Source organism: Domibacillus indicus (assembly GCF_023715895.1).
Taxonomy (GTDB): domain Bacteria; phylum Bacillota; class Bacilli; order Bacillales; family Domibacillaceae; genus Domibacillus; species Domibacillus indicus_A.
Genome location: NZ_JAMBOO010000005.1, coordinates 1 through 177,826, shown reverse-complemented (window position 1 = coordinate 177,826; position 177,826 = coordinate 1). Strand labels below are relative to the sequence as shown.

Sequence of the window (177,826 nt, the reverse complement as noted above, 5' to 3'; positions counted from 1 at the left end):
CAAGATGCGGGCATCAGCATAAGGATGTAAAAAATCTCGCTGTACGGGTGTGGGAGTGTCCTTCCTGCGGCGTACATCACGACCGGGACCTGAATGCGAGCTTGAATATTAAAAAAGAAGCCCTTCGACTTCTTTCACTTCAGTCTAGATAAGCTTGGTCATAAAACCGTTGGAATACGGGGTTAGCCTGATTACTGGGGGTCGAAGATCCCCTTGCCCAGGAATCCCCCACTTCAACCGTCAGGTAAGTGGGTGGTAGTTCAAGAAGCCCGGCAAGGTGAACGTTGTTTTGTCCTAAGATTTGAATACTTAAAGCAAGCTGAAAGAAATTTCAGCTTGCTTTTTTGTAAATAAGGAAAACGTTTACCTTGGAAAAGAGGATGGGTGATGTTTTTTAAGCCTAACCAAAACAGGTTTAAGGTATATAAGCTCCTTGATAAATAAGGGTTTTTAAAAAATACTTCTGTTGACTGTCATTTTTTCACTAATTAAAACATTGACTTTTACATAATCGTGTTATTTAATAAACTCACAAGGAAAACGTTTACCTTCTTTGAAAAGTTTATGTTTTACTCTATTTTAAATGAACCTATATTTTTTATTTGCTAGCAGCTGAGGTACAGAGAAGAGAATTATTCAGAACATTTCATTTGGTGGGATGTTTAAGTAAGCGCTTTATCGTATTAGGGGCTTAAAGGCTGGACAAGAAAGTTTATAGAGGCATCTTTGAGAAAAATTATGAGATATAGGAAGGTTGGGAGACATGATGGCAAAAGTGAAAGTTGGTATCGTAGGATTAGGCAGACTAGGAAGACAGCATGCAGAGAATTTGGCATTCCGCATCCCCAATTGCGAATTACTGGCTGTTTGCAGTGTAATTCAAGAAGAAGCTGAACAAGCTCAAAAAGAATGGGGTATTAAATACGCCTACACCAATTATGATGAAATGCTCCAAAATAAAGAGCTCGATGCGATCTTTATTGCTTCGCCATCCGGATTTCATTGTGAACAGATTGAGAAAGCCTTGAATGCTGGCTTCCATGTATTCAGCGAAAAGCCGCTTGGATTGTACCTGGAGGAAGCATTGCGTGTCCAAGAGGTCGTAAATAACCATAAAGAACAGGTTTTCATGATCGGTTTCATGCGCAGATATGACAAGTCATATGCGTATGCAAAAAAGAAAATTGAGGAAGGAAAAATTGGAGAACCAGTTTTAATTCGCTGCTATGGACTTGATCCGTCAAAAGCGATCAATGGCTTTATGCAGTTTGCGAAAAACAATTACAGCGGCGGTTTATTTTTGGACATGGCCATCCATGATTTAGACCTGGCTAGATGGTACTTAAGCTCGGAAGCCAAACAAGTATGGGCCATTGGCGGCGCATATGCCCATCCTGAATTTGAGCAGTTAAACGATGCAGAAACGGGCACCGCCCTGGTAAAATTCGAAAACAATAAAATGGGCATTTTTGTAGCGGGCCGCAATTGTGCACATGGGTATCATATTGAAACCGAAATTATCGGTACAAATGGTACGTTGAGAATTGGCACTACTCCTGAAAAAAATATGGTCACTGTATTTGATGATACGGGAGCTGTAAACGAATGTGCGGAAGGATTTTTAGAGCGCTTTGAACAGGCCTATTTAAGTGAAGCAGAAGAATTTATTTCCTGCATCCGGGAAAACAGACAGCCAAGCGTGACAGTTGAGGATGGTGTGTTATCAACAGCTCTTGGCTATGCGTGCAAGGACTCGTTTGAAACAGGAGAACTAGTTACAGTTCAGTCTCCATATAAAGCGCTTCCGTCATCTATTTAATAAAGGAGGGGCATACTGTTATCCGTTAAAAGTAAGTATGCCCTTTTGGTTTTCATTTGATTGTATAAAAACGAGGTAAAACTCTGCATGACAGAATTTCAAGGAGGACAGCATTATGTTTTATGTAACCGTTATCACCTTTCTTCTATTTACAGGATTTATCGCATGGTATTCATGGTATAAAACGAAAGATGTGAATTTGGAAAGTTCAGATGGCTATTTTTTAGGCGGGCGGAGCTTAACAGGTATTTACATAGCGTTTTCCTTAATTTTAACCAATTTATCCACGGAACAAATGGTGGGTTTAAATGGACAGAGTTATTCTACTTCAATGGTCGTAATGGCATGGGAAGTAACAGCGCCGCTTGCTTTGATTTTTATGGCGTTTGTGTTTTTGCCAAGATATCTGAAAAGCGGGATCAGCACAATTCCAGACTTTTTGGAGCAGCGCTATGATGTACGGACGAGACAAATTATTTCTGTATTGTTTTTACTTGGTTATGCATCTTCTTATCTTCCTACCGTTTTGTACTCTGGTGCAATCGTTTTAGACAGTATTTTTAGTATTTCGGATGCATTGAATACGGGAACGTTTATGACCGTTTTTCTCATTGCACTTGCAACAGGTGTCATTGGATGCTTCTATGTTGTTTTCGGTGGAATGAAAGCGATTGCGGTATCTGACACCTTATATGGTATAGGTCTTATCATTGGTGGGTTTATGATCCCAATTCTCGGTTTGCTTGCACTTGGACAAGGCGACATTGGTGCCGGTGTTGATAAATTGCTGCATTCTAATCCCGATAAATTAAATGCAATTGGCGATCATTCATCGAGTATTCCTTGGCCAACTCTTTTTACCGGTTTATTAGTTAATAATTTGTTTTATTGGTGTACGAATCAAGCCATTGTACAGCGGACATTTGGTGCAAAAAATTTAGCAGAAGGGCAAAAAGGGGTTTTATATGCCGGCTTCTTTAAAATATTTGGTGCCTTTTACTTGGTTGTTCCTGGAATCATTGCATTCCACATGTACGGAAACTCTTTGAAAACAGCAGATATGGCGTATCCGCAGCTCATTGTTGATATTGTTCCGGTGGCATTTTCCGGTTTCTTTGCAGCCGTGCTGTTCGGAGCCATTTTAAGTTCTTTTAACGGTGCACTAAATAGCTGTATTACATTGTTTACGCTGGATATCTATAAGCCTATTTTCAAGCCCCAGGCGAAGGAACAGGAGCTTGTCAAAGCCGGAAAAATATTCACGATCATTTTAGCGGGGGTTTCTGTTGTGATCGCGCCATTAGTGATGTTTGCGCCATCCGGGCTTTATACGTATCTTCAGGAAATGTTCGGATTTTACAATGTGCCTATTATTGCGGCTGTCATGGTCGGTTTTTTCAGTAAAAGGGTACCGGCGCTTGCGCCTAAAATCGCCCTGATTACGCACATCATTTTGTATGCACTCTCAAAAGTATTCTTTGGAGAAGTCAATTTCTTGTACATACTTGCTGTCCTGTTCCCTGTATCGGTCTTAGTCATGCTAATCGTTGGAAAGCTTGCACCAAGAGAAGAGGACTTCGAATTGGCAACTTCCAACAAGGTCGATTTAATGCCTTGGAAGTACGGGAAGCTTGTGGCTGCCGTTATTGTAATTCTTATGATTGGCGTATATACTTTGTTCTCTCCTATAGGGTTAGCAGCAGGTTTATAATAAAATGTTTCATTTTAAGAGTATAGGTACAATCTAGATTAAATCGTTAGTAAAATTTTTTGGATATATGTTTTTTATAGGCAGTTCGCTGTTAGCGATACTGCCTATTTGTGCAGCATGGAAGCCGTTTTATATTATTCATTTTTTGCGATGGATACAAGAGAGCAATGGCTTTAATATATGGGATGACAGTCTGCGTGGTATAATAACATCAGTATTTTACATAAATGATATGTACATAAAAAGCAGGGAAGAAAGGAGGGATATTATGAAAGTAAACATACATAGCGTCGCTCAAGAAGCAGGTGTTTCGATTGCCACTGTTTCAAAAGTAATCAATCACACCGGAAGCATTAGTGAACAGACAAGAAAAAAAGTGCTGGCGGCAATGGATAAACTTAATTATCATCGCGATATAGCGGCGGCTTCTTTAAGAGGCAAGCGGACAAACGCCATTGGGCTGCTTGTTCCGGATATCTCTAATCCTTTTTACGCGGACATTGCGAGAAGTATTGAAGACCGCAGCCGCGAACTGGGATTTAGTGTGATGATGTGCAACACAGATAATGACGCAGATAAAGAAAAAAACTATTTATCCCTCCTAACCAGCCAAAGAATCGATGGTTTAGTGGTCGCTTCCGCTTTCCGAAGCACGGACTTGCTTGAAGAGATGATGGAAAAACAAGGAGTTCCGATTGTGTTAATCGCTTCTGAAATTCCGAAGCTGTCCATTAATACGGTAACGGTTGATGACTATAAGGGGGGCTACTTGGCTGCTTCCCATTTGTTGTCTTTAGGCCATAAAAGAATCGCTATTATCGCTGAAAATGTTCGAAGCAATGAACCGCGGCTGGCCGCCTTTAAAGATGCGATGCAGGAAGCTGAGCTGCCCGTGCCAGATGAGTACATAGTAAAAACGGAAGCTTTAATCCAAAAAGGATACGAAAGTGCCAAACAGCTTCTTTCATTGGAGGAAAGACCTACAGCTATTTTTGCCTGCAATGACTTGCTGGCAGCCGGGGTAATACAGGCTGCTAAAGAAATAGATCTGAGTATCCCGCAGGATTTATCGGTTGTCGGATTTGATAACACGGTATTGTCCACTACAACTTCTCCGATGCTGACAACCATTTCCCAGCCGATAAAAGAGATGGGAGCAAAAGTGGTGGAGTTATTAATGCAGGAAATGGAGGCATCCCGGTCTTATAAAGAACGGCTGCTTCTTTCTCCTGAATTAATGATTAGGCAATCCACAGCTTCTCTGCATTGAAAGAGGTTGTGTGATCAGATCGATAAGATAAAAGCTATCTTTGAAAGTAATGCCACTTTCAGAAATAGCTTTTTTTTGTGATAAGATGGATTGAAAAAGGTGGTGTATGGATTGTTAACGCTGGATGAGACCATTCAAGAAGCGCTTAATAGGTTAACGGAAAAAAAGTTGGAATCGGTTGAAATTGTCGATGAGAATCAAACGGTCATCGGCATGATTACAATAGAAGAAATACGGGTGGCGATTCGAAATGGACATGTGCTGATGACATTGAGAGAATTTTTTCAGCAGCCCTTCTTGCATCAATTTCTCCAGGACCAGAAGCCGGGCGGATTTCATCAACTGCTTATGAGCAAAATGTTTTCGGACATGATCAACTCGTTGTATGACGGTGTATACATAACTGATGGGAATGGCTTTACAGTAAAAGTAAATACGGCATACGAGCGGATTACAGGAATTTCGTCAGAGAAAGTAATTGGTTTTCATATGAAGGATGTAGAAAAGGCCGGCTATATTTCGAAATCAGTTTCCATTCAGGTCATTCAAGAGAAAAAAACGCTGACGCAAATGCAAGAGTTGGCGAACGGGCGCAAAGTCATTGTATCGGCAAGTCCTGTATTCGGCCAGGATCGAACCATTTTATATGTGGTTAGCAGTGTACGTGATATTACTGAATTGATTCGGTTAAAAAATGAAGTGGACGAATTAAAAGATAATCGATTGGAAACGGTGGACGTAGAAACGGATCATGTGCCATTTTTGGCAGAAGGAGCGGAATCGTTTTTCACACTCGCACGGAAAGTAGCCCGCAAAAATGTAACGGTCTGTTTGACAGGTGAAAGCGGCGTAGGGAAAACAATGACGGCTTCCTACATTCATCATCATTCGACCCGGAAAAATCAGCCGTTTATTGAAGTGAATTGCGGCGCACTGCCGGCCAATTTAATTGAAGCAGAATTGTTCGGCTATGTAGGTGGTGCTTTTACAGGGGCACTTTCAAAAGGGAAAAAAGGGTTTGTGGAAATGGCTCATCGCGGAACACTATTTTTAGATGAAATCGGAGATATGCCCCTTGAGCTGCAGGTGAAGCTGTTAAAAGTGCTTGATGACTTCACATTTACACCGGTTGGGGCAACGGAGGCTAAACAAGTAGATATTCGGGTAATCGCAGCAACCAATCAAAAATTAGAAGAACTCGTGAAAAAGGGGCAATTCCGGGAGGACTTGTTTTACCGGCTGACAGTAGTGCCGATGCACATTCCGCCGCTTCGTGAGCGTACAAAAGAAATCCCTAAATTAATTGAACATTACTTGGATCAATTTAATGCAGCACATGAAACAGCTATAGAGTTTTCAGATGAAGCTCTCCGCTGCCTGAGTTCGTACGAATGGCCGGGTAATATTCGCGAGCTTAAAAACGTGATTGAATATATAGTCGTCACGTCACCTTCTTCTAACATAGAAGCGGAACAGCTGCCGGCTAAAATTCGCCGCGCTCCATCGTTTGTAAGTACGTTTCAAGAAGATGAGATTATTCCATTGAAGGAAGCAACCGATATAGTAGAGAAACAATTGATCAAAAGAGCAATGCAGCTTCATAAAACAACCCGAAAAGCAGCGAAAGCACTTGGAGTAAGTCAGTCTACGATTGTAGCAAAAATGAAAAACTGGTCTGATTACAATTATGATCAGCATTGAGTGATTTATCGATCAAAAGAGCTTTCAACGCCTTCTTTTTCGGCTTTTTCTTATTGGCATGGTTCTTGCAATAAGAAAAGAGAATAGAAAAAGGAGGATTTTTTATGACGATTTCAACATTTAAGATTGCCAATAAATTAATTACCGGTGACGGTGCGACGAGTGAGTTGCGAAATGAGACGGCTCGGTTAGGAATAACCAAACCACTTATCGTGACCGACCATATCATTCAGCAAACCGGAATGCTTGATCAAATTCAGGAAAAATTGGAAGGGCTTACAGTTGGTGTATTTTTAGGTGTAAAGCCGGAGCCAGAATTTTTCGTGGTGGAAGAATGCCGGCAAATGTTCCGTGATGGGGGCCATGACGGGCTGATTGCCATCGGGGGCGGTAGTGCGATCGATACAGCGAAAGCGGTATCTGCTTATGCCAAGTATGAAGGTGCGCTTACCGATTTAGTAGGCACAGATAAAGTGGGTGAAAAAGGATATCCACTCATTGCAATCCCAACCACTGCAGGTACAGGATCGGAAGTCACTAATATTTCTATTTTATCGGATAAAAAAGAGCAAGTGAAGAAAGGGGTTGTAAGTGACTACCTGTTGCCGGATGTTGCGATTGTTTCTCCGGAAATGACGTTAACGATGCCGGCCGGGGTGACAGCAGCAAGCGGAATTGACGCGCTCGTTCATGCAATTGAAGCGTATATTTCTGTTCATGCCTCTCCTATTACCGACGCTTTGGCAATAGGTGCTATGAAAATGATTGCAGTGAATTTACCTAAAGCGTATGCGAATCCGAGTAACGTTGAGGCGCGCGAACAAATGGCCACAGCCAGCTTAATGGCAGGTATGGCCTTTGGAAATGCCGGGGTCGGAGCAGTCCATGCGCTGGCGTATCCGCTCGGAGGCCGTTTTAATATTCCGCATGGTGTGAGCAACGCTCTTCTCCTGCCATATGTCATGGAGTGGAATAAAATCGCATGCCTTGAGCGTTTCAGAGATATCGCGGAGGCGCTTGGCGAAAAGGTCGATGATACAACAGATAATGAAGCAGCCGAAAAAGCGATTAAGGCGATGAGCCGGCTTTGTAAAGCGGTTCGAATTCCAGATAGTTTAAAAGCGTTTGGCATTGAAGAAAGTGATTTAGACGGGATGGCAGAGGATGCAAGTAAAATTGACCGTCTGCTGAAAAATAATCCACGACTTTTACATAAAGCCGATATTCTAGCGATTTATCAAGCCGCCTACAAAGGAGGAGAGAGTCATGCTTTGGAAAAATAGAAAGAATGGAGAGGAATCTCCATTTATTCCAATGGGGCCGTTTAAACTACGGCTTCCCTTTATTCATTACCGCTTTGAATGGCCGGATTATGTACAGGGCCTGCTGCTGTGTGCAGTTGACCTGGCGGCGATTCCTTTATTGATGGAACTGCTTGGCATGCCATTTGAAGCGGCTCTTGCTGTTGTTATGTTAAATGGACTGATGTATTTAACACATCATTTATTGGGCGACCCGGTTGTGCCAGGCTGGATTACACCGGCTGTTCCGCTCATCATGGCGTATGTGTCTCAGTTTCCTGAAGGAGAAGAGAGAGTGTATGCACTCATCGCTTTCCAGCTGACACTCGGTATTTTTTCGATTTTTCTAGGGGTTACTGGCCTCGCAGGAAAAGTGGTCAGCCTTGTACCGAGTGCCATTAAAGCTGGTATTATAATGGGAGCGGGAATTGGTGCCGTTACATCGATTTTCGAGGTTGGCGGCCAGTTTGAGACATTCCCATGGACCATTTCCATTGCAATCGGAATTGCCTTTTATTTAATTTTTTCAAAGCATTTTCAGGTGTTCAAACAGAGAAACGCCTTTTGGACACTGATTGCGAAATTAGGTATTTTTCCGATCATTATTTTAGCGGTTGTGATTGCTCCCTTATTTGGAGAAGCACCATGGCCAAATATTGAGTGGGGTATTACCAGTCCGGATTTCGCGACACTTTGGAACGAGTATACGGTGTTTGGCCTTGGAATGCCGCCGCTCGCTTTGTTTATTAGCGGATTGCCGACAGTACTGGGAACGTATATTGTTCTGTTTGGCGACATTTTGAAAAAAGAAGCGATTTTAGATGATGCAAAGGATATTCGCAGTGACGAAAAAATCGACAACAATCCAAATCGTGCGCATTTAATCTTTGGGGGAAGAAACGCGATTATGAGTATTATCGGTCCTGATGTAACAATGGCTGGTCCAATGTGGGCAGCGATGCAGGTAGTAGTCGTAGAACGTTATAAAGAAGGCAAGAAAGTCATGAATTCATTTTTCGGCGGAGCCGGTTCATTCCGCTGGGGAACGAATACTGGTTTACTGCTGATGCCGATTGTGAGTCTTGTAGAACCGATTTTAGGAATCGCGCTTGCTCTGACGCTTTTAATTCAAGGGTATGTAAGTGTTCGCGTAGGTGTTTTAGAAGCAAGAAGCCAGCGGGATCTTGGCATTGCGGGCATTGTGGCAGCTCTGTTGGTCATTAAAGGGGCTTCATGGGCTTTCGCGGGCGGAATTATTTTATGCTTCCTTATTTATGGGAAAAATTTCTTTGTCGGAGAAAATGATCGTACATTTACAAAAGATATGGAGGAGAAGGTCGGATGAAAACATGGCGTATGTATATAAACGGAGAGTGGCTGGATACAGAGGAGAAAATCGAAGTTGTGAACCCTGCCACGCTTGAAGTCATTGCCACTGTTCCGAAGGCGGGGGCCAAGGAAGCGAAAGAAGCTGTTGATGCAGCGAGTGAGGCACTGCCGGCATGGAAAGCGAAAACAGCAGCGGAGCGCGGCGCCCTGTTGATGAACTGGTTTCGCTTAATTGATGAACAAAAAGAAGATATTGGCCGGATTATGACAACAGAACAAGGGAAGCCGCTAGCGGAAGCAATTGGGGAAGTTGGGTATGCAAACAGCTTTATTTCCTGGTACGCAGAAGAAGGGAAGCGGATTTACGGTGAAACCATTCCCGCTTCTGCACCGAACAAGCGGATTTTCGTATCAAAGCAGCCGGTAGGCGTCGTAGCGGCCATTACACCATGGAATTTTCCAGCAGCGATGATGACGCGTAAAGCGGCCCCTGCTTTGGCAGCGGGGTGCACGATTGTGGTGAAACCAGCCGAACTCACACCGCTCACTGCGTATAAACTTATAGAATTGGCAGAAGAAGCCGGTATTCCAAAAGGTGTTATTAACGTGATTACCGGTGATGCGGCAGCGATTGGAGAAACGTGGATGGCCGACAGCCGAGTCCGTAAAATTTCCTTTACCGGCTCTACAAAGGTAGGAAAGCTGCTAATGAAACAAGCGGCGGACACAATGAAAAAAGTATCTTTGGAGCTTGGCGGACATGCACCATTTATCGTAACGGAAAATGCCGATCTTGAAAAAGCTGTTGCAGGCATGATCGCTTCAAAATACCGCAATGCAGGACAAACATGTGTCTGTGCTAATCGCGTATTTGTTCATGAATCGGTTGAAGAGGAATTTGTAGGTCTTCTGAAAAAAGCAGTCAGTGAGTTAAAAGTAGGCAATGGCCTAAGTGATGGTGTCCAAATCGGGCCACTGATCAATCAAGCTGCTGTAGATAAAGTGAGAAACCAGCTGGATGAAGCAATTGAAAAAGGAGCACGCCTTGAACTAGGCGGTGAAGAGTTTCCAGGCGAAAAAGGATACTTTATTACACCGGTGGTTTTAACCAATGTATCGGACGACATGGCGTGCATGAATGAAGAAACATTTGGGCCGCTTGCACCGGTGACAACGTTCAAAACCATTGATGAAGTAATTGAGCGGGCAAACAACTCACCATATGGACTTGCTGCATACGTTTTTTCAGAAAATATCTCCGAGGCAATCACGATTTCTGAAGGCCTCGATTACGGTATCGTCGGATTAAACGATGGACTTCTTTCTGTTGCCCAGGCTCCTTTTGGCGGCATGAAAGAAAGCGGACTTGGCCGTGAAGGCGGACATTTTGGAATGGAAGAGTTTTTAGAGGTGAAATATATTTCATTGGGTATGTGATGAGAAGCTGTTCCGGCGGATGCCGGGGCGGCTTTTTAGCTTTATACAGTTTGGCTGCAACAGCGAAGAGGCCACGCTACCTCATTTCATAAGTATCCTTTCTATTTAGCAGTGGGAGTGTCAGGGGAAATTCAAAAATATGACTGTGATAAGCTTTTTTTGATCCCGCGTTTTGACACGGTGAAAATTCGGGTATGCGAAAAAGAATATAAACGGAGATGAAGTATAATATGTGCTTTTTTCTGTTATCTGTTTCTTATTTTTTTATGTCAGGAGTGAAATCTGCTTATGCCATATGCTGCTATCCGTGAAGATCTTTCACTGTACTATCATGTAAAAGGGGAAGGACTGCCAATTGTCTTTATCCATCCGTTTGTGATGGGCCACAATGTTTTTAAACATCAGGAACCCCTCGCTGACAGATATAAAACTATCTTTTATGACCTCGCAGGCCATGGCCAGAGCTCGAAAGGAACAAGTCCTTTATCCATCGAGCTTCTTGCGGAGGACTTGAAGAAAATGCTTGATCAAATTGGCATTGAAAAAGCAGTGGTCTGTGGATATTCGCACGGCGGCCTGATTGCCCAGGAGTTCGCTTTAACATATCCCGAACGGACACTGGCAATAATCTTGTCCGGTGGTTTTTCCGAAATAAATAATCTCACGCCGAAGGTTTTCATTAAATCGGTGATGGCCCTGGCAAAAATCCGGCAAATCGGCCTTGCTGCAAAACTACAGGCAAAGCTGAATAAGTGCTTTCCAGAAGATGAGAAAGAGATTTATGAGTACGCCCGAAAATCAGATGCTGCGCGTTCGTATGAATTTTGTAAAACAGGACTGCATTACAAATCTACTAACGTCCTTCACCGATTGAACATGCCGATCCTGCTCGTATACGGATCGCTGGAAAAGCCCATGCATCATTACCGGATTCCTTTTCAGCAGGCAGCACCTCAAACAGAAGTGGTATATATACAAAACGGAACTCATCAGATTCCACCGAGGTCTTTTTCGGAGTTCAATGCAGTTGTGGACCGCTTTTTGCAGCCAATCAAAGAAAGATGCATGCAGGAGCAGAAAAAGAAAGAAACGGAGTCCTCCTAAAAGGAAGGAAGATAGACGCAGCTTCAAAAGCATTAAAGAAGATCTATTTTTTTATCCATCAGACAGCTGGACTTTTGGTGAAATAAGAATGCCAGTGAAGCAAATACAAAACAGCCTTGGGGGTTGCGATGAAGAATTTCGTGCGCTTAATAGGACCGTCTTTAATGATTTTGATTGGGCTGCAGCTGCTGGAAAGTGTCGTTGTCACATTTGTGCTGTTTTACAGCTGGCTGCTGGCTGTGCCGCTCATTGATAAAGCTTTCCCGAAAGAAAGAGTACAGATAACAAAACAAGCCATTGTTTTAGGGCTTGGAAGCGGGCTGCTGTTTTTCCTGTTCATTTTCGGAGGCCTGAAATGGCTGCATACCTATCTTCTCAATATTGGTGAGCTTCGTACACTGCTTATGAAATGGGGGTTCTCTGGCCCTGGAGAGATCGGACTGGTCTTGGTGCTTCTCATTGCAAATCCGATCTTGGAAGAATTGTATTGGAGGGGGTATATGTATGAAAAGCTGAGAGCAAACGGGAAAGCGGTGTACACAATTTTCATGACCGCCTCTTTCTATACGCTTTATCATCTCCTTTCGGTGATCCCGATGTTTCAGGGGATATCCAGCGTTGCAGCGATTCTACCTGTTTTAATTGCCGGGCTTTTCTGGGGATATACAAGAGAAAAAACAGACTCCATTATCGCAGCCGTAATCAGCCACGTATTGGGAGACCTCGGAATCGTCGCGTCTTACTGGCTTATTCTAAGGTAAAAGTGGACAAATAATATGGTCGATTCAAAATGCGTCCCAGCCATGCAGCGGCAGACTGGGAAGGTGTCTTCATTCGCTTACGGCAGCTGTCTTTTGATTATTAAATCCTGAGCTGAAAAAGAGGATTTAAGGTCAGTTTTAGTCTGCGATCAATATTTGCTGTAAAAACTTCTTCAGACCCGAAAAAAAGGTTTATCGGCATTAGAAGTAAAAAACCGCCTGCTGATCGAATGGCAGACGGTCACGGCTTCGGAGGATATCTCCTGTTTTTTCAAGAAGACCCGAGTCAAGCTTTGCGATGGGCGGAATCGCTCAACTTTTGGATTATGTGCTCAGGATTCTTCAAAGGCGGCGGATATTTTGCGAAACTCTTCTTCATCTTCAATGACGGAAAATTGCTCGTCGTCCTCTATTTTAAGAAAAAAGACGTTGATTTTTTCTGTCGTGTTTTCTTGAATGTCTTCGACAAATCCGGCGGCTGCGTAGTCTGTTCCCTCAAGACTTAACGTTTCGAATACTTCAATTTCCCGCTCCTGATCATTTTCATCTACAAATGTAATGATATCGCCGGCTGCAATTTTTTCCATTTTTGTTCCCCCCTTGATATCCTTTTATCCTTATCGTTTCTGTTATTTTACCCAATGGTTATCAAAAAAATCTTCTGGTTCACCAACAGATCTTTAGGTACCGTTTCTTTTTTGTTTTTTCTGCTCTATCTGACATGGGGGAAGTTCCCTGTGCTCAATGGCTCTTTAAGCATTGTTCTGTAAGATGAATAAATTCTTATGCTGCGTGGCTGTGATCCGAACTAAAAGTGATATTCCTCTTCGTTACAAGCGGATGTACATGAATAGGATAAATCGCAGCTTGACTTGAACTGTGCTATGGCTAAACCCTGGAACAAGCATATTGCTTGGCAGATTTATCTAAACAATCTACTCTGTAAGAAGAGGTACCCAGCTTCAAACTGAAGAAGTTAAATAAAGGAGGCAGTAGGATGAAAATTACATACCATGGCCAGTCAACAATCTTAATTGAAACAAACGGAAAATCTCTTGTTATTGATCCATTTATTAGCGGAAATGCTGCAGCAAAGGTGAAAGTCGAAGATATTAAAGTAGAGGCTGTTCTTTTGACACATGCTCACGCCGATCATATTCTGGATGCAGCGCCTATTTCCAAGGCCAATAATGCACCAGTCGTTTCCAATCCTGAATTGGCTGCATACATGTCCTGGCAGGGTGTCGAGACAATTGGAATGAATATTGGCGGTACTCTGGATCTTGACTTTGCAAAAGCAAAAATGACCCATGCTTTCCATAGCTCAGGCATTATTGATGAAGAGAACAAAAACATTCTTTATGGCGGCATGCCGAGCGGATTCATTATCGAAGCCGAAGGAAAAACAATCCTTCACGCTGGAGATACTGGGCTCTTTGGCGACATGAAGATGATCGGGGACAGACATGATATCGATATTGCCTTTCTCCCAATCGGCGATCATTATACAATGGGACCGGAGGATGCAGTGCAGGCTGCTGAATGGTATAAAGCTAAATTGATTATTCCGATACACTACAATACTTTCCCTGTCATTGAACAGGACGGGGAGGCATTCGTTAAAGCTTTGGAAGAGCGCGGCATAAAAGGAAAAGTGCTTCAGCTTGGGGAAAGTATAGAATTATAATAAAATCGTGAAAAGCTGCTTTCATTGAAGGCAGCTTTTTTCTTTTGGAAAGTATCAGCGTTTAACCATTGAATATCCGAAATTTTAATTTAAACGCTTTTTTAATTTCGCGTATATTCTTTCGTGACCTCTTCAAGTCCCAGAATGCCCCAAAAAGAATTTCCCGCTTTTTCAGAGGCATTCTTTGTTCATTTTCCCGGTGGCATCTGTGTACTCCTGCATCATACTCTTTCCCCTAAGTGCGCTGTTTAATACGTTCATCTTCTATCAAAAATGGATAACCTGTACATAGCTTGTGCGAACGTACGTTTTTTATCCAGCGTCTGATCTTATCGATGTGAAGGAAACAGCTTTCATTGTCGTTTTTCCCATTCTTGCACTGAGCAGTAAGCGTTCATTTCTTGGTGATCCTTAAAGTATTCGTATGGGTTTGCTCCATTTATTGATATATCTCATCACGACCGGCATGCTTTCCACATGAGTACGGTCAATCCATATTTTGAAATCCTTTCATGGATGGATTTTATTGATTGATGCAGTCTAATAAGCGGAGGTGAGTTGAATGCTAAAGAACAGAAGTGGAAAAGGCGGCGTGCCGACTGGAGGCAATACAGGCGGCATTGGCGGCGGCCATACTGGTAAAATGGGCAAATCGGACACGGAGTTTTCTGCCGAAAATATCGTGAAAGAAGAAAAAAAACAAAAGAAATAACAGTGGTATCGAGAGCTTTGACATTACACACAATAAAGGGGATGTAAATATGCCATTCGGTGCTCACGAAACATTGGAAGTACATGAAATCCTATTGGAAAAAGTCAATATGATCACCCATTTTAATCTGTACCTGCAGGAAGCGCAAAATCCTGAATTAAGGGATCTGATTATGCGCCACCGCCAGGAGGAAATCCGGTCTTATGATGAAATTGTAGCTTATACACATGATTACAATGCGGCAGCGCCTGTGCCTCCAATGACCAATGTGAAGGGCGTATCTCCGCAAAACATTCAATATGGATTGAATAATCCTCCGCAGGTTGAGCCGCGTACCGGAGCTGCACTAGGCGACACGGAAATTGCTTCTGCTGTGCTTTGCGCGCATAAAAATGCCGCAAAAAATGGAATGTGGGCTGCCCTGGAAACCGCAGATCCTAATCTGCGTCGTATGCTCCTTAACAGTGCGGCAAACTGTGCTAACCAGGCTTATGAAGTATTTTTATTCATGAACAAGCAGGGGACTTACCAAATTCCTAAAATGAGCAGCCATACGGCGAAAACATACCTGCATACTTATCAGCCTGCCGGCCAGGCTTTTCAAAACCAATATTCCGCGCAACCAGGCTTTAGCGGCCATACGCCGGGTGCAGGCGGTGGAATGAACCAGAATTTCAACCCGGCTTCCCAGCAAAGCAATTTTTACGGGGGATTACAAGGTAACAGAAACGCACAGTATGGCATGAACGGAAACCTCCCAAATCAAGGCATGCAAGGTTATAGTAAATAACGGCAGCAAAATGTGTTAAATCATCCTCCAAGCCGAGGAGAGTAACGTTTTTACTTTCAAACAGGCTTGTTTATAGATAGCATCGTGTAAGGGAAAAGCCACTCATCAGTCACTATTATGACTGGTGGGTGGCTTCTTTATGTGGCTTGCAGGGCAGTAAACCTTCATAAAACATCCATAAAACTTTAATAAAACAAGGCTATTAACTTAACAAAATTCAGATAGTATTTTTATGCAAACAACGAATTGGTTAAGTGGTATTTTTACATAAATTACAAAATGATAAAAAGGATTTGATTGGAGAATGAAATTACTAAAGAAACATGTATCAGCTGCTTTATTAACTCTGCCATTACTTCAAAGTTCTCTGGGTGGAAGTTATGCGAGTGCAGAAACAGCACCAGCAAGCATGCCATCAACCGTAACACCGCCAGCACCGCCGTCTGCAGGATATTTTATTGATCACTATAAAAACAATAATTCCGCCAATAAAACGGAAAGTACAAATCCAGCTATTGGGGTGCTTTCTGGATATAATCAGCTCTGGACACCCGGTGCCACCTGGGATACGGGCACTAAACTGAACAGCAATGTCCTTGACGCCAACATTCAAAAAGTAGTGGATATGGCTGCGCAGCGCACTCCTAGTGAGGCAGATGCTGCTTATTTGGATGATCGCCGGAAGCAGAGCTATAGCGTCATCGATGGCCTTGGCCCACTTACTGATATCTATCGAACAAATGCAGGGGCGACGACTACCATCAACAATATCCCTGCAGATGCTGTGACAAAAAAATACAATGATGAAGGAACCAATGCAGGCAGCACAAGTTCTAATCTAGGCAACATGGTGAGTTTGGTTAATACATTACGCGGCAGCTATTCTTCTACGAACCCGGCTAAGGAACACTTTAATTATCCTCGCCCGTTTCGCTGGAGCAGCACGTCCATTGTTGTGCCGGCCCTTGTTCCTGCCATAAACCCTGATCCGGGCAAGGACGGCGGTTTTCCTAGCGGTCATACCAATGCCGCTTATTTGACTGCATACGCGATGGCTTATGCCGTACCGGAGCGTTACCAGGAACTGCTTACGCGCGCTTCAGAACTTGGCAACAACCGTATTGTCGCCGGTATGCACTCACCGCTTGATGTAATAGGAGGGCGTACAATGGCAACGGCGCTGGCGGCCGCGATTCTGTCCGATCCAGACAACGAGAGTTTGAAAAAAGCTGCTTATGAGGAAGCACACACTAAACTATTAACGCAAACCGGTACAGCGGAAGACCGGTTCAGCAATTATGACAAGAACAAAGCAGAATATACCGAGCGATTAACATATGGATTCGATCAGATTCATTCAACTGCTAAGCCAATGGTCGTTCCTAAGGGAGCTGAAGTCCTGCTGGAAACACGCCTGCCTTACCTTGACAGCGAACAGCGCCGCTGGGTTTTAGCCACTACAGGTCTTCCTTCCGGCTACCCAGTGCTGGATGATGCTGAAGGGTGGGGGCGTCTGAACCTCTTTGCAGCTGCAGATGGTTATGGGGCTTTTATTCATAACGTGACAGTAGCCATGGATGCTTCTAAAGGTGGGTTCCATGCATTGGATCAATGGCGAAACGATATCTCCGGTACCGGAAAGCTGACCAAAAAGGGAACAGGTACTTTAGTGCTGCAAGGAAACAATACGTATTCCGGAGGTACACAGATCGACGAAGGCATACTTGAAGGTGAATCAAAGACGGCTTTCGGAACAGGTAATGTCACGAACAACGGGGGTACCCTCAAGGAACACGTTTCTGGAGAGCTGACTATCGGCGGAGATTACAAACAGTCTTCCAATGGCTCACTTGAGCTTGACCTTCGCAGCAAAAATGATGTACTTAACATCGACGGAGCAGCCATCCTTAAAGGGAAACTGCGTCTTCATTTTTCCGAGAATTATGTACCTGCCGACGGCACCACGATCATCACTTATGATAAGCGCCATCGTAATGAAGTATTTTCTTCCATTGAGACCGAGGGACTGCCTAGCCAGTACAAGGTAAAGATTATCTATAAGTCAAACAGCGCTCATTTAAAGGTGATAAAAAAATAAACGATACACACCTTGAAAGCTCTCCGGCCTTTAAGGGAGGGGAGCAACTTTTTAGAACTTCTTTTTCCAATACCGGGAGCACTCTCTACCGGTAAATAAGATTCTGCTTATGGAAACAGCGTAAAACCTTGATTTATCAAGGCTTGACGCTGTTTTATTTTTAGCTTAAAGGAGGTTGGGTGATGATCTTTCTAATAACAAACCGCAGACTTCATCACCTCAAGACGAGTTTCTATGGCTAACTGGAATAAAAACCTGTAACTATTAGGAGTTTTCCTGCTTTATGACTTTAAAGGGGACAGAAAGGGTGAACCCCTCTTTTTCATGCCCGTTTGGACTAAAGCTGTCAGTGGCTCGATATTTTCCAGGAGTAAGATCATATTCCAATTCATCGGTGAACAGAATGATCCTCGATGAGGCGTGTGGACGAAGCACTTTACTCCGTTTAGTCAGGTAATACGATTTACAGGGCACTTCATACCACGTCCCATCAATATTTTTTTCAAGAAGAAAGTGTTCGCGGTAGCTGAATTCCTTATTGGTGCTGTTTTGAATCTGAAGAACAATACTGTTGCTGAACGTTGTATATTGTTCTTCTTTCATCGTTAGAGTAATCCCATCTTTTGAACTTAAAAGTTTTTGTAATTTCGACCTTTTAGTCAGTTCTTCATCTGATTTTTCTTGTCCATGAAAGGAAAACGGCAAAAGGAAAATAGTCATTACGCAAAGGGCGAAGATAAGCTGCTTTTTCACGAGAATCTCTCCTTCGGTTGCTTATAAAGAGGGTATTCATCTCACGACAAAGTATTTGTTTTTTTGGGTCTGAATTATTCAGCCTGCCAGCAGGGAAAATATTTAAAGTGGCTGAAACATCCCATCCCATCCACCATCCTGGCTAATTATAAACTGAATATACCATTACCTGCTTGTGTGAGAAGCAGCTTTTCGGAGATGCTAAAACAGCTTGCTTTCTTAATGTTAAGAAGAAAAAGAAGGGATTAGTCAGTGTTTTAATCAAGAGACAATGAACAGAAACAAAAACACAGAACTGTAAATGGGTTCTTTTTATCATATTTTTCAGATTGTTTGCTGAGTGAAACATTATTTGTACAGGCTTATTTTTGTTAAAAGGGGCAAAAAGATTGCTGTAGACCCACTCAAATTAGCTCTGGTACGATGTTAAAGAAGAAAAGGCCGGAGGAAAGAGTATGGATCAGAAATATCTTGATTTAAAGATGGGGGAACGGGGAGCCATCCTCAGCATCTTTGTATATATATGCTTATCTGCTTTTAAATTAACAGTTGGTTACATAGCGAACTCCGAAGCATTACAGGCAGATGGTTTAAACAATACAACTGATATTATTGCTTCTATTGCTGTGTTAATTGGATTGAAAATTTCTCAAAGACCGGCAGATCAAGACCATCCTTATGGTCACTGGAAAGCGGAACCTGTCGCTTCACTGGTGGCTGCATTTATCATGATTGCTGTAGGTCTTCAGGTTTTGTATACAGCCGCTTTATCTGTTTTTGACCGTACAACTGAAGCACCTGACCCTATTGCGGCCTGGACAGGCCTTTTTTGTGCGGCTGTCATGTATGGGGTATACCGGTATAACCGGAGATTGGCACAAAAAATTAGAAGCCAGTCTGTGATGGCTGCAGCGAAAGACAATTTATCCGATGCCTGGGTCAGCATCGGAACAGCAGTCGGTATTTTGGGGTCTCAATTTGGCCTTCCTTGGCTGGACCCTGTCGCAGCCGTTGTTGTCGGCCTGCTTATTTGCAAAACAGGATGGGAAATCTTTCGAGAAGCTTCTCATGATTTAACGGACGGCTATGACGAAAATCAGCTCGAGGTCTACAAGAAATCGATTTTTGAAATTCCCGGTGTAAAAGGGATCAAAACAATACGAGCAAGAAAATACGGCAGCAGCTCTGTAGTTGATGTTGTGATTTTGGTAAACTCCACTTTAGGGATCGGGGCAGCTCATGATATTTCAGTCGATGTAGAAGATGCATTGACGAAGGCACACGATGTGATTGAAGTACATGTGCACGTAGAGCCTAATTACTGATGCGGCCTCTTGGACGTTATTTTAAGAGGTAAAATCGTTTCAATATTTTACAAAAAAGAAGCAGAAAAAAATACTTTGATGCTGCTAAAGTATAGAACCCAAAGAGGCAAATGGTTTTCCATCCGCCTCTTTGGGTTCTTTTTGTTGTAGAAAATAAAGATGTTTAGTAAAAGTGTTTGTTTTTATCGCATTACCGGCTAGAAGACTCCTTCAAATTGCTTTGCAATTAGTGGGAGATGAATGGCCGCTTTTTTTTTGTGTGTTTGCTGCTTAGTAGTTGAAACATATGTTTCCTTTTTGGTATACTTTATTTGTTAAATACTGGAGGTGAATCGAGATGATGCTGAATTACCGGTTTGAAATTTTTCCGAATGAGGAACAAAAAAGCACGCTTCACTCATGGGTTAACCTCTGCCGCCAACAGTATAATTCCGCTCTTCTCGATAAACAAAGAGCCTACCAAAAGAACAAGAAAAACCTGACTAAATCTGACCTCAGTGCCCTATTAACCCTATCCAAGAAGCACCATCCATATCTCAAAAAAGTGCCCTCCCAACCCCTTCAGGAAACACTGGACAGGCTGGGAAGAGCGTTTGATCAATTCTTCAAAAAAGAAGCCCGCTATCCAAAGGTAAAAAAACATAAAGACTACCATTCCATTACATTTACACAGTTTGGCATAAGTAAACAGAAAGATAAAAAAGGAAAGGTTCATACTGTCCGGCGGGCCATTTCTTTCGGAAAAGGAGGAAAGCTCCTCATTTCTAAACTGGGCTTAATAGATATCCGCCTTCACCGGAAACTGGATGGCAAAGTCAAACAGGTGATCATTAAGCGCCAAAATAAGCGCTGGTTTGCTATTTTCTGTGTCGAAAGACAGGCAGACCCGCCGCAGGCTGTCCATCAAGCCTCTAAAACAGCTGGTATTGATGTGGGCATCAAGAAATTTGCCGTTCTGTCGAACGGCGAAGAGATTCTAAACCCAGGCTTTATCCGTAAGGAGGAAAAAAGGCTTATGCGTGCCCAAAAGAAACTTTCGAGAAAGAAAAAAGGCTCCTCAAACTGGCAAAAACAAGCGGACAGGCTGCAGAAGATTCATGCCAAAGTGGCGAACCAGCGGAAAGATTTCCTGCATAAAACAGCGTTTCGCCTGGCAAACACCTACAACATCATTTGTGTAGAAGATCTAAACATCCGCAATCTGGTAAAAAACCGGAAAGTGTCCAAATCAATTCATGATGCAGGCTGGGGAATGTTCCGCCAGTTTCTGACGTACAAATGCGAGCTCAATAGCGGCCAGCTGGTCAAAGTGAAGCCACATTTCACCACCCAGGACTGTTCGGAATGCGGAAAAAGGGTAAAAAAATCCCTTTCCGTCCGAACGCATGCCTGTCCGGATTGCGGCCTTGTGCTGGACCGCGACCATAATGCCGCCTTAAACATTGAAAAAGCCGGGCTGGCCCAGATAGGGCTCATTCCGGCAAAATAATTCTTTTACAACTGTAGGTCGAGGTCCCGCCCGAACAGTATAAAACAACGCCTGTGGAGATGATGTAAGACCCTGTTCGAAAGAACAGGGCAGACATCGGTGAAGCAGGAAAATCAGTGAAGTCAGAGCATGTTTTTTTATGTCTCTGACAGAGATGCTCCATCAAATTGTGCAGCAATTAGTTGGAGAGGTTCACTTTGTTTCTTGAACTTGTTTGCGGGACGTATTCACTTCGATTGTGCGGTCCTGTTCCCGGCCAAAGCCATCAATCTCCAAGCGGTCCTTGAATACTTGGATGACAGAGTACGCATTAGTATCAGGGGTGTCAAGCATGCCTTGGAAGTTCACATAGGAAATTCCGTTTTTCTCGCTGTAGTTGCCCACATGATTGTGACCGTTAAAGTAAGCCACTACATTGCCTGCAGACTCCAGCTCCTGTATGATTTCAGCGTCATTCCATGCGTTATGCTCGTTGGCAGGGTACACTGGATGGTGACCAATCACCACGACTTTTTCATGCTTTTGAGCGGATTTTTGAAGAACGTTATGTAACCATGTCATTTGTTCGGAGCCTACGCCGCCATTCCAGGTCTGGGCATTTGCCGCGCCCGTCGCTTTTAGCCCATTATACATTTGCTCGGCTTGCTGATATTTCTCGGAACCTGCTTCATTTGCATAAAAGCTCAGATCATTGGTGTCTAACACGATAAAACGCCAGCCTTTTTCGGCAAAGTCATAATATTGATTTTCCATACCTAAAATGTCAATCACTTCATCTGTTGGTACTGCGAAGTCATGGTTGCCGAGCACACTGTATTTAGGACCTTCAATTTTGTTGAAATAAGGAAGAATCGTATCAAAGCTCTCCACGTTCCGGTCAATGATATCACCTGTCTGGACAGTGAACGCGAGATTATGCTGATTGAGTTCGGCTGTTGCTTCCTGCATCTTGCTGATTGAATTCCGGTAATAACGTACACCTGCTGTATCACAGTCACAATACTGGACGTCCGCAATCAACCCGAATTCAAAAGAAGGCTTTTTGTCTGTCTGTTCGTTTCTTTCGGCAGATACAGACGTTGAAGCAAATAAAGATAATCCTAATGCGGCAGAAGCACCCATAAACATGAATTTTTGTGCCATGCCTGGTTTTCTGGATTCGATTGACATTTGTGATTCTCCTCTCATTTTTCAACTGACATGTCTATCATAATATATGAAAGAGAAGGAATTGATAAATTTACCCAATCTTTAGAAATTATTAAAACGTTAATATGTGATTTACAAAGTATTTAATCAACACATTAAGAAGATAGAGCGATCCATTAGTGAACGAGGTTTATAAATACAGACGATCAAACTGGCGTCGAAAAAAATTTATACAAACGGTGGTAAGGCATGTTAAAAAATATTTACCTAGCCACATCAAATAAGTGTTAAAAAATTACAGTTTCCCAAAAATAAAAAGCAAAGCTTGAAGTATCAGGCTTTGCTTTTTATTTTTGGGGCTTATGTTAAAGAATGTATCACTTAGTTTAGTGTTTAGATATTCCGGAAGAAAATTGCCATCAGTCTCATGCAGATTGAGCTAACAGCTTCGCAAAGAGGCAAACCTTGATTTCAAGGTTTGCCTCTTTCTTTTGCAGTAAAAACAAATGTGGATTCTTTTCATGAAGCAGAATGAAGCATCGAAATAGAAAAAGAGCGCTCTGTTACTTATTTCGGGCATTTAAACGTTGTACCGAGCACAATAAATACAGGTCTTTTATCAATCTTCTGAAGGACGAAGCTGCTGCAGCTGCTCTTTATTTTGGTTGAGCTGTTCTTGAAGCCGGTCAATAGGCTCCTGATGCTCACTGTTTTGAAGTGCATCGTTAAGCGCATTGTTTGCATGTTCAAGCGCATTTTGGACTTGTTGAATCGTTTGCTGAGTAGGGTGCGATTGAGCTTGTTGTAAAGCCAGCGTTACGTTATCTACAGAATTGTTCAATTGTGTGATCACATTTTTATTTTTCCAGCTCATTCCTGTATGTTCTGCCATAGCAAGTCCTCCTTTCTCGTATTAAATAATCGTACTCCTGTAGCATGGAAAAACCATTCCTTTTTTATGCATAGGCTGATCGAGAGGCCGAAAATGGCATGGTCATATAGATTTCTATCGAACTGGAAAGTGTGCTGCCTGTCTTTAAAGCCGTCTTTTCGTACATAATGAAGACCTGTCTCTGAACAAGTTTTAAAGCAGTTTGGTAAAGCGGTGAGCAGGTTTAAAAGATGAAGCAAGAAAGGTACATGACACGAAATAAATACACTTGAGCCATTCTCCTTCTCCGAATGATAAAATGAAAAAAGAAACCCAATTCATTATAGAAGGAATAGATAAAGATGAAAGAACAGTTTCAGATTAGTCCTTCTTTAGCTCAAATGATTGTAGATGCGGCAAAAGAAGTGATTGGAAAGGATATAAACTTTATTCATCTGGATGGAAAAGTGATTGCCAGTACGGATTCAGGCCGAATCGGCTCTTTTCATGCTGCGGCCCTTCAAGTGCGGGAAACAGAAAGTGTGATAGAGGTTTCAGAGAACGAGATGTTTAAGGGCGCAAGAAAAGGCATTAATTATCCCGTCATGATCAATCAGAAATTGCTTGGTGTGATCGGCATATCTGGGGATCCGGAAGAATGCAGGTCATTGGGATTTTTGCTGACCAAAATCACAGAGGTGTTAATCAAGGAACAAATGATCAAAACGGCTGTTCAATCTTTAGATGAATTACGCTCTTCCATTGTTCGCATGCTTATTTTTGAAAATGAAAAAGAAGATACTTTCATGAATGAACACCTGCAGCCATTGCAATACGAATTAGAAGAGAGAGCGTTTGTCGCTGTTATTCACTTGCAAGGTTTAAATAACGCCTCGTCACTCTCTGTTAAAATGAAGGGGATGTTAATCGAACAGGGCATTCAGCTTTTTGCTTACTTATTCCCCAGCCAGTACGTCTTAATTATGAATGAGTCACAGTATAAAGCAGCGCTACAAATTCTTCATACCCGTTTCCGTTCTATGGATGTAAGCTGTTCGGTGGGGATAGGCAGCGTTGGCATTATAGCGGAGCTCACAAAATCTTATGCCCATGCAAAGCTTGCCTTAAAATACGCCCTTTCAAAAAAGGAAACGGTATGCGAATACGAAAAGCTGGATTTAGAAATGATCATGGAAAATATTGATTCCCATATAAGAAATGACTATACTGTAAAACTTATCGGTAACCTTTCAGAAGGAGAAATAAACCTTTTACATACTTATTATCGCCATAACCTCTCGTTGAAGAGAACAGCTGAAGAACTATTTATCCACAAAAATACGCTGCAGTATCGTCTTGAGAAAATCGCTGAAAAAACCGGGGTAAATCCAAGAGACTACCATGATTCTGTGAAATTGTATATTGCTCTTCTGCTTCAAACTCTTTAGGTTGAAGCTTTTGTTATAGATAACAAAATGATTCTGAATCCTTTGTTATCTGGACTATTACATCCTTGTGTTTCTTTCCCTATACTTAATGATAAGTAAAGGGGGTTCTCATGATGAAAGTGTTAATTGCCATTGATTCATTTAAAGGAAGCATTTCTTCTATTGAAGGCAGCGAAGCCATTTCTTTAGGCATAAAAGAGATCTATCCTGAAGCAGAGATTGTAACACTTCCATTAGCGGATGGAGGAGAAGGTACCGTTGAGGCGTTAGTACAAGCAACAGATGGGAAACGAGTCGAAAAAGAAGTAACAGGGCCTTTAAAAGAAAAAGTACATGCAGTCTATGGGATTTTGGGTGACGGGAAAACAGCTGTTATTGAAGTGGCTGCAGCTTGCGGTTTGCCTCTTGTTCCTGACAGCCAGCGTAATCCACTCCTTACCACAACGTATGGCGTTGGGGAACTTATTTCCGATGCCATCGAAAAAGGATGCCGTGAGTTTGTCATTGGGCTTGGTGGAAGCGCTACAAACGATGCAGGAATTGGCATGCTTCAAGCCTTAGGTTTTCGCTTCTTGAATCAACAAAATGAAGAGGTTGGATTGGGTGCACATGCACTGCATGACATTTGGAAAATGGATTTGAGCCAGGTACACGCGAAGTTAAGAGAATGCACCTTCAAAGTCGCGTGTGATGTAAATAATCCACTTTACGGGCCGAATGGCGCTGCCTATATTTTTGGGCCGCAAAAAGGCGCTGCACCCGACATGATTGAACAGCTTGATAAAGGACTTAAACATTTTGCGGAAATCGTTCTTCATGGGCTGGGTACCGACATTCATAACACTCCGGGTGCAGGAGCTGCCGGGGGATTAGGCGCTGCATTTTCAGGCTTATTAAACGCACATCTCCAATCCGGAATCCAATTAGTATTAGACATAGTCAATATGGAAAAGAACATGCAGGGTGCTGACTTTGTGATTACAGGTGAGGGAAAGCTGGACGGACAAACATCGATGGGAAAAGCTCCCCTGGGCGTAGCGCAGCTTGCCCAAAAGCATAAGATCCCGGTTCTTGCACTTGCAGGCGGTGTAAATGAAGAAACAGCAGTATTAAATAAACTTGGCGTCACTTCTTATTTTTCCATTGTGAATGCACCGATGACGCTGGAAGAAGCAATGGATCCAAAAGTGGCGTTCAACAATTTAAAATCAACGACCAATCAATTATTCAGGCTGCTTCAAGCAGTTCGAGCAGAAGTGAAAATGTAACCGGTTAAAGTTCTGGAAAGGATGATCATAAAATGAGATATTTTGCGGTTTTTTTGCCTATGTTGAATGAGGAAAAGAGTCAGGAGTATCGTGTGCAGCACCTTAACTTTTTAGAAGAAAGACGTCGGGAGGGAAAAATATTTGCCAATGGCCGATTTGCTGACGGTGCCGGGGGATTGGTCATTTATCGAGCTGGCTCACTGGAAGAAGTGGAACAAATCGTGAAACAAGACCCGTATGTAATTCAAGGAGCAAGAGGGTGTGACATTCACGAATGGGAAATGGTAAGCGACGCATTGCTTCCTTACTGAGGTGAAAAGAAGCGCTATTAACAGAAAACTCTCAAGTGAAAAAAGCCTCAACGAATATGAAAATATTCGTTGAGGCTTTTTTATTAAGCTTTGTTACACAATATTCTTGGCTTTCTTGTTAAACAAACGGGGCAGTTTAGCTTGATCTGATCATGTATAAGCTAAACAATGAAAAGAGAGAGGTCGAAATACAGTACAATAAGAGAATACAAAATCTAATCGGAGCGTAGTGAAAGTGCGAAATGACGCAAAAACTTAATGTCTCTAAAAGTGGATACATGAATCATGTGGCGAAAAGAAGCTTGGTGCGTTTCAGTATTTATCATCTTCGGCGAGAACACCCCCACTTCAAGCTTGCTAAGTGGGGGATGAATCGCTGCTCTCTCAGTCATTCTTTTTCCTTGAACGCTGTATTGCTAAAATGGTATAATTAGGTATAGAACAAATGTTCAGGGTGGTGAGAAAAATGATAAAAATCAAAAAAGATGAAAAACAGAACCTTCATTTTAAAGCCTTTCGGTTTAAAATCCATCCAAGTGATGAGCAAAAACAACTGATTAACCAAACGATCGGCTGCTGCCGGTTTGTCTACAATTATATATTAAATGAAAACATCAAGAGTTTCGAAAAAACAAAAAAACGGTATACAGAAACAGCTGCCAAAAAGCTTCTTCCTGGGCTAAAAGAAACATTTAAATGGTTGTCTAGTCCTGATAGTATTGCTCTTCAGGCAAGCATCGAATATCAGTACGAAGGATTCAAAAAATATAAGGATCAGCCAAAAAAAGAATTAAAAAAATGTGCCGCAAAAAAATGCGCAGAAGGCTATACGCCGACGGCGTATGATTTCAAAGGCCATCCGACATTCAAAAGTAAGAAAAACTCGATTCAGAGCTATACGACCAAAATGACAAACAACAATATTAAAATGATAGACAACCACATTCAGCTGCCGAAACTCGGCTGGATTCGTTTTTCCAAGTCCTGAAACATCGAAGGCGACATTAAGCGTGTCACCGTGCGCCGCAGCAGTACCGGCCGGTATTCTATTTCGGTCATTTGCGAGATGCCTTATTCCCCGTACAAACCAAGCACCAACGATGCCGTTGGCATTGACCTGGGATTAAAAGAGTTTGCCGTGCTCTCCAACGGTGAATCCATTGCCAACCCGAAATACTATCAAAAATACGAAAAGCGATTAGCTTTTCTTCAGCGTGCGTTTGCACGTAAAAAAGAAGGTTCGAAATCGTGGGAAAAAAATAAAGTCCAGATTGCTAAACTGCATGAAAAAATCAAACACACAAGAGAAGATTTTCTTCACAAGCTGACGACCAGGCTCGTTCATGAAAACCAAGTGATCGCAGTGGAGAATTTGTCGGTGAAGAATCTCGTCCAAAATAAAAAACTAAGCAAGGGGATTCACGATGTGTCATGGTCGAGGTTCAACGAAATGCTCGCCTACAAAGCGAAGTGGTACGGACGAACGATTATAAAAGTCGATCCGTTCTTCCCATCAAGCCAGCTCTGCTCAAGGTGCGGGCATCAGCATAAGGATGTAAAAAATCTCGCTGTCCGGGTGTGGGAGTGTCCGTCCTGCGGTGTGCGTCACGACCGGGACCTGAATGCGAGCCTGAATATTAAAAAAGAAGCCCTTCGGCTTCTTTCACTTCAGTCTATTTAAGCTTGGTCATAAACCGTTGGAATACGGGGTTAGCCTGATTACTGGGGGGCGAAGATCCTCTTGCCCAGGAATCCCCCACTTCAACCGTCAGGTAAGTGGGCGGTAGTTCAATTCAAAATCATGCTGACGGTAAGAGATAGTCTATTAAAATCATCGATTTAGGCGAAGAGGTTCGCCTAGTTATACTTTATGATATTGATTTTATCCGATAGCAAAGTACAAATCATGCTTAAGAAGGACTTTTTTCTAAACCGGCAATGCTCCGGTTAATGTATAAACACCCAAGTATATGAATACAATTGGCCAAGCATACATGATATACGTTTTTTGAAAGTTTATAAAGTTTGTCTCTGTAGAAGCAACTAACATATATAGAGCTGGAATAACCGGTGAAATTAAACGGAATGCCTGTCCCACCATGGAAGCTACAGCCGCTTCGCCAGCGGAAATTCCGTACTGCCCCATAACATCTGCCATAACGCCTGCAATTCCAAAGTAGAAAGCATCCTGCGGTAAAAATGTAATGGCAGGTGCTGCAATTAACGCGTAGATGGGTGCCATATTTGAGCCTAATGATTCTGGGATTATAGCGGTAATAGATGCTGCCAAAGCAGTTGACATCCCGCTGCCTGTTAAAACACCAGAGAAAACCCCAGCGGCCAAAGTGGCCAAAGCGGGTGCTAAAGAATCTGCTGCTAAGTCATCAAGCCGTTCATTAATAAGACTTGCAGATTTATAGTTTACCGTAAGGGCAATGGCGGCACCTATACCAAATAAAACCCCGCCATGTGCAACATCCACGACAAGCATCACTAAAATAACGAGCGTTAAAATCAAATTAAACGCATATAGTTTAGGTCTCTTTAATTCAGGATCTTTCAGGCGGATAGCGTTTAACATGCTTTCCATTTGCTCTGGAGAAATGTCTTTAGCAGTCTTTGGATCAAAGTTTAAACGTTTTCTTTCTTTTATACCGATAAAATAAGCCATAAAAATGGCGAATACTTCAGCAACCAGCATTCCCGGCAATAAGTCTGCAAACAATTCACTGATACTTACGTCCATGGCTGTGGCTGCAGCAATGGTTGGGCCTCCCCATGGCAGCTGATTAAAAATGCCAATAGGGGTTACAATAATGACAGCTAAATAAACCAGCTTAATATTCATTTGTTTATAAAGGTGAAGGAAAGCAGCAACACAAATAATAATCGTGGTAGTCGTATCACCATTCATCGTGACGACTGTCGCCGTTAAAACGGTTGCCATTGTCACTTTCAATGGGTCCCCTTTTGCTTTTTTAATAAAGAACTCGCATAAAGGGTCAAACAAACCGACATTAAGCATGACACCGAAATACAGCACCGCAAATAAGATCACAATAGCGGGTGAAATAACCCCGGTAGAAACTTCTCCTGTTTCTTCATCTACACTAAATAAAATACCTTCTTTAATCCATTCAAAGAGATCCCAAAAGGAAGCGCCCGTTGCAAAGGTAGCAATGGCCCCGAAAACAAATGGAACAATAGTTAGTGCCCCGAATACAGTTAATTTATTTTTTGAGAGAAGTACAATGAACACAGTGATCATTAATAATGCTAAGACTGTTAACATACAAACCACCTCCTGTAAAAGTAATGAAACCAAATGATCTGCCATTTTTATTTCTAGGCTGCTGCTTTATGTAGAAACAATAGTCTGCAGAAAAATAGAAATGACAGCGTATACAAAAATATTCAGCCTTTATGATAATACGAAAAAAAACAAATCGGGTCATACAGGAGAATAAATTGGAAGGGCAAAGTTGCTTAAATGATCTCTTTTTACCTACACCTCTATTTCTTTCTTTTTGTTAATATTCAAGTTATCCAGCTTAAGAATGATCATCGATGAAAACTTAATATTTTGTAAGCGCATCCAATAATATCACCCCTTTATTTCTAAAATCAAATGATGCAAGGAAATAAATCAATAGAATTTCACTGATCAAATTGTATGTTAACGTATACGTAAATGTCAATAAGTTTCCGAATATTTTATTTTATTTAAAAAATATAATTGAACCAAATAAGGAAAACCCCTTATCTTATTAAAAATATATTAACTTTTCCAGGTTTTCGACTTTTTATTTTGCATATATATAGAAATAATAAGGAATAATTCTAAATTGTCAGAAAAACATTGACATTAACGTATACGTTATTTAATATAATAACTATAAGATTTACATTACACTAAGCCAATTGAACTGGCAGAATTAGTGGAGGAGGATATTTTAATGAGCGAAACAAAAAAAATCCGTTTAGCAGTTATTCCAGGGGATGGAATTGGTACAGAAGTCGTTGAGGCTGGTCTTCGTGTCATTAATCATTTAGCAAAAGATTCTAATGGTAAGTTCGAATTTGAAAGCGATTTCTTCCCTTGGGGCTGTGAATACTATTTAGAACATGGAAAAATGATGGATGAAGATGGAGTAGAAAAACTAAGAGATTATGATGCGATTTATTTTGGAGCTGTTGGATTTCCTGGAGTACCAGACCATGTTAGCTTATGGGGCTTGCGCCTGGCGATCTGCCAGGGGTTTGACCAATGGGCTAATATCCGCCCTATCGAATTTCTTCCTGGTGTGCCAAGACGACTTAATCATCCAGATGTAGATTCCCTAAACTGGGTATTGATTCGTGAAAACTCTGAAGGAGAATATTCAGGAATCGGGGGCCGCAATTTCTCCGGGCGTGGACCTGGAAAAGAGATGGCTGTGCAATCCGCTTTGTTTACAGAGCACGGCTGCGAACGTATTATCCGTTATGCCTTTGATCTTGCACGGACACGCAAAAGAAAGAAAGTAACCAGCATTACCAAAAGCAATGCCCAGCAGTATGGGATGGTGCTTTGGGATGAAGTATTTGCCCGCGTGAGCAAGGATTATCCGGATGTAGAGACAGATCAATGGCTGGTTGATGCAGCAGCTGCACAATTTGTATTGAAACCGGAGGAACTAGAAGTTGTAGTAGCTTCTAATTTGTTTGCAGATATTCTTTCTGATCTAGGCAGTGCTCTTGCAGGAAGTTTAGGGCTGGCTGCCAGCGCAAACATTAATCCTGAAGGAACTGCACCAAGTATGTTTGAATCCGTTCATGGATCAGCACCTGATATTGCAGGGCAGGGAATTTCCAATCCAATTGGAGCCATTGGAAGTGCCGCGTTAATGCTGGATCATTTAGGGCTAAAAGAAGAAGCAGAGCTTATTAACAAAGCCATTGCCGAAACGACACGCCAGGGCATCCTTACTCGTGACCTGGGAGGAACATATAACACAAGTGAAATAACGGACGCTATCATAGAAAATCTGTCCAAAGTTAAAACAGAAGTATAAAAAGCAGGCTGGGAGGTTTTCTAAAAACTCCCCAGCCTTTTTGTTTTATGATCTTAAAAATGTTCAGCAAGAGAAGGCTGGTGCCTATATAATCTGGTCTGTTTAGTTGACATTGCCTCATTTGGTTTGCAAACTGAAAGAGTATACTTTTTTTCTCTGCCGGAACGTAAAATCCTCTATGTCAGGCACCTGGAAGCCTCGCTTATTGGTTAGAGAATGATTTGAGAAATAAAGAATGAAGCAGGTGGCAAAAATGAAAAATGATATGGTTGAAAAAGGTAATGAAAAAAAATTTTCTTTAAACGAAATAGGCATGGAGAAGGAAATTCTGTTCTTTATTGACAATCTGGAAGGTCTGGATGAATACCGTCTGCCACAGCGTGCATACCACATTATTCGCCTTGCGATCCGTGATCTGATTCTTTCTCCGGGAAAAACGATATTAGAGAGGGAAATGGCTGAAGTGCTGCAAATGAGCCGTACTCCTGTAAGAGAAGCGCTCGTGCGTTTGGAAACAGAAGGCATGGTTCGTCTTATTCCGAGACGAGGATTTATTGTGGAGCCGATCGAGAGAGAAGACCTTAAACAAGTTTATGAAATTGTAGAAACACTCGATGGCCTTGCTGTTGGCCTTGCGACTGAAAAAGTAGGGGAAGAAGAAATAAGCAAACTTGAATCATTGATTGAGCAGCAGGAAGAAGCACTTGAGCAAAATGATTTAAAAAAATGGGCCATTCTAGATGATGAATTTCACCATCTCATTATTGACTTCGCAGAAAATAAGCGTCTTAGAACGGTAATAGACAGCCATTCAGACCAATTATATCGGGCCCGATTATTTACAATCAATCACCGGCCGCTTCCTTTTCACTCTATAGTGGAGCATAAAGCCATTGTTTCATGTATGAGAGCAAAAGACAGTCGTGCAGCCAGCGTTTTAATGCAGTCACACCGAAACCGTGCACGTAATGAAATTCTTACAGTAATTGGGGACATAGCCCAAGTGGATTAGCTTATTAGAATGAATGTATTGTAGAGCTAAAAAGAGTTCTCAAAGCAAACGGGAGAGCCAGGGTAGTCTTGCCCGGCTCTTTTTTTGCTTGTTTCCTTGACAAAAATGTCCCCTTTTAAAAGTTCCATTTGTCCAGGCAAAAGAAGGAACAAAAGGAAAGTGCTAAACCGCCCACAAATAGAAGCGTAAAGAGAAGCACGCCTCCATCAGACGTGTCGAGTAACTGGAAATAAACTAGCAGGTCGCCACTGTTACAGTAAAGGTACAAATCACATTAATAAAGAAGAGAGCAACCAAACTAATGGCAGCGGCTTTCTGGCTAATGAACCTGCTTAAACCCGGCAAGACAGTTTTTGCGATCAGCATTGAATATATCAGCATAAACAAATAGAAGATTAACATGGGATAAAAGAGCAATGTATGAAACGTCGTTCTTAGTAAACGCATAACCATAAAGAATCCCGACAAAAAAAACACAGTAAATGCGGTTAATGCTTTGTAACGGAATCCCTCTTTTTTGATCCTATACCGGTAATAAGCGAGTATTAGGGCTAAGAAGGACAATCCCATGTTCATTCCGAATATCAAATACGATTCTTCAGGAATGGGGCTGCTTATGGCCCCGAAGAAAAAAGCTAATGTTAAAGATATAGCAGGACCTTGCCAGAAACTAGTATGTTCTTCCACAATCAAACCTCATTTTAATTCCAATTCAGTAAGCAATTTTACTGACAGCGTTATTCTACATACGATTTTAAATGTTTTAAAGTTTCGTTTTTACCCTTATTAAAAAGCAAAGCTGCATCTTTTTTACTGTTTTGCTCCTTATAGGTATCACTTTTAGTAGTAACCCACCAGGGGAGTTATCAAATCATTAAAATAATTTACTGAGCCTGATAAAGAACACAGTCCTTTATTTCTAAAGAGTCTGTATCCTCATCTCCTGATTTCTTTTTTATGATTGCACATTCTTCAGAAGGGACATAATGAATATAGGTGTTTGTAAATCAGATAGTGAGGTTAAGGGTAAACGAATCATCATTCCAGGTATATTGTTTGCTCTGTTAATTATCGTTACATTGAGTATTTATCTTATTATCTTATATTTTCTTGGAAAATAGATGAATGCGCAGAAGACCAGGTGATTACTCAGTCTTCGCAAAAGGGCGGGAAGACGCATACTATATATAACCTGCTTTTTGGGATAGCAGGACCCTTCTGGAAGGGATTTATACAAGCATACAAAAACAAAGGTATGAGAAGCAAGAGGGGAAGGCGAATAGATGAAAAAACGAATAGTTAGTTTCCTTAGTATTGTATATGTTCTTTTCATGGCTGTGCTGGCTTTTGCTCACTACACGGAAGGAGATGACAAAAAGGCACTTGTTGCAGCAGGCGGTGTTGTATGCGGATTAATTCCTCTTATTTTGGCTCTTTTCAGCAGGCTCCAGTTTAATTTGCCCCTTATCATTTTTTATTTTATTTTCCTTTTGGGTTCACAATATTTCGGATCAATTTTAGGCTGGTACGGGCTTGGCTGGTGGGATTTCTTTATGCACGCCGTAAGCGGTGTTTTACTTGCATTCACAGGCATTGCGTTATACGAGCGCTTTGTTCATAGAGGAGCAGGTAAAGAGATTTCATCTTGGTTTGTTGCTCTGTTTGTCCTTTCCTTTGCTGTACTGGGCGGCGTTGTGTGGGAGTTTTATGAATTTAGCATGGATCAATTTTTCGGAATGACTTTACAGGGAGGCGGAAATAAAGACACGATGGAAGATTTAATTGCCGATACTCTTGGAGGATTGGTTATTGCGTTACAGGCGGGTGTAAGGAAGCGTTTCGATAAGGCTGATAACACTAGAAAGCAGCAATAACAACTATTTTTATCGCATTACCGGCCAGAAGACTCCTTTAAATTGCTTTGCAATTAGTGGGAGGTGAATGGCCGCTTTTTTTTGTGTTTGCTGCTTATTGTTTGAAACATATGTTCCTTTTTTGGTATACTCTATTTGTTAAATACTGGAGGTGGATTGGAATGATGCTGAATTACCGCTTCGAAATTTTTCCGAATGAAGAACAAAAAAGCACGCTTCACTCTTGGGACAACCTCTGCCGCCAGCAGTATAATTCCGCTCTTCTCGATAAACAAAGAGCCTATCAAAAGAACAAGAAAAATCTGACTAAATCTGATCTCAGTGCCCTGTTAACCCTATCCAAGAAAGACTATTCATACCTTAACAAAGTGCCTTCCCAACCCCTTCAGGAAACACTGGACAGGCTGGGAAAAGCGTTTGATCAATTCTTTAAAAAAGAAGTCCGCTATCCTAAGATGAAAACACACAAAGACTACCATTCCATTACATTTACACAGTTTGGCATGAGTAAACGAAAAGATAAAAAAGGAAAGATGCATACTGTCCGGCGGGCCGTTTCCTTCGGGAAAGGAGGGAAGCTCCTCATTTCTAAACTGGGCTTAATAGATATCCGCCTCCACCGGAAACTGGATGGCAAAGTCAAACAGGTGATCATTAAGCGCCAGAATGAGCGCTGGTTTGCTATTTTCTGTGTCGAAAGACAGGCAGACCCGCCTCAGACTGTCCATCAAGGCTCTAAAACAGCCGGTATTGATGCCGGCATCAAGAAATTTGCCGTTCTATCGAACGGCAAAGAGATTCTACACCCAGGCTTTCTCCGTAAGGAGGAGAAAAACCTCATACGTGCCCAGAAGAAACTTTCAAGAAAGAAAAAAGGCTCCTCAAACTGGAAAAAGCAAGCGGCCAGGCTACAGAACCTTCATGCCAAGGTGGCGAACCAGCGGAAGGATTTCCTGCATAAAACAGCGTTCCGCCTGGCAAACACCTACAGCGTCATTTGTGTAGAGGATCTGAATATCCGCAATCTGGTGAAAAACAGGAAAGTGTCCAAATCAATTCATGATGCAGGCTGGGGAATGCTCCGCCAGTTTTTGGTGTATAAATGCGAGCTCAATGGCGGCCAGCTGGTCAAAGTGAAGCCGCATTTCACCACTCAGGACTGTTCAGGCTGCGGAAAAAGGGTAAAAAAATCCCTTTCCGTCCGAACGCATGCCTGTCCGGATTGCGGTCTTGTGCTCGACCGCGACCATAATGCCGCCTTAAACATTGAAAAAGCCGGGCTGGTCCAGATAGGACTCATTCCGACAATATAATCTTTTTACAACTGTAGGTCGAGGTCCCGCCCGAACAGTATAAAATAACGCCTGTGGAGATGACGTAAGACCCTGTTCGGAAGAAGAGGGCAGACATCGGTGAAGCAGGAAAATCAATGAAGTCAGAGCATGTTTTTTCATGTCTCTAACAGAGATGCTCCATCAAATTGTGCAGCAATTAGATGGAGAGGTTCACTACCGTAACCTTTTTGCTGATTGCGAAAATATATATGATTATTTACAGTAAAAGTTTAATCTGTGCATAAAACCAGTATTTTGGAAAAAGAAACATACATAAAAACACCTTTTAGTTTGAGCACTCCTAACTTAAAGGTGTTTTTTGTACTGGTACTGCTCTATAGAAACAGTTTTAATGATCGTTTCGTCATCATTTAAAGTGTTCTTTTATAAAGAGAGGGTATAGGCCCATAATACAGGTGCAGCATCATTTAAAAATGGGAGGCAATCAATATGACCTTAAAGATAAAAGTGTACTCCGATTATGTATGTCCTTTTTGTTTCCTGGCAGAAAAACCGCTGGAAGAAGCGATAAAAGGAAAAGATGTTGAGGTAGAATGGATGCCATATGAGCTTCGTCCATATCCAAATGAAACATTAAAGCCGGAAGGCGATTATTTGCAAAACACGTGGAAACAGTCCGTGTATCCAATGGCTGAACAGATGGGTATCCAGATTGTTCTGCCAAAAGTGTCCCCTCAGCCATATACACACTTGGCGTTTGAGGGCTACCAATACGCCAAAGAAAAGGGCAAAGGCAATGAATACAATGACCGCATGCTGCGGGCTTTTTTCCAGGAAGAGCAGGACATCGGCAGCATTGATGTATTAACGAAATTAGCGGGCGAGATTGGTTTAGATCAAACTGAATACCGCGAGGCATTGGAAACAAGAAAATATAAAGCAGTCCATCAAAAAGCACTTAAGCACGCTTATAACGAAGCGGATATCACAGCGGTACCGACTTTTGTGATTGGTGATACGAAAGTTGCCGGCATTCGATCAAAAGAAACACTAGAACAGCTAATCAAGGATGAGATCGGCAGACAGAAACCGGATTTTCCTGAAGGAATGGCGTGCGGCGTTGATGGCTGTTAAATTGTATTTGTTTTATAAAGAAACAAAAGAGCCGGGAAAGCGGCTCTTTCTTTTTTATAAAAAAAACAAAGAAACTGTTTCCTAAATTTCTTTTTTGATATTTACAAAAAACAGTTGAAAGAAAAAGGAAAGCGCTTTACACTAAATAAGGTAAAGCGCTTTCCTTTTTTGGTAGACTTAAATAAAGTTTAAATTGAATTAAACACCGATAAAATAGTAGAAAAAGCGCTTTTTCAAAGGTACCTTGAATCTACACGGTATTGAATATTAAGGGGGGAGAAATAAAGGCGCCTTATTCAAATCACAAAAAAGAATAGAAGCGTATTTGTTTAGCTTTTTAGTCGGGAATGAGATAAAGCAAAATATAAAGCGGACGCCAAGCAACAAAAGTAAAGCGCTTTACAAAAAGGAAGGTATATCAGCATGAAAGTTACCATCTATGACGTTGCAGAAAAAGCAGGGGTTTCTATATCAACGGTTTCAAAAGTAATGAATAACCAGCAGGTTGGACAAAAGTCGAAGCAGAAAGTATTAAAAGCGATGGAGGAACTCGACTACAAACCGAGCGTTCTGGCATCCGCTTTAACTGGGAAGCGGACCTCTACGATTGGTTTTATTCTATCGGATATCGCCAACCCTTTTCTTGCGGAAATTACCCGTCAGGTAGAAGATCGGGCGCATGAAGCCGGATATAACCTTGTCTTATGCAGTACGGACTTTAAGCAGGAAAAGGAAAAGCGGTATATAGAACTGCTAAGACAAAAAAGTGTAGATGGTTTTATTCTAGTAGGGGATTTTAAAAACAAGGACGTACTTGTGAAGCTAACGCATAGGGGAGTCCCAGTAATCCTTCTCGCAGCTGAGTCTCATCCATCTCTGTCTGTGAACACGGTGACAGTCGATAACTTTATAGGAGGTTATGAAATCACCTCCCATTTAATTGGTTTTGGCCATGAAAGAATAGCCTTTATCGCAGAAACAGCTGGAAGCAGCCAGGAGCGTATCCGTGGATACAAGCAGGCTTTACAAGAGCATAGCCTGTCATATCATGAAGACTTTATTGTGATCAGTGACTCAAGCTTAGAGGATGCCAAACGTCTTGCCGTCCAGCTGCTTGATTCTCCTAATCGGCCCACTGCAATCATTTCTTCGAATGACCTGTTAGCCATGGGAGTACTGATGGGTGTAAGGGAAAAAGAGTTAAACATACCAAAGGATCTTTCTGTTACAGGTTTTGACAATACGCTCCTATCCAAATCCTGTGATCCGCCGCTTACAACCATTTCCCATCCGATTAAAAGTATGTGCACACAGGCTGTTGACATGCTTGTAGAAGAAATAGAGGGAGTAAAAAAGGAAAAACAAAAGATTTTGGCGCTGCCAACATTAATTGTTCGAAAATCTACCGATTATAACCCGTTTAAAACAAACAGGTAAAGAGCGGTTTTACCTGATCAAAAAGTATATCCCATACAAAAAATAAAACGGCTTATCATAAAAGAAAAAGCGGGTGTACGCGTCTGCTCAGTGGTCTATACACGCTATTTAACGGGATAATAACCAATATAAAAAGGCAGGGATTAATCATGAAAATCGCATTTAATGAAGCTACCACACTACATAATTCAATACTTAAGGAAGATTTAGAGCTTTGCGAAAAGCATGGCTATGACTATATTGAAGTGCGCCTTGATAAATTAAAGGAATATTTAACGGAGCACACTACTGACGATTTAAAAGCCTTTTTTGACAACAGTCATTTGAAACCTTATGCATTCAATGCATTAGAGTTTATTACGTTCAGAGACGAAGCAGGATATCAGCAGATTAAAGATGACTTGCAGTTTTTATGTGAAGTAGGGGACGTAGTGAACTGCAAAAAAATTGTAGTGGTCCCGACCTTTGATATTGGTGACTACACAAGGTCGCAAATCAAGGAAGAGACCGTAAGCGTATTGCGTGAATTGGCTGATCTGGCGGAACCGTATGGCGTGAAGCTGGCCTTTGAATTTGTCGGTTATCCAACATGCTCGGTCCATTCCTTTGGTGATGCTTATGAAATTGTAACTGAAACAAACCGTGAAAATGTAGGTGTCGTGCTGGACTGTTTCCACTTCCATGCGATGAAATCCAGCATTGAGGATTTAAAAAAAGCCGATCCAGATAAAGTTTTTATTTTTCATATTGATGATTGTGAAGACCTGCCGCCAGGGGCGCTGCGTGACCACCATCGTGTGTGGCCGGGAGAAGGTGCAATCGATCTTGATGCAATTCTGTCAACATTAAAGGAAATTGGATACAGCGAAATGGTGTCTATTGAGTTGTTTAGACCGGAATACTGGGAGTGGGAGGCAGATAGAACGATCCGAGTCGGCAAGGAAACAACTGAAAAAGCGGTAAGCAAATATTTCGCAGTTGATCAGCGCGTTTAATAAGCGGTAAGCTGCCGAATGAGGGACTGAAGACAAACTGAAGAAGAACTTAGGGAAAGAAAAAGCCGTTGTACTGCCTTATGGCAGCACAACGGCTTTAGTGTTAGAAAAGAAAGATACGTATCTTTCTTTTCTTAATTTCGAATAAGGTAATCGAATGCGCCGAGGGCAGCAGTGGCACCTGATCCCATGGAAATAATGATCTGCTTATATGCGCTGTCTGTGCAGTCGCCTGCAGCAAATACACCAGGGATGTTTGTTGCGCCGTGTTTATCGACTACAATTTCACCCATGCGGGTACGTTCAATCGTTTCACCTAACCAGTCAGTGTTTGGTACAAGTCCGATTTGAACGAATACACCTTCTAGGTCAATGTGGTGAACTTCTTCCGTTTCGCGGTCGATATAAGAAATACCGTTCACTTTGTCAGTACCGGTAATTTCTTTTGTTTGCACGTTCTTGAGAACAGTGACGTTAGGCAGGCTGTACAGACGATCTTGAAGTACAGTGTCAGCCTTCAGCTCTGGCATAAATTCAAGAACCGTTACATGCTTCACGATACCTGCCAGGTCAATGGCTGCCTCAATACCTGAGTTACCGCCGCCGATGACAGCTACATGTTTTCCAACAAATAGCGGGCCGTCACAGTGAGGGCAATATGCTACACCTTTGTTCTTGAACTCCGCTTCGCCTGGTACGCCAACATTGCGCCAGCGGGCACCCGTTGAAAGGATAACCGTTTTACTTTTTAGAACCGCACCATTTTCGAGTTCAAGCTCGACTAGGTCTTTCTTTTCTAGACGCTTGGCACGCTGTAAGTTCATGACATCAATGTCATACTCTTTCACGTGTTCTTCCAGGCTTGCAGCAAGCTTAGGACCTTCTGTGTATTTCACACTGATAAAGTTTTCAATACCCATTGTGTCCATAATCTGGCCGCCAAAGCGTTCAGCAACAAGACCTGTACGGATGCCTTTGCGTGCTGCGTAAACAGCTGCACTTGCACCAGCTGGTCCACCGCCGACAACAAGCACATCGAATGGCTCTTTGTCCGCAAATTCTGATGCATCCGGAGCGCTTCCCATTTTGGCAAGGATTTCTTCAAGAGTCATACGGCCGCTGCCGAAAGATTCCCCATTTAGGAACACAGTCGGTACTGCCATGATGCCCCTGCTTTCCACTTCGTCCTTGAACGCTGCTCCATCGATCATCGTATGTGAAATACCAGGGTTTAAAATACTCATCAGGTTCAGGGCTTGTACAACATCAGGGCAGTTGTGGCAAGTTAAGCTGATGTATGATTCAAAACGATATTCACCTTTAATGTTCTTCACTTGGTCAATGACACTTTGGTCAACTTTTGGCGCTCTTCCGCTCACTTGCAGGAGAGCCAGTACCAGCGACGTAAATTCGTGGCCCAGCGGGATACCAGCAAAAGTGACACCAGTATCTTCGCCGATACGGTTGACACTAAAGCTTGGCGTTTTTGGCAATTCTGTTTTCTCTACTTTAATGCGAGAAGACATAGTGGCCAATTCATCCACGAGTGCCAGCATATCCTTTGATACCTCATCGGATCCTGCGCTCACTTTTAGAAGCACATCGCCCTCCATCATTTCAAGATATTGGGCTAATTGTGCTTTGATATCTGCATCTAGTATCATTAGTTAAACTCCTTAAATTTTGCCTACAAGGTCAAGGCTTGGCTTAAGTGTTGCAGCACCTTCTTGCCATTTAGCCGGGCAAACTTCACCTGGATTGTTGCGAACGTATTGTGCTGCTTTGATTTTGTTTACGATTGTGCTTGCATCACGGCCGATACCGCCTGCATTGATTTCAACAGTTTGGATAACGCCATCTGGATCGATGATGAACGTACCGCGGTCAGCAAGACCTTCTTCTTCGTTTAGTACGTCGAAGTTACGAGAGATTTTTTGTGAAGGGTCACCGATCATAATGTATTCGATTTTGCCAATCGCTTCTGAATGGTCGTGCCATGCTTTGTGTGTGAAGTGTGTATCAGTTGAAACAGAGTATACTTCCACGCCAAGATCTTTAAGTGTTGCATATTCGTTTTGAAGATCTTCTAACTCAGTAGGGCATACGAATGTGAAATCTGCAGGGTAGAAGCAAACAACACTCCATTGACCTTTAAAGTTTTGTTCTGAAACATCGATGAACTCACCGTTGTGGAATGCTTTTGCTGAGAATGGTAGTACTTCTTTTCCGATTAGAGACATAATAAAATTCCTCCTATGTAGTGGTTGTAGGTATTATAGCCAGCCTGCCCAATCAAAACCATGACTGCTGCAAGTAACTATAATAATTCTAATTCGACATTAATTATTATATAGGACTTGTTTTCTTGTCAAGGAAAATGCATGAATTAAATTCCTTTTTCTTTTTAGTCAATGTGCTTAAGAAAAGTCAGGGCGTGAGCGCAGACACAAAATAATGAAACAAATGTTATCTAAAGAAAATACAGCTGAAGATTGCTACGGCGGCTGATAAATATGGTTTTGAAAATAAAAATCCAGATTTTCAATAATGACTTATCTTTCTCAATTATTATGGAGAATACAAGGGATGCTTATACCTAAATAAGTTTTTACAAATATGCCAAATGAAAAAGTAAAAAGGGAATGCCAAAGCACTCCCTTTTTAAATAATCAACGACGGTTCTTGTTCCGCCTTCATATGTTCATACTAATCCAATTGATTAATCATCACTGCGTTGTTTGCCGCGAGCTTCCCCGCCTTTTTCACCGATCTCCTGATAGAATTCTTTATCATGATTCTCGGAAGTGGCTTCTCCGCCTTTTTTTCCGATTTCTTGATAAAATTCTTTATCATGATTTTCAGCAGTGGATTCTCCACCCTTTTTTCCGATTTCCTGGTAGAATTCTTTATCATGGTTTTTTGCAGTAGCTTCTCCGCCTTTGCGTCCTGCTTCTTCACGACTCATTTTATCGTTGTTGTTAGCCATTAAAAATTCCTCCTCAGTAAATGCAAGTTTTGTGGTGTACAGTATGTATGTTACCCGCCTGTTACTTTATAAAACTATTTCCCAGAAGATTGATACGAAAGAATCAATTATTATACTCTGAAAACAAATAAAAGAGGAAAGGGATTAGGTTAGGATTTTTAGGGTAGGGAAGCATGATTAAGCAGAAGTGTAAGGGTGCGGGGATAAAGTCGGAACAATATTAATAGGATGACAAAAATAAAAACCGCATTTATTATTTGTAGAAAACAATAAGAAGAGTTAATAGTGTACGAAAAGCGGCGGATGTTGAGAAAGCAGTCAAAGATGCTGACCTTGTCATCCCCGATGAAAGTCGAATCGATAGGCATACAATTTGTAAAAAAAATACAATTACCGTGGCCAAAGCGACGAAAAATATAAGGTGACCGTCATTGGATTTACCGGACCCTATCTCTGAAAAGCGACTTGGCGTATGAGCATGGAATAAACGCTCTTTTTGGCATTGTTTTGGGAGAATCGTCCTGCCGGATACATTTGAGCATGCGCCCCAGTTTGCCAAGAGAACAGTAAGAAAAAGTGCGGTATCTAGTCCAGTCATTTTTTATAAAAAGCTGCTAATGAATAGTCTCTTTTTAGGAATCACGGTTGTTGTTAGCTGATTTTTTTAGTTTGGAAGTTTGTAAATGTTAAATAGGCGCACGAGCAAAACAGGGAGCGCAAAAAAGAAGCCGGGATGGAGAGTAACAACTTCATCCCGGCTTTCGTTTATATATCAAAAAGTATGGCGATGATAACCATAAGCAGAAATTGGCCAAGAGAAAAAGCCGAAAAGAAGCCAGCTGCAAGAAAAGCAGCCCTGGCTTTTATCAGGCTGGCCAATACATAACGTACATTTCAAACTCCCATATAACACTTATGAATCTGGATAGATACGGTCCAATAAGAAACTTTTTTAGAGAAAGGAGTATCCTTAACTATGCCAATTCCAGAATTGCTGCTCAGGCTTACATTATCCTTTATCGTTTTACTAGTATTAACAAGAATCATGGGAAGAAAAGAAATTGCCCAAATGACCTTTGTGAACTTTATTTCAGCGATTGTCCTTGGAACGCTTGGGGCTTCTCTAGCAACAGATCCTGCGATAAGAGTCCTTGATGGATTGATCGCTTTAGCGAGCTGGAGTGCGTTTACGGTTTTGCTTGGATATTTGGATATCAAGTCTAAAAAGATTCGCAAGATCATGACGGGGCAGCCGGTTATTTTGATTAAGAATGGAAAGATCATGGAAAGTGCCCTGCGCAAAGTCCGGGTGGATATGGAAACATTAAGTTCTTTATTACGAAAAAAAGATGTTTTTGCCGTATCGGATGTGGATTATGCGATTTTTGAAACAGACGGCAGCCTTTCGGTGATGAAGAAAGAAACAAAACAGCCAGCCACTAAAAAAGATCTCAATATACCGGAAGCTCAGTATGCTTTTCCAATGCCTGCAGCCGTCATAACAGATGGGGTAGTGAATAGCCGAAACCTCGAAAAGTTAAAACTGGATCAACAATGGCTGGACCAAGAGTTACAGAAGACAAATATTCAGTCTCTTTCAGATATCTTCTATGCAGAGGTGCAGCAGGATGGTTCTTTGTATATTGATCAAAGAAGGGATGACAATGCTGCCCAGCGTTAGGGCAACCAGCGGTATGTGAGAAGAAATTAATCAAATATTGTTTTTCATGGCTAAACATGAGGCGAGGAAATAAGAAAAAGGCAGCTTTTAGTTACTTGCTGAAAGCTGCCTTTATTCACTAGAGTCTAATCGTCCCTTCCTAGATAAAACGCTGCATTGATACCAGACTAACTCATTAAAAGAGTAGAGAAATCTTACACCGGGTCTTTGCTTTGAGTCTTTCGAGACCAAACCACCACAGGAATAAGCAATAGTGACAGAATAGCTCCAGAAAGAGATAGTGCCGCGTAACTATAATGGGCGGCTACCACGCCTGCTAACACACCGCCTGAGGCACCCGATAATGCAAGCAGGACATCAACCGATCCCTGTGTTTTTGCCCGAACAGATGGGTGTGCTGCATCTATAATAAGAGCTGTGCCGCTTATTAAGCCAAAGTTCCAGCCAACACCAAGCAGTATCAGCGCGCAGATAAGCAGTGCCATTGAGTCTCCCGGTGCAAAAGCTGCCAGTATACCGGAGGCTAGAAGTGTAGCACCCGAAGCAACAGCCATTGCCGTGCGACCCACTTTATCTACCAGCAAGCCTGTCAAAGGCGAAGGCAGATACATGGCACCTATATGAAAACCGATGACCAGCCCAACCTCTCTTAAACTATGCCCATGGTGTCCCATATGAACGGGTGTCATGGTCATAATGGACGTCATCACAAATTGAGTCAAAACCATAACAGCAGCGCCTACAACAATTCCTCTTTTATTTACTGCAGCACTTTCCGAATGTGGTTCTTGCTGCACAGTTCCATCTTTCTCCTGAGCATTCGCTATCGCTGTAGATATAACTAAAGGATCTGGGCGAAGAAAAAGTAAAAGAACCAGTCCGGCAAGGATAAAAGCAGCAGCCGCTAAGATAAAGGGACCAGCCAAAGCTGGAATCCCGATAGAACCCGCAAATTCCCCCATCACACCGACCAGGTTAGGGCCCGCTACTGCACCAAAAGTAGTCGAAACCATGGCCATGCTTACAGTCGTTGCCCGCTGTTTAGGTGTCGCCAGGTCTGTACCTGCGTATCGTGCCTGCAGATTGGCAGCGGTGCCAGCTCCATAAATCAGCAGGGAAGCGAATAAAAGCATGATGCTGTTGAGTAAGGCAGCGACGATAACGCCGACCGCACCCAGTCCGCCAGCAAGAAAACCGGCTGCGAGTCCTATTCCGCGCCCAAAACGCTGTGAAAGCCGCCCTACAATCAGAGCGGCTCCCGCAGATCCTAAAGTCAACAAAGCAACCGGAATCCCTGCTGCACTCTCTGTCCCCAGCATATCTTGTGCGAGAAGGGCGCCTACCGTTATGCCAGCTGCAAGTCCTGCTCCTCCGAAGATTTGTGCAAGGATTACCACTCTTAATGTTTTTTTATAAAGTTGTTTTTGTTTTTCTGGTGAATCAATATAACCTTGCAGCCAGGCAGGCTGCTGTTTTGACCCGCTGGTGTCTTCTATTTCCTTTATCATAGACTGCACTTCCTAACAAAATAAATTTCAGCTTTTTAAACTTCCTTTTGTCGGTCCTTTCTTGGAAGGTCACCGTTTTATCAGCCGTTTTGGTCAGCTGTTGACTAATAATTAAATAAATAAGAAGCTCATGATTATCAATGATATAATCACGAGCTTCTTATATTTCGGAAGAGCAAATGAATGCTTAAAAATTAGACGAAATAAAATGAAGACGACAGTGTCTGGACGTCTTTCAGTTTAAAATGTGTAAGATTCGCCGTCTTCTGGCACTAAGAGGCTCGTAGAGAATCCTTTTTCCGCAGTGAAGCTTTTTAATTCTTGTCTGGATAATGTCCAGTGGTTTACAGCTTCCATATGAACAGAAATGATTTTGGCGTGAGGGGCAGCTTTATGCACTTCATAGATATCATCTTTCCCCATTACGAGAGAACCGCCTTCTAGGAATTGATTGTCTCCGCCATTTACTACGATGATTTCCGGCTTATGGGCATCGAGCGCTTCCTGGATCGCTTCGTACCATACGGTATCCCCAGCTACATACAACGTTTTTTCGTCTTGGTGCTTGAAAACAACACCGCACACAAGGCCAGTGAGCTTCAAGATTTCTCCTCTTCCATGCTCGCCTTTTGTTTTGATTAACTGGATTCCTTCAAAGGCGGTATCTTCCTGCAGCACCTCGACATTTTGGAAGCCGGCTTTTTTCACTTCTCCAGCATCTTCTTCATTTTGAACAAACATTTTGATCTCTTTTGGCAGTGCTTCTTTGGCCGTATCATCAAAGTGGTCTAAATGGAGGTGAGTGACAATAACAGCATCCACGTTAATGATTTCTTCAATGGATGTGGGCAGGCTGACTAAAGGATTGTTTTGATCTTGTCTTACCGAATTTGGAAAAGGCGGGTACGTACCTTTCTCGGCTAGAAATGGGTCAATTAAAAACTTCCTTCCTGCATATTGGACAACGATCGTTGCATTTCGAATTTGTTGTATATTCATGTTCTTAACCTCCTTTTCTTAGATCTACGTATAGTTTATACTGTGGCCCGTTTGCATTTACATGGATAAAATCAAGTCTTTTGGCCGTTTGACTTGAATTTTGAAAGTGAAACGTATTATGTTTTAAAGTAGACTATCCTCCATCCTAATTAGGGAGATGTAGAGGGCCATTTAAAACCACGTATAGAGAACGAATGCTGATTTAATTTTAACCATTTACAAAAGTGAATGTGGCGGTTTTTCACTAAAGAGAGGGAAAGAAGGCATTACCCGATCCCCTCAGCAGATAAATTCATTTTGATAGGACATATTCATTGAGGAGAATTTATTCACATAAAATATTCTACACCCATATGTAAAGGATTGATTGAATGCTGGATCATACAGATATGCGAATATTAGAAGAGTTATCTCAAAACAGCCGCATTACTATGAAAGAATTGGGTGAAAAGGTCCATTTGACAGGACAAGCAGCCGCTTCTAGAGTGGCAAAATTAGAGGATAATGGAGTAATTGAAGGGTACACCATTAAAGTGAATCAAGTTAAATTAGGGTGTTTTATACATGCTTTGATTACGATCTATACAAATAGCCCTTATCATCAGCCATATCTTTTGTTTATAAAAACACAACATAATTATGTAATAAATAATTATAAAATCAGCGGTGATGGCTGTTATCTTCTTGAATGCAGATTTCCATCCAATGAAATATTAGATCAATTTTTAGTGGATTTAAACAAGCATGCGAATTATAAATTATCGATTGTGATTAATAAATAATGGATGAATCAATAGGAAGGAAGCCGGGACAAGATATTATCCCGGCTTTTTCATGTTTTTATTTAACTTTTTACATAAAAGAAGCAGCTGAAAACTGGCCTTTAAAATGAAGAGCCCGGGACTTATGAAAATATTGCAATTCAGCATATTGATAATACTTTTGGTGATCACTCGCGTTGGCCATTTTCAATCGCTCATAATGCAATTCAAGAGCGGCATGCTTTAAAAAATTTTGCTGCGCATACCAAACCGCATTTAATTGTTCACTGGATAGCTGAGGTCCATTTGTCATAAGCATAAAACTCCTTTTATCGCATTACAGGCCAGAAGACTCCTTCAAATTGCTTCGCAATTAGTGGGAGATGAATGGCCTCTTTTTTGTGTCCATTGCTTAGTAGTTGAAACATATGTTTTCTTTTTGATATACTGTATTTGTTAAATACTGGAGGTGGATCGGGATGATGCTGAATTACCGCTTCGAAATTTTTCCGACTGAAGAACAAAAAAGCACCCTTCACTCATGGGTTAACCTCTGCCGCCAGCAGTATAATTCCGCTCTTCTCGATAAACAAAGAGCTTATCAAAAAAACAAGAAAAACCTGACTAAATCTGATCTCAGTGCTCTGTTAACCCAATCTAAGAAACACTATCCATATCTTAAAAAAGTGCCTTCCCAGCCCCTTCAGGAAACACTAGACAGGCTGGGAAAAGCATTTGATCAATTCTTCAAAAAAGAAGCCCGCTACCCTACGTTAAAAAAACATAAAGACTACCATTCCTTTACATTCACACAGTTTGGCATAGGTAAACAAAAAGACAAAAAAGGAAAGATGCATACTGTCCGGCGGGCCGTTTCCTTCGGAAAAGGAGGAAAGCTCCTCATTTCTAAACTGGGCTTAATAGATATCTGCCTCCACCGGAAACTAGATGGCAAAGTCAAACAGGTGATCATTAAGCGCCAGAGTGAGCGCTGGTTTGCTATTTTCTGTGTCGAAAGACAGGCAGACCCGCCGCAGGCTTATTCATCAAGCCTCTAAAACAGCCGGTATTGATGTCGGCATCAAGAAATTTGCCGTTCTGTCGAACGGTGAAGAGATTCTAAACCCGGGCTTTCTCCGTAAAGAGGAGAAAAAGCTCAAGCGTGCCCAGAAGAAGCTTTCGAGAAAGACAAAAGGCTCCTCAAACTGGCAAAAACAAGCTGCCAGGCTGCAGAAGCTTCATGCCAAGGTGGCGAACCAACGGAAGGATTTCCTGCATAAAATATCGTTCCGCCTTGCAAATACCTATAGCGTCATTTGTGTAGAAAACCTGAACATCCGCAATCTGGTGAGAAACCGAAAAGTGTCCAAATCGATTCATGATGCAGGCTGGGGAATGTTCCGCCAGTTTTTGGCGTATAAATGTGAGCGCACTGGTGGCCAGCTGGTCAAAGTGAAGCCACATTTTACAACCCAGGACTGTTCAGGCTGCGGAAGAAGGGTGAAAAAATCTCTTTCCATCCGAACGCATGCCTGTCCAGATTGCGGTCTTGTGTTGGACCGCGACCATAATGCCGCCTTAAACATTGAAAAAGCTGGGCTGGCACAGATAGGACTCATTCCGGCAATATAATTCCTTTACAACTGTAGGTCGAGGTCCCGCCCGAACAGTATAAAACAACGCCTGTGGAGATGATGTAAGACCCTGTTCGTAAGAACAGGGCAAATATCGATGAAGCAGGAAAATCAATGAAGTCAGAGCATGTTTTTCATGTCTCTAACAGAGATGCTCCATCAAATTGCGGAGCAATTAGTTGGAGAGGTTCACCTTCAGTGTATGTGCCAGAAAATATTCCGGTATCCATCGTTAGTTTCAAAGAAGCGTAAATAAAACGAGGCCGATTAAAAAGGGCCTCTCCCTTATAGGAGAAGTCCTTTTCTTTCTTGCCAAAAACAAAGTTAATCATTGGCTTTCATTTGCATAGTCTCTTTCCACTTTGCAAATACGGGTTATGTAGGATGAGTACCAGTCTTTTTTGCCTTTTTCTTGTGCTCGCTGATGCGATAAGTTTTCTTTCCATTGCCCAATAGCATCTAATGAATCCCAGTAGGAGACTGTGATCCCTAATCCGTTTTGTTCTCTTGCACTTTCAACGCCTAAAAATCCTGGCTGCTTAGAAGCAAGTTCGACCATTTTGTGGGCAGCCTTATGGTAGCTGTCCGATTCCTTATCCGTTCTTTGCGAAGTGAAGATCACTGCATAATAAGGGGGAGGTGGAGTGTTGGCGAAAAACATTTCTAATGACCTCCTATGGATTAATATTAAATATCATATCATACGTGTTGATTGAATCCCCCATAGATCAAGACAGGCAATATGATGTAACCTTGCTGTCTACAAATATACGAATATACAGTGAAGAAAAAGGAATTATGAGCCTTTTCTGCACGCCATTGCAGGTGATCTATGCTTGAGGTTTCAAAAAGAAGGAGTAAGATTTCTCTTGCGTATACAAAATATAACCATTGAATGAATGGAAAAGAGCAGATACAGCTCGTGACATGCTTAATAGGGAGAAACAGTTTACTTATTAAAAAACAAGGAGGACGCGATGGGGATTTTAAACGCACTAACGATGATTTTTGTTCTTTTGAAATTTTTGGGCATAATCGACTGGAGCTGGTGGATCGTGTTGCTGCCATCCATTATTCGGTATGTGGGTCTGTTATTTGGTTTGTAGCATAGTACTCAGAAGAACGATACATATTCACAGTGCTTCGCAAAGAAGATAGGGAATATCAGAGAGACGATAAATCCAAAGAGATGCGAGGGATTGTTTATTTAAAGAAGTCATTCCGTTTAAAAGTCCAAAAGCCAGGGGATAAAAAAGCAGCCTTGCGGAATACCTGGCTGCGTAAAAAGATAAGCATGTTTAAAAACATCAAAACAAGAGATGAATGGTTAGAGTGAATTCTTTGTGCGGACCAAACGAGCTGTTCACTTGTGTTTCTTATCATGGAATTTCTTTAAAAAAGCAATGACGTTTGCTTTTAAGGAGGCATATGAGCCAACCGCCGCATATCCATAAAACCAGCCCATAAATAAACCGGAAGATAAATGGTGCGGATGACTAATGAAGACAGAAATAAGAAGCCCAATCACCAGTGCAATAGTAGGAACGATCGCCTTGGACGGTTTGAATTTCAACTTAATGATCTGGGTTAAGATCATAACCAAAGGAACGGCAATGACCGCGTCCCAGAAATTCGTATCTATAGTTGGGAAATCCATTTTTATCACCACCACTTTACTATGCTTGCCGAACACAAGACGTAATAAAAAAACAGCCAGAGGGGGCTCTGACTGCGCATGTTGACTGGGATATTGCATGAGAAAATGGGGGTTTCCTCACTACACCTATTATGTACACGTTGAGGAGAATTCATACAGAAACATACAAGGAGCAGAAATCAGTTTATGCTGCTCTGCGATGCTCAAATAATCTCTTGCAGGATTTAGTATGTCAATCTAGAAATGTGTGTATGACAGAGCGTTGAAAGACAAAATAGGATTTTTAAATTTTTCTTTGGATATGTTTGCTTGGCATCTTATTAAAAGCTAAAAAGTGCAGGGCTTATCTTTCAACTAGGAATATATCTGTTGCTTCCCGGGAGCTTTTTAACAGTATTCCATGCGCTGGTGGCACCCTTTCGGCTTTTACCTTTATTACACGGATCCGCAAAAAATTCCCGAATAAATTGATTATACTCAAATTGGGGAGCAATGTCGGTTTTATATGCAGGGTCCTTTAAACGCTGATGCTCCTCGTGCCAGGCGTTGACAACCTCCCTATACGTTTTACCGCTATTCTCTTTAAAATAGTTTTGTATATAGAAAAATGAAAGTTTGGGATAACTGATTTAAAAAAAGCTCTCACTGCTTGACTGCAGCGGTGATGTTCAGAAATCACCGTTTCCAAGCTCAATTCTTCCTGCAGAGCTTTAGGATGAGACTGTTTTGTTTTTCTTGATGGCTTTTGGATGTCTCCTGTTTCAAGAAAAACAGCAATTCTATCAGTGATTTCCTGTTTCGATCCAGAAGCACGCATTCCATTTTCTCTGCAAAAGATTTGCAGCTCTTCCTTCAGCCAATAATAAGAGCGAAACTCTTTTGCAGGGAGTACTTTTGTTAATATCGGTCTCAAATTTGCTCACCTTTTCAAGATTATTTAACGGAACTGCAATGGCCCGAGATAATTTTGAGTTTCCCATCGATAGGCCGCCAAACTCGCATGTAGCACATCTCCTCTTCAATTGAATCGGCGCCTGCATTCCCTTCTAAAGAAACTCTTGTTACAGTGATTGCGGAAAGATCTAAAAGTTTTACTCGTTGCTCCATTACTGTAATATCTGTGAAATTCACTACTTCCGAACGATGAGCTTCTAGATCAGCTTCTTTTGTCAGGACTTGCCCAAAGTGGTTAACAAAAATAAGGTCATGATCAATCAGCTCATCTAAGGCCTTTACGTTGCTAGTCAGCATCGCTTGTCGAAGCCTTTCTTCATGTTCAACAACCATTGTTTTTTTCCATAGTTCTTCATCCTTTTTAGTTACCACTATACGCTTGCCCATTCCTTTTTATCATTAAATTACATTATATGAACTATTTGGTTGTAATGTTAGCATAACAAGAACATGAATTTGTTATTTTAAACTCTTCGTCCAAACGATTAACATGAAAAGTGCTTAAAAAATGTGGAGAATGATAATGGCTTTTTAGAAATCATTTTAATTGCAGCGTAAAATACCGTTTAGAGGAACTGGAAAAACAGCAGTTTTACATGCAAATATTAAGAGAAAAGCTGCCCAGTATAAAGCCTGCTTAAAGTATCGATAGAAAAATAGAAGAGTTCACAAAAAAAGTGGGGTAACATTAAAATCCCGCACTAAAGAGGCGGGCAGGGGATTAAAGCGGGAAGATAGATCGTTTTTATTGAAGAATTAATCATCGTCTTCTTCACGTTCTTCATTATTTTGTTGCTGCTGCTCGGAAGGTTCTTCGGAAGTATCTGGCTCATTATCATCGCCGCCATTACACGCTGACAGTAATCCTAGCGACAAAACAGCAGACATCACAGTTAATAAGTATTTCTTTTCCATGTGTGCCCCTCCTTTCCTATCATTTAACTCGGTTTATTATGTGTAATTCAGTTCAAGTTTATTCGATACTTCTTAATGACGAGTACAAAAGCGAAATGATCGAGAGATGGGTTATTCTTGAAATGTAAAGTATAAAAAGAAGGCGTTTATCCCGTTTAAGCGAAGGTATTCGGTGCATTTTCAAAATCGTCTTTTAAAGAAAAATAAACAAAAAAGAACCGAAGAACTAAACGCTCTCCGGAAAAAAAGATGAGTAAGCTTTAGGTGGGGGTGGTACTTTACTAACCATACCCCAACAGCAGGAAAACAAACCTATTCTTTACAATAAAAAAGCGGGACAGCTGCCTGGCAGCTATTCCGCTTTTTGGAGGGTTTGGTTGGATAAATATCCAGATAGGAAACCTTAAACAATTTATTAGCGGCTTGTGCTTATCCTTATCCTGAATAAAGAAATTTAAAATAAAGAAAGGCAAAAAAATAGCCAGATGGGGACCTGGCTGCAGAAATAGTTTCGAGCTGTAGGAGTTGGGTTTGGGACGAACAGTACCATTATGGACCATTGTTAAACAGTTTATTCAAAAAGTTTTAATTGTTAACTTTGTGTGGGCGGCTATTCAATCTTAAAAAAGAGCATATGCAGAGCAGCGTATTTTCTTGCTTCTAAATGGTTTTCAAACAGAAAAATTGTTCAAATTCTACGAAATATGGCTTTTTGCGACTGGAGAGGAAAATATAAGAAATGTTAAGAGTAGTACAACAATATATAAAGGATGCTGAAAGATAAATTAGCCTGATCCAAGGAGAAATCTTTTATTTCCTTGACCATTGCAATGATAAAATACTTTTAATACATAAACAGTTACGGATAAGCCTGCTCATATTAACAACTAAGAGGTAAAAAAATGAAAAAGACAATCTGTATGCTTGGTATTGCAGCAATCATGGGTTTAAGTGGATGCGGGAGCGACGCGGTAGAAGAAGAAACAAACCATGAAGAAATGAATCATTCAGAAAGCCCAGAAGAAGCCAGCCACGAAGAAATGAATCATTCTGGTTCAGCCGAAGTTCCTGAAGGGTTAAAAGAAGCAGAAAATCCAGCTTTTAAAATAGGAACCCAGGTATTATTCAAGATGGTCATATGGAGGGCATGAAAGGTGCTGAGGCAACCATTGCTGGTGCTTACGATACAACCGTGTATACACTATCCTATACCCCAACGACCGGCGGTGAACGAGTGACAAATCACAAATGGATTATTCACGAAGAGATCAAGGATGCTGGTGAACAACCGATAGAGCCTGGCACAGAAGTTACTCTAGACGCGGATCACATGGAAGGCATGGAAGGTGCTAAAGCCGTAATTGAATCAGCTGAGCAGACCACAGTGTATATGATTGATTACACGCCGACTAATGGCGGAGAAAAAGTAACCAATCATAAATGGGTAACAGAAAGTGAACTTTCGGCTAAATAACCTTTAATACCAAATGCGCGATGTATAGGGAGTGGTATCTCTAAGCGATTTAATCATATAGAAAAAAATTACTTTTATAGTATGTTGTGCTAAAATAATTTTAGCAGCAGTAACTCGAAAGCTGAACCAGCCAGATCATTTGTGTAATAAGGTGCTCTATATTGTACAAAGAAAGAGCAGTTAGAATACAAGGGGCGAGCAGTATGAAGAAAAAACATCTTTGTTATTTTCTTTTCATGGCAAGTTTGTTGTTAAGCGGCTGTCAAAGCGGATGGGAATCGCGCTATAATTTTGCAGGGGAAAGTACAAATTGGTATGTGAATTACCAAGTAACGCCCAAAAGTAAAAAAAGTGAATCCACGGAGTACAAAATCCAATATACAGGAAAAGGTGCACCGCCAGCGGAAATCAGCTATTCTATTGAAACGAATTCTGGAAGCTCAAAAGGAACAGACGAATTAAATGAAGATGGTGTTTTAATCAAAACGGTGAGCTGGTGTGACGGCTGTGCGGTAACTCAAGAGGATCAGGATGTGAAAGTGATGATCAAATGGGGCGGACAAACGGAGACATTCAGCTTACAGCCATCTGAAGAAGGATTTTAAAACACCCAATCAACTGGCTAGATGACCGACATTACCTTGCGACAGAACTTATGATAAAGCCGTACTATGACTAAAAACGCGATCGCTTGTAAGCCAATACGAAGAAAGAGAATCAGGGGCAGAGAAACAGTTGCTTTTTTATTAGCGCTGACCCCCAGAGTACCTCCTATGAATATACCGTATCTGCTGCCCAGAATTTACGCGTAAAAAAAATTTGACTGTTTTTTACAGACCTTACGAGCGGGAAAGCCCACTCCTTCAGGTGTGGGATGATAGCGAGGTCGAACCGGGCATGTCTTCAGACATGTCAAAGGTTCGATTTTTTTCTTTTAGTTTATCTCTCTTGTGTACCGAACGCTCGTTTGGTATAATTGATATAACCTAATTTTTCGGAAAGGAGGAACGAAATGGAAACCATTTCTTTGAAGCTGGAACTCATGAAGCCAACTCATGCAAAAGAACAGCTATACTGCAAAATGACCGAATTAAACACCGCCTTTTCCAATTGGCTTCTTCAGTATGATGAACTTTCAAAGGCCACTTCGAAGGTCTACAAACTGTTTTCTGCGGACAAGTTGCCTTCGGCCATTGTCAACCAAACCATCCGAGAAGTGAAGTCACAAAAGAAAAATCAAAAAGCAAAAGCCTTTCGCCGTTTCTGGTGTACCTTTAACAACCAAAATTTAAAAGTTGAAAAAGAAAACGGCTTATACAAACTCTCCTTTCCTACATTAGAGAAACGGGTCGGTGTTCCCGTTGTGGCAGAGCTCTATCAGCAGCATTGGCTTGATAAAATATTGTCCGGCGAAGCAAAATTAGGTGCCGGCGAGCTTTATAAGAAAAAAGGGAAATGGTATATGTCTGTGGCGGTTTCCTCTGAACCGAAGGTTGTTTCCCCTTCTTCTAAAATGATGGGTGTAGACGTGGGGCTGAATTATTTAGCTGTTGCTTCAGTAGGGACAAATTCATTGTTTTTCAAAGGAAATGAGGCTGCTTTTATTCGAAGAACATTTTCTTCAAGGAGAAAAACCTTGGGAAGAAAAAAGCTTCTTTCTGTTATTAAAGCCTCTAAAAATAAAGAATCCCAATGGATGAAAAATCTAAATCATAAAATGAGCCGACAAATCGTGAATTTCGCTGCAGAGAACGGTGTTCGCTGCATTCGAATGGAAGATTTGACAGGCATTCGTCGTAAAGCCAAATCAAAAAAAGACGCAGGCAGGAATCTGCATTCTTGGGCACATTATCAGCTTCAGCAGTTTATTGAATACAAAGCCAAAATGGCAGGGATTCAAGTTGAATATGTGAATCCACATCATACCTCTCAAACATGTAAATGTGGCCATGTAGACAAAAAGAATCGAAAAAGACACACGTTTGCGTGTGTCAAATGTCAGTATCAACTTCATGCCGATGCGAATGCGGCCATTAATATTTCAAAGGCCATCAGCGGCCTTTCAAAAAAGAAAAACAAGCAAGCAGTTTAACCTAGTCCTGTGGTAACAGCAGGACCGCCTGTTAGGTACATGTATGCCGAAGGCATACATAACGAAGCAGGATGGGCTGATGACACCGCCCTTAACTGAAGGCGAGTTCTAAACAGAAATGGACTGAAAACGCGTTCGCACTTCAGAATCCCACCCGTCTCACCGCAAGGTGAAGGGCTTGCGGCTTTAGCCGTGGGAGTGTCAACATAAGTGCGGTATAACAAGGAATAACAAAGTAAAGCGCCTTCCCATGTATGAATTCAATATTTCTCGTCTACACTTATCTAAACTCAATAGGGAGACGATAAATGTGATTAAAGCAGTAAATGTTAAAATGATCGGTGCGCTTATTGTATTTAGTTTGATAATAGCATTAATCGTTTTTGTCTCTGCGAAAGAGCCGGTGCAAGAATATCCTGGTACGGTAGACGAAGCTTTATCAGAGAAATTTACTCAAACATTCCGGTCAAATTTTGCAAGCAATGATGGCATTGCGTTGTTTGACCGAGTTGAAATCGTGCCGAACCAGCATGTCGCAAAGATATATTCGACTATAGCGTCAACAGACGATGATGCAGTGCGCCAATTGGCCGTTAATAAACTTGGCTCGATGGTAGTCAATCATTATTACTATTATGCGGAATATCGTGCTTTGACCAACTTGAATAACGTTCATGTCTACGGGAGTGACGGTAAAAATCTTGGTTATACATTCAGCGATTCGCTTTTGTCGACGGATCAGTAGTGACAGGGCAGCCATCGGTTTAATAGACGGTGGCTTTTTGGTGCGCAATATTTTTTACTTCGGTCTTTTTATCATACTTACTGCCGCCCCATCTGACTCGGTTGTTGTCAGGGTAACGTTGCCTTGTCCCATTGTCAATGAACTGCGGTGTGGCACTGTTTTCGAAAAGTGTTAAATAAAATAACCCCGCCGGATTAAACCGGACGGGGCTATTCCTGTGCCTGAGTGGATCGCCTTGCTTTCCGGAATTAAATTTATCAAGTCGCTGCGGTCGATTAATCTCACGCTAAGCCGTTCTGCGCAGTTGCAGACGTTTTTGGTAAACGTATTATTCGTTATGACCCATTCCTCATTTGTTCGATAATACCATTTGGTAGCGCTTACCCAATGGACAGCTTTCACTCCGACAGCGTTGCCATATCGCTTCGCTTGGACTGCAATCGTCCGGTTTTCCTTGCGCAACAGTAGAAACAAAAAATTTCAGGATATATCAGGGGCCTTTTATTAATACTTTTTTAGTTTCTTTGTGCGTTTCTCTTTAACGAACTTTCAAGCAGCCACGTATTATATAGTAGGACAATTAGTCCTATGAAAGGAGGTGGACTTCTGTGATTACGAAGCATTCTACGTGTAGTGTTTTTGAGATGTTCCTAGGGTTTTTAGTGGGTGTAGTCTTGCTGCTGCTAACGGTGTGGGGGGCAACACCTGTAATCCCTGGTTTCTTCTCGCTCCTTGGTCTAGAAACCATTGGTGCTACTTTCACCCTCATTATTGCAATACTCAGCTTCCTTGCTTCTCTTCTCTTTGGTCTATGCATATTCAAGAGAGTGTGGCGCTGTTGCTTTGGGAAATAAAGCGGATGTTAATGGATAAGTCAAGTCCTAGCAGTATCTGTAATCACCTTTATATGATGAAGCATAACTTGTATCCAGAGACGGTGGAGAACCGGTAAGGAGCAGGAAGTTCGCTGGTAATATGACCATTTGTGGCCACGAAAACAGCTTTTTTATAAAGAATATAACCAAATGTGTGACCATAAAAATAAAAAATATTGCAGGTTGTGGCCATGATAGTCTGCTTAAAAAGAGGTGTTCTAATTGGGCAGCTCTTTTTGTATATAAATTATTTGGACTTATTCTAACGTTGCAAGCGTGAAAAAGCCTTCCTAGATGAATCATAGGAAGGGGTCAATTTTTTGCTATTTTTAGATTATAAATGATTTTCACTAAAGACATTTGAACAAAAAATTAGCGCCTAACCCCCACTAAGCCGAAGATTTTGAAGGGGAATGCGGCACTAAATTTTTGTTCAATTTGTCCTATCCATGCACTGTGTCATCCTTCGTGATCTCTACATACACTATTTGAGAATGCAATTTCTGGTAGTAAAATTTAAAAATGAGGTGTCACGTTTTGATTGATAAACTCATGTTTGTCGCCCATCCCGATGATGAATCGATTTTCGGGGGAGCGGCTTTATTAAGAGAACAAGGTTGGAAGGTCATATGCCTAACCAATGGCAAAGACAGTATCCGTTCAAAAGAATTTCATCAGGTAATGAAACAAGCTGGAGCTTCATATGAAATATGGGACTACCCTGATATATATGGCGGAAGCTTTGATGTGCAGCTAGTTGGAAAGGATTTAAGGAAGGTCATTAGCAAGTATAGAACTAGTCGCATCGTTACACATAATCTTTGTGGGGAGTATGGACATTCCCAACACAAATCACTCTCAAAAATTTTACATGATCAAGGACATCATAATCTCTATGTCTTTGATACCTCAAACGATGTCATTCCCTTCCGCCTGCTTCAGAAAAAATTAAATCTTCTCTCTATCTATAGAAGCCAGATCCACGTGATTAAAAAGTTAATGCCATATATTTTATATGAGAGAATCGTGCGGTATGATAAGTCAACTTGTTTTACGGAAGGTAAACATGTATGAGAATTGTTCAGGTTGCCCCAGTTGTTATGCCTCTTCCCGGAAGCGGAGGAATAGAAAGAGTAGTTTATAACCTGTCGGATGAGTTGGTTAGGAGAGGACATGAAGTTTATGTTTATGCTCCGGCTGATAGCAAAAGTAAAGGGATTATTATTCCCTATGGACAGAGAGGATTTAACAAAAAAAATATCAAGGACTTTGTACTTCAGACGTTGCCAAAGGATATTGATGTCATTCATGATCACACAAACCAATTAGTCATTGGACGTGAACATTTGGATATTCCTACTATTTCCACTATTCATACTCAATCAAGATTGAATATTTCTGTGAAATGCCCAGTGTACGTTAGTAAAACAAAATTGCTGCAGTCAACCAATAAGTACAAGGGGGCCTACGTGCATAACGGCATTGATTTAGAATCGTATACTTTCTCAGAAATAAAGGAAGACTACTTGTTGTTTTTGGGGCGTATCGACAAAGGAAAGGGTGTTGAAGACGCTATAAAATTAGGTGAACAGACAGGCATCAGGACCATTATTGCCGGTCCTGTCTTTAGCGCGAAGCTATTTAGGGAAATACAGCCACAAATAGAAAGATTATCAAATATCACCTATGTAGGCGAAGTCCATGGGGAGAAAAAGCAAACTCTATTGAGGCGCGCCAAATGGCTAGTCTTTCCGAATGAAGAACAGGAGCAATTTGGACTGGTATTAGTAGAAGCAATGGCTTGCGGAACTCCTGTTGCTGCATATGGTCGAGGAGGGGTTCTAGACGTGTTAGAAGGTTTGCCTATGTTCATTTGTGGTGATTTGGATTATATGGGTAAATTAGTAAGTGGTGATTCGCCAATCAAACCGCAGGATCTGAGGAAATATGTTGCCAAACGGTTTACGAAAGAAAGAATGACTGACAGGTATTTAGAGTTGTATCAGAGAGCCATTGACGGGTGGAAGTAAAAGTTATGTTTTTAATTATTAGTATTTCTAAATTATTAACTCAACTTTCGCACATAGAAAAGCTTAATAAGCCCTTTGAATAAAATCTTTTATAAAGAGGTGTGAAGGGTTGGAAAAGATTATAATTTTGGCTTCAACGAACGATCATTATGCCAAACATTTAGCTGTAATGTTACACTCTTTGTTAGAAAATAAGGTTTCAAACCATCTCATAAATATTTATATCATTGATGGAGGTAACCTTTCAGTACAGAATAAAGTTAAATTAGAGAAATCTTTACAAAGATTTAATGTAATTCCTCAATTTTTATTTATTAATGTTAATTTATATGATGATTTATTAATAAATCGTTACTATAGCATAGAAATGTTTTGCAGAATATCTATTCCTGACCTGTTACCCGAAAGTTTTCACAAAGCCCTTTATCTCGATTGTGACCTAATTGTAAAAGAAGATATTACGAATTTGTGGGGAACAAATATAGATGATTATTATGTGGCAGCGGTTTATGACGACAATGATCAGAGACGTAAGAAACTATTAATCCCAAAAGAGCACGGGTATTTTAATTCGGGCGTTCTATTAATAAACTTAAAGAAGTGGAGAGAACATGATATCTCGACGAAAGTTCTCCAATTTATTAAAGATAATCCTTCCAAGTTGTTATATCCCGACCAGGATGGATTGAATGTTGTTCTACAAGATAAATGGCTAAAACTAGATGAAAAATGGAATGTTCGAGCTAATCGTATGAATAAAATAAACACTAAACCTGCAATTATTCACTTTACTAGCAAAAATAAGCCTTGGAATGGGAATCCACCAGGTAGAAAAGCATATTTAAAATATTTAGCGAAAACGGAATGGTAACTTATTTAAAATGAAAGATGAAAAAACCTATTATATCAGTGATTCTATTATTCTATTTTCCTCTATATGATAATATGTAAATGTAATAACGAGAGAGTATTGCATTTGCATATTATCAGAATATTTGTTACTCTATCCCGATAGTTTAATTTATTTGTCACTTCAAAGTGAAAGTCGTTTTATCCCCTTCATTTTGCCAAGGGAGAATCGACACAAAGTGACAGTTGCTATTCTTACTATGCACCGCATAGATCAAAGAAACAGCAGGCCGATGGCTCAGCCATCCTAAAGTGATTGTTGGATTTTTTAAAAGCAGGCATGTAATCCTTATTTCACTATGCCTAAATAGAGCAGACCTTAAATCGGTGGATTACGCAATAGATCAAGCCGTTTTTTGTGTGTTTAAATGCTCATTGATTTCGTTAAAAGAAGCGTATTTGCTCCCTAAGAGCAGTGCGCTTTTTTTATATAAAAATTTTCAGAAAGGGTGTTTGTCAAAATGGAGAAAGCATTTGTTTTTTCCCAGGAACAGAAGTCATTGATCTGGAGCCGCTTTGTCGGGCCATATGGAGGAACACAGGAAGAAGCCAGACATTTCGTGGAAGTTCTGCGAAACGTTTGGGCTGGACCCGCTGCTTGGAGATATTGTGTTCCGAAAATGCAAAACAAGACAGGGTGCACGGACAAATTTTATCACCACAAGGGACGGCCTGCTTCGTACAGCGGCCCAGAATCCCGATTATGTCGGTGCCCCTTGTGCAGCGGAAGTAAGAAAGCGGGATGAGTTTGAGTTCATCCCATCAGAAGGGAATGTACGGCATGTGTTTGGCCAAAAGCGGGGGAAAATCATTGGTGCCTACGCGGTGATGTTTCATAAGAGGTTTCGTCCCTGCGCGGTATTTGTTAATTTTCAAAAATACTTTAAAGCCAATGCACGCTCACAGAGAGAGGGTGGCCAAGGAGGACCTCTTATGTGGGATGCTATGCCGAGCGTAATGATCATAAAGGTAGCAGAAGTGCTCTTTTTAGACGACAGTTCCTGCTTGGCAGCCTTTATACAGCCGAGGAAATGGGGATGGAAGAGTTTAAAAGCGAACAGGCAAATCTTGTGCCGGATTACCAAAAGAGTCCTGAAGGCCATACGCCTGAATCTGCACAGCCTGTTCACTCTCAAGAGGCAGAGGAAGGTTTGCCATCATCTGGTGAAGAACCAAAAAGCAGCTCAACAGAAGAAAGCCAGACGGCCTCTCCGGAGGAAGCAGATTCAAAAGGCTTTGTTTTAAAACATTATGACTTCGGTGTATCACCAAGCGGCATTCCGTGTGCCAAGCTGTATGTAGTGGATCAGGAGTCGAAGAAAGAACAACTGGCTCTCGCCAAAGGAGAAGAATCCGTTGGACTTACAGACCTTACGAGCGGGAAAGTCCACTCCTTCAGGTGTGGGATGATAGCGAGGTCGAACCGGGCATGTCTTCAGACATGTCAAAGGTTCGATTTTTTCTTTTAGCTTATCTCTTTTGTATACAAAACGTTTGTTTGGTATAATTGGTACAATCTAATTTTTCGGAAAGGAGGAACGAAACGGAAACCATTTCTTTAAAGCCAGAACTAATGAAGCCAACCCATGCAAAAGAACAGATATACTGCAAAATGACCGAATTAAACATCGGCTTTTCTAATTGGCTTCTTCAGTATGATGAACTTTCAAAAGCCACTTCGAAGGTCTACAAACTTTTTTCTGCGGACAAATTGCCTTCGGCCATTGTCAACCAAACCATCCGGGAAGTGAAGTCACAAAAGAAAAATCAAAAAGCAAAAGCCTTTCGCCGTTTTTGGTGTACCTTTAACAACCAAAATTTAAAAGTTGAAAAAGAAAACGGCTTATACAACCTCTCTTTTCCTACATTAGAGAAACGAGTCGGTGTTCCCGTTGTGGCAGAGCTCTATCAGCAGCATTGGCTTGATAAAATATTGTCCGGCGAAGCAAAATTAGGTGCCGGCGAGCTTTATGAGAAAAAAGGGAAATGGTATATGTCTGTGTCGGTTTCCTTTGAACCGAAGGTTGTTTCCTCTTCTTCTAAAGTGATGGGTGTAGACGTAGGGATAAATTATTTAGCTGTTACTTCAATAGGGACAAATTCATTGTTTTTCAAAGGAAACGAGGTTGCTTCACCCCGTGTAATGTTGTCTGCAGCCCCAAAGTACACATCCGACTTGCCGTTGACAATACCATGATATTTAAGAGCTGCCACAGCTTGAGCTGCACGAGCCGGCACGTCTTTAAAATTCGTTTCAGGGACATTGCTTTGGGCGTTAAGATCCAAGTGTTTGTACATAATAACGGCAGCATCCGCTCGCTTAATCGGATGTTCTACTCCAAATGTTTGACCTATACCTATGATATCCAAATTGTCATAAAGGAATTTTACAGACTCTTCACAGATTGTCTTATTTACATCAGTGAATGGTGTTGATCCTTCCTGTAACGGTGACACTATTGCAGGCGCAGGATTGACAATCTCTTCTGCGAACATTGAAAAATGGATGATACAAACACTGTCCCTGCTGATAATGATGCAGCTAAAACGTTTAGAGGTTTTTTCATGTTTTGCTGGTTGATGGAGTGAATTTTAGCAGGAGATTATTTTGGTTGTACAGAGATTGTGAAGTTAAGATAAACATTTCCGATCAGTTTGATAAAAAGTGCTTAAGCATGGTATAAGTGTAAAAGAAGCAGAGATATTTTGCTTTTTAATTTTGGGATAAGGGTTTACTCTGGTATCCCATAATGAATGAGAGGATTTGAATTTGAATATGATAAATAATTTTTGGCGTGATTTACCACGACCTTTTTTTATACTGGCACCAATGGAAGATGTGACGGATGTTGTTTTTCGCCATGTAGTGAGTGAAGCAGCCAGACCTGATGTTTTTTTTACAGAGTTTACCAACACGGAGAGCTATTGTCACCCAGAGGGGAAACATAGTGTGCGTGGGCGTTTGACTTTTACAGAGGATGAACAACCCATTGTAGCCCATATATGGGGGGATAAGCCTGAATACTTTCGGCAAATGAGTATTGGTATGGCGGAGCTCGGGTTTAGGGGTCTGGATATCAACATGGGCTGTCCTGTACCTAATGTGACACAGAATGGGAAGGGAAGCGGCCTTATCCGTCGCCCAGAAGTTGCAGCAGATTTAATACAAGCAGCAAAAGCAGGAGGATTGCCCGTAAGCGTAAAGACAAGGCTTGGTTTCACCGATGTAGACGAATGGCATGACTGGCTAACACACATATTGAAACAAGACATTGCTAATCTTTCCATTCATCTGCGTACAAGAAAGGAAATGAGCAAAGTAGATGCTCATTGGGAGCTGATCCCGGAGATTAAAAAACTTCGTGACCAGGTGGCGCCAGATACACTCTTGACGATCAATGGGGATATCCCTGACCGTGAAACTGGCTTAAAGCTCGCTCATCAATATGGTGTTGATGGGGTTATGATTGGGCGCGGTATTTTCAATAATCCATTTGCCTTTGAAAAGCAGCCGAAAGATCATAGTAGTAAGGAACTGCTTGATCTCTTAAGGCTACATCTGGATCTCCATGATAAATATTCAAAATTAGAGCTGCGTCCGTTCAAGGCTCTTCATCGCTTTTTTAAGATATATGTCAAAGGATTTCGAGGGGCGAGTGAATTAAGAAATCAATTAATGAACACAGAGTCAACAGATGAAGTGCGTGCATTGCTCGATAACTTTGAGTTAAAGAATCTTGAGGGAATGGGGGAACAGTAGAAGTGTCCCAATTCAGGGTAAAACTGAAGTAGGATGTTAAACTGGTGTACCCCCAAAAAATTCAGAGTTTATACAAAGCCGTTGGAGAATTTCAAAGACTTCTTTTTAATAACCAAGTTGTTAGCTAAAGAGAGAAGTGAGCAAAAGAAAAGCGCTGTTCCTTATTTTCAAGGAACAGCGCTTTTTTGCTTGGCTGCTGAGGTAATAAATATCTCCTAAGCGGATTTCACCTTTGCTGTATGTTTTCATTAAGCTGTTTCTTACATTCTAAATTCGTTCACTGTTTCTTGTAAGTCGGTTGCAAGTTTGCTTAATTCATGAATAGACTTTGTAATCTCTTCAATGGAATGCAGCTGAGCCTCGGCGGAAACAGCCACTTGACTCGCGCTGGCTGCTGTTTCGCTGGCGATGCTGGAAACTTCTTCAACAGATGCAGTGACTTCTTCAGCACTGGCAGAAATCTCTTGAGAAGTAGCTGAAACTTCTTGTATTTGTTCCGTTACTTTTTGAACAGACCCAAGAATCTGCTCGAAAGCTTCTCCTGCAGTAATGACTACACTATAGCCGCTTTCAACTTCTGATTTGCCTCTTTCCATGGAAGTCACCGCTTTAGCTGTGTCTTTTTGAATGGTACTAATCAAGTTAGAAATCTGGTTCGCTGACTTTTTGGACTCTTCCGCTAGCTTCCGCACTTCTTCCGCTACAACCGCAAATCCTTTTCCTTGTTCGCCAGCCCGTGCTGCTTCAATTGCAGCATTTAACGCCAGAAGATTTGTTTGATCGGCAATTTGTGTAATGACATCTGTGATTTTTCCAATTTCCTGAGAATGTTCTTCCAGAAGCTTAACCGTCCCTACACTTCCGTTTACCGTTTCAGCGATAAGCTTCATTTGTGCTGTGACTTGTTCAAGTGCTTCATTTCCTTTTTGAGCATTTTGAGATGCAGTAACGGAAGATTCCGAAACCATATTAGATCCTTCAGCAATATACTGAATTCCTCTCGCAATTTCCTCGGTCGCTTTTACGGATTCTTCCGTACTGGTCATTTGAGTTTCTGAACCTGATGCAACTTCCTGAATAGCATCGGCTACTTCTTTTGTTGTCTGGGCTGTGTATTCAGAGCCAGCTGATAGCTGCTGGGTAGATGCCGCTAAATGCTGGGATGAATCATTAATCTTCATGAGAACACTGCGGAGAGAATCAATCATTTGGTTAAAGCTTGTCCCCAGTTGTCCAATCTCATCCTTTGTTTTTATATCTACACGTTCTGTTAAATCTCCGTTGCTTACTTTTTCAGTTACTGCCATTAAACGGCTGATAGGACGAAGAATAGAACGAAGGACAAAGAATACAAACAAACTGCCAGCAATAAGGGAAAGGGCTAAAGTCAATAAAGCACTGTTCCATATCGATTGGGAGGCATCAGTAAATTCAGATACTTCCATTGTTCCTGCCACTTTCCAGCCGGTCGTTGGATTGGTTAGGAAAACCATGTCCTTCGCATTACCTTCAAATTCGTATTCAAAATGCCCTTCATTGGAGGCGAATAATGGACCGCTAATCTGGCTGTCTAATGTTTCACCCGGTTTTACGGTCGGGTGGAAAACAACCTTTTGATCTCCGTCTATGATAAACGGGTACCCTTTTTGCCCAATAGAGGCCTGTGAAACAATTTCGCCCAAACTGTTAATTTCAAGATCGAATCCAACAACTCCACTTCCATCTTGAAGGGCCGAAGCAATTGTTACAACCATTTTTCCTGTCGAAGCATCTGGGTAGGGAGATGTAATGATCGCTTCTCCTTTGTGTTCCATCGCCTGTTTGTACCAACCTCTTTCTCTCGGATCATAACCTTCCGGAGAACCAAGGGCCGGTTCCATTACAAAGGTTCCGTCTGTTGTGCCAACATAAACAGAAAGCAGTCCTTCAGTTGTGTTATAAAAGCCGGCAAGTTGATTATGAAGATTTTTATAAGATGGATCTTTAAACAGCTCTTTGCTTATCCGGCTTGCTAAAAAATTAGTCTGCTCCATTTTTGCTTTAAAAGCAGTATCTAACACATCACTAAGTAACTGAACATTGGTTTCTGCACTGTTTGTAATCTCTTCCTGGATACTCGTTTTTGCTTTCACGTAAGAAAGAGAGCCAATAATTAAGCTTGGGATAATCAAAATTAATGCAAAGGATATAATCAGTTTATTCTTAAGCGATCCAGCGAACAAGCGATTTCCTTTTTGAGACAACTCTTTTCTTGCTGTCTTTTTCGTCCTCATGTTTTTCCTCCTAAATGACTATAAAATAATGATAAGTTAGACAAAATATATAATGCTAACCAAGGCTTTACTACTAGTTTTATCGGCTGTTTTTCTTTTAACTTGAACAAAAAATTAGCGCCTAACCCCTTCAAAATCTCCGATTTAGTGGGGGTTAGGCGCTAAGGTCTTAATTCTTCCTACTCTTCTATATATTTTTTCATTAGACCCATTGCTAGTTCTTATTTATAATCACTCATATTGATTCTCTTTTCGTTTTACAATTGATTTCCATTTTGATACGATCAACGTATCATAAGGACTAAAAAATGGAAAGGAGGGTTTGATCATGAAAGTTGCGAAGTCACTGCTGCACAAAATTACAAACCGGACCGAAATCTTCAATGATACGCTGGATATTTACAATAACGCCCTGTCTTTCATCATTCAAGTGATCGACAAAGAGTTTGATCATACCGACGACCTGACAACAAAATCAATTGTGCCGGCAGTAGAAAAACTGATTCACGCAACCAAATCAAACCCTCTTCCGAAATACAAAGAGTTTAACGAACGTTTTTACAAGTTTCCGTCCTATTTTCGCAGAAGTGCTATTGCTTCCGCTTTTGGCAAAGTAAAGAGCTTCCGCTCTAACTATCAAAATTGGGAAAAAGAGCAGAAATACGCTTTTTCTGAAGGAAAGAAGTTTAAAAAACAGCCTCCGCGGCTGCAAGTGAAGCATAAAGAGTTCCCTGTATTTTATCGCGGAAACATGTTCAACAGGGCGTCAGATACGACCGCGCAAATCAAGGTATTCCATCAGAATGACTGGATATGGATGGATATCGAATTTAAAGAGCAGGACCTTTATAAAAGGGGTGTCTGGGGATGGAAGGAGAACAACCCTAAGCTGATTAAGCGGGGAAAGAAATTCTTCCTTTCCATCAGCTATGAAAACAAAGTCACTTTAACAAAAACACCTATTCAAGAACAAAAAGTATGCGCGGTAGATCTCGGACTGACGAACTCTGCGGTTTGTTCCATTATCGATGTAAGAGGCACTGTCTTAGGCCGGAAGTTTATTGACCAGCCTAAAGAAAAAGACCGTCTGCAGACGTTAACGAATAAACTGCGGAAAGCCCAGCGGGCAAGCGGCCGCATTCAGGCACCGAATTTTTGGCGGCAGATCAATGGATACCAGCAGCATATTGTCCGCCACACAAGCCAGGAAATTATAAAATTTGCGGCAAAGCATGGCTGTGACGTCATCGTATTCGAATACCTGGGCAGAATGAAAACCCCAAAGGGGTTCTATGGAGCTAGGAAACTTCGTTTCAAGCTTCACGGGTGGCGAAAAATAGGTATCCAGAACAAAGTGGAAGAAATGGCGCATTGCCTGGGTATGCGCATCTCCCGGATCAACCCGCGAAACACCAGCGCCCTGGCGTTCGACGGTTCTGGGAAAGTGAAACGGAACCCGAAAAAAGACCTTGCCGTATTTTCAACCGGTAAAGTCTATCACGCGGATTTATCTGCTTCTTATAATATTGGAGCCCGCTACTTCATTCGGGCTTTTCAAAAATCCACTTCGGAAACGAAATGGTTGTCACTTCAGGCAAAAGTTCCTGAACTGGCAATAAGGGCATCCCAGACCTTGTCTTCGTTCATTAGTCTCCATCATGCACTCGGGCTTCCGGAGGAAGCTTAACCAGCTGATGTTGTACTGTATTCAAGATAAGGGATGCTCCATCAAAATCTTTGATTTAGGTGGAGAGGTTCACTACATAGCTGGTTATATTTTTTCTAAGTCGAGCTAAGGTTGAATTATTACTCAAAATTGCTGAGACAGAGAGAAACGTTGCTTTTTTAAGCATAAACAGATTCAAACAGGTATAGCCCCATTCTGTTTAGAATGGAGTGAAGTATTAAGGTGAAAAAATGGGACTATACACAAAGAACTGAAATAGGGAAATGGTGTATAAGGGGGCCAGTGACCTTAGAAGAGGATGGGGGGAGATCTGTCCTGCGAAGCATAAAGGACTTTAGAAAAGGGGTTCGCTAAAAATACGTCTCGTTTTTTTGTTCGACGAATGAAAAATTTAGATGAATAAAGATATGTTGATCTTATAAAAAACGCTGCTCCTTCTTTATGGTTTGCAGCGTTTTTCATTATTCAAACTTGTTATGCACAGGTTTCTTCACTGGAGCGTTTATTTCCTTTGTAGATAAAATAAAGAGCAATGATCATAAAGAGTAAGGCAAAAGAGCGCTTCAAATCAAAAGATATGACTAAACTGCCAAACCAGCCAAAATGATCAATAAGCATACCAATGACAAGCTGACCAATAATACCAGCAATATTGGTTGCAATGACCCCAATTTTTGGAACAGCCATGACAGTGAGAAGCAAATACATCGTACCTAAAAAGGCGGCACTTAATTGCCATTTGGGTGCTTCCAGTATTCCAAGCACATTTCCTTGACCAAAAAACAGGATAAAAATGGCAAGAAACATAGATCCAGTGATAAAGGTCAAAAATGTCGTTTCTATTGTTCCGGCTTTTCGACTAAGTGTTCCATTGATAGACGATTGGGCGCTTAACGTAATACCTCCTAATAAGGTGAATAGAATCATGAATATACCCATTTTTAGGCCTCCTAGTTTATTAAAATAAGCGCCATAATCATTGAAATAACGGCAAATATTTTTTCTTTATTGATTCTGGTTTTTTTGCTGCCAAGCCAGCCATAATGTTCAATAACCATACTCATTACCAATTGACCAATAATGACTGCAACCATGGTGATTCCAACACCAACAAATGGAACACTAATCACGATAGATGTTAAATATACAACTCCTAGAACGCCTCCTAGTATGGACCATTTAGGTGCTTCCACCGCATATGAAAGTTTACCTTTTCCAAAGAATAACCATAATAATCCCATGATGATTGAGCCCATAAAGAAGTTATAAAAGCTAGTTTCGAGCTGTCCTATTGTTTTCCCTAGTTCAGCATAGATAGCTCCTTCAAAGCTAAGGGCTGATCCTGCTAATAACGCTAGTATATAGGCGAAGTAACGCACGAGATAAATCCCTCCTTAATATCTTTATAATTATATATCTAGAATAATCGATATAAAACGTCGTAAAAAAACAGAAATCAATCAACTCAAATTTCTGTTTTAAAATATTCAGCTAACTGATGAATGGCTTCTTCATTTCGTCTATAATAGGTCCATTGACCATAACGAACTGATTCAAGCAGGCCCGCTTTCTGCATTATGTTTAAGTAATGGGAAACGGTAGATTGAGAAGCTTTGGCTTTTTCTTGAATATCCCCTACACATACTCCCCCTTTGATACTAACCTCCTTTGGCAGGTGAGCGCCTTGTTTAGGGAAGTGCTTCTCTGGTTCCTTTAACCAGTGTAAAATATTAAGTCGGGTTTCATTTGATAACGCCTTAAATACATCGATTGGTTCCATGCTTACTATTGTATATCGATTTTTTTCGATATGTCAACCGAGAAAAAGGGAAATGACTATAGAGAATGAACGATTTAAAGCCAGAGAATATGTTTATGTCAAAGAAATGAAAAAGATTGTTCACATAGCTGCAGAATAAGAAGTCACCCTGAAAGCAGAAGTTTGCGCTTTGCCCAGGCAAACATGGTTGAATACATATAGGACGCTGTTCTTTAACAAGGTATTTCCCTCATTTCTTCCCGGTTCTTTGTCCGTTTTGCAGTAGAACCTTTGAATTTGCAGTAAGTGTTTTATATGTTGTTTTTAATTCCTTAACAAAGTGACCAAGATAGGAGAGCTTCAGTATGTCTAAACAAACAGAAATCATTAAAAGACGATACAACCGAATTGCTCCAGTGTTTAATACGATGGATAAAATGGTCCGCCCCTCGTGGCGCAAAGAAATGCTTGCAAAGGCAGAAGGAGAGGTACTAGAGGTTGGGATTGGCACAGGTGCGAATCTCCCTTTTTATCCTTCTGCGGTAACCTATGTAACAGGGATTGATTTCAGTTCTAAAATGATAAAGCTGGCCAAAGAAGAAGCAGAAAAAGCCCCGGTTCCTGTAAAACTAATGGAGATGGATGCAGAAAAGATAGATTTTCCTGATGCATCCTTTGATACCGTCGTTACAGCATGTGTTTTTTGTTCAGTACCTGATCCGGTTCAGGGATTAAAAGAAATAAAGAGAGTGTTAAAGCCTGGTGGCAAAGTGTTGATGCTTGAACACATGCGTAGTGAACATGTTGTTCTTGGCAAGCTGATGGATATTATAAATCCTATTATTGTCAGGATGTGGGGCGCTAATATTAATCGAAAAACAATAGAGAACATACAAGCTGCCGGCCTGAAGGTAAAGCAGGAAAAACAGCTGATGGGAAGTATCGTTCGAGAACTTACATTACAATGAAATAAAAATAGTGAAAAGGATGAGGGACAATGCCCATTAAAAGACTGTTTCAGAAAAAAGATCAGGCAGCATTGTTTTGGCAATGGTTTAAGGAAGTACAACAGGACTATTACCAGTTGTCTGAAGAAAATTATGAGCCATTGTTTAGCCAGCTTGAGAAAAAATTGCGCAAGGTGCACAAGGATCTTGCATTCGAATTTAGTGCGGATCTGATAAACGGAAAAAGGGAATTTATCATCAGTGCAGACGGTGTGGAAGAATTATTTCCCGTTGTCAGAGGATTAGTGGATCAAGCCCCAAATCTGAATGGTTTCGACATTATCGCTTTTCGCCAGCCGTCTGAAGAGGGCTGCCATGTTTCGATTAACGGGCTGACACTGACTGATGAAGACATATATTTCGATTATCTGTATGATCCAAAAGCAGAATTGGTGGATCTCAGGTTTTTCATCAAAGGGTTTGATGCAGAAAATATGGCCTACGATCAGGCAGTTTTTATTATGATGGACACTGTGCTTGGTGAGTATGATGCCGCTACGAAAGTAGGTAGTATTGAAATGCGAAAGCTGCATGAAAAAGAAGGTCTTTATTCCATGAGCCAACTGCGAGAACAGGTTATACGATAAACCTTCTCAGTTATGAGCGAGATTTGAAGAGAGTGAGGCTTTTAGTTTCTTTGTTAAATTAAAAACCTCACTCTTTTTAATAAAGCTGACACGTCAATTTTCTTATTTTGTATAATTTTTCACATGGAGGTCTACAAGGCAAACTAACTGAAAAAGCCAAAATCCGTTTTTGATTTTGGCTTCTGGATTTTCTTTTCGTAAAATACTTGTAATCAATTTCTAACGGTTTTAAGCCAGTATAAATCCCTACCTAGTTATTGTGTAAATGGGAGGAGTCTCTGGCCAATAATACGAGGAAATATCTATTGTTATGAGTAGATGGTTTAGATAAAGTGAAAATATGGGTAAATTTACTAACAAATATTGATACGCATCGTAAAGGTTTTGATTGAATTCTCTTAGAAAGAAATAAAAAGCAGTATTCAATCCAAACTGGAGGGGTCCTATCTGAAAGGAGAATAGCATGTATTCCATAGTTGAATTTTCCAATTTATGCGGTACCTCTGTTAAAACATTGTATTACTACAGTGATATTGGCCTGCTAAAGCCGTCTTACATTGATCCTTCAACAAATTATCGATATTATGGCCGTGAGAAAATCCAAGTTATCAATAAAATTAATATTTTAAAAAGCTGTGATATGTCTTTAACAGCCATTAAGGAGTTAATTGAGAATGGGAATCTCAGCAAACGAAAAACATTACTGAAAAGTAAAATGATAGAGCTGGAGGATTTAAAAAAGCATATTGCCCGGCGGATACAAGAGATGGACAAACTTAAACAGCAAATGGAATTGAAGCGCACCCCAAAAGTTAGACACAATTAACTATTGGGGTGCATTTTTAATTTGTACGCTGTAAGTAAAATGAGCTCTCAAAACACATCAATCTACAGCTGGCTTACCCATTAATCCGAATCTTCTTCTTTAAAATTGATTTTGTAGCCAATCGCGTTCATTGGCCCTTTCGTAATGACTTCTGCCAAATACTCCGGAGAATGCCGGGTATCTTCACTCAGCCACCACTTTACGACCCCGATATAAGCAGAGGAGATAAAATGTAATATAAAATCTGCAGGAATGTTCAGGTTGTTTAAATCTCCGACAATGACTTTAAAATTTTCTTTGAATTTCTCAAACAAAAACTTTTCAATCTTATTAGTAAAGCCGGCAATTCCATTTGGTCCAAGCATGACTTCATAGAAAAAACGGTTTTCTTCGATATTTTCAAAAACTCTTCTTAAGGTGATTTTAAAACGCTCCACATTCACTTCTCCGTTTTGAAGATGAAAAGAAATGTTCAGCACCTCCATCAATTCTTTTAAATAAGCATGGCTAATTTGTTCAAGCAGGTCATATTTATCTTCATAGTGCAGGTAAAAAGCAGCCCTGTTTATCCTGTTATTGTTTTTTCAATGCCAATCCTGATCATGGCGCTGGAAATGCTGCCTAACATCATAAGGCGTTGGTTACAATTAGGAGTTATTGGGCTTGTTTCTTTGCTGTCGATGGGGCTGTCTGTTCTAAAGCCGGGTAAAAAATCTAAGGGAAACATTAAAGATCATAACCAAACAGCAACAAATTTTTAATTTATTCAAAGAAGAAATTTGGTAATATTCCACCAAGAGGCTGATGAGCTCTGGTGGAATTTTTGATTTAAAAACGCATTTATATTTAGTTGAATTATTCACGTTTATCCAAAATTTGATTATAATAGAAGTAATCAAATATTCAAATGACTATTTGAATGTTGAACTCAAAAAATGATGAAGGTGCACGAAAGAAAAGGAGCCGGTTGCATGTATAAAACGGTCATTATAGGTGCAGGACAGGCAGGACTTGCAATAGCGTATCACTTAAAGAGACTCGATCAGCCTTTTATCCTTTTAGATCGCGGTGAGGAAATTGGAGACACGTGGAAAAGCAGATACGATTCTTTAACATTATTCACACCGAGAAGGTACAGCGCCCTGCCTGGACTGCCGCTGAAGGGCGATCCACATGGCTTTCCTGCAAAGAATGAAATGGCTTTTTACTTGAAACATTATGCGGAACAATTCCACTTTCCAGTTCAGCTCCAGACAGAGGTGGAGAGTGTATGGAAGGAACGGGATCGCTTTCGTATCCAAACAAATGGCCAGACGTATGAAGCAAGCAGTCTTATCATTGCTTCTGGTCCTTTCCAGACACCTTTCATTCCGAATTTTGCCCAAAAGCTTTCAACAGACGTTCTCCAGATGCATTCTTCCCAGTACAAGAATCCGGCTGGTTTGTCTGAGGGGAATGTGCTAGTAGTAGGCGGCGGCAACAGCGGGGCTCAAATCGCAGTGGAACTGTCGAAGACAAGAAAAACATACTTATCCGTCAGCCAAAAGTTACGATTTTTACCGCTGAAAATAGGAAAGAGGAGTATTTTTTGGTGGCTTGATAAAACAGGAATCTTAAATGCTCCACGTGATTCATGGGTGGCAAGAAAGATTCGCAGCAGCGGCGATCCTATTTTTGGCTCAGAATTAAAGCATGCATTGACAAGCGGAGCAGTGATGCAAAAGAGCAGAACGATTGGGGCGAGGGGAACAGCTATACAATTTCAGGATGGTTCTACGGTTGAGGTACAAAATATTATCTGGTCCACAGGATTTGTTTCGGATTATGCGTGGCTGAAAGTAAAAGGTGTACTCGATGACAAGGGACACCCTGTTCATCAAAGAGGCGTTACACCAGTGAAGGGATTATACTTTTTAGGCCTGCCCTGGCAGCACCGGCGCGGTTCGGCTCTTCTTCAAGGCGTAGGGGAAGATGCCAGGTATATAGCTGAACATATACAGGAATGTAATGAAATAGTAATTCCTTCATAAAAGAAGATGATTGTTCTTTCATTCTAAAAACGATTGCCTGCAGTGTAATGGTATAAATGAATCTGCTTAAAAAGAGAGAAATTCCGCTGCAGCAAGACCATGGGAGAAGGGCCTTTCATAGGCTAGCTAATAATAGATCAGCTGGTTTGTATTTGAAAGAAAACCTGTCAGCTCTACTATGTAGAGAGAAAGCTTTTTAATCATAAGGGGTGCAAAAACATGGGACATTCTCATTCACATGATCACGGACATCATCATGGGCATCATCACGGAAGCAGCAATAAAATGGCCCTAAAATGGTCGTTCTTCTTAATTACTTCTTATATGATCATAGAGGTAATAGGCGGATTTTTAACAAACAGCCTGGCGCTGTTGTCGGATGCGGGACATATGCTGAGTGATGCGGCGGCACTGGGACTAAGCTATGCAGCGATGACGCTCGGGCAAAAAGCAGCATCAAGGCGAAAAACGTTTGGTTATAAACGCTTTGAAATACTGGCGGCTTTTTTAAATGGCCTTACGCTTATGGTGATTTCCCTTTATATTTTCTTTGAAGCGTATGGGCGTATCACAAATCCGCCGGAAGTCATGAGTTCTGGAATGCTCATCATTTCAACACTTGGATTAATCGTGAACATTGTAGCAGCATTTATTTTGATGAAAGGCGATAAAGATGACAATTTAAATGTCCGAAGCGCTTTTTTACACGTTTTAGGCGATATGCTCGGTTCTTTTGGAGCGATCCTAGCTGCCCTGATGATCATGTTTTTTGGCTGGAATCTCGCTGACCCGATTGCCAGTTTGATCGTGGCACTTTTAATTGTAGTGAGTGGGTACCGGGTTACACGGGATTCCGTTCATATTTTAATGGAAGGAACGCCATTGAATGTAGATGTTGATCAGGTTAAAGAAAAGCTTCTTTCGCTGAGTGAAGTAAAAGGAGTTCATGATCTGCATGTGTGGTCTATCACGTCTGACTTTCCAGCGCTCAGCTGCCACTTGGTTGTAAGTCAGGATGGAGATGGGCAGGATGTTTTGTTTAAAGCGAAAAAGCTGCTTCATGACGAATTTGAACTGCACCATGTAACCATTCAAATTGATAAGGAAGGCATGAAGTGTTCAGCAGACGGCCACTGTAACTAAAAAACAGTGGGGACTGCGGAAAAAATAAAACAAAAGGCCAGCCGAGCAGCCTGGCTGGCCTATGTTCTTTAAACAACTTTAATATACTTTGTCACCGTTGAAAATGGAATTCTTCACAATTACATAATCTACATTGCGGATTGCGGACAGCTTGTTTCCGCCCGCATAAGAAATAGAAGACTGTAGGTCCTGCTCCATTTCCGTTAACGTATCCTGCAGGGCACCTTTGTATTCCACGTGCATTTTTTTACCTTCGACATTTTTTCTTTCCCCTTTTTGAAACTCAGAAGCTGATCCAAAGTATTCTTTATACATCTTTCCGTCTTGGACAACTGTTTCTCCAGGAGATTCTTCATGTCCGGCAAACAGGGAGCCAATCATCACCATGGATGCACCAAACCGGACAGATTTAGCAATATCCCCGTGTGTACGGATACCGCCGTCTGCAATAATCGGCTTGCTCGCTGCTTTTGCACACCATCTCAGCGCAGCTAACTGCCAGCCGCCTGTTCCAAATCCAGTTTTAATTTTTGTAATGCATACCTTCCCAGGTCCGATGCCCACTTTTGTCGCATCCGCGCCCGCATGTTCTAACTCGCGCACCGCTTCAGGTGTTCCGACATTCCCGGCAATTACAAAGCTTCCAGGCAGATGCTTCTTAATATGCTGAATCATATTGATGACCGAATTGGCATGACCGTGTGCGATATCGATCGTAATATATTCAGGTGTAAGATTTTCTTCTGCTAGGTTTGTGATAAACGTGTATTCTTCTTCTTTAACCCCGACACTAATAGAGGCATATAAGCCGCGGGATTGCATGTCTTTCACAAAATCAAGCCGCTTCTCAGGCTGGAAACGGTGCATAATGTAAAAATAATTATTTTCCGCCAGGTAAACAGCAATCTTTTCGTCAATAATCGTCTGCATATTAGCAGGCACAACCGGCAGCTTAAATGTCCGGCTGCCAAACGTAACACTTGTATCGCATTCAGACCGGCTGTTTACAATCGATTTTGCTGGAATTAACTGAATATCCTCATAATCAAATACATTATCCATTTTGAACACTCCTAAATAGGTTTTTTCTTAATTATTTCCTTATTTCTTAGAAAACAATAAAAAAATCCTGACTACAAATGGGTTCTCTAAAGACACCCATTCGTAGTCAGGATTTTACGGATCCTAGTAGAAACCCTCAAACCATATTATTGAGGATATACGAACGTAAACGGTACTATTCATGTTTTCTAACAATATTGATCTTAGGATATATTTATTTTTCTGTCAACTAAAAGTTCGTGTTTTTTGAAATTATTATCCTTATGTACACGTTATCATTAAAAATACTTTAAAAAACACGAACATTAAAAAGGTGAGATAGGTTTATTAATAATGTTGTCTTGCCGCTTAGTAAACGATGCGGTTTTTATATTAATGGGATAATGATGTGGCCGTGCCCATTAAGACGAAATTCTGTTTACGAATATTTGGCAGAACAAAAGGAAATTCCTTCGACAGGAAAGGCTTTTTAATTGGCATTATCAGAGAAAGGAGTAAAATGAAAGCATATTAAAAACAGGAAAGAAGGGTATCGATGAATTTATCGGGAAATACAATTCTCATTACTGGTGGAGCCTCGGGAATCGGCCTTGCTTTTACGAAGCGTTTTATTGAAGCGGGCAGTACAGTTATTGTGTGCGGAAGACGGGAGAGCAAGCTGCAGGAAGCAAAGAAAACATTTCCTGATATCATTACCCACGTGTGTGATGTCGCACAGGAAGCGGATCGGCTGTCTTTATTTGAATGGGTAACGGCTGAGCATCCTGAAGTGAACGTCCTTGTCAACAATGCAGGTATTCAGCAGCGCTTTAATGTATTAGAAGCGGATGCAGCTCAGAACTGGAGCTATTTTAGTAACGAAATCACCGCAAACATGGAAGCACCGATTCACCTGTCCATGCTGTTTGCTCCGTACTTTGCGAAAAAAGAGAACGCGGTTATTATGAATGTTACATCTGGCCTTGCTTTTACACCGATGGCTATCGCTCCTATTTATTCAGCAACAAAAGCAGCGCTTCACTCATTCTCTATGAGCCTGAGACACCAGCTGTCGGAAACATCTGTTCAAGTTATTGAAGTCGCACCGCCAGCTGTAAATACAGATTTAGGCGGCGCAGGCCTTCATACATTTGGGGTTCCGGTCAATGAATTTGCGGATGGTATTTTTAAAGGGCTGGCAGAAGGAAAGCAGGAAATCGGCTACGGCACCTCTGAAAAAGCTTTGCGCATGTCGAGAGATGAAATCGATGAAGCGGTCAAGAATATTTACAACCGAGTGAGATAAAGGAATAAGCGGATAAAAAAGCACGTCAACGGTTACAAACAATAGCCATTGACGGCTTTTTTGTAGTTTACTTGTACATTTCATTTGCTTTCTCAAATAGTCAGATTCCGAAATTCTGTCGGAGTAAAACCGACTTTCTTATAAAAAATGTTAATGAACCCTGAACTGCTGCTGTAGCCCACTTCAAAGGCAATATCAGACACAGAAAGGTTCGTTGTTTTTAATAAACCTTTGGCTGTATCCATCCTATTTTTTGTCGCAAACTCGATTGGAGCATATCCGGTTTCGGTTTTAAATACATGAGAGAAATAATAAGGGCTTAAATTCACATGCTGCGCAATTTCTTTTAAAGTCACCTGCCTGTTTATATTCGCTTTAATATATTGAATGGCCTGATCAACAGGAGAGGTTTCACTATGCTGTTTTTCTTGTTTTGCAGAAAGGCTGTTGATCATCGTATAAATCGTACACGTACAGTCCGAAACAGACATGTCTTGTTCATTTTGATAGGTGTAAATCATTTGGTAGAGCTGCTTTCCGATCTCGATATTGCGTTTGTGCTGAAAGAAGAACCCATGCTGTTTCATAATATAGCGGCATAATTCCTGGGAGTTAGGCCCGTCAAAATGTATATAGATAAATTCCAGTCCGTCGGAACCATAATAGTAGTGGGGTTCACGGCAGTCCAGCAATAGGATATCGCCTTTTTTAGCCGTCACCGACTTATCTCGATAGTTTACGTGAAGTTGTCCGCTGCGAATATACATCAATAAAAGATAAGGGAAGTAATCCCGCTTAATACTGTAGTCAGCATTGCAGTAATAATGACCGCAGCAGATTAAATGATAGTAATGTTTTTTGATAGTTTCAGAAGGGGTGAAAAAGTAATAATGCGAACCTTTCGCTACCCCGGGTTCATTCAGCAGCACGGGATCACTCCTTTTTATCGTGTTTAAAATGATTTTATGATTACGCTTACATAAAAGCAAGAATAATGAACAACAAAGCAATCCTGCGTATTTTTGATTTTTCCCCCTTTTATTATACTAAGCATGTAAAGGCGGTAACAGTAAATAAAGCATAAAAAGCTTATTGATTTTCTGCAGCAATAATAAAAAACACAATCCTAAAAGGGAGGAATGTATGATGTTGAATGGAGAGAAAAAAATCGCACGACCGCTTCGCTGGGCAATGGTAGGCGGAGGAAGGCTCAGCCAGGTGGGATACAAGCACCGCACGGGAGCACTTAGAGACAACGCAGTTTTTCAATTAGTGGCGGGCGCATTTGACATTGATCCTGCCAGAGGAAAAGAATTTGGCATCAATCTCGGTGTAGCGTCCAACCGCTGCTACGAGGATTATGAAACCATGTTTGAAGAGGAAGCGAAACGAGAAGATGGCATTGAAGCCGTGTCTATCGCAACACCGAACGGCACGCACTATGATATTACAAAAGCGGCCCTGGAAGCAGGCCTCCACGTAATCTGCGAAAAGCCCTTATTTTTCACAACTGAAGAAGGACTGGAGATTAAAGCGCTCGCAGAAGAAAAAGGGAAAATAGTGGGCGTCACGTATGGATTCTCCGGCAACCAAATGCTTTTGCAGATGCGGGCGATGATTGAAAAAGGGGATATTGGCGAGATCCGCATGGTAGAGCTGCAGTATACACATGGCTTTAATGCAACAGATGAAGCGGATAAATACAGCGATGCACAAAAGTGGCGTGTGGACCCGAAGATTGCAGGGCCAAGCTTTGTTTTAGGTGATCTTTCGACTCATACGTACTACATGTCACAGTTAATCCTGCCCAATATGAAGATTAAGAAACTGCTTTGCGACCGTCAAAGCTTTATCAGCAGCAGGGCTCCATTGGAAGATAATGCTTATGTGCTAATGCATTATGAAAACGGGGCAGTAGGCAGACTATGGACGTCTTCTGTGAATGCAGGGTGTATGGATGGCCACCGAATTCGTATTGTCGGTTCAAAAGCAAGCCTGGAATGGTGGGACAGCAAGCCGGGCGAACTATCATATGAAATTCAGGGGCAGCCTGCGCAAACACTGATCCGGGCGATGCCTTACCTCGACGAAACTTGTAATGCAGATGAACGCCTGGGTGCTTTGCACGTAGAAGGCCTGTCTGACGCATGGGCAAACATTTATGTTAAGTTTGCGATTGCCATGGATGCAAAAAATCGCGGTGATCAAGAAACGCTGGATAACCTTGTTTATCCGGATATTGACGCAGGAATCGAAGGCATCCGCTGGATTGAGCATTGTGTACGTTCGGCTGACCAGGGTGCCGTCTGGGTTGATTTTAAATATGAACAGGAAACACAGTTCATCTGAATTTTCAAAGCCAAATCTTGCTTAAGATTTGGCTTTTTTGCTTAGTAAGCTGATAGAGATAAGCAGCAAAAGCATCAATGGGGTACAGTTACTGAACAGATAAAGAGATGGAACATGCTGGAGAACGGGCTTGTGAGACGCTGATTTATTGACAGCATGGTTTAAGAACGATTCATAAAAATCTATTTCACAATGAGAATGAGAACGATTACAATAAAAGAAATTTAAAGAGGGAGGATGCCATGTGAAACATGTATTAAAAGAGATGGGGCATTATTTTAAATTAACGGTTTTAAACAGCATTCAGCGAAAATTAATGGGAACACTGCTGCTTGTCATGATGGTTCCGCTTATTATCTTTATGTTAATTTCTACACAGATTTCAAGAGGAACCGTAGAATCCTCAGAAATTAGTTCAAACAAATCAAGAGTGGAGCTTTCTGGCAGTTACCTGGAAGAGCAAATACGCTGGTATGATGAATTTTTATTTGATGCCCTTGTCGATGAACAGCTGGTGCCCAGCATTTCCTCAGTTGAAGATATTAATACCGTTAACATTTTTAACAGACAGTCGTACATAAAAGACAAGCTTTTTGGACTATTCAATGGCCGGGATGATACGACCTCGGCATCTCTTGTTTCATTTGAAGAAAACCAGCTTTACAAAGTAGAAAGCAACGACTTTTTCGTTTTTCCTTATCTTGATTCACCGGTTCCGCCCCAAAACAAAGAGGCTATTTTTGGTGTAGACCAGAAAACAGGCAGCTTTTCTTTTGAGAGGTATATTTACCGCTTTGAAGATCAAAGAGCTGTCGGAAAAATTCAAATCAACGTTTCATTTTCTTTTATGGATCATATTGCAGAAAACCTGAAAAGCAACGAAGGCGAACACATTTTGCTTTTAGATTCAAAAGGGAACGCGCTTTACAATCCGGACCATATCAATCTTACAAAAGCATTCAGCCGTCAATTGGCAGAGCGGGCCGAACATCGGGCGTACGCGATTGAAAAAGAAAACTATTATTTTCTGCAGCCGATCATGGATGGAAAATTAACCATTTTAAAAATGGTGCCGAAAGAAGTGATGCTTACAGGAGCTGTGCATATTGGCCGGTCTGGTCTATTCATTTTGATTGTCTCGATGATCTTAACAGCTATATTGTCCGTAGTAGTATCAAACCAGGTGGCAAGACCAATTGTTTCGTTAACGAAAGCGATGGAGCGTGTGGAAGAAACCGATTTTCGTGTAGAGATGAAAGTGGAGCGCACGGATGAGATTGGTATTCTTCATCGTAAATATAAAGAGATGATCGACCGGATACGGGATTTGATCGAAAAAAATTATAAGCGCGAACTGGAAACAAGAGACGCTCAATTTCTGGCTTTGCAGGCGCAAATCAATCCGCACTTTCTTTATAATACCCTTCAAGTAATTGGGGGGATGGCCGTCAAAAACGGGGCAGGCGATATTTATAAAATGACACAGAAGCTGGCGCTCATGTTCCGCTACATTACCAATAAGCAGGGCGATCTTGTACCGCTTCGGGAAGAAATCTCCCATTTGAAAAACTATTTATATATTCAGCAGGTCCGTTTTGGAGAAAAAATTTCGGTTCAGCTGTTTGTAGATGAATCCATTAACGAAGCCTTGATTCCACTTTTGTCTCTTCAGCCGATTATTGAAAACTCTTTTAAGCATGGCTTTGAAACCCAGGTGGAGCAAGGGGTCATCAAAATAGATATCCAGGAAATTTTCGATGAAATTGAAATTACCATCGAGGACAATGGAGCAGGTATGAGTGAAGAACGGCTTCGGGAAGTCAGAAAAAAACTGCAACAGGAGGGATTCTCTGAACAGCGGAGCATTGGACTGAAAAATGTGGATGCGCGTATCAAACTATATTTTGGCAGAGAGTACGGCATTGATGTGGACAGCGAAAACTCCTATTACACGAAGGTTACCATTCGAATTCCATCAAAACAAAAGGAAGTGGCAGCATGACAACACTACTCATTGTCGATGATGAGCATTGGACACGGGATACAGTCAAAACACTTGTGGATCAAGAGCTGTGGGGGATCAGCCAGCTGGATGAAGCTGAAAATGGGGAACAGGCTATTGAGAAAATACAGAAGAAGTGCCCGGATATTATCATAACGGATATGAAAATGCCGGGGATAGACGGAATTGGCCTGCTGGACGTGTTAAAAAACGACTATCCCGAATTACCGGTGATTGTGTTAAGCGGCTATCAGGATTTTATGTATACACGCCAGGCAATCAAAGCAAAAGCCGTTGAATACCTGCCAAAACCTGTTGATGGAGAAGAGCTCAACCAAGCGCTTGGAAAAGCTATTATGGAAAAGCGAAAACTGGAACAGCAGCAGATCAGCTATCCATTGTTTGCCTCCAAACAGCCCGCCATTTCATCCTTATTGGATCCTTTTTATGCTACACTTGCGTTTTCCTTAAAAGAGTTGAATGAAAAACAGTTCGAATCAACCGTTGAGCAGTTTCTCGCAGAGCTTCCCGAAAATTTAAAGCAGAATGAAGCCTTTCATTTCCGTTTTCACCAGCAGTTTCTCGTGTTAATGGAAGAAGTGATGAAACAGCATAATGCCACGCTACAAGAGCTGGGATTTGAACGAAAAGATTTTATGTACGATCCCGCGGTCCCGATCGAAACAGAACTGATCAATATGCAAGCGGTCGGGAAAACCGTTATTCAGAAAATAAGGGAAGGAGCCAGACAAAAAACACGGATTAATTTGGACGATATTAAGCACTATATCGAAGAAAATTATTCTTCCCCCGAATTGTCGCTCGGCATGATCTCCAAAAAGTTTTATATCAGTAAGGAGTATTTAACGACCGCTTTTAAAAAGAAGTTCGGATGCAATATTACCGAATTCATAATCGAATACCGCATGAATAAAGCAAAAGAGCTGGTCCAAACAACCACTCTTCAATATAAAACGATCAGTAGCATGATCGGCTATGAAGATGTTTCTTATTTTTACCGGCTGTTTAAAAAAGTCCATGGAAGTTCACCAGGATCGGTGCGAAAAGATTAACATAATACAAATGTAAGCGCTAATATTGTCAATTCACCAAGCGTTAAAAACCGATTATGATTAAAAAAAAGCAAAGGGGAGCTGAAAATGAAAAAAGCGCTTACACTACCGATTGTATCTGTTTTATTTGCTGGAATGCTGGCAGGCTGCAGCGGGGACAGCAGTTCCGCGGGTGGTTCGTCATCTGGTGATTCTGACCAGGTAGAGCTGAAAGTATTTATTGGACAGCCGCGATTCAAAGAACAATATGAAACTTACATTGACCAGTTTGTGGCTAAGCAAAAAGAAGAAGAAGGCCGTGACGTAACCGTAAAACTGGAGCTTCCAAGTGTAAACGAGGCAGACGAGCTATTGAAAACCCGCCTCGCTTCCGGCGACAGTCCGGATGTGTTCGCGCTTCATGCGGTCAACGATATTCCTGTTTACGATAAAGCGGGATACTTAGAAGATCTATCAAATGAGCCATTCGTTGAAAAACTGTATGATACGGTATCACCTGCGGTAACAAAGGATGACCGTGTGCTGGCTGTACCGCTTGAAACGCTTCAATGGGGTTACATTTACAATAAAGACTTATTCAAAAAGCATGGAGTAGAGCTTCCAACGACGCTCACAGAAATGAAAGCGGTTGTAAAAAAGTTTGAAGATGCAGGTGTGACGCCGTTTATTAATGCTTACAAGGATTCTTACATTCCACAATTATTCCTGCCATTGACGGTTGGAGCGCTGGAAAGCACGACCGATAAAGGATTTGTCGAGAAAATGAATCAAGACAAAGCGTCATTTGCAGAGTTAAAAGATGACATGTTCCCAATTATCGATCTAGTTCATGAACATGGCACCGATCGTCCATTTGAAGTCGGGCAGGATCAGGGAGCAGCTGCTTTTGCCGCAGGTGAAGCAGCTATGTGGGTACAGGGTCCATGGATGGCAGAATCGTTGATGTCTACTAATCCTGACTTTAACTTTGGGGTAGCGCCGCTGCCAATTAATGATGATCCAAATGCTACTTTGATTGATCTGAGTACATCTACATCCCTGGCCGTTTCAAAACAAAGTGAAGTAAAAGAGGTAGCGAAGGACTTTATGAACTATGTGCTTGATGAGCAGGACTCAAGTGAGTTTTATGAAAGCCTTGGCTTTAATCCCGTTTCAGATGTTCATACATTTGAGCCTTACCCGTGGCTTGTAGATTCAACGAAATATGTAGAAGAAGGAAAAGTCTATCAGGATCCATTAATTCCAGCTGCCGTGAAATCAGCTTCTGAAAAATTAATGCAAAGCTATTATGCAGGCGATGCATCGAAGAATGAAGTGATTGAAGGTCTTGACCAGGCATGGCAGGAGTACAACAAACTAAACAAATAAGGGGTAGCGGAAAGACAGCTCACAGCTGTCTTTCCCTATATAGAAGAGGGAAAGGACTGAATGGGCATGACGGTTAAAGCCATCAATGACAAAAAAGAAAACTCAGTCAGCGCACACAGAAAAGCAAAAAGATTAAGAACGAAAAGCAGTCATTTAAGCCTGATTTTATTTGTTCTTCCTGCCTTTGTTTTTTACTTCGTTTTCTTATTTATTCCAATGGTTGGAGCGGGTGTTTACAGTTTCACAGACTGGAATGGCTTAAATCCTTCTTATAATTTTGTCTGGTTTGATAACTATATTGAAGCTTTTAAAGACGATGAAGCGTTTCGTCATTCTTTTTTCTTTACTCTGAAATACACCATTGTCGTCTTCTTTATTCAAAATATCATCGCACTGTTACTGGCATTGCTAATTGAGTCAAGAGTAAGATCAAAAGGGTTTTTCCGGACCATTTTCTTTATGCCAAATATGCTCAGCTTAATTATCAGTTCGTTTATGTTTTCTTTTATTTTTTCAAATGTATTTCCAGAGCTTTCTCAAAAAGCTGTTTTTTCCTTTCTTGATCAGGCCTGGATTGGAGATCCGAATGTTTCCTTTTATTCCATTGTGATCGTGTCGCTCTGGCAGGGAATTGGCTACATGATGATCATTTATATGGCAGCACTGCAGGGAGTACCGAAACAGCTGAAGGAAGCAGCGATGATTGATGGAGCCAATGTATTTCAGCGGCTGCGCCACGTTGTTCTGCCGATGATTATGCATGCAATTACGATTTGCTCGTTCTTGACGCTGAATGGTGCCTTTAAAGTGTTTGACGTTGTTTATGCGTTAACGCAAGGAGGACCGGGAACATCCACGCAGGTGATGGCGCTGAACATTTATCAGGAAGCTTTTTCAAACAACTTCCGTTTTGGCTATGCCAATTCAAAAGCAATGATTTTATTCCTCGTTGTTCTTGTCATCACCATTATTCAAGTCAGTATTTCGAAACGCAAGGAGGTTGAAGCGTAATGAGAGAAAACAAAGCGGCTTCATGGTCAGTGAATACCATATTGATTCTTTTCGCAGTCGTCTCGTTTTTTCCGATTTATATGTCTGTGATTAATTCTTTTAAATCACAGGCGGAAATTTTCACATCAGTTCTGGCCCTTCCTAAAGAATTCACTTTTGATAATTATATTGGTGTTTTTAAAGAGCTCAACCTGCTCGACAGTGCAGTGAATACCCTCATTGTAACGGTAATCGGCCTTGCCGGAATTGTGATCTGCGGCTCTCTTGCCGGCTATAAGCTGGCCCGCACATCAGGAAAGTTCAGCAATTTTATCTTTATGCTGTTTATTGCTTCTATGCTCGTTCCGTTTCATTCGATCATGATCACGCTCAGCCAAATTGCAAAAGGAGTGGGTGCGCAGGGATCGTTAATCGGTCTTGGCTTAATCTACATCGGTCTTGGAGTAAATATGGCTGTGTTTCTTTACCACGGATTTGTTAAAGCCATTCCAAAAGAGCTGGAAGAGGCAGCTAAAATCGATGGCTGCAATGATTTTCAAATTTTCACGAAGATTATTTTCCCGCTTTTAAAACCGATTACAGCAACGATTCTCGTATTAAATGTTCTCTGGCTCTGGAATGACTTCCTGCTGCCACTGATTATGCTAACAGATGTAAACAACTACACGTTAATGCTGTCAATCAATATGCTATTCGGCCAATACGCAGCAGACTGGCCGAAAATTCTCGCATCGCTTGTGCTGACAGCACTTCCGGTGATTATCTTTTATGCCATCTTTCAGAAATACATCCTGGAAGGCATTGCAGATGGAGCCATTAAATAATGAAAAGTGAGGAAGCGTAGATGGAAAAGCTGCTTTACGGTGTTGCTTATTACGATGAATATATGCCCTATGAACGGCTTCAGACAGACATTCAAATGATGAAAGAAGCCGGGATTAACGTGGTGCGTATTGCGGAATCTACCTGGAGCACGCATGAACCACAGAATGGTGTTTTCGACTTTACTTCGGTGAACCGTGTCTTAGATGCGATGCATCAAGCGGAGATCAGCGTGATTGTCGGGACACCGACTTATGCGGTACCAACGTGGATGGTAAAAGAGCATCCAGAGGTGCTGGCGGAAACGAAACAGGGACCCGGAAAATACGGGGCCCGCCAAATTATGGACATTACGAGCCCCATCTACTTATTTTATGCGGAACGGATCATCCGCAAGCTAATGGAGCAGGTAAGCGGCCATCCGGCTGTGATTGGCTATCAAATTGATAATGAAACAAAGCATTATGATACGAGCGGCCCGAATGTACAGCAGCAGTTTATCAAATATTTAAAAGAAAAATTCAAAACGACAGAAGCGCTGAACAAAGAATTTGGGCTGGCTTATTGGAGCAACAAAGTGAATGCATGGGAGGATATGCCGTCTGTTGTCGGAACCATTAATGGAAGCCTGGGCGGGGAATTCTCAAAATTCCAGCGGGGGCTTGTCGACCAATTTTTGGCGTGGCAGGTCGACATCGTAAAAGAATACCGAAAGCCGGACCAGTTTATTACCCAGAATTTTGATTTTGAATGGCGGGGCTATTCGTTTGGGGTGCAGCCAAATGTAAACCACTTCACCGCTTCAGAGCCATTCGACATAACAGGCGTTGATATTTACCATCCTACACAGGATGATTTAACCGGCATTGAAATTTCATTCGGCGGGGACGTAGCCCGCTCTACCAAGCAGCAAAACTATTTGGTTTTAGAAACAGAAGCACAGGCTTTTTCCCATTGGACGCCGTACCCGAACCAGCTGCGCCTGCAGGCATTCAGCCACCTTGCATCTGGTGCGAATATGGTTGCTTACTGGCACTGGCACTCTATCCATAACTCGTTTGAAACATACTGGAAAGGGCTGCTCAGCCACGACCTGCAGCCGAACCCGGTGTACAACGAAGCGAAAACCATCGGAGCCGATTTCGAGCGCTTATCTCCAAAACTGGTGAATCTGAAAAAGAATAATAAAGTTGCGATTCTCGTCAGCAATGAATCACTGACAGGCATGCAGTGGTTTCCGTTTCATCATGAAACAGAGCTGCGCTATAACGACATTGTCCGGCTGATGTACGACGCGTTATATAAGTTAAATGTAGAATGCGATATTATCCACCCGGAAACCGGCCGTCTTGAAGACTATTCACTGATTCTTGTTCCTTGTCTATACGTGGCGCCGGATGAACTGCTGGAACGGTTAAACACGTACGTAGAAAATGGCGGCCACGCCGTCTTTACGTTTAAATCCGGCTTTACAAATGAACATCTGCAGGTCCGCACTACCATGCAGCCTGGCTTGATTGAAAAAGCCTGCGGTGTTCATTATCAAATGTTTGTGAAACCGAAAAACGTGAAGCTGGCTGATCATGCCTATGAAGTGGAACCGGAGCAAAATAACGTGCACACATGGATGGAGCTTTTAGTTCCTGTTACAGCGGAAACGTTAGCCCGCTATAACCACCCGGCTTGGGGCAGTTACGCGGCGATTACCGGAAACGAGTATGGAAAAGGTTATGCAACCTATATCGGCTGTATTGTCTCCACTGAAGTAATGTCCGGCATTTTACAACAGTCGTTAAAACGGGCAGGGCTCTGGGGAGTTGAACAAGCGTATTCATTCCCGCTCATTATCAAAAGCGGAACCAACCAAGACGGCAGGCAGATTAAATATGTATTTAACTTCTCCTGGGAGCCTCAAACGCTGTCGTCTCCGTATGGGAATGCGGTGGAACTGCAATCAGGCCGTTCTGTTCACACAGGACAGGAAATGTTGATAGAGCCATGGTCATTTCTATTATTGGAAATTGAGTGAACCTCTCCAACTAATCGCTGCGCAATTTGATGGAGCATCTCTGTCAGAAGCATGAAAAAACATGCTCTGACTTCATTGATTTTCCTGCTTTATCGATGTCTGCCCTGTTCTTCCGAACAGGGTCTTACATCATCTCCACAGGCGTTGTTTTATACTGTTCGGGCGGGACCTCGACCTACAGTTGTAAAGAGATTATATTTCCGGAATGAGTCCTATCTGGATCAGCCCAGCTTTTTCAATGTTTAAGGCGGCATTATGGTCGCGGTCCAGCACCAGACCGCAATCCGGACAGGCATGTGTCCGGACGGAAAGGGATTTTTTCACCCTTTTTCCGCACCCTGAACAGTCCTGGGTGGTGAAATGCGGCTTCACTTTGACCAGCTGGCCGCCATTGAGCGCGCATTTATACGCCAGAAACTGGCGGAACATACCCCATCCTGCATCATGAATCGGTTTGGACACTTTCCGGTTTTTCACCAGGTTGCGGATGTTCAGATCCTCTACACAAATGACGCTGTAGGTGTTTGCCAGGCGGAACGCTGTTTTATGCAGGAAATCCTTCCGCTGGTTCGCCGCCTTGGCATGAAGCTTCTGCAGCCTGGCCGCTTGTTTTTTCCAGTTTGAGGAGCCTTTTTTCTTTCTTGAAAGTTTCTTCTGGGCACGAATGAGTTTTTTCTCCTCCTTACGGAGAAAGCCTGGGTTTAGAATCTCTTCACCGTTTGACAGAACAGCAAATTTCTTGATGCCGACATCAATACCGGTTATTTTAGAGGCTTCACGGACAGCCTGCGGCGGGTCTGCCTGCCTTTCGACACAGAAAATAGCAAACCAGCGCTCGTTTTGGCGCTTAACGATCACCTGCTTTACTTTGCCATCCAGTTTCCGGTGGAGGCGGATATCTATTAAGCCCATTTTAGAAATGAGGAGCTTTCCCCCTTTTCCGAAGGAAACGGCCCGCCGGACAGTATGAACCTTTCCTTTTTTATCTTTTTGTTTACTCATGCCAAACTGTGTAAACGTAATGGAGTGGTAGTCTTTATGTTTTTTCATCTTAGGGTAGCGAGCTTCTTTTTTGAAGAATTGATCAAACGCTCTCCCCAGCCTGTCCAGTGTCTCCTGAAGGGGCTGGGAAGGCACTTTTTTAAGACATGGGTGGTGTTTCTTGGATCGGGTTAACAGGGCACTGAGGTCACATTTAGTCAAGTTTTTCTTGTTCTTTTGATAGGCTCTTTGTTTATCGAGAAGAGCGGAATTATACTGCTGGCGGCAGAGGTTGATCCATGAGTGAAGTGTGCTTTTTTGTTCTTCATTCGGAAAAATTTCGAAGCGGTAATTCAGCATCATCTCGATTCACCCCCAGTATTTAACAAATAAAGTATACCAAAAAGGAAACGTATGTTTCAACTACTAAGCAGCAAATACAAAAAAACGGCCATTCATCTCCCACTAATTGCGAGGCAATTTGAAGGAGTCTTCTGGCCTATAATGCGATAAAGGAGCTAAGACGGCATGCAGAACATAAAGTGGATATCTACGACACGTGAACAATACTGGCAGGAAAAGCAGCCGGAGCAAGGCGTGGAAGCTGTGGTTAATTTAACAGTGACTGATGAAGCTAAACGCGTTATCGAAGGATTCGGCGGCTGCTTTAATGAACTCGGGTACCACGCTATCCAGCAGCTGACAGAAAGCGAGCAGCACAAAGTATACGATGCGCTTTTCTCACCGGAAGGCGACTGCCGCTTCACGATTTGCCGGCTTCCAATTGGTGCGAGTGACTATGCGCTTCAATGGTACAGCCACAATGAAACAGAAGACGACTTGGAGATGGAACACTTCAGCATTCAACGGGACCGCCGCTTTTTAATTCCTTATATTAAAGAAGCGTTAAAGCGAAACCCGGATTTGCAGCTTTTTGCTTCCCCGTGGAGCCCGCCAACGTGGATGAAGTTCCCAAAAGCCTATAATTACGGTACCATCCGCTGGGAGCCTGAGATTTTAAAGGCATATGCGCTTTATTTTGTAAAATTTGTGCAGGCCTATGCCGAAGAAGGCATTACGATTCATCAAGTTCATGTTCAGAATGAAGTCGTCGCCGACCAGAAATTTCCTTCCTGTGTCTGGACTGGGGAACAGCTGCGTGCATTTATTCGGGATTATTTAGGCCCAGCTTTTAAAGAGCATGGCCTTCAAACGGAAATCTGGCTGGGAACGATTAATGGTATTGTAGAAGATTTATTTACGAAATCTGCTTCTGATTATGATGCCATTGCTGCCCCGACGTTAAGTGACCCGGAAGCGTCCCAGTATGTTGCCGGAGTCGGCTACCAGTGGGCGGGTAAATACGCCCTCCAGCAAACTGTTCAAAGCTATCCGGAAAAGCGGTATATGCAGACCGAGAATGAATGCGGCGATGGAAAAAACACATGGGAGTACGCCCAGTACGTGTTTAACTTGTACCGGCATTACTTTGTAAATGGCGTGAATGCTTATGTTTATTGGAATATGGTATTGGAGCCGGAAGGGAAAAGCACGTGGGGATGGAATCAAAATGCGATGATCACGGCTCAGGTGACGGAACAAAAAGCCCTTTTTAATCCCGAATATTATGTGATGAAGCATTTTTCGCATTTTATCGAACCAGGTGCCCGCCGCCTTGAAACGACGGGTCCGTGGACAGGAACAACGGTTGCTTTTCAGAATCCTGATGGAACAAAAGTGGTTATCCTTCAAAACCCGTTTAAAGAAGAACGAGAAGCACAAATCAGTATTGATGGTGACGCATGCACATTTTTGCTGGAAGCAGAATCTTTTCATACGATTTCCTGGTGAAACATGTTAATTATGTGAAAGGGAAGCCAGTAATTTACTGGAAGCATCATAGAAGCAGGAAGTCATGATGAACTGAGAAATAAAAAATTCACAGCTTGTAAACAATAAAAACATCACTTATTCATCCATAAAAGGGAAACACCGCTTACCAGGTGTTTCCCTTTTTGTTTGTATCTCTATCTCTCGGGATAGGGAGGTTTCTTGGATTAAAAGCTGGCAAAATTGGCATACTGTTGGTATATGTGAAAGCTCTGTCATATAAGGGCAAAGCGGGAGTGAAGCTAGAAATGAAAAAAGTGTGGAATAAGATTAGAAAAAAAGAGAAAAAACCTATTGAATATACCGAAGAGGCTGAATCGAATACAAATCATCAGAAACTTGAAACCAATCTTGAAGCAAATCTTAAAAACATTCAAGAGACTCTTGGCTACAGTGCTGATATCATTGTCCGCATATTTAAAATAGGAAACAGCTCCGGGCGGGATGCCGCTGTTATTTTTATCAATGGATTAGTGGATAAAGAACACGTAGCAAGCTTCATTATCGATAAAATCATGAATGATCACAGAAAATTAAACAGCTCGTCAGCCGGTCTTTTATTTACCGGGGTGAAAGAACAAATGATCACGGCTGCGGAAGTCGAGGAAACACAAGAATGGAACAAAACGATCCAGTCTCTCGTGTCCGGGAAGACTATTCTCTTACTCGATGGATGGGACCAGGCGATGATCTGTCCTTTAAAAGGCGGTGCCACAAGAGCCATTTCTGAACCTTCTTCCGAGCAGTCGATTCGCGGACCACAAGAAAGTTTTATTGAATCCCTTCATACAAACGTTGCAATGGTTCGCCGGAGAATTAAAAGTGCTCACCTGCGGGTTGAATCGGTAAAGATCGGTGATATTACCGAAACAGAAGTCGCGATTATGTACCTTAAAGGAATTGCGAATGAAAAAATTTTAACCGAGCTTAAAGAGCGCCTTCAAAAAGTTAAAGTCGATGAATTGATCGGCTCTAATACGATTGAAGAGTGGATCCGGGACGGTCCAAGATCTGTATGGCCGACTATTTACAATACGCAGCGGCCGGATGTAGTGATGGGGGAGCTGATGGAAGGACGTATTGCGGTTTTTGTTGACGGAACGCCCAACACGTTGGTTTTGCCGGCAACATTTATTGAGTTTTTTCAGTCGGCGGAAGACTATTATATGCACTGGAGCATAGCCAGTTTTTTAAGGATGCTGCGATTATTGGGTATTACAAGTACGCTGCTTTTTCCTTCTTTTTATATTGCTTTCTTGTCTTTTCATCCAGACCTTATTCCCACACCTTTATTGATCAGCCTGGCAGCCCAGCGGCAGGAGGTTCCGTTTCCGCTTTTTATTGAAGTGCTGCTGCTGGAATTAACCTTTGAATTTCTGCGGGAAGCAGGACTGCGAATGCCGAAACAGGTCGGACAGGCCGTATCGATTGTAGGGGCTCTTGTGCTGGGTGAGGCGGCTGTATCAGCAGGAATCGTTGCAAGTGCCACGGTGATTATTGTAGCAGCGACAGCCATCTCCAGTTTTACAATGTCAAACCACTCCATGATAGATGCTGTACGGATCCTTCGCTTCGGCATGATTATCTTAGCCTCTTCTTTAGGGCTTTATGGAGTCGGGCTTGGTCTCATTATTCTCATTGCACATACGAGCAGCCTGCGCTCATTTGGCGTTCCCTATTTAACACCATTTGCGCCGCTTATTTTTACTGATTTAAAAGATACACTTATTCGTGTGTCAAAACCGTTTATGTCTACGCGCCCAAGGCTAATCGCACAGAAAAAAGTATCTAAAGTGGGAAATACGGACACTCTTGGACCAGCACCAAGGGATCGTCAAACCCAGGAAAATCATTCGCAGAGGGATCCCAATGAATATTAAGCCACTTACCTTTGTTTTTATCCTTGTTTCTGCCGTGCTGCTGTCAGGCTGCTGGGGACGTATGGAAGTGCAACAATTAGATATTGTCAGTGCAATCGGCGTGGATAGAGGGAGCGATGACGAGAAAAACGCTTATCGTGTCACGGTCCAGGTAATAAATGAAGGACAAGTAGCCGGCACGGCGGCGAAAAGCGGGGCATCAGGAGAAATGCCTGTTGTTGCTTATTCAGCTGAAGGAAGCACGATTTTAGATGCCCTTCGCAAAATAGAGAAAAAGTCACCGCACGAGCTTTTTCTGGCACATATTCGATCGATGGTGATAGGGGAAGAGTTAGCAAGAACCGATGGGATTCAGGGACTGTTTGACAGTCTTGACCGTACGCCTTATTTCCGTGGAGAGTTTCCCGTTTTATTTGTTAAAGACAACACGGCAGAAGAAGCCCTCCATGTTACAACGCCTTTAGAGGAGCTGCCAGCAGACCGCATTATCAGCGGGGTGGAAACCCTTGAACGTCAGCAGGGGGATTACGATATGCTGAACGCAGATCAAGTCGTTAAACAAATTGAATGGGGCGGAGGCATGTTAGTCAGTCTTCAGGTTGTCGGCAGCCCGGAAGAGGGAAACAAAATGTCAAATATTGAGGGGATATCTCCGGAAACAAAGCTGGAAATGGGGGGATTAGGCATTTTTAAAGATGGCAAACTGCAGGGATGGATGAATGATGAGCTTTCCCGGGGCGTGTCATGGATCAATAATGATTTGAAACAAACAATCGTCCATCTCGATTGTGAAGGGAAAAAAGACGGTATCACTGTTAAAATAGATCGCTCCAGAACGAAAGTAAACGCCAAGATCCAAAATGATAAACGAGTCATTGAACTTTCGGTCAGAGCAGAAGGGTCGTTTGACGAAGTACAATGCCCCATTGATCTCACAAAACACAAAACATTTACTGATTTTGAAAAGCAGCTGGATCAGGAGATCGAGCGGGAAATCAACAAGACCGTAGCGTACGCAAAAAATAAAAAGAATGACATCTTCCGATTTGGTGAAGCCATCAACCATAAAGATCCAAAAACGTGGAGAAAGATAAAAGAAAAATGGCAGGATGAAGGTTTTCCTGAAACAGAGGTTAGCGTAGAAGTTAAAACATCTATTCGTCGTTCAGGACTGCGAACAAATTCCTACTTAGAATAAGGAAAAGATCTTAGCAAAAGGAGGGGGAGCTTTTTTCAATGGAAAAAGCGAAAATAAGCAGCATTCAATTTTTTCTCTTACTCTTTATGTTCGAGCTGGGGACAGCTGTTGTCGTGTCACAGGGAACAGAAGCAAAAAAGGATTCCTGGCTCTCTATTTTGTTAGGATTAAGCACAGGGTTAATTTTATTTCTTGTTTATTATAGGCTGTTTCGCTATTACCCCTCCTTGCCGCTTACTGCCTATGCCAGAAAAATATTTGGCACATATATCGGATGGATTGTCGGATTAATGTATACCGTCTTTTTTTTGTATATTTCCGCCAGAAATGTGCGCGAATTCAGTGAAGTATTGATTACAGCAACAATGCCGGAGATTCCTTTGCTTGTGGTGATCATTTTATTTGTGCTGACTATGTGTTATGTGCTTTATCTTGGAATTGAAGTATTTGCAAGAACAGCTGAAATATTGGGGATTTTTTTGATTCTTGTGGGAATCATAGGAAATCTTTTTGTTTATTTAACCGGCACCGTGGACCTTAATAACTTAAAGCCTGTATTAGAATATGGCTGGAAGCCTGTACTGGAGACGACTTTTTATCCTCCGCTGGTTGTGGTTTTTCCATTTGGAGAAGCGTTCGTTTTTGCGATGCTGTTTCCATATTTAAATCGTGTAAAGGCAGTGAAAAAAGTCGGAATCGCTTCATTAATCGTCAGCGGCCTTATTTTAAGTTATATGGCTGCTTTAAATATCGCTGTTTTAGGAGTCAGCGAAGTGGAAAGATCTCCTTTTCCTTTACTGGCTACAGTAGGAAAGATCAACTTTTTGGAATTTATCCAGCGCTTAGATGCCCTTGTCGTGATGACGTTACTCATTACCGTTTTTTTTAAAGCGGGTATTTATTTATATGCTTCTGTCATAGGAATGGTTGATCTGTTTCGCTTAAAAAACCATCAGCAAATGATTTTGCCGGCAGGTCTTATTCTGGTTTTTCTTTCTGTAGCCATTGCAGAGGATTTTGCTGAACATTCAGAAGAAGGCTTTACAACCTTTATATCGTATTTCTCCGCTCCGCTCCTTATTATTTTGCCTTTTGTGATGCTGATCATTGCTTTTATTCGCCATCGTTTTACTAAATAATAAAGAAACTAATGTTGCTATTTTTGCTGGTTCTTTTTGGTTATGATTTGATGTCCAATCGTTATAGATAAAAACAAAAGAGCCACTAAGTATTCACTGATATCCATCACAAAAAACGGATCGAGTAAATGCATCCATGCTTCGGAAAAGGTAAAGCCCAATAGTATATCCAAAATGATACAGAACGCAGAAGCCGTAGTAGTGATAAATAAAAAAACGCCTGTAACTTTCATTGTTTTCTCCCTAAACTGTTCGTTTTTTCTGAATGAAGGAATCAATCAGCCGCAGCGATCTGACTGCCCGCTTTCGATCACCACAGTCGGTGGTTTTTTTAAGTCGTATACATATACTATTTGTCCGTTAGCATTTTTTATTCGGTTCTTAAAAATCATAAAAATGTTGCCGTCCAAACAGAAGGTTTATTATGCCTCTAAAGCAGGGAATTTTCTTTACGCCTCCTTTCCATCTTAACGAAGCACTTTACCGGATTCTCACCGGTTCCTATTGTCTAAAGAAGCATGAACCAGGAGAAACAGGAAAAGCTAAAGAAGGAAAGGGCTGGTATGGTATGATGAACAAGAGAGAGACAGGAAAGGAAGCTGATTGTCGTGGCTGCGGAACTGCAGGGCATCGAGAAACATCATCAAAAAGCAATCGAAAGCACAAAAAAACAAATACACACCAATATTTTAGAATTCATAGAACACAATGAAACCGCTACACTCGACGAATACCTTCAAAAACGGGCTTTGTTTTTGGGTAAAGTGTGGTCAGATATATGGAAGCAGCGGCTCGTTAGTTCATACAGCCGTTCTGAGAAAATGGAGTATCTCCGTTCGATGGGCATTGAGGTGGACGAGTTATCACTGAACCAGTTGAAGAAATCTTTTTACCAGGTGCTGGCTCATTTTGAACCGTTTGATGCGGCGGAGTGGGTACGGGACGAGTACGAGGAAACATGGGCATTGATTACCGAGAACATGCAAAGCAGCAAGAAAAAGCAAAAGCAAAAACAGATGAAACGAAGCTGGAACAAACAGTTTCTTCTTCCTGCTGTAAGCCGCCTCTTGGAAGAAAAGTACTTATACTTTTACTTATATGTCCGAAAGTATGCAGGAAAAAGGCTGGAGCAGCATTTAAACAGCGGTGTCCGCTTCACAGAAGATGAAAGCGGCACATTGCATAAAGCGGGAACCTTTCATCCGGAATACTATTCGATGGTCGCTTCTTTTTTAACGGAATTTACCGGAAGGACAGCGCCCGGATATCCTGATTTTGATGACTGGACGCACGAAACCTATTGGGATGCTTATTATGAACTGATTTTATCTTATGTAACGAAAGACTTTAAACAGGTTATTTTTGAGGAGCTGCCGAAAGAACTTGGAACCCTGTATGAGCAGCAAACGGGAGAAAAGTGGTCATACCGTGTGTTTCAAAAAAGCAAAGACATTAACCTTGTTTTAGAAGATTGTGCGGAATCGTTTTTCCGGGAGTGGGAAGAAGATGTAGTGGATTCTGTTCTCACTACACCGCAGACACCGGAAGAAATCAATGAAGCATGGGAGCAGTTTGAACAGAAAAGACGGGAAGAAAAAGAGCGGGCCAAGCGGGAAAAAGCAGAACGAAAAAATCGGATTGCCTACATTTTTGGCGAAGAGTATGAACCGGCCCAAAAGGTAAATACCCGCTATATTCTTCATTTTGGCGACACCAATACTGGAAAAACTTACACAGCGCTGGAGCGGCTTAAAGCATGCCCATCGGGTCTTTACCTGGCACCACTCCGCCTGTTGGCGCTCGAGGTATATGAAAAACTAAACAAAGACGGGATCCCGTGTGATTTAAAAACAGGGGAAGAAGAAAAACGGACAGAAGGAGCTGCACATGCCTCCAGCACAGTTGAAATGTTTCAAGAAAACCGTCATTATGACATTGTCGTCATTGATGAAGCGCAAATGATTGCTGATAAAGAGAGGGGCTTCTCCTGGTTCCGCAGTATTACCAAAGCAAATGCCCGGGAAGTTCATATTATCGGCAGTCCCAATGTAAAAGAGCTGATTCTTGGCCTGCTGGGAGAAGAAGCGGATATAGAAGTGCGGGAATACAAGCGTGAACTGCCATTATTGGTACGGAAAAAATCATTCCGCCTGAAGGACGTTCAAAAAGGAGATGCCCTGGTTGCGTTTTCGAGAAAACGGGTGCTTGAAATCGCGGGGAATCTGGAAGGAGACGGACACAAGGTCAGTGTCATTTACGGAAACATGCCGCCAGAATCCCGGCAGCGTCAAATGGAGAATTTTAATGCTGGCGCTACACACATTTTAGTCGCTACAGATGCGATTGGCATGGGCTTGAACCTTCCGATCAAACGAATTATTTTAATGAGCAGCCAAAAATTTGATGGGAAAAGACGCCGGGAACTGACTACGCAGGAAGTAAAGCAAATTGCCGGCCGGGCAGGGCGCAAAGGGTTATATGAACAAGGGGAAGTTGTGTTTATGGAAAATCCAAAGCGCATGAAACGGCTGCTTGAAGGAAAAGATGTGCCGATCCAGGTGTTCACAGTGGCGCCAACCCGCAGCGTGCTGGAGCGGTTCAAACGTTATTATAAAGATTTAGGCCTTTTCTTTGAATTATGGAAAGAATTCCAAAATCCAAAAGGTACAAAAAAAGCTTCTCTTGCCCAGGAAGAATATTTGTACAGTCTGGTGAGAGGAACAGCGATCGAACAGCGGTTCAGCATGGAGGATTTATACAGCTATCTGCAAATTCCTTTTTCCGCTTATGAAGACATTTTAGCGGATCAATGGAAGCAGGTGCTCATGTCCTTAGTAAACCGGACTGACATGCCGGACCCGTTTGTTCAAAAAGAAACACTAGAAGAACTGGAGCTTTCCTACAAATCAGTGGAGCTGCATTTAATGTTTTTATACCGGTTAAATAAGCCGACTGAGGCGTATTATTGGGAACGGGTCAAAAAAGAAATTGCCGATGACATCCATTACTGGCTGAGCCATAACATAAAAGCGGTCGTGAAAAAATGCCGGCAGTGCGGCAGAAAATTGGATTGGGATTACCCGTACAGCATCTGCCAGGCGTGTTATGAGCGGGGGCAGCCTTTTCAAAAATACAGAAATCGCCGCTGATTTTAGAAAAGCATCTGAAAAAGACCGAGTTTCCGCTCGGCCTTTCAGTGTGTAGACAAAGTCTTTCGCTTTAAAAAAAAGCCGATAAGTGGTGTTAAAGATCCATAAACAAGGACTGAATAGACATTTTCTCTTTTTTTAAACAGAGAAATACGACCTTATGAACTCTATACAATCTTGTCGCAAGCCGCCGATCCACTTCATTCATGTGCATGGTCATCCATATAATTTGTCTACAGTTTGAAAGACCGAATTTCCGCTCGGTCTTTTTCTTTGCGTACATCATAAACAAAAGAAAATGATGAGATGAGCTGCGAAAGGAAAGCAGGAGTAAGAGCGTAAATAATGAAGATATAGCACAGCCTAAATATAATCATCTGAAATAAAAATGTATTATGTTTAGGAAAAGACAATCCACTAGCAAAAGAAATAATGGAAAATAATCTTGCAATTTTCAAAATACTGAGTTAAAATCAGAAAAAATAGCGCTTTCATAAAGAGATTACCTTAAAAAGAAGCAAAGACTTTTTTTGGCGTTTAATTAGATCGATCTAAAATTTTTTGGTTTATTTTTAGATCGATCTAAAAAATATCTTTTTTTGAAAGCGCTGTCTTTAAGGATTAAAATAAGGGGGTTTGGAAATGAAAAAATGCGTAATTTGGTTAGTTGCAGCAGTAATGATGATTTTAGCAGGATGTTCTGGCGCAAGCAGCAGTGGTACTGGTGAATCAGCAGAAGTTAAAACAATGAAAATGGCAGTGGCTACATCAAAAGACCGCTCTTTAACAAAAGGCCTTGATAAGTTTAAAGAAATTGTGGAAAAAGAATCGAATGGATCTATTAAAGTTCAAGTGTTCCCAGACGGGCAGCTTGGGGGCGACCGGGCGGTATTTGAAGGTTTAAAAATGAATTCTATTCAAGGTACGACCATGTCATCAGGTCCAATTGCTTCTTTTGTAAAAGAATTTGAAGTGCTTGATTTCCCGTATTTGTTTAAAGATGAAGAAACCGCCTACAGAGTGCTTGATGGTGAAATCGGAACTGAGTTGTTAAAAAAGCTTGATAGCCAAGGAATTGTTGGATTGAATTACTGGGAAAATGGATTCAGGCAGTTAACGAATAATAAGCATGAAGTTAAATCCCTTGAAGATGTGAAAGGCCTTAAAATTAGAACACTGGAAAATGAACTTCATGTTGATTTATGGAAATCACTTGGCGCAAACCCATCTCCAATGCCTTATACAGAATTGTTTACGGCACTTGAACAGGGAGTCGTAGACGGACAGGAAAATCCTGCGGGCAATATCACAACAGGGAATTTTTATGAAGTACAAAAATATGTAACAAAAACAGATCATATTTACAATGCCAGCGTTTTTATGATCAGTGATAAATTTATGCAGACACTGTCTGATGAAGAAAAAGAAATTGTTACGAAGGCATCCGAGGAAGCAAGAGACTATCAGCGTGAACTGAATCAAAAAGAAAGCGAAGAAGCCTTTGCAGCTCTTGAAAAAGAAGGAATGAAAGTAACGGAGCTCTCTGAAGAAGCACGGAAAGATTTTGAAGATAAAGCGAAAGAGGTCTACAGTAAATACACAGAAAAAGTCGGCAAAGAGCTCGTTGACCAAATCATGAATGAAGTTAAATAAAGTATGTTAAAGAAAGCTAAGGAACGGTCCCTTAGCTTTCTTTCTCCAAAAAGCAGAGAATAAGGAAACGATTTTCTTTGTTTGAGTTTGTTTTACATAGGAAGGAGGAGAATACATGAAAAAAATAGAGAGGTTTTTAGAGAACTCGTTAAATGTGGTTATGGCCTCCGCCCTAGCGGTAATGGTCGTTCTTGTCTTTGGCAATGTGGTTCTTCGTTATCTTTTTAATTCAGGAATTACCTGGTCAGAAGAGATGTCGCGCTATCTCTTTATCTGGCTGACGTTTCTCGGAGCAATTGGCGCATTTAAAAACAAAGATCATTTAGGTGTAGATATGCTGATTAAAAGGCTTCCTACCAAGATGAAGAAAGTAGTTCTCATCATCAGTGAATTGCTTATGATATTTGTCCTCATCCTTATCCTCGATGGAAGCTGGAAGATGACAATACTTAATTTAGGCAGCACAGCGCCGGCCACTGGTATGCCAATGGCAGTAGTATATGGTACAGGGATCATTGTAAGTCTTTCTATGGCCGTAATATGCATTTTTAATTTATATCGAATTTTCTTTAACAAAATGACGGAAGAAGAAATGATGAAGACCAGCGAATCGGAAGAGCTGATCGTATTGTACGATGAAGAAGATCATTTGTTTAGAAAGGAGGAGAAGCAAGGATGACGATCGGTGTATTTGTTGGCTCTCTGCTTGGGGCTATGGCCCTGGGCATGCCTATCGCATTTGCTCTTCTCGTTAGCAGCGTGATCCTAATGTATTTCCTCGGTATTTTTGATAGCCAGATTATTGCGCAAAACTTAATCAGCGGAGCGGACAGCTTCCCTCTTTTGGCGATTCCGTTTTTCATGCTGGCAGGAGAATTAATGAACCAGGGCGGCTTATCGCGCCGTATTGTTGAAATGGCAATGACGATGGTTGGCCACATCAAAGGCGGCCTCGGCTATGTGGCGATTATCGCGGCACTATTGTTTGCGAGTATTTCTGGCTCTGCTGTAGCGGATACAGCCGCTTTGGGTGCTGTCTTAATCCCAATGATGAACAAAGCCGGTTATAATGTGAACCGTTCCAGCGGATTGATTGCAACGGGCGGAATTATTGCACCAGTCCTTCCGCCGAGTATCGGCTTTATTATCTTTGGCGTCGCGAGCGGCGTATCTATTACGCAGCTCTTTATGGCAGGGATTGTGCCAGGCCTGTTGATGGCTCTCGGCCTGGTGATTACATGGTCGATTGTCGCCCGCAAGGATAATGTGGCCGTCCAGCCGCGTGCTTCTGTGAAAGAAATGCTTGCTGCTCTACGTCACGGTATCTGGGCTCTTTTCCTTCCCATTATTATTATTGTAGGATTAAAATTTGGGATCTTTACGCCGACAGAAGCAGCTGTAGTGGCGGCGGTTTACGCATTATTTGTAGGCGTAGTCGTATACCGTGAATTAAAACTAAAGGATTTGTACCACGTATTAGTGCAATCGGCAAAAATGACGAGCGTGGTTATGTTCCTTGTAGCTGCCGCACTTGTTTCATCCTGGCTGATTACCGTAGCAAATCTGCCTGCCATGGTTATTGATATGCTGGGGCCTTTTTTGGACAAACCATTACTGTTGTTAATCATGATTAATTTGCTTGTTATTCTTGTCGGGACAGCTATGGATATGACTCCGACAATCTTGATTCTCACGCCAGTTTTAATGCCGCTTGTTGAAGCAGCTGGCATTGATCCTGTTTACTTTGGGGTTTTGTTTATTTTGAATAACGCCATTGGACTGCTGACACCGCCGGTTGGAACGGTATTAAATGTCATGTGCGGTGTCAGCAAAATCAGCCTTGAAGACTTGATGAAGGGCATATGGCCTTTCCTCCTGGTAGAAGTGATCATCTTAATTTTGCTCATTCTATTCCCTTCACTGGTTCTTGTGCCGCTTGAATGGTTTTCATAATGGAAATGACTTTCACCCGCTTTTAAACTTGGCGGGTGATTTTTATTGGTTGGATTATAAGTGTCCGATATAATAGTAGGTATAGTAGAGAAACGGACAGGTGATGAGAATGAAAAAAAGCGGACGGGTAACGCTGCAGCAGGTGGCGGACCATGCAGGAGTTTCACGAGCAACTGCCTCGTTAATTGTGCGGAACAGTCCAAGCATTTCAGAAGCAACCAGGAAAAAGGTGCTGGCTTCCATGGAGGAGCTCGGCTACGTTTATGATCGAATTGCCGCTAATCTGCGGTCGCAAAGCTCTTCAACGATTGGCGTCGTTGTGACAGACTTCGCTAACCCGTATTATTCAGAGTTTTTAACAGGTGTACATCACCAGCTTGAAAAAGAAGGGTATACTGTCTTTCTGGCAACGACGTTTGATTCAGATACAAAGCAGGACAACTTGCTGTCAACGATGTTAGAGCATAGGGTAGGCGGTGTTATCTTATGTCCCGTGTCTGATAACTCGCCGGCATCCATTGGCAAAATTCTTCAGTTAGATGTTCCGATTGTAACAGCTGTTCGTGAAATTCCTGATCTGCATTGCGATTATGTTGGAATTAATTATAAAAAAGGGGTAGAGATGGCCATTGATCATTTAATTGAAAACGGTCACACTCGAATTGCCTTTTTAGGAGGAATTTCTGATTCATCTGCCTGGAAAAAAAGATTTGAAGGCTACGCAGCGGCCCATAAAAAAGCGGGACTGGCTGTTGATGAATCACTTATTTTTCAAAGCCCCGTCACGCGGGAAGGCGGCGCACGAACACTGGATACAAGCTTAAAGCACGAAGCCCCGCCAACAGCTGTTTTCTGTTTTAATGATCTTGTTGCCTTTGGTGTAATGCAGCGGATGAGAGAATTAAATCTTCAGCCTGGCAGGGATTTATCGGTTGTTGGCTTTGATAATGTATTAGAAGCGGAAACCTTTTATCCATCCCTTACAACTGTTGAAGCATTTCCGAAGCATATTGGTATAAACGCGGCAGATTTACTTCATAAACGGATTAAAGACCATATGCGTGATCAAGAGAGAATCATACTGGAACCTGAGTTATTTGTGCGCGCATCTTCTGGAAAAAATCAGCTCTAAAAATAAAAAGAGATCCGGTAGTGAAATGCACTCCAATTGTTAAACATAATCTTAACAACTGGGGTGCTTTTTTGACGAGATTTTTATGTGGGGAAGAATTCAATATATTGAAAAGTAAAAAGAACGTTGTAATTTTCAAACAATTAGGTTAGAATACAATTAAAGCGCTTACTTAAACCAACCTTCCTTCTTTAAAAACAGAGACAAATTATTGCTTAGTATTAGATCGATCTAACAACCTAATTAGATCGATCTAACAGAAACAGGCCAAATTATTACCTTATATTTTTTTCAGGTAAGGAGGGTTCTCTAAAAAGAAATAACAGAAGGTTTAATAGTTACCCTGCATCATGTTTCTAAGCAGAGTTTTGGGTCGTGTTCCGATTACAAGAAAGGAAAGATGGCTGATTTTCTTTTTGGGCTGTATTTAGGCATACATACTATTGATGATGTTTACAGCCTTTTCGAGCGGCAAAGGCTGCTCCTTACACACTTGGGGGGGGAATTCCACTTTTTTAGCCGTGGGAGTGTCAAAATAAGAGAATCTTTGGTTGTGTAAAAAGGTTAGTGAAAAAATAACGAAAGTTGTACAAGTAATCCAAAGTTGTAAGCGTTTAATTTTTTTGGAGGTGTAACAATGAGTTATCCATTGAAACATAGTACATTGCCGGACCCTCTTCATAAGAATAAACCGACCCGTGCCCGTTTCATCATGTTGACACTGCTGTTTTTTGGCACCGCTATTAATTATTTGGACCGCACCAACATGGCAGTAGCTGCTTCTGCTATTCAGGATGATCTTGGACTCGATGCGGCCATGCTCGGGCTCATTTTATCTGCCTTCGGCTGGACGTATGCTTTTATGCAAATACCGGGCGGCTGGCTGATTGACCGATTTGGACCACGGCTGGTGTATGGGGTATCCCTGATTCTATTTTCGCTTTTTACACTTTTTCAAGGGTTCGCTAAAAATTTTGGGGCGTTGTTTGGGCTGAGGCTCGGTCTTGGGTTTTCTGAATCACCGGCTTTTCCGGCCAACAGCCGGGTGGTAGCTGCCTGGTTCCCTCAGCGTGAACGAGCGCTTGCCACAGGTGTTTATACAGCAGGGGAATATGTTGGGCTAGCAGTAGCCACGCCATTTCTATTTTGGCTGCTGTCTTCATTTGGCTGGCAGTCTATTTTTTTAGTAACTGGGGTGATCGGTATTCTATTTGCGGCGGTTTGGTTTGCATTTTACCGGGAACCAAAAGACAGCAAGTATGTGAATGAGGAAGAACTAGCGTATATTCGGGACGGCGGCGGCCTGGCGGATCAGGCGCCAGAGAGGCAGAAAATTACTTGGTCAAAAGCACGGCACCTATTTAAATACCGACAATTTTGGGGCATTTACATAGGACAGTTTGCCGTTACATCGACTCTTTACTTTTTTCTGACCTGGTTTCCAAGCTATCTGGTACAGGAAAAAGGGATCACGCTATTAAAAGCAGGATTTGTAGGGTCAGTTCCATATATTGCGGCCGGAATTGGGGTTCTCGTTGGCGGCTACTGGTCGGACTGGATGGTAAAGAAAGGTGTATCTGTCAGCAAAGCACGTAAAACACCGGTTATTCTCGGCCTGCTTGGCGCTTGCACAATTATAGCAGCAAATTATACAACTTCTATTGGTTTGGTTATCGCGGTTATGTCGTTTGCTTTTTTTGCCCAGGGAATGTCCGCCATTACGTGGACACTTGTTTCCGATATTGCCCCTAAAGAGCTCGTTGGATTAGCAGGTGGGGTCTTTAACCTCGCTGGTAACTTATCAGCGATAGTTACACCGATTGTCATTGGAATGATTGTCAGTCAAACAGGTTCCTTTAACGGCGCTATTGTTTTTGTTGGTGTAGTTGCATTAATTGGGGCCCTCACCTATATCTTTGTAGTTGGAGAAGTAAAGCGAATTGAAATTGAAGAGTAAGACTATAAAAAGGTTGTGCTGCAGATCCGGCATTTGATCAAAGTTGGCCTGCTGCACAGACGAGAAAATGTCATTAAAGGAGAGAGGTTAATATGTCACGGAAAAATTTCGGCCCATTAACGGGTGTACAGATTTTAGATATTTCTACGATGATCGCTGCGCCGTTTGGTGCTACACTGCTGGCAGATTTGGGAGCAGAAGTAACAAAAGTCGAACTGCCGAATAAAGGAGATACTCTTCGTACCGTCGGACCATGGAAAGATGGTGAACCGCTGCGCTGGCCGGGTCTTGCCCGCAATAAAAAGTCCATTACCCTTAATATTCATTCAGAAGAAGGAACGGCCATTTTCCTGAAATTAATTAAAGATATCGACATACTCATTGAAAACTTCCGGCCAGGAACGCTTGAAAAATGGGGTCTTGGATATGACGTCTTGAAAGCGGTTAACCCGAACCTGGTCATGGTGCGTGTTTCGGGTTATGGCCAGACCGGCCCGTATCGTGAAAAAGCTGGATTTGGAACACCAGGTACGGCGTTCAGCGGACATACGTATTTACAGGGCTATCCAGACCGCCCGCCGGTCAGTCCATCCTATTCTTTGCTTGACTACATTACTGGCATTTATGTGGCGTTTGCAGCTGTGAGTGCTCTTTACCACCGGGATACACATGAAGAAGCACAAGGCCAGGTTGTAGAAATGGGATTGTACGAATCGATTTTCCGTATGCTTGAGTTTTTAATCGCCGAGTATGATCAAAACGACAAAGTGCGCGGCAGAAGCCCAGGCCTTGCCGGTCATTCAAGCCCAGCCGGAACATACGAAACGAAAGATGGCAAATACGTCGTGCTCGTCTGCAGTACCGATTCTACTTTTGACCGCCTGGCAGCGGCAATGGAACGTACAGATATGCTGGAGGATGAGCGGTACTATACAAATGCGGTACGTCTGCAGAATGATGAAGAAGTACAAGAAATTGTGCGTGAATTTATTAAAGGGTTTACACAAAAAGAACTTCAGGAAAAGCTCGACAACTTTGGGGTACCGGTGAGTCCTATTTTAAGTATTGAAGATATTTTTAATGACCCGCACTACGCAGCCCGCCAAAACATTGTAGAAGTAGAGCATCCGCGTCTTGGCAAAGTAAAAGTTCCAAATGTTGTACCAAACTTTTCTGATACACCAGGTGCCATTCGCTACCGGGCACCGGAACTTGGTGAGCATAATGAAGAAATATTAGTCGGGAAATTAGGATTGTCTGAAGCCGAAATGGCTGACTTAAAAGCGAAAGGAGTTATTTAATTGATGACTGATTTACAGATCCCTTCTAAAGCCGTAATTTGTGAAGTAGCGCCGCGTGATGGATTTCAGGCAGAACACGACTGGATACCGACAGAGACTAAAATAGAGATTATTCGAAAACTGGCCCGCACAGGTATACAGTCAATGGAAATTACTTCATTTGTTCATCCAAAAGCCATTCCTCAATTGAAAGATGCAGAAGAAGTTGTCACACGCACACAGGATTTAACCAATATTAAATTCCGGGCACTCGTCCCAAATGCAAGAGGAGCGCAGCGTGCCATTGACGTGGGAATTAAAAAATTAAAACTCATGCTGTCTGCAACAGATTCTCATAGTCTTTCAAATGCAAATGCGACAGTAGAAGAAGCCCAGAATGCGTTAGAACCTATTATTGCATTAGCGGAGAAACATGGAGTAACAGTGGGAGGCTCCATTTCAGTGGCCTTTGGCTGCCCGTATGAAGGAATTGTTCCTGTCGATCGCCTGGCGGTTATATTAGATCGATATACTAAAATGGGAATTCAAGAGGTATCGCTGGCCGATACAACAGGTATGGCTAATCCACGTCAAGTCTACAGTTATCTTGGCCGATTAACAGAACAGTTTCCTGCGATGACGTTTTCAATGCATCTTCATAATACGCGCGGCATGGCTTTTGCCAATGCGGTTGCCGCTTTGCAGCAGGGTGTGATTCATTTTGATAGTTCAATTGCGGGGTTAGGCGGCTGCCCGTATGCTCCTGGAGCATCAGGAAACATTGCCTCTGAGGATCTTGTACACGGATTTGAGGAAATGGGCATTGAAACAGAGATTGACTTAGCAAAAATGATTGATGCAGCAAAAGAAGTCCAACAGCTGCTTGGAAAAACAGACAGCAGCAGTTATATGCTTCAAGCAGGTCCTTGTTCCATGCTTAGTCCAAAACCAGAAGGACAGGTAAAGCTGGGATAAGTCTTTTATTCGTTCAGCCTCTTCTGAACAAGGCAGAAAAGCGATTCCACCCGGAATCGCTTTTTTAATGAATATAAAGAATTGGAAAAGCACGGTGTTCCTTTCATTCAGCTCCCAACACTCAACCTTTTCTATGTGTTAAAGAAGCAGCCCTATTGTATAAGCAATGAAAATACTGACACTCATATAAAGTAACGCAAACGGGAGGTTCCACCGTACAATTTTAAATGGATTGATACGCAAAAGGTCCGACAGGATAGAAACCGATAAATTAAAAGGACTGTACATCACAGTTGCCAGGCTGCAGGTAATCAGCACAATGGTAAGTGAAATAGATGATGCATCGGGCAAGGAAGGCTTCAGCAGCTCTCCTAAAAGGGTAATGGAAACAAGCGGGTGAAAGCCGACAAGCGACGTCACGAAAAAGTACAGGCCAATCAAAACATAAAAAAACAGTGTTTGATGAGAAACGCTGTAAAACATATCTTGTAAAAAAGACAGCGTGTGAGATTCAGAAAGCATATTCACAAATAAACCGGCGCTTAAAAACATAAAAAAGTAATTGGAAAGGCCTCTTGTACGTTCTTTCCAGTGCGGTATCGTGATTTTAAGATACCGTTTTTGCTTTTTAATTAAACAAGCCCATAATAATGAAATAGGAATAATTACGATCACAACAGAAAGCAGGTAGCCTGTTTGAAAGTAATGCTGAAATATAGAGGCTAAGCAGACAAAAAGCAAAAGCATGCCGCCCATTTGAAGCAGCTTCCGTGTGACATTTGATTTTTTCTGCAAAGAATCTGCGATATGTAAGCCAAATGTACGATACTTAAAAAAAGAAATGGTGTAATCAGCGGCGGTAAAAAGAAGAACGAGCATTAACATAACCAGAACAATTTCAATGTATGTTTTTCCTGTGATATCGAGTGATGTAATCACCATGACTTCCATCGGGCTCCACGATAAACAAAGGGCATAGCCGCGAAGAAGACTTTGAGAAAGAAAAGCTTGTGCTTTTTCTCTTGGAAACTGTTTCAAGGTATGATGAAGCGTGTTTTTTAGCAACGGAATCGTGGCAACGTTTAAAAACAAGCCAAGCACATGGGATACAAGAAAGCTGCGCCGATATAGTTTTTCAAACCCTTGAACATTCTGGCGAAGCAGAGTGTTTAGATTCGTGTCATAATGTCCGGTTCGGATAATAGAATTTAAAAAAGGCAGTACAAGAAAAAGGGACATTACACCGAGCATTGAATCGAAATATAAAAAAAAGTAATGCCAGGGAAGATCTTGCATGATAAAAAGCACAGATCCAATGAGAAAAAACAGAAGCCCGGAGTAAAAATACAGCCCTTTTGCCCGAAAGGCAGCTGTCAGTAGTGTTAAAAAGGCTGCAATTCCTACAATGTAATGGAGAAAAGAAGCATCAAAAAAAACAGACAAAATGTAAAGGATAATCAAGGATGTATAAAGGAGTAAAACCATACTATACCTTCTTTCTAGATCGATCTACTCTATAAACCTAACAAAATTATTCGTTTTCGTCCATGCATTAAAAATTTAATAAAAATTGTATAAAAAGTATTGCATAAAACGTTAAGCTGTTATAAGATGTTGTTAACGCTTACACGAAAGCGATGTTATTAGGTCGATTATTGGATCGATCTAAAAAAAGGCTTTCTATTAGATCGATCTAATAACGTGAAAAATTTATAAAAGCAGGTGATCCGTATGGCAGAATTGAAAAAACAACAAACGGCCCTTATGACAGAACTTAAAAGAGCTCAGCCGTTTGTAAATGGTGAGTGGCTGGAAGGAAATCGGGAAGTCATAGAAGTAAAAAGCCCATATTCTGGAGAGGTTATTGGGCATCAAGTACTCGCGACAATGGAAGATACAGAACAAGCACTACAAGCTGCATTTGAAGCCAAAAAAGAAATTGCGGCCATCCCGGCACATAAACGGGCTCGTATTTTAAAGAAAGCCGCTTTTCTTCTAGAGGAGCGAAAAGAAGAGTTTGCAACATTAATTTCATTAGAACTTGGCAAACCACTGAAAAACACGCTGGATGAAGTATCCCGCTCCATTGAAACACTGGAGCTGTCAGGAGAAGAAGCCAAACGGCTGCATGGGCAGAGCATGCCTGGAGATGCTTCCGAACGTGGAGAACAAGCAATCGCTGTGACGTTTCGTGTTCCAGTAGGCGTAATTGCCGCTATTACTCCTTTTAATGCTCCATTAAACCTTGTTTGTCATAAAGTAGGCCCGGCGTTTGCTGCAGGAAACAGTACGATTTTAAAGCCGGCGCCTCAAACTTCTTTAATTGCAAGCGCTTTATTGAAACTTTTGCATGAAGCCGGCCTTCCATTAAATGCAGTAAACATGATTCTCGGCGGAGTGGAAAGCGGGCAGGCCATTGTAAAAGATGATCGTGTGAACATTATTTCGTTTACGGGAGGTACGGTAGCCAGCCGCAATATTTGCTCAATTGCCGGAATGAAAAAAGTGCTGCTCGAACTTGGCGGAAATGCGGCGACCATTGTTCATGAAGACGCAGATTTGGAGAGGGCTGCAGCCATGTGCGCGCGTACCGGCTTCAGCAACTCGGGACAGAGTTGTATCTCTGTTCAGCGTATTTATGTGCATCAATCAGTCGTTCCCCAGTTTAAGGAGTTTTTGAAAAACGAAGTAGAAAAGCTGAAAGTAGGCGATCCTCTTGACCCATCAACTGATGTGGGCACGTTAGTCAATGAGCAGGCAGCTGACCGTATCGTTAATTGGATCGATCTAGCTGTAAAAGATGGAGCCGAAGTTGTCTCAGGAGGCAAACAGAACGGTGCTAGTGTTCAGCCAACAATTTTGCTGAATCCGCCTAAAACAACGAATGTTGTCTGCCAGGAGGTATTTGGCCCAATCGTCAGCATTCTTCCTTATGAAAGAATCGAAGAAGCCATCTCAGAAGCGAACGATTCAGATTTCGGTCTTCAGGCAGGTATTTTCACAAATCAGCTCGACCTGGCTTATAAAGCGGCACATGAACTGGCTGTTGGGGGAGTTGTGATTAATGGAACTTCCAATTTCCGTCTGGATCACTGGCCGTATGGAGGCGTCAAAAACAGCGGTATTGGACGTGAGGGCCCGCGTTTCGCTGTTGAAGACATGACAGAATCAAAAATGATCGTGCTTCAGCTTCCGGTGTGAGCCTATGAGTATTTTAGAGCGTAAACTCAATGAACTTACAGCGGTGAATAAAATGCGGAGTCTCCATATATCAGGCCCTGGGGATATTTCTTTACAAGAAAGCAGTGCCCCGGCACCGAAGCAGGATGAAGTAAAACTCAAATTAATTTACGGCGGCATCTGCGGATCCGATATTGGTGTGTATAAAGGGAAAATTGCTCATGCTTCTTATCCGCTTACTCCAGGGCATGAACTGCTTGGAATGGTCATTGAAGCTGGAGAAAAAGTGGATATTCCAATCGGTACACGCGTTGTGGTACAGCCAAACTCCTATTGTGGTGAGTGTGAACAGTGCCAAAAAGGAAAAACCAATCTTTGTGCTTTTAAAAAATCTCTTGGCGTCAACACAGACGGCGGCTTCTCGGAAGAATTTACGGTGCCTGCTAAATATATTTTGCCTGTCCCGGATGAATTATCGGATGAACGGGCTGTGTTAATTGAGCCTTTTGCAGTTGTCATTCACGCTTTTAAACGAGCGAACATTACAAAAGGCACCTCCGTTGCGGTAATTGGCTGCGGAACAGAAGGACAGCTTGCCATTGCGCTTGCTGCTCACCTCGGTGCAGATATTACAGCTATTGACATCAATAAGGAAAAGCTAAAAAAGGTTTCTGTGTACGGTGATATTCAGACGTTTGTTCCATCTGCTGTGCCAGAAAAGATGCAATTTGATGTTGTGATTGAGGCAGCAGGTGTCAGACAGGCAGTTGAGCAGGCTGTAGATATTGTAAAACCGGGCGGTGAAGTTGTTTTAATTGGCTTAACGGATGAAGCCACACTGCCGATCCTGAAAATCGTCCGCAATGAAATTTCTATTCATGGAAGCATCATTTACAACTTTCCGACTGATTTCTCGGAAAGTGCAGAATACTTGAAGCTGCCGGAATTCACAATTGATCCTATTATTGCGGATATCATTCCGCTTAAAGAATATGAGCGTGCATACGAAGCGGCTGTCTCAGGGCAATACGCCAAAATTATTTTGAACTTTAAGGAGGGCTTTCATCAATGAAAGAACTGATTTCTCGTCAACTCGTTAAATATTTAGAAGACCGCGGTGTAGAACATATTTTTGGACTGTGCGGGCACACCAATATTGCTGTTTTAACAGAGCTAGAAAAAAGTTCAATTAAATTTGTTAACGTACGCCATGAACAAGTGGCTTCCCATGCCGCAGACGGATATGCACGCGCGAAAAAGCAGACATCTGTTGTATTAAGCCATGTGGGGCCGGGCATGACCAATGCCGCAACCGGGGTGGCGAATGCAGCAATGGATTGTATTCCAATGGTTGTCATTGCGGGCGATGTGCCAAGCCATTACTACGGAAAGCACCCGCATCAGGAGATCAACCTTCATGCGGATGCGACACAGTATGAAATTTACCGTCCTTTTGTAAAACGCGCATGGCGTGTAGACAGCCCGCATCTGCTGCCGGAAATTTTAGAGAAAGCATTCCAGCTGGCTGAAACGGGCACACCAGGACCGGTACTTGTATCTGTTCCAATGGACATTTTTTCAAAAGAAATTGATACGGAGCTGTTTGAAAAACAAAAACACCATACGAAGGCACTTCAAAAACCGTCCATCGATGAAGACACAGCAGAAACGATTATTAATGCTCTTCTTGATGCGAAAAACCCGGTTGTTTACGCGGGCGGCGGCGTGCTGCTTGCAGATGCAGCAGAAGAATTGGCTGAGTTTGTGAATCATTTTGATTTTCCGGTAGCGCATTCACTGATGGGCAAAGGGGCAGTAGCAGACGACAATCCACTTGTGCTTGGCATGACTGGCTTCTGGGGCACTGAGTTTATTAACAATAAATGCAAAGAAGCGGATTATATGTTAGCTCTTGGCACTCGTTTTGCCGAAGCGGACAGCAGCTCATGGGAAGACGAGTATACTTTTCATTTTCCGCCGACCAAACTAATCCAAATCGATATTGAAGCCAGCGAAATTGGCCGCAACTATCCAGTCGAGATGGGTGCAGTGGCAGACTTAAAGCAAGCATTAACCGTATTGAACCGAGTAGCAAAGAAAATAGCGCCAGAAGGCCGCCGAAATGAAGCGCTGAAGGCTGAGATCGCCGCGAATAAGCAAGCTTTTAAAAACAGCAATAAAGAATTTATTAAAGATAACAGCTTTCCAATGCAGCCTCAGCGGATTTTAGCAGAAGTGCGCGACGTACTGCCGCGTGACGCCTTTATCACAACAGATGTTGGCTGGAATAAAAACGGCGTCGGCCAGCAGTTTGATATTTTAGAGCCAGGCACCATTTTCACTCCGGGCGGTTTCGCGACGATGGGCTTTGGCGCACCCGCTGCACTGGGCGTTAAAGTCGCTCATCCTGACCGTGTAGTTGTGTCTCTTGTGGGTGATGGCGGTTTTGGGCAAAACCCGGCGCTTCTTGCCACAGCAGCAGAAGAAAATATACCGGTTATCTGGGTGATTATGAACAATTTTGCCTTTGGTACGATTGCCGGTCTTCAAAAAGCCCACTACGGCACGACACTCGGCACATTATTCGAAAAGGATGGCCAGCCGTATTCACCAGATTTTGCGGCGATTGCCCGCGCATACGGCATAGAAGGCGTGAAAATTGAAAAAGCAGAGGAGTTTAAGCCGGCTCTTGAAGCTGCGATTGCAGCCAACAAACCGGTTGTTATTGATGTAGCTATGCTGAATAATCCAGTGCCAACCGCAGGGCATTGGAACATCATGGATATTTACTCACCGGGCAAAACTGTTCACCACGTGGCGACAAACTAAGCTATATTTACAAAATGTACGATTGGAGGAAGAAAGATGGCTCCACAATTTTCTCTTGCCTACCTCACTGTACTTGGCTGTCTGCCGCCTGAGATGACATATATCGCTTCAAGAACCGGTTATGATTTTGTTAGCTTTAGACCTATTCACATGGGCGTGCCTGGAGAGCCTGCAGTTTCTTTAACAGAAAGTAAGCTGCTGTTAAAAGAAACAAAGAAAGCGATGGCTGAGACGGGGATGAAGCTGCTGGATATTGAACTTGCAAGAATTTGTGACGGAACAGAGCCGAAAAGCTATCTTCCTGCAATGGAAGTGGCAGCTGAGCTTGGCGGATGCCACGTACTTAGCAGCATTTGGACAGATGACCGATCCTTTGCGGTCGAACGCTTCGTAGAATTGTGCGAGCTTGCAGATCCGTTTGGACTTACTGTCGAACTGGAATTTGTACCGATTGCCAGCGTATCGACGCTGGCAGAAGCCGTAGATATATTAAAAGCGGCCAAACAAGAAAATGCCGGACTAATGATTGATGTTCATCATTTTCATCGCTCAAAAGAAAAAGTAGAGGATCTGCAACAATTACCGCGGGATTGGTTTCGTTTTCTTCATCTATGCGATGCTCAGGCGGGTATTCCACAATCCCTAGAAGAAATGACCCGTATCCTTCGAGAAGAACGTTCGTATGTAGGAGAAGGGGGAATTGATGTGGCAGCTATTGTAACCAGTCTTCCGGAAATGCCTTACTCTATCGAATTACCTCATACAAAACGATTGAAGGAAATGGGATATGAGAAATTTGCGCAGCAGTGTTTAGAAGCAGCAAAATCCTATTTTTCGAAGCATCAATTGGCTGGATATCAAGCTGAAAAAGCAAAAAAGATTACCTGATTTTCTAAACATTCAGGCAGTTATATATAGATAGAGAAAAGTTCTAAATCCAAAATACTAATAGTATGTCAGGAAAATGGGGTTACCTTTGTAATATCTGTCCAGCATGCTATGAGCGGGGCGCCTTTTTAAAATACAAAACCATTGCAGTATGAAAAGCTACGTAATCAAGACCGGGTTTCCGCTCGGTCTTTTTCTTTGCGTAAAAAGGGTATAATGAAACGAACGGAGGAAAGAAAAGGGAAAAGAAGTGAGGAGGCTGATGAATGAATCCCCGCACAAAGCTGGAGAAGTTTCTTACAGAAGGGCCCATATCGCAAGCGGAGGCCTTTCAATTTTTTGACCAATTGGAAAGTATCGATCTTTCTTTTATGATCGGATTATGGAAGGGCAGGGAGTTCAGGACGAACCACCCGATGGATGGCCTGCTTGAATCTGTGAACTGGTTTGGCAAGGAATTTATCGACTCCGAAACGGTCCATCCGCTCGTTTTTCAAAAAAATAATGGTGTATTGTATAAGATCAATCCGGGTTTTATCCCTTTGTCTCTGCCATTTGACAAAATTCCTAGATCCCTGGTTAAGCCATTGTTTTCAGCTGCATCACCTTTTATCGCAACCAAAAAAGACAAAGCGAGAATACGTATGCTGGAGTATAGAGGCGTCTTAAGTGCCACAATGATTTATGACCAGCATGGCATGTATGACATGTTTAGAAAAGTGGATGACCATACTGTACTGGGTGTTATGGATCTGAAAGGCGGAAAAGAGGAATCTGGATACTTTTTTGTGCTTGAGAGAGTAACAAAAGGAAAGTGAGTTAAAATTCATAAGGATATATTTTAAAGATTAAGAAGGACAGAAAGCTAATTAGATATATATCATTACTTGAAAAACGGGACATAAAATAAATTTGTTGCTTCTAGAAACGGGAAAAGGGTCCCTCTGCTTTTAACCGATTTAATGATACGATAAAAATGCTTGTTTCAATGAAACGAATCACGTTAGGGGAGGATACGCAAATGCAGGATTTTGTATTTCAAAACGCTACAAAAGTTATTTTTGGAAAAGGACAGGAACAAGTAGTAGGGACAGAAGCTGCTGTATACGGTAAAAAACTGCTTTTGCATTACGGCGGGGGAAGCATTAAAGAAAGCGGTTTATACGATAGAGTTATGCAGTCTGTGCGGGAGCAGGGAATCGAGATCATTGAACTAGGCGGCGTACAGCCCAATCCGAGAGTAAGCCTTGTTCGGGAAGGTATTTCACTATGCAGGGAGCACAATATTGATTTTATTCTAGCCGTAGGCGGGGGAAGCGTTATTGATTCTGCAAAGGCAATTGCTGCGGGTGTGAAATACGAGGGAGATGTATGGGATTTCTTTACGGGGAAAAGTGCTGTTACAGACTGCCTGCCGCTTGGTGTCGTTCTTACCATTCCGGCTGCGGGAAGTGAAACAAGTAACGGTACGGTTATTACGGCGGAGGACGGCTGGTATAAAAGAGCGACGGGCCACCCTTCGATGAGACCGAAATTTGCCATTTTAAACCCTGAACTTACATATACGTTGCCGGCTTATCAAACGGCCTGCGGTATAACGGATATGATGGCTCACATACTGGAAAGATATTTTACGAATGAGAAAAACGTGGAACTGACAGACCGGCTTTGTGAAGCGACACTAAAAACCATTATTAATAATGCGCATACGGTTTTGGATGAGCCCGAGAATTATCATGCGCGTGCAGAGATCATGTGGGCGGGAACGGTTGCTCACAACGACTGGTTAAACACAGGGCGTGTAGGTGACTGGGGAAGCCACGACATCGAGCATGAAATCAGCGGCATTTATGACATTGCCCACGGTGCGGGGCTTGCGATCGTGTTCCCGGCATGGATGACGTATGTATACAAACACGATCTCAACCGTTTTGCTCAATTTGCGCATCGAGTATGGGATGTAGAAATCGACTTGAATGACCTCGAAAAAACAGCGCTGAAAGGCATCGAAAAAACAAAGCAGTTTTTCCATTCGATCGGCATGCCTGTTTCTTTGAGACAGGTAGACATTGGTGATGACCGCATTGATGAAATGGCGAAAAAAGGCACGGAGAGAGGGCCGCTTGGCAACTTTGTAAAACTGCATGAAGAGGATGTACGAAACATCCTTCAGCTGGCCTGGTAATAAGTATGTTCCACGGTTGCTTACTGCCAGCAGTCCTTTTTAACATAAACTCTTAGCAGCTGAATACACTGAAAAGGACTTAAAATAACTTAAAACAACGAAGGCGTTAGAGCCGTTAATAATAGCACTGCCTATATAAGTAAAACAGACGGTGATCGATTGCATTTCTTGAAGTTTGTTGCTGAGTGTGATTAAACATGTCCGAATCGAATGAGGAGGCACAATGAAAACAGTACTTGGCACGCGGATGGCGGGGAATATCATACTCGCCATCAACACAGCAGCCCTCTTTATGCATATCTTAATCGTCTTGAACATTTTGCCGTATGATTTTGTCTGGGGAGGACGCTTAAAGAGTCAGGAAGATTTAATCATTTTTGAAGCGATATCAATCCTGGTACAAACGGTATTTATTTTGATCGTTGCTATGAAATTAGGCTATTTTCTAAAAGGCAGATTCAAGAGAACCGTAAATGTTGGTTTATGGACCATGTTTGGAATTATGGTGCTGAATTCAGTGGGCAATACTGCTTCCAACTCTGATTTAGAAAAGCTGCTCATGACGCCGCTCACGGTCCTGCTTGCGCTATTGGTATTGAGGCTGGCTATTGAAAAAGAAAATGAAAAAACGAACGGATAAAAAAATCCACCAAGGCAGCTTATACCTTGGTGGATTTTTTTATTTTTTGGAATGCATGAGCTCCATATATTTAAGATTCGCTCACTCTTAAAAGATGAGAATCTATAGTGGTATGCAAAAATGAAGGATAAAGGTTAACCGAGAATGTTATAGCCAGAGTCCACATACACGATCTCGCCTGTAACGCCTCTTGAAAGGTGGCTCAGCATCGCTAAAGTCATGTCGCCAACTTCTTCTTGTGTGACGTTTCTTCTAAGCGGTGCCTTTTCTTCGATTTGATGAAGAATCTCATTAAAAGATGGGATGCCTTTTGCCGCTAAAGTGCGAACAGCGCCAGCTGAAATCGCGTTCACGCGAATATCACTTGCACCTAGATCTTCCGCTAAATATCTGACAGAAGCTTCAAGTGACGCTTTAGCGATACCCATTACATTGTAGCCTGGAACCACACGTTCAGCACCAAGGTAACTCATCGCGATAATAGAGCCGCCTTCTGTCATGAAAGGTTTTGCTGCTTTCGCTACCGCGATTAGGGAATAAGCGCTTGTATCCTGCGCGAATGCAAAACCGTCGCGGGACGTGTCGATGAACGCACCTTTCAGATCTTCTGCATGTGCAAAAGCGATGGAATGAACAACACCATGAATGATACCTGTTTTTTCTCCGATGCGGGAAAAAGCAGCTTGAATGCTTTCGTCACTGTTGATATCACATGGAACAATCAATTCTGCTTCGATGCTGGTAGCAGCTAAAGCCTTTTCTAGTTTCTGAAGTGAACGTTCTTTTCGGTATGTAAAAATAAGTTTTGCGCCTGCTTTGTGAAGGGATTTTGCTACTCCCCAAGCAATGCTACGCTCATTTGCTACGCCCATGATAACAATCGTTTTATCTTTTAATTTTAATAAATCGTCCATATTTGCCTCCTAAATGCAATCATAATCACTGTATTATATCATATTATCTCATATTATTACCTAGTGCCAAAGAGCTGGTCTTCTATATTTTAAAATTAACCTGATTTTTGGTTAAACAAATGAAGAAGGATCTTTAGAACTTTTCGGCCGAATAATCAATTCTAAGGAGGAATGACTACAGGGGTATAACTTACGGTTATACCTTTATATCGATTGATCAATTTTTCTGACGGCTTAAAGCCGCTAAAATAACTACAAAGAATGTTCTTTTTGTAACTGCTGCCAGACTATATCAAAAACGTGGCGGCTATTTGCAAAAAGATATAGTTTTCTGATCAGCTCTTTGTTTTCTAATCGAATAAACTGCAGATTTTTGTAAGACAGATGTTCAATCATAAGCGCAGGAAGGTAGGTGATCCCATATCCTTTCATCACATAATCAGTAATAGTGTGATAGGGCATACAAACAATTTTCACTGGTTCGATGTTCTTTTCTTTTATGAATGACTGAATATTACGATACAACTGGCTGTCTTCTGGCGGCAAAACCTGAGGATAATTCAGGCAATCTTTTATATGTATAGATGCTTTTTCGGTTAAAGGATGCCCTTTAGGAACCACGGCCTGGAACTCTTCTTCGTAAAGAAACTTTGAAAAAAGGCCCGGGTAGGAAGCGTAATCCTGCACAATAGCAGAATCGATTTTTCCTGATTCGAGCATAGGAAGAAATTCACTGCATTCTTCCCGTGTGACCGTAAAATCTATTTTAATCTTCTGTTCGGCTTCTAGCTCAGGAAGGTAATAGGTAGCCAGAAAAGGAGAGACGCCGAAGCGGATGTTTTTAATTATACTGTGTTCTTTCATTTTATTTTTCAAAGCAAGCAACAGGGGGGAAACATCCTCATACAAGTTCCTTCCTTTGTCTGTAAGCTTCATCCCCTGATGAGAGCGTTCAAACAGCTTATATCCAAGTTCATTCTCAAATAACTTTATTTGTTTGCTTAAAGCAGGCTGCGTAACGTGAAGATGATGCGCTGCCTTGGTCAACGTGCCGTATTCTGCCACAGCAACAAAGTATTCGATTGATTTAAGATTATTCAACTACATACACTTCCTTGAAATGGGGCTTTTATCTATGGCTTATTATAGCTTATTACTCGTTTCCATCCTATTTGAAGTTATTGGGGTCACTTTTCTTAACCTGGCGGATGGATTCACCGTTTTTATGCCAACGGTTTTAGCAATTTTCTTTTATTGTTCATCTATTGCGATTTATATTTTCATCACGGCAAATCGCGAAGTAGGAATCGTGAATGCTGTTTTTGCAGGAACTGGAACAGCTTTAGTTACCCTTTTGGGAATTCTCTTGTTTCATGAAAGTATATCCGTGGTTAAGTTGCTTGGCATTGGTTTAATTGTCATAGGTGCCGTGGCTATCAATACGAAGCCTGGAACAAAATCAACACTGAAAGGAGAACGTTTATAATGGGGTATTTGTTTTTAAGCCTAAGCATTTTATTGGGTGTTTCAGGCCAGTTATGTGTGAAGCTGTCAAACGGCTTTAAAGTAATCAAGCCGACAATCGGCGCTTTTGGGCTGTTTATTACCTGTATTTATTTTGTTTCATTATCTGCCCGATATTTAGAAGTAGGCGTTGTCTTTGCGGTTTGGGCTGGGCTGACGATTGTAAGTACCACATTACTTGGTATTTTTGTATTTGGAGAATCGCGGAGCAGAAGGAAGTTTTTTTCCATCTTATCGATCCTGACGGGTGTTATTTTGCTGAAGCTGGTGTAAGATAGATATTGTGCGTACAGTTCAAGAGTTAAAAAGTAGACTCGTTTAAAGTGAACAGTGGCAGGGTAATAAAGTTGTTAAAAAGGGTTTTGACGATTCGTTTAAGCCATTTAGGTTTTGCATTCACCGTAACGCAAAGAACACTAAATGTGTTAGTGAACACAGACATGGTAAGGAGATTAATATGTTTGCAGGTTTATATGATTTAATTTTTGCAGCAGGAATCACGATTTTAATTTCATGGAATCTTGTCCTATTTATCATTCAATTTTTTAAGGAATGTAACACAGGAGGGGCATTAGAAAGGGTTAGCGCCTTTATTCTATTGTTATTTATGTACGCGAAACAGGGCGTACTGGCAGGTTTTGGCGTGGTGGCATTAGCTTTAAGCACAGCAGTCGTCCAGGAGAATTCAATCGGCAGCTGGATTATTACCCTTGTTATCCTTGGATTCTCGGGATTAATTTTATATCATTTCTACCCTCAATTTGTTGAACTTGATGAACCTAAGAAAAAGCGGAAGTAGATCTTACAGTTAGAAACCGTTTTGTGTTAACCGACTTTATTATGATACAGTAATAGAAAAGCCAGTCTTACAGGCTTTTCTTTTTTGTTTTGCTTGCTATATTGATTTTTTAAAAATTAACAAGTTATTGTATTGAAAGAAAGCTTAGATGTTATTTTCTACTCGTTAAGTATGCAGCACTGGTATAAATGAGTTTAACCATTACAAAATAGAGGTGCAGAAATGAAGTTAGATGAGTTTACACTTGGACAGGTATTCCAAACGAAATCATTCAAATTGACAAAAGAGGACATTATAAGGTTTGCAGGTGAATTTGATCCCCAATATATGCATTTGGACGAGGAAAAAGCAGATCAGGGAAGGTTTAATGGGATTATTGCTTCTGGTATACATACGCTGGCCATTTCATTTAAGCTTTGGGTTGAAGAAGGGTTCTACGGTGAGGATGTTATTGCTGGAACACGGATGAACAATATTAAATTTGTAAAACCCGTTTATCCTGGAGATGAATTACATACTATTGTTGAAGTTATAGATAAGCAGGCAGCAAAAAAGGAAACGGGTATTCTTACCGTATTATTAGCTACTTATAACCATAAAGAAGAAAAAGTTTTCGAGGGTGACTTATCTGTCTTGATAAAGCGATAAAGGATGAGGCAAAGTAAGTTGGGCGATTTATTTTGTAACTTTGTTTTTGGGTACATTCTTCAACTAACGAGGGTGTTCAGTTCAACATGAAACAGTTAAAGGACCTGACAAGGTCCTTTTTCTTTTGCTAAGCAATCAAGATGATTATGTAACAGAGCCTGTTATTTACATACAAAAGGATATAAAGTGGAGGGGTGAAAAATGATAAAAGTGGATGGTTACATGGCTTAGAGTTTAAAATAGCATTAGTGATAAAAAGGTTTTGATTGCTGCTCTTTTTTATGTAAACGATGAAAAAGGACATCAGGGAAGAAGGGAATGTACATGGATTGGAGACCGGACCGAACGGACAAAAAACCGATCTACAAGCAGATTGCAGATTACATAGAACAGGGAATTTCCGAAGGCACGTTTTCAGCTGACAGCCTGCTGCCCTCCGAACGTGCCTTGGCCAGTGAGCTGCAAGTGAATAGAAGTACCGTTGTGGCGGCTTATGAAGAATTACAGTCTTTGGGCGTGGTTGAACGAAAAAAAGGAAGCGGCACAAGAGTCAGTACAAACATTTGGGGGATCGCCCACAAGCGGGTTCCGAACTGGGGCCGCTACGTAGAAGACGGTTCTTTTTTACCGAATCTCCCTATGGTTCAGCGTATTCGCATAGAAACATACAAAAACGATTTGATTAATCTGGCCAGCGGTGAACTCACCGCGGCGCTATTACCAAATACCGAATTTCAAGAGATTCTTTCCCGCCAGCCTTTTACTGGCTACCTTGGTTATGATCATCCGCAAGGAAACGAATCCTTAAGGGAAGCCATCTGTTCTCATGTTGAGGAATACAAAAGGATTAAGGCGGACCCAGCCTCTGTTTTGATTACTTCAGGTGCCCAGCAGGCTCTCCATTTGATTATCCAATGCCTGCTAAAGCCCGGAGATGCCGTCGCGATAGAGGATCCTTCTTATTGCTATTCTCTGCCGATTTTTCAGTCTGCCGGCTTAAAGACGTTTCATCTGCCTGTCGATGAACAGGGTATGAATCCTCAAGATTTGGCGGATCTTCATAAAAAGCATAAGATCCGGATGGTTTTCTTGAATCCAGACCACCAAAATCCGAGCGGGACGATTCTGTCTCAGGCAAGACGCCTGAAAGTGCTGGAGCTGTCAGCCGAATTTGGTATTCCAGTTATTGAAGATGATCCGTACAGCTTAACGTCTTTTAGTGGAGAAGTGCATCCGACGCTGAAATCAATGGATGAGAACGGAAATGTGCTGTATGTGAGTTCATTATCCAAAACTGTTGCGTCAGGGCTGCGGATCGGCTGGGTGATTGGCCCAAGCACGGTTATTCAGCGGCTCGCTGATGCCAAACAGCAGGTTGATTTTGGCCACAGTATTTTTCCGCAATGGGTGGCGAAAGAATTTCTAGGGACAGAGCAGTTTCACGATCATATTGCCATGCTGAGAGGGAAATTAGAAGCGCAAAGAAATGAAATAACGTCAAGTCTAACGAAGATTCTAGGAGACCAGGTGGAATTTTTCGTGCCGCAAGGCGGTATCCATCTATGGTGCAAATTAAAAGAAGAAGTCGATGAATACGGGCTGTTAAATGAGTCTATGAAAAGAGGCGTCGCTTTTGTGCCGGGCAGTATTATGGGTTCAAAAACAGGTTATGTCCGATTCACATTCGGGCGGGAAGAACCCGAAGCCATCCGGAAGGGAATCGGACGGTTTGCGGAAGCCTTAAAGGCAGTTCAATCTCTGCCTTAAACATAAGCAAGCCCACTATTTCTTCAAATTGGATGGCCTAAAAAGAGATAAATTGGCTGGTTCTTTTTTTGATAAATCTAGTATGATAGTAAACAGAGAATAAAAGGCACCTTTATGTTTAAAATAAAAATGGAGATGATGAAGATGTCAACGACTGCTCTGCTTTTAACAGTGGTCTTCGGTCTGTTTAAAATATTAGTAACATGCCTTCCAACCGGCGCAGTGGAACGGCTTATCCGCAAGTATGAAATGCATGCCAAACTCAGTGAAGAGAACACGACCATTACGTTTGATGGGACACGCTTGGAAGGCGAAGAAAAAGCACAAATGATTCAACAGTTTAATGAAGCGTCTGTTTTAAAAAAATATTATATTTTTCCGGGGAATGAATCTTTATTTTTGCAACCGGAAAACGGTGGGATCCCATTTGTAGTGGATACGAAAAGAGGACGCAAAGATGTCCGGTTATTTGTCTACCGCTATGAGGACCATGTGGATGTGGTGAAGCAGTATAAAAATAAAGTGATTGCCTACAGTGTATTTTCCGATAGTCTTCAAAAGGGTTCCATGACTGCAGCTGGAGATCTTATTTAAAATAATTTGCAGAACACACTTCTTTAATCAAGAAAATAACACCTTTCAGTTGAAAACGGGTATCGTATACCTAAAAAGCAGCTGAAAGGTGTTTTTGTTTTTAAGAGAAGCGTTCATTGGAGATAATGAACTTATGAGAAGGTAGACGAAGTACAGATTTTTTTAACACGCTGATCAGAGGAGGTAAAATGATGCCGAAAATAACAGTAGTAGGAGAAGGTACATTTGAAGTGGAAGCAGGGAAGAAGCTGGTGCTTGCGTTAGAAGATAATGGAGTGGGGATTCTACACCGGTGTGGAGGAAAAGCGAGATGTACAACCTGCCGGGTAGAAATCTTGGAAGGTGATTTTGATGATTTAACCAACATCGAAAAAAAAGCATTTGATGACAAAGGACTAGTGGAAGACAATATCCGCTTATCCTGCCAGGTCCGTGTGAATGGAGATATGACGGTCCGCCCTGTTATGACTGTGCAGAGTTCCGGCATGGTTCCTGGTCCAAGACCCGCCGAGTAAACCGCATGGATAGAACCCTTGCCAACTCTGATTGATAAAGGTTCTATCAAAGTAGACCGCTTTTCTTAAGTGGTCTTTTTTATTTCTTCAAAAGCGGTTTTAATACGGAGGAGAACTGCTCTAGCTGTTAGAACGCTGGAGAAACTTTATCCGGCATCGGCTTTTGTGAATAACAGCTTGATGCCAAATCCAACTAATACGATTCCGGTTGCTTTCTCCATCCAGTTTTGCACAGCAGGGGACAGCAGCCATTCGCGGATAAAGTGGAGACAGAAAACATATACCACAAACCAGACAATAGACAGCAGGGCATACGTACAGCCCATCAGAAAAAGATCTATCATAGCACGATCCGAACTCGTAACAAATTGAGGTAAAAAGGTTAAAAAGAATACCGCTACTTTTGGATTAAGGAGATTGGAAAGCAGTCCTTCCCGAAAAGCGGATCTTTGTTTTGCAGGACCTTGCTTTTCTTGTGCAGGTCTTTTTTTCTTCGGTAGAAAAGCAGTGACTCCCAAATAAATCAAATACACAGCACCGACCCATTTAATCAGGTTAAAGGCGATAGCAGATTGTACTAAGAGAGCAGATAAGCCTAATGCCGCTGCAATTGTATGGCCAAGAGAACCGGCTGTAATGCCCGCCGCCATTTGAAATCCGGCTTTTCGTCCATCAGACATTGTCCGCTTTGTAATCAGGGCGGTATCGACCCCTGGGCTCATTACTACAAACAGCGTCATTATGATAAAAGCAAGCATGTGGCACCCTCCATTAATTGTTCGTTTTCATTTAATATGTTAATTTTAATTTAACATATTCAAACTAGTTTGTTCAGTAAAAGTTAAAAAATTAAATATAATTTAACAGAGGTGCATCATGAACCGTTCTTCCATTGGTCAAAAAGTAGAAGAGATGAGAAAAAATATGGGTCTTTCTTTAAGGGAATTGGCGAAGCGGGCAGAGATTACGCCTTCAATGTTAAGCCAGATTGAAAAAGGCAGTGCCAATCCGTCCATTCAGACACTGAAGTCTCTGGCGAAAGCGTTGGATGTGCCGGTTTTTACATTTCTTATGGAAGAGATTAATACAAAAGAGCTGATTGTGAGGAAGGAAGACCGCAAGCAAATGGTGATTGACGGACTTCATTATGAATTGGTTTCGCCTGACTTTACGAGTCAGCTTGCCACAGCCATTATGCGCTTGGCACCCGGCAGCCATTCTTCCGAAAAGCCGCTTTCCCATAAAGGGGAAGAAGTTGCGTTTGTATTAGAGGGACCAATTGGCTTAACGCTGTTAGGGGATGAATATGAGCTGCAGACAGGCGACAGCGTTAAAATTCCGGCCTATACAGAACATAAGTGGACAAACGCAGCCAGCCATGAAGTCAGTATTTTATTTTCAGTGACCCCTCCTGCTTTTTAACTCAACACAAAAACAAAGCGGCATTTATGTGCCGCTTTGTTTTTGATTCGAACATGAAAAGACAGACTTCTTAAGCAGTTGGCATTCCGCCAGTTATACTGTAAATCTGGCCGGTAACGTAGCTGGCACTGTCAGAAGCTAAGAATACATATACGTCTGATAGTTCTACCGGCTGTCCGGCACGCTGCAACGGGGTAGGCGGAGTCTCTTGACCGAACTTTGGAATGTTTGCGGTCGGCTGTCCTCCAGAAATTTGGAGAGGTGTCCAAATCGGTCCTGGTGCAACGGAGTTTACCCGGATGCCTTTTGAAGCCGCTTGTTTGGCGAAAGCTTTCGTGAAGTTCATAATGGTCCCTTTTGTCGCTGCATAGTCTAACAGCATCGGCGACGGATTAAAGGCTTCAACAGAGGTGGTAGTAATAATCGATGCTCCTGCTGATAAATGAGGCATCGCTGCTTTTACGGTCCAGTACAAAGAAAATACGTTTGTTTCGAACGTCGCTTTGATTTGTTCAGTCGAAAGATCCATAATGTCTTCTACAGCCTGCTGTTTACCGGCGACGAGCGCCAGAATATCTAATCCGCCAAGCTCGCTGTTGGCTTTTTCCACCATCTCCTGGCAAAATTCCTCACTGCGCAGATCGCCTGGGATGAGAACCGCTTTCCGGCCTTCTTTTTCAATCAGCTCTTTGACTTCTTCCGCATCCGGCTGTTCTACAGGCAGGTAATTGATCGCAACGTCCGCACCTTCGCGGGCATAAGCGATCGCAGCCGCACGGCCAATACCGGAATCACCGCCTGTAACAAGCGCTTTTCTGCCTGTTAATTTACCGGAGCCTTTATAACTGGTTTCACCGCAGTCAGGCAGGGGGCTCATTTCTTTTTGAAGGCCGGGCGGCTCCTGATATTGTTCCGGGAATTCACCGTTAAAGTACTGTTCTAATGGGTTTTTTGCCATTCGAAAAACTCCTTTTAAAAAGATTTCATATGTACAACCTATAGTTGTCTACAATGGTGTATATTTCCTTTTGGGAAAATGGTAAACTTCATTTCTTAAAATACATACTTGAGAAGATGCAATAATCGGCTTTCAAGATAGAAAAAGAAGGTCAATGGGAATACTGATGTAGTTCCCGCAAATTTAATTCTTTTAACGGGTCAAGGCAGATCATTCTTGCATTTTAGATGAAACGCTTACATTTTTGTGTTTACAAATAAAGTAACCGCGTGTAAACTATAAGTAACTTGTCGACAAGTATACAAAAACTCCAACTTTGAAGTATGGGTCTGCACATACTATAATTAACTACCAATAAGACATTTACATACCTTTTATATTCACTAGGAGAGTTGATGAGTATGAATTACCCGGCTTCATGGCTTCAAAGCGCATCTCTTGGAGAGAAAATGGCTTCTGATATCCGCCTGCAGATCATTGATGGAACAATCAAGCCAGGAACGATACTTTCTGAAAATCAGATTGCTTTGGAATTTGGCACAAGCAGATCACCTGTTAGAGAAGCTTTAAAAAAACTATCTAATGAGGGCCTTATTGAGCTGAAGCGTATGGGAGCAGTTGTTTTAGGATTGAAGCAAAAAGATATTGAAGAGCTGCGTGATGTGCGTTTTCTGATCGAGAATTTTGCGGTAAAAAGGCTTTCTATGAGAGACAGCGAGGAATTGGTCAAAAAGCTTAATTATATTATCGATAAGATGGAGATGGCAGCAAAGCATAAGGATGCCGTTGACTTTGCCTATCAGGATTTAACTTTTCATGAAACGTTCATCGTGGAAGTCGACCATAACCGAATCGGGCATATGTGGCAGGGCATTAGAGATGTCGTATTGACAGCTCTGCTGGTTGCAACTGAAAAGCGTTTTACCTATCATTCGGAAGAAATCGGACACCTCATTAACAGGCATCGTTTCATTGTAGAAGCTCTTGCTTCAAAAAACCGCGAACATATTGAAAAAGCAATCCGTGCCCATTACGAAGATACAAGAAAAACGGTAAGCAAAATTTCTGATGAAACGACAGAATAATGAAACAAATGATTATGGATCTATTAAAAAATTTAAAATGCAAACATTACATGAACAGTATGTTTTATTTAAGTTGTCGACAAGTATACAATAGAAGGGGAGCGTGTTCTTTATGGAAACCATGAAAGCGGGACTATATATTTCTGAGAAAAATGTAAAAGTGGATACTTTGGAAAAACCAACATTAAAGCACGGAGAGGCACTTATAAAGGTTTCTTCGGCAGGTATCTGCGGGACGGACATGATGATTTATTTTGGGAAACATCCTCGAGCTAAAGCTCCTCTGGCAATGGGGCATGAATTTAGCGGGGTGATTGAAGAGATAAACGGTGAGTCGACTTTCAATTCAGGAGACAGAGTTGTAATAGAACCAACGATGAGCTGCGGGAAGTGTGAGGCTTGTTTATCAGGCAGCACGCATGTTTGTAACACGCTTGGGCTGATTGGCATTGATTCTCATGGCGGATTTGCAGAATACGTCGCTGTTCCGCTGCATCGTTTGCATAAAATACCGGACACTTTATCTGATGCGCATGCGGCACTGGCAGAACCAGTAGCAGTAGGTATTCATACTGTGCGGCGGTCAAATGTAAAAGTAGGAGATACAGTCGCGGTACTGGGAGCTGGGCCGATTGGCTTGTTAATTGCTCTCACCGCAAAACTGGCAGGAGCTGATAAAATATTTATTTCTGATATCAGCCCGTATCGTTTAAGTAAAGCAGAAGAGCTTGGATTTATTGCCCTGGATGGAAGAAAAATAAATGTAGTAGAGGAAGTAAGGGCAGCCACAAATGGAATTGGCGCAGATGTTGTGTTTGAAGTAGCAGGAAACAATATAACGGCTGACCAGATGATTCATGTGTGCCGGACACAAGGCCAAATTGTGGTTGTAAGCGTCTACAAACAGCCGCCAACCATTGATCTTGCTGCTATGCATTTTCGGGAATTGTCTTTAACGACGACTCGATGCTACAGCCATTCAGATTTTGCAACCGCAGTTAGCATGATGGCAAACGGGCAAATTGATGTGACTCCATTTATTTCACATCAATTATCACTCGATGAAATTGAAAAAGGATTTCAGCTTATGACAAACCCGGAAGAATCTTTGAAAATTTTAATTCAGCCGAATGCCTGAGGGGGAAAATACATGTTTCGATTAGATGGGAAAGTAGCAGCGATTACAGGAGCAACAAGAGGAATTGGAAGGCAGATGGCTATTGCATTAGCCGAAGCAGGAGCGAAAATAGCGCTGCTTCAGCGCAATACAGCGGATGATTCTGTCCAAAAGGAGATTGAAGCACTAGGACAGCAATGTATGATTGTTTCATGTAACTTAGAAGATCCTGCACAAGTAAAAGAAGCAATACCTACAGTTGTCCGTGAATTGGGGCAGATTGATATTCTCATTAATAACGCAGGCATTCAGCGCCGTTCACCATCCGTTTCCTTTGCGGAAAGTGATTGGGACGATGTCATCAACGTGAATTTAAAATCTGTATGGATTTTATGCCAGGAAGCGGGAAAATTCATGGTTCCGCAAAGAAAAGGGAAAATTATTAATATGGCGTCTTTATTATCATTTCAGGGAGGGCTTACTGTACCAGCTTATGCCGCGGCAAAAGGCGGGGTAGCTCAACTGACGAAAGCGCTGTCGAATGAATGGGCGAAAGACAATGTGAATGTAAATGCGATTGTGCCTGGATATATCGCAACAGATATGAATGAAGCGCTGCTGAAGGATGAAACGCGAAACCGGCAAATTCTCGAACGTATTCCAGCAGGCCGCTGGGGAACGCCAGAAGATTTTATGGGAACTGTTGTCTTTTTGGCCTCGGATGCATCCAATTACATTCATGGCCACCTGTTAGCTGTTGATGGCGGATGGTTGGGCAGATAGAAAAGTGAATAAGGCTGCATGAATGACCATCATACGCCTCTTTATCTGGTTATGATACAAGTAATCTTTTAATTTAATGAACAAGAGCATGTTTTGAAAAGACAAAACATGCTCTTTTATTGAATATAAAAGAAGAAACCGTGTTTATAAGCTGGCTAAAATGGCTCCCAGGATGGTAATGATTCCGCCGGCCAAGGTCAGCCCTGATATTTGCTCCTGCAACAGCAGAACTCCTAAGAGGACCGTCCAGACAGGAAGCAGGTTAATATAAGGGGCTGCGCGTCCGGCCCCCACGATTTTTACGCCTGCGTTCCAAGCAAAATACGCCACTACGGACGCAAAGGTACTCACATATACGATACAAAGCCACGCAGTTGGCGTCATATGAATCGCTCCTGCATCCACGGTTCCGATACAGCTGATAGCACTGAGCAGGGTACCGTAAAAAGCGGCTCCTGCTGTCATAGTCAGCGGATCGATCTGCTTTCCGTATTTTTTGCCGAGAACGGTATACATGCCCCAGGCCACACAGGATAAAAGGATGGCGGCTTCGCCCATAATAGATCCTTCAGAAGAAGCTCCCTGTTTGCCTTGGACAAGCAGAATCACTCCCAATATGGATATCACTGCACCCATCCAGGCCTTTGGCTTTATTTTCTCCTTAAGAAAGAAGGGGGTGAAAAATAAGATGGCAATGGGAATGCCTGCTGAAATCATGCCCGCCTGTGAGGCACTAATCGATTTTAATCCTATGTAATTTAAGGTAGAAAAAGCAAAGATGCCCAAGAAGCCTAGTATGAAAAATTCTTTCCATTTTGCGATGAGAGGAAGCTGTTTTTTGTTCAGTGCTAATAATCCCCAAAGAATCAAGGTTGAGATAGCCCAGCGAACGGTATTCAATAATGTTGCGGGTAAAGCAGGCCCTAAGTAACGGCCGCATATATAGTTGCCTGCCCATAGAAGGGTGGCGATGACTAAAAGTAAAATACCTTTTTTCATTCTATTAATCCTTTCTTGCTTTGTTCTGGGTGAGAAAAAATGGATGAAAAGGGGCGTGCAGGATCATAAATCATCCTCACTCATATTTTCTGTTATATGTACAGGCTTGTTTATAGATTGATTTGCAGATCAGCAATAGAATACAGAACCGCTCTGCCGGCAATTTTAACCCGGTCACCCTCCAGCTTGCAGTATAATGTGCCGCCCCGTTTGGAAAGCTGCCTTGCTGTCAGTTCATGTTTGCCCAAACGGTTTGCCCAGAAGGGAATAAAGTTGCAATGAGCAGAGCCGCATACAGGATCTTCATTGACATTTAACTTTGGAAAAAAGCTTCGAGATGCAAAATCATATTTTTCACTTTTTGCCGTAATGGAAACACCTACCCCGTCCGGCAGTTCTTTTAGTTTAGAAAAATTGGGTGCTGCGTTTTGAACAGCTTCCTCACTTTCCAGGACAAACATCAAATCGCGGCTTACATACGTTTCTACAGGCGTCACACCAAGCGCTTCTACCATTTGCTCTGTTAAAGGAAACTCTTCCGGCATTCTGCTTGGGAAGTCCAGCTCATATAGGTCTCCTTTTTTCTCTACTACCAGTTCGCCGCTCATCGTCTGGAAGGTAAGCTGCTCTGCATCACGTTCATAATAATTCGCAATCACGTACGCTGTGGCAAGTGTCGCATGCCCGCACAAGTCAATTTCTTCAGCCGGGGTAAACCATCTTAAGCGATAGCTGTCTCCTTCTTTAACAGCAAAAGCGGTTTCTGAAAGGTTGTTTTCAGCTGCAATGTTTTGCATGAGACCATCAGAAAGCCAGCTTTCCATAATACAAACCCCGGCAGGATTCCCTTCAAATAATTTCTCTGCAAACGCATCTACCACGTAGTATTTCATTGTTTTAGCCTCCTTGTCTCTATTTCGATCGATCACATGTTTAACTGTAGCACTGCAGGTGTAAGGCTTCAATGGAGTAATGGCAGGCAGGAGACTAAACGTATTCTTTGGAAATGAAAGCTATTAAGAAGTTTTTTTATATTACTTCCATTTAGCTCCACTAGTTCTAACGTGCTTTCAGTATCGTGAATTAGTTCGCACTTGCAGGAAAAAAGACCTTTACAAACGAATGAAAACAATTTATGATATGCGTTGTAATTGATAATGATAATCATTGCTAAAGGGGAAGAGGAGAAGGGTCATGAAAAATTGGTTCACTTTAATACTTGTTTTACTAGTTGGTGTGCTTGCTGCATGCAGCAACATGGAAAAAGAACAGGGGAGCAGTAACTCAGAAACAACCGAATCCGATGTATTGACGATGTCCTGGGCAAAAGATATTGGACCGGGGAATCCGCATGTATATGCAGAGAATGAGATGTTTGCACAGGCAATGCTGTATGATCCGCTTGTTACATATGGTAAAAACGGCAAAATAGAGCCGGCACTTGCCACGTCTTGGGAAACTTCAGAAGATGGCAAAACGTATACGTTTAAGTTGCGTGAAAATGTTCTTTACTCAGATGGCACAGCCCTAACGGCTGAAAACGTTAAACGAAATTTTGATGCTGTACTTGAAAACAGCGCTGCTCACAGCTGGCTCGAAGCGGTAGCGATCATCGACCACGTTGAAGCAATAGATGAATCAACTGTAAAAGTTCAGTTGAAAGAAGCCTATTATCCATTCCTGCAAGAGCTGACGTTAATTCGTCCGCTGCGTATGCTTGCAGACAGCGCTTTTCTAGAAGACGGAACAAAAAACGGAATCAAAGCGCCGGTTGGGACAGGCCCATGGGTTTTAACCGATTATAAAAAAGACAGTTACGCAGAATTCTCACGTAATGAAAACTACTGGGGAGAAAAGCCGAAACTTAAAAAAGTAATAGTCAAAGTGATTCCAGATTCACAGGCACGTACGATGGCGCTTCAAAACGGTGATATTGATTTGACCTTTGGCAGCGGCCAGCTGGCTCCGATTGAATATCAAACATTGGCACAGAGCGGGCAGTATGAAACAAAAATTTCAGATCCGCTTTCAACGCGTATTTTAGCGATTAATTCGACGTACGGTGCGACAAAAGATAAAAATGTAAGGCTGGCACTGCAGCACGCACTTGATCGGAAAACCATTATTGAACATGTATTAAACGATCTTGAAAAAGAAGCACAGTCTTTATTTGCGCCTGGTTATCCGTACAGCGATATTTCACTTGATCCTTATCAATACGATACAGATAAATCCATCGAACTGTTGGAAAAAGCCGGCTGGAAACTTGAGCCTGGCAATGAATTCCGCACGAAGAATGGCGAAACGTTAACATTGGTAATGCCTTATAACAGCAATGAGCAAGTGGATAAAGCCATTGCGGAGTATATACAAGGCGCATGGCGTGAATTAGGGATTGATGTACAATTAATCGGCGAGGAATGGCAGTTAATGATCGCCCGGGCAAAAAAAGGGGAATTCAATTTAATAGCCAACGATACATGGGGCGTTCCATATGATCCTCATATGTATATCCGTACAATGGCCGGAGAACAGCAAATCGGCTACTATGCACAAAAAGGAATCCCGACATCTGATCAGCTGACAGACAATATTTCAAAAGTTATCCGTTCAACAGATGAAGAAGAGCGCCGCAAATTATATGAAAACATTTTGCAGACTATTCATGATGAAGCAATTTTTATGCCGATCTCTTACCGGACCAATTATTTAGCAGCCAATAAACGTGTCCAAAACTCGTCATTCTCTATGCAGCAATACGAAGTGCCGCTGAACACGTATGAGGTGAAATAACACATATGAGCGTTTTTTTGTTAAAGCGGGCGGGCAGCATGCTTGCTGCCATTTGGGGTGTGACACTGGTTTCTTTTTTTCTTATTCGCCTTATACCAGTCGATCCGGTAGAAGCCTATTTTGCGATTAATAATCTGCCTATAACAGAGGAAGCAATTGAAGAAATACGAGAAGAGCAAGGGTTGAATAAACCTTTGCTTTTTCAGTATGGAACGTGGCTGATGAATGCAGTGCAATTGGATTTTGGACAGTCTTTTCTCACAAAGACACCCGTGGCGGAGGAATTGCTGAGCCGCTTTTCAGTCACACTGGGCCTTGCTGCAGCCGCTTTTTTTATCGTGATCACAATTAGCGGCATTATTGGTATTTGGTCGGTAGTAAAGCAGGGAGGTTTGGTTGACAGGTTCACACGTGCTCTTGTCTTCGCTACTGCGTCTATGCCAAGCTTTTGGCTGGGCTTTGTTCTTGTTTATGTAGTGTCTTTAAAATGGGGAATACTGCCGCTAATGGGCTGGGGAACAATCGAACAGTCTGTTTTGCCAGCATTCACATTGGCTCTTGGTTATATTCCTTATTATATTCGGCTGATCCGGACAAGCATGCTGGAAGAAATGGAAAAGCCGCATATCGCATTTGCAAGAGCGCGCGGAGTAAAAGAGTCTATTATTATTCGCAGACACGTGCTTAAAGGAATACTCCCGGCACTTTTTACTTCACTGGCGATGACTTGCGGAGGGCTTTTGGGCGGTGCCGCGATTATTGAAGCGGTTTTTGCGATTCCAGGTGTGGGCCGTTATCTTGTGGAGTCTATGGCAGCGAGAGATTATGCTGTGCTGCAGGGGTTTATTTTAATCATTGGCACACTGTACGTCATATTTAATTTTCTGGCGGATTTGCTTTGCGCAATCGTAGATCCCCGGGCGCGTTTAAAGAGAGGCGACATATGATGAAAAAATCTGTTCCATTAATCATCAGCAGCACGATCGTTTTACTGCTTGTTACTGCAGCTGTTTTTGCACCGTGGCTGGCACCAAATGATCCGTATGCAACTAATATGGCAATGAAATTGCAAGGCATATCGGCCGCTTATCCGCTTGGCACCGATCATTTAGGCCGTTGTGTATTATCACGCCTTATTATGGGAGCACGCGTTTCTCTGTTTACGGCACTGGGGGTGCTCGCTGTGACGCTTGTACTGAGCATGGTTGTTGGTGTTGCAGCAGGATATTTAGGCGGGATAGCGGATCTTGCTCTTATGCGTGCTTGCGACATTTTAATGGCCATTCCGCATTTTATTTTTGCTCTTGTTATTGTAGGAGCACTAGGCGGCGGCGTCTGGAATATGTTTATCGCCATCATTATTGTTTCCTGGGTAGGGTATGCGCGTATTATTCGAAACATGGTGCGGGGCTTGAAAGAAAGTACATACGTGCAATATGCAAAAATGACTGGCGTTCCCACTGTGAGAATCGTAAAGCGTCATATTCTGCCGTTTGTTTTTCCACAAATCCTTTTATTGCTGTTAATTGGGACAGGCAGTACAGTTTTACTGATTTCAGAATTGTCTTTTCTGGGGCTGGGGGTAACGGCGCCGATGCCAGAGTGGGGCATGATGATCAGCGAGAGCAAAATGTATTTAAGCAGCAATCCGATGCTTATGTTTGTGCCGGGGGTTATGATCTCGTTGACAGTCCTTATCTTTGATTGGTTTGGTGATACATTACGCGATGCAATAGATCCTAAAATGAAGTAGAAAGAAGGAAGAAGCATGCTGGAATTACGGGATTTATCCGTTTTCATCCAAACAAATAATAGTGAAAAAGAAGTTGTCTCACATGTAAATTTGACTGTTCCCCAGGGAAAAATTGTTGGGATCGTTGGAGAAAGTGGGAGCGGAAAATCCATGCTCTGCAATGCGATTATGCAGTTGTTTCGCCATAACCGGCGTTACACGGGTGATATTGTATATAAAGGTACCTCTTTATTAGCAAAAAGTGAGCGGGAAATGCGCCATTTGCGTGGAAAAGAGATATCACTTATTATGCAAAATCCAATGGCCATGTTTAATCCTATCGTAAAAATTGGGGATCATTTTGTTGAAACATTACAATCTCATGAACGCATATCCAAACATAACGCACGAAAGCGGGCAGCCGAACAGCTGGCCCGTTTTCAATTGCCGGAGAAGGAGCTGCTTGATCGTTATCCGCACGAACTGAGCGGCGGGATGCTGCAGCGGATCATGATTGCTCTTGCAGCTTGTATGCAGCCTAATTTATTAATTGCCGATGAGCCTACAACAGCACTTGATACGATGACACAGATGGTTATTTTAGATGAACTGCTTCATTTTCATCAAAAAACAAAAACAAGCATGCTTATTGTTTCGCACGATTTAGGCGTTATTGCGAAAATGGCAGATTTCATAGCGGTGATGCGCCGGGGTGTCATTGTAGAATACGGTCCGGCAGAGTGGATACTTGCACAGCCGGCTCACTCCTATACACAAGCATTACTGGCTGCAAGAGACGAACATGGAGACCTTGAAAAGTTAGCTGATTCTTGGGAAGGAACAACAACAGGGCCGTTGTATGAGTATAAACCTGGCTGCTGGGTTAGAGAAGAGGGATAAGAATGCTGGAAATAAAAAATGTTTCAAAAAGCTATCAAAAAAAGGGCTGGTTTGGGGTGAAAAAAGACATTCAAGCAGTTAAGAATGTAAATGTAAAGCTGAAAGAAGGCATTTGCCTTGCTCTTGTCGGGGAAAGCGGTTCAGGAAAAACGACACTTGGAAAACTGATTCTAGGCATAGAAGAACCAGATGCCGGCGAAATCCTGTTTAAAGCGCAAAATATACATAAAGCTGATGCAAGCGTAAAAAAGCAGCTGCGTAAAGAATTACAAATTGTATTTCAGGATTGTTATAGTGCAGTGAACCCGCGTATGAAAATAAAGGATATTATAGCTGAACCGATGCAAGTTCATTTATCGCTGTCAAAGGAAGCTTTGCAGCAGAAGGTTGAAGAATTATTGGTACAGGTCGGCCTGCAAAGAACAGACGCGGCAAAATATCCGCATGAGTTAAGCGGAGGGCAGCTGCAGCGTGTAACCATTGCCCGTGCCATTTCCACTGACCCGTCATTTATTGTATTGGATGAATCCATTAACAGCCTTGATCTATTAGTGCAAGTCAGCATATTAAAGCTATTAAAAACCCTTCAAAAAACACAGAACCTTACCTATCTTTTTATTACTCATGACTTACATGCTGTAAAATTGTTTGCTGATGAGGTTGCAGTCATGGAACAAGGCGAAATTATAGAATATGTAACGGACATAAAAGAATTATCTCATATGGTGCATCCAACAAGCCGGCGCTTGCTCGACGCTCGTTTATCCATTAAACGTGACGTCTCTATTCAAGATTCACGCCAAAAGGAGACTGTGTCGTGAAGTATCGGCCGTTATCAGTACAGATGGCAAAACTCTACGCACTCGCTGCGTTTTTCTTTACAGCAAATTCGGTATTAACGATTATTTTCCCTTTGCAAGCAGCAGAAAGAGGCTATGAGGAAGCGGAAATTGGGATCATAATGGGATTGTATATGCTTGTCTGTATGTTTTTACGTCCCTGGGCCGGGCAGATGATCGAAAAACATAGTTTATTCCAAATTATGCAGTGGCTGTTGCTCGTTCACGCGGCTGCACTTTTGTTGTATGTATGGATGGGGCCGGACAGTTTATATATTGTGCGTGTGCTGCAAGGAGGAACAACCGCGTTTTTCTCTATGTCCATGCAAATAGGCATTGCTGAATTATTAAAAGATCAGGACCGTGGGCAGGGAATGTCTCTTTATTCTTTATCCACCGTTCTGCCGGGACTTTACGGACCAGCGCTGGCATTACTCTTATGGACGAGCTTTGATCTTGTTTACTTATGGGTATTCATTCTTCTTTTAGCGATTTTTCCTTTGTTGTTTTTTATAGGATCTCCGTTGCCTAAAACGAAGAAAAGTGGCTCTTCTTTTACATTCCGTGAAATGGCTGCAGCAATCAAAGAAGCGCGCAGTCATCATGGTTTAATCCTGTCATCTGTTGTGATGCTTATCGGGGCCTGTGTTTTTGGAGCCATCACAACCTTTTTGCCGCTATACATGCTGACGACAGGAACAGGAAATCCAGCTCTTTATTTGTTCCTGCAAGCCATTGTGGTAGTGGCAAGCCGTTTCTTTTTCCGCAAGCATATTCCCTCAGATGGAAAATGGCATCCAAAGTTTATCGCTCTTATACTAATCAGCTCTATCATCGGTACAAGCCTGCTGGCGATCCTTCCGGTGGCAGGCATATTTGCATATAGTGCTGCTGTTTTTAACGGATTGGCAGCGGCAATGCTGTATCCAGCTTTAACGACTTATATTTCCTTTGCAGTGCCAAAGGAAACAAAGCATATTTTATTGGGCATCTTTTTAGCCTCTTATGATTTAGGTTTCTCCCTTGGTGGACTTGTGATGGGGTTCGTTGTACAGATCGCCTCTTATTCATTCATGTTTACTGCCTGCTCCGCGATTGCTTTATGTGCTCTTGTGATAATCTGGATTCCATCGGAAACTAAACTAAAATTTGCGATGAAAAACGAATAAGAGAGCTTTGCGGCTTTGAAAATGTGTCTGACAGAGATGGACATCCAGCCCTCCCACAAAAACATTATGTTATTTAGATAGTAAAGGGCGATAGAAAAATTATTCGTATAATAATTTTTCTATCGCTCTATTGGTTTGAATGTTCCGATAATTACAACATTTTTTAATAATGTAAATAGTATTGTAATATATCTCAAATTAATTATAATATTATTTATGATAAAGACAGTTGTCCTTATCAGGTGGAATATGAGAGAGCGGCTCGTTAGGAGTAATCTTATAAATTTATCTTAAGGTAGTAGGAGGAACATCTATGAGAAGTGTACTGCAGAAGTGGAATCAGGTGAGCCTTGTTAAACAAATCCTTCTCGGTTTGATTATCGGTATTATCCTGGCTGTTACCATTCCAGAAGTAGCAAAACCAGTGGCGATTTTAGGCACTTTATTCGTCGGTGCTTTAAAAGCTGTCGCACCAATACTGGTACTTGTGCTCGTTATGTCGGCTATCGCTCAGCATAAAAGCGGCCACAAAACCAATATGAAATCGATTATTATCCTATATCTTTTAGGAACATTTTTAGCAGGCTTAATCGCTGTTATTGCAAGTTTTATTTTTCCTGTCAGCTTATCGCTTGCAGACAGTGCTGAAGGGGTTACACCTCCCAGCGGTGTAACAGAAGTGTTGAAAACTCTACTGCTCAATGTTGTCGATAACCCGGCAAATGCTATTATGAATGCGAACTATATCGGCATTCTAGCTTGGGCGATTGTGCTTGGCTTGGCGCTAAGAAATGCCGCTGATACTACAAAAACGCTCATTTCGAATTTTTCAGATGCCGTATCAAAAATGGTTGCGTGGGTAATTAAGTTTGCTCCGCTGGGAATCATGGGTCTGGTTATTGAATCCATTACAACAAATGGTCTTGAGTCGCTGCTAAGCTATGGGAAACTGCTTGCTGTCTTGATTGGCTGTATGGTTTTCGTAGCGCTCGTTGTAAATCCAATCATTGTATATGCAGTGATCCGCCAAAACCCTTATCCACTTGTATTTAAATGCTTAAAGGAAAGCGGCATTACTGCATTCTTTACACGCAGCTCCGCTTCCAATATTCCAGTTAATATGAGACTATGTGAAGATTTAGGCCTGGATAAAGACAGTTATTCCGTATCCATTCCGTTAGGGGCAACGATCAATATGGCAGGCGCTGCGGTGACAATTTCTGTATTGACACTTGCGGCGGTTCATACGCTGGGAATCCAAGTGGACCTTCCTACAGCAATTCTCCTTAGCATCGTTTCAGCTATATGTGCTTGTGGCGCTTCGGGGGTTGCAGGCGGATCTTTACTGCTGATTCCGCTGGCGTGCAGCTTGTTTGGAATTCCGGCTGATATTGCGATGCAAGTCGTTGGGGTAGGCTTTATCATCGGGGTTCTGCAAGACTCATTTGAAACATCACTGAACTCGTCTACAGACGTACTTTTCACAGCAGCAGCTGAATACAAAGAATGGCGTAAAAAAGGCAAAAAAATAGTGATCCGTAAAGCAGGGTAAGGAAAATTCCGTAGTCTGCGATTGAACGACCTCTTCAACTGTTAGTTTGACAGTTGGAGAGGTCTTTTTTATTGGAAAAGAATGATGGTCGGCAAAACAGACAGTCAGAAACTTAGAAATAAACAATCACTTACGCGTTTTTAACAACATTTTATATCCGTATGATAGGCATGTAATGAACCCTATATTTTTAGAAAAATGAAAGAATATAAAATCAAAAAGCGGGTTGTATTTATGTGTGAATATTTATACTCACTTAATATCAAAAAATTCTAATTGTTGATACTATAGTTGTGGTATTATTATCCTTGTGGAAATAAAATACATAGGAGGCGAATCATGAAGAAGATTTTTGCATTTATTGCAGCTTTGGTTTTAATCGTTACCTTACTGCCAGTACAACAGACTGAAGCAGCAACTGTAAACAAGCATTATAAAGTAAAGGTAGACACAAAATTAAATGTACGTGAAAAGCCAAGTCCGAAAGCAAGAGTAGTAGGCTCATTGAAAAATGGAACGATAGTATTCGTTTATAACACGGAACCGGGCGGATGGTCGAAGATAAAATATAATGGAAAAGCCGGATATGTAGCCTCAAGCTACCTGGTTGAGCAAGGAACATATTCTCCGCCAAATAATGATATTTATTTTTATTATTATGGAGACTGGGGTTATTCGAACGCGAGCAACTTGAACGTACGGTCATCTCCAAGTAAGAAAGGAAAAGTGATCGGACAGCTGCAGAAATACGAAAATATTTATATTTACGGGACTTACTCGAACGGCTGGGCAAAAGTTGATTATTATGGTGAGGTTGCTTATGTTTCATCTGAGTATCTCATTTATTAACAAAATAAACTTTCGACTTTAGTGTCTTCCAGCACTTCACTCGTTTGCTATATGAGGCTAAAATTATCGTATCTATATGGATGCGACCTGCGGTAAAGTGGAATGAATTGATCTTTTATTGAAAAAGTGGAGTAAATGATTTGGTTCTTTTTACGCGGGTCAGTGAGTGAAAATAGTTCAAAAAACACGTCAAATTGACGTGTTTTTTATTTGTACATCTTAATGGTTATGAAAAATCAAAAAATGTTAATTTAAAATCTGAAAGTTGTTATAATGGAGCCCCTCAAAATGATCGATATTTTGTTCAACTAAATCAAAATTCACTATTTGTAAAATTCAAAAATAAAACAAGCTTATCACCGCGGTTAACCAGTATATTGGTATGATCGAGGCAAACGAGCTATCTGCGTGGCATTTCCCTTAATTACCTTGTCTTGTCATTATATGAGTGCCGTATGACTTGTAAAGCTGGCACTTTTGGACATTTAACTAAACGTAGCTCGACGACGCAGTAGATCGTTAAATTGGTGCAGATCGACCGACCACACCTGTGAAAATTGACAAAGAGGAGCATGAAATTCATACCTCCCTTAAGACTAATACTCACGGAGCTTCGCAGTGTCATCCGTTTTAAAGAGTTTATTTCGTCAACGATTGTGGTAGCCATACGCTCACTAGTCGCTTATTTGGCGTGTAGAAGGTGCATTTTACGCCGCTGACTAAGTACAAGGTATTCGAAGGAAGGCGTCAAATATGATGGATATAAGGTATTTCGGGCGGCTGTAATGGTGACTAAGGTAAAGAGAATTCCGGATTTAGGGGGCTATTTAACGGTACATTCGATAGGGTGTTAGATCGCTTTGTTTAAGAGAATAAACAGCGTGTGCATGAAGAAGTTTAAAGCGGTAATACGTGTCAACAAACGTTATAAAAAAAGGCTGCGGAAAATCCGCAGCAAAAGCAATCAGTATGTAGAAATCAGGAGGTGGTAGGTTACCACAGTTAACGCTTTACCCACTCCCTTAAAAAGATAAACCAGTAAAAAGAAAAAAATTTATATGTAGCGCCGAACCATAATCAAAATCAGGCTGATTTGAACGAACCGAGGTATTAAACGGTGCGCATTCCACTGGCTGGACACCCGCAAAACAGATGCCTGCGAAAAAATCAGAGGGATACCGGAACCTTTCTATTTCCACCATACTGAAGCTTTAAAAAGACACTTATTCAGCAGATTCGTTCACCTCATTATTTAACTTCTCATATATTGCTAACGAACAAGTATCAATGTCATGATGTTTTTCGATTTCCCCGCTGCTTATGTGTTTAATGATGAATGTTTTGAATTGATTACAATACGTCAAAGACAGGCCGCTAAAGTTATGCGTGATGTCACATTCTCGATATTGTAATAAGTTTTTCAGTAGTGCTTTTAGTTTATTAATCTCCAATGTTTTCTCTACACTCATTTTACGTTTCCTCTTATATATATAGGTGTATTTTTTATTATTATAGCACACGTACGTTCGTAATATTTGACTTTTTTATGTAATATTTTTCATAAAAAGCATAAATTTATTCCATAGACTTTATATAGTGTAGGGAAGGACCTGATCCTTTGGGTAAAGTGGAAACCATTTCATAACCTCTTGTTTATGTTTTTGAGGGGAAAATATTCGCCTATAACCGAAAAAACTAGCTTAAAACCTGTTAAATAACTTATAATTATCAGAAAACAGTAGATATTTCCCTCTATAAATAATTATAATAGATAATGATATAGTTAGAATTAAAACAGAAAAGGTGTGTTTCTAAGTGGCGCCTTGCTTTTTGTAACATCTAAGGTTTTACAAATACAGGGGATAAGGAAGGTAAACATGAGCAACAGAGAAGCTAAAACAGACGTTATCTTAATTGGTGCTGGAATCATGAGTGCAACTTTGGGAACAATTCTGAAAGAATTAGTACCGGACTGGAGCATCAAAGTATTTGAGAAGCTTTCAAAAGCAGGAGAGGAAAGCTCTAACGAATGGAACAATGCAGGAACGGGGCATGCGGCACTGTGTGAGCTAAACTACACGGTCGAAAAACCGGACGGCTCTGTAGACATCAGCAAAGCCATCAACATTAATGAACAATTTCAAGTGTCCATGCAGTTTTGGTCTTACCTTGTAAAGAGCGGGCTGCTACATAATCCAGAGGACTTTATTATGCCATTGCCTCATATGAGCTTAGTGCAGGGTGAAGAAAATGTAACGTTTCTAAAAAAGCGTTTTAAAGCGCTGTCAAATAATCCACTGTTCCAGGGGATGGAGTTTTCCGAGGATCCTAAAAAACTGATGGAATGGATTCCGCTTATTATGCAGAACCGCGCAGCGGATGAACCGATAGCGGCAACTAAAATTGACTCTGGAACAGATGTCAACTTTGGCGCTTTAACACGCATGCTGTTTGATCACTTGAAAAGCAAAAACGTCGATTTACACTACAATCATAGTGTGAATGATATTAAACGTACGAGCGACGGCTCGTGGGAATTGAAAGTGCGGAATATCGACAGCGGTACGGTTGAATCTCATACGGCGAAATTCGTCTTTATCGGAGGCGGGGGAGGAAGCATACATTTACTGCAGAAATCCGGTATTCCGGAAGGGAAACATATTGGCGGATTCCCGGTAAGCGGAATCTTTATGGTATGCAAAAATCCGGATGTTGTCGCACAGCATCATGCAAAAGTTTACGGTAAAGCGAAGGTAGGGGCTCCTCCAATGTCTGTGCCGCATCTTGACACACGATTTATCGACAATCAAAAATCACTGCTGTTCGGGCCGTTTGCCGGCTTTTCACCGAAGTTTTTAAAAACCGGTTCAATGCTTGATTTAGTCACTTCCGTAAAACCAGATAATCTCTTAACGATGTTATCGGCAGGCGTAAAAGAGATGGCATTAACGAAATATTTGATCCAGCAGGTCATGCTGTCAAAAGAAAAACGCATGGAAGAGCTGCGTGAGTTTATCCCGAATGCCAAAAGCGAGGATTGGGATTTAGTCGTAGCGGGACAGCGGGTGCAGGTGATCAAAGATACAGAGGCCGGTGGAAAAGGAACACTGCAATTTGGTACTGAAGTCGTAAGTGCCGCTGATGGCTCGATCGCTGCATTGCTTGGCGCTTCTCCGGGTGCTTCTACCGCCGTTCATGTCATGCTTGAAGTGCTGACAAAATGCTTCCCAGAACAGATGAAAGAGTGGGAGCCGAAAATTAAAGAAATGATTCCTTCTTATGGCTTGTCACTAATGGAGAATCCAGAGCTGCTGCACGATATTCATACTTCAACAGCGCAGGTACTTGGTTTAAGCGAAAAAGAAGCGGTCCATAGCTAATTCTTCGGGTATAGAAACAAAGGCATTAAAGGGATAATACAAGCTAGATTTTTCATTAAGGGTGTTCTTTGACTACCCTCGTTGCTTGTGCCAATTAGAGACCGGCTAGTCCGTCCAAGCAGCAGGTGCTTGCTTAACAAAGTTGTTCACGCGTACACAAAGCTATAATGGGTGAGGAGATACTTCGCTCCACAGCACAACCGTAAAGTCAGATAAAGCCATAATTGAAAATAGAACATCAAACCTTTAATCTGCTGTGGATTAAAGGTTCTTTTTTATGATTTACAGTTTGAAAAGCAACTGTAGGAGTCGTTATTCGTGTTAATGGCACAAAAAAGCCACGGAGCTCGGCGGCAAAAGAAATGATTATGCCCTAGTGAGAAGTCAGGAGGTGATAGTTACGACATATTGATGTTCTTCAGAATAAGTACCAAGAAAAAATGATTATGATGCAAACGAGATATATGAAGGTAAAGGCCTTACTAAGGAATGTGGGAAGCGCAAAGTTTCCGCAAAGCATCAAAGCTAAAATTTGTTCGTGAAATAAACGTTTTTAAAAATGCAGGGAGTCCCAGGAATTTTTGACTTCAGTGACCAACGGGGAGCTGTCCGTTAAAACTTCGTCCTCAAAAATGCCATCTTATGTGAATGGCTGTTTAAGAAAATGGCCAGCGTTAGTCCTTGTATATAAATTTGCGCTCTGTATAGTTTCCATCTTTTATAAAATCTATTTTATTGTAGCTGTTTGAGAAATATGGAAATTCCTTATTGCCGCATTTTTTTTGGTCTTTAATAATGCTGCCGTGGATTACCAGATAATCATGGCTATTAAAGGTTCTTTTTATCGAGAAGGGTACTTCGAAACCTTCTTGTTGATCTTCTAGTACTTTTATGGCCTGTTCTTCATTATCTAAAGCGTTTTCAAGAAGATCTGCTAGTTCTATTTCAACATCGTCAATAAAAGCATAAGGATCTCCTATATTCATGCCTTCGTGTGAAGCAATAGATTTAAATTTTTTTACATAATTCTTATCCATCATATTGGCAGGCTCCTCTCAGTGTTCTAATGGTTAGTCTTCAAATCCAGTAAGAACGAAACATAAAGCCTATTTATCACCTTTTATAAACAAAACATTTTAAAAAAAGTCCACTTATATAGTGGTCTTTTTATATTTATACCACCGGCTTAAAAAAACGTAACATCCTTTCATTTTGTTCATGCCGATTTTTTAGGAATGGCTGGCTGGTGAATATGTTGATTGAGCAGCATTCACACCATTAGGAAGGTGCATGAATGTAATTCCATCATTAAGGTCAACAATATAATTTGGGCTTAAGTTGTAACGACGTCTGAAATTTTGGGTAGTCAAATATTGAGAAAAAGGATATAATCAAATTAAATTTGTACCTATAAATATAATACATGATAATGAATTAAATAAATTGGTATAAAAATGGAGGGTTTAAAATGAAGTTTCCACACGATTTTTTATTTGGAGCAGCTTCTGCTTCTTATCAAGTAGAAGGAGCATGGAATGAAGACGGGAAAGGGGTCACCAACTGGGATGTCTTTTCAAAGATCCCAGGAAAAACATTTGAAGGCACAAACGGGGATGTAGCGATCGATCATTATCATCGCTATAAAGAAGATATTAAATTAATGGCCGAGATGGGACTTGAATCGTATCGGTTTTCTGTTTCGTGGGCACGTATTTTGCCAACAGGAGACGGAGAAGTAAATGAAAAAGGCTTGGAGTTTTACAACAATATTATCAATGAATGCTTAAAATATGGAATTGTCCCGTTTGTAACGCTCTACCATTGGGACTTGCCTCTGACGCTTGAAGAAGATGGAGGATGGACAAATAAACGGACAGCAGAAGCTTTCGTCAAATACGCAGACATTTGTTTCCGGGCATTCGGTGATCGTGTTAAACATTGGATTACGTTCAATGAAACGGTAATGTTTTGTGGATTAGGTTATTTAAAAGGCGCACATCCGCCTGGTATCCAGAACGATGAGAAGAAGTACTTTCAGGCAACGCACTATGTGTTCTATGCCCATGCAAAAGCGGTAGAAGTGTATAAGCAGCTGAATCAATACGGTGAAATCGGAATCACACATGTATTCCTGCCAGCTTACAGCGTAGATGATCAGAAGGAAAATATCATCGCTGCCCGTCATGCGAATGAATATGAAACATTTTGGTATTATGATCCGATCTTAAAAGGCGAATATCCATCTTATGTGACAGAGCAATTAAAAGAAAAAGGCTGGACGCCAAACTGGACAGAAGATGAGCTGGATACATTAAGAAGAAATGCGGGGAAAAATGATTTTATCGGTCTTAATTATTACCAGCCGATTCGTGTAGAAAAAAATCACGAAGCGGTTTCATCGGTGGAGCATTCAAGAGAAACCTCCACGTTAGCTCCTGGCAACCCATCTTTTGATGGCTTTTACCGGACGGTGAAAATGGAAGACAAAACGTATACAAAATGGGGCTGGGAAATCTCGCCTCAAGGATTTTTAGACGGGCTTCATATGCTAAAAGACCGTTATGGTGATATTAAAATGTACGTAACGGAAAACGGCCTTGGAGACGAAGATCCGATTATTGAGGGCGAAATCGTAGATGTTCCGCGTATTAAATATATTGAGGAGCATTTAAAAGTGATTAAGCGTGCCATCGGAGAAGGCATTCATTTAAAAGGGTATTACGCATGGTCTGTCATTGACCTGCTGAGCTGGCTGAACGGGTTTAAAAAGCAATACGGGTTTATTTACGTTGATCATAATGATGGTCTAAACCGCAAGAAGAAACTGTCGTTTCATTGGTACAAGCAAATCATTGAAACGAGAGGAGAAGAGCTATAAGAAAAAACAAAACCTCTTGATTTCAATCAAGAGGTTTTGTGTATAATAAAGTCAAATATGTATTGAACGAATGATAGGGAGATTATATGGCTGTAAAATATAAAGAAATAGCAGATCGTTTAGAGTCAGACATTCGGGAAGGAAAGTTTGGTCAAACGAAAAAACTGCCGACAGAAGATGAATTGATAAAACAGTTTGAAGTGAGCCGAAATACAATTCGAAAAGCCATTCTTCAGCTGGTGAATCGCGGCTATATCTATCAGGTGCAGGGCAGTGGGATGTTTTTAAGAGAAGAATCCGGAACAGATTATATTAATCTGGGGAGCCTTAGAGGGTTAACAAAAGATTTGGCTGCAAAAACCATTGAAACAAAAATTTTAGCTTTACAGGTAATAGAAGCGGATGAAGCAAAAGCACAGCAGCTTCGTTGCGAAGCAGGCACAAAACTTTACTATATTAAACGGCTGCGCGTGGTCGATGATGAACCCTTCTCCATTGAAATCAGTTACTTTAAAAAAGATATTGTGCCGTACTTAAATGAAGAGATCGCAACAAGGTCTATTTATAGTTACTTGATAGACGACTTAAAATTAAACATCGGCTTTGCGGACAAAGTCATCAACTGTGAAAAAATTGATGAAGCAAGTGCAGAATTACTTCAGGTGAATCCACAAGACCCGGCACTGATTGTTGAAAATACAGTATGCTTAACGAACGGCACCATTTTTGAATGGTCCCAATCTATTTTTCATTATCAAAAAGCAAAAATTTTAAATCGAATTAACTTTAAATGAAATAAGATTAAACCGGTTAAGACTTATGTTCTTAACCGGTTTTTTATCATTTCTGGAGAGAGCACCCCCACTTCAACCGCTAAATAAGTGGGCGGAGGTTCAATTGGACCTTTAAAATTAATTTCGATTTGTACCTAATTTAAAATATTTTTGTTTATATAGTCTGCGAATGGGTAAAGAATAGGTTAAAGAGAAGTTTAGTAGCTTAGTAGCGTGACGTGTGTTGTGACAGAGGCAGCTGGTACCTATTTTGCACAACAGGAGGATGCTATGGAGAATGCGAAGAAAAAGTTTATCACCCCGACAGAAGCCATTAAAGCGGTAAATGAGGGAGCCATTGTTCGATATGAGAAAAAAGATGGCTATTCGGAAATTAAAAAAAAGAAAAAGAAATATGCATTTACCGATAATGCCAATGACAAACCGCCGCTCACTTATTATGGAGACATGCGAAACCTTAAAAAAACAGTGAATGGACCGGATTGCAGGGAGGCTCTTTACCTGATAGAAGTCAAATAACCAGAATATGTTTTGCTTTTCGACGATAGACTTGAGTGAAAGAATACAATAACAAATCCTTGTTAATAGCATTTTTTAAATAAGACAGCCGTTTATTTGGCTGTCTCTTTTGTGTTTCATTATAGACAATTAAGGTTGGATTCAATAAGAAAAATGAAGGATGCCAGATCCTTTGACAGAGCAGCGGTCATTGGCTCAAAGTCATTGTTTGTCATAACCCCCCTTTATAAAAGAGGAGTTCTGCAGTTAAAACAGTTTAGAAGAGCGAATTAGATATATATTTATTTTGGGAATGACTATTAATCTGTATCTAAAGTATGGAAACTCTTACATAAGAAGTACGTTTAATGGCAACTATAATAAGATAAGTTGTTAAAAATGGTATGTTTATTTTTCTTTTAAGGGTAAACTTGTGCGATCAAGTTATAGGGTTAATTACGAGAATTTTCCGAGTTTTCGGTATTGTTTAATGGTGGGCAACCTGATAAAATCTCAATGTAAGCGGTTTATTATTGTGAGTATAACTTTTAGAGATTGGAGGGATCTATAAAGATAACCTTAAGTAAGTGATTAAATTGGTACGTACATTTATGTATTCACTTAATTTTGTATAAGCACATCTGAAGATATCCTTTTCTGCTCTGGTTTTGATACACAGGAATATTCTTTTCGTTCGGAAAATTGTGTACGATTCACTACCAAAACCTGATAGGTCAAAGCTTATTCGCATCGTCAATATGTTTAGCAGAACGGGAGTTGAAGAAGTGGATCCATTTTCGTGTGCGTTAACGAAGGAGGAGAAAGATTGAAGACGAAAGGATATGTTAAAAGGGTCCTATCTGCTTTTCTTGTAATGCCATTGTTAATACCAGGCAGCGCTCTTGGCAGTGCACAGACAAGTAATGCTGAACCGATTGAGTTCAGAAATGCTTCTGTCCATGATCCATCTATCATTAAGGACCCTAAAACGGGAACTTATTATGTATTTGGTTCACACATTGACGGGGCTAAATCAACGGATTTAGTAAATTGGGACAAATTTACGAATGGATATACGACGCCAAATAATAAAGTATATGGCGATTTGTCAGCAAATCTTGCTGAGTCGTTTGAATGGGCTGGAGAAAATGATGCAGACAGCAAAGGCGGCTATGCAGTTTGGGCTCCAGATATTTTTTGGAATAAACACTATGTAAATGAAGATGGTACAAAGGGTGCTTATATGATCTACTACAGTGTGTCTTCCACTTATATCCGCTCTGCAATCGGTATAGCGGTGTCGAAGAGTATTGAAGGCCCGTTTAAATATGTAGATACGATTATGTACTCAGGATTTACCGATAAGGAAGCGTATGACCGAAATAGTGAGGTAAATAAGCACTGGGAGAATACAAATATCGAAGATCTTGTTGAAGAGGGCAGTATCGATGGAGTAAATCCAGATTGGTTTACTGAAAGTGGGGAGTACAATAATAAAATTTACACCAATGCCATTGATGCCAATATCCTCCAGGCCCAAAACAACAAGTTATATATGACTTACGGCTCCTGGTCTGGCGGGACCTTTATTTTAGAATTAGATAAGAAAACAGGGCTGCCAAAGTATCCAGGAAAAGATGGGAAAACAAAAGATGGAAGATTGGTTGACAGATATTTCGGTACAAAAATTGCTTCTGGTTATGGAAGATCTGCAGAGGGAACATATGCGGTTTATGACAAAAAAACAGACTATTACTATCTCTATATCACGTATGGTGGTTTAGCATCTGATGGCGGCTATCAAATGAGGCAGTTTAGATCAAAGAATCCTGACGGCCCATATGTCGATGCAAAAGGAAATCCTGCTGTTTTTTCAGAATCATTTGATATTGGAGTCGGAAACTTCCCGGGTAATGACGACCATAAAGATATCGGTAACAAAATGATGGGCAACTTCTTGTTTAAAAGAGATCTTGGTGAGCCGGGAACAGGAAACGGTATCGGATATCTTTCTCCGGGTCATAACTCTTATTTAATTGACCAAGAGCTGGGCAAGGAATTTATCGTAACTCATGCTCGTTTCCCGGAGCAAGGGGAGATGCACGAGGTACGCGTACACCAAACGTTTAAAAATAAAGATGACTGGCCGGTGCCGACACCATATCGTTATGCTGGTGAAACGATTAAAAAAGTTTCAGAAGCAGATGTAATAGGTGACTATAAGTACATTAACCACGGAAAAGAAATTACAGGCGAACTGACAGAGTCAACGTGGATAACATTCAACGAGGATCATACTATTTCAGGCGCTGTAACAGGTACATGGGAACTTTATGGGAACTACCGGGCAAAAGTAACGATTGATAACGAAGGTACGTATGATGGTGTATTTATTCGCCAATATGACCCTGTTTCTCAAAGCTGGGTGATGACATTTAGCGCTATGTCAGATGAAGGAATTGTCGTTTGGGGAAGTCATGGAGAAGCTTCTTCTGATCAAGAGTTAGTAAAGGCCATTAAACAAGAGTTAAGTACTAGTTTACCATCAACGGTGATTAGCAGCTTTACACTTCCAAAAGTGGCAGCCAGAGGAGCTCAGATTACATGGGAATCTTCCAATCCAGAGATCATTTCTACTGAAGGAGTGGTCACACGGCCAGGTTACGGTTCTGAAGACGCAGTGGTAGACTTAACCGCCACAATTAAAGTGGGGAACACAATAGAAACAATAACGGTAAGTGTTACAGTGATTGCAAAAGCAGAAGGCGGTTTATCGGCTTTCTACGACTTTAATGATGGGCTTAAAGATCGTTCCGGAAATAAAGGAGAAGCAGCCGTGACGGGAGATCGTCTTAATAATACAGGCGGACAAATTACATTTGCTGACGGTAAGGTGGGACAAGCTGCTAAGTTTAACGGAAGCTCTGGACTGCGTTTAGCTGACGGCTTAATTACAGGCAACACTTACACTGTATCATTATGGGTAAAACCAGATCAAATCACTGAATTTACAACCGCGTTCTTTGGCGCAGAAACCTCTAATAATTGGATCAGTATTGTACCAAAAACCTCTTGGGGGAATACAATGGTTTGGTCACACAATGGCGACACTTGGTATGATGCCGTGACAGACAAAACCATCCCGGCAGGTGAGTGGACACATCTTGCTTTCACGGTCAATGAAGGAAACGCTGCCTTTTATATCAATGGTGAAGCAAAATATACAGGAGGAAGCTTTCCACATGTATTTACCTCCCTTGATGCCGTGTTTGGCTTAGGCGTAAACTACTGGGATACTCCTTTCAAAGGGTTAATGGACGAGGTGCGTGTTTATGATGGAGTAGCTCTTCCGGCAAAAGAAGTACAGTCTCTTTACAAAAATCCGAATGAATAATTGACAGCTAATGATGGATTAAAAAATTTTACAAGTGAGACCGAAAATGTAGATACAGGAACTATTGCAAGTAATTTACTTTCATTTTTTAAACAGCCAGCTGCCGGTGCGTGATCGGTGGCTGGCTGTTTAATTTCTCTTTTTACATTCTAATAACTTCATTTATGCAGAACATAGGCCAGTGGAGGAGTGGGTGGATTTCTGCAACTTATCGAAATTGTTTAAGGAAGTTATAAAGTACCTAAGCAGGGAAATCAATTTCGGAACAAAGTTAGATCGTTTTACATTTTGGAGTGACCTTGATAAATGCAATAAAAGCCTTTATAAAGAGGAAGTTAGCGGCGCTGAAGAAGCATATGGAGACGAAAAACATGTCTTCGAACTGAAAAACATTTTAAATATAAATTCAGTAAAAAACTTAGCTTTTATAATCATATAAATGTGAACCTCTCCACCTAAATCAAAGATTTTGATGGAGCATCCCTTATCTTGAATACAGTACAGCATCAGCGGATTAAGCTTCCTTCGGAAGCCCGAGTGCATGATGGAGACTAATGAACGAAGACAAGGTCTGAGATGTCCTTATTGCCAGTTCAGGAACTTTTGCCTGAAGTGACAACCATTTCGTTTCCGAAGTGGATTTTTGAATAGCCCGAATAAAATAACGGGCTCCGATATTATAAGAAGCAGATAAATCCGCATGATAGACTTTGCCTGTTGAAAACACGGCAAGGTCTTTTTTCGGGTTCCGTTCCACCTTTCCAGAGCCATCGAAAGCCAGGGCGCTGGTATTTTGTGGATTGATTCGGGAAATGCGCATACCGAGGCAGTGCGCCATATCTTCCACTTTGTTCTGGATGCCTATTTTTCGCCAGCCGTGAAGCTTGAAACGAAGTTTCCTGGCTCCATAAAATCCTTTCGGGGTTTTCATTCTGCCCAGGTATTCGAATACGATGACGTCACAGCCATGTTTCGCCGCGAATTTTACAATTTCATGGCTTGTGTGGCGGACAATATGCTGCTGGTACCCATTGATCTGCCGCCAAAAATTCGGCGCCTGAATACGGCCGCTTGCCCGCTGGGCTTTCCGAAGCTTGTTCGTTAACGTCTGCAGACGGTCTTTTTCTTTAGGCTGGTCAATAAATATCCGGCCTAAGACAGTGCCTGTTGCATCGATAACCGAACAAACCGCAGAATTCATCAGTCCGAGATCTACCGCACACACTTTTTGTTCTTGAATAGGCGTTTTCGTTAATGTAACTTTATTTTCATAGCTGATGGAAAGGAAGAATTTCTTTCCCCGCTTAATCAGCTTAGGATTGTTCTCTTTCCATTCCCAGACACCTCGTTTATAAAGGTCCTGCCCTTTAAATTCGATATCCATCCATACCCAGTCATTCTGGTGGAATACCTTGATTTGTGCAGACGTATCGGATGTTCTGCTGAACATATTCCCTCGATAAAAAACAGGGAATTCTTTATGTTTCGCCTGTAGACGAGGTGGCTGTTTCTTAAATCTTTTTCCTTCGGAAAGAGCATACTTTTGCTCTTTTTCCCAGTTTTGATAGTTAGAGCGGAAGCTCTTTACTTTGCCAAAAGCAGAAGCAATGGCACTTCTGCGGAAGTAAGACGGAAACTTGTAAAAACGCTCGTTAAATTCTTTGTATTTCGGAAGAGGGTTTGATTTAGTTGTGTGAATCAGTTTTTCTACTGCAGGCACAATCGATTTTGTTGTCAGGTCTTCGGTATTACCAAACTCTTTGTCAATCACCTGGATGATGAAGGACAGGGCATCATTGTAAATATCCAGCGTATTATTGAAGATTTCGGTCTGATTTGTAATTTTGTGCAGCAGCGACTTCGCAACTTTCATAGCCAAACCCTCCTTTTCATTTTTTAGTCCTTATGATACATTGATCGTATCAAAATGGAAATCAATTGTAAAACGATACGAGGATCAATATGAGTGATGATAAGTAAGAAGCGGCAAGCGATGTCATAAAAAATACATAGAAGAATAAGAAGAATCAAGACCTTAGCGCCTAACCCCCACTAAATCGGAGATTTTGAAGGGGTTAGGCGCTGATTTTTTGTTCAATTGTAAGGCCGAAAGAAATTTTTTTTTTCAGTTTTTCTGTGTGTTTCTCTGGCTTCCGTTTCTCCTCTACTTTGTAGGATTAATAATAATAGAGGGAATTGAGAAAATGTGGAACAAGGTGGGGCCATCAAAGATTCATTCAGATAATAAGTAAGAGAAGTACGAAAAAGCCTTTAATCATAAAGGCTTTTAGACTATAGACAAATTTTATATGGATGACCGTGCCCATCAATGGGACGGATCGGAGTCGTCCAGGCAGCTCTGCTTTCCATGGGGCAGGAGGCGCTGAGCTCCGCTCCACCGGTCGGCTGCCGTAGTCTGCGCTGCCCTCCTGCCGCCAAGATTGTACGGAGCTCATAAGGTCATATTTTTCTGTTTAAAAAAGAGTACATTTCTATTCAGTCCTTGCTTATCGATCTTCATCACCACTTAGTGAAATCTGCCGGACGAAGACTCCTGCGGGAAGTACAGGGAGCCGGGAGAGCCCGCAGGCTTCTTTTATTGGCTCTTTTTTAAAGCAAAAGACTTCGTCAACACACTGAGACAGCCGTTTATCCGACTGTCTCTTTTATGTTTAATTGGAGGCAATTGAACATGAACCATGGTTTAAAGCGTTGTTATGCCACCTGTTAGAAATAAAGGACGGTTTTAATGAGAAAACGAAGGACGCTTGTTTTAAATCCTTGTTACGTTTATTCCGTATTCACTGGGTATGCTCCGATTTTAAGTTGATAAATGATTATTACAACCATAATAACCGAAACAATGGTCATATAAATCACATGTACCGTTTCAGAAGCAAGAATAGCTTTAACTTTCTTCAATATCTTCATTCGCTTCACTCCGATCCTTCTCATAGTCGTGACCGGTAATTGCGGCTAAACCTCTTTCGAGAGCATCCGTTTGTTTAAATACGTACACCTTATATTTATGATTGGGTTCATTCGGTTTTGACCATAAGAATTTATAAATTCTTATGGTCAATTGCTGAAACAAGCCGTATTTACAAATGTTAATTTTATCCACGAGTAATCAATCTATATATAAGTGACCTGCTGTCAGTAGTGTATTAAACATATTTCAAATTGTGCAAAACTCAAAAAACAAGTTCCCAACAAGCCGTATCAAGAATTATCATACCGGCTTGATTTCAAAAAAGATTAAGCATCCATTAATTTGCACTTGATTAGATCGGCAGCAACTTCATCCACCAATGTCATTTTAAAAAACGATTTGGGTGACCTCTGTTTTTAAGCAAGCTCTTTAACCAATGGGAGTTTCAGCTTTCTTTCGGAAATTCTGGATACACAATAGTCATACCAGACAGAGAAAGAATGCTTGGTCGAGACAACTTACCCTATCGCTATGTAATCCAGCAGATTAAAAAAAAGCAAACAGCCATTTTAAGAAAAATGACTGTTCGCTTGAAGAAAGAACTGCGACTGCTGGTAATTGTACGTCACTTTTGAAAAGTTAAACGGCTGCCCATTGGTTAAATGAAAAACACTTTCCATAAACAGTTTAGGTGCACCTTTTTCTAAACCTAAATACTCCGCTTCTTCCTCGTTCAGCTTATCTACGTGAATGTAAACATCTGAAAAGCCAACCTTTAATCCCAAGCCTTCCTTAATGTAGTTAAAGATCGATTCGGTCACAATCTCGTTATTTAAATAGGTCACGATGGATTTGTTGTAGTAGGATTCTTCTAAGCATAACGTCTGCTCGTTAATATACCGGACCCGTTTGACATAATACACTTCGTCATCTAGTTCGATATTTAAATTGTGGGCAACTTCTTGTGTAGGTGTTCTTACTTCTAATTCAATCACTTTAGAGGTAATTTTAAAATCCTCTAAATCCTTTTTAAACCCCTGGTTAGACAACAGGCCTATATAGCCTTTTCTTTTATGTCTTCTTACAAAAATACCGCTGCCTCGAACTTGAAAGACAACTCCTTTTTTTTCTAACAGATCTAATGATTTCGTAATCGTGCTTTTACTTACTTCAAATTGTGCCATTAATGTTTCTAAAACAGGCAGTTTATCTCCCTGCTGAAGCTCATTATCTTCGATGTACTTTTCAATTTCTCCTGCGATTTGCTGGTATTTTAACATAGTCAGTCCTCATTTATGTATTGGTCTTATTCGCTTTATTCAATACCAGCATTATAGCATAAACTCACTAATGACCGTTCTTCGAAATTATATATAAATAAATTTTTTGTTTAGGTATTGATTAATTATACCGGTACAATTATAATGAAAGCGTATTAATAAAACAAAACGAAATTAAAGGAGGGTTTCAAATGTCAGGGAAAGTGAGAGATTATTCTCAGCTTGCAAAAGATATTTTAGAAGCAGTTGGCGGAGAAGAAAATGTAATTGGAGCGACACGCTGTGCGACACGGCTAAGACTCGTGCTGAAGCGGTCAAATCCAAAAGCAAAAGATATAGTAGCCTCTATGCCAGGCGTTATTACCGTAGTAGAAAACAGCGGCCAGTTCCAAGTTGTCATTGGCCAGCACGTAGGAGAAGTGTATGAGAAGTTTTCGGGGCTGGTAAACCTGGAAGCATCGGATGAACAAATTGAAAACAAAGGAACGATCGTAAACCGTATCATTGCGACGATGTCGGCCGTATTCGCGCCATTTGTCTACATTTTGGCGGCAGCGGGTATTTTGCAGGGTGCGCTCATCATTATTAATTTATTGTTTCCCGGCTTTGCCGAAACAGGGACTTATCAAGTATTTAGTTTTATTTCATGGGCACCGTTTACGTTCCTGCCGATTTTTATCGCGATTACAGCCGCGAATCATTTTAAAACCAACCTGTATATAGCAGTCGCCTGCTGTGCGGCATTAGTCAGTCCAACTTGGGCAGAAATCGCAGCTCAAATCTCAGAAGGAAACAGCATGAATTTCTTAGGGCTTGCACTGTCTCCAACGACATATACATCGTCTGTATTGCCGCCACTATTTTTAGTATGGATTTTGTCTTACCTTGAAAGATTTTTAAACAAGAACATTAACGAAGTCGTTAGACCATTGCTTGTTCCATTTTTAAGTTTAGTTATTATGGTACCGCTCACAATTCTATTAATCGGTCCTGTCACAACAATGGGAGCGAACGGAATTGCAAACGGATATAACTTCTTAGCAGAAAATGCACCTGCTGTAGCGGGAGCGATCATCGGCGGATTCTGGCAAGTCATCGTTATTTTCGGCGTTCACTGGGGTATTACACCAATGGTATTGGCGAATTTTGAGCAGTATGGCCGTGATTCATTTCAGGCGTATCAAACAATCGCCGTTATCGCACAAGTCGGTGCAGTACTTGGTGTGATCTTAAAAGCAAAAAGCCAGGAAACACGCAAAGTCAGTGTATCAGCTGGTGTAACCGGACTATTCGGCATTACAGAGCCGGCGATTTACGGGGTAACATTACGATTTAAGAAACCATTTATTTTCGGCTGCATTTCAGGTGCGATCGGCGCTGTTGCCGCAAGTTTCTTTAATCCTTATTACTTTGCTTATGCAGGATTGCCAGGACCGCTTACCATTGTAAACGGCATCAGTTCAGATTACCCGATGTCAGTCTGGGGGATTTTACTGGGTACTGCGATTGCGATTGTACTTCCTATTGTGCTGATTCAAATCTTTGGTTACGGGGAAGATACAGCCAAAAAAGCAGACGATACACTTGTTTCAGAAGAAGGAAAAAGTGCAGTTCAAGGGCAATCAAGCAATCTTGAAAACAATGAAGAAGCAGTATACGCTCCGTTTAGCGGCAAGGTGATCCCGCTTTCCGAAGTACCGGATGAAGTATTTAGTTCAGGTGCTATGGGGCAGGGGCTGGCGATTGAGCCGACAGACAACAAGCTGCATGCTCCATTTGATGGAACGGTTGTGATGATTGCACCGACAAAGCATGCGATCGGCCTTCGTTCAGAAACAGGCGTTGAATTGCTTGTACACATCGGCCTTGATACGGTTAACTTAAATGGCGAACCGTTTGAATTGAAGGTAGCCGATGGTGACAAATTCAAAAAAGGTGATATCCTGATCGAATTTGATCAAGACTTCGTTCACAGTAAAGGGTTAACAACGATTACACCGATTATCATTACAAATTCAGGTGCTTACCAAGAAGTGATCGTTGAAAACATTCAAACAAGTACATTAAGTGACAGACTGCTTACGGTCGTAAAATAAGGAGGAAAAACAATGACAAACATGCCAAAAGACTTTTTATGGGGCGGCGCACTAGCCGCCCACCAATTTGAAGGTGGATGGAATCAAGGCGGTAAAGGGCCAAGTGTCGTAGACGTAATGACAGCGGGCGCGCATGGAGTGCCAAGAAAAATTACCGACACGATTGAAGAAAACGAGTTTTACCCAAACCATGAAGCGATTGATTTCTACAATCGCTACAAAGAAGATGTTGCTCTTTTTGCGGAGATGGGATTGAAATGCCTGCGCACATCAATCGGCTGGAGCCGCATTTTCCCAAAAGGCGATGAAGCGGAACCAAACGAAGAAGGCCTGCAATTTTATGATGATCTATTTGATGAACTTCTAAAACATGGCATTGAACCGGTGATTACACTGTCTCACTTTGAAATGCCGCTTCATCTAGCACGGGAATACGGCGGATTCAGAAATCGAAAAGTCGTTGAGTTCTTTGCCAAGTTTGCAGAAGTGTGCTTTAAACGTTATAAAAACAAAGTGAAATACTGGATGACGTTTAACGAAATCAACAATAAAATGGATGTCCGCAACCCGTTATTCTTGTGGACAAACTCTGGCGTGATGGTTAAAGAAGGCGAAAATGCAAAAGAAGTCATGTATCAGGCTGGACATCATGAGCTGGTTGCCAGTGCACTAGCAGTCGCAAAAGGGAAAGAAATTAACCCAGAGTTCCAAATCGGCGCGATGGTGTCTCACGTACCGATTTATCCTTACTCATCTAATCCGGAAGATGTGATGCTGGCGGAAGAAGAAATGAGGCAGCGTTATTTCTTCGCGGATGTACAAGTGCGCGGTTATTACCCAAGCTATGCGCTAAAAGAATTTGAAAGAGAAGGCTACAACATTCCGTTTGAAGACGGAGATGAAGAAATCTTGCGCAACGGTAAAGTCGATTACTTAGGTTTCAGCTATTATATGTCGACAACCGTTAGAAGCGATGTAGAACAAGACAATGCAGGAGATATCGTAAACGGCGGGCTGCCGAATGGCGTAGAAAATCCTTACATCAAATCAAGCGACTGGGGCTGGGCCATTGATCCAACGGGACTGCGCTACACATTGAACCGTTTCTATGACCGTTACCAAGTTCCGCTCTTTATCGTTGAAAATGGATTTGGTGCAATTGATACAGTAGAAGAAGATGGATCTATCCATGACACACAAAGAATCGATTACTTAAAATCACATATCGAAGCATTAGAAAAAGCAGTGACATACGATGGCGTGGACTTGATGGGTTACACACCATGGGGAATTATCGATATCGTATCTTTCACAACAGGTGAAATGAAGAAGCGCTACGGCATGATTTATGTGGATCGTGACAATGAAGGAAATGGTTCAATGAAGCGTTTCAAGAAAGATTCATTTGAATGGTACAAAAATGTCATTGCGACAAACGGCAAACAGTTAGAGCCTGTAAGCCCAGTAAAAAAATAATTGCCAGGAAAAGAGATGAACGATGAGTCTTTTCACAATCATTGGTATTTTAGGCGCCAGCCTGACCACTTTATCCTTTTTGCCTCAAACGATTAAAACGCTTAAAGAAAAAAATACAGAAGGCATTTCCCTGCTGATGTACAGCATGTTTGCAGCGGGACTGGCTCTTTGGGTAGTGTACGGGGTTTTCACGAATGACTTGCCGGTTATACTGGCTAATTCTATTACCTTATTTTTTGCCTTAATTATTCTGGGGCTGAAGGTGAAGTATAATTAAAAAAGAAAAGCTGGACTTTTGTCCAGCTTTTCTTTTTATTTTCAGCAAGCTTATTCTTCACTTTGAGCCCGCTGAGGGGGACGTTTCAAGACATCTCATGGATTTCTTTTACGCGCTTATCGCTCGGAAGCAGCCACGTTAACAGGCCGAGCAGCGGTAAAAAACTGCAAAACAGCATCACAAACTGAAGGCTGTATACATCGGCTAACTTGCCAAAAACCACTGCACCGATGGCTCCCATACCAAAAGCGAGACCTACAATTAATCCTGAAACAAGACCTATCTTACCCGGAAGCAGTTCCTGTGCATACACAACGGTCACACTAAAGCTTGATTGAATGATAAAGCCGGCCAAAATAAGCAGCGGCGCAGTTAGTACAAGAGAAGCGTGGGGCAGGAATAGAGTGAACGGCACGGCGCCGAGCATAGAAAAAAGCAAAATATTTCGTTTTCCGAAACGATCGGCTAACGGACCTCCAAAAAACGTGCCAAACACGCCCATTATCATAAATGAAAATACATACAGCTGCGCACTTTTGATCGATAAATCAAATTTTTCGATGGCGTAAAATTGAAAGTAGTTTAAAATGCCTGCACTATACCATGAGCGTGCAAATACAAGAAATATCAGAAGGGTTATAGCAAACACAATTTCTTTGTTTATGGTAAGAGAATTCGACGCTTGCTTCTTGTTGACGTGCTTTCGGACAGCTACTTCTCCTTTGTACCACTTGGATACCCCATATAAAATCAGAACACCAAGCCCCGCCAACAGAACGAACCAGATCGTCCCAAACTGGCCAAGTCCGATAAAAATAAACGCGGTAAAAAGTGGTGCCATAGATTGGCCGGTATTACCGCCTACTTGGTAAATAGATTGGGCGAGCCCTCTTTTTGCTCCTGCAGCCATATACGCTACACGAGAGCCCTCCGGGTGAAAAATAGCCGATCCAAATCCAATAAACAGCACCGAAGCTAACACGAAATAAAAATTTGGTGCCACGGCTAAACCGACCATGCCGATCATACTTAAACACATCGAGATAGGCAGCAGGAAAGGAGCCGGCCGTTTATCTGCCACAACGCCAAACACAGGCTGCATAATGGATGAGGTCATATTAAGTGCAAAAGCGATCCAGCCGATCTGTGTATAGTTCAGATTCATCGACTTTTCAAGAATCGGGAACAGTGCCGGTACAACCGACTGCATACAGTCATTTAAAAAATGCCCTAAACTAATGGCAAACAAAATACGGTACATGGTGACGGGCTTGCTGTGGTTTTGCCGCTGTGTGCATTATGTATTCCTTCCTTTCGTATAAAAATGGCTTTGAGGCAAGCAATGATTGAATATTGGCTGGCCTTTAGCATGATGATAGCTCTCCTAGAAAACTGTAAAAAGCACCTCTAAATTTTACCATAAGAAATGGTGAGTAAATACGAATATTAAAACTTCTCTGATATTTGTAGGTGGTCAGATATTCATGAGGTTGATCAAAATAAATGAGTGCGAAAGCAGTAATGGAAGTAATTCGATAGAATATGAAGAACAGAAATCAGCAAAAAGAAGCAAGTGAACTGAACCGAGTATTCCATCCTTTTTTAAAGACAATTCTCAAACTTATCTCCTATATATTCATTGAAATTGTATGTGAAAAGAACCTATTCAACCATTATGGGTGAGAAAATCTAACAGGTTAATGGTTTTCCTTTTTTAAAATATTAAAATAATAAACTATTAGGGTTGAATGATACATATTTGGGAGGAAAAGCGAATGAATTTTAATAAAAATGCCAAAGTGTTCGTTACATTGTCGTTATGCAGTGCAATTTTAACAGCTCCAACATTAAGCTCCGCGAATAGCGGTACAGAATCAGCCATTTCTAAAAACTCGACAGCCGTTGAAAATGTGTTGAAAAACCCACAAGCAGGATTAGCGACAGGGGTTGGCACCTTCCAAATTGAAGAAGCGACAATTGAACAAATTCAAAAAGCTTTACAATCAAACCAGATTACTTCGGTTGAGTTGGTGCAAATGTATTTAGATAGAATTGAAGCGTACGATAAGAACGGTCCGAAAATTAATTCTGTTTTAACGATTAATCCAGACGCTTTAAAGATTGCAGCGGAAATGGACAAGCTTCGCGGCAAAGGAAAACAAGGTCCATTATTTGGAGTTCCTGTTTTGTTAAAAGACAATATTGATACAAAGGACAACATGCCAACAACTGCTGGTGCCATTGCGTTAAAAGATAATTACGCTAGTGAGGATTCATGGGTGGCGAAAAAACTACGTGATGCTGGTGCTATTATTCTAGGAAAAGCGAACATGAGTGAGTGGGCGTATTTTATGACAAGCGGTGCTCCTAGTGGATATAGCGGGCTTGGGGGGCAAGTCTTGCATCCGTATGGGCCGAATTCGTTCGCTGCTGGAAGTGTAGGCGGTTCCAGTTCTGGTTCTGGTGCCAGTATTGCCTCAAATTTTGCGACGGTCGCCATTGGTACTGAAACATCAGGATCCATTCTTAGTCCTTCCAGTGCCAATTCCATTGTTGGAATTAAGCCCACTGTTGGATTAATCAGCCGTACAGGAATTATCCCGCTTTCAATGAGCCAGGACACAGCCGGTCCAATGGCTAGAACGGTTACCGATGCAGCTATTACATTAGGGACATTAACGGGTGTTGACCCAACAGACCCTATTACCGCAACAAGCGAAGGAAAAGCGCTCACCGACTACACAAAACACTTGAAATTAAATGGCTTAAAAGGTGCCCGTATTGGCGTTGATTACAGTTATCTTTCTGGTACATCAGCATCACGTATTGAAGAAAAGCGAGTTATAGAAGAAGCCATTGAAGTCATGAAAGCTCAGGGAGCTATTGTTGAAGAAGTGACAATACCAAGACACAACTATACGTCTAACGTCCTTTATTACGAGTTTAAGCACAACTTAAATGATTATCTGAAAAAGACGTCAGATGCCGTGCCGGTTAAAACTTTGGAAGACATTATCGCATTTAACGAAGAAGATCCGGAAGTTAGAATGAAATATGGGCAAACGATATTAGAACGCTCACAAAACTTGAGTGACAGCCTTGATGACCCGACCTATTTACAGCAGCGTACGGATGACATTAAATACTCAAGGGAACTTGGAATCGATAAAGTGATGAAAGAAAACAATCTTGATGCACTTTTATTTGTCAACAACCGGGGGGCAAGTTTACCAGCGAAAGCCGGATACCCATCTATTACGGTTCCTGCTGGATACACAAATACTGGCATGCCAGTAGGCGTCACATTCTCCGCAATGGCCTATAGCGAGCCACGATTAATTGAACTTGCGTATTCTTATGAACAGCATTCGAAAGAGCGTGTTGCCCCCGTTTTTAAGTAACTTATATTTTTTTAAACAGGTACAAAAGGTGAAAAGCCGCTCTGCAAAACGGGGTGGCTTAATGCATCCAGCGCCAATAACTAAATGAAAGGACCGGAAAAATGGATGAGAATGCCTTGAATTTGCTGTAAGTTAAAGCAGAGGCTGTTTTGCTAATGAAAGAGCTTCGGCGAAATGCAGAAGCTCTTTTTTAATTGTTCAAGTAAAAAGCCGGTCATAGGTTGATGAAAAATAAAAAGAGTGGAATATTATTCCTTTTAATCAATAAGCGTTATGCTAAAGAAGCATTTTTAATGCTAAAAGAGCACAGTCAAAAATACTTCATTAATATATGATAAAATAACAGCAACAAGAAAATTCACCGAAGATAGAGGGATAGAGAGAAAATGAAAAAATGTGCAAGTATGAATGAACTAAAGGAAGCGGCCGGACTATGACGAAACAAGTAATCGTCTACTCAATGGATGACTGTGTGGAGTGCGAATTTGTAAAACGGGTGCTGACTGAAGAAAAAGTGCCGTTTGAAGTAAGAGACGTCCGAGCCAGTGAGAAATACCAGCAGGAAGTAGAGGAATTCGGCTTTTTAGGCGTGCCAGTGACCGTATGGGAGAACCGGGCCATCAAAGGCTTTATACCGGAATTGCAGGAAATTATCGATCGTGCTAAAAATGGTTAACAAATAGATGGAAATAGAAAACCCCGCCGGCATAAAGCAGGCGGGGTTTCGTCTTTGTGTTTAAAAAAGGAAGAAGACATTCTCTTTTCCCATTCACGAGAGCTTAAGATAATACATATATGCTCATGCATAAACAAATCTTTTATTGTTCTTTTTTTATTCGCTCCCTGAGGCCGGCTGAAACGCCAGTACCACTTTCCATCGGTTTATGAAGGGAGCCTGAGCTTGGAGGGGCAGGAGGAGCGTCCTGTATCACTTTATTTAAATACTTGGCATTCAGGGTTTCAGTCAATCCAGGTATTAAGTTGCTCGAAACCGAAGACCCTTTTGTTTTCACGCCTACTTCAACGCTCTCCTGAGGGTTATCAAGTAAATCGACAATGGCATCTACTACATTTTCGGCATCGTCCATCGGCTTCATTTGCGCTTCATGTCCGGAGTAATTCCCAGCGTGGTCAAACCAAGGCGTATCGGTCGCCCATGCATACATGGATATCCTCGTAGTTTTCGAGCTCCATTTCCTGATAAAGCCCCGCACTCAGGCCTGATACAGCATATTTCGTCGCCGTGTAGGCTGTGTAGTATGGAAACGCGATTTTACTTGCGACGGAGCCCATGTTAATCAGTATGCCAGATTCTTGCTTTTTAAATTGGCGGAGAGCAAAGTGGCTGCCATACATAGTGCCGAGTATATTCGTTTGCACAATCTGCTGCAAATCCTTGGTTGGAAGCTCCGTATAAGGACCAATTAATCCGACGCCGGCCATGTTCATCCACACATCAATACGGCCAAACTTCTCCATAGCCGTATCGAACAGTTTCTTCACATCTTCTTCTTTTCCAATATCCATCTGAACAGCGGCTGCGTTTGGACCGCATTCTTCCACAAGTTCTTCAAGCAGCTGCGCACGGCGGGCACCCAGTACAAGGTTTGCTCCTTCGGAAGCAAGCCGGCGTGCGGTGCCTTTTCCAAGTCCGCTCGAAGCGCCGGCTATAACAACCGTTAATCCATCGCGAGATTTCTTATCTGCCATATTCCATTCCTCCCTATGTGTTCAGACATCAATAGTTTTCGTTACCCGTTTAGTATTCAAACTAACATAACGATCAACCACGTTTTTGCCGTAACCTGCTTTATTTAAGCAGGAGAGAGGAAGGAAGCATGCGCAGGTAGTTAGTTAAATGGCATTGGAAGAAACAAGCTTCTTGGGAGGAGGAGAAACCGGCTGGGTAAATCCTTCACCGAATACTTCCGTCGCCTCACATAAAATAATAAAAGCATGCGGATCAATATCTTGAACCAAAGCTCTTAATGTCGTAATCTTTGACGGAGCCAGCACCGTCACCATCACGATTCTTTCACTATTGGTGTATCCTCCTGATCCAGAGAGCTTCGTTAATCCTCGATCCAGTTCCGTTAAAATAGATTCACTGATCTGCTTTTCAAATTCCACTGAAGAAATAATGTACGCCACTTTAGAGTTTTTCTGTTGAACCCGCACTGCATAATCCATGGTTAACCGGGTGATAAATGCGCCGACTAATGCGTACAATGCTTTCTCCGGAGAAAAAACGATGCCTCCTGCAATCATAACCGCTGCATCCATCACCATAATAGATGTGCTGTGTTTGATTGCTTTTTTCTTATTCAGAATTTGCGCAATCAGGGTAAATCCGCCCGTATTTCCTTCTGCCCGGAACACAACGGCCAAGCCAAGTCCTACCCCTAATCCACCGTAGATAGCGGCAAGCAGCGGATCATGTGTAAGTGGAGGGATTTCTTTTGTAACATAAACGAAAAAAGGAATTAAAAGAGAACCAATGATATTTTTTAAAATGGTATGGAGGCCTAGAAAACAGCTGCCGCCAATTAGCAGCATCAGTGTGGCTGCCCATAGAATGATAGCTGAAGAAATATGAAATACATCACCTAAAACAAGAGATGCACCAGTTAATCCGCCAGAAGCAATCTGGTTCGGACTTTGCAGTAAATTAAAACATACTGCAATGATAAAGGTACCTAATACTAAAAATGAATATTGCTTAACTTGATACAACGTAATTCGTCTCCTTTCACTTCGGTCATTATAGAGACAAATTCATTTTCATGCAATGAACTGCATAACCGCTTTGCTGTTTTGATCCTTTCAAGCTTTATCGCGTTAAATAAGTAACATATTGAGACTAGCCATCAAATATACAAAGCGGTTAGGAATAGGTTTATCACAATCTGCTTAAAAGATTTTAGGAAAGTTGGCTTGACCGTGTTAGAATAAATCGGTCATTGTTTATGCGATAAAGATAGAGGAAAGACGAGCTAAACAATATTTTATTTAACATACTAAGCATAGCTTTCTAACAGAGATGGTAAAAAGGGGACAAGAATGGAACTAACATACGATTTAACAAAAGAGGATTACCAGGCTTTCCAGATACATGCTGCCAAGCAATCGGAAACGATAAAAAGTGCTTTAATCATGCAGCGTTTGATGGGGCCTGTTCTTTTTTTACTGTTTGCGCTGGTTGTTTCCTGGGTGACAGAAGAATGGCTGCCAGGGCTTTTCATTACGTTTGCAGTTGCTTCAGTCTTATGGGTTATTTTGTATCCTAAGTACTTTTACGGGCATATAAAGAGAAATGTAAACAAAATGTTAAATGAGAGCAGAAATGATAACATGTTTGGACTACATACGCTTGTAATGGATAGAAAAGGTTTTACCGAGAAAAACCGTGCAGGCGAGAAAAAAGCGAACTGGGCTGATATTGAACGAGTGGACGAAGATGAAGCATATTTTTTTCTTTTTACCAGCATAGTGGAGGCTTACATTGTTCCAAAACGATCCTTTGAAAATGAGGACAGACGAGAAGAATTTAAGACATTAGTGAAAAGCGTGAATCTTATCTAAGCAAGAAGGGAGCTTTTATAAAAGCTCTTTTTTTGTTCCTTGTTTAAACTTTTTAGCGAAGTCCAAAGAGTGTCAAATACATCTATTCATGTTTGTGTTCATTATTGTAAATGTATATGTATATACTTATATACAAGAATATATGTATACTTATATATATGTATATGAAGAGGAGAATATAATGTTTTTTGTTTTTAAATGCATAACGCGCCTGGTTTGAAGGTGCCTTTGGACTCGAAGCGTTTTATAATGGAGACAAAGGGGGAAGACGATGGGATTTTTCGGAGGTCAAAAGAACAAAGAAGTAAAGCAGAAAGTGCTATGCGCTGTTTATGATCATACACGAACGATGGACCAGGAGATTGAAGCAATGTCTCATATCCTAAACGATCTTCTTCTGCAGTCATTGAACGAAGGCAGAGAGATTATTTTCCTGTGTGTTGGTTCAGATCGGTCGATTGGCGATGCGCTGGGTCCCTTAGTAGGAACGATGTTAAAAGAAGAAGGGATTTCTCACTGTATATACGGTACACTCGAAGACCCCGTTCATGCGTTTAATTTAGAAAGTACATTAAAAGCCGTAAAAAGACGGTTTGGGCAGCCGTTGATCATTAGTATCGATGCGGGGCTCGGAGAAAAAGAGCAGGTAGGGGCGGTTCTGTTGAAAGAAGGGCCTCTTCTGCCGGGTCAGGCGCTAAAAAAAGTACTCCCGGCGGTAGGAGATTATCATCTGACCGGAGTTGTCAATTACCTTGATCCACTGCCAGCCGCGCAGTTTTTAAATGATACCCGCCTGCATACGGTGATGAAGCTCGCTAAAACAATTGTACGTGTCATTATATACAATAAGGGCCGCTCTGGATGAGCGGCCCTTATTGTATATTAAAAAATGGAAATCGCTCCGGTCAGCACTGCAACAACAATGACAAAGAGAGAACAAAGAATGGACCATTTTATCGCATACCGCTGAAATTCTCCAAGGTCGGTTTTCACCATGCCAACTAGCAGAAGGGTAGAAGCTACAAGCGGGCTTAAAAAATGAACCGGCTGGCCAAGAACGGAAGCCCGTGCTACTTCAACAGGATCGATTCCATAAGCGGATGCGGCTTCTGCTAAAATAGGCAGCACACCGAAATAGTAAGCATCATTTGACAGTACAAATGTAAATGGCATGCTGGTTAACGCCACAACAAGCGGGAAGAAAGATCCTAACGATTCAGGAATGATGGCTACAAGTGAATTGGCAATGGCATCGACCATTTTGGTTCCTTCAAAAATACCAGTGAAGATGCCTGCAGCAAACACGAGCGTTACTACTGTTAAAGCATTTCCGGCATGTGACAGCATCCGTTCTTTTTGCTGTTCTAAATTTGGATAATTGATCATGGAAGCAAGCACAAAACCAATTAAAAACAGTACGGGTACCGGAAGAAGCCCCATCACTAAGATCACCATAACCGAAAGAACCAGCAGCAGGTTTACCCACACTAATTTCGGGCGCTTAATATCTTCCTGCAGCGCATAGGCTGCTGCTGCTTCTGAAAGAGAAGCTTGATTCTGCGCAGCAAGATCAATTTCAATGACCCCAATACGTTCACGTTCCTTTTTGCCCAGAAGAAAAGCAATGCCGATCACACAAGCCATTCCGCCAAACATCGTTGGAAGAAGTGGAATGAAAAAGTCTCCTGCATCAAGGCCTAACGAGGTAATGGCTCTTGTGGCAGGGCCGCCCCATGGTGTCATGCCGCTCATAATGCTTAAAGAAAGAAGGGAAATCGTTGCCAGAACAAGCGGCTTCATCCCTAAACGTTTATAAAGCGGAAACATAGCTGAGATGGTAATCATATGAGTCGTTGTCCCATCTCCATCCAGTGCAACTGTCAGTGCTAGCACTGCGGTTCCAATCGCGATTTTAACCGGATCCCCTTTTACAATCTTCAGCATTTTCTGAATAAGAGGATCGAACAAACCCGCATCAATTAAAACACCGAAAAACAGGATAGCGAATAGGAGCAGGGCGGCTGATGGTGCAACCGTTTTCAATCCCTCCATCATCATATCCCCGAGTTTGGAACCGAACCCGCCGATCACCGCAAAGAGGATAGGCACAATAGTAAGAGCTGCAACCGGAGTTAAACGTTTAGCCATAATCAAATACGTGAACACAACCACCATGGATATACCGAGTAGTGTAAGAATAAAAATCCCTCCTCATAAAGTAATCGCTTACAAGTTAAAAGGCCGTGTAAGATATGCTCTGTATTCAGCGTAATACAAGGAAAGAGATAAAGGAAATACATTATTTTTTTGTTTTTTGATAAAAATTATTTATAATCCAAAACGCAGGAAGTGTTCCTGCGTTTCGAATACGATTATATATTTTCTTTTTTGTTTAAAAAGTCGATAAAGGTTTTGACGGTAGACAGCCGCAGCGCATCCTGGCTGTACATAAGCCAGGTATTTCTTAAAACAGGCTCTCCGTTTTTAAAAGACAATCCATACGTATGGAGGTTGTCTGAAGGCTGAAGGCAGATTTCCGGCAGGATCGACACCCCAAGTCCCTGCTTGACCATTTCTTTGCAGGTTTCCTGCCGGTCGTTTTCCATCGTTACTCTAGGCGGATCCGGAAAGCGGTCATGCCACCAGCCATTCATTAAGTTTTTCAGGGAACTGTCCGTTTTATAATTGATAAAAGGAAGTTCAGGCAGGTCTTCCAAATCAACCTCTTCTTTTGAAATCAAACAAAGCCTCTCTTTATGCAGCAGTGTTTTGATACCGTACCACTCATAGTTTCCGCGTAAAATGCCCAGCTGTACACTGGAGGAATTTAAAAGGTGCATAATGTCCGTGCTCCATCCTGTGTTTACACTGAACTGAACATTTGGATACTGGGCGGAGAACTTTTTTAAAATCTTTGGCAGCTTATACTGGGCAAAATTGCTGGAAACACCAAGGCGAAGGGTGCCTCTTACTTCATTTTGCATATTCAGCATGTAATCTTTTGTTTTTTGCAGTTTTTTGATCATTTCTTCTGCATAATCGGCTAAATAAATACCTTCGGATGTAAATTCAATGCCGCTTTTAATTTTAAAAAACAAGCTTGTGCCAAATTCTTTTTCTAGATTTTTCAAACGATAAGTGAGAGCGGGCTGTGAGATATATAAACGTTCAGCAGCCCGGCTGAAATTTTTCTCTTCATATAATACCCGAAGAGCCACCCAGTCTTTTTCATCCATTCCCGTCCGCCTCCATTTTTAGTTATAAAAAAATTTTTACTTTTACCGAAAAAAATATGTATTTCATTTATCAGTCTCTTTATCATACTATACACTTATCGAATGTGAAAAGGTGGTAATGACGATGAAAGTGCCTGTAGTAATCATGAGAGGCGGTACAAGCAAGGGTGTTTTTCTGAATCATCAGCACATGCCGACAAACCCAGCGCTTTGGGAAGAATTCCTGCTTGATGTGATGGGAAGCCCGGACCAGCGCCAGATTGATGGATTAGGCGGCGCTAACTCTTTAACAAGCAAAGCGGCCATTATTAAAAAATCAGATTCTCCAGCGTTTGATGTGGAGTATACATTTGCACAGGTCAGTATTGATCATCAAATGGTGGATTTCAAAGGCAACTGTGGAAATATTTCATCGGCTGTTGGGCCGTATGCGATTGAGCAGGGCATGGTTCCGATAAAAGAGCCGGTTACAAAGGTTCGGATTTATAATACTAACACGAAAAAATTAATCATTGCTGAAGTAGAAGTGGAAAACGGACAGGTAAAAGCAGAAGGAAACTGTTCCATTCCTGGCGTGCCTGGTACCGGCTCCCCAATTTACTTATCGTTTACGCAGGCAGAAGGAGCTGTGACCGGAAAGCTGTTTCCAACAGGGAAGCCGGTGGATATGATCCGGACAGCGGACCGCCTGATTCCAGTTTCCATAGTAGATGTGGCCAATCCGCTTGTTTTTGTCCGAGCGAAAGACGTTGGGCTAAACGGAACAGAGCTGCCTGCGGAGTACACCCCTGACAAGCTAAAAGAACTGGAAGAGATCCGTTCCATCGCAGCTGAGATGTGCGGGTTTGCAGATCGAAAAGAAGCGACTTTGAAGTCTCCAGCTGTCCCGAAAATGACGATCGTGGCTTCACCTGCGGATTATATAGACCGTACAGGGGTGCAAAGAAAGTCCGCGGACATGGATATTTTAATTCGGATGATGTCCATGCAAAAGCCGCATCAGGCGCTGGCCATTACGGGTGCGATTTGTACAACAGCCGCTGCCTTTCTTGAAGACACTATTCTGTCAGACTTGATAGATATTAAACAGGAAGTATTCCGGCTGGCTCATCCTGCAGGAATTATGGAAACAAAAGTGGATTTTGTTGCTGGTCATATCAGTGCGATCAAGGTAGTTCGCACAGCAAGAACGATTTTAGAAGGCAACGTGTTTACAAAAAAGAATTATGCGCTTTCCCATCAGCTGGCGTAACTTTAGTTTAAAGCCTTTGTAAATGATAAAAAACAGTAAGCAGGAAGAAAGCTGGTTGATTCCTAACTAAACATTCAGGAGGAATACGTCAATGTGGGTGATTACGCTTTATTCTAAAGAAGCAATTAAAATGTTTGAATTTGATACGGAAGAAGAGGCAGTAGAAGCTTCTAAAAACATGAATGGCCATGCATTTTTATCACATGTGATTTATTACAATGATCCATGCTTTGCGTCGTAAAACGGGAAGCGTTCTGGAGTTATAAGGGGCATCTGTAGACTTAGAAAGAATTTAAGTAGAGCAGCGACTAGCTGCACACCTGATTAAATAAAGACAGGAGCGTCCGTGCATATGAACTTAGACAAATCTCTGGCAAAAGCGGTCGTTGAAATTAACCAAACTGCCAATACATTTCGGTCGAGTATTGTGATTTGTACAGATGATAAGCATATAGATGCCAAAAGTATCCTTGGCTTAACTTATAGTGTGCTGAGTTCTAAAACCTTCAAGTTGGAAATACATGGACCAGATGAAGAAAAAGCCAAAATAGCCATGATGCGTGTATTTATGAGAAATGGCCTGCCTGCTGAAGCTTTATAGGAGAGTGCGCGATCCGAAGAAAAAAGGTACGTTCTTCAATAACAAAAAAGCAAAAAAAACAACCATCCGAGTCTTCTGCCAGAAAATGCGGATGGTTGTTTTGCGTAATCAAGATTCTACTGGCTGCCTGCTGGGCATATAAAGAGATTTATCCTCTACTTTGTGCGTCACAATCGCAATCACTGTACCGAATAAGATCATTCCGGCCGCAATCAATGTAATCCACGTAAAGCTGAGGCCGCTGTTTAAGAAAATCGTCCCAAGTGTGGCACCAATGCAGTTAGCCAAGTTAAAGACGGAGGCCGCAATGGTTCCTGATAGGGAAGGGGCTTCCCGGCCGGCGATAATGATTTTTGAATTTAAAAGCGGTGTTGTACCGAACGTTCCGGCGCCAAACAAGAAGCACATGGCGAAAGCAAGCACGTAATACGGAATCAGGAATGTGAACAGCGCTAAAACAGCCGCTAATATCACGAGTGCTAAAATAAGCCGCTCTGTTAAACGGACTGCTGGAATTCTGCCGGAAACAAAATTGCCGATTACGGCACCTAATCCAAAGAAAAAGAACCCAATTGTAATGCTGTTAACACCAAATCCGGATAATTCTCTCAGCATTGGTTCCAGGAACGTATAGGCCGTAAACACACCAGAAAAGCCAAACACAATAATAGCGAGAACAAGCAGTACATTTTTGTTTTTAAAAATTTTCAGCTCTTCCTTCAGTTTTGGCACGACCACATGCTTCTGGTTCGGTGTGGTGAGCATAATGCCAAGCAGCGACACTACACCAAGCAGCGTAATAAACCAGAACACATAGCGCCATTCAAAAATACCGCCGATATATGAGCCGGCCGGAACACCGAGCATAATCGCAATGGTCAGGCCGCCTTGTACCGCTGCAATCGCACTCGGCTGTTTTTCCGGTTCGGAAATGTAAAAAGCCACCGACATGCAAAGACCGAAAAACGGTGCGTGCATCGAGGCAGACAGAAGCCGGGAGGCGAGCAGTACCTCAAACGTTGGGGCAGCAGCCGCAATGATATTGCTGATTACAAAGATGGCCATCATGCCTATCAATAAAGGCTTCGGGGTCATTTTAATCGTGATGATTCTGACAAGAGGTCCAAAGATGGCCACGCTGATCGCATACACACTTAACAGCAGCCCGGTCGTGGCTACTTCTACGTGTAAATCTTTTGCAAATTGAGTGAGCAGTCCGGTAACCACATATTCCGTCATGCCAATTGCAAATGTGCCAATCATAAAAACCAGTAAAACGACCGTTCTAGAATGCTGTAAACGGGTCATCGGTTCACCCTTTCTTTTAGTCTGAAAAACTATACTAAATCATTTTAAAAAAAGCTTCTACACGATTTGCATAAAGGAGCAAAAAGCGGTGCCTTTTAAGAAAAATTGATAATGGAAGTTAAATTTTTATCGAGCAGAACGTCTTCCTGCAGCATTTTTTATTCAATCAAGTATATACTTTTATTTCTCTGCATAGAGGGAAAAGCTTAAACAAAGAGAAAGCGGCTGTCTAAAAACAGACAGCCGCTTGTTTTGATCCTGTTAAGCCATCGACTAACACTCGCCAGACGTGAAGGAAAAGGTCTTGAAAGCAAATGTCCATATCTTCTAAACGTGTGTTAAAAAAGTGTTTTGTTTGTCCAATACTACCTAGAGCGGGAATAGGTTTGAATATAAAAGCCATTTGTTTCTGACCATTCTCCGTAAAAGATATCTTTAATTCTGTCATAGTTTTCTTTCTTTAATTCACGAAGAAGCCATTCTTTTGTTTTACCGATCGATTGAAGTTCTTTCACTTTAATTTCTCCTTCTTCAATCACTAACGTAGAAGGAGCATCGTCTTCAGGGATAAGGCCAAGTATATCGGGAGTGACACTGTCGGATTTTGTATGTAGTTTTACACTGATATCTCCGCCAGGCTCCAGATAAAGATCACGTACTTCTCGCAGTGTGAAAACGCCTTGTTTTCGAAGCATGGTTCGCAGCTGTTCTAAATCTAGATGATTCTTTTTGAGTTGTTTATGATCCAGCTTACCATTGCGGATAATAAGAGAAGGTTTCCCTTTGAGCAGTTCTTTCACGCCATCTCTTTTCTGCCCTAATACTTCGATGGCATAGATCGACACTCCCCATACAGCAACTGCAAAAAGAATCTGCCAGATGGACACCTGCTCATCGTAAATACCCTCTTCTAAAATGCCGCCAAGGACAAGGGCATATACAAAATCAAGAGGTGTCACCTGAGACATCTCTTTTTTTCCGAGGAGCCGGGTTACGACAATTAAGCCAATCAGCCCGATAACAATTTTAAGGGCTATTTCTACATAGATCATCTTATCACCTCACCCTTTTTTTCTTACTCTCCCGTTTAACAGGCACTTAAACCTCTAATTGTCAAAAAATTATTGGTGGAATGGTTTAATCTTTAAAAATCTTGTTTGGTCAAAGGAAAAGAATAATTCATAAAACCTCGTTTTTTGACAAAAGATTAAGGGTATTTTTAAAGATACGAGGGAAAAACCAAATAAGAATGGCATTCTTTACTTTAATGGCTTTGGCTTCTCACGGACTTGTAATATCTCTTCCGTATAATGTTCAGCTTTTAAATGATTAAGCTGGTTTAACAAGGCAGGCAATTATTATATAAAAGGTGACAGTCATCAGCATGAAAGCGAGGAGGCGAAAGAAATAAAACGAACAGAAATTTTTCTCTAGGAGGCACAAATTAAAATGAAACACACATTTCATTCTTCACAGTGGAAATGGTACGAATTAAATCTGGATGATGGAAATATAGAAGAAAAGGTTCCTAATATGGACACTATATGTAAGGAATGGCTGAAAAATCTCTCGAAAGATCAAACAAACGCTATCGATATGGATACGGGCACAGAAGGCAAAGAAGCTTTCTGGGGATCTCTCGTGTATATGCAGAGCGCTAAGGAAGAAGAGGATAAATCGGTTTTTCACTTTTATTTAACGAGGGAACAGCTGATCACGGCTAATATTGATTTTCTTAAGTTGGACCATGTGAACGTTAAAGCAATGAGGGAAAAAATGCATGAAGCTCAAAATCCCATTGAAGGGTTTCTTATTTTGGTCAGCCATATTACTTCTCATTTTTTAAAGAAAATAGATGCTTTTGAATTAGAGCTTCATGATTTATTTTGGAAAATAAAAAAACGGAATAATATCAAAATACTGGACCGGGTTGCCCGTACGGATCAGGAGCTGCTCATCTGGAAAAATCTCATTGTTCCAGCCGTGGAAATCCGTATGGCTTTAAAAGAAGCGTTTGGAGAAGATGTGACAGAAGGGAAACAATATAGACTGGCCAAAAACCGGCTTGAACGGGCGATGTTTCTCGTAAGGGCGTACGAAGAAGAAATTGATTCTCTGCTTGACTTTGAAAATCTTGTTTCTGCTCACCGGGGCAACGAAATTACGAAAACATTGACCGTTATTACGACCTTGTTTGCTCCGGCCACAGTACTTGGAGCGGTGTGGGGAATGAATTTTAAACATATGCCTGAGCTTGAATGGAAGCTGGGCTACCTGCTCGCAGGCGGCTTGATGATCATCAGTACGCTGGCGATCTATTTTTACTTAAGAAGAAAGGGATGGATGGGCGACATTTTAAGTACGAAAAGTAAAAAATCCTTTTTCCAATAATGCCTCCTATTATAGAAAGTATAAAACCTTCTCATCCTTCGAATATGCTTTTCTTCACGTAAAAAACTAATCAAGATTCAGCTTGCAGGCATGATCTTTATAAAGAGGACAAAGTCTGCAAGCTTTTTGTATAATAGAGTTGGACCATTCTTGTAAACATTTTTGGGCTGCCTAATAACTGAATTCCCATTTTCCTCATCTCTAATGACTAGAGCTTTTTTGAAATCGCTTTAAATATAAAAAGCAGTGCAAAATTGAGAAACGGAAGTAAGCAGCAATCACGTTGCTAGATACTCATTGAAATGATCAAATATTTGAACAGGAGAGCTGCTTTCATGAATTACAAAAAAATATTGGTCCTTGCCCTTCCATCGATTGCTTCTTTCGCGGCCATGACCGCGACCGGTACGATCAATTTAATTATGGTTGGAAACCTGGGTGCTTTAGCCATCGCGATTGTTGGTGTCTCTAATATTATTATGTACAATGTATGGGCATTGTTTTCTGGGATTGGCCATACTGTGAATTATCTTGTAGCCCAGCACTATGGATCCAATAACATGAAGCGAGGCGTCAAGCAGACAGCAATTGCTCTTTATTTATGTGTGATCGCCAACATACTCGTTATTCTCACTGGTTTGTTTGCCTCAGAAGCCATTTTATCCTTAATGGGTTCTTCAAAGGATCTGATCAGGGAAGGAACCGGCTATTTAACGGTCCGTTTTCTGGCGATGACCGCAACAGTATTTACTTTTGTGCTGCATGGCTTTTTCCGGGGGATCGGCGACACAAGAACACCTATGATTACATCCCTCATTGGGAACGGCATCATGGTGTTCTTTACGTACGCGTTAACCTATGGAAATGCAGGGTTTCCTGAAATAGGCTTGATCGGGGCTGCCTGGGCTGTATTAATCGGGGAATGTACAATTTTTCTTCTTTCTGCCTACGTTTATTTTATTGTCCTGCATAAACGCTATCGTACACGCTCAAAAGCGAAGCTGGACCGTACGGATTCTATGTTAATTGCTTCAGAAAGCGGAAAATTAGGGGCAGAGGAATTTTCAAAAAGTATGGCGATGTTTGTTTTTACGATTTTTGTGACACAGCTGGGCACGAATGCGCTGGCATCTAATGAAGTAGCTTTAAGTGTCATGAGCTTTGGGTTCATGCCGGCTTTTGCTTTTGGTACAACGGCCACCATTTTAGTCGGCCAGGATATTGGCCGCGGAAACCCATTATCGGCAAGGAGGATGGGGACAGAGACGGCTATTATCGGCAGTGTATTTATTTTGGTTCTGGGGCTTCTTGAATTTATATTTGCGGATTCCATTATTGGGATGTATACAAATGACCCGGATGTACACGGGCTCGCCGTGCAGTTGATTCAAATTTCTGCTTTCCTCCAGTTGTTTGATGCGTGGTTTAACTTTTACGCAGGCGGCCTGCGGGGTATCGGCGATACAACGTTTTTGCTGAAAATTTCACTCGTCTTGTCCTGGCTGTTTTTTGTGCCGCTGGCATATATATGTACGAACCTTCTTCACTGGGAAAGCATCGGTGCCTGGCTTGCGCTTTATGGATTTACTACAGTTATTGGCATTGCCGTTTTGATCCGCTTTTACCGGGTGGACTGGCTGGCCGTTGAAATGAAGTCAGGACACATGCATGAGCATTCAGCGGGCCATGCAAAAGAATAATGAAGAAAAAGGTTTTTTATCACGCATGAAAATTGTGATGTAAATGAGCTAAGTTGTTTGGAATATCATCAATCATAAAAAGATGTGAGGCGCTGCTTCTTCTTAAAGAAGAAATAGTGCCTTTTCTGTTTATGTACAATGAAAGAAATGCATCATCTTTATTAAAGTTCCTGTCCATCATTTTTAAGAACTGCATACTGAATTAGAATGCCACCAATCCGCAAGCTTATCCTGGATGCTTACAGGTGTAAAAATCCAGTTCAGGAAGCAAAAACAATAAAAAGATCGTTGATATAAACAAAACATTATGGTATATTATTAATCGTCGCTTACGAAGCGGTAAAGCATAAGAAAGATAATTGCTATTTTAAGATAATTGTTTTCAAGGAATGGTATTGACTTTTCGTTTGGATGTTGTTATATTTAGTTTCTGTTGCAAGAGAATGCAACGAAAAAAGATAAGTTTACTTAGTTAAATGATGATTTGTTGAGATAATATTCTCGATAAAAGTCGATAAAAGGTTGTTGACTTAAAACATTCTGCATGATATGATTATTTAGCTGTCGGAAACGTCAGCAAAGAGAATTGATCTTTGAAAACTGAACAAAATAAACGTCAACGTTTTAAGAATTAAACTTCTATAGAAGATGCCCGTCATCTATATAGAAACAAATGAGCAAGTCAAACTTTTTTGGAGAGTTTGATCCTGGCTCAGGACGAACGCTGGCGGCGTGCCTAATACATGCAAGTCGAGCGGACAGAAGGGAGCTTGCTCCCGGAAGTCAGCGGCGGACGGGTGAGTAACACGTGGGCAACCTGCCCTGCAGATTGGGATAACTCCGGGAAACCGGGGCTAATACCGAATAACATTGGAAACCTCATGGTTTCCTTTTAAAAGGCGGCTTCGGCTGTCACTGCAGGATGGGCCCGCGGCGCATTAGCTAGTTGGTGAGGTAACGGCTCACCAAGGCGACGATGCGTAGCCGACCTGAGAGGGTGATCGGCCACACTGGGACTGAGACACGGCCCAGACTCCTACGGGAGGCAGCAGTA

At 41.7% G+C, this 177,826-nt stretch carries 158 protein-coding genes, 1 rRNA gene, 4 pseudogenes and 1 riboswitch; of the genes and pseudogenes, 115 read left to right on the top strand and 48 right to left on the bottom strand.

Annotation, left to right across the window (positions count from 1 at the left end; translation table 11 throughout):
* The 10 genes from M3221_RS11650 to M3221_RS11605 form a co-directional block, all read left to right on the top strand.
* Positions 1-152 (top strand): transposase (locus tag M3221_RS11650; protein WP_251271946.1); only part of this gene is annotated, 152 nt, incomplete at its 5' end.
* Positions 153-766: 614 nt separating this feature from the next.
* Positions 767-1,819, top strand: coding sequence for a Gfo/Idh/MocA family oxidoreductase (locus tag M3221_RS11645; protein WP_251271945.1), 1,053 nt, complete (start codon positions 767-769; stop codon positions 1,817-1,819).
* A 115-nt stretch (positions 1,820-1,934) separates the two neighbouring features.
* Positions 1,935-3,530: a solute:sodium symporter family transporter gene (locus M3221_RS11640; RefSeq protein ID WP_251271935.1), complete on the top strand. Its 1,596-nt coding sequence runs from the start codon at positions 1,935-1,937 to the stop codon at positions 3,528-3,530.
* A 268-nt stretch (positions 3,531-3,798) separates the two neighbouring features.
* The gene (locus M3221_RS11635) at positions 3,799-4,800 is read left to right on the top strand and encodes a LacI family DNA-binding transcriptional regulator (protein WP_251271934.1); all 1,002 of its coding nucleotides are present in this window, start codon (positions 3,799-3,801) and stop codon (positions 4,798-4,800) included.
* A gap of 111 nt (positions 4,801-4,911) precedes the next feature.
* A complete protein-coding gene (locus M3221_RS11630) occupies positions 4,912-6,501 on the top strand; it encodes a sigma 54-interacting transcriptional regulator (RefSeq protein WP_251271933.1) in 1,590 nt (529 codons plus the stop codon).
* A 104-nt stretch (positions 6,502-6,605) separates the two neighbouring features.
* Positions 6,606-7,784: an iron-containing alcohol dehydrogenase gene (locus M3221_RS11625; protein ID WP_251271932.1), complete on the top strand. Its 1,179-nt coding sequence runs from the start codon at positions 6,606-6,608 to the stop codon at positions 7,782-7,784.
* On the top strand, positions 7,768-9,147 hold the full coding sequence (locus M3221_RS11620) for a DUF3360 domain-containing protein (RefSeq protein WP_251271931.1): 1,380 nt from the start codon (positions 7,768-7,770) through the stop codon (positions 9,145-9,147). The genes M3221_RS11625 and M3221_RS11620 overlap by 17 nt, the downstream gene beginning before the upstream one ends.
* Before the next feature lie 11 nt (positions 9,148-9,158).
* On the top strand, positions 9,159-10,568 hold the full coding sequence (locus M3221_RS11615; RefSeq protein WP_251271944.1) for an NAD-dependent succinate-semialdehyde dehydrogenase: 1,410 nt from the start codon (positions 9,159-9,161) through the stop codon (positions 10,566-10,568).
* Between the two features lie 288 nt (positions 10,569-10,856).
* The gene (locus M3221_RS11610) at positions 10,857-11,672 is read left to right on the top strand and encodes an alpha/beta fold hydrolase (RefSeq protein ID WP_251271930.1); all 816 of its coding nucleotides are present in this window, start codon (positions 10,857-10,859) and stop codon (positions 11,670-11,672) included.
* Between the two features lie 128 nt (positions 11,673-11,800).
* Positions 11,801-12,433 carry a CPBP family intramembrane glutamic endopeptidase gene (locus tag M3221_RS11605; RefSeq protein ID WP_251271929.1) on the top strand — a complete coding sequence of 211 codons (633 nt, stop codon included), beginning with the start codon at positions 11,801-11,803 and terminating at the stop codon, positions 12,431-12,433.
* A 332-nt stretch (positions 12,434-12,765) separates the two neighbouring features.
* On the opposite strand, the gene M3221_RS11600 is transcribed toward M3221_RS11605, so the two are convergent.
* Positions 12,766-13,020, bottom strand: a complete 255-nt coding sequence (locus tag M3221_RS11600; protein WP_251271928.1) for a DUF1292 domain-containing protein — start codon at positions 13,018-13,020, stop codon at positions 12,766-12,768.
* Positions 13,021-13,430: 410 nt separating this feature from the next.
* Here M3221_RS11600 and M3221_RS11595 point away from each other — a divergent pair, with 410 nt between their 5' ends.
* The 4 genes from M3221_RS11595 to M3221_RS11580 all read left to right on the top strand — a co-directional run bounded on the left by M3221_RS11595 (position 13,431) and on the right by M3221_RS11580 (position 17,720).
* Positions 13,431-14,120: a metal-dependent hydrolase gene (locus tag M3221_RS11595; protein ID WP_251271927.1), complete on the top strand. Its 690-nt coding sequence runs from the start codon at positions 13,431-13,433 to the stop codon at positions 14,118-14,120.
* 562 nt (positions 14,121-14,682) lie between these two features.
* Complete coding sequence (locus M3221_RS11590; protein ID WP_156153524.1) at positions 14,683-14,832, top strand: hypothetical protein; 150 nt, start codon at positions 14,683-14,685, stop codon at positions 14,830-14,832.
* Between the two features lie 49 nt (positions 14,833-14,881).
* The gene (locus M3221_RS11585) at positions 14,882-15,622 is read left to right on the top strand and encodes a spore coat protein (protein WP_251271926.1); all 741 of its coding nucleotides are present in this window, start codon (positions 14,882-14,884) and stop codon (positions 15,620-15,622) included.
* 304 nt (positions 15,623-15,926) lie between these two features.
* On the top strand, positions 15,927-17,720 hold the full coding sequence (locus tag M3221_RS11580) for an acid phosphatase (protein ID WP_251271925.1): 1,794 nt from the start codon (positions 15,927-15,929) through the stop codon (positions 17,718-17,720).
* Between the two features lie 264 nt (positions 17,721-17,984).
* Here M3221_RS11580 and M3221_RS11575 read toward each other — a convergent pair whose 3' ends face one another.
* Positions 17,985-18,473: an immunoglobulin-like domain-containing protein gene (locus M3221_RS11575; protein ID WP_251271924.1), complete on the bottom strand. Its 489-nt coding sequence runs from the start codon at positions 18,471-18,473 to the stop codon at positions 17,985-17,987.
* Between the two features lie 455 nt (positions 18,474-18,928).
* Between M3221_RS11575 and M3221_RS11570 the strand changes: the two genes are divergently transcribed.
* Positions 18,929-19,798 (top strand): cation diffusion facilitator family transporter, encoded by an 870-nt coding sequence (locus M3221_RS11570; RefSeq protein WP_251271923.1) that lies wholly within the window; start codon positions 18,929-18,931, stop codon positions 19,796-19,798.
* Positions 19,799-20,135: 337 nt separating this feature from the next.
* Positions 20,136-21,287: an RNA-guided endonuclease InsQ/TnpB family protein gene (locus tag M3221_RS11565; RefSeq protein WP_251271922.1), complete on the top strand. Its 1,152-nt coding sequence runs from the start codon at positions 20,136-20,138 to the stop codon at positions 21,285-21,287.
* Positions 21,288-21,479: 192 nt separating this feature from the next.
* On the opposite strand, the gene M3221_RS11560 is transcribed toward M3221_RS11565, so the two are convergent.
* Both M3221_RS11560 and M3221_RS11555 read right to left on the bottom strand, forming a co-directional pair.
* Entirely contained in the window at positions 21,480-22,457 is a 978-nt protein-coding gene (locus tag M3221_RS11560; protein ID WP_251271921.1) for a metallophosphoesterase, read from the bottom strand.
* 598 nt (positions 22,458-23,055) lie between these two features.
* On the bottom strand, positions 23,056-23,328 hold the full coding sequence (locus M3221_RS11555; RefSeq protein WP_242236565.1) for a hypothetical protein: 273 nt from the start codon (positions 23,326-23,328) through the stop codon (positions 23,056-23,058).
* Between the two features lie 341 nt (positions 23,329-23,669).
* Here M3221_RS11555 and M3221_RS11550 point away from each other — a divergent pair, with 341 nt between their 5' ends.
* The 5 genes from M3221_RS11550 (at position 23,670) to M3221_RS11530 (ending at position 28,015) form a co-directional block, all read left to right on the top strand.
* The gene (locus tag M3221_RS11550) at positions 23,670-24,755 is read left to right on the top strand and encodes a CdaR family transcriptional regulator (RefSeq protein ID WP_251271920.1); all 1,086 of its coding nucleotides are present in this window, start codon (positions 23,670-23,672) and stop codon (positions 24,753-24,755) included.
* A 110-nt stretch (positions 24,756-24,865) separates the two neighbouring features.
* Entirely contained in the window at positions 24,866-26,023 is a 1,158-nt protein-coding gene (locus M3221_RS11545; RefSeq protein ID WP_311316137.1) for a glycerate kinase, read from the top strand.
* A gap of 32 nt (positions 26,024-26,055) precedes the next feature.
* Positions 26,056-26,334, top strand: coding sequence for a YciI family protein (locus tag M3221_RS11540; protein WP_251271919.1), 279 nt, complete (start codon positions 26,056-26,058; stop codon positions 26,332-26,334).
* Positions 26,335-26,800: 466 nt separating this feature from the next.
* Positions 26,801-27,322: a helix-turn-helix domain-containing protein gene (locus tag M3221_RS11535; RefSeq protein WP_251271918.1), complete on the top strand. Its 522-nt coding sequence runs from the start codon at positions 26,801-26,803 to the stop codon at positions 27,320-27,322.
* Between the two features lie 3 nt (positions 27,323-27,325).
* A complete protein-coding gene (locus M3221_RS11530; protein WP_311316139.1) occupies positions 27,326-28,015 on the top strand; it encodes an RNA-guided endonuclease TnpB family protein in 690 nt (229 codons plus the stop codon).
* Positions 28,016-28,261: 246 nt separating this feature from the next.
* On the opposite strand, the gene M3221_RS11525 is transcribed toward M3221_RS11530, so the two are convergent.
* Positions 28,262-29,626: a citrate:proton symporter gene (locus M3221_RS11525; protein WP_251271916.1), complete on the bottom strand. Its 1,365-nt coding sequence runs from the start codon at positions 29,624-29,626 to the stop codon at positions 28,262-28,264.
* A 664-nt stretch (positions 29,627-30,290) separates the two neighbouring features.
* Between M3221_RS11525 and M3221_RS11520 the strand changes: the two genes are divergently transcribed.
* A complete protein-coding gene (locus M3221_RS11520; RefSeq protein WP_251271915.1) occupies positions 30,291-31,388 on the top strand; it encodes a tartrate dehydrogenase in 1,098 nt (365 codons plus the stop codon).
* A gap of 253 nt (positions 31,389-31,641) precedes the next feature.
* Entirely contained in the window at positions 31,642-32,400 is a 759-nt protein-coding gene (locus M3221_RS11515) for a GntR family transcriptional regulator (RefSeq protein WP_251271914.1), read from the top strand.
* Positions 32,401-32,634: 234 nt separating this feature from the next.
* Here M3221_RS11515 and M3221_RS11510 read toward each other — a convergent pair whose 3' ends face one another.
* A complete protein-coding gene (locus M3221_RS11510) occupies positions 32,635-33,087 on the bottom strand; it encodes a hypothetical protein (protein WP_251271913.1) in 453 nt (150 codons plus the stop codon).
* A 596-nt stretch (positions 33,088-33,683) separates the two neighbouring features.
* Here M3221_RS11510 and M3221_RS11505 point away from each other — a divergent pair.
* The 5 genes from M3221_RS11505 to M3221_RS11485 all read left to right on the top strand — a co-directional run bounded on the left by M3221_RS11505 (position 33,684) and on the right by M3221_RS11485 (position 39,135).
* Positions 33,684-34,274, top strand: coding sequence for a DUF2238 domain-containing protein (locus M3221_RS11505; protein ID WP_251271912.1), 591 nt, complete (start codon positions 33,684-33,686; stop codon positions 34,272-34,274).
* Between the two features lie 161 nt (positions 34,275-34,435).
* The gene (locus tag M3221_RS11500; RefSeq protein WP_251271911.1) at positions 34,436-35,587 is read left to right on the top strand and encodes an RNA-guided endonuclease InsQ/TnpB family protein; all 1,152 of its coding nucleotides are present in this window, start codon (positions 34,436-34,438) and stop codon (positions 35,585-35,587) included.
* Positions 35,588-36,058: 471 nt separating this feature from the next.
* Entirely contained in the window at positions 36,059-36,703 is a 645-nt protein-coding gene (locus tag M3221_RS11495) for a DsbA family oxidoreductase (protein ID WP_251271910.1), read from the top strand.
* 423 nt (positions 36,704-37,126) lie between these two features.
* Positions 37,127-38,140: a LacI family DNA-binding transcriptional regulator gene (locus M3221_RS11490; RefSeq protein ID WP_251271909.1), complete on the top strand. Its 1,014-nt coding sequence runs from the start codon at positions 37,127-37,129 to the stop codon at positions 38,138-38,140.
* Positions 38,141-38,289: 149 nt separating this feature from the next.
* Entirely contained in the window at positions 38,290-39,135 is an 846-nt protein-coding gene (locus tag M3221_RS11485; RefSeq protein WP_251271908.1) for a sugar phosphate isomerase/epimerase family protein, read from the top strand.
* A 134-nt stretch (positions 39,136-39,269) separates the two neighbouring features.
* Here the strand turns inward: M3221_RS11485 and ahpF are convergent, their stop codons facing one another.
* The 3 genes and pseudogenes from ahpF to M3221_RS11470 form a co-directional block, all read right to left on the bottom strand.
* Positions 39,270-40,799 (bottom strand): alkyl hydroperoxide reductase subunit F, encoded by a 1,530-nt coding sequence (ahpF, locus tag M3221_RS11480; RefSeq protein WP_251271907.1) that lies wholly within the window; start codon positions 40,797-40,799, stop codon positions 39,270-39,272.
* A 12-nt stretch (positions 40,800-40,811) separates the two neighbouring features.
* The gene (gene ahpC / locus M3221_RS11475; protein ID WP_242236552.1) at positions 40,812-41,375 is read right to left on the bottom strand and encodes an alkyl hydroperoxide reductase subunit C; all 564 of its coding nucleotides are present in this window, start codon (positions 41,373-41,375) and stop codon (positions 40,812-40,814) included.
* A 482-nt stretch (positions 41,376-41,857) separates the two neighbouring features.
* A pseudogene (locus M3221_RS11470) lies at positions 41,858-42,121 on the bottom strand (KGG domain-containing protein); the annotation flags it as partial.
* Positions 42,122-42,390: 269 nt separating this feature from the next.
* Here M3221_RS11470 and M3221_RS26820 point away from each other — a divergent pair.
* Positions 42,391-42,546: a glycerate kinase gene (locus M3221_RS26820; protein ID WP_396120276.1), complete on the top strand. Its 156-nt coding sequence runs from the start codon at positions 42,391-42,393 to the stop codon at positions 42,544-42,546.
* Positions 42,547-43,097: 551 nt separating this feature from the next.
* The gene (locus M3221_RS11465) at positions 43,098-43,802 is read left to right on the top strand and encodes a DUF421 domain-containing protein (RefSeq protein ID WP_251271906.1); all 705 of its coding nucleotides are present in this window, start codon (positions 43,098-43,100) and stop codon (positions 43,800-43,802) included.
* Positions 43,803-43,996: 194 nt separating this feature from the next.
* Here the strand turns inward: M3221_RS11465 and M3221_RS11460 are convergent, their stop codons facing one another.
* Both M3221_RS11460 and M3221_RS11455 read right to left on the bottom strand, forming a co-directional pair.
* Positions 43,997-45,310 (bottom strand): MFS transporter, encoded by a 1,314-nt coding sequence (locus M3221_RS11460; protein ID WP_251271905.1) that lies wholly within the window; start codon positions 45,308-45,310, stop codon positions 43,997-43,999.
* A 240-nt stretch (positions 45,311-45,550) separates the two neighbouring features.
* A complete protein-coding gene (locus M3221_RS11455; RefSeq protein ID WP_251271904.1) occupies positions 45,551-46,309 on the bottom strand; it encodes an MBL fold metallo-hydrolase in 759 nt (252 codons plus the stop codon).
* 371 nt (positions 46,310-46,680) lie between these two features.
* Here M3221_RS11455 and M3221_RS11450 point away from each other — a divergent pair, with 371 nt between their 5' ends.
* Positions 46,681-47,091 (top strand): Lrp/AsnC family transcriptional regulator, encoded by a 411-nt coding sequence (locus tag M3221_RS11450; protein ID WP_251271903.1) that lies wholly within the window; start codon positions 46,681-46,683, stop codon positions 47,089-47,091.
* 70 nt (positions 47,092-47,161) lie between these two features.
* Here M3221_RS11450 and M3221_RS11445 read toward each other — a convergent pair whose 3' ends face one another.
* Positions 47,162-47,383 carry a hypothetical protein gene (locus M3221_RS11445; protein ID WP_251271902.1) on the bottom strand — a complete coding sequence of 74 codons (222 nt, stop codon included), beginning with the start codon at positions 47,381-47,383 and terminating at the stop codon, positions 47,162-47,164.
* A gap of 166 nt (positions 47,384-47,549) precedes the next feature.
* Between M3221_RS11445 and M3221_RS11440 the strand changes: the two genes are divergently transcribed.
* Positions 47,550-48,128 (top strand): RNA-guided endonuclease InsQ/TnpB family protein, encoded by a 579-nt coding sequence (locus M3221_RS11440; protein ID WP_251271901.1) that lies wholly within the window; start codon positions 47,550-47,552, stop codon positions 48,126-48,128.
* On the top strand, positions 48,079-48,702 hold the full coding sequence (locus M3221_RS11435; RefSeq protein WP_251271900.1) for an RNA-guided endonuclease InsQ/TnpB family protein: 624 nt from the start codon (positions 48,079-48,081) through the stop codon (positions 48,700-48,702). Before M3221_RS11440 ends, M3221_RS11435 begins: the two co-directional genes overlap by 50 nt.
* A 330-nt stretch (positions 48,703-49,032) precedes the next feature.
* Here M3221_RS11435 and M3221_RS11430 read toward each other — a convergent pair whose 3' ends face one another.
* Positions 49,033-49,365 (bottom strand): antibiotic biosynthesis monooxygenase family protein, encoded by a 333-nt coding sequence (locus tag M3221_RS11430; RefSeq protein WP_251271899.1) that lies wholly within the window; start codon positions 49,363-49,365, stop codon positions 49,033-49,035.
* 316 nt (positions 49,366-49,681) lie between these two features.
* Between M3221_RS11430 and M3221_RS26310 the strand changes: the two genes are divergently transcribed.
* Positions 49,682-49,810 carry a hypothetical protein gene (locus tag M3221_RS26310; RefSeq protein WP_285880182.1) on the top strand — a complete coding sequence of 43 codons (129 nt, stop codon included), beginning with the start codon at positions 49,682-49,684 and terminating at the stop codon, positions 49,808-49,810.
* A gap of 257 nt (positions 49,811-50,067) precedes the next feature.
* On the opposite strand, the gene M3221_RS11425 is transcribed toward M3221_RS26310, so the two are convergent.
* From M3221_RS11425 to M3221_RS11410, 4 genes and pseudogenes are all read right to left on the bottom strand, one after another.
* Positions 50,068-50,361, bottom strand: coding sequence for a hypothetical protein (locus M3221_RS11425; protein WP_251271898.1), 294 nt, complete (start codon positions 50,359-50,361; stop codon positions 50,068-50,070).
* A 350-nt stretch (positions 50,362-50,711) separates the two neighbouring features.
* Positions 50,712-51,274: pseudogene (locus M3221_RS11420) on the bottom strand (DUF6434 domain-containing protein).
* 20 nt (positions 51,275-51,294) lie between these two features.
* Positions 51,295-51,702: a nuclear transport factor 2 family protein gene (locus M3221_RS11415; RefSeq protein ID WP_251271897.1), complete on the bottom strand. Its 408-nt coding sequence runs from the start codon at positions 51,700-51,702 to the stop codon at positions 51,295-51,297.
* A gap of 369 nt (positions 51,703-52,071) precedes the next feature.
* Positions 52,072-52,230, bottom strand: coding sequence for a hypothetical protein (locus M3221_RS11410; RefSeq protein ID WP_251271896.1), 159 nt, complete (start codon positions 52,228-52,230; stop codon positions 52,072-52,074).
* A gap of 902 nt (positions 52,231-53,132) precedes the next feature.
* Here M3221_RS11410 and M3221_RS11405 point away from each other — a divergent pair.
* The 4 genes and pseudogenes from M3221_RS11405 to M3221_RS11390 all read left to right on the top strand — a co-directional run bounded on the left by M3221_RS11405 (position 53,133) and on the right by M3221_RS11390 (position 56,541).
* Positions 53,133-53,704 (top strand): annotated as a pseudogene (locus M3221_RS11405) (YdhK family protein).
* Between the two features lie 203 nt (positions 53,705-53,907).
* The gene (locus tag M3221_RS11400; protein ID WP_251271895.1) at positions 53,908-54,309 is read left to right on the top strand and encodes a hypothetical protein; all 402 of its coding nucleotides are present in this window, start codon (positions 53,908-53,910) and stop codon (positions 54,307-54,309) included.
* Positions 54,310-54,716: 407 nt separating this feature from the next.
* Positions 54,717-55,796: an RNA-guided endonuclease InsQ/TnpB family protein gene (locus M3221_RS11395; RefSeq protein WP_251271894.1), complete on the top strand. Its 1,080-nt coding sequence runs from the start codon at positions 54,717-54,719 to the stop codon at positions 55,794-55,796.
* A gap of 310 nt (positions 55,797-56,106) precedes the next feature.
* Positions 56,107-56,541, top strand: a complete 435-nt coding sequence (locus M3221_RS11390) for a hypothetical protein (RefSeq protein ID WP_251271893.1) — start codon at positions 56,107-56,109, stop codon at positions 56,539-56,541.
* Between the two features lie 171 nt (positions 56,542-56,712).
* On the opposite strand, the gene M3221_RS11385 is transcribed toward M3221_RS11390, so the two are convergent.
* Positions 56,713-57,015 carry a restriction endonuclease gene (locus M3221_RS11385; RefSeq protein WP_251271892.1) on the bottom strand — a complete coding sequence of 101 codons (303 nt, stop codon included), beginning with the start codon at positions 57,013-57,015 and terminating at the stop codon, positions 56,713-56,715.
* A 938-nt stretch (positions 57,016-57,953) separates the two neighbouring features.
* Between M3221_RS11385 and M3221_RS11380 the strand changes: the two genes are divergently transcribed.
* From M3221_RS11380 to M3221_RS11365, 5 genes and pseudogenes are all read left to right on the top strand, one after another.
* The gene (locus M3221_RS11380; RefSeq protein ID WP_251271891.1) at positions 57,954-58,490 is read left to right on the top strand and encodes a PIG-L deacetylase family protein; all 537 of its coding nucleotides are present in this window, start codon (positions 57,954-57,956) and stop codon (positions 58,488-58,490) included.
* Positions 58,487-59,446 carry a glycosyltransferase gene (locus M3221_RS11375; protein WP_251271890.1) on the top strand — a complete coding sequence of 320 codons (960 nt, stop codon included), beginning with the start codon at positions 58,487-58,489 and terminating at the stop codon, positions 59,444-59,446. The genes M3221_RS11380 and M3221_RS11375 overlap by 4 nt, the downstream gene beginning before the upstream one ends.
* Positions 59,447-59,555: 109 nt before the next feature.
* Entirely contained in the window at positions 59,556-60,317 is a 762-nt protein-coding gene (locus M3221_RS11370) for a glycosyltransferase family 8 protein (RefSeq protein WP_251271889.1), read from the top strand.
* 566 nt (positions 60,318-60,883) lie between these two features.
* Positions 60,884-61,276, top strand: a pseudogene (locus M3221_RS26815) (recombinase RecT); the annotation flags it as partial.
* Between the two features lie 14 nt (positions 61,277-61,290).
* Entirely contained in the window at positions 61,291-61,824 is a 534-nt protein-coding gene (locus M3221_RS11365; protein ID WP_251271888.1) for a hypothetical protein, read from the top strand.
* Positions 61,825-62,425: 601 nt separating this feature from the next.
* On the opposite strand, the gene M3221_RS26810 is transcribed toward M3221_RS11365, so the two are convergent.
* Complete coding sequence (locus tag M3221_RS26810; RefSeq protein ID WP_396120275.1) at positions 62,426-62,653, bottom strand: S-layer homology domain-containing protein; 228 nt, start codon at positions 62,651-62,653, stop codon at positions 62,426-62,428.
* A gap of 478 nt (positions 62,654-63,131) precedes the next feature.
* On the opposite strand from M3221_RS26810, the gene M3221_RS11355 reads away from it, so the two are divergent.
* Positions 63,132-64,115, top strand: a complete 984-nt coding sequence (locus M3221_RS11355; RefSeq protein ID WP_251271942.1) for a tRNA dihydrouridine synthase — start codon at positions 63,132-63,134, stop codon at positions 64,113-64,115.
* A 260-nt stretch (positions 64,116-64,375) separates the two neighbouring features.
* Here M3221_RS11355 and M3221_RS11350 read toward each other — a convergent pair whose 3' ends face one another.
* The gene (locus M3221_RS11350) at positions 64,376-66,388 is read right to left on the bottom strand and encodes a methyl-accepting chemotaxis protein (protein WP_251271886.1); all 2,013 of its coding nucleotides are present in this window, start codon (positions 66,386-66,388) and stop codon (positions 64,376-64,378) included.
* A 328-nt stretch (positions 66,389-66,716) separates the two neighbouring features.
* On the opposite strand from M3221_RS11350, the gene M3221_RS11345 reads away from it, so the two are divergent.
* Positions 66,717-68,075 (top strand): RNA-guided endonuclease TnpB family protein, encoded by a 1,359-nt coding sequence (locus M3221_RS11345; protein WP_251271885.1) that lies wholly within the window; start codon positions 66,717-66,719, stop codon positions 68,073-68,075.
* Positions 68,076-68,549: 474 nt separating this feature from the next.
* On the opposite strand, the gene M3221_RS11340 is transcribed toward M3221_RS11345, so the two are convergent.
* The 3 genes from M3221_RS11340 to M3221_RS11330 form a co-directional block, all read right to left on the bottom strand.
* Positions 68,550-69,014 (bottom strand): DMT family transporter, encoded by a 465-nt coding sequence (locus M3221_RS11340; RefSeq protein WP_251271884.1) that lies wholly within the window; start codon positions 69,012-69,014, stop codon positions 68,550-68,552.
* Positions 69,015-69,025: 11 nt separating this feature from the next.
* Complete coding sequence (locus tag M3221_RS11335; RefSeq protein ID WP_242237829.1) at positions 69,026-69,454, bottom strand: DMT family transporter; 429 nt, start codon at positions 69,452-69,454, stop codon at positions 69,026-69,028.
* 86 nt (positions 69,455-69,540) lie between these two features.
* Positions 69,541-69,855 carry an ArsR/SmtB family transcription factor gene (locus M3221_RS11330; RefSeq protein ID WP_251271883.1) on the bottom strand — a complete coding sequence of 105 codons (315 nt, stop codon included), beginning with the start codon at positions 69,853-69,855 and terminating at the stop codon, positions 69,541-69,543.
* Positions 69,856-70,199: 344 nt separating this feature from the next.
* Here M3221_RS11330 and M3221_RS11325 point away from each other — a divergent pair, with 344 nt between their 5' ends.
* The 3 genes from M3221_RS11325 to M3221_RS11315 all read left to right on the top strand — a co-directional run bounded on the left by M3221_RS11325 (position 70,200) and on the right by M3221_RS11315 (position 72,254).
* Positions 70,200-70,802 carry a class I SAM-dependent methyltransferase gene (locus M3221_RS11325; RefSeq protein WP_251271882.1) on the top strand — a complete coding sequence of 201 codons (603 nt, stop codon included), beginning with the start codon at positions 70,200-70,202 and terminating at the stop codon, positions 70,800-70,802.
* A gap of 29 nt (positions 70,803-70,831) precedes the next feature.
* Positions 70,832-71,428 carry a hypothetical protein gene (locus M3221_RS11320; protein WP_251271881.1) on the top strand — a complete coding sequence of 199 codons (597 nt, stop codon included), beginning with the start codon at positions 70,832-70,834 and terminating at the stop codon, positions 71,426-71,428.
* A gap of 463 nt (positions 71,429-71,891) precedes the next feature.
* Entirely contained in the window at positions 71,892-72,254 is a 363-nt protein-coding gene (locus M3221_RS11315; protein ID WP_251271880.1) for a MerR family transcriptional regulator, read from the top strand.
* 80 nt (positions 72,255-72,334) lie between these two features.
* Here the strand turns inward: M3221_RS11315 and M3221_RS11310 are convergent, their stop codons facing one another.
* Positions 72,335-72,691 carry a TetR-like C-terminal domain-containing protein gene (locus M3221_RS11310; RefSeq protein ID WP_251271879.1) on the bottom strand — a complete coding sequence of 119 codons (357 nt, stop codon included), beginning with the start codon at positions 72,689-72,691 and terminating at the stop codon, positions 72,335-72,337.
* Positions 72,692-72,766: 75 nt separating this feature from the next.
* On the opposite strand from M3221_RS11310, the gene M3221_RS11305 reads away from it, so the two are divergent.
* The 3 genes from M3221_RS11305 to M3221_RS11295 all read left to right on the top strand — a co-directional run bounded on the left by M3221_RS11305 (position 72,767) and on the right by M3221_RS11295 (position 75,427).
* Positions 72,767-73,015, top strand: a complete 249-nt coding sequence (locus M3221_RS11305) for a hypothetical protein (RefSeq protein ID WP_251271878.1) — start codon at positions 72,767-72,769, stop codon at positions 73,013-73,015.
* Positions 73,016-73,225: 210 nt separating this feature from the next.
* Positions 73,226-74,284, top strand: coding sequence for a flavin-containing monooxygenase (locus M3221_RS11300; RefSeq protein WP_251271877.1), 1,059 nt, complete (start codon positions 73,226-73,228; stop codon positions 74,282-74,284).
* 219 nt (positions 74,285-74,503) lie between these two features.
* Positions 74,504-75,427, top strand: a complete 924-nt coding sequence (locus M3221_RS11295) for a cation diffusion facilitator family transporter (protein ID WP_251271876.1) — start codon at positions 74,504-74,506, stop codon at positions 75,425-75,427.
* Between the two features lie 78 nt (positions 75,428-75,505).
* On the opposite strand, the gene guaC is transcribed toward M3221_RS11295, so the two are convergent.
* Positions 75,506-76,489, bottom strand: a complete 984-nt coding sequence (gene guaC / locus M3221_RS11290; protein WP_242237841.1) for a GMP reductase — start codon at positions 76,487-76,489, stop codon at positions 75,506-75,508.
* 83 nt (positions 76,490-76,572) lie between these two features.
* A riboswitch (purine riboswitch) is annotated at positions 76,573-76,672 on the bottom strand.
* Positions 76,673-77,024: 352 nt separating this feature from the next.
* Between guaC and M3221_RS11285 the strand changes: the two genes are divergently transcribed.
* Positions 77,025-77,774 carry an SDR family oxidoreductase gene (locus M3221_RS11285; protein WP_251271875.1) on the top strand — a complete coding sequence of 250 codons (750 nt, stop codon included), beginning with the start codon at positions 77,025-77,027 and terminating at the stop codon, positions 77,772-77,774.
* Between the two features lie 92 nt (positions 77,775-77,866).
* Here the strand turns inward: M3221_RS11285 and M3221_RS11280 are convergent, their stop codons facing one another.
* Positions 77,867-78,703, bottom strand: a complete 837-nt coding sequence (locus tag M3221_RS11280) for a helix-turn-helix domain-containing protein (RefSeq protein ID WP_251271874.1) — start codon at positions 78,701-78,703, stop codon at positions 77,867-77,869.
* 214 nt (positions 78,704-78,917) lie between these two features.
* Here M3221_RS11280 and M3221_RS11275 point away from each other — a divergent pair, with 214 nt between their 5' ends.
* From M3221_RS11275 to M3221_RS11245, 7 genes are all read left to right on the top strand, one after another.
* Positions 78,918-80,123, top strand: coding sequence for a Gfo/Idh/MocA family protein (locus M3221_RS11275; protein WP_251271873.1), 1,206 nt, complete (start codon positions 78,918-78,920; stop codon positions 80,121-80,123).
* A gap of 244 nt (positions 80,124-80,367) precedes the next feature.
* The gene (locus M3221_RS26570; protein ID WP_251271872.1) at positions 80,368-82,125 is read left to right on the top strand and encodes a sensor histidine kinase; all 1,758 of its coding nucleotides are present in this window, start codon (positions 80,368-80,370) and stop codon (positions 82,123-82,125) included.
* Entirely contained in the window at positions 82,122-83,198 is a 1,077-nt protein-coding gene (locus M3221_RS11265; RefSeq protein WP_251271871.1) for a response regulator transcription factor, read from the top strand. The genes M3221_RS26570 and M3221_RS11265 overlap by 4 nt, the downstream gene beginning before the upstream one ends.
* 87 nt (positions 83,199-83,285) lie before the next feature.
* The gene (locus M3221_RS11260; RefSeq protein WP_396120274.1) at positions 83,286-84,566 is read left to right on the top strand and encodes an ABC transporter substrate-binding protein; all 1,281 of its coding nucleotides are present in this window, start codon (positions 83,286-83,288) and stop codon (positions 84,564-84,566) included.
* A 60-nt stretch (positions 84,567-84,626) separates the two neighbouring features.
* The gene (locus M3221_RS11255; RefSeq protein ID WP_251271870.1) at positions 84,627-85,577 is read left to right on the top strand and encodes a carbohydrate ABC transporter permease; all 951 of its coding nucleotides are present in this window, start codon (positions 84,627-84,629) and stop codon (positions 85,575-85,577) included.
* Positions 85,577-86,401 carry a carbohydrate ABC transporter permease gene (locus M3221_RS11250; RefSeq protein ID WP_251271869.1) on the top strand — a complete coding sequence of 275 codons (825 nt, stop codon included), beginning with the start codon at positions 85,577-85,579 and terminating at the stop codon, positions 86,399-86,401. Before M3221_RS11255 ends, M3221_RS11250 begins: the two co-directional genes overlap by 1 nt.
* A 20-nt stretch (positions 86,402-86,421) precedes the next feature.
* On the top strand, positions 86,422-88,428 hold the full coding sequence (locus M3221_RS11245; protein WP_251271868.1) for a beta-galactosidase: 2,007 nt from the start codon (positions 86,422-86,424) through the stop codon (positions 88,426-88,428).
* Positions 88,429-88,620: 192 nt separating this feature from the next.
* Here the strand turns inward: M3221_RS11245 and M3221_RS11240 are convergent, their stop codons facing one another.
* A complete protein-coding gene (locus M3221_RS11240; protein WP_251271867.1) occupies positions 88,621-89,772 on the bottom strand; it encodes an RNA-guided endonuclease InsQ/TnpB family protein in 1,152 nt (383 codons plus the stop codon).
* A gap of 165 nt (positions 89,773-89,937) precedes the next feature.
* Here M3221_RS11240 and M3221_RS11235 point away from each other — a divergent pair, with 165 nt between their 5' ends.
* The 4 genes from M3221_RS11235 to M3221_RS11220 all read left to right on the top strand — a co-directional run bounded on the left by M3221_RS11235 (position 89,938) and on the right by M3221_RS11220 (position 95,516).
* Positions 89,938-91,260, top strand: a complete 1,323-nt coding sequence (locus M3221_RS11235) for a glycoside hydrolase family 30 protein (RefSeq protein WP_251271866.1) — start codon at positions 89,938-89,940, stop codon at positions 91,258-91,260.
* Positions 91,261-91,547: 287 nt separating this feature from the next.
* Positions 91,548-93,179 (top strand): spore germination protein, encoded by a 1,632-nt coding sequence (locus tag M3221_RS11230; RefSeq protein WP_251271865.1) that lies wholly within the window; start codon positions 91,548-91,550, stop codon positions 93,177-93,179.
* Positions 93,169-94,377, top strand: a complete 1,209-nt coding sequence (locus tag M3221_RS11225) for a Ger(x)C family spore germination protein (protein WP_251271864.1) — start codon at positions 93,169-93,171, stop codon at positions 94,375-94,377. The genes M3221_RS11230 and M3221_RS11225 overlap by 11 nt, the downstream gene beginning before the upstream one ends.
* A 38-nt stretch (positions 94,378-94,415) precedes the next feature.
* Positions 94,416-95,516: a GerAB/ArcD/ProY family transporter gene (locus M3221_RS11220; protein ID WP_251271863.1), complete on the top strand. Its 1,101-nt coding sequence runs from the start codon at positions 94,416-94,418 to the stop codon at positions 95,514-95,516.
* Between the two features lie 17 nt (positions 95,517-95,533).
* Here the strand turns inward: M3221_RS11220 and M3221_RS11215 are convergent, their stop codons facing one another.
* On the bottom strand, positions 95,534-95,749 hold the full coding sequence (locus M3221_RS11215; RefSeq protein ID WP_251271862.1) for a YczF family membrane protein: 216 nt from the start codon (positions 95,747-95,749) through the stop codon (positions 95,534-95,536).
* A 375-nt stretch (positions 95,750-96,124) separates the two neighbouring features.
* Here M3221_RS11215 and M3221_RS26565 point away from each other — a divergent pair, with 375 nt between their 5' ends.
* From M3221_RS26565 to M3221_RS11175, 8 genes are all read left to right on the top strand, one after another.
* Positions 96,125-98,665 carry a DEAD/DEAH box helicase gene (locus tag M3221_RS26565; protein ID WP_251271861.1) on the top strand — a complete coding sequence of 847 codons (2,541 nt, stop codon included), beginning with the start codon at positions 96,125-96,127 and terminating at the stop codon, positions 98,663-98,665.
* A 642-nt stretch (positions 98,666-99,307) separates the two neighbouring features.
* Positions 99,308-100,318, top strand: a complete 1,011-nt coding sequence (locus M3221_RS11205; protein WP_251271860.1) for a TRAP transporter substrate-binding protein — start codon at positions 99,308-99,310, stop codon at positions 100,316-100,318.
* A gap of 115 nt (positions 100,319-100,433) precedes the next feature.
* Entirely contained in the window at positions 100,434-100,997 is a 564-nt protein-coding gene (locus M3221_RS11200) for a TRAP transporter small permease (protein ID WP_251271859.1), read from the top strand.
* Positions 100,994-102,271: a TRAP transporter large permease subunit gene (locus M3221_RS11195; RefSeq protein ID WP_251271858.1), complete on the top strand. Its 1,278-nt coding sequence runs from the start codon at positions 100,994-100,996 to the stop codon at positions 102,269-102,271. Before M3221_RS11200 ends, M3221_RS11195 begins: the two co-directional genes overlap by 4 nt.
* 103 nt (positions 102,272-102,374) lie before the next feature.
* The gene (locus M3221_RS11190; protein ID WP_251271857.1) at positions 102,375-103,403 is read left to right on the top strand and encodes a LacI family DNA-binding transcriptional regulator; all 1,029 of its coding nucleotides are present in this window, start codon (positions 102,375-102,377) and stop codon (positions 103,401-103,403) included.
* 637 nt (positions 103,404-104,040) lie between these two features.
* Positions 104,041-105,360, top strand: a complete 1,320-nt coding sequence (locus tag M3221_RS11185; RefSeq protein WP_251271856.1) for an MFS transporter — start codon at positions 104,041-104,043, stop codon at positions 105,358-105,360.
* Between the two features lie 92 nt (positions 105,361-105,452).
* Entirely contained in the window at positions 105,453-106,661 is a 1,209-nt protein-coding gene (locus tag M3221_RS11180; protein ID WP_251271855.1) for a CaiB/BaiF CoA transferase family protein, read from the top strand.
* Between the two features lie 3 nt (positions 106,662-106,664).
* Positions 106,665-107,615 carry a hydroxymethylglutaryl-CoA lyase gene (locus M3221_RS11175; protein ID WP_251271854.1) on the top strand — a complete coding sequence of 317 codons (951 nt, stop codon included), beginning with the start codon at positions 106,665-106,667 and terminating at the stop codon, positions 107,613-107,615.
* A 138-nt stretch (positions 107,616-107,753) separates the two neighbouring features.
* Here the strand turns inward: M3221_RS11175 and M3221_RS11170 are convergent, their stop codons facing one another.
* Entirely contained in the window at positions 107,754-109,100 is a 1,347-nt protein-coding gene (locus M3221_RS11170) for a hypothetical protein (RefSeq protein WP_251271853.1), read from the bottom strand.
* Positions 109,101-109,346: 246 nt separating this feature from the next.
* Here M3221_RS11170 and M3221_RS11165 point away from each other — a divergent pair, with 246 nt between their 5' ends.
* The 7 genes from M3221_RS11165 (at position 109,347) to M3221_RS11135 (ending at position 117,337) form a co-directional block, all read left to right on the top strand.
* A complete protein-coding gene (locus M3221_RS11165; RefSeq protein WP_396120273.1) occupies positions 109,347-110,816 on the top strand; it encodes an aldehyde dehydrogenase family protein in 1,470 nt (489 codons plus the stop codon).
* A gap of 4 nt (positions 110,817-110,820) precedes the next feature.
* Positions 110,821-111,867, top strand: a complete 1,047-nt coding sequence (locus M3221_RS11160) for a zinc-dependent alcohol dehydrogenase (RefSeq protein ID WP_311316136.1) — start codon at positions 110,821-110,823, stop codon at positions 111,865-111,867.
* Complete coding sequence (locus tag M3221_RS11155; RefSeq protein ID WP_251271852.1) at positions 111,864-113,624, top strand: thiamine pyrophosphate-binding protein; 1,761 nt, start codon at positions 111,864-111,866, stop codon at positions 113,622-113,624. Before M3221_RS11160 ends, M3221_RS11155 begins: the two co-directional genes overlap by 4 nt.
* A 36-nt stretch (positions 113,625-113,660) precedes the next feature.
* The gene (locus M3221_RS11150; RefSeq protein WP_251271851.1) at positions 113,661-114,512 is read left to right on the top strand and encodes a sugar phosphate isomerase/epimerase family protein; all 852 of its coding nucleotides are present in this window, start codon (positions 113,661-113,663) and stop codon (positions 114,510-114,512) included.
* Positions 114,513-114,778: 266 nt separating this feature from the next.
* Complete coding sequence (locus M3221_RS11145) at positions 114,779-115,330, top strand: DUF4334 domain-containing protein (protein WP_251271850.1); 552 nt, start codon at positions 114,779-114,781, stop codon at positions 115,328-115,330.
* A gap of 203 nt (positions 115,331-115,533) precedes the next feature.
* Positions 115,534-116,697 (top strand): iron-containing alcohol dehydrogenase, encoded by a 1,164-nt coding sequence (locus tag M3221_RS11140; RefSeq protein WP_251271849.1) that lies wholly within the window; start codon positions 115,534-115,536, stop codon positions 116,695-116,697.
* Positions 116,698-116,920: 223 nt separating this feature from the next.
* The gene (locus M3221_RS11135; protein ID WP_251271848.1) at positions 116,921-117,337 is read left to right on the top strand and encodes a hypothetical protein; all 417 of its coding nucleotides are present in this window, start codon (positions 116,921-116,923) and stop codon (positions 117,335-117,337) included.
* A 134-nt stretch (positions 117,338-117,471) separates the two neighbouring features.
* On the opposite strand, the gene fabI is transcribed toward M3221_RS11135, so the two are convergent.
* Positions 117,472-118,251 (bottom strand): enoyl-ACP reductase FabI, encoded by a 780-nt coding sequence (fabI, locus tag M3221_RS11130; protein ID WP_251271847.1) that lies wholly within the window; start codon positions 118,249-118,251, stop codon positions 117,472-117,474.
* Positions 118,252-118,503: 252 nt separating this feature from the next.
* Positions 118,504-119,352, bottom strand: a complete 849-nt coding sequence (locus M3221_RS11125) for a LysR family transcriptional regulator (RefSeq protein WP_251271846.1) — start codon at positions 119,350-119,352, stop codon at positions 118,504-118,506.
* Between the two features lie 34 nt (positions 119,353-119,386).
* Between M3221_RS11125 and M3221_RS11120 the strand changes: the two genes are divergently transcribed.
* The 7 genes from M3221_RS11120 (at position 119,387) to M3221_RS11090 (ending at position 124,098) form a co-directional block, all read left to right on the top strand.
* The gene (locus tag M3221_RS11120; RefSeq protein ID WP_251271845.1) at positions 119,387-119,737 is read left to right on the top strand and encodes a DMT family transporter; all 351 of its coding nucleotides are present in this window, start codon (positions 119,387-119,389) and stop codon (positions 119,735-119,737) included.
* Positions 119,737-120,048 carry a DMT family transporter gene (locus tag M3221_RS11115; protein ID WP_251271844.1) on the top strand — a complete coding sequence of 104 codons (312 nt, stop codon included), beginning with the start codon at positions 119,737-119,739 and terminating at the stop codon, positions 120,046-120,048. Before M3221_RS11120 ends, M3221_RS11115 begins: the two co-directional genes overlap by 1 nt.
* A 184-nt stretch (positions 120,049-120,232) precedes the next feature.
* The gene (locus tag M3221_RS11110; protein ID WP_251271843.1) at positions 120,233-120,574 is read left to right on the top strand and encodes a hypothetical protein; all 342 of its coding nucleotides are present in this window, start codon (positions 120,233-120,235) and stop codon (positions 120,572-120,574) included.
* A gap of 222 nt (positions 120,575-120,796) precedes the next feature.
* Positions 120,797-121,222: a MaoC family dehydratase gene (locus tag M3221_RS11105; protein ID WP_251271842.1), complete on the top strand. Its 426-nt coding sequence runs from the start codon at positions 120,797-120,799 to the stop codon at positions 121,220-121,222.
* A 324-nt stretch (positions 121,223-121,546) separates the two neighbouring features.
* The gene (pdxR, locus tag M3221_RS11100) at positions 121,547-122,989 is read left to right on the top strand and encodes a MocR-like pyridoxine biosynthesis transcription factor PdxR (protein ID WP_251271841.1); all 1,443 of its coding nucleotides are present in this window, start codon (positions 121,547-121,549) and stop codon (positions 122,987-122,989) included.
* 144 nt (positions 122,990-123,133) lie between these two features.
* On the top strand, positions 123,134-123,583 hold the full coding sequence (locus M3221_RS11095) for a YfmQ family protein (RefSeq protein WP_251271840.1): 450 nt from the start codon (positions 123,134-123,136) through the stop codon (positions 123,581-123,583).
* Between the two features lie 191 nt (positions 123,584-123,774).
* Positions 123,775-124,098 carry a 2Fe-2S iron-sulfur cluster-binding protein gene (locus M3221_RS11090; RefSeq protein WP_251271839.1) on the top strand — a complete coding sequence of 108 codons (324 nt, stop codon included), beginning with the start codon at positions 123,775-123,777 and terminating at the stop codon, positions 124,096-124,098.
* 146 nt (positions 124,099-124,244) lie between these two features.
* Here M3221_RS11090 and M3221_RS11085 read toward each other — a convergent pair whose 3' ends face one another.
* Entirely contained in the window at positions 124,245-124,856 is a 612-nt protein-coding gene (locus M3221_RS11085; RefSeq protein ID WP_251271838.1) for a LysE family translocator, read from the bottom strand.
* 118 nt (positions 124,857-124,974) lie between these two features.
* Here M3221_RS11085 and M3221_RS11080 point away from each other — a divergent pair, with 118 nt between their 5' ends.
* Entirely contained in the window at positions 124,975-125,520 is a 546-nt protein-coding gene (locus M3221_RS11080; RefSeq protein ID WP_251271837.1) for a helix-turn-helix domain-containing protein, read from the top strand.
* A gap of 70 nt (positions 125,521-125,590) precedes the next feature.
* Here M3221_RS11080 and M3221_RS11075 read toward each other — a convergent pair whose 3' ends face one another.
* Positions 125,591-126,478 carry an SDR family oxidoreductase gene (locus M3221_RS11075; RefSeq protein ID WP_251271836.1) on the bottom strand — a complete coding sequence of 296 codons (888 nt, stop codon included), beginning with the start codon at positions 126,476-126,478 and terminating at the stop codon, positions 125,591-125,593.
* A 401-nt stretch (positions 126,479-126,879) separates the two neighbouring features.
* Between M3221_RS11075 and M3221_RS11070 the strand changes: the two genes are divergently transcribed.
* The 3 genes from M3221_RS11070 (at position 126,880) to M3221_RS11060 (ending at position 129,463) form a co-directional block, all read left to right on the top strand.
* Positions 126,880-127,563, top strand: a complete 684-nt coding sequence (locus M3221_RS11070; protein ID WP_251271938.1) for a GntR family transcriptional regulator — start codon at positions 126,880-126,882, stop codon at positions 127,561-127,563.
* 112 nt (positions 127,564-127,675) lie between these two features.
* Entirely contained in the window at positions 127,676-128,701 is a 1,026-nt protein-coding gene (locus M3221_RS11065) for a zinc-dependent alcohol dehydrogenase (RefSeq protein WP_251271835.1), read from the top strand.
* Positions 128,702-128,713: 12 nt separating this feature from the next.
* Positions 128,714-129,463: an SDR family oxidoreductase gene (locus tag M3221_RS11060; protein ID WP_251271834.1), complete on the top strand. Its 750-nt coding sequence runs from the start codon at positions 128,714-128,716 to the stop codon at positions 129,461-129,463.
* 144 nt (positions 129,464-129,607) lie between these two features.
* Here M3221_RS11060 and M3221_RS11055 read toward each other — a convergent pair whose 3' ends face one another.
* Together M3221_RS11055 and M3221_RS11050 are read right to left on the bottom strand one after the other, a co-directional pair.
* Entirely contained in the window at positions 129,608-130,462 is an 855-nt protein-coding gene (locus M3221_RS11055; RefSeq protein WP_251271833.1) for a DMT family transporter, read from the bottom strand.
* A gap of 110 nt (positions 130,463-130,572) precedes the next feature.
* Positions 130,573-131,355, bottom strand: a complete 783-nt coding sequence (locus tag M3221_RS11050; protein WP_251271832.1) for a PhzF family phenazine biosynthesis protein — start codon at positions 131,353-131,355, stop codon at positions 130,573-130,575.
* Positions 131,356-131,656: 301 nt separating this feature from the next.
* On the opposite strand from M3221_RS11050, the gene nikA reads away from it, so the two are divergent.
* From nikA to M3221_RS11010, 8 genes are all read left to right on the top strand, one after another.
* A complete protein-coding gene (nikA, locus tag M3221_RS11045) occupies positions 131,657-133,255 on the top strand; it encodes a nickel ABC transporter substrate-binding protein (RefSeq protein ID WP_251271831.1) in 1,599 nt (532 codons plus the stop codon).
* A gap of 5 nt (positions 133,256-133,260) precedes the next feature.
* Entirely contained in the window at positions 133,261-134,202 is a 942-nt protein-coding gene (locus M3221_RS11040) for an ABC transporter permease (RefSeq protein WP_251271830.1), read from the top strand.
* Entirely contained in the window at positions 134,199-135,008 is an 810-nt protein-coding gene (locus tag M3221_RS11035) for an ABC transporter permease (protein ID WP_251271829.1), read from the top strand. Before M3221_RS11040 ends, M3221_RS11035 begins: the two co-directional genes overlap by 4 nt.
* 15 nt (positions 135,009-135,023) lie before the next feature.
* Positions 135,024-135,887 (top strand): ABC transporter ATP-binding protein, encoded by an 864-nt coding sequence (locus M3221_RS11030; RefSeq protein ID WP_251271828.1) that lies wholly within the window; start codon positions 135,024-135,026, stop codon positions 135,885-135,887.
* 2 nt (positions 135,888-135,889) lie between these two features.
* Entirely contained in the window at positions 135,890-136,708 is an 819-nt protein-coding gene (locus M3221_RS11025; protein WP_251271827.1) for an ABC transporter ATP-binding protein, read from the top strand.
* Positions 136,705-137,895, top strand: coding sequence for a staphylopine family metallophore export MFS transporter CntE (cntE, locus tag M3221_RS11020; RefSeq protein ID WP_251271826.1), 1,191 nt, complete (start codon positions 136,705-136,707; stop codon positions 137,893-137,895). The genes M3221_RS11025 and cntE overlap by 4 nt, the downstream gene beginning before the upstream one ends.
* A gap of 313 nt (positions 137,896-138,208) precedes the next feature.
* On the top strand, positions 138,209-139,447 hold the full coding sequence (gene sstT / locus M3221_RS11015) for a serine/threonine transporter SstT (protein ID WP_251271825.1): 1,239 nt from the start codon (positions 138,209-138,211) through the stop codon (positions 139,445-139,447).
* 339 nt (positions 139,448-139,786) lie between these two features.
* Positions 139,787-140,296: an SH3 domain-containing protein gene (locus M3221_RS11010; protein ID WP_251271824.1), complete on the top strand. Its 510-nt coding sequence runs from the start codon at positions 139,787-139,789 to the stop codon at positions 140,294-140,296.
* A 1,223-nt stretch (positions 140,297-141,519) separates the two neighbouring features.
* On the opposite strand, the gene M3221_RS11005 is transcribed toward M3221_RS11010, so the two are convergent.
* A complete protein-coding gene (locus tag M3221_RS11005) occupies positions 141,520-141,765 on the bottom strand; it encodes a hypothetical protein (protein WP_251271823.1) in 246 nt (81 codons plus the stop codon).
* 393 nt (positions 141,766-142,158) lie between these two features.
* Here M3221_RS11005 and M3221_RS11000 point away from each other — a divergent pair, with 393 nt between their 5' ends.
* Positions 142,159-143,676 (top strand): malate:quinone oxidoreductase, encoded by a 1,518-nt coding sequence (locus M3221_RS11000; RefSeq protein WP_311316138.1) that lies wholly within the window; start codon positions 142,159-142,161, stop codon positions 143,674-143,676.
* Between the two features lie 674 nt (positions 143,677-144,350).
* On the opposite strand, the gene M3221_RS10995 is transcribed toward M3221_RS11000, so the two are convergent.
* Positions 144,351-144,716 carry a hypothetical protein gene (locus tag M3221_RS10995; protein WP_251271821.1) on the bottom strand — a complete coding sequence of 122 codons (366 nt, stop codon included), beginning with the start codon at positions 144,714-144,716 and terminating at the stop codon, positions 144,351-144,353.
* A gap of 428 nt (positions 144,717-145,144) precedes the next feature.
* Here M3221_RS10995 and M3221_RS10990 point away from each other — a divergent pair, with 428 nt between their 5' ends.
* The 4 genes from M3221_RS10990 (at position 145,145) to M3221_RS10975 (ending at position 151,240) form a co-directional block, all read left to right on the top strand.
* Complete coding sequence (locus M3221_RS10990; RefSeq protein ID WP_251271820.1) at positions 145,145-146,554, top strand: glycoside hydrolase family 1 protein; 1,410 nt, start codon at positions 145,145-145,147, stop codon at positions 146,552-146,554.
* Positions 146,555-146,640: 86 nt separating this feature from the next.
* Entirely contained in the window at positions 146,641-147,348 is a 708-nt protein-coding gene (locus M3221_RS10985; protein WP_251271819.1) for a GntR family transcriptional regulator, read from the top strand.
* A 270-nt stretch (positions 147,349-147,618) separates the two neighbouring features.
* On the top strand, positions 147,619-147,867 hold the full coding sequence (locus tag M3221_RS10980; protein WP_251271818.1) for a hypothetical protein: 249 nt from the start codon (positions 147,619-147,621) through the stop codon (positions 147,865-147,867).
* A gap of 853 nt (positions 147,868-148,720) precedes the next feature.
* A complete protein-coding gene (locus M3221_RS10975; RefSeq protein ID WP_251271937.1) occupies positions 148,721-151,240 on the top strand; it encodes a lipocalin-like domain-containing protein in 2,520 nt (839 codons plus the stop codon).
* Positions 151,241-151,754: 514 nt separating this feature from the next.
* On the opposite strand, the gene M3221_RS10970 is transcribed toward M3221_RS10975, so the two are convergent.
* The 3 genes from M3221_RS10970 to M3221_RS10960 form a co-directional block, all read right to left on the bottom strand.
* Positions 151,755-153,113 carry an RNA-guided endonuclease TnpB family protein gene (locus M3221_RS10970; RefSeq protein ID WP_251271817.1) on the bottom strand — a complete coding sequence of 453 codons (1,359 nt, stop codon included), beginning with the start codon at positions 153,111-153,113 and terminating at the stop codon, positions 151,755-151,757.
* Between the two features lie 917 nt (positions 153,114-154,030).
* Entirely contained in the window at positions 154,031-154,180 is a 150-nt protein-coding gene (locus tag M3221_RS10965) for a hypothetical protein (protein ID WP_251271816.1), read from the bottom strand.
* Between the two features lie 561 nt (positions 154,181-154,741).
* Positions 154,742-155,452, bottom strand: a complete 711-nt coding sequence (locus M3221_RS10960) for a GntR family transcriptional regulator (protein ID WP_251271815.1) — start codon at positions 155,450-155,452, stop codon at positions 154,742-154,744.
* Positions 155,453-155,643: 191 nt separating this feature from the next.
* Here M3221_RS10960 and M3221_RS10955 point away from each other — a divergent pair, with 191 nt between their 5' ends.
* The 3 genes from M3221_RS10955 to M3221_RS10945 are packed head-to-tail and all read left to right on the top strand — an operon-like array spanning position 155,644 to position 159,301.
* Positions 155,644-157,548 carry a beta-glucoside-specific PTS transporter subunit IIABC gene (locus M3221_RS10955; protein WP_251271814.1) on the top strand — a complete coding sequence of 635 codons (1,905 nt, stop codon included), beginning with the start codon at positions 155,644-155,646 and terminating at the stop codon, positions 157,546-157,548.
* 12 nt (positions 157,549-157,560) lie between these two features.
* Entirely contained in the window at positions 157,561-159,024 is a 1,464-nt protein-coding gene (gene bglA / locus M3221_RS10950; protein ID WP_251271813.1) for a 6-phospho-beta-glucosidase BglA, read from the top strand.
* Between the two features lie 22 nt (positions 159,025-159,046).
* Positions 159,047-159,301, top strand: a complete 255-nt coding sequence (locus M3221_RS10945; protein ID WP_251271812.1) for a SemiSWEET transporter — start codon at positions 159,047-159,049, stop codon at positions 159,299-159,301.
* Positions 159,302-159,386: 85 nt separating this feature from the next.
* On the opposite strand, the gene M3221_RS10940 is transcribed toward M3221_RS10945, so the two are convergent.
* Positions 159,387-160,562, bottom strand: coding sequence for an MFS transporter (locus tag M3221_RS10940; protein WP_251271811.1), 1,176 nt, complete (start codon positions 160,560-160,562; stop codon positions 159,387-159,389).
* 514 nt (positions 160,563-161,076) lie between these two features.
* Here M3221_RS10940 and M3221_RS10935 point away from each other — a divergent pair.
* Together M3221_RS10935 and M3221_RS10930 are read left to right on the top strand one after the other, a co-directional pair.
* The gene (locus tag M3221_RS10935; protein ID WP_251271810.1) at positions 161,077-162,702 is read left to right on the top strand and encodes an amidase family protein; all 1,626 of its coding nucleotides are present in this window, start codon (positions 161,077-161,079) and stop codon (positions 162,700-162,702) included.
* Positions 162,703-163,135: 433 nt separating this feature from the next.
* Positions 163,136-163,378, top strand: coding sequence for a glutaredoxin family protein (locus M3221_RS10930; protein ID WP_251271809.1), 243 nt, complete (start codon positions 163,136-163,138; stop codon positions 163,376-163,378).
* Positions 163,379-163,520: 142 nt separating this feature from the next.
* On the opposite strand, the gene M3221_RS10925 is transcribed toward M3221_RS10930, so the two are convergent.
* From M3221_RS10925 to M3221_RS10915, 3 genes are all read right to left on the bottom strand, one after another.
* Positions 163,521-163,868, bottom strand: a complete 348-nt coding sequence (locus tag M3221_RS10925) for a hypothetical protein (RefSeq protein ID WP_251271808.1) — start codon at positions 163,866-163,868, stop codon at positions 163,521-163,523.
* The gene (locus tag M3221_RS10920) at positions 163,834-164,412 is read right to left on the bottom strand and encodes an SDR family oxidoreductase (protein WP_251271807.1); all 579 of its coding nucleotides are present in this window, start codon (positions 164,410-164,412) and stop codon (positions 163,834-163,836) included. The genes M3221_RS10925 and M3221_RS10920 overlap by 35 nt, the downstream gene beginning before the upstream one ends.
* Positions 164,413-164,556: 144 nt before the next feature.
* Entirely contained in the window at positions 164,557-165,435 is an 879-nt protein-coding gene (locus tag M3221_RS10915; protein ID WP_251271805.1) for a YitT family protein, read from the bottom strand.
* 327 nt (positions 165,436-165,762) lie between these two features.
* On the opposite strand from M3221_RS10915, the gene M3221_RS10910 reads away from it, so the two are divergent.
* Positions 165,763-166,284: a YcxB family protein gene (locus M3221_RS10910; protein WP_251271803.1), complete on the top strand. Its 522-nt coding sequence runs from the start codon at positions 165,763-165,765 to the stop codon at positions 166,282-166,284.
* A gap of 271 nt (positions 166,285-166,555) precedes the next feature.
* Complete coding sequence (yyaC, locus tag M3221_RS10905; RefSeq protein ID WP_251271801.1) at positions 166,556-167,149, top strand: spore protease YyaC; 594 nt, start codon at positions 166,556-166,558, stop codon at positions 167,147-167,149.
* A gap of 17 nt (positions 167,150-167,166) precedes the next feature.
* Here yyaC and M3221_RS10900 read toward each other — a convergent pair whose 3' ends face one another.
* Together M3221_RS10900 and M3221_RS10895 are read right to left on the bottom strand one after the other, a co-directional pair.
* Positions 167,167-168,483 (bottom strand): CitMHS family transporter, encoded by a 1,317-nt coding sequence (locus M3221_RS10900; RefSeq protein WP_251271936.1) that lies wholly within the window; start codon positions 168,481-168,483, stop codon positions 167,167-167,169.
* 173 nt (positions 168,484-168,656) lie between these two features.
* Entirely contained in the window at positions 168,657-169,520 is an 864-nt protein-coding gene (locus M3221_RS10895; RefSeq protein WP_251271799.1) for a LysR family transcriptional regulator, read from the bottom strand.
* Between the two features lie 124 nt (positions 169,521-169,644).
* Here M3221_RS10895 and M3221_RS10890 point away from each other — a divergent pair, with 124 nt between their 5' ends.
* The 3 genes from M3221_RS10890 (at position 169,645) to M3221_RS10880 (ending at position 171,373) form a co-directional block, all read left to right on the top strand.
* Positions 169,645-170,772 carry a 2-methylaconitate cis-trans isomerase PrpF family protein gene (locus M3221_RS10890; protein ID WP_396120272.1) on the top strand — a complete coding sequence of 376 codons (1,128 nt, stop codon included), beginning with the start codon at positions 169,645-169,647 and terminating at the stop codon, positions 170,770-170,772.
* Between the two features lie 91 nt (positions 170,773-170,863).
* A complete protein-coding gene (locus M3221_RS10885; protein ID WP_251271795.1) occupies positions 170,864-171,013 on the top strand; it encodes an RNA-binding protein in 150 nt (49 codons plus the stop codon).
* A gap of 111 nt (positions 171,014-171,124) precedes the next feature.
* Positions 171,125-171,373 (top strand): HPr family phosphocarrier protein, encoded by a 249-nt coding sequence (locus tag M3221_RS10880; protein ID WP_251271793.1) that lies wholly within the window; start codon positions 171,125-171,127, stop codon positions 171,371-171,373.
* Positions 171,374-171,481: 108 nt separating this feature from the next.
* Here the strand turns inward: M3221_RS10880 and M3221_RS10875 are convergent, their stop codons facing one another.
* Positions 171,482-172,681, bottom strand: coding sequence for an MFS transporter (locus tag M3221_RS10875; RefSeq protein WP_251271791.1), 1,200 nt, complete (start codon positions 172,679-172,681; stop codon positions 171,482-171,484).
* A gap of 365 nt (positions 172,682-173,046) precedes the next feature.
* Positions 173,047-173,733, bottom strand: coding sequence for a DUF421 domain-containing protein (locus tag M3221_RS10870; protein WP_251271789.1), 687 nt, complete (start codon positions 173,731-173,733; stop codon positions 173,047-173,049).
* Between the two features lie 397 nt (positions 173,734-174,130).
* Here M3221_RS10870 and M3221_RS10865 point away from each other — a divergent pair, with 397 nt between their 5' ends.
* From M3221_RS10865 to M3221_RS10855, 3 genes are all read left to right on the top strand, one after another.
* Entirely contained in the window at positions 174,131-175,072 is a 942-nt protein-coding gene (locus M3221_RS10865) for a magnesium transporter CorA family protein (RefSeq protein WP_251271787.1), read from the top strand.
* A 335-nt stretch (positions 175,073-175,407) separates the two neighbouring features.
* Positions 175,408-176,772 (top strand): MATE family efflux transporter, encoded by a 1,365-nt coding sequence (locus M3221_RS10860; protein WP_251271785.1) that lies wholly within the window; start codon positions 175,408-175,410, stop codon positions 176,770-176,772.
* Between the two features lie 689 nt (positions 176,773-177,461).
* A 16S ribosomal RNA gene (locus M3221_RS10855) occupies positions 177,462-177,826 on the top strand; the annotation flags it as partial.

Bases quoted from the DNA above. Each gene is read 5' to 3' on its own strand.
- M3221_RS10945 (WP_251271812.1), top strand. From the start codon at position 159,047: ATGAGTCTTTTCACAATCATTGGTATTTTAGGCGCCAGCCTGACCACT.
- M3221_RS11615 (WP_251271944.1), top strand. From the start codon at position 9,159: ATGTATATAAACGGAGAGTGGCTGGATACAGAGGAGAAAATCGAAGTT.
- M3221_RS11110 (WP_251271843.1), top strand. From the start codon at position 120,233: ATGTTTGCAGGTTTATATGATTTAATTTTTGCAGCAGGAATCACGATT.
- guaC (WP_242237841.1), bottom strand. From the start codon at position 76,489: ATGGATAATGTATTTGATTATGAGGATATTCAGTTAATTCCAGCAAAA.
- M3221_RS11265 (WP_251271871.1), top strand. From the start codon at position 82,122: ATGACAACACTACTCATTGTCGATGATGAGCATTGGACACGGGATACA.
- M3221_RS11350 (WP_251271886.1), bottom strand. From the start codon at position 66,388: ATGAGGACGAAAAAGACAGCAAGAAAAGAGTTGTCTCAAAAAGGAAAT.
- M3221_RS11145 (WP_251271850.1), top strand. From the start codon at position 114,779: ATGAATCCCCGCACAAAGCTGGAGAAGTTTCTTACAGAAGGGCCCATA.
- M3221_RS11080 (WP_251271837.1), top strand. From the start codon at position 124,975: ATGAACCGTTCTTCCATTGGTCAAAAAGTAGAAGAGATGAGAAAAAAT.
- M3221_RS11190 (WP_251271857.1), top strand. From the start codon at position 102,375: ATGAGAATGAAAAAAAGCGGACGGGTAACGCTGCAGCAGGTGGCGGAC.
- M3221_RS11600 (WP_251271928.1), bottom strand. From the start codon at position 13,020: ATGGAAAAAATTGCAGCCGGCGATATCATTACATTTGTAGATGAAAAT.
- M3221_RS11490 (WP_251271909.1), top strand. From the start codon at position 37,127: ATGAAAGTTACCATCTATGACGTTGCAGAAAAAGCAGGGGTTTCTATA.
- M3221_RS10990 (WP_251271820.1), top strand. From the start codon at position 145,145: ATGAAGTTTCCACACGATTTTTTATTTGGAGCAGCTTCTGCTTCTTAT.
- M3221_RS11185 (WP_251271856.1), top strand. From the start codon at position 104,041: ATGAGTTATCCATTGAAACATAGTACATTGCCGGACCCTCTTCATAAG.
- M3221_RS10910 (WP_251271803.1), top strand. From the start codon at position 165,763: ATGGAACTAACATACGATTTAACAAAAGAGGATTACCAGGCTTTCCAG.
- M3221_RS11070 (WP_251271938.1), top strand. From the start codon at position 126,880: ATGAATTACCCGGCTTCATGGCTTCAAAGCGCATCTCTTGGAGAGAAA.
- nikA (WP_251271831.1), top strand. From the start codon at position 131,657: ATGAAAAATTGGTTCACTTTAATACTTGTTTTACTAGTTGGTGTGCTT.
- M3221_RS11205 (WP_251271860.1), top strand. From the start codon at position 99,308: ATGAAAAAATGCGTAATTTGGTTAGTTGCAGCAGTAATGATGATTTTA.
- M3221_RS11235 (WP_251271866.1), top strand. From the start codon at position 89,938: ATGCAGAACATAAAGTGGATATCTACGACACGTGAACAATACTGGCAG.
- M3221_RS11195 (WP_251271858.1), top strand. From the start codon at position 100,994: ATGACGATCGGTGTATTTGTTGGCTCTCTGCTTGGGGCTATGGCCCTG.
- M3221_RS11160 (WP_311316136.1), top strand. From the start codon at position 110,821: ATGAGTATTTTAGAGCGTAAACTCAATGAACTTACAGCGGTGAATAAA.
- M3221_RS10930 (WP_251271809.1), top strand. From the start codon at position 163,136: ATGACGAAACAAGTAATCGTCTACTCAATGGATGACTGTGTGGAGTGC.
- M3221_RS10890 (WP_396120272.1), top strand. From the start codon at position 169,645: ATGAAAGTGCCTGTAGTAATCATGAGAGGCGGTACAAGCAAGGGTGTT.
- M3221_RS11005 (WP_251271823.1), bottom strand. From the start codon at position 141,765: ATGAGTGTAGAGAAAACATTGGAGATTAATAAACTAAAAGCACTACTG.
- M3221_RS10880 (WP_251271793.1), top strand. From the start codon at position 171,125: ATGAACTTAGACAAATCTCTGGCAAAAGCGGTCGTTGAAATTAACCAA.
- M3221_RS11550 (WP_251271920.1), top strand. From the start codon at position 23,670: ATGAAAGAACAGTTTCAGATTAGTCCTTCTTTAGCTCAAATGATTGTA.
- M3221_RS11245 (WP_251271868.1), top strand. From the start codon at position 86,422: ATGGAAAAGCTGCTTTACGGTGTTGCTTATTACGATGAATATATGCCC.
- M3221_RS11225 (WP_251271864.1), top strand. From the start codon at position 93,169: ATGAATATTAAGCCACTTACCTTTGTTTTTATCCTTGTTTCTGCCGTG.
- M3221_RS11140 (WP_251271849.1), top strand. From the start codon at position 115,534: ATGCAGGATTTTGTATTTCAAAACGCTACAAAAGTTATTTTTGGAAAA.
- M3221_RS11050 (WP_251271832.1), bottom strand. From the start codon at position 131,355: ATGAAATACTACGTGGTAGATGCGTTTGCAGAGAAATTATTTGAAGGG.
- fabI (WP_251271847.1), bottom strand. From the start codon at position 118,251: ATGGACGATTTATTAAAATTAAAAGATAAAACGATTGTTATCATGGGC.
- M3221_RS11520 (WP_251271915.1), top strand. From the start codon at position 30,291: ATGAGCGAAACAAAAAAAATCCGTTTAGCAGTTATTCCAGGGGATGGA.
- M3221_RS11645 (WP_251271945.1), top strand. From the start codon at position 767: ATGGCAAAAGTGAAAGTTGGTATCGTAGGATTAGGCAGACTAGGAAGA.
- pdxR (WP_251271841.1), top strand. From the start codon at position 121,547: ATGGATTGGAGACCGGACCGAACGGACAAAAAACCGATCTACAAGCAG.
- M3221_RS10875 (WP_251271791.1), bottom strand. From the start codon at position 172,681: ATGACCCGTTTACAGCATTCTAGAACGGTCGTTTTACTGGTTTTTATG.
- bglA (WP_251271813.1), top strand. From the start codon at position 157,561: ATGACAAACATGCCAAAAGACTTTTTATGGGGCGGCGCACTAGCCGCC.
- M3221_RS11090 (WP_251271839.1), top strand. From the start codon at position 123,775: ATGCCGAAAATAACAGTAGTAGGAGAAGGTACATTTGAAGTGGAAGCA.
- M3221_RS10865 (WP_251271787.1), top strand. From the start codon at position 174,131: ATGAAACACACATTTCATTCTTCACAGTGGAAATGGTACGAATTAAAT.
- M3221_RS11485 (WP_251271908.1), top strand. From the start codon at position 38,290: ATGAAAATCGCATTTAATGAAGCTACCACACTACATAATTCAATACTT.
- M3221_RS11555 (WP_242236565.1), bottom strand. From the start codon at position 23,328: ATGGCAGAACATACAGGAATGAGCTGGAAAAATAAAAATGTGATCACA.
- M3221_RS10955 (WP_251271814.1), top strand. From the start codon at position 155,644: ATGTCAGGGAAAGTGAGAGATTATTCTCAGCTTGCAAAAGATATTTTA.
- M3221_RS11500 (WP_251271911.1), top strand. From the start codon at position 34,436: ATGATGCTGAATTACCGCTTCGAAATTTTTCCGAATGAAGAACAAAAA.
- M3221_RS11165 (WP_396120273.1), top strand. From the start codon at position 109,347: ATGGCAGAATTGAAAAAACAACAAACGGCCCTTATGACAGAACTTAAA.
- M3221_RS11230 (WP_251271865.1), top strand. From the start codon at position 91,548: ATGAAAAAAGTGTGGAATAAGATTAGAAAAAAAGAGAAAAAACCTATT.
- M3221_RS11425 (WP_251271898.1), bottom strand. From the start codon at position 50,361: ATGGATTTCCCAACTATAGATACGAATTTCTGGGACGCGGTCATTGCC.
- M3221_RS10995 (WP_251271821.1), bottom strand. From the start codon at position 144,716: ATGATGGATAAGAATTATGTAAAAAAATTTAAATCTATTGCTTCACAC.
- M3221_RS11095 (WP_251271840.1), top strand. From the start codon at position 123,134: ATGTCAACGACTGCTCTGCTTTTAACAGTGGTCTTCGGTCTGTTTAAA.
- M3221_RS10870 (WP_251271789.1), bottom strand. From the start codon at position 173,733: ATGATCTATGTAGAAATAGCCCTTAAAATTGTTATCGGGCTGATTGGC.
- M3221_RS11410 (WP_251271896.1), bottom strand. From the start codon at position 52,230: ATGGAAAAGAAATACTTATTAACTGTGATGTCTGCTGTTTTGTCGCTA.
- M3221_RS11340 (WP_251271884.1), bottom strand. From the start codon at position 69,014: ATGGGTATATTCATGATTCTATTCACCTTATTAGGAGGTATTACGTTA.
- M3221_RS11605 (WP_251271929.1), top strand. From the start codon at position 11,801: ATGAAGAATTTCGTGCGCTTAATAGGACCGTCTTTAATGATTTTGATT.
- M3221_RS10960 (WP_251271815.1), bottom strand. From the start codon at position 155,452: ATGTTAAAATACCAGCAAATCGCAGGAGAAATTGAAAAGTACATCGAA.
- M3221_RS11155 (WP_251271852.1), top strand. From the start codon at position 111,864: ATGAAAGAACTGATTTCTCGTCAACTCGTTAAATATTTAGAAGACCGC.
- sstT (WP_251271825.1), top strand. From the start codon at position 138,209: ATGAGAAGTGTACTGCAGAAGTGGAATCAGGTGAGCCTTGTTAAACAA.
- M3221_RS11505 (WP_251271912.1), top strand. From the start codon at position 33,684: ATGAAAAAACGAATAGTTAGTTTCCTTAGTATTGTATATGTTCTTTTC.
- M3221_RS11085 (WP_251271838.1), bottom strand. From the start codon at position 124,856: ATGCTTGCTTTTATCATAATGACGCTGTTTGTAGTAATGAGCCCAGGG.
- M3221_RS11330 (WP_251271883.1), bottom strand. From the start codon at position 69,855: ATGGAACCAATCGATGTATTTAAGGCGTTATCAAATGAAACCCGACTT.
- ahpF (WP_251271907.1), bottom strand. From the start codon at position 40,799: ATGATACTAGATGCAGATATCAAAGCACAATTAGCCCAATATCTTGAA.
- M3221_RS11135 (WP_251271848.1), top strand. From the start codon at position 116,921: ATGAAAACAGTACTTGGCACGCGGATGGCGGGGAATATCATACTCGCC.
- yyaC (WP_251271801.1), top strand. From the start codon at position 166,556: ATGGGATTTTTCGGAGGTCAAAAGAACAAAGAAGTAAAGCAGAAAGTG.
- M3221_RS11525 (WP_251271916.1), bottom strand. From the start codon at position 29,626: ATGTTAACAGTCTTAGCATTATTAATGATCACTGTGTTCATTGTACTT.
- M3221_RS11640 (WP_251271935.1), top strand. From the start codon at position 1,935: ATGTTTTATGTAACCGTTATCACCTTTCTTCTATTTACAGGATTTATC.
- M3221_RS11635 (WP_251271934.1), top strand. From the start codon at position 3,799: ATGAAAGTAAACATACATAGCGTCGCTCAAGAAGCAGGTGTTTCGATT.
- M3221_RS11175 (WP_251271854.1), top strand. From the start codon at position 106,665: ATGACTGATTTACAGATCCCTTCTAAAGCCGTAATTTGTGAAGTAGCG.
- M3221_RS11315 (WP_251271880.1), top strand. From the start codon at position 71,892: ATGTATTCCATAGTTGAATTTTCCAATTTATGCGGTACCTCTGTTAAA.
- M3221_RS11375 (WP_251271890.1), top strand. From the start codon at position 58,487: ATGAGAATTGTTCAGGTTGCCCCAGTTGTTATGCCTCTTCCCGGAAGC.
- M3221_RS10970 (WP_251271817.1), bottom strand. From the start codon at position 153,113: ATGAAAGTTGCGAAGTCGCTGCTGCACAAAATTACAAATCAGACCGAA.
- M3221_RS11120 (WP_251271845.1), top strand. From the start codon at position 119,387: ATGGCTTATTATAGCTTATTACTCGTTTCCATCCTATTTGAAGTTATT.
- M3221_RS11115 (WP_251271844.1), top strand. From the start codon at position 119,737: ATGGGGTATTTGTTTTTAAGCCTAAGCATTTTATTGGGTGTTTCAGGC.
- M3221_RS11055 (WP_251271833.1), bottom strand. From the start codon at position 130,462: ATGAAAAAAGGTATTTTACTTTTAGTCATCGCCACCCTTCTATGGGCA.
- M3221_RS11495 (WP_251271910.1), top strand. From the start codon at position 36,059: ATGACCTTAAAGATAAAAGTGTACTCCGATTATGTATGTCCTTTTTGT.
- M3221_RS11535 (WP_251271918.1), top strand. From the start codon at position 26,801: ATGATAAAAATCAAAAAAGATGAAAAACAGAACCTTCATTTTAAAGCC.
- M3221_RS11415 (WP_251271897.1), bottom strand. From the start codon at position 51,702: ATGGGCAAGCGTATAGTGGTAACTAAAAAGGATGAAGAACTATGGAAA.
- M3221_RS11255 (WP_251271870.1), top strand. From the start codon at position 84,627: ATGGGCATGACGGTTAAAGCCATCAATGACAAAAAAGAAAACTCAGTC.
- M3221_RS11075 (WP_251271836.1), bottom strand. From the start codon at position 126,478: ATGGCAAAAAACCCATTAGAACAGTACTTTAACGGTGAATTCCCGGAA.
- M3221_RS10975 (WP_251271937.1), top strand. From the start codon at position 148,721: ATGCCATTGTTAATACCAGGCAGCGCTCTTGGCAGTGCACAGACAAGT.
- M3221_RS11585 (WP_251271926.1), top strand. From the start codon at position 14,882: ATGCCATTCGGTGCTCACGAAACATTGGAAGTACATGAAATCCTATTG.
- M3221_RS11200 (WP_251271859.1), top strand. From the start codon at position 100,434: ATGAAAAAAATAGAGAGGTTTTTAGAGAACTCGTTAAATGTGGTTATG.
- M3221_RS10935 (WP_251271810.1), top strand. From the start codon at position 161,077: ATGAATTTTAATAAAAATGCCAAAGTGTTCGTTACATTGTCGTTATGC.
- M3221_RS11260 (WP_396120274.1), top strand. From the start codon at position 83,286: ATGAAAAAAGCGCTTACACTACCGATTGTATCTGTTTTATTTGCTGGA.
- M3221_RS11430 (WP_251271899.1), bottom strand. From the start codon at position 49,365: ATGTTTTTCGCCAACACTCCACCTCCCCCTTATTATGCAGTGATCTTC.
- M3221_RS11595 (WP_251271927.1), top strand. From the start codon at position 13,431: ATGAAAATTACATACCATGGCCAGTCAACAATCTTAATTGAAACAAAC.
- M3221_RS11515 (WP_251271914.1), top strand. From the start codon at position 31,642: ATGAAAAATGATATGGTTGAAAAAGGTAATGAAAAAAAATTTTCTTTA.
- M3221_RS11450 (WP_251271903.1), top strand. From the start codon at position 46,681: ATGCTGGATCATACAGATATGCGAATATTAGAAGAGTTATCTCAAAAC.
- M3221_RS11460 (WP_251271905.1), bottom strand. From the start codon at position 45,310: ATGATAAAGGAAATAGAAGACACCAGCGGGTCAAAACAGCAGCCTGCC.
- M3221_RS11170 (WP_251271853.1), bottom strand. From the start codon at position 109,100: ATGGTTTTACTCCTTTATACATCCTTGATTATCCTTTACATTTTGTCT.
- M3221_RS11105 (WP_251271842.1), top strand. From the start codon at position 120,797: ATGAAGTTAGATGAGTTTACACTTGGACAGGTATTCCAAACGAAATCA.
- M3221_RS11215 (WP_251271862.1), bottom strand. From the start codon at position 95,749: ATGAAAGTTACAGGCGTTTTTTTATTTATCACTACTACGGCTTCTGCG.
- M3221_RS11060 (WP_251271834.1), top strand. From the start codon at position 128,714: ATGTTTCGATTAGATGGGAAAGTAGCAGCGATTACAGGAGCAACAAGA.
- M3221_RS11540 (WP_251271919.1), top strand. From the start codon at position 26,056: ATGAGATATTTTGCGGTTTTTTTGCCTATGTTGAATGAGGAAAAGAGT.
- M3221_RS10985 (WP_251271819.1), top strand. From the start codon at position 146,641: ATGGCTGTAAAATATAAAGAAATAGCAGATCGTTTAGAGTCAGACATT.
- M3221_RS11220 (WP_251271863.1), top strand. From the start codon at position 94,416: ATGGAAAAAGCGAAAATAAGCAGCATTCAATTTTTTCTCTTACTCTTT.
- M3221_RS11275 (WP_251271873.1), top strand. From the start codon at position 78,918: ATGATGTTGAATGGAGAGAAAAAAATCGCACGACCGCTTCGCTGGGCA.
- M3221_RS11455 (WP_251271904.1), bottom strand. From the start codon at position 46,309: ATGAATATACAACAAATTCGAAATGCAACGATCGTTGTCCAATATGCA.
- M3221_RS26810 (WP_396120275.1), bottom strand. From the start codon at position 62,653: ATGTACAAACACTTGGATCTTAACGCCCAAAGCAATGTCCCTGAAACG.
- M3221_RS11325 (WP_251271882.1), top strand. From the start codon at position 70,200: ATGTCTAAACAAACAGAAATCATTAAAAGACGATACAACCGAATTGCT.
- M3221_RS11545 (WP_311316137.1), top strand. From the start codon at position 24,866: ATGATGAAAGTGTTAATTGCCATTGATTCATTTAAAGGAAGCATTTCT.
- M3221_RS11440 (WP_251271901.1), top strand. From the start codon at position 47,550: ATGATGCTGAATTACCGCTTCGAAATTTTTCCGACTGAAGAACAAAAA.
- M3221_RS10940 (WP_251271811.1), bottom strand. From the start codon at position 160,562: ATGTACCGTATTTTGTTTGCCATTAGTTTAGGGCATTTTTTAAATGAC.
- M3221_RS11590 (WP_156153524.1), top strand. From the start codon at position 14,683: ATGCTAAAGAACAGAAGTGGAAAAGGCGGCGTGCCGACTGGAGGCAAT.
- M3221_RS11445 (WP_251271902.1), bottom strand. From the start codon at position 47,383: ATGACAAATGGACCTCAGCTATCCAGTGAACAATTAAATGCGGTTTGG.
- M3221_RS11570 (WP_251271923.1), top strand. From the start codon at position 18,929: ATGGATCAGAAATATCTTGATTTAAAGATGGGGGAACGGGGAGCCATC.
- M3221_RS11295 (WP_251271876.1), top strand. From the start codon at position 74,504: ATGGGACATTCTCATTCACATGATCACGGACATCATCATGGGCATCAT.
- M3221_RS11620 (WP_251271931.1), top strand. From the start codon at position 7,768: ATGCTTTGGAAAAATAGAAAGAATGGAGAGGAATCTCCATTTATTCCA.
- M3221_RS26310 (WP_285880182.1), top strand. From the start codon at position 49,682: ATGGGGATTTTAAACGCACTAACGATGATTTTTGTTCTTTTGAAATTT.
- M3221_RS11625 (WP_251271932.1), top strand. From the start codon at position 6,606: ATGACGATTTCAACATTTAAGATTGCCAATAAATTAATTACCGGTGAC.
- M3221_RS11465 (WP_251271906.1), top strand. From the start codon at position 43,098: ATGCCAATTCCAGAATTGCTGCTCAGGCTTACATTATCCTTTATCGTT.
- M3221_RS11285 (WP_251271875.1), top strand. From the start codon at position 77,025: ATGAATTTATCGGGAAATACAATTCTCATTACTGGTGGAGCCTCGGGA.
- M3221_RS11400 (WP_251271895.1), top strand. From the start codon at position 53,908: ATGAAGAAAAAACATCTTTGTTATTTTCTTTTCATGGCAAGTTTGTTG.
- M3221_RS11345 (WP_251271885.1), top strand. From the start codon at position 66,717: ATGAAAGTTGCGAAGTCACTGCTGCACAAAATTACAAACCGGACCGAA.
- M3221_RS11250 (WP_251271869.1), top strand. From the start codon at position 85,577: ATGAGAGAAAACAAAGCGGCTTCATGGTCAGTGAATACCATATTGATT.
- M3221_RS11320 (WP_251271881.1), top strand. From the start codon at position 70,832: ATGCCCATTAAAAGACTGTTTCAGAAAAAAGATCAGGCAGCATTGTTT.
- M3221_RS11565 (WP_251271922.1), top strand. From the start codon at position 20,136: ATGATGCTGAATTACCGGTTTGAAATTTTTCCGAATGAGGAACAAAAA.
- M3221_RS11010 (WP_251271824.1), top strand. From the start codon at position 139,787: ATGAAGAAGATTTTTGCATTTATTGCAGCTTTGGTTTTAATCGTTACC.
- M3221_RS11025 (WP_251271827.1), top strand. From the start codon at position 135,890: ATGCTGGAAATAAAAAATGTTTCAAAAAGCTATCAAAAAAAGGGCTGG.
- M3221_RS11240 (WP_251271867.1), bottom strand. From the start codon at position 89,772: ATGATGCTGAATTACCGCTTCGAAATTTTTCCGAATGAAGAACAAAAA.
- M3221_RS10860 (WP_251271785.1), top strand. From the start codon at position 175,408: ATGAATTACAAAAAAATATTGGTCCTTGCCCTTCCATCGATTGCTTCT.
- M3221_RS11395 (WP_251271894.1), top strand. From the start codon at position 54,717: ATGGAAACCATTTCTTTGAAGCTGGAACTCATGAAGCCAACTCATGCA.
- M3221_RS11300 (WP_251271877.1), top strand. From the start codon at position 73,226: ATGTATAAAACGGTCATTATAGGTGCAGGACAGGCAGGACTTGCAATA.
- M3221_RS10920 (WP_251271807.1), bottom strand. From the start codon at position 164,412: ATGGCAGATAAGAAATCTCGCGATGGATTAACGGTTGTTATAGCCGGC.
- M3221_RS10885 (WP_251271795.1), top strand. From the start codon at position 170,864: ATGTGGGTGATTACGCTTTATTCTAAAGAAGCAATTAAAATGTTTGAA.
- M3221_RS11580 (WP_251271925.1), top strand. From the start codon at position 15,927: ATGAAATTACTAAAGAAACATGTATCAGCTGCTTTATTAACTCTGCCA.
- M3221_RS11035 (WP_251271829.1), top strand. From the start codon at position 134,199: ATGATGAAAAAATCTGTTCCATTAATCATCAGCAGCACGATCGTTTTA.
- M3221_RS11610 (WP_251271930.1), top strand. From the start codon at position 10,857: ATGCCATATGCTGCTATCCGTGAAGATCTTTCACTGTACTATCATGTA.
- M3221_RS10895 (WP_251271799.1), bottom strand. From the start codon at position 169,520: ATGGATGAAAAAGACTGGGTGGCTCTTCGGGTATTATATGAAGAGAAA.
- M3221_RS10980 (WP_251271818.1), top strand. From the start codon at position 147,619: ATGGAGAATGCGAAGAAAAAGTTTATCACCCCGACAGAAGCCATTAAA.
- M3221_RS11150 (WP_251271851.1), top strand. From the start codon at position 113,661: ATGGCTCCACAATTTTCTCTTGCCTACCTCACTGTACTTGGCTGTCTG.
- M3221_RS10925 (WP_251271808.1), bottom strand. From the start codon at position 163,868: ATGTATGCATGGGCGACCGATACGCCTTGGTTTGACCACGCTGGGAAT.
- M3221_RS11030 (WP_251271828.1), top strand. From the start codon at position 135,024: ATGCTGGAATTACGGGATTTATCCGTTTTCATCCAAACAAATAATAGT.
- M3221_RS11560 (WP_251271921.1), bottom strand. From the start codon at position 22,457: ATGTCAATCGAATCCAGAAAACCAGGCATGGCACAAAAATTCATGTTT.
- ahpC (WP_242236552.1), bottom strand. From the start codon at position 41,375: ATGTCTCTAATCGGAAAAGAAGTACTACCATTCTCAGCAAAAGCATTC.
- M3221_RS11065 (WP_251271835.1), top strand. From the start codon at position 127,676: ATGGAAACCATGAAAGCGGGACTATATATTTCTGAGAAAAATGTAAAA.
- M3221_RS11180 (WP_251271855.1), top strand. From the start codon at position 105,453: ATGTCACGGAAAAATTTCGGCCCATTAACGGGTGTACAGATTTTAGAT.
- M3221_RS11040 (WP_251271830.1), top strand. From the start codon at position 133,261: ATGAGCGTTTTTTTGTTAAAGCGGGCGGGCAGCATGCTTGCTGCCATT.
- M3221_RS11355 (WP_251271942.1), top strand. From the start codon at position 63,132: ATGATAAATAATTTTTGGCGTGATTTACCACGACCTTTTTTTATACTG.